This is a genomic window from Lacipirellula parvula, assembly GCF_009177095.1.
In the GTDB taxonomy this organism is placed as follows: Bacteria; Planctomycetota; Planctomycetia; order Pirellulales; family Lacipirellulaceae; genus Lacipirellula; species Lacipirellula parvula.
Window position 1 is genome coordinate 6,162,892 of record NZ_AP021861.1, and the last position, 230,686, is coordinate 6,393,577.

The window sequence follows — 230,686 nt, forward strand, 5'->3', positions numbered from 1 at the left end:
CGGCCATTCATGGTCCGTGGCACAACCAACACGTTGCGCGCCTCAGCAGAAAAACCCTCGGGAAAACCAGCTTCCGCTGCGAGCCACAATCAACTGGCACGCCAAATGCAATTCCGTTCATCCACGATCGCCGAGTTGCCTGCCGGCCATGATCGCACGGTTCACGACGAGCACAGTTGAGAAGAGCACTGTTGAAAGGATTTCCATGGCCGCAGCAGACACCATCGTCGACAGCGAACTTGACGACCGCGAACTTCGTCACGTAATGAACGAACTATCCCGCGAAGAGCAAGACGGCGCTCAGAAGGTACAAGTTTTCGCCGAACGGCTCCTCAACGTTTACAATGACGCCGCGCTGGCGCTGATGATTTCCATCGGCCACCGCACGGAACTGTTCGACAAGCTTGCCGACCTCGATCCATCGACCAGCACCGAAATCGCCGAGGCGACCGGCCTCAACGAACGTTACGTCCGCGAATGGCTCGGCGCCATGACCACTGGCGGCGTTGTTTCGCACAACCCGCACACGCATCGATACTGGCTTCCCGCTGAGCGGGCGGCCTTGCTGACCAGGGCCGCGAGCCCCAATAACCTTGCTTCCGTGGCGCAATGGTTCGCGGTCCTGGGCAGTGTTGAAGATAAAATTGTCGACGCCTTCACGCACGGCAAGGGCGTTCCCTATTCTGCGTATGGCCGCTTCCACGAAGTGATGGCCGAGGAGAGCAACCAAACTGTCGTCGGCGGACTCGACAACCATATCCTCCCGCTCGTGCCGGGACTGATTGAAGAATTACATCGCGGCATCGATGCGGTCGACGTCGGCTGCGGTCGCGGCAAGGCGCTGATTCACCTGGCGAAGCGTTTTCGGAACAGCCGCTTCACCGGGGTCGACTGCAGTGAAGAGACGATTCGCGAGGCAAACGCAGAAGCGGCGGAGTTCGGGCTAACGAACTTGAAGTTCGAATGCACCGACGCCGCGAAGTGGGACGCGACCGACGACTTTGACTTGGTCCTGGCGTTCGACGCGATCCACGATCAGCCGGCGCCAGACCGCGTGTTGGCGAACATCCGTCGCGCCCTGCGAGCCGACGGCCTGTTCCTGATGCAAGACATCGGCGCCGCCAGCTGCGTCCACGGCAACATGAATCACCCCGTCGGTCCGTTCCTCTACACAATCTCCTGCATGCACTGCATGAGCGTGTCGCTGGCCGGCGGCGGCCCGGGCCTCGGCGCCGCGTGGGGCAAGGAACTCGCACTGCAAATGCTCGACGAAGCCGGCTTCAACGACGTCCGCGTCGAACAACTACCGCACGACATCATCAACTATTACTACGTAGCGTATCCCTCCCCCTAGCCCCGGGCTCCGCCCGAGGGTGAGCCTCCACCTCGATAGACATCGTCGTAAGTAACGCCACCCCCTGGCTGAGCCAGGGGCTAAGAACACGATAACGAATCGCCATCTAACCAAGGAACTCTAAACAAAAACCAAGCAAGCCAACCGTAGCTCGCCGCTCTGGCGCCGACGTGGATTCTGGACACCATTGATTGATAAGCATCCTGCGTTTCCTACAGGGGGGCGCGACGTCGGCGTCAGAGTGGCGGGCTACGCCAAAGGAACTGGAAGAGGCTTGCCATGTGACGTTGCGAATCTTTCGGAGCGACTCGCGGGGGCGCCGCGAACGACACCAAGAGACAGATTCTCCCCCAGCAGTCGATCCGTTAGAATCACCGCAGCGGCGTCGCCGAAGTCATTCGGCGGCGTCGCTCGCGGTGTTTTTTCGTTTCATCGTTCGATCTAGCAGCGAGGCAACCGTCGTGGCGTCACCCGGAGAACGTTTTCGCGCTGCCCTCGAAGCAGAGCGTCCGCTGCAAGTCGTCGGCGTCATCAACGCCTACGCCGCCTTGCTCGCCGAGCGGGCCGGCTTCCGCGCCCTCTACCTCTCCGGCGCCGGCGTCGCCAATGCTTCGTTTGGTCTGCCTGATCTCGGCGTTACGAACCTCGCCGAAGTCTGCGAAGACGCCCGCCGCATCACCAGCCGCACCGACCTGCCGCTGCTCGTCGACGCCGACACCGGCTTCGGCTCGGCCCTCGGCATTCAACGCACCGTCCGCGAGTTCGAACGCGCCGGCGTCGCCGGGCTCCACCTCGAAGATCAAATCGCCGCCAAACGCTGCGGCCATCGCCCCGGCAAGGGACTTGTCGACGCCGCCGAGATGTGCGATCGCGTGAAGGCCGCCGTCGACGCCCGCCGCGACGCCGCGTTCGTCATCATGGCCCGCACCGACGCGGTCGCGAGCGAAGGCGTTCCCGCCGCCATCGACCGCGCGAACCGCTACGTCGCCGCCGGCGCCGACATGATCTTCGCCGAAGCCCTCACATCGCTCGACGACTACCGCAAGTTCACCGCAGCGGTGAAGGTGCCCGTTCTCGCAAACATCACCGAGTTCGGCAAGACGCCGCTGCTGACGACCAAGGAACTCGCTGCGGCCGGCGTGCGGCTCGCCCTCTACCCCCTCTCGGCCTTCCGCGCAATGAACCGCGCCGCCGAGTCGGTCTACGCCGCGATCCGCCGCGACGGCACGCAGCAAAGCGTCGTCGACCAGATGCAAACGCGCGAAGAGTTGTACACGGTGCTCGACTATCACCGCTATGAACACCTCCTCGATCAGCTCTACCCGGAGAAATGAGCGATGGCAGAGAGTCCGATCCAATCTGGCCTTCGCGGCGTCGTCGCGGGGACGACCAGCCTCTCGACTGTCGGCGCAGGCGGCGACAACCTTCGCTACCGCGGCTACGACGTCGAAGACCTTGCTCAGCATGCCGTCTTCGAAGAGACCGCGTACCTTCTCCTCTACGGAGAACTACCGACGCGCAGTGAACTCGACGCATTCGAGAAGCGTCTCCGCGGCATGCGAGCGCTGCCGACGCCGCTACGGGATGTGCTCGAACGGATCCCTGGCGACGCCCATCCGATGGACGTTCTCCGCACCGGTTGCTCGACGCTCGGCACGCTCTATCCCGAGCAAAGTTTCGCCGAGCAAGACGCCGCGGCCGAGCGGCTGCTCGCCTCGCTCCCGTCGATGCTTGGCTACTGGTATCGCTTCACACGGTTCAACGAACGCATCGACACGGCCACCCCCGACGCCACGATCGCCGGCCAAGTGCTGCGGCTGCTCACCGGCCGCGAACCGAGCGACGAGCACCGCCGGTTCATGGAAGCGTCGCTCACGCTCTACGCCGAGCATGAGTTCAATGCCTCGACGTTCACCGCCCGCGTCATCGCCGGAACGCTCTCGGACTTGTACTCGTGCGTCACCGGCGCGATCGGCGCCCTCCGCGGCCCGCTCCACGGCGGCGCCAACGAAGCGGCGATGGCCCTCATCGAGCAATTTCGCGAACCTGCCGAAGCGGTCGCCGCCGTCCGCGCGATGCTCGCCCGCAAAGAAAAGGTGATGGGTTTTGGCCACGCCGTCTACAAGCACCGCGACCCGCGGAACGACGTCTTCAAGCAATGGTCGCATCAGCTCGCCGCCAACGCCGCGGACGGCTACTTGTATCCCGTGTCGGAAGCGATCGAACAGCTAATGCGCGACGAGAAACGGCTCTTCTCCAACGCCGACTTCTACTGCGCGAGCGCGTACCACTTCGCCGGCATCGAAACGCCGCTGTTCACCCCGCTATTCGCCGTCGCCCGCGTCAGCGGCTGGTGCGCCCACATCAAAGAGCAACGCGCCGACAACAAACTCATCCGCCCCGCCGCGGATTACATCGGCATCGACCACCGCAGTTTTGTGCCAATCGACAAACGATGAGCGACCAAGTGAACTCGATCGCCAGTCTAGACTAGCCCCGCATTCCTTTGCGCCTTCGCGCCTTTGCGTGAGACATTCTTAATTTAGATCTCACGCAAAGGCGCGAAGGCGCAAAGAAGATGGTTCTGGAATTCAGCTAATGTCCGCTCACGATTACAAATCCGCCAAGCGTCCCGCTCCCGATCAGCTCTTCGTCGATATCGCCGACTACGCGCTGAGCGCTCGGATCGACAGCGACCTCGCTTACGACACTGCTCGCTACTGCCTGCTCGACTCGCTCGCCTGTATGTTCCAGGCGCTCGATTACCCGGCGTGCACGAAGCTCCTCGGCCCCGTCGTTCCTGGCGCCACGCTCCCCGGCGGCGCGCGGGTGCCCGGCTGTAGCTGGGAGTTGGAGCCGGTGATGGCGGCGTTCAACATCGGCGCGCTCGTCCGCTGGCTCGACTTTAACGACACGTGGCTTGCCGCCGAGTGGGGGCATCCTTCCGACAACCTCGGCGCCATCCTCGCCGCTGCCGACTACGCCAGTCGCCGCAACCGCGCGGCCGGCCGTGCGCCGCTCACGATGCGAGACGTGCTGACGGCGATGATTAAAGCTCACGAGATCCAAGGCGTGCTCGCGTTGGAGAACAGTTTTAATCGCGTAGGGCTCGATCACGTGCTGCTCGTTCGTATCGCCTCAACTGCCGTCGCGACGCAACTCTTGGGCGGCGATCGCGAGCAAACGCTCAATGCCGTCTCGAACGCCTGGATCGACGGCGGCGCACTCCGCACCTACCGCCACGCCCCCAACACCGGCTCGCGCAAGAGCTGGGCCGCTGGCGACGCCACGAGCCGCGCGGTGCGGCTCGCACTCATCGCCCTCACCGGCGAGATGGGCTACCCCGCCGCGATGAGCACGCCGACGTGGGGCTTTCAGGATGTTCTGTTCAAAGGCAAGCCGGTAACGCTCGCCCGCCCGCTCGCGAGTTACGTGATGGAGAACGTCCTCTTCAAGATCTCGTTCCCCGCCGAGTTCCACGCCCAAACCGCCGTCGAAGCAGCCATGCGACTTCATCCCGCGGTGCGCGATCGGCTCGACCAGATCGAATCGATCACGATCGAAACGCAAGAGCCGGGCGTGCGGATCATCGACAAGACCGGCCCGCTCGCCAACCCCGCCGACCGCGACCACTGCATCCAGTACATGGCCGCCGTGCCGCTGATCTTCGGTCGCCTCGTCGCGTCAGACTACGACGATGCCGTGGCCGGCGATCCTCGCATCGACGCGCTGCGAGCCAAGATGCGCGTCGTCGAGAACCCGACGTTCACGCGAGACTACTACGACGGCGACAAACGCTACATCGGCAACGCGATCCAAGTAAAGTTCGCCGACGGCACGCAAACCGAGCGAGTGGAAGTGGGCGTCCCCATCGGCCACCGCGAACGCCGCGCCGAGGGCATTCCGCTACTGCTCGAGAAATTCGAGCAGAGCATCGCCCCCAAACTCGGCGCCGAGCGGTTCAAGAAACTCAACGCCCTCTGCAGCGACGCGAATCAACTGCAAGCCACCGCCGTCGACGAGTTCCTACCGCTAGTGACCGCGTGAGTCACTCGAGCAGCGCTCAAATCTCATAAGTAATCCGCCCATGCCGTTGGCTGCGGCTGATGCGGTCGGTGGCATACAGCCCCGCGAGGACGAACTCGATGCACGCCGCCCGCACGGCAGGGTCTTGGCTCGCGTTCACTTCGAACGCCTTGTCCCAGATCGGTGGCACGCGCTTCACGAGGTCGGCGTAGTGCGACGACGGCAGCATATCGCCGACTTCGATTTTCACCCCCTCGCTGAAGATCTGCCCAATCTCGGCGAGGCCGTGCTTGTCGACGTACTCGCTGAAGACAGTGGCAATTGCCTCGGCCATCACCGCGTCGAGCACCTGCCGCTCGCTCATCTGATGGGTCCCCATCAGATCGAGTTCCAGCTTGCCGAGCGACGAGGCGTAGAGGTGGCCGAGATCGCTGATCCGCGGCACGGCGGGCGATTCGCCGAGCACCGCGGCACGATGGCGGGCCGAGGCGAGCATCGTGCGGTAGTTGGAGAGCGAGAGGCGGGCGCTCACACCCGACTCGTGGTCGACGTACTTCGAAGTTCGCGCGGCGCGGCTGATTTCTTCGATTAGTTCCTTCATGAAGTAGGGGACGACGACGTCGGGAGAGTTGCGAGTTTCGGGTTGCGGGTTGCGAGACTCATCACCCTCTTCCTCTCGCAACTCACTGCTCGCAACTCGCGACTGGTCCACTTCTTGCTCGAGGATCCGCACGCCGAGATCGCGTTCCAGCGGATAATGCGTGTGAATGATCGACCCGATGCGGTCCTTCAGCTGCGGGATCACCTTTCCCGAACGGTTGTACGTCGCGGGGTTCGCACTGAAGAGGATCATCACGTCGATGTCGAACTTCACGGGATAGCCGCGGATCTGCACGTCGCGCTCTTCGAGAATGTTGAACAAGCCGACCTGTACGAGCTCGTCGAGCTCCGGCAACTCGTTCATCGCGAAGATGCCGCGATGCATCCGCGGGATCAGACCGAAGTGGAGCGCATCCTCGGTGCTCATGCTCACGCCTTGCGCGAGCTTCGCCGGATCGATCTCGCCGATGATGTCGGCGAACTTAGTACCGGGCGAGAGCCGTTCGGCGTAACGATCTTCGCGGCGCCACCACGCAATCGGCACATCGTCCGGCGGCGAGGTATCTACCAACACGCGTCCCCGCTTGGTGATCGGGCGGTACGGATCGTCGTGCAGCGGAATCGCCGGATCGTCGATGTAGGGAATCGCCTCGTCGAGAAAGCTGCTCACCAGCCGCATCAGCCGGCTCTTCGCTTGCCCCTTCTCGCCGAGGAAGAGCAGGTCGTGCTGCGCGAGCAGCGCGATGTTCAACTCCGGCAGCACGGTATCGTCGAAGCCGATGATCCCCGGGTAAAGTTCCTCGCCAGACTTCAACTTTCGCAAGAAGTTGTCGTGAATCTCTTGCTTGACCGTCTTGCTCACCCAACCCGACGAGCGCAGCTGCGCGAGATTGCGGGGACGACGTTCCGAATCGAACAACAACGAAGCGGGGATAATCATAGAGCTACTATTACGAACTAGCCGGGCCGCCACGCGAGCCGGTCGAAGTGGGTGAGTCACACGCGGGCAAGCAAAGTCGAGAACGCGTCGCCGGCGTCGCCCAAGATTATAGCGCTCGGCAGCCCGTAGGTAGATAGGCCCCCTCCCCTGCCAGCGCAACGGCGCCGCAAGATGGCTTCAATGGAGCGGATCAACGGCGGCCGGCGACTACGCAGCCAGCCGAGAAGGAGCGGCCAATGGCTCGATTCCGCGCAACAAATCGTGCAGCCCTTGAATCACCGCGGCCGGCCCTTGCTGAAGCTCAGCCCGCAGCACTGCGTGCCCGGCACGTTGGACAGCTTCGGGCAGCACCGCCTCCGGCGTCGCCACGAGCACCCGGCAGGCTCCGCGATCGCTGGTGAAGTTTGCCGGCCCGTCGCTCCATAGCAAGATCTCAACTTCCACGCCGGTCGTGCTCTCGCGCAGCGAGTGAGCCAATTGCCGAGAGAGTTCAGCGTGAGACGGCCCGCCCGTGACGCGCGTCGAGACATGCTGCAAGCTACGGCTGCGAATGCCTTCGAGACAACGCGCGAGCACCGCCGGGCGTTGGAAGTAGGCGACGTTCGGACCGGCGCTCCACTGCTGCGGCGTCGTCGAGTGAACGCGATGCCACAGGTGATAGCCGTGCGTGTATCCAAGGGCGGTCGCAACGCGGACGCCGCTGCGACGTAGCCGCCGCGCGAGATCGTCGTCTTCGCAGCCCCAGCCGCGGAAGCGTTCGTCGAAACCGTTGACCCGCTCCAAATCTTCCCGCCACACGCCCATGTTCCAGCCGGTGAGTTTTACGCGATTATCACGGTGGAGCATCTGATAGGCGAGCAACTTCGCATGCAAGCGACGCAGCTTGAGGCGCTGTTTGAACGAAACTCGCTTGGCGAAGGCGCCGCTCCGAATCGACGATTCGTCGATCCGCTCGCTTGCAGCCTGATCAAGCTTAATGCAATCGCCGGCGCGAGCGATCCCCGGCCGCCGAGCGTCGAGGTGCCGGCGCAGGTGGTTAGCTGGAAAGATGCAGTCGCCATCGGTGAACAGAATATACGGCGCCGTCGCGATGCGAATGCCGGCGTTGCGGCAACGAGCCAACTGAAACCCTTCGTGCGGATGCGTGGCGAATTTTACTGGGAATGCCGCTGCGCGGGCGAACCGCGCCACCATCTCGGCCGTTTCGTCTTGCGAACCGTCGTCGACGACGATCACTTCATACTTCCCGTCGACGCCCTGCTGCGCGGCCAGCGACTGCAAGCAGCGCTTCAGGTGGCCGGGACGCTGATAGGTCGAAACGACGACGGAGATTTCAAGCGGCGAGGACACTGGTTGATCGACTCCACGCAAGGGCGACGGCGGCACGGATTTCAACGTGCCGGATAGTAGCCAAAGGAACCGACCGACGGCGAGGCCGATTTGAACGCTAGCAGCCGCGTTCGGCGACCGCAGCAGAAGGCGGCGAATCTGCGTTACGCGGCCTGCTCGACCAGCGGGAACTCGCGTTCGTTCCCGTCGAGATCGGTAATCCGCCGCAGCCCGTGCCGGCTCGCCACCAGCGGGGCGTAGTCGCGTGCCCGGAACGCCGCGTACACCAGCGGGCTCTCTTGCCAATGCTCGGCCGAAACGTCGGGGCGATGGAGCACCCGGCAGCCATGCTGCTTCAGTCTTAGGAACAACTCATGCTGATCGTCGAACTTCAGCGGGGCAAACCAGCCGCCGATTTCGCGAAACAACGCAGTCCGTGCCAGGAAGAACTGCGGCGTTAGGTCGCAATCGAACGCCTCGCCCCGGCTGCCGGCATGCCCCGGAATCAGTTGCAGCGAGTCCCCATCGCGGCGCATCACGCCATGGTAGACCTGTCGGCGGCGACTCACCCATATCGGCCAACGCTGCTCGCAGTCGATTAAATCGCCAGCGACCAGATCGGCCTGATGCCGTTCAAGCGTTTCGAGCAGCAGCTCGATCCGCGTCTCGGCGGTGAACGCCATGTCGTCGTCGAGCGTGAGGAAGTACGGCGTTTCGACGAGTTCCAACAGGGCGTTGCGGCCGGCAGCGACGCCGATGTCGACCGGCAAGCGGACGTATTCCACATCGGTGCGTGGGTAAGGAGTGACGCTATCATCGCCGACAATCACCCGCAGCCGTGGATAACGACGACGAATCGTCCGGACCAGCCGATCGAGCGAGCGGGGCCGTTCAAACGTTTTCACAATGGCAGTCACCTGCGCAGCGACGCCCAAGAAACGCATGCTAGCTAACTCCCCATAGCTGGCCCGTGACGAGAGGCGCCTTCCCACAAGACGCTTCTTCATTTGTCATCGGCCCGCTGCGGGAGAAAGGTGATTCAATCCGTTGGGTTTGCACGGCGATGAGCGGCAGACGCATGAAGGCGTCGACGCATCTGTAGCCCCGGGCTTCGCCCGGGGGTCGCGCACCACGCCGATGGCACGTTGCCTCTACTCCAAGCCGACCCCCGGGCGGAGCCCGGGGCTAGAGGCTTGAACGGCGAGCTACGGACGCATCGCGTCGTCCGCTGAACCGGCGCGAGCCAGCGGCGGGACGATGTCGGCCGGCTCGTGGTGGTCGATCAGCATCGACGGGCAAACTTCCTGCTTGCCGCACTGCTCGCAGACGAGGTGGATCAGGTCCGATCCGCCGAGCTTAATGTCATGTTCGCGGCAAAGGTCGTACAGCTGCTGAAGGTGGATGCAGGCCATGGCAGAGCTCGCGGGGTGAGGCGGGGCGGAGCAGCCCGTCAGTTTACCGCGCCCGGGTGAATCGTCCGAACTCGTTGCGGGGCAAGCATCTCGCGACGAAGCATCGGCGCCAGGTTGGTGTTTTCCGCACAAAGAAACCAGCTAATTCGGAAATAATCGCCAAATTGCCTATGAATTGTGGCCGTTCCGGATGACACTCACGGTCGTCGCCGGCTGGCTTTTTCGGAACCCGGTTCCCGGGATTCGGCCTCCGGCCAGCCCGCGGCGACGCCTTCTCTTTCTCTCTTCTTATCCCTGTGCCTGGAGTTCCGGATCGTGGAACGGCGTAGTCGGCCTGCGTATCACCAGTTGCCAGAGCGGGGGATTCTCGTCTTCGAGAGCCACCACTCCTCCTCGTTTTCGATGCCGCCGGAGCGGCGGACCTTTCACAAGCTCTGCTGGGTTCCCGTCGGCCACGGGTCGCTGGAGTACGGCCAGTCGCGGGTGACGCTCGCCCGGGACGAGTTGATTTTCGTTCCTGCCGAGGCGACGCACCGCTTCGTCGACGATCATTCGGCGCCGATGACGCTCGTGATGGCGTACTTTTCCGACGAGGTGGTGCAGCAGTCATCGCCGCTGACGGCGCTGCTCGCTGAACTCAAGAAAAAATTCCGCGATCCCTTCCCGCAGGTGAAGCTCAACATCTACCGTCGCAGCGGCGTTCGCGACTCGTTCAAGCGAATGCTCGCCGAGCAGCTACGCCACGACGCCGAATCGACCGCCATGCTGCACGCGGGTCTGCTCGAACTGCTCGTCCACTTCCTCCGCGGCGATCCGACCGGCAAGTCGGCCGTGCCGTCGCGCGAGCAAGCATTTGAGGGTTCGCTGGAGTACATCGACGACCTGTTCCACACGCCGATCCGCGTGAAAGATCTCGCCGACATGTGCGGCATTAGCAGCCGCCGCTATTCCGATATCTTCAAACAGCGAACCGGCAAAACGGTCGTGCAGTACCTCAACCAGAAGCGGGTGAGCTACGCCCAGGAGCGCCTGCGCGAGACGGGACAAATTATGTACGCCGCCGTCGCCGCTGGATTTAGCGATGCGACACATTTCTACCGCGTCTTCAAACGTTCGACCGGCGTCACGCCGGGGCAATACGTCGAGTCGAGCGTTGAAGCCAAAGCGAAAGAAACGGCTGCCGCGAATTAATCGCTTCAACGGCGTTGCCGCTTACTTAGGGATGTGCTCGCCGCGGATGATGTCGGCGAACGTCTGCCGTTCGCGCACGAGATGAACCTTGCCCTTCTCGACCATCACTTCGGCGGCCAACGGTTTGCTGTTGTAGTTACTGCCCATGACGGCGCCGTAGGCTCCGGCGACGCCGATGACGACGTAGTCGCCGATCGCGGCGACCGGCAAATCGCGGCTGCGGACGTAACCGCCGTCTTCCTGCGTGAAGATATCGCCCGATTCGCAGAGCGGGCCGCCAACGATGACCGGCTGCGTCGCCCCTTCGCTCTTTCCGCTGGCGTAGGCCACGGCCATCGGGTGGTAGGCGCCGTACAGAATCGGCCGAGCCAGATTATTGAAACCGGCGTCGACGACGTAGAACAAGTTGTCGCCCATCTTCTTCACGGCGCGGATCTCGGCAATGAGGCTCCCCGCTTCGGCCGAGAGGTAGCGGCCCGGCTCGATCTCCAAGCTCACGGGGTGACCAAACGCCGCCGCCAGCCGTTCGCGAACGCCGTTCCACAGCTCGTAGTAGGCCCCGATGTCGACCTTCTTGTCGCCTTCGCGGTAAGGAGTCGGCAAACCGCCGCCGGCGCTGATCGAGTGGATCGACGAACCAACCGACAGCGCCGCGGCCTCCATGGCGCCGCAGACTTGGCTGAGGTGCTCCATGTCGGTGCCCGAACCGATGTGCATGTGCAGGCCGGCGATCGACAGCTTGTTGCGCTTCGCCCGCTCGACGCAATCGGCGAGCTGGCTGTGCCAGATGCCGTGCTTCGATTGCTGGCCGCCCGTGTTCGTCTTCTGGCTGTGGCCGTGACCGAAGCCAGGGTTAATCCGCAGCGTGATGCCTCGGCCCGGGCAGACGGTGCCGTACTGGTCGATCATGTCGGGCGAACCGCAGTTGACCGGGATCTCGTGCTTCGCGACAAGCTCGAGCGCTTCACGATCAAAGATGTCGGCGGTGTACACGATCTGCGGCGGCTCGGCGAAGCCTGGCTTGAAGCCAGCGGCTAGCGCCCGTTGAATCTCGCCGGCGCTTACCGCGTCGACAACGCCGCCGCTGCGACGCACGACGTCGAGGATCGCCAAGTTCGAGCACGCCTTCTGCGCGTAACGCACGACGTCGAAGACCGCGAGATCGGCAACGCGCTCGGCAACGATCGCGGCGTCGTAGACAAACAGCGGCGTGCCAAACTTCTTGGCAAGCTCCACGACCGACTGGCCGGCGACTTCGGTGACGGTGAGCGGAAACTTGGCGGCAGCGGCGGCGGGCATGGCAGGAAACTCGTCGATGGTGCGAGCAGGCGCTCGCGGATGTAGTTTGAAAACGAAAAAAGGCGGCGGTCGCCTGTGCGACCGCCGCCCTAAAAATCTAATCGAAATCAGCTCAGTTCAACAGGCCTTAGAACCCACGCGGGGCCCCGGCGCCTTGCATCCGGGCCTGATTCGCGGCGGCGCCGATCGCTTTCAGCACGCCGTCTTCAAGCAGCAGCCGGGTACGGACGCCGTTCTCGACCGGTTCGCCCAGCAGGCGAATGTGATCCGCGTCGCTCCCGGCCTTCTTCACCGCAACCTGCAGGTTCTCGATCATCGGCTTCTTGTCTGCCTCGGCGATCGACTTGGCAAACTCAAGGGCCTGCGTCAAACCAACCGTCAGCTCGAAGGGGGTGATCGACTTCTTCGGCGACTTGGCCGAAGCTTCGATCGCCTTCTTCACCGCAGCGACGGGGTCGCTGCCGATGGCAAAGTAGACGGCGTTCTTGCCGACGCCGACGATCATCTCGCCGTTCTCGCTCAGCAGCTTCTTCGCCTTCTCGTCGGCGCCGCCGGGGATCTTGTAGGTGACGTTGTGGAACTTCACGTCGGCGGCCGTTTCCGCATCGAGATCGAGCTTCGGCATGTCGACCGTCTGAACTTCGGCGTACTTCTTCAGGCCGTCGACCACCTTCTGCGAATCAACGACGTAGGCGCCGGCGACCAAGCTGAAAGAGTTGTCGCCCATTTCGAGCGAAGCGCCGCCGTCGGTGACGCCGCCCTCGATAGTCGCCTGCATCGCCGCCAGGAAGTCGTTGAGCGCGTCCTTGGCCTTCGCCTTCGAGGCGTCGTCCTTGATCTTTGTTGTCTTTTCGATTTCCTTCGTGACCGTGGTGCGAATCGTTTCGACCATCTGCTTCACTTGCGACTGATCGACGCTGTTCGCCGCCGACGCGAACGACAGGTTCATGGCCGCATCGGGCTTCGAGAAGCCAGCGAAGTTCGTGGTCACCTTGCTGTTGGCGGCGAGTTGCTTGGCCAACTTCGTCCCCGGCAGCGCGGTGTAGACGAAATCCAACAGCGTGTTCGACTTGTCGGCGTCGATCTTCAGCCCAACGGTCACTTCATCGAGATCGGAAATGAACTCGCGAGTTTGCGCGATCTGGGCTTCGACCAGCGCTTTACGCTTGGCGAACTCGGCGTCCGATTCGTCGCTCTTCTTCACCAGGCCTTGCTGGGCGCCTTGGCTGAGGGCTTCGATCGCCTGCTCACGCTGAGCTTCCGGCAGGTTCTTCACCTTGACGCGGGCGGCGATGTCGTAATCCTTCACCAACGCCTTGAATTCAGCGCCCGGATCGGCGGGGATCGACTTCAGCCACGACGGATCGAGGCTCAACAGCGCCCAACCGTCCGACTTCTTCATGAAGGCGCTGGAGCCTTGGGGAACCTTGACCTGCGAGACGCCGTCTCCCATGTCGGTGACGGTGACGCCCATGCCTTTGGCGATGTCGAGCAGGGCGTTGACGTCGCTTACCGGCACGCACAGCGCGCCGCTCGGCATGACGCCGTCGGTGAGGACGATCGCGCCGATCGGCTTCGACTTATCCAGGCCGGCCAAGCCTTTGCCTTGCGTGAACATCTGGACGAACTGCTCGACCATGTCCGCAGCGCCCGGCTGATCGCCGAGTTCGCCGATGAAGTTGATGTCCTTCATCAGTTCGTCGTAGCCGGCGAACGTGATGATCGCCACCGGCTTCGCTTCGCCGGTCGATTGTGCAGCGGCCAACGGCGCCATGACGGCCCCGACAACGAGGCCGCAAACGGCCATCCAACGGGTAAGGTGAGTTCGCACCTGAGATCTCCATCCAAGGTAAGGTGAAAGGCGCCGAAGCGCCGTAGCAGGCGAAACGGTAGAAGATAGGCGGAGTCGACGCGGCGGCAAAGCGGTCGCCGTGAAACTAGCGGACCAACCTGCAGAAACCGGGCAGTCTCTCCGATCGCACGAATCGTCGGCGAGCAGACGCCGGCAAAGCTGCAGCATCCCCCCGACAAACGTCGCGGCGCGATCAATGCGTTCAAACTGCGCTCGTCAATGCGCGCAGCAGCGCCGCCGCGTGTGATAGCGCCCCCCAGCGCCAGCGACGGCTTAGCGTTCGCGGAACGTAATGCGGCCCTTGGTCAGATCGTACGGCGAAAGTTCGACGCGAACCTTGTCGCCCGGCACGATGCGGATGAAGTTCTTCCGCATCCGACCAGCGACGTGAGCGGTGACCTGATGCCCCCCCTCGATCTCCACGCGGAACCGCGTGTTCGCCAGTGCCTGGGTCACGACCCCTTCAACTTCTAGGGCCTCTTCTTTTTGCTTTGACATAAAAACGTTGGTCTCGTTGCCTAAGGAACGCCACTCGCCGCCCAACAGCAGGCGCGCACGCAGCGAACCCTGTACATCGGCACATCCGACAATCCTAGCATTCGGGAACCCGCGGTCCAACAGGCAGAAGTCACGGTTTTGCAGTGATTTACGCCGATTGCAGGCCCCGTTTGCCGCGATCGCTCATCCGCGGGACGCCCCGCGGAAGATGACAGCACCGGCAACGATATTCCGACTTCTTCGGCCCGATTGGATTGATCTTGCCGAAAATGCGGGGGGCGAGTCTCTTTCCTGGCAAAAACTGATAACTCGCCTCGGCGAGGCGACTGCTGCAAAAATGCCGGCAAGGTCATCGCAAATTGCCCTCAAGTCGTTGTCTACCAACAATTTGACTGCCAGCAGGCAAGGCGTGAGAATTGAAAAATTGCCCTCACTCCCCGATGCCAGCGTCGGGCGCGCGAAGACTCCTTTTGCCGACTTCCACGGCGCCGCCGCTAGGCCCTTGTTCCAATATCCATGAGCACCCGGACTCCCGAACACGTGAGCAGCGCGTCGCAACCCGATGATGATGCCGTCAATCGCGCGAAGCAGGAGATCCAGGCGCTCGTCCAGGAGGTCGTCGCTCTTTCCAAAAGCGAAATCGAAGAGACCGACTTTTTCGCCGCCCTCCTCGAAAAGTCGATCTCCGCGCTAGCGGCCATCGGCGGCGTCGTGTGGACGCTCGAAGAGGGGCAGCCGTTCAAGCTGCAATATCAGGTCAACCTGCAGCAAACCGGGCTCGCCGCTAGCCAGGCGGCCCAGATGCAGCACGCGAAGCTGCTGGGAAGCATCGCCCAGCGGGGCGAACCGCTGCTGATTCCGCCTCACTCCGGCGCCGGCGAAGGGCCAGAGGATGCGGGCGCCGCCAACCCGACTGAATATCTGCTCGTCGTCGCCCCCATCAAAACCGATCGCGGCGTCGACGGCCTCGTCGAAATTTTTCAACGCGTCGGCGCACGGCCGACCACCCAGCGCGGCTACCTGCGCTTCCTCGTGCAGATGTGCGAGATCGCCGGCGAGTATCTCAAGACGCGCCGCCTGCGGCACTTCGTCACCAAGCAATCGCTCTGGGAGCAACTCGAGAATTTCACCGCCTCGGTCCACACGCGGCTCGACTCGCGGCAAACCGCCTTCACGATCGCCAACGAAGGACGCCGCCTGATTGGCTGCGATCGCGTCACCGTCGTCCTCCGCAAAGGAAGCTCGTACGTCGTCGAAGCGATCAGCGGGCAAGATACGTTCGACAAGCGTTCAAACGTCGTCCGCATGCTGCGCAACCTGGCGACGGTCGTCGTTCGCAGCGGCGAAGACCTGTGGTATACGGGCGACACGCAGAACCTCGCGCCGCAAGTTGAGAAGGCGGTCAACGAGTACGTCGACGAATCGCATACCAAGCAAATCGCCGTCCTGCCGATCCGCGAGCACGATCCGCACGCCGACGACAAAACCCGCGATCGCAAACGCGAGAACATGCTCGGCGCGATCATCATCGAACAGCTCGTCGACAGCCGCGCCCCAGACGGGTTGATGCAGCGCGTCGACGTCGTTCGCCGGCATAGCGCCACGGCGCTTACTAACGCTCAATCGCACGAAGGCTTGTTCCTGCTGCCGCTGTGGCGGTTGATCGGCCAAAGCCGCGTGCTCGTCACGGCCCGCAATCTGCCTAAGACGATCCTCGCATCGATTGCGATCGTCGCCGCCGTGCTGGCGATGTGGCTCTTTCCGTGGGATTTCAACGTCACGGCCGACGGCAAGCTGCAGCCTGAAGTCCGCGCGAATGTTTTCGCCGCGGTCGACGGCCGCATTACTGACGTCCTAGTCACCGAAGGGCAGGCCGTAAAGAAGGGCGAGTTGCTCGCCAAGCAGCGAAGTTCGCCGCTTGAGGACCAGCGCGCCCAGCTTGAAGGCGAAATCGCCGCCAACGAGCAAGACTATCGTTCGAAGCGAGCCCAGGAAGGCTCGCTCGACAAAGCGCGAACTCCGGAGGCGGACCTCTACGACCTCCAAAGCCAGATTTCGCAAATCGAAACCAAAGCGATCGCGTTGCAGAAGCAGTTCGAAATCCTCAGGGAGCAGGAATCGCGACTCAACATCACCAGCCCGATCGACGGCAACATCGTTACTCCCAAGGTGCAAGAACTGCTTCGCGATCGCACTGTCGGCCCCGGCACTAAGATCATGGAAATCGCCGACATGACGCAAGACTGGGAGCTGGAACTCAAAGTCCCTGAAGCCAAGATGGGCCACGTCCGCGCGCAGCTGCGCGAGTTGCACGCTCAGGATCCTAAAGCCCAGCTCGAAGTCACCTTCATCCTGGCAACCAACCCCGACATCGAAGACAAACTCGCCGGCCGCGTCATCTACATCGCCCCCACTGCCGAGGCCGAAGGCGAAAAAGGAAATCTGGTGACGATGACGGTGGCGTTCAACCAGGAAGAACTCGCCAAGCTCGGCCCCGAGGGCGTCGCCACCGAACAGGCGATCGCCGCTCTCAAAGAACACCTCAAAGTCGGTGCCGACGTCAAAGCCAAGATCCGCTGTGGCCGCAAGCCAATCGGCTACGTCTGGTTCCATGAACTGTGGGAATTCATCCAGTCGCGAATATTGTTCAGAATGTAAAGGCGTCCGTTGTCAGTGGTCAGTAGTCAGTTGCGATTGATTGAACATCCTCATTAGCAACTGACGACTGACGACTGACCACGGACAAACGGAGTTTCCAATGTCATCCACTCTTCTCGTCATCCTCGCTCTCTTCGCTCAAGTGGCGGAGACGCCGAATTATCGGTACGGAGGCCAAGACCACAAACAACAGCAAGTGGACGCTAACGGCGACCCCGTGTTCGAGGGAGCGTCGATCACAGCTGAGGAAGATTCGATCATCTCCGCCGAAGCCGAAGGAACGCTCGTCAAGCTTGCCGTGAAGGAAGGCGATCGCGTCGCCCAGAAGGGCGTGCTCGCAACGATCGACGAACGTCTGGCGAAGGCTCAAGTCGAAGCGGCCAAGCTGACGCTCGACGCCGCCACCGAGCGTGCGAACGACATGGTCGAAGAAAAGTACGCAATCCTGGCTCGCGACGTCGCTGAAGTCGATTGGAAGAAAGACGTCGCCGCCAATACGGACAGCCAAAAGGCGGTCACCGAGATTCAGATTTTGCAGAAGAAGCTGGTCTACGATCGCTCGAACTTGCAGATCGACAAAGCCCGCAAAGATCAAGTCATCGCCAAGAAGGAAGCCGCCGTCAAAGGCGCCGAGCTGAAAGTCGCGGAGATCGGTCTCGACCGCCGCATTATCAAGGCGCCGTTCGAAGGCGAGGTCCAGCAGCTCTTTCAAAAAGAATCGCAATGGGTCAACCCGGGCGATCCAATCCTGCGGCTGGTGAAGTTCGACGTCCTCCGCGTCGAAGGTCGCGTGCTCGCCGCGCACTTCGACCCCGCGGAACTCGCCGGCAAGCCAGTGACCGTGAGCGTCACGCTCGCCCGCAACCGGCAAGTGGAGTTGCCTGGCCGGGTCACCTATGTCGGCCAGACGGTCAACATCAACAAGGAGTTCATCGTCCGTGCTGAGATTCAAAACAAGCGCGAGGGCGACTACTGGCTCGTTCGCCCAGGCCTGATTGCCAAGATGACGATCCACGTGAACCAGCCGGCGGAACCACAAGCCCGCGGCGTCGCGGCGCCGGCGAAATAGCCTCGTCCCACGCTCCGCGTGACGACGCGGGTGTCGCCACTTTGCGGCGTGTTCGTTTAGCTGCTCAACGATAAACGAATGACGCAGCGCGTGGGAACGAGGCGCCGGGGGCGGGACGCCCCGGCTCGCAAACAGATGCTGAGCAATCGCCCTGACATTCGCTGAACCCTGAACCCCGACGCCTGAACCCTCCCGCATGCCCACCCTTGCCGACAGCATCGTCTCCAGCTCGTCGCGCAAGCTCACGATCCGCGCTCGACCCGACCTGAAGTTCCGCAAGCAGCGGTACCAGGGCCGCACCTATTGGGTGGTGAAAGATCCGGTCGGTCTGCAGTACTTCCGCTTTGAAGAAGAAGAGTTCGCGATCCTGCAGATGCTCGACGGCAAGTCGAGCCTCGACGACATCGCCGAACAATTCGAAGCCGAGTTCCCGCCGCAAACGATTCGCGTCGAGGAACTCCAAAACTTCATCGGCATGCTCCACAAGAGCGGCCTCGTCCTCTCCGACGCCTCGGGCCAAGGCTGGGCGCTCAAGGAACGTCGCGACGAAAAGAAACGCCGCGAACTTCTCGGCGCCCTCAGCAACGTGATGGCATTCCGCATGCGGGGCATCGACCCCGAGCGGCTGCTGAACTGTCTCTACCCGTACGTTCGTTGGTTCTTCACCCCGGCGGCGACGATCGGCGCGCTCATGCTCGCCGCGGCGGCGCTGTCGCTGGTGATTGTTCAGTTCGACATTTTCAAGTCGCGACTGCCCGACTTCAATTCATTCTTCTCGGCGCAAAACTGGCTCGCCCTGGCCATCACGCTCACGGCGACGAAGATCTTGCACGAGTTCGGCCACGGCATGTCGTGCAAGCATTTCGGCGGCGAATGCCACGAGATGGGCATCATGTTCCTGGTGATGACGCCCTGCCTGTACTGCAACGTTTCTGACTCGTGGATGCTCCCCAATCGCTGGCATCGCGCCGCGATCGGCGCGGCAGGGATGTACGTCGAAGTCTGTCTCGCGTCGATCTGCACGTTTATCTGGTGGTTCAGCCAGCCGGGACCGCTGAATTACTTCTGCTTGAACGTCATGTTCGTCAGCTCGGTAAGCACGATCATGTTCAACGCCAACCCCCTGCTCCGCTACGACGGCTACTATATCCTCAGCGATATCCTTGAGATCCCCAACCTGCGGCAGAAGGCGAGCACGATCCTCAATCGCAAGCTCGGCAAATGGTGCCTGGGGCTCGAAGAACAGGAAGACCCGTTCCTTCCCAAGCGGCACCAGGCGCTGTTCGCCCTCTACACGATCGCCTCGGCCCTTTATCGCTGGGTGGTCCTCTTCTCGATCTTGTTCTTCTTGAATAAGGTGTTCGAGCCGTACGGCTTGAAGGTATTGGGCCAGGCGCTCGCGATTGCCTCGATCTACGGGATGTTCGTCATGCCGGCGATGGCCGTCTGGAAATTCTTTCGCGTCCCCGGGAGGTGGAGCAAGGTGAAGCGGGTTCGACTTTACATCACCTTGTCGCTGCTGGCAGGCGTCGTCGCGTCGCTCTTCCTCGTTCCGCTGCCAATGCACGTGATGGCGCCGTTCGAACTGCAGCCCTATGACGCCGACAGCGTCTACGTCGAAGTTCCGGGCCGATTGGTACAGGTCGCCGTCAAACCTGGCCAGCGCGTGAAGAAGGGCGACATGATCGCTCAGCTCGAGAACCTCGAACTTGAAATGTCGATCGCCAAACTCGAAGGCGAACGCGCCGGGCTGCTCACAGAACTCGAGACGCTCGATTCCCTGCTTTATCAACCTTCAAAAGCACAGGAGGCGGCCCTGCGCTGGGACACCGCGCACAAGCAGCTCGAAGGCAACTCCAAACAACTCGCCCAAAAAGAAGCCGATCTCAAGCGGCTTACGATCACCGCCCCCCGCGACGGCGTTATCATTCCGCCGCTGCGCACGCTCGACCGTCCCCGTACCGACGTCGCCGAACTTCCCCCCTGGACCGGCACGCCGCTCGACGAGCGCAACCTCGGTTCCAGCCTCTCGCCGCAAGGTCAGCAGAATCTGATCTGCATGATCGGCGATCCCAACGAATGGGAGGCGGTGATGATCGTCGACCAGGACGACTTCGGCCTCGTCCTGGACGGCCAAGAAGTGCAGTTGATGTTCGAGGAGTCGGCTTACCATGTGTTCAAGACGCACATCTCCAGCATCAGCGGCGAGCATGTCACCGCCGCGCCGACGCGGCTCGCGAGCAGCAACGGCGGCTCCCTCGCCGCCCAGCAGAACCCCGACGGCTCGATCAGCCCGCTGAACACGTCATTCCAAGTCACGGCCCGGCTGAACAACTCGCAAGAACTGCTCCACAACGGCCTCACCGGCGCCGCCCGCATCGACGTCGAGCCCAAAACCGTCATGCAACGCGTCGGGCGGTACCTGGCTCGAACGTTCAACTTCGAGTTGTAGCTCGATCAATCTCGCCAAGGCGCAAAGCCGCAAAGGTTTCGCTGCGCACCTTTGCGAAAACTCTGCGCCTTTGCGCCTTTGCGAGAGACAATTGGGCCTGATCAAACCGTGGCGGCGTGAACTACAATCGAATGTATGCTAGACGTCTATTTCTACGAAGCGTTTGAAGAAGAAGCCGAAGCCCTGCGCCGGTTGCTCCCCGCGTCTTTCACGGCCGGCTACACCGATCTCACCATTCAAGAGACAAGCCACGCGGCGCCTCCGGCCCGGGTGATCTCGGTCCGCACGCAGTCGATCCTGCCGCTCGCGTGGGCGCCCGAGCTGCAAGCGATCATCTCGCGCAGCACCGGCTACGACCATCTCACGGCCTACGCCGCCGCGACCAAGGCGCCAGTTGCCCTCGGCTACTTGCCGCTGTACTGCCATCGCGCCGTCGCCGAGCAGGCGATGCTGCTCTGGATGGCGCTGCTCCGCCGCTTGCCGGTGCAAATGCGGCAGTTCCACGACTTTCATCGCGACGGCATCACTGGCTTCGAGTGCGAAGGCCGCACCCTCGCCGTCGTCGGCGTCGGTCACATCGGTCGCGAAGTTTGCCGCATCGGCGCTGCTCTCGGCATGCGCGTCGTCGCCGTTGATCGCGCCCCGACGCACGCCGACGTGAACTACGTTTCGATTGACGAAGCGCTGCCGCAGGCCGACGTGCTAGTCTGTGCGATGGATCTCAACGCCTCGAACCACGGCTACTTCGGCGCCGACCAGTGGAAGCAGGTAAAACGCGGCGCGGTGTTCGTCAACGTCTCGCGCGGCGAACTGAGTCCTTCGGCCGAGCTCGTCGCAGCGCTCAACGCCGGCCAGCTGAGCGCCGTCGGCATGGACGTCTACAACCACGAGCCGAAGCTCGCCGTCGCTCTTCGCACGAAGCAACCTTCCGACGACGCCGAAGTGCAAGCAACGCTGGAACTCGCCCGCCGCGACGACGTCATCTGCACGCCCCACAACGCGTTCAATTCGTTCGAAGCGGTCGAACGAAAGAGCGACCACTCAGTGCAGCAAATTGTCGCCCTCCGCAACACGGGCAAGTTTCTCTGGAACGCCCCGGTCGGTTAGGCACACAGGTTAGGGTTTCAGCCCTTCCTTAAAAGCCACCGGCTCTGCCGGTGAACGTAGTGAGAGTTGAGCGCGCCAGCAGTTCGTCCACCGGCGGAGCCGGTGGCTTTCATAAAGTGCCGGGCTGAAAGCCCAACCTACGCTGCTAGCACCCGAGCCGCCCAACTCGCCTAGGACGCCGCGCCCGCTACGCCTAGAATCCGTTCGCCCGCGCCGGCGCCCGTTGCGCCCGCGCGCCTTCATTTCCAGGCGAACCCATGGCCAGACGGCGACGATACAACGACGATGAACAGCTCGACGTAGACGAACTTCCCTCGTCGCGCCGTGCACGGCGTCGACGCGGCGCTCGTTGGAAATTACTCATCGTCCCCGCGGCGCTGGTCGCGCTCGCCATCGCGGCGCCGACGATCATCGCCCGGTCGCCCCTCCGTAATACGCTTCTTGCCAAGGCTGTCCCCGCGTCGGTCGGCAAGCTCACCGCTCGCGACGCCGCGTTCTCGTGGACCGGAGGCCAAGCCCTCGGCGGCGTCGTCTTCATAGACGCCAAGGGAACGCATCAGTTCGAAGCTGAAAGCATCCAAACAAGCCGGTCGCTCGTAGGCTTCCTCTCCAACTCAAACGCCCTGGGCAAAATCACGCTGACGCGCCCGGTGCTCCATGTTGAAACTCGCGACGGCGGCAGCAGCGTCGAAGACCTCGTCGCTCAAATCGCCGCGGCTGCTGCCCAATCGGCGCAAGCAGCTGGCGGCGGCCCCAGCGCGCCAAAATCATTTGAAATCGAAATCGTCGACGGCATGCTCGTCGGTCACGACCTCGCGACCGGCCAGCAATGGCAAGTCGTCGGCCTCGCCGCCACGGCTAAACCGCTCCCCGACGCTGGTTGGGACGTCGTCGCCGACGGCGTCATGCGGCTTGGCGCCCCTGCCACCGCCGGCATGCCGGCGCCCACGGCAGTGGCCGACCAAGCAGGCCGCTTCAAGTTTCACCTCGCTCCCTCAGCGCCCGCCAATGGCGCCCCCGCGACCAATAGCCAGACAATGCAGCTGATCGCCGATCGCCTGCCGCTCGCACCGATCGAGCCGTGGCTCGCTCGCGTTCTGCCCGGCGCCAAGGTCACTGGCGACGCTTCCGCCGATCTTAACGTCGCGTGGGCGTTGCCGGCGGTCGATCCCGCGGCGCCGGTCGCTGCGAACGGCATGATGGCCCCCGGCGGTTGGGTCGCCGCGAAGGGGAACATCGACGCCGCGAATCTCCGCTTCACCGCCGTCGCCCTCTCGGGCGACTTGCTCGAACTCGCCAGCGCCGCAATCAAGCTCGACGCAACGCTCGCCGGCGATCGCCTCACCGCTCGCAATTGCACCGCCAACGGCGACTGGCTGCAGGCGCAACTCAACGGCGAATTCAACCTCCAAGAGATTCAGCAGCTCAGCCTGAAGTCGCTCCCCACCAGCGACGCCACGATCACCGCCCGCGCCGAGTTGCCGCAACTGACGCGGATGCTGCCCCGCACGTTGCGAATCCGCCCTGGCGTGCAGGTCGACGCCGGTAGCATGGAAATCACCGCCCGTAGCGAGAAAACTGGAGCCGTTCGCACCTGGACGGCCGCCGCCGCGCTGCAGAACCTCGTCGGCACCGACGGCCAACGCCCGATCCGCTGGACGAAGCCGTTTGAAGTCGGCGTCGATGCGATCGAAACCGCCGCCGGCCCGCAGCTACAGCGGGCGCTGCTCCGTTCGACGTTCGCCAGCGCCACCGCCGACGGGACGTCGGGCGGCCTCCAAGGCGACCTCGAATTCAACCTCGCCGAACTGGCCGAGGAACTCGGCCAGTTCCAAGACCTCTCCGCGTGGCAGTTGCAAGGCACTGGCTCGGGCAAGTTCTCGATCCGCGACACTGGCGCCGATCGCTTCGCCGCCGGCGCCGAACTCGACTTGCAGCAAATCGACGTTCGCCGCGCGGGCAAGGTCGTTTGGAACGATCCGCAGGTCCGCGTCGAAATCCAAGCCGAAGGCTCGCGACTGCAGTACCAACCGCAGCGGATCGACAAAGCGACCCTCTCGGTGACCGGTCCCGACGACCGCCTCGCCGCCGAGTTGCTCGAACCGATCAACCTCGCCGACGCCAATCGTTCGTGGTTCGTGAAGATCAACGGCAACGGCCCGCTCGAACGTTGGGCCGGCCGGTTGCGGCCGTGGGTCGCCGGCGTGCCGGAACAACTCGCAGGCCAATCGACCATCGACGCCCAACTTCGCGCGGCGCCAGGACTGCTGCAAGTCGATCAGTCGCAGTTCAACGTCAAAGAATTCGCCGCGCAGGTGGGCGCGACGCGAATCGTCGAACAAGAAATCCAAGCCGCCGGCGACTTCCGCTGGGAAGCCGCGACTCGCCAGTTTACGTCGAAGGCTTATCAACTGAGCAGCAGCTCGATTGCCTTCGGCACGCGCGAAGTCTCTGTCCAGTTCGCCGACGTCGGCCCGCCGACCGCCCGCGGCGAGGTTGCCTTCCGCGGCGATTTCGATCGTATGTCCGCATGGGGCGATCTGCTCGGCGGACAAACCAGCGACGGCTTGCGGCCGCGCGGACAGTTCGAAGGGCTGTTGCAACTCGCCAGCGATGCTCAACGCGCGACCGCCACGATTCGTGGTTCCTCGGCGCCGTTCCAGTTGGTCAACGCCGCCGACGGCTCGCTTGCCTGGAACGAACCCCGCATCGACTTCGCCACGCAAGCGTCGTACACGAACGCCGACGATCGCCTGCAACTGAGCGACATGCACGTCACCGGCAAGACGATGAAGCTCGACGGCGGCGGCTCGATCGACCAGCTCCGCACCGCCGGCCTCGTGAAGGGCGACGTCAACTTCACCTACGACGCCGCGGAACTCGCCCGCTTGCTCACCGCGTACCTTGGTCCGAACATCCAGATCACCGGCGCAAACCAAGCGAAGCTAGTCGCCAATGGCCAGCTGTACGCTTCCGCCTCGCCTGGAGGAGCCGGGGGAGCGATTCCCGGCGCCACGCTGCCCACCACCGCCCCTGGCGAAGCATTCCCTACCACCCCGCCGCTCAACAACACGAACGAATGGAACGGCGCGGCCACGCCAATCTCCACTGCAGCCCCCGCAGCGATCCCGATTTCCACCGCTCCGCTGTCCCACTGGTCGCGTCGATGGACGCTCGACACCGCCACCGGCTGGAGCGCCGCGAACGTCTTCGGCCTGCCGATTGGCCCCGCCCAGCTGAACGCCAAGGTTCAAGACGGCCAAGCGAACTTCACGCCGTTGCAACTCACCGTCGGCGAAACGGGCCGCGTCAGCCTGACGCCGCGGGTGCTGCTCGATGCAAATCCGCAGGTGCTTGAGCTGGCGCCCGGACAAACGATCTCGAACGTCGCCATCTCGCCCGAAGTCAGCGAGCGGATGCTTAAGTACGCCGCCCCAATCATCGCCGGCGCCGCGCGGACGGAAGGTTCGTTCTCGTTCTTCCTCAATGAAGCCCGTATCCCGCTGCGGCAACCAAAGGCAGGCCGACTGGATGGTCGACTGACCGTTCACAATCTCGCCGTGACGCCGGGCCCGATGATTCAAAACATCGCCGTGCTCATTCAGCAGATCGACGCCCTCAGCAAGAACAGCCAGAACATCGGCCAGAACCTGACCGATAACCTGAACCAGGGCCTCGGCAACATCAACCAAGGGATCGGCGGCATCATCGGCGCCGTCGCCCCGAATCGCGCCCCAACCGCCGCGGCCGAGCCGATCAAAGGCCTGACAATGAGCGAGAAGGCGATCGACGTCACGATCGTCGACGGCCGCGTCTACCACAAGAATCTCGAGTTCCTCATTGATGACGTCCCGGTCCGCTCCAACGGTTCGGTCGGCTTCGACGAAACGCTGAACATCGTCATCGAAGTGCCGATCCAACAAAAATGGGTCGGCAACAAACCAGCGCTGCAGTCGCTCGTCGGCCAGGTGATTCAGATCCCCGTCACCGGCACGTTCGCGAAGCCGCAAGTCGACAACCGCGCCGTCGGCAGCTTCGTCGCCCAAGCCGCGCAACAAGCCGCGGGCGGCATCATCGGCGAAGAGCTGAATAAGGCGTTTGATAAGATCCTGAAGCCGCGGTAAGAAATGACGAATGACGAAATCTGAATGACGAGTGACGAATCCTTTCAGATCATCAAACGCCTCTCGCATTTTCCATTCGTCATTCTGGCTTCGTCATTCGTCATTCGTCATTTTCGTAGGATCGCGTTCATGTTCTTCTTATAAGCCTCAACCCCCGGCTGCCCGTAGGGATTGATGCCGATGAGCCGCCCCTCGACCACCGTGGCGAGCATCATGAACTGGAAGAACTGCCCCAGCGTGTATTCGTCGAGTTGCGGCAAGTGAATGTCCGCCGTCGGGCGGTTCGCTTCGCGGTACGCCTGGTTCGTCCCTTCGATTGCCGCGGCGAGCACCTGCGGAATGCTCTTCTCCGCCAACTCATTCAGCCCGTCTTGATTGCGGTCGCTTGAGCCGATCTTGATCGCTCCGCGGCTCGGAGTATCGACGATCAAGTTGGTGATCAGCTTGTCGCGGGCGCCCTCCTGATGCTGCTGCCCGCGGCTGTGGAGATCGCGAGTGTTCACCACCGTGAGCGGCAAGGCGCCGACTTCGTGCTTGCCGAGGCTCTCGGCCAGCAACTGGTCGTACCACAGGCCGGCCGCTTCGAGCCGCTTGCCCCACGTCGAGAGGATCCGGGTATAGCAGCCGCGCAGCTCTTCCATGAGGTGGCAGACGCCGACGTACTGCAGCACGATGTTCGTCGCCGGGCCGTTGTTGCGGAAATGTTCGTTCATCGCCGCGGCGCCCATCAGCAGCCGTTCGACGTCGAGCCCCAAGAGCGCCGCCGGCATCAAACCGACCGCCGAGAGAACCGAGAACCGCCCGCCGACGCCGTCGGGAACTTCAAACACTTCCTTGCAGCCGAGGGCCTTCGACAGTTCGAAGAGCTTGCCGCTCGTACCGGTCACCGGGATCACATACTTGGCGATGTCGCCGGCATCTTTGCCGAGCGACGCCGTCAGGTCGTGCAGCAAAATGCGGAACGCGGCAGCCGTTTCGAGCGTGCCGCCACTCTTGCTGATGCAAACCAGGCCCCACTGATCGCCGCGGCTCTGCAGCAACCGTTGCAGATCGAGCAGCGCGTCGTTGTCGACGTTGTTCCCTTCGAAATAAATCCGCGGCCGGCCGCGGCGCATCGCCGGTTCGACTTCGTTGTAGTACTGATGGCAGCAAGCTTCGAGCAGCGCCCGCGCGCCCATATACGAACCGCCGATGCCCAGCACGACGACGCTCTGGGTCTCGGCGCTCAATCGGTCGGCCGCCGCCTTGATGCGGGCCAACTCGCTCTTCGCGCCATGCGAGCGGAAGTCGCCGAGCAACCGATCGGGCAATTCATGGAACCCCGCATCGAGCGGATTCTTCTCCGCCGAGGGTTCAACGCCGTCGGCCCACAGCTGCGCGTCGGCGAGCACTTCGTCGCGAGCTTCATCGAGATGGCCCGCCAAGTCAGCCAGTTGCTCCGGCGTGATCCCATGCTCCGGTAGAAACACCCCGCTCGGGTCATACGAAATGAGTTGATCGGCCATGACGAAAGTCCTGTGTAAGTGGGACGTTTGCGATTTAATCGGGCAAAGTGCGAAGGGCTACTAATGACGAATGACGAAACCAGAATGACGAATGAGGAGCCGAACTGAGACCGCCGTTTCACAGCATTTTTCATTCGTCATTCGGATTTCGTCATTCGTCATTTACCCCTAGGTCAGGGCTCGCCTTAGGGCAGCCCGTCTCCATATCCTCCCCATCCCCGCCCCCCCGGCAAGTGCCCCTGCCCCCGGTCGCAGCCGCCCGTTAAAATCACGGGTTCGCTGTTTCCTCACACCCTCCAGCCGATAGTCTGCCCGCCATGGATACCCACGCCCTCACCCGTCAGCTTTTCGTCAAGAACGACTCGAAGATCGTCATGTTCGTCGCCGACGGCCTGGGCGGCCTGCCGCAACAACCGGGCGGGCTCACCGAACTCGAAACCGCGAAGACCCCGAACCTCGACAAGCTCGTGCGCGAAGGCGTCTGCGGCAGTAGCATCCCCGTCGCGCCCGGCATCGCCCCCGGCAGCGGTCCCGGCCACCTCGGCCTGTTCGGTTACGACCCGATCACCTACCTCATCGGCCGCGGCGCCCTCGAAGCGACCGGCATCGGCTTCAAGCTCGAAGAAGGCGACGTCGCTATCCGCGCGAACTTCTGCACGCTCGACGCCGCCGGCAAAATTAGCGACCGCCGCGCCGGCCGCATCGCCAGCGAAGAGTCCGCCCCGCTCGCGATCAAGCTCCGCGAAGTGAAAATCCCCGACGTGCAAATCTTCGTCGAGCCGGTGAAGGAACACCGCTTCGTCGTCGTCCTCCGCGGCACGGGCGCCAACAAGGGCAAGCTCGGCGACTTCGTGCACGACACCGACCCGCAAGTCACCGGCGTCCCGCCGCTCGACCCCGTCGCCGGCAACCCCGAGAGCGAAGCGACCGCGAAGATCCTCAAGGAATTCGTTCGCCAAGCGCAAGAACTCCTCAAGGCCGAGAAGAAGGCCAACGGCTGCACCCTCCGCGGCGTCGCCAGCAAGCCGAGCATCCCCAGCTACGAAGACGTCTACGGTCTCCGCGCCGCCGCGATCGCCGTCTACCCGATGTACAAGGGCCTCGCCCAACTCGTCGGCATGGACATCCTCGGCCACGCGAAGACGCTCGACGAGCAAATGGAAGTCCTCAAAGAGAACTGGGACAAGTACGACTTCTTCTTCATCCACTTCAAGTACACCGACAGCACCGGCGAAGACGGCAACTTCGACGCGAAGGTGAAGCGGACCGAAGAATTTGACGCCGCCGTGCCAAAGATCATGGCCCTCAAGCCGGACGTGTTCATCGCCACCGGCGACCACAGCACGCCGAGCATGCTCGCCAGCCACAGCTGGCACCCCGTGCCGACGCTGCTGTGGGCGAAGAATTGCCGCACCGACGGCGTCGAACAATTCGGCGAACGCGACTGCCTCCGCGGCGGGCTGGGGCAATTCGAGGCGAAGCACCTCATGACGCTGGCGCTGGCGAATGCAGGACGGCTCGGCAAGTACGGGGCGTAGGCATCTAGCCCCGCTTCGCAACTGGGAGGCAACCGCAATGGACGACGCTGAAGCAGAAGCACCAGGCCCCCGCCGTCGGGTTTGGTTGGCCGCTCTGCTCGCGTTGCTCTTTGGTGCAGTGGCGCAAGTTTACTGCGGGCGATTTCAGCGCGCTTTGGCAATTTATGCGCTAACTTGGCTCGTACTACTCCTAGCGAACGCCGCGTTGCTCTGCTTGCCGTTCGGGCGGCTTGCAATTACCGCTGGCTTCGCATCCGTTGCGGGAGTTTATCTGTTCGTTTTGATCGATGCGATTCGCCTGGCTCGCAGCGATTCACGCGCCCCGCTGTGCAAATACCAGCGATGGTGGGTCTATCTCCTCCTCATCATCGCCAGCGGAACAATTTCGGAACTAGTCCTGCGATTGAACAGAGAGTATTGGTCGGAAGCATTCGTTATGCGCGTCGGCTCGATGCGCAACTCACTCCTGGCGGGCGATCGATTCATCGTCGATAAGCTTCCGCTGTATTCGAGACCTCCGCAGCGAGGCGAGATCGTCGTCTATCGTAGCTCGGGCGAGGGACGCCCAGTACTCTGCCACCGAGTCGTCGGGCTGCCTGGCGACGAGGTCGAGATTCGCGATGAACAACTCCTACTGAACGGCGAACCAGCGAAGGAAGAATATGCACTCTACGACGGCGAACGGCGCGACTACGACATCCTCAATAACTTCGCCGCACAAACAGTTCCCGCCGGGCATGTCTTTATCCTCGGCGACAATCGCCGCAACGCCAAAGACAGCCGCGTCGACGGCTTCGTTCCCATCGACGACGTCCTCGGCGTGCCCAAGCTAATTTTCTGGTCCCGCGAGCACTCACTCTCGCCGCCGAGCAACCCCAGGGAAAGCCGTGAGCCGGTGGAGACATGGGGGCCGATGCGTTGGGATCGGATCGGCCAACGTTTGGACTAGTCGCGGCGCCACCGTCTTACGAAAAAGCATCTGCTATAATTCATTCATGACCAAAACCCTCCAAGAAGCCATCGAACGCTTGCAGCAGATGCCGGAGGATCGGCAAGACCTCTTGGCCAGGCTCGTACTTCATGAAATCGACGAAGACGAGAAATGGGCGAAGTCGACCGCAGCGAACGTCGACAAGCTACGCGGCCTGATCGGGGAAGTGCTGCAAGCCGATAGCCGTGGCGAATGCGAACCGCTCGACCCGGATCGCCTGTGACGTCCAAGCTGCACGCCTCATTCCGCCGTGATTTTGCGAAGCTCCCTCGCGACGTTCAACAGCGAGCACGGGCGGCTTACCAACGTTTCCAAGCCGATCCGAATCATCCCAGCTTGCAATTCAAGCGATTACACGCCACGCTGCCGCTGTGGTCAGTTCGCGTGTCCGATTCGTATCGAGCCGTCGGCATTCGCCAGAACGACGACGAGATCGTTTGGTTCTTCATCGGCACTCACGCCGAATACGATCGGTTGCTGGCCAGCCTGTAATTGGAGGTGATACACGTTGCCTGATCACGACCACCGCCCCGAGTTCATGGTCACCCTCGGCCTGGCGCCCCCCTACGCCATCGAGGACGTCATGCAGGCCTATCGCGAAAAGGCCCGCGCGACGCATCCCGATCGCGGCGGGTCGACTGAAGCCTTCAACGCCGTTCATCAAGCCTTCGAGCGGGCGCAAGCCTATCTCGAATTTCGCCAAGACCGCCGCGGGTGGATCGCCGGAAAGATGGCTCGATACGCCGCGTTGCAAGACGCCATCGCGCGGCTTGAGCAACTCGGCGCCACCGTCACGGCGTACTCGCCCGAATGGCTGGAGAATTCCTACGGCGACTTCGCTCAACTCACTGAGCACGTGACGACGATCCGCTTCGCCGATTCGACCGACGCGACGCGGTTCATCGACGCCCTCGCCCACAGCTACCCGTCGCTCCGCGAACTCGCCGCACTTGAGCTCCCCGGCTGCCGGCTCAGTGACGACGACGTGATGCACCTCAGCATCTTCCAACAACTCCGCCGCCTCGACCTCTCGCGCACGCCGATTACGAATCGATCGCTCGCCGTGGTTGACGCGATCGAATCGCTGCGCGAGCTAAACCTCGACGGCACGAACGTCGGCTGGTGGGCCAAGCGCGGAGCGGCCTCGCAGCTCGCGCGACGTAAGGCAGCCGATGAGGTTGGTTAACGAAGGTCATCCAGCGCCGCGCTCGCGCATCCTTACCGCCGTCTTGCTGGCCGCTACCATCGCACTCGGACTCACATCGCGCCACTACGGCGAGCAATTGCCGCCGTTCATCGCCGCGTATGCCGGCGACGCCCTGTGGGCGACAATGGTCTACTGGCTGGCAAGCATCGCGTGGCCCCACGCGAGAACGACAACGCTCGCCGTGATCGCTTATGGCGTCTCGTTCGCGGTCGAACTGAGTCAGCTCTATCACGCCCCCTGGATCGACTCGATCCGCGCCACCCGCCTCGGCGCGCTCGCCCTCGGCCACGGTTTTCTCTGGAGCGACCTCGTTTGCTACGCCGTCGGCGTGGCTCTCGCGTCACTAATTGACTTGGCCTTGTTGTCTCTCGCAAAGCCGCGAAGACGCAAAGAAAACACAGAGAAGATGAAAGACGACAGAACGAACCCAGAGCAATTCTGAATTACTTTCTTTGCGTATCCTTTGCGCCTTCGCGCCTCTGCGAGCAACTCAAGGCACTGCCGACAAAGCAAACTAGGCCTCGCCCGGTACGGCCGCCTCTTTCGCAATCAACCCATCCCGCCGCAGCGACTCCCAAAACTCCGCCGGGATCTCTACCTGCAACGACTTCGCATTCGCAATCGCCTGCTCCGGCGTCCGCGCGCCTGGGATCACTGCAGAAACGACCCTCGGCGCATTCGCGAACTGCAGCGCCGCCGTTCGCAAGTCGATCCCATGTTCCGCCGCCGCGGCCGCGAGCTTTTCCCGCTTCGCCGGCGCCCACTCAGGGATCGTGCCGCCATAGAGGTAACGTTCACGCCCGGCGAGATAGCCCGCCATCAACGGCGCTCCCACGACCACCGACACGCCTTTCTTTTCCAACGTCGGCAACGTCTTTTTCGCCGCTTCGTCATGTTCAATCAGCGAATACTGCGTCGCAAGCAAAAACAAATCGGGGTCGGCCACTTCCGCCGCCCGCAGCGCCGGTTCGGGGCGATTGACGCCGAAACCCCACGCCTTGATGAGCCCCTCGTCGCGCATCCGCGTCAGCTCGGGCATCGCCCCCTTCTTGGCCACCTCAAAATACTCGGTCCACTTCTCGCCCATATCGCCGTTGTCAGGCGACAGGTCGTGGATGAACACGATGTCGATCTGCGACACGCCGAGCCGCTGCAAACTATCTTCGATCGACCGCCGCACCCCGTCGGCCGTGTAGTCGTATTCGAACGCAAACGGCGACGGCTCCTTCCACAGCGAAGGTTTCGGCTTCTCGCTCGTCGCCTTGAAGATGCGGCCCACCTTCGTCGACAGCACATATTCTTCCGGCTGGTGATTGTGCAAAAAGTGCCCCAGCCGCCGCTCGCTCAACCCGTAACCGTAAAACGGCGACGTATCGAAGTACCGCACGCCCACCGCCCACGCCGCTTCGAGCGCCGCCTGCGACTCTTCATCCGTCGTCGGGGCGAAGCCATTGCCGATCGCGACGCAACCGACGCCGACGCGATACGGCGGCCGATACTTCCCGCCGCTCTCCTTGTTCGTCGGCAACGGCCCCTCGATCAGCTTCCCCTTGGTCGGCATCACCGAACCTTCGCCGCTGGCGAGCAAATCAGCGGCGGCGAGAAACGTCGTTCCCGCGGCAGCGGTCGACATGAAATGGCGGCGAGAGAGCATGGCAAACTCCTGGTGGCGGGAAGATGAGCGCTAATGCAGTGCAAGCAATTCGCCTGATGCAAACAGAATCCCGAATCGCTGAAGCGGTTACAACTTGAACATTCAACTTGACGCCTCTCCCGCGCCGGCGCCAGCCCCGGCTTCATAGCTAGTTCCGACATTAATCAATGAAGAGCGGACTCGCTATTGACTCAACAGCGACGCAATGCCGCCCGCTAAACTGCGGCTGCAACAGCTATCAACCAATGTTATGATACGATTAACCAGAGAGACTCAGGCCGCGAACGCCAGTCCACCGCGCCTTCGAGGGGCCTAGGCTGGACGTACTTCAATGTCATTCGACCCGTGTGAGCGACGCCAATGCGATTGCCGGTCAGCCGCCCCTTCATCCGCCTGGCAGCAGCCCCCCTTTGGCTGCTGTGCGTCGCCTCTCTATGTCACGGTCAGAGTACGATCACGCCAATCGCTCTGCCGTTCGATCTGACGACTCCAGCGCCAGACGGCGCCTACTGGACTGAGCTACGCACGCCATCGATCGACAACCAGGGCGGCATCGCCTTCCGCGGCTATGTGAACGACAAGTTTGAGAACGGCGGCATCAACTCGGCCTATCGAACGTCCAGTGGAAACTACATCGCCCGCGCTGGCGAGCAAGCGCCGGGTCTTGCCCCGGGCGCTCGGTTCCTATCGATCGCGAATCTGCAAATCAGCCCCGGCGGAGCCGCTGGGTTTCTGGGGTACATCGAAACAGGTCCTTCCACATGGTCCTCTGGAATCTGGGCGGAGAACCCCAACGGCGAACTGCGGCTGGTTGCCCACAGCGGGACGCAAGTTCCCGGAGCTCCTGCCGGCACGACATGGTCGCCCTTCAACGACGCCATCGCAGACAATGCCATGATCACCCTGTACGACAAGGGTTCGGCGCCGTTTGTGATCAATGCACGAGGCGAGACGGCGTTCTACGCTCAGCTCGACCGACCAGGCGCCCCGCAGTCGGTGGAGGGTGTGTGGTCGGAGGGGGGCGGCGTCGGACTGCGACTTCTTGCCGGTACAGGCACGAGCGTGCCGCAGTACTCGCCGGGAGCGACGGTGGTCGGCATCCCATCTCCCTGGGACTCCGTGCGCATGAACGACCATGGCCAATCGGTCTTGGTCGCCGCCGTCGCGGCTCATGAACTCGGGATCGGCGGCGGAGTCGGCGTATTCATCGACGATCCAGTGCAGGGGCTTGTCATTGCAGCGAAGAGCGGCCAACAAGCTCCCGGATTGCCGAATGCGCAGTTCGCGAGATTCTCAATGCCAAGCCTCAACAATGCCGGGCAAGTCACCTTCCTCGCGCAGCACGTCCAAGGTCTTTCCGCAGAGGAAGGCGTTTGGGCCGGGCTGCCCGGCGATTTGCGCCTCGTCGCCCAAACTGGAGACGCAGCCCCCGGCGTCGACGGCGTTTTCGCAGACTTCAATCCAACGCTCAGCATGCCTGCGGCAGCGCGGCCGGTCATCAACGGGCAAGGGCAAGTCGCCTTTACCGCCCGCATCGCTGGCCCCGGTATCGACAAATCAAATGACAGCGGAATCTGGCTCCGCGATCTTGCCGGAAATTTGCAACTCGTCGCTCGGGAAGGCGACATTGCTATCGGCCAGGAGGTTCTAGGAGACGTTACTGACTATTCGGGAAGCCTCATCCTCAATAATCGCGGGCAGGTCGCTTTCGGAACATACAACGCGCTCTGGGCCACCGACGTCGCCGGCAATCTCCACAACATCGCCCAAGCAGGCGACTTCCTGCCTAGTTCTAACAAGTCGATCCATTTCGGAATGGGTCGCTCCACCGGCAATCAAGATGGCGTAGGATCAAGTTTCAACGACCGTGGAGAATTTGTCTTCTTCTCGTACAATGAAGGCTATCGCACCGGCGTTTACCTATCGACGGCCGTCGCGATCCCTGAACCCTCTGCAGCGACGACGGTTCTCATTGGATGGACGTTGCTGGCACTGCAACAACGACGCAGAGAACAAAAAGGGGACATTCTACTTTTTTTTAAAAAAGTAGAATGTCCCCTTTTTGTCACGCCGCCTTGCGCCGCTTCGCCGACGGCAGCGCCGCCCGCCAGTCGAGAATCCGAAAGATGTGCCGATTCCGCACCGGCCCGCTCACCGAAAGAATCCGCTCGAACGCATCAAGCACGTTCTCGCGCCGCACGAACTCGTTCACCTCGTTGCCGTGGTACCACGGCTGCCGCAGGTACTCGCAGTAGAGCGCATCGTCGCGATCGATTTCGATGACGCGATCGACGAGCGCTTCGAGGCTGCCGTAGTCAAAGTAGTTCACGAAGCTACGCGGATTGAAATCGAGGTGCACTAGCGGATTGCCCCAGTAGATCGGCAGGCTCTCCGCCATCATCGGGTGCACGATCTTCTCGGTCGTGTACCCCGGGTACGAATCGTTCTCGAACGCGATGGTGAACTTGTAGCGGCTCATGAACTCGCGCTTGTTCGCCACGCGGCCGCCGATGTTGTTCATCAACTTGCCGCCCGAATCGACCCGCTTGTATTTCGAGAGCAGCTCGAAGAACTTGTTCCGCGTCTTGCACTTCGGGTTCGAGTAGATGAAGTTGCAAAACGACGTCTTCTGCGCGAGGATCCGCTCGGCGGCGACCTCGCCCTTCACGAGCATGCCGGGATCGCCGTACCAGGCGTACAGCGGCAGCCGATAGTGCTCCGCGCGATCGACGAAGTCGAACGTGAACGCGAAGTCGCATTCGCGAAAGTTCGGCCGGCAGTTCTCGCCAGTGTAGAAGATGCGCGTTCCGGTCCGTCGCCGGAACGTGTTCCCAAACCCTGAATAGATCAGGAAGTCGGGCTGCTCTGCGATCTCAATCTCGTAGTGCGGCGAGAGCAGGTGCGTGAAGTAGTTGTTCTGGGGGCGGAAGATGCCCCAAAAATCAGCGTAGTCGAGTCGTATGCGCGGCTTCATTTTCAACATCCCAGAGAAGGCGAGAAATGTACTGGCCGTTGCGCACCATCGCAACAGCAAGCTGGCACGCTAGCACCAGGATGGGCACGACTCAGAAAGTTCCTCGCGCATTCTTCGGCCGTCGGTCGTTTCCCTTGTCAACTGTAACGCTCACGCAAAGCGACGCGTCGCGTCGCCATTGTCCGATCAGCTTGTTATCGAGTCGCTTCAACAGATCGTTGTGGAATCTGCGAAGTTTCCACATCCAACGAACGCGATGAGTCGTATTGCTCTTAGAGTCACGAAACGTCGCCAGTTAGTCGGTCGCACGAAGTTAGTCGCACGCTTCGCTTCATTCTCGACTCGCTACGCCAAAGGAACGCCGGCAATAGGCGTCCATGCGTTCAAGATGAACGCCCGTTGCGCACGGGAGCGAGTCGTTTCATTTGATCAGGTCGGAACCGCCGGGCGCCGTTCTGCGCTCAGCTTCTGCACGGTGCAGGGTTGGCATTCGCCATCTGCTGTTCGTCATTACACGTCCATTCTGGAGAGTATCATGTCGGCTTCTCGTGAAAATTGCCTCGAAGTCCTCGCCGCTGCGGCGGATAGCGACAAACTGGCGGCCGTCGAACGCCGCCGCTTCCTCCGCACTGGCGGCATCGCGGCCGGCGCCGCGCTCGTCGGATTAGTCGCCCGAGACGCCGACGCCCAGAGTGCGACGCCTCCCGCCGGTCCTCGTCAGCAGATGGCGCTCGTACGCCGCCACGAAAACGACCATGTCGCGTTCTTGCTGAATGGACTCGGCGCCGCCGCCCGTCCGAAGCCGACGTTCCAGAACCTGCAGCAGCCGAACCTCAACGCCTTCCTCACCGTCGCCACAGCCCTCGAAAACACAGGCGTCGGCGCGTACCTCGGCGCTGCTCCGGCGATTCTCGATGCCAGCTACTTAGGCGCTGCTGCTTCCATTGCGCTCGTCGAAGCGCGTCACGCCGGGTTCTTCAACAGCTTCCGTTCGAAGCCGATGACGCTGAATGCCTTTGGCATGGAACTCTCGTTCGACGCCGCCTTTACGCCAGCGCAAGTCGGCGGCGCCGCCGGATCGTTCATCGCGAGCCTCAATGGCGGCCCGCCGCTCGACTACAGCTCAACCCGCTCGGCGTCGAACGACGTCGCGATCCTCAACTTCGCCCTGGCCCTCGAGTACCTCGAGGCCGATTTCTACAACATCAACGTCCCGCTGTTCTACGGCGTATAGTCGTCGCGCCGCTGGAATCGAATATCGCACCGAAATCTCTGGGAGTTGCTCCACATGCGTCATACGGTACTAGTACTCGCACTCGCGCTTGGCATTGCGCAAACCGCGGTCGCCGAGCCAATCGTCGCCCTCACGGCGACGAACCAGCTAATCACCTTCAATAGCACGTCGCCGGGGACGCTCGGCTCCACGGTCGCGCTCACGGGACTGATCGCCGGCGACTCGCTCGTCGGCATCGACGTCCGGCCGGCAAACAACACGCTCTACGGCTTCGCCGTGAGCGCCGCCGGCGCCAGCCCGCCAACCGGTCGCGTCTATTCGATCAATGTCGGCACGGGCGTGGCTACGTTGGCCGCAACGCTCGCCGCCGATCCGGCTGACGTGACGCCGCCCACGCCATATAGCTCAATTAGCGGGACGTACTTCGGGGTTGATTTCAATCCCGTCGCCGATCGCCTGCGCGTCATTAGCGATACGGGGCAGAACCTGCGAATCAACGTCGCCACCGGCCTGACGCAACTCGACGGCGCGATCGCGTACGCCGCGAGCGACGCCAACGCCGGCACGCCCGCGCAGATTTACGCCTCGGCCTACACGAACAGCGTCGCCGGCGCCGCGACCACGACGCTCTACAACCTCGACGGCGCCCTCAGCACGCTAGTCACCCAGTCTCCGCCAAACGACGGTACGCTGAATACTGTCGCGCTGACGAGCCTCGCCGTGTCGCCCGACTCGGCGTTCGACATCTCCGGCCAAAGCGGCACGGCGTTCGTCGTGCTCGACGGCGGAACGCTCGGCTCGCTCAGCCTCGCCACAGGCGTCGTTACGGATCTCGGAACCATCGGCACCGTTGGAGCGATTGCCGATATCGCCGTACTCGCGGTTCCGGAGCCGACCGCGATAGCGCTGATTGCGGTAGGTTGCTGCGGCATTTTAGCGCAACGCGGCCGACGCCGCGTCTCCCGCTGAGTTCAGCTCCGATGCTGCGAGCACGGCGCCGACTCCCTTGACCGGTGCAATTCTCCGGCAGATTCGACTTCACGATAATCCCCCGCTAGGCAACGCCCGTCACCCGCGAATGAGCGGATGGCGGGCGTTTGTCGTTGGCCTGCGCGCCCTCGCTGAGGCTCGCGTCAGCCCTCCCCCAGTTGGATGCACCGTGAAGAATCTCTAAACTTTCCTGTTGAAAGCAAGGCTCTCGATTCGGGAGAATGTTTCTAGCAGCTGTCGGAGCGGCATACCAAGCTTCTGATAGTTCCTACCTGCCGTGAGCGACCAACGGGTTCCCGCTCCTCACCACGCGACACCAGACTCAATCCACACATGATCTGCCGACTCACTTCCCCGCTGGTCGCCGCCGCGACCCTCACGATGCTCCTCGCCCTTTCTATGTCAATCGCGACTGCTCAGATCATCGAAGCCTCCCCCGAACTCATTAAGAAGGTCGAAGCCGCCCTCCCCGACTCCCCCGGCGCCTCGGTGCTGGCGATCGACGACGGCAAAGTGATCTTCCGCCACAGCTACGGACTCGCCGACGTCGAGAACAACGTTCCTTGCACGCCAACCACCAACTTCCGCATGGCGAGCGTCTCCAAACAATTCACCGCCACGGCGATTTTAATGCTCGTCGATCGCGAGCTCATCTCGCTCGACGATCCGCTCACAAAGTTCTTCCCTGGCTTCCCGGAGTACGGCGAAGAAATCACGGTGCGGCACCTCCTCACGCACACTTCCGGCATTCCCGACTACGAAGGTCTCGTGCCGAAGGGAACCACGCTGCAACTCAAAGACCTCGACGTGTTGCAGTTGCTAATGCAAACCGACATCCCGCTGTTCGAACCCGGGGCGAAGTGGCAATACTCCAACTCGGGCTACGTCCTGCTGGGCCTGATCGTCGAACGCGCTTCGAAGACGCCTTTCGAAATTTTCATGAAAGACGACGTCTTCTCGCCGCTGAAGATGACCAACTCCAACGTCTTCCAGCACGGCCTCAACGTCGTGCCGGAGCGCGCGTACGGCCATACGAAGCAAGACGGCAAGTGGGTCCGCGCCGACCAAAGCGTCACCAGCGCCACCCGCGGCGACGGCTGCGTCTACACCTCGGTCGACGAATATGCCAAGTGGCTTCGCGGCCACGCCGAGCGGCGCCTCCTCAGCGGCAAGTCGCACGATGCCATGTTCTCGCCCCAGGTGAAAACCTCCCGCGGCGACAGCAGCTACAGCTACGGCTGGTTCCTCGACGAGTACCGCGGCGAGGAACGCATTCATCACAACGGCGATTCCCGCGGCTTCCGCCTCTGCTCGCAGGTTTACCCCGATCGCATGGCGGCGGTCATTCTGCAGTTCAATTGCGATCTCCAGGAGCCGACGATTCCCATCGGCGAGCGGATCTCCGACATCCTGATTTTCGATCGCGAAGCGAAGTGACCAGCCCTGCCCCAGCGAACCAAGCGGGATTCCGCCGCGTAGAATCGTCGCGGCTCACTCTCCGTCCGATCAATCCAGTACAATGGGATTCCCTCTCACCCCAGGGTCGCCTCCGGCGTCTTCGATGGTTACGAGCAATCTCTCTCGGCGGATCACGCTTCTTGGATTGATCGCCTTGACCGGAGCGTTCGCCCCTGCGGCGGCTAACGCCGAACCCGTCGACAAGCCGGCAAAGGCCAGCCCCGCGTCGGCAGACAAAAAGGAGAAGAAGTTGGAAGTCGCCACCTTCGGCAACGGATGTTTCTGGTGCACCGAGGCCGTCTTCGAGGAACTCAAGGGAGTCGAGTCGGCCGTCAGCGGTTACAGCGGCGGTCGCGTTCCCAACCCCACCTACGAGCAAGTCTGCACCGGCGCCACCGGCCACGCGGAAGTCATTCAAGTCACCTACGATCCCGAGGCGATCAGTTTCCCGGAATTGCTCGAAGTCTTCTGGATGACGCACGATCCGACGACGCTCAACCAGCAAGGTCCGGACCACGGCACGCAGTATCGCTCGGCAGTTTTCTACCACAACGACGAGCAACGCAAAGAGGCGGAGTACTACAAGCAACGGCTCGACGAGTCGGGCGCATTCAACGCCCCGATCGTCACCGAGATCACCGAGTTCAAGAAGTTCTACCCGGCGGAAGATTACCACCAGCAATACTTCGAAGCGAACCCGCGGCAACCCTACTGCCGCGCGGTCGTGAAGCCGAAGGTGATCAAGTTCCGCAAAGCGTTCAAAGACAAGTTGAAGGTCAACGACAAGTCGCACGACGAAGAGGAATAAGCTCCCGACCATCAGCCCCGAAGGGGCGACATGATGTAGCCAGGGGCGTCAGCCCCTGGTTGGCAGCGTCATGATGATCTAGAGCCCCCTGAGGGGCGACACAACTCCCGAATGTTGTTGCGAGCTATGCCGCCCCCACGGGGCTGCGAAGCTGTTCGCCCGATAACCAGGGGCTCGCGCCCCTGACTACACGACTCGGCCCCTCCGGGGCCAACACGGCCAAGAATTCATGCCGCTAACCTGTGCATAATTGATTACATGAATTCGAGACCACTCGCCGCCCAACGGAGCGTTCGTTCAATGTCCAAACTAGCATTCGCATTCGTAGCAATCCTAGGACTCGGCGCCATGGTCACGCTGGCCACCGCCCAAGAATCGCAGGCTGACAAAGCCGCCGCGAAGGACGCCAAGGAAGCCAAGGAAGCCAAGGAAGCCAGCGAAAAAGAAGCCGCGGCCGCCGCCGCGAAGGCCGAAGCCGAGGACCCCGAAAGCGTCGATTGGACCCAAATCGACTGGGGCAAACGGCTCACCCGCCTCCAGTATCGCATCATGCGCGAAGCCGACACCGAGCGCCCCTTCCGCAACGAATTCTGGGACTTCTTCAAACCAGGCGAATACCGCTGCGCCGGCTGCGGGCTCCCCCTCTTCGAAGCCGACGCCAAGTTCGATTCGGAGTGCGGCTGGCCCAGCTTCGACAAAACAATCGCGAAGGATACGGTCACCGAACACATCGACCACAAGATGCAGTACCCGCGCACCGAAATTCGCTGCCGCCGCTGCGAAGCCCACCTCGGCCACGTCTTCAACGACGGCCCGACGAAGACCGGCCTGCGCTACTGCCTCAACTCGGCGTCGATGAAATTCGTCTCCGAGAAGCAGCTCGACAAGGAGATCAAGACGGCGAAGGAGAAGGGCGCCAAGCCGAAAGCAAGCGCCCCCGCGGAAACCGCCGAGAGCGATAAGACCGGTGCGACCGTTGAAACCGGGGCCGAGAAGCCGTAAAACCACGGCTCAGGTTCTCTGCCGCGAACGTACAATGGAGCTAGCGGCAGGCCGAGCGATCGGCTGCAACGGAATGTCCACCGAGCCCGCGCTAGCGCATGAGTGAGCAACAAACGTATCTGGCCCCCGACGTCGTCCCGCGCCTCGCGGCGATCGACATCGGGAGCAACAGCATCCGCCTCGTCGTCGCCGAGGCCCAAGCCGGCGGCCGCTATCGCATTCTCGACGAAGAACGCGAAACCACCCGCCTCGGCCGTTCGCTCGCCGCCCACGGCGATCTCGACGCCAAATCGATCGAAGATTCACTGACAGCGCTCCGCCGCTTCAAGTCGATCGTCACCGGCTTTGGCGTCGAAAGTTTCCGCTCGATCGCCACTTGCGCCGTCCGCGAAGCGACCAACGGCGCCGAATTCTGCCGCCGCATGCAGGAAGAACTCGGCCTCGAAATCGAAATCATCGACGCCGACATGGAGGCCCACCTCGCCTTCGAGAGCGTCCGTCGTCGCTTCGATCTCGCCGGCAAAAACACCGTCCTCGCCGACATCGGCGGCGGCAGCACCGAAATCGTCCTCGCCAACGGCGAACTCGTCGAAGCGGTCTACGCCACCCAGCTCGGCGCCGTGCGCCTCGCCGAAAAGTATGGCGGCGAACTCACGACTGACGAACAGTTCCTGCCGCTCAAACGCTGGATCGATCGCGAGCTTCGCCAGACGACCGAAAAGCCCGCCGCCCCGCTTCACTTGCTGATCGGTTCCGGCGGCACCTTCACCAGCCTCGCCAGCATGCTGATGGCCAGCCGCGGCCTCTCGCGACTGCCGGCCGCCGGCTATCGCGCCTCGCGGGCCGACGTCTGCCACCTCATCGACCGCCTCCGCAAGATGAAGCCGGAGGAACGCAAAGCTACCCCCGGTCTCAACGCCGATCGCACCGACATCATCATCCCCGGCCTCGCGGTGATCGACGCCCTGATGCGCCGCTTCCGCGTCAACACGCTGCAAGTCCACGCCTACGGCGTCCGCGACGGCCTGCTGCTGACGATGATCGATCAGATGCAAGGCACCAGCGCCGCCTCGGCGCCGAGCCACGACGAACAAATCGATCGGTTCGCCGAAGCGTGCGGCGTGAACATGATTCACTCGCGGCACGTCGCAAAGCTCGCCGGCGAAATCTTCGCCGGGCTCGCGCAACTCTACGAACTCCCGCCCGGCGATCGCCGACTGCTCGAAGTCGCCGCCCGCCTGCAAGACGTCGGCTACCTGATCAACTACGAAGGCCACCACAAGCATTCGTACCATCTCATCCTCCACAGCCGCCTCGAAGGCTTCCGGCCGGAAGAATTGGAGATCATCGCTAACGTCGCCCGCTACCACCGCGGCTCGCCGCCGAAGAAGAAGCACGAAAACTTCAGTGAGCTGACTGAGCCCGATCGCCTCCGCGTCCGTCAGCTCGCCGCGATCCTCCGCGTCGCCGGCGGCCTCGACCGCAGCCACAACCAAACGATCCGCGAAGTGAAAGTCGACGGCGCCCCCGGCCAAGTTGTCCTCACGGTCAGCGCCAACGAATACCCCGAAGTCGACGTCTGGGCCTGCCGTCGTCGCGCGGAGCTATTCGAAGAAATCTTCACCGCAAAGCTAACGGTGCAGTGGGCCGGCCAATCAATTACCGCCGAAATCACCGCGCCGCCGGCCGCAGCGAATGGAGCGGGGACAACCGCTCGCAAGAAAGCGCCCGCGAGCAGCGCGAACAAGTCGGAATGAGCCCGTTCTCCCTAGCCCCGGGCTCCGCCCGGGGGTGAGTCTCCATCCCGGTCGACACCGTCGCGTCTAACTGCCCCGTCAGCGATGGAGCTTTTCAAGTGCCGGCTTCGCGATAATGAATGTTCTGGCTCCCTCCCCCTTGAGGGGAGGGCTGGGGAGGGGGTGGAACTCTGGTACCCGCCGCCATCACCCCTCCCTAACCCTCCCCCTCAAGGGGAGGGAACCTCAGAGGGCATGTTGGTATGAGTCGCCTGACGCGACGATTTATCCCAATATCATCTTATTTTCAGCTCATTCTTCATTCGCGAAGATTCGCGTAATTCGCGGTTACGAATTTCTCAATTTCAACGAGCCTGAAACGCCGCTGGCAGGTACCCCACCAAATCACTCGCTATGAGAGAAACCTCCCCCAACTCCTTCGCCGCCAAATCCCCCGCCAACCCGTGCAGGTGCATCCCCAACCGCGCCGCATCCCACGCGCTCAACTTCTGGCCGAGCAGCCCCGCAATCACGCCCGTGAGGCAATCGCCCGAACCGCCGGTCGCCATGCCGGGATTGCCCGTTCCGTTGACCGCGTAGCGATTACCATCGCCCACCAGCGACTGGTGGCCCTTCAGAATCACGACCGTCTGCCCGCTCGGATCACGGCGACACAACTCGCCGACTGCCTGCGCCCGCTCGGCAAGTGAGCCCCCCGGCGCCACGCCGGTCAGCCGCGCGAACTCGCCAGGATGCGGCGTCAACACCCGCGGCCCCGCCGGCTTCGCCAGCGCCTGCGGATTCCGCTGCAGTGCGTGCGACATCGCATTGAGCGCATCGGCGTCGACCACCATCGGCCGCGGCACGTCGCGATAAAGCTGCGCGACGAGCTCCGTCACCCCTTCGCTCTGCCCGAGCCCGGGGCCCAACGCCCACACGTCAAAATGCTCGCGGGCCGCCAGCATGTCGACGACGTTCGCATAGTCGAGCAGCCCGTAGTCGTCTTCCACCAGCGGGATCGTCATGAAGCAAGGACTAAACCCCGCCACCAGCGGTTGCGTCGACACGGGCGTCGCGATCGAGAGGAGACCCGCGCCGCTTCGCAGCGCCGCGAGCCCCGCCATCGCCGGTGCCCCCGCCATCCCGCGCGACCCGCCGACAATGATCAGCCGACCAAAATCGCCCTTGTGAGCATCCCGCTCCCGCGGCGGCAAAATCGGCAACGGCTCGCTCGTGACGTCGTTCATGCAAGTATCCTCTTACGCTGCCGGCAGCCGGCTTGGCCATGATGAATGTTCTGGCCCCCTCCCCCTTGAGGGGAGGGCTGGGGAGGGGGTAGATCGCTGGTACCAGCTTCATTCACCCCTCCCTAACCCTCCCCCTCAAGGGGAGGGACCTCATGATTTAGTAGCCCGCGTCGCCACAATCCCGGCCAGGTACCCGGCCTTGAACCCCGCATCAATGTTCACCACCGCGACGTTTGCCGCGCAGCTATTGAGCATCGACAGCAGCGCCGCGACGCCGCCGAAGTTGGCGCCATACCCCACGCTCGTCGGCACGGCGAAAATTGGACAAGCCACATGCCCGCCGACGACGCTCGGCAGCGCCCCCTCCATCCCGGCGACGACGACGATCGCATCGCAGCTGACAAACTCCGCCAGCCGCGCCGGCAACCGATGCGGCCCGGCCACGCCCACGTCTTGAATCAACCGCGTCTCGACCCCCATCCAGTCGAGCGTCTCGCGCGCTTCCTCTGCCACCGGCAGATCAGTCGTCCCGGCCGAAATCACCGCCACGCTCCCGCGCGAGCCCGCAGGCTTAGCCATCGGCGAATCGATGCGCACCGTGCGAGCCGTCTCGTTGTATCGCAGCCCGGCGAACGCCAATTGCAACTCGGCCGCCTTCGCCGCATCGACCCGCGTCGCCAGCACCGACTGCTCGCGCTCCAGCAACTGCCGAGCAATCGCCGCAATCACTGCAGCCGACTTCCCCTCGCCATAAATCACTTCGGGAAACCCGCACCGCGCCGCCCGATCGACGTCGACGGTCGCCGCCTCGGCAGCAGCCGACGCCTGCGCTTCGATGGCCGCAAGCGACACGAACTGTTCCAGATCACATTCGCCGGCAAGCAGCTGGCGAGCAAGTTGGCGAAGCTGTTCAGAGGACATGGCACCAGTCTACCCCCTAGCCCCGGGCTCCGCCCGGGGGTCGCTTTCCATCCCGCTAAACGTCGCGAGTCGCAACGCCCCCCGAGCAGAGCCCGGGTCCAAAACGCGGCGAGGAACAGCGATACACGCTATGCACTCACCGTCACCAGGGTGGCAGAAAATCGCGCGAGACTTCGAGCCATGCATTTGCTAGGTTGCACTTACCGCCTAGCGCCGTCACACAACGGTCAACGCATTACGTTGCGCGGACTTCACCGTCACGTAGGGCCATCAACAATATGTCGCGAGATCTGTCGCCCACGACGCGCGCCTAACGCCTTGCCACGCGACAACTTACGAATTGTGTCGCCAAAAACGCGAACAGCGACAAAAAGCACCAGCCGCGGGTCAACGACCCGCCGGAGCGACCCAGGCACAGCGTCGCCCTCAAGCGACCAACGAAAAGAGAACGACCGTCAGCCAAATCAAGCCGCCATCGGCACCGTCACCAACTCGCCATGAATCGCATGCAGCGACTCCGCATCGATCGTGTGCTGCCCGTTGGCGAACCCGACAAGCAGCGCCAAATCGCACAGCCGGTTGATCCGCCGCGGCACGCCGCCGGTGAGCTGATGCACCGTCTTCAGCGCATCGGCCGCGAAGATTTCGCGGGTGGCGCCGGCCGCTTCGAGGCGATGCGTCACATAATCGGCGGTTTCGCTCGCCGACATCGCCGGCAGCAACACCTTGATATCCATCCGCTCGTCGAGCGCGCCGTGCCGCTGAATCATCGGCCCGAGCGTCGGCTGCCCGACGAACAACAACGTGAACGGAGGAGCGCCAATCGGTCCAAGATTCAGGAGCAACCGCAACGGCTCGAGCAGGCCGCTGTCTTCCAGCAGGTGCGCTTCGTCGATCACGACGACCGCATGCCGCTTCCGCGCCACGTTGTCGGCGAGAATGTATTCCAATCGCCGCAGGCTTTCCTCGATCGTGTACCGCGGCGGATCGGCCGGCGGCGCGCCGAACTGCTCCGCGAGATACACCAAGAGGTCACGCTCCGTCATCTGCGGAAACACGACCCGCACGAACGGCTGGAACTGTTCGCTCAGCTGTTGCCGCAATGTTTCAACGAGTAACGTCTTGCCGACGCCGGCAGCGCCGGCGACCAGGCCCGCCGCGCGTCCATTTTCGATCGCGTAACGGAGCTTGTTGATCGCCGACTGGAACGCGGCTCCGCGATAAAACGTTTGCGAATCGCAGCCAGGTTCAAACGGCTTCGCGTCGAGTTGCCAGTAATCGAGGTACATGTCGGCTCGCGGTGGTCTTAGGCGGCGCGGAGTTGATTCTCGACGACGCCGAGGCAAATCGTCGCCAGTTCAGGCGCGGACTGAAGTAGCTGCTGGGGCTGAGCGGCGCCGCGTCCCGAGGCGACCAGCGCCCCGTCGAGCCGGCACTGCTGAATGACGCGACGAGCAATCGGCCCTTGCAGCCGCTCGCTCACGACGCCCAGGTCGAACAGGACAATGTCGTAATGATAACGCAACACGCCCGCGGTAACGGAAGCATGAATCGATTCAAGCCGGCTCGCCGCGCCGACGCCGCCGGTCGCGAGCGGCAACAGCGACAGCCGATCGCTCAATGAGTGGACGACGCCCTCGGCCAGCGACACGTTGCCGGCGAGCACGTCTTCCCAGCCGACGGCCGCGGCAAGTCCCAAGTGGCTCGCGAGACCCGGCTTCAGAAAGTTCGCGTCGACGACCGCCACCGTTTTGCCCGTCTCGATGAGCAAGCGAGCCAAACAGCAAACAAGCGTTGTGCCGCCAGCGCCTGCTCCTTGCGAGCCGATGCCGATCAGGCTGCGGCCGTCGTCATCGGCGGCAAGTATCGCCGCCAACGCCGGCTGCAGATGCGGTCGACAACGAAACATCAACTGCTCGTCGACCACCGGCCAGCGGAACGAGTCAACCTCAAGCGCCGGCTTGAAGCGGCCTTCAACGGTCGGCGTCGACTGAGCAAACGTCGACAACGGCCGACGCTGGCGGTTGGTTTCGCTTGGCTGCGGCGCAGCGACTGGAGCCGCTGCAACTGCTTCAGCAACCGACGGAGCGGCGAATGTCGGAACTGGAACCGATGCAAAAACTGGCTGCGGCTGCGATTGAGCAGGTGGGGCTTGGTACGGTGCACGCGGAGCAACAGGACTCGCAGTGACACGTTGCGGCTGCGCAACGGCTGCTTCGACGATGCTGACGGCGGCGTAGTTGTTCGGTGCTTCCGGAACACGCGGCAACGGCGCAGCTGGCGCAGGCGCGCGGCTGGGAGCGGCGATGGCCGGTTCGTCGATTTCGTAGGCGCGAATAAACGCCTGGTCGATGGCGCTCATGGCGGCGCTCCTTCAGTGAATCAATTAGCGCGGCGGTTGCGGCGGATTGAACGCCGGACCAAGCGATCCAGCCACGGCCGGCGCGGCGCCGTTCTGTTGCGGAGCCACGAGCGAGAAATCAAGCGGCGGATAAGGCGTCGTCGGATACGGCGAAAGTGAGCTGGCAGCCGGCGTCGCAATCGGCGCGAAAACGTGTGGCTGCACTGGCGCGGTCACCACGGGCGGAACGACGGCCGCCGGCTGCGATTGCACTTCAGGCGTCGGCTGCACGATCTTCGCCGTCACGTGCGGTTGCGTTTCGGCAACTGGCGGAACTTGCGGCGCCGCTTGCCCGATGGGATGCGAATTCAGGTACTTAGCAATCGGATCGGCCGCGGCTTCCGCTTCGGCGCTGTTCGTCGCCGGCTGCTGAGCCTCCGCGGCTGGCGCCGGCGCGACGCCATTGACCTCCGGCTTTGGCGAAAGATCGAGTGCCGGCGTCGTCGGCAGCGGCGCGGCGAATGTTTCGTTGGGAGTCGAAGCCGACGGCACGGCCGTTGAGATCGGAGCTACCGACAGCGGCCGCGCTTCGATGACAGGAGTCGGAACGTCGGCAATCGTCTCCTGCGGCGCCGACTTGCTACGACCGAACGTCGCGACACAAATTCCGCCGGCGACAAGCAGCAACGCGCTGACCGCGATCAGCCCGACCTGCGGCTTTCGCGACGTATGCCACTCGTAGAACTGAGCGGCAAATGAATCATTGCGATGCTGGAACGCGAACTCCTCGGCCCGCCGCGGTTGCGGCGGATCGAAGCGGCGATGCTGCTTCGGCGCGGCCGGACGGAGCGTCGGAAGCTCCGGCTCGCTCGCCGGGCGCTGCCGACGGTCGAGCATCGGCATCTCGGTGGCACGCATCTCAGTGGCATAGAGCGGCCGCTCGGGCGCCCACGCGTCGCTCGCCGGTTCGGTCGGCATGCGGTGGAGCGCGATGTGCGGCGGTTCAGCGACCGCTTCGTTGCGCGGCGTCGCTGGATGGAGACGGCGGTTCGGCGCGGCGGCTTCGACGTACGGCTCGCCCTGCGGCAAGTTTGGATCGACGATCCGCAACTTCGGCAGCGGAGCGTACTCCATCGCCACGTCGTCGGCGGCGAGCACTGGCGGCGCGTAAGGCCGCGGCGTCGAGTCGACGAATGGCAAGATGTCTGTCGGCGCCGACGAGGCTGCGATCGGCAGCGGCTCGTCGCCCACCCACGGCAGCTGTGCCAGCACAGGCCACTTCACGATCCCCGCGCTGTCGCCAAGCGAGTCGTAGCCGGTGGTTGGTGGATCGTGGCTCACGCGGCAGCTGCGAATGGATGAGGTGATCAGTCGCGGAACGCCCCGCTGGCGCCGTTGGGCGCACGACGAGACGATTCCCCTTGGAGTATCGGAAGGGGTTGGGTAGTTCTTGAGGATTGTCGCGAGAGTGCCGCGACGAGAGAGAGCGCCAGCATGAAGAAGACCTTCAAAATGGGGAGCGCATCTTGTGGGAGGCGTCTCCGACGCCGATTCCGCTCACCACTTCAAAGCACCGCGACCTTGCTAGCGGCTTCGGGATCGGAGATCCCTCCCACAGAATTGCTAGCAGCGCAACTAGGGCTTCGCAGCCTGTTCGCCGCCCCAAGGCAGCGTCGGCCAAAGCAGCGTCCGCCCGTCGCGACCGCTAGTGAGCGCTTGGCTCCCATCCGGCGAGAAGCTCACCGAAGTCACTTCCTCGCCATGCCCGGCGAGCGTGAGCAGCTCTTTGCCGGTGGCGGCATCCCACAGCTTCACGCCGTTGTCTTCGCTGCCTGTGATCGCCCGCCCGCCGTCGGCGGTGAGCGCCACGCTGGTGATGGCGCCGGTGTGGCCGGCCAGCGTCTGGCGCTGTTCGCCGGTGGCCGCGTCCCACACGATCGCCGTATTGTCATCGCTGCCGGTAATGATCCATTTTCCATCGGCCGAGTAATCTCCGCTACGCACGGCCCACTCATGTCCGGCGAGCGTCAGCAGCAACTCGCCGCTCGCGGCGTCGTATACCCTGCCCGTCTTGTCCTCGGCCGAGACGAGCACGCGCGTCCCGTCGGGCGAGAAGACGGCTTGCCGAAACCGCATCTTGCCATCGCCGAACTTCGGCTCGAGCGGAGCGCCGTCGGCCGCGTTCCAGAGCCGCGCGGTGCCGTCGTCGCTCGCCGTCAGCACCTTGGTTCCATCGGGCGAGTAGCGAACGCTGTTGATGAAGCCATCGTGCAGCGCGTCGATCTTGGCGACGACGTTGCCGGTGGCGCGATCCCAAATCTTGGCCGAGCGATCCCAACTGCCGGTCACGACTCGCTTGCCGTCAGGCGAAAGATCGGCCGACGCCACGACGCCATGCGGGCTAAAGCGAACTTCCAGCTCGCGGCTATCGAGATTGAAGATGCGAGCGTCGTTACCGCCGATCGACAGCACGCCGCGATCATCGGGCGTGAACCGTGCGGCCCACACGAGCCCGCCGTCATCGCCGAGATTCAGCCACGGCTGCGGCTTGCCCGATGCCTCGTCGCTGACCGTCAGCTCAGTCCCATCAGCAAGATTCCAGAGTCGCACCGTCCCATCGGCGGAACAAGCGGTGACAGCCAATTGTCCGTCGCTCGACAAGTCGATCGAAGTAAACGCCGTCTCGGGCGTCGGCGACTCCATCGTTTGCAGCAGCTTGGCGTCGGCGAGCGACCAGAGCCGCAGCTTGCCGTCGTCGCACGAGGTGAGCGCGAGCTTGCCGTCGGCGCTGACCGCGACGTCGGTCACCCACTCAGGGTGCTTCAGCACGCCGGCGCGAATCTCCTTGCCGGTGGCGACGTCCCACTGGCCGCAGGTGTTGTCGCCGCTGGAGGTAATCAGCCTAGCGCCATCGTCGGCGAACGTCATCGCCGTGATCGTGCGGCTATGGCCGCGAAGCCAATCACCCGCTTGCCAAGTTTTGCTGGCGGGATCGAAGCGCCATAAGCGAGCATGTCCTTGATCGTCACCGGTAGCGAGCAGTTGGCCGTTGGGTGCGAACGCGACGGCCGTGACTTCTGCTTGATGGCCATCGAGCGTGGCCAGCTTATCGCCGCTGTTGGCGTCCCAGACGATTGCGGAACCGCCCGCGCCGCCGGTAGCGATCAGCGAACCGTCGCCGCTCACCGCGAGCGCCGCCGTCCGTCCGGTATCGTCAAGCCGCAGATTCTCGGCGCCGGTCGCCACGTCCCACAACCGCACGGTACCGTCGCCGGCGCCCGTAGCGAGCCGCGAACCATCGGCGAAGAACACGGCCGAACTCGCGAGGAAGTCGTGCCCCTCGGCCAGTTGCTCCAATCGCCCAAGCGACGCCGCGTTCCACACCGAAGCGCTCCGATCGGCGCTCGCCGTGACAATCTCCGAACCATCTCGCGAGAAGCGCGACGAGAGGATCGCGTAGCGCGAGTCTTCGTCACCGCCGTCGAGCGGACGTTGCTCCGCATAGGCGGCGGGCCGCCAGAGCTTGATCTGGGCATCGCGACCGCCGGAGAGAAGCTGCTGTCCGTCCGCCGAATAGGCGAGGCTGCGGACATGGCTCGCGTGGCCGCGGAGTTGCTTCAGCGGTTTCGCCGCAGCGAGATCCCACACGACAATCACGTTGTCTTGCCCGCCACTGGCAAGCGTTGCGCCGTCAGGTGCGAACGCGAGCGTGCGGACCGGTCCGCGATGGGCGAGCAACTCCGTTTCGTGCGCCGGCGGATCCGCGGAGCCGTCGAGTCGGCGTGCGATGTCGATCCCCTGCGCTTCCGTTGGATCCCAGAGCAAGACTTTGCCGTCGTACCCAGCCGTGGCGATGCGATCGCCAGCAGGCGAGAAGCGGGCCGCGTAAACGGGGCCGCGGTGACGCGTGAACTCGGTCCGTTGTTTGTATTCGCCGCTGGCAGCCGTGCTGTCCCGCTGCCAGACGATTGCCTTGCCATCTTGCCCCGCGGTGACGATCTGCTTGCCATCGGGCGAGAACTCGGCCGACCACACCCACCACGTGTGGCCACGCAGCGTTTGCATCTCTTTGCCCGTCGCGAGATCCCACAACCGCGCCGTGTGATCGTAGCCGCTGGTGAGCAGGTAGCGGTCGTCGGGCGAGAAGCGGACGCTGAGGATCGCGTCCTCGTGGCCAACAAGTTTGGCAAGGAGCTTGCCGTCGGCGACGCTGTAGACGTTGACGACGCCGTCGCTGCCGCCTGCCGCGAGGCGGGCGCCGGCGCCGTCATAGGCGACGGCGTGCACATACTCCCCTTGCGGCAGCTCATGCACTGGCTTGCCAGTCTGCAAATTCCAAATGGTCGCTTTGCCGTCCCAATCGCCGGTCGCGACGTGCGTCGCATCGGGAGCGAACGCCGCAGCGTCGATCGGCGCCGAGTTTTTCCACGAGCGTTCCGCAAGATTGCAAAGATAGTCGAGACGGCCCCACTCCCAACCGCGGAGTTCCGGCGGGCACTGAGCAAGCAGTTCCGCAGCGCGGTCGAAGGCGCCTTCGTCGATTTTCGCCTTCGTCAGCCCGATACGGGCGACGTATGCGGCGTATTCTTCAGCATCTTGAGCTTTCTCGGCGGCGATGGTGGCCGCCTCCGCTTTTTGCCGCTGTTCGACGGCAATGGCGAGGTTTTCTTTTGCTTCGCCTTCTGCGTTCGTCGCACGGACAGTTTCTTTCTCGGCACGATCGCGTGCCACCTCGGCCTTCGCGAAGTTCTGCTTCGCCTCATCCTCGGCGGCGACCGCGCGAATTCGTTGCGACACCGCCTCATCGCGTTGCGAACGAACTGCGACGAAGGCGATCGAAACAATGCCAATGACCGCTGCAATGAGCGCCGCCACGGCGCCCTTCAGCAGCTTAATCCGCCTCTGCCGCGATGCCCGCTCCGCGAGGCCGCGGCGCAGTTCGACGAGCGTCTCGCGATGCGATTCGCGTTGTTCGTCGAGCAGCGAAACGCCAAGATCGTAGTCGCCCTTGGCCAGCGCAAGCCGAGCGTAGTCGATGCGGGCCGAATCGAGCAGCGCGGCCGCCCGATGGTTGCCGATCCACAAGACCAGCGCTTCTTCAAGCCCGTAGTTTGCTCGCGCGTATAGCTCGTAGTCTTGCTGCTCTGCGGCCGCCTTCAGGTGCCGCTCCGCATGCTCGACCAGATGAATGCTTTGCGAGTGCGACTGGTAGTCGCGAACAGCCTGCTGGAACTCCGGCACGGTCGCGTGCCGCTCGGCCGGGTCGGTCGCCATCGCCTTCATGGCGATGTCCATCAGCTCGCCGTTGCGATCGGTGGCGATGATTTGGTTCTTCGCGGCCGAGAAAAGGCACGCCATCACCGTCTTGCCGCTGTGGGGCGGCTTGCCGACGATCGCTTCGAACAAGATCGCGCCGAGCAAGTACACGTCGCTGGCGGCAGTGATTTTCTCGATCGGCCCGGTCGCCATTTCAGGCGCCATGTAGGCGGGCGTCCCGCCCATCGCATCCGATTGCGAAACGCTCGCCGCGTTGGGGAAGTCGGGACTCACCCGCGCGAGGCCCCAGTCCATCACCAGCACTTCGCCGAAGTCGCCGAGCATGATGTTCTCGGGCTTCAGGTCGCGATGGATGACGCCGTTCACATGCGCAAATGCCACCGCGTCGGCGGCTCGCAACAGAATCGTCAGGTTCTCGTCGAGCGAACGCTCTTTGATCACTTTGTTCCACGGCGTCCCCTTCACTCGCTTCATCGAGTAAAAGAGGGCCCCGTCGTTGTTGGCGCCGAGGTCGTAGATCGGGACGATGTTCGGGTGGTCGAGTTCGCCGGTGACGACCGCTTCGGAAATGAACTTCTCGCGTTGGGCGGCGTTCTTGCTATCCTCGCCCTTGAGCATCTTGAGCGCGACGGTCCGCGCAATCGACGATTGCCGCGCCGCGTAGACGACGCCCATGCCGCCTTCGCCGATAACGTTTAGCAGTTCGTAGTCGGGGGCGTCAGCCGGCGACATCGTCACCATGCTCGTGGCCCCGCTCGTCCGCACGTTTCGCGACTTGACGATCAGCGACGAGTTGCTGATGAACGAGCCGTTGATCGTTTCCTTTTGCTTGATCGTCACATTGGCGTCGGACGAACCGCCGGCAACGGTCCCTTCCCAATGCGACGTCAGCGAGCTCTCGTCGATTGCCGACGAGCCGCCGAGGAACTGAACCGTTTGCTCGGCGTTGAATGCGACCGTCTTCGGGCTCGACTGTTCATCGTCGGTGAGCTCAAGGCTCATGCTGCTCAGTTCGAGCGACGCGATCGTCTCGCTTGACGAACTGCCGGAACCGGGCGCGGGCAGCTCGATGGTCATCTCGTTGCTGCGCCGATTCGCGTCGGACTCTTCTTCCGAGAGAAACCACTCGCCAGCGCCCGACGACGGCGGCTTGCCGACTTTGCCGACGTCGGCGATGGTTTGCATGTTGCCCGAGTCTGGCCGCGGGGCGTCGCCGGTCCACGTCGCTTGCGAACTCTCGGGCGCCTTGCCCGTCTCGGAGATGTTCCGTCGCGGAAGTTGCCGCACCACCGCGCCGCACGATGCGCAACGGCCCGCCTTCACGGCAGCGTCGTCCATCTCACGTTGGCAGTTGGGGCAGGCAGACATCGGCTAATTGGCAACGAACACGAGTCGAAGCGGGCTGGTGGAACCGGGCCGCGGGCAAGCTTCGATTGTAATCACGGGGCAAACTGGGACTGCTGCCGCGGCCCCGATTCCGGCAGGACGTGGCAATCCGTTCGCCAGCAACGGGCCGCCCGCCGTTGGGTTGGAGCGATTCTGCGGGCTAACGGGGCTTCTTCGGGCGGGTGAGCGCCGAGCGGAGCCGCTTCCACTGGTCCGGTTTCGCTCGGGCGATGGCCTCTTCCATCTGGTGGTAGGAGCTCTTTCCGGCCCCCGACAGGGCGATCGCCACGCCGGCGAGCGTGGCGCCGTGGTAGATCGCCGTCGACGAGCGCGGCCGCATGCCAAGGCCGGCGAGCGGTTCGAGTTGCGTGGGCGGCTCGACCGCGGCGCCTTCGTCGCCAATGGGGACGGCAGCCGGTTGTTCTTCGGCAGGTTGCGTGGTCGCCTCTTCAGTCGGCGGCCGATCGCGGGCGCCTTCACTGTCGTCGCCCGGATCGATGAGCTTGCCGTTGCGAACGAAGACGTCGATCACGAGTCGTCGCGCATTCGTCTCCGACTGCACGAGATAGATCACGTAGTGATTGTCGGGCAGGTTCTTGAAGAGCGCCGGCAGGTTGTTCAGCACGTTCGACGGCAATCGGAAACGCTGCCCAGTCGTGCCGTCGGGATTGATCACGCACAGTTCGAGGTAACGTTCGCTTGCGGCGCGGGTGTCGCCGCCACCGCCGCCGTCGTCAGTCGTAATGATGGTGACGAGTCGCGATTCGGCGGCCGTCGGCAACAGCGGTACGACTTGCCGATCGGGGAAGGTGAGAATCGCCACCTGCGGCGACGTGTCGATCCGGAACTTCTCGGCGCCGAGGCCCGGCTGCGAGATGTCGACCGTCTCGATATTGCTCGCGCCAATGGCGACGACTCCCGGTGTATCGAAGTCGTCGTCGAACACTTGCACCGTCAGCGTGATGTCGCCGGTCGGGTTGAGCGGATCGGGCGGACCGCTGTACTTGTGCATGAAGACCTGCGTCTGCCCATTCCCGGCAACGTCGACGGGGTAGGTCGAGATCGTCCCGTCGCCCCAGTCGACTTGGACGTTAAACTTGTCGGCGCCCGGGTCGGTGAACTGCAACGTGAGCGTCGTCTCGCCCTTGTTGTTGACGTCGGTAGCGACGATAGGCTTGAGCGTCGGATTGACGTTCCGCACCGTCACTTCGATCTCTTTCGTCACCGAACCGCCGTCGTCGTCGAACAACGTCACGGTGATCGTGTACTTGTTATCGGCGTCGTTGTCGGCGTACTTGTGCGACGAGGCGAGTGTGCCGAGCGTCGGCGTTCCCGGCGAACCGTTCGTGACGCTTGCCGGCAATTGGCCCGTTTGAGGAGTGGTCCCATCGCCCCAATCGATCGTGTAGTAGAACGACTCGACCGAAGCGCCATTGGGGTTGTTCGGATTGTTGAAGCCGGGATCGCTGAAGGTTCCGAGGTTCGGCAGATTAAGCGTTTGCCCCTCGTCGATGACGAAGACGCCGTTGGTAAGGTTGAGCGAGGGGGCGACGTTCTCGACGGTGATTGTGAACGTCCGATCAACGAAGCCGCCGTCATCGTCGCGGAATCGCACCGTGACGGTGTACGTGCCGTTGTCGGCGTAAACGTGCGGCGTCGACACGAAGTCGGCCGTCGTCGCCACGCCGGGCGAACCGCTCACGCGGTTGTTGATCGTCAGCGACTGCGGCCCCGTGCCATCGCCCCAGTCGACGGTCGCATCGTGGAATGTCTCCTGCGTCCCCTGGGCGCCATTGTCGAAGCCGGGGTCGGTCACGCCGACGCCGATGCCGCCGAGCGTGATCGGCGTCCCTTCGTTGACGACGATCGCGGGATTTTGGAACTTTAGCGACGGATCGACGTTCAGCACCGTCACCTGGAAGGTCGACGTCGTGACGCCGCCGTCGTCGTCGCGCACCGTCACCGTGACGGTGTAGACGCCGTTATCGGCGTAGACATGCGTGCCGTCGAACGAACCCGCCGTTGGCGCGCCGGGGCTGCCGAGTTGATCAATCGTTGCGGCGCCAGTGCTGTTCGCGGAACCGTCGCCCCAATTGATTTCGTAGGTGAACTCTTCGGTGGTCTCGCCGCCGTTGAGGACGTTGCCGGCGTTGAGCGGATTGTTGAAGCCGGGGTCGGTGAACTGACCGATGTTCGGCAGCGACAGCACGCCCCCTTCGTTGACCGTCTGCGAGCCAGGAACCGTGAGCGTCGGCGCCACGTTGTTTACATGCACCGCTGCTGAGCCCTCGCCGACGCCGCCGTCGTCGTCGATCACCTTCACATAAACGGCGTAGACGCCGTTGTCGGCGTAGGTATGGTTGGCGGAGAACGCGTGGCCCGTCGCCGTGCCGACGGTCACGTGGCCATCGCCCCAGGTGATTTCAACCTGGTGCGTATCTTGCGAGCCGACGTCGTCGAACGTGACGCCGAGATTGACCTGACTCCCCTCGGTAATGATGCTCGCCACAGGGGCGGCGACGACGTTTCCCGGGGCGACGTTGTTGACTTGCACCGTTGCGTTGCCGACCGCTTGGCCGCCATCGTCGTCGCGGACCGTCGCCTTCACCTCGTAAACGTCAGAGGCGGTGCCGGTCGGGTTGTCGTCGAGATACTGGTGAGTCGCGGTGAGCGTCCGCGAACCGGCCGCGACGGCCACCGTTTCGATCGTGCCGTCGCCCCAATCGATCTCGACCGTGTGGGTATCGAGCGAACCAGGATCGTCGAAAGTGAGTGTTAGCGTTGCGACGCCGTTTTCGTTGATCGCGGCGATGGGGTCGATCTTCACGCTCGACGGCGGAACATTGTTCACCAGTGCCGCCGCCGAACCGAAGCCAACGCCGCCGTCGTCGTCGGTCACCTTCACGGTAATCGCGTACGTGCCGTTATCGCCATAGGCGTGGGTCGCGTTAAGCGTGTGCCCCGTTGCGCTCGCGATCGTGACATTGCCGTCGCCCCAGTTGATCTCAACCTGGTGCGTGTCTTGTGAACCGGAGTCGTCGAACGTCACCGTCAGCGCGACTTGGCTCCCTTCGTCGACAATGTTGGCGACGGGGGTCACCTGCACATTGCTGGGGGCACTGTTGTTTACCTGCACCGTTGCATTGCCGACCGCTTGACCGCCATCGTCGTCGCGAACCGTCGCTGTGACCGTGTAAACGTCGGACGAGGTGTCGGTGGGGTTGTCGTCGATATATTGGTGCGTTGCGGTGAGCGTGCGCGAACCGGCCGCCACGGCGACGGTTTCGACCGTGCCGTCGCCCCAGTCGATGTCGACCGTGTGTGAATCGAGCGTGCCCGGATCGTCGAACGTCAGCGTTAGCGTCGCAACGCCGTTCTCGTTGATGGCGGCGATCGGGTCGATCTTCACGTTCGACGGCGGAACGTTGGCAACCTGCACCGTCGCGTTGCCAATCGCCTGCCCGCCATCATCGTCACGGACCGTTGCCTTCACCGTGTAGATGTCGGACGAAGTGGCAGTCGGGTTATCGTCGAGATACTGATGCGTTGCGGTCAGCGTGCGCGAACCGGCTGCCACGACGACCGTTTCGACCGTGCCGTCGCCCCAGTCGATGTCCACCGTATGTGAATCGAGCGAGCCAGGATCGTCGAACGTCAGTTTCAACGTGGCGACGCCATTCTCATTGATGGCGGCGATCGGGTCGATCTTTACGTTCGACGGGGGGACGTTGGCGACTTGCACCGTGGCGTTACCGACCGCTTGGCCGCCGTCATCGTCGCGGACCGTCGCCTTCACTGTGTAGATGTCGGACGAAGTGCCAGTCGGGTTATCGTCGAGATACTGATGCGTTGCGGTCAGCGTGCGCGAACCGGCCGTCACGGCGACGGTTTCGATCGTGCCATCGCCCCAGTCGATGTCGACCGTGTGCGAATCGAGCGTGCCCGGATCGTCGAACGTTAGCGTCAGCGTTGCGACGCCGTTCTCGTTGATCGCGGCGATCGGATCGATCTTCACGTTCGACGGCGGAACGTTATTCACCAGTGCGGCGGCCGAACCAAAGCCGACGCCGCCGTCATCGTCGATCACCTTGACATTGATCGCGTACGTGCCGTTGTCGCCGTAGGCGTGATTGACGTTGAGCGAGTGACCAACGGCGCTCGTGACCGTCGTGTTCCCATCGCCCCAATTAATCTCGACTTGGTGCGTGTCTTGCGAGCCGGCGTCGTCGAACGTCACCGTCAGCGCGACTTGGCTTCCTTCGTTCACGATATTGGCGACAGGCGTCACCTTCACGTTGCTGGGGGGAACGTTCACCACCTGCACGGTCGCATTGCCGGTCGCTTGGCCGCCGTCGTCGTCGCGGACGGTCACTTTCACGGCGTAAACGTCTGACGAGGTGCCGGTCGGGTTGTCGTCGAGATATTGGTGCGTCGCCGTGAGGGTGCGCGAACCAGCCGCCACGGCGATCGTTTCGATCGTGCCGTCGCCCCAGTCGACGTCGACCGTGTGCGAATCGAGCGTCCCCGGATCGTCGAACGTCAGCTTCAGCACCGCGACGCCGTTTTCGTCGATCGTAGCGATCGGGTCGATCTTCACGTTCGACGGCGGGACGTTGCTCACCAGCGCCGCCGCCGAGCCGACCCCGACGCCGCCGTCGTCGTCGATCACCTTGACGATGATCGCGTAGGTGGCGTTGTCGCCGTACGTGTGATTGACGTTGAGCGAATGGCCAACGGCGGTCGTCACCGTCGTGTTGCCGTCGCCCCAGTTGATTTCGACCTGGTGGGTATCTTGCGAGCCGGGGTCGTCGAACGTCAGCTTGAGCGAGGCCTGCCCCCCCTCGGCGAGGATACTCGCCACCGGCGTCACTTTCACGTTGCTCGGAGCAACGTTGTTCACCGTCGCCGTCGTGGTGGCGGTCGTCACGCCCAGATCGTCGTCGACGAGGCGAACGCTCACCGTGTACGTGTCAGACGGCGTCGCCGTCGGGTTATCGTCGAGATATTGATGCGTCGCCGTGAAGCTGCGATCGCCCGTCGGCACGTTATAGACCTGCACCGCCGAACCGTCTCCCCAGTTCACCTCCACGGTGTGTGTATCTTTCGAACCGGGGTCGTCGAACGTCAGCTTGAGCGTCGCGACGCCATTCTCGTTGACCGGCGTGATCGGCGCGAGCTGCAAGTTCGATGGCGCAACGTTGTTGACAGTGATCTTCGAGGTTACCTCGCTGAACTCGCCCGCCGAGTCGGTCACGCGGACCAGAACGTCATAATCTTCCGTCGCCGGGCCGGGCAGGTTGTCATCGAGATACTGATGCGTCGTCAAGAAACTCGTTTGACCAGCGGCGAGGTTGAACGTTTGCGTCGAACCATCTTTCCAGTCGACGAAGATCGTGTGCGTGTCGCTCGCGTCGGGATCGACAAACGTCAGCGACAGCGTGGCGACGCCGTTCTCATTGATCACGATCGGCGTTTGAATGTTGATGTTGCTCGGCGCTGTATTGCCGTTGAGGCTGGCGACCGGCGGTGCGGCGGCAGCGGCCTCGTCGCTCGACGGCGTGAACGCGGCGCCAACGGCCACCGTCTCCAGCGCGAGCGCCGGGGCGGCGGCGTCGAGCATGCGACGGGGTTCCAACCGGCGGGGCGCCAGCGTGAACTTCGGAAGCGTGAACTTCGGAACGGTGGCGCGAGTGGAACGCGAGCGCGAACGGCGGCGCGGGGGAATGGCCATAGGCTATTGGTGAGTCCAAGGTGAGAAGCATGTCGACGCGATCGCCGCCCTGAAGAATCGCGTCAGCCTCGATTATCCCGTCAATTTCACAAGGGTGTCAAACAACTTGCGCCGATTCGGAGCACCGCCAATCGCCCGATCAGCCCTAGCCGGTCCGCCACGCGGGCCGGGGGCGTTTCGCGTGACATTGGCTTGCTCGGCAGGCCGCCCGGAGGGCGTGACCCTCCGGCTACCGGTATTGCTGACGGTGTGCAAACGGAGCCGAAATGCCGTCGCTTCTCCCCATACGCACTCGCCGTGGCAAAGTTTGCGGGCGGCGCCGCTTCTACTGGAGGAAGGGGTTGGAGCGGGTCGAAATCTGGACGATGAGGGCCTTCTGCCGGCGCCGTCGGGGCGCGGCGGCGAGTGGCTTCCAAGGCCCCAGCGACCCGGTTCCGTCGATCCGCTGATGAATACTCAGTCGAGACTACCGCTCTGGCGCCGCGGCACGTTGCTGGCAACGGCGGCTGTGACATTGCTGGCGGGCGACCTGCTTGCCGAGCCGACGACCAGCCGCTTCGATGTGCCGCAGGAAGGCGCCACCAGCGCCGCCTACCAAGCGCCGGCGTCGCTGCAGCAGCCGCAGTCGCTCAAGCAACCGCCGTTGGCGGAGCCGCCGATCGACAACGCCATTATCGACGCCCAACGCGAAGCCGCGGCCAACGCGGCCGAGGCAATCGACGAGCGCGACGAACCCCTCAACGACCCCGAGGCCGACGCCCGCCGCATCTACCGGCCGATCACCAGCGTCGGCGTCGATGTCCGCCTCCCGCCCGGCGAGATGCCAGGCGCCATGGCACGGCAAGAAGGCGACCCGCCGCCGGTGACGATGCCGATCGTCGGCGACCCGCGACTCGAAGGTGGCTGGGGCGATCAGATGTTCAACTGGTCGGCAACGCAGTTCTGCCACCAGCCGCTCTACTTTGAGGAAGTAAATCTCGAACGCTACGGCTACGGTTGCCGGCCGTGCGTGCAGCCGTTGGTGTCGGGCGCCCACTTCTTCCTGACCATCCCGGCGCTGCCGTACAAGATGACGGTCAATCCGCCGCGCGAGTGCGTCTACACGCTTGGTTACTACCGACCGGGCGATCGCGTGCCGTGGCAGCGGAACTATATGCCGTGGGACACGCGAGCCGCGGTGGTTGAAGCAACCGTCGCGGTGGGCTTGGTGTTCTTGATTCCTTAGCCCCGGGCTCCGCCCGGGGGTGGCGTTGCGCGCCGCGACGTTCAACGACATGGAAACCGCCCCCCGGGCGGAGCCCGGGGCTAGAACACGCGATGGAACGTCCGTCCCAGCGCGTTCATCACAAGCGTGCCTAGGTTCGACCGCTCGATCGTGATCTTCGCCACGCCGCGCGAGCCGGGTAGCAGCGGCAGCGCGTCGTCGAGTTCGATCTTCACGTCGTGGTAGCGAGCATCGCCAAGCGGCGAAGCGGCCGGCGGCGTGCCATCGCGATCGGCAGCGTGGTTGGCATGTCCTCGACTCGCCACATGCGTCACGCGGCCCGTGAGGGCGCTAAACGGCTGCTCGTCGACGAGCACGTGCACAGTCTGCCCCGCACTAACAACGGGGACGTCGGCCTGTTCGACGCCGGCCCAGGCCGCTGCGGCCGAACTGCCAGCGATCACACAGAGCGGGGTCTTCGGTTCGATCCAAGCCCCCTGGTTGTGCAGATCGAGCGGCGAGCCGCTCCACGTAGCGAGTTGATCGCTCCGGCGGCGATCGGCTGGCCGGTCAGGAGCAGCGACGACGCGGCCGGCGTGCGGAGCGCGGATCGTCAGCGAAGCGACCATCGCCTCGTACTCGGCGAGTTGAGCCTCGGAATCAACTAGTTCAGCCCGAGCCGCGGGAAGCTGCCGCCCAGCGGCAGGCGACGTTGCCTGCAGCGCACGCAATTGGGAGACGCGGACGGCCCGCTCGCGGACCGTTGCCGCGGCCTCGGCGCGGGCAAGTTCGAGTTCCGGATTGTGAAGTTCCACGACAACGTCGCCGGCCGCTACCTCGGCGCCGGCCGGCAGCGCGCGACGCAACTCGCCAGCGGCCACGGCGAAGAGCGGATGGTTCTGCTGCGGCACAATCACCAGCGGCGCCTCAACGCGGCGATCCATCGGAAGGTAATAGAGCGCGGTCAATCCCAACAGCAACGCACTCGCCGAGAGCGCCGCCCGATCCCAACGCCAGCGCGACCGCACGAGCGGATTGGTCGCCAATCGCACGGCAGCCCCGATCGGCCGCGCAAGCACCCCCGTCAGCGTCACCGCGGCGAGGCTGTAAACGAGGTTCTGCAACTGGTAGGGCCGAGCCAACTTGAGCATCAAGATGAACAGGCCGGCCATCACCAGTGCCAGGTAAACCTTGGCGCCGATCGCATAAATCCATAACGTCCTCCGCTTAGCGGGCGAAAGGAGCGGATCGACCGGATCGGGCTCTTCGAGTAGCCAGCGGCGCCACGCCACGCCGACGAGCCCGCGAGCCCGCTCGGCAAGGTTCGGCGTTTCCAGCCAGTCGGAGAGAATGTAATAGCCGTCGTACCGCAGCAGTGGATTCGCGTTGATCGCGAGCGTCCCCACGCTGCAGACGACCAGCAGACTGAGCGCGATCGCCTGCACGATGCCCGGCTCGCTGATCGACCAGACAATCGCGGCAAGCGACGCGATGATCAATTCGACGAACATACCGCCGGCCGAAACGGCGATCCGCTGCCATTTGCTCGGCAGCCGCCACGCATCAGAGACGTCGCAGTACAGGCTAGGCATGCCGGCGAGCAACAGCAGTCCCATCTCGCGCGGCCGGGCTCCAAAGCGGCGGCAAGCCAGCGCGTGGCCGAACTCGTGAGCGACCTTCACCAGGGCGACCGCGGCAAACCAGATGGGCAACCAGCGCGACTGGGCGAGTTGCTGTAGGCCGCTGAGCCCCGTATCGATCTGTCCAGCGTGGCTGACAACGACATAGATCGCGGCGGCCATCAGCAGACCGACCGCCACGGCGCCCGCTCGCGAGAATACCCAACCGAGCGACCGGTAGAGCCGATCGACGAGCGGACCAGCGTCGAAACCGCCGACGCGGATCGACAGAAGCTGCAGCAGGTTCGACCAACGCTCACGTCGGCTGTGGCGGCGTCCGCGCTCGCACAATTCGGCGCCGCGGCCAGGAATCTCGCCGACGAGCAGCCCTTGCTCGTAGACGCGATTGACGAATTCTTGCATCTGCTCGATCGTCGCCCGCCGTGGGGCGAAGCTCGTTTCGAGTTCACGCTGCAGCGAGCGGAGGCTAACCGGTTGCCGCAGCGCCGTGAGCAGGGCCTGCTCTTCGCTGGAGAACTGAAATATCTCGCCCGTGACGGGGTCTTTCACCATGTACGCCGCGTCGCCGTCGAACGCCGTTTCGACGATGTGCAAATCGCCGCGCGTGCGCATCGGGAGGATGCGATCGGCGACGGCGCGGCGGTAATCGGCGGCAGGCATGGGAAAAGTTGCGGGTAGCGAGCGGCGAGGTGCGAGTTAGTTTGTTGGAGCGACGATCTCTGTCGGAAGGCTTAGCTTCCCTTGCTGGCCAGGGCGAAGCTTTCCGGCGCTGTTGTCGATCTCCGCCCACACGCGCACTTGGCCAGTGATCGGGTCGATTTCAGGACTGATGAAACGGAGCGTCCCTTCGACGTGCCCACCGGCGGGAAAGGCGTCGCCTTCAGCGCCGATAGCAAACTTCACTTTGCTGCCTACCGGCGTGGTGGCGGCAATCTCGGCGGGTGCAAACCCCTCGGCCCGCAAGCGATCGACGGCGACCAGTCGCACGACCGGCGCACCCGGCTCGACCCACTCCCCTGCCCTGCCGCGAACGAGCGCGACGACGCCGGCGAAGGGCGCCTTCACCGCATGCAGCTCCAAATCAAGCCGCGCCGACTCGACGCCGTTTTCCTTCAGCTTGAGTTCGTAGCGGTCAATCTCCAACTCATGCTCCGCTTGGCGGCGCTCGAGCTCTAGCTTCTCTGCCGTGAGCCGTTCGACGTCGAGCTGCGACTGCGAGATGCTGCGGGCAAACTTCTCGTTTGATTCGCTCGAGCGCTTCATCTCCGCGCGAGCTACTTCGAGCGCCTTGTCGGCGTACTCGATTCGCAGTTCGCTTGCCGCCTTCGCTTGCACCTGCGATCGCTCCAGTTCCGCCTTCGCCACCGCTAGTTTGGCGGCGCGATCGTCGAGCGACGCCAACAGTTCGCCCGCCGCGACGGCGGCGCCTTCCTCGACGGCGATCGTCGCCAACACACCGGTCTGCCGCGCCGGAACTTCCGCCTCGACCATCGGCCGCAAGACGACGGAATCGATCGTCGTCTCGGCCGCGCCGGCGAGTGTGCCGCACAGCAACACCGCAACCATCGTGATGTGGAATCGCAGCTTCATCGCGTCTCGTTCACTCTCAGTTGCTTCTAGAACGTCAGCCAGCGGTACACCGTCGCCCACATATCGTGCAGCCAGACGTAGCCGATCGAGCGGCGGCCGCAATCAATCCGCACCGCGGCCGCCATGCCTGGCCGAGCTTCGGCCGGCGGTTCCCCGTCGAGCGCGAGCCGCACTCGCATCGAAGGCACGGCGTCCTCCAGCCCGTCTGCAGCGAGCGGCGCAGCCGAGCTGACGGCCATCAAATGAGCGGGGTAAGTTTGTGCCACATCGCCAGAGAGCCGCACGCTCGCGGTCACCTCGGCGTTGTCGCCCGACGCCGCGCGTTGCGCCGCCAGGATCTCGCCAACATCGCGTTGCGCCGCCTCGGCATTGACGAACCAACCGGTCGATGCGTCGGTCACGGTGAGAAGCGCCTCGCCACGCTCGACAGGCCGCGACGCGAGCAGCGTTTGAACATCGGGGGTGAGAATCTCGCCGTTGATCGGGCTCCGCAGCGTGAGCGCCGCATGCCGCTCTTCAAGTAACTGCCGCTGCGTTTTCAGCCCGGCTAGCCGTTCTTCGAGTTGCCGTTGCTCGGCGGAGAGCGGCAGGCGATCTTCCGTTTCACGGTCGCGGAGCGTCCGGTCAGTCCGCGTCACGGCGAGCGCATCGAGCCGCTCTTGAGCCGCCGCAATTTCGCCGCGCACTTGTTGCAGCTTGAGGGCAAGCTCAGGGTCAGTGAGCACAATCAGCACGTCGCCTTGCTTCACGCGATCGCCGTGAGCGACGCGAACCTCGGCAATCGAACCTGTCGCCGTCGCAAAAATCTCACGTTCGATGGCCGCGGCGAGCGTCGCGGGCGCCTCCACCGTCAGCGTCGCCGGCACAAAAATCAGCGCGAGCACTGCGGCGACGATGCCGCCGGCAATCCACAACGCACGGCGGCGACTAACCGGCTCGCGGAGCGCCGCCAGTCGATCTGACCACGCCAGCATCGTCCGCACCGTAAACTGATCGAGCGTCGCAGCCCTCGCAACCGCCGGAGCGGCCAGTTCGCCAATCTCGATGAGTTGCCGCAGCACGGCGTCATCCGCGGCCCCGTCGAAACGCTCGGCGATGAGCACTAGATCGCAGCGATTCGAACTGCGCTCGCCTCCCTGCCCGGCGACTCGCTCGTCGCGCAAATGCGAATAACCAAAAGAAAATGGCGCCGCAGCTAACTGCCAGGCGTGGGAATGATCGAGATGCTCGGCCAGCGTCGCCGCCAGCCGCGTCGGCAAATCGGCGTCGTCGAGCCGATCGGCGACGTGCGTAATCGGCTCACCCCAATTGGCAACGTCTTCCGCGAGCCGAGCGGCGAGGCGAGCCATCTCGCTCTGCCGATCAGCGCGACTAACGCCGCTCACGCAGACGAGCCGCCACTGTTCGCCGCGACGCAGTAGCAACGACACGCGATCGCACTGCAGCAGTCGACGAGCCTCGTTAGCAACCGCGAACGCCGTCCCCTCCAAATCGCGCGGTTGTTGAATGCGACGCAAAAAGTCGACGGCATGCTGCTGCAAGCCGGCGGTCGCCCGTCGCTCGCGCAGCTCGGTAAGTGCATGGAAGTCGGCGGCAATCGCGGCGAGCGTCGACGCCAGTTCGCGGCGCCCTTGCTGAACGGTCGAGCTATCGCTGGACGGAAACCAAAGCTCCAACGCCCCGATCGCTCCATGGCCCGGCGCCCCGCCGCCCGCAGCGTCGGCGATCGGCGCAATGACTGATTCAACACCGACAGCGTCCGCCGCAATGGTCGGCGCCAACTGTGGCGCGGCGAACGCTCGTAACACGGCGTCGCGCCGCGATGCGATACTTGGCGGCACGCCTGCTGAATCCGATTGCAGCTCTGCAACGACCTCCAGCCGTTCCGGCGCTACACGTCGCCAACCAGCGCCGCCAGTCGCTCCTACTGCCGCGCATGTTTCCGCTAGCAGCCGACGGTAAAACTCCCGCGGCGTTGCTTCGCTGCGGGCCGCCGCGTGCAGGCGCTCCACCAGTTCCTCTAGCTGAAGCCAGCTAGCATCGGCAGCGTCGGTGAGTGGAGAACGAGGAGACATCTCGTCCAGTATACGCAGCCTCGCGCAGAACTCGCTCGCAGCGAGCCGGCGCCAGCGGAACGATTTCGGCAGCAACGCGATCGCCGCGCGGCAGGATAAGCAGATTGCGCAAGCGATCGGGGTTCTAACGAAATTCGTAGCTCTACCGGTTCTACCGTGACGAAAAACTGCTGCGAGGTTCCAAGTTCTCGGCCACACGCGGTCGCTTGCCGCCTCGGAAAGCTCATCGCTCGTCGCCCATGCGCTGGACGCGTCATCCCGCTTTCGTTTGGTCGCTGCTCGCCAGCCTCATGCTGGCCGAGGGCTGCCGCGTGCGCGAGAAGGCGACTTTCAAGGCAGTTGACGACACCTGCTACCGAGCCCTGGCGACGAAAATCGAGTACCCCGAGGTTTCTCCCTGCAGCCACAACGAGCAAGATTGGGCGGCCGTGCAGCCGCTAACGCTCGCCTCGCTGGGGCAGATGGAATACTGGAACATGACGCTCGAAGAGGCGGTGCGGATCACGCTCGCCCAGTCGGACGTCATTCGCGATCTCGGCGGCACCGTGCTCCGTTCACCCGGCACCGTCGAAACGTACTGGAATCCCGCGGTCGTCGAAACGAACCCGCGGTTCGGCGTTGACGCGGCGCTGGCGGCCTTCGACGCGCAGCTCACCAGCAGCGTCTTCGGCGAGAAGAACGACCGCGCCCTGAACAACGAGTTCTTCGGCGGCGGCACGCGCTTGCTCAACCAAGACCTGCTCGTACAGCAGACGCAAATCGCCAAGCGTTCGGCCACTGGTACGCAGTTCGCCGCACGACATTACACCGATTACGACGCGAACAACGCCCCCAGCAACTTGTTCCCGAGTGCGTGGAATACGAACTTTGAAGTTGAAGCTCGCCAACCGTTGCTCCAAGGCGCAGGCGTCGAGTTCAACCGCATCGCTGGCCCCAGCAACACGCCCGGCCTCTACAACGGCGTGCTCGTCGCCCGGCTCAACACCGACGTCGAGCTCACCGATTTTGAGATTTCAGTGCGCGACCTGCTGAGCAACGTCGAAAACGCTTACTGGGATCTCTACTTCGCCTACCGCGATCTCGATGCGAAGATCGCCGCCCGCGATGCGGCGCTCGAAACGTGGCGGCGGATCAACGCACTCTACGTTTCCGGCCGCCGCGGCGGCGAAGCGGAAAAGGAAGCGCAGGCTCGCGAACAATTCTACCGCTTCCAGGAAGACGTCGAAAACGCTCTGGCTGGCCGGCTGCTTGGCGGCACCAGCGTGAACAACGGCAGCGGCGGCGGCACCTTCCGCGGCGGCGGCGGCGTCCAAGTCGCCGAACGCCGGCTTCGCATGCTCGTCGGCCTCCCGCCGAGCGACGGTCGATTGATTCGCCCCTCCGACGAACCGGTGAGCGCGCCGATTCGCTTCGACTGGACCGAAATCACGCGTGAATCGCTCGTGCGTCGCGCGGAACTTCGCCGCCAACGCTGGGTCACGCGGCGGTTTGAACTCGAACAGATTGCTAGCCGCAATTACTTGCTGCCGCGGCTCGACGCCGTCGCCCGGCAGCGGTGGCGCGGTTTTGGCCATGACCTCCTTGCCAGCGATTCAACCGGCCGCGACCGCTTCGACAATGCCTACATGGATCTCGTGAGCGGCGACTTCCAGGAATGGCAAGTCGGCTTCGAGTTGAACGTGCCGATTGGCTTCCGCCAAGGCGCCGCCGCGGCACGCAACGCCGAACTGCAACTCACCCGCGCCCGCGCCGTGCTGCGAGAGCAAGAGCATTTGGTGCTCCACGACGCCGCGAACGCGATGGCGGAGTTTGACCGCACGGTCGTCGTCACGCAAACCGCCGGTCGTCGGCTCGATGCAGCCCGCCATCAACTCGACGCCGTCGAAGCGGCGTACGACGCCGACAAGGCGCCGCTCGATTTCGTGCTCGAAGCACAACGCCGTCTCGCTGAAGCGGAAAGCAGCTACTACCAAGCGATGGCCGAGTATGCCATTGCGATCAAGAACGTCCACTTCGCCAAGGGAACGCTGCTCGATTACGACGGCGTTGTGCTGGCCGAATCGCGGTGGCCCGACAAGGCGTACGCCGATGCGGCTGAACGCGATCGCTTGCGGGGCCGGCCGCGGGTGCTGAACTACGCGTCGGCTCGCCAGCCAGTAGTCGGCGGCGGAACCTACGACCAGCATTCGCTGGAGTCGAATCCGCTTGGCCTCGGCATCCCGGTCGAGAAAGAAGCGATCAAGACGCCTGTCGAGGAAACGGCGCCGACGACGCCCGAGCCGACGTTGCCGTTCGGCGCCGAACCCCTACCGCCGGTGCAATTGCCCGCGGCGCCCGTTGCGCACTCGGTCGTGCAACCGCTGGCGCTGCTGCCGAGCTTCGACGCCAATCTCACGCCCGCGACTGCGAGCAGTTCAACGAAGTGATGGAGTTGCTCAAACGATCTGTGGGAGGGGTCTCTGACCCCGAAGCCGCGTTGAGCTATCACAACTGTTTGCAGCGGTGACCGTCATCGGCGTCGGAGACGCCTCCCACAAGGGATTTTCCCAGCACGCTCGAGGTTGACGCTTACTTCGGTTGGCCGTCGGCTTCCATGGCGGCGAACCAGGAATCGGTCTCGCTATCGCCGGGTGCGTTTGCCGAAGCTGTCCCTAGCATCTCGTCGGCGAGGTATCGCGACAGCAATTCGGGAGTTGGATAGCTCCACGCCGCCGCCGGGGGCAAGCGCACGCCCAGCACTTTCTCGAACTCGACGTTCAGTTCCAGCGCGGTGAGCGAATCCATTCCCGACTCTGCGAACGGCGCGGTTGGCGACATTTCGCCGGCACCCGGTTCCGCTCGCTCTTCGAGCCAATTCATCATCCAGGTTTGAATCTGCTCGGCCAACTCCGGCGGCGTCAGTTCTGCCAGCCGATGCAGAAACTCTGGTCGTCCGTCAGCTCCGACCGCAACAGCTGCATCGGCGCGGAACGTCACGGTTTCGGCGAGTTCGTCCACCGGCGTCGCGGTAGGCGACTGCTGCCAAGCAGCGAGTTGCTCCAAGCCATTCGTTGCGAGCATGTCGCGGCAGTGGCTGCGTTGAATCTTACCACTCGACGTGAGCGGCACGCCGCCCGGCCGCACGAGCACGATCTGATATGGATCGACGTCATGCTCTTCGACGATCGCCGCACGGATCGCCCGCAGCACCGGCGCCATGTCCTCGCGCCGATGCTCGCGGCGGACTTGATGAACAACGACGAGCTGCTCGTGACCATCGACTTCCACCGCGAAGGCGGCGCCGAGATCGATCGCGGCGTGAGCTTGCTGAGCGGTCCGCTCGACATCCTGCGGATAGAGGTTGCGGCCGCGAATGATGATCACATCCTTCGCACGACCGGTGACGAAGAGTTCGCCGCCATCGAAGGCGCCAAGGTCGCCAGTCCGTAGGAACGGCCCGCTGCCGTCAGCCAAGCGGCCGCCGAACGTTTGCCATAACTCTTCCGGGTGGTTCCAGTAACCTTTCGCCACCGAACCGCCGCTGACCCAAATCTCACCGACCTGCCCTTCGAGGCACGGCTCGAACGTCTGCGGATCGACGACCCGCACGAGTTGATCGCCGAGCGGCCGGCCGCAGCTTACCAGCGGTTGCGACGCCTCGCCTGCCGCTACCGCAGCGAGACGATGCTTCGCCAGTCGGGCCCGATCGGCATGGAGCACGCGCGGCCCGTTGGCCCCGCCGCCGCCCGTCACCATTAGCGTCCCCTCGGCGAGGCCGTAGCAGGGATAGTAGGCTGCGGTGCGGAAGCCTTGCGGCCCGAACGCCACGGCGAATTCATCGAGAGCGCGAGAATCAATCGGCTCGGCGCCGCAGAAGGCAAGCTTCCAGCGGCTGAGGTCGAGCCCGGCACGCTGCTCAGGCGTAATCTTGCGAGCACAAAGTTCGTAAGCGAAGTTCGGCGCCCCGCTGATCGCGGCGCCGGTCCGCGAGATCGTTTCCAGCCAAGTGACCGGCCGTTGCAGGAAGGTCGCGGGCGCCAGGAAGTAAGACGTGCCGCCGACGTACATCGGCGTCAGGATGCCGCCGATTAGTCCCATGTCGTGGTAGGCCGGCAGCCAGAAGACGCCCGATTGCGGCGCCACGGCTTCTTCCGCCGGCGCTAACCCAAAGCCCGTGCGAATCAGCTCCAGGTTATGGAGCAAATTGCCGTGCGTTACAACGACGCCGCGCGGCTGCGAGGTGCTGCCCGAAGTGTATTGGAGGAACGCAGCGTCGCTTGGCGTTCGCGGAACCAACTGTTTGAACGATTCCGCATCACGGCAACGGTCGACGGCGATCCACTCCAGCGTCCGCACGGCCGGCGATTGCTCGTCGAGCTGCATCAGGCCGAGCGTTTCACTCGTGGTGAGTGCGGCGGTCGGCTTGCAGTCAGCAACGATCGCATCGAGCCGAGACGACGGGCGACGCGGCTTCGGATAGGTCGCTGGCGCCGGCAGCACGCCGGCATACAAGCAGCCAAAGAACGCGGCGATGAAATCAAGCCCTGGCGGGAAGATGAGCACCGCCCGGTCGCCTGGCGCTGCCACGCGGCTGAGCTCAACGGCCACGGCACGAGCACGGCGATCGAGTTCAGCGTAGGTCCACTCAACCCGCTGGCTGGCGTCGCTTCCGCCAGACTCGGCGAGGAAGGCGAACGCCAGTTGATCGGGACGCTCGGCGGCACGACGGCGCAATAGTTCGGCGACGCTTCTCATTTCAGATCGCGGCGTGGGCGTTTCTGCTGGCATGACCGCTCGAAGAAGAGAGAAAATGTCGTACCGAAATCGTGATCGGGAGAGTGCAGGCAGCATATGAGTCGCGGGCCGCATGAGGTACTCCTTGCCAGCAGGCAGCGGATGATGATTCTGTCGCGGGCAAAAAGTGCCCAACTAACGTAGCGTTGCGGGGAGCCCCAATGCAACGCACTCGTTGGGCCGGCGGACAGACTTTTCCGAAGAATCGCTCCGGTCCCCCGCTACCGCTCGAATCATCGTAAGCGTTTAACGCGCGGCCCGGCGCTACGCTTTCTCGTCCTTAATTTCCGCAGGGGAATCGGGCGTTTCAGCGGCTGGCGGCGTTGGACTTGCTTTCGCCGGGGTTTCTTCGACGCCGTCGTTCTGATCGGTCGAACTGCCCGCTTCAGGCGTCGATTTTTCACGAGGCTGGTTTTCCAGCGGCCGTTCGGAGGGATTCCCGCGCAAGCTGATCAATGCTTGGTGATTGAGTTCCAGCACGCCAATCCGCCTGCCCTGTGCGTCTTCGCCCTGCTGGCCTTCAACCTCGACAGGAACCGATCCTAGCCCGGCCAAAATTTCCGCGGGGTTGCCCGGATTAACGACTGCAACGCCTTCGCAAACGACTTGACGCATCCGGAGTTGGTCGTCCGCGAGGCCGAACTGCTCAACGCCGTCGCTATCGGTGAGGATGAGGCTTCCCAACCGACGCGCCGAGCCATCCGTCTTCGCGCCAGCAGCGGACGTCAGCAGCGCCAGAGCTCGATTGGGATTCTGAGGATCGAGGATCGACACCACGTTGCAAGCGATGCGACTCACCTGCAGCTGATTGTTCGTCACGCCGCACAACTCTTTCCCTTCGCTGTCGATCAGCACGAAGACGCCATAGCGATCGGCGTTTGGCGCGTTCTTGAGCGGCGGGTTGGAGCTCAGTTTAGCGACCGCTCGATCGGGCTTCTCCGAATCGTAGACGACTAGCTCCTCGCACATAATCTTGCCGGCACGGAGTTGGTCGGTCTTCACCTCGTGCGTGAACTTGTCACGGAGCGCCGCGCCGAGAGCGAAAAACAACAGCGGGTAAATAATCCAACGTTCGCGTTCGTTCATATCGTCGTCTTAATCAGTGAGGAACAAATTCAATTTGAACCGCCAAGGACGCCAAGAGCGCCGGTAATTCGCGGGCTGTCTGTTTTCAGTACGCCGTGCGGGCCGCGCCGTCGTCGCCGATCCACCACGGCAACCACGCCAATGACACCGGCTGTACTTCGATGTCCCCCTTCCGTGGGGGGACTTCGATCTTGGTCAGTTTCAGTTCGTGCAGTGGCTCGACATCGGCGTCGACTTCCTCGCCTGGCGGGGCCATGAGCCGCTTGAGCCGTTCGAGGTCGCGCAATTTCTCACGCAGCTGAGACTTTGCTTCAGCACTTTTGTCCCAACCCTTTTTCATCTGATTCGACATCGACGCCGTCATCAGCTGCTTTCGGCTGCGTCCGCCGAACACGCGCACCAAAATAATCTCTGCCGCGCGGGCGAGTGCTTGCCAAGCTCCGCTGAAAAACCACCACCTTGATTCACTCACCGCCGACTCCGCCTCATCGACCTCTTTCTCGACCCGCTTAATCACCTCCGGCAGCAGCCGCTGGCGAAATGCTTCGTCGGACTCATTGGGCAGCGACCGTTCATCAAACTCCGCGCACTCCCACAGCGTGAGCCGTTCCGACTGGTACACGTGGTTCTTCAGGTCGTCATCCCAGCGACGATAGTTCCGTTCTACCGCCATCTCGCTCGGTAGGTCGCCGTAGGCGGCGCTTGGCTCCGGTTCGTCGAGCAGCGTCGGCCGCTCGGCCATGATCTGCGACGTTTCCCACAACGGCTGCGGCAGTTCCCCATGCACCGGCTGCAGCGCCGCAAAGTCTCGCCACACGTCGACGCCGTCGCTTGCCCGGATGAAATGGAGACGCCCCACGGCGAACAAGCCGGGGCGGTAGGTGAGCCGTTCGCCAGCCGCTGGTTTTACGCTGTCGTCGAGCGGCCAGTAGCGTTGCGTGATGTCGGCGGAGAGGACTGGGCGGCTGCTGGCGGCGGAGTTGAGCGTCCGGCGTTGGGGCACGGGTGCTGAGGCGGGGGATTCTGGAGAGGCATCAGAGGGAGGCGACGTCGCGGGCGCTGCAGACGGGGCCGCTGAAGCAGACCCCGCCGGGCGTTTGCGATCGGCCATCAGCGTGCTGATTTGCGAACGCGTGAGCGGGCCCGCGAGGTAGGAGAGCGCCCACCGCGTTTGGAACACCTGCGGCCCGCTGGCGTGGACGTTGTTCATCACGAACACGCGATTGTCGAGCGCGGCGAGCGTCGCTTCCATTTCTTTGCGATTGAAGCTGGCCCCCGCTTCGGCCGAGGCGCCTTCGAGCCCCTCGATCACGCGAGCCTTGTCACGCTCCGTCTGCAGCCGGCCGAGGAACCAGGTGCCGGCGTTGGACAGGCCCTTGTAGTCGAGATCGACCGGATTTTGCGTCGCGAGCACGCAGCCCAAGCCGTACGCGCGGGCCTGCTTCAGAAGCGTGAGCATCGGCCGCTTTGCTGGCGGGTTGGCCGTCGGCGGGAAGAAGCCAAAGACTTCGTCCATGTACAGGATCGCCCGCAGGCTGCCCGTTCCCGGCTGCGACCGCATCCAGGCGATCACTTCGTTGAGCAGGATTGTGACGAAGAACATCCGCTCGGCGTCGGTGAGATGGGCGATCGAAATGATCGACAGCCGCGGCTTGTTCTCTGCCGTGTAGAGCAATCGCTGCACGTCGAGCGATTCGCCTTCGAGCCAGCTGGCGAACGACGGCGACGCGAGCAGATTGTTCAGCCGCATGCCGAACTCAAGCCGATCCTTCGCAGGGAAGAACGTATCGAGATCGACGACGCCGACCCGTTTGAACGGTGGCTGCTGGATCTCGTGAATCAAACCAGCAAGGTCGAGCGAACGGCCGTCGCGCCACGCTTGCCCTAGCACGTTCGACAGCAAAATGTGCTCGCGACTCGTCACCGCATCGGCGGTAATGCCCAGCAGCGCGAGCAACCCCGACGCGGCGCCTTGAATCCGATCGTTCAGCGCATCCGCGTCGTCGAGCACCGCTTGCGGCGGGGCGTCGAACGACTTCAGCACCGTCAGCGGCAGTCCCGCACTTGAACCGGGGGTGTAGATCGCCCGATCGACGCGATCGACGTACCGCTGGATGCGATTCCCATCTTCGTCCCACTTGGCGAGCCCCGACTTCCACAGCTCGGCCGTTTGCTGGGCTAGCTCCTCGGCCGAGACTCCCTTTCGGCTCGCGACCGATGGATCGACCCATGGCTGAAAGTCGCCGGGCCGCAGCTCCGGGAACGCAAGCAATAGATTCCCGAGGTCCCCCTTGGGGTCGATGCAAATCGCCGGGATGCCGTTGAGGGCCGCCTCTTCGAGCAAAGAGATGCAGAGGCCCGTCTTGCCGCTGCCGGTCATGCCGACGCAAACGGCATGAGTGGTGAGATTCTGGCTGTCGTACAGCAGCGGCGTTTCCCCCGCCTGGCTGAGGCCGACGTTGTAGTCCCGGCCCAGGTAGAAGGTCCCGGGCTTTTCGAATTCGGGGCGGCTCGGCTGTTCTGAATCCTGCATCACGAGCGCCTCGGGAAATCGACGGGCCAACCACCGGGCCAATCGGGTGACTATACTCGATTTTACTGCAGATTTCCTCCCCAAGAGGCTGCGTCGCCCCCCTCCTAGCCCCGGGCTCCTCCCGGGGGTGAGCCTCCACACTACATAACGTACCCTGACGCCGCGCAACCCCCTGGCGGAGCCAGGGGCTAACATGCCATACCGCATTCCGACACCGATTCACCAAAGCCTTCTTCTTCGCCGATGAGCCTCCTCGACCGCTTCCGCCGCAGCACACACCACCATGGCAGCAGCCGTGCCCCCGCAGCCCACATGACGTGGGCCGCCCGCAGCGTTTCGCACACGCTCACCAGCACGCGGCTCTTCCTCAAGAAGCAGCTCTGGCTCTGGCCGATCATCGCCATCGTGCTGCTGTCAACGCTCGGCTTTGCCGTTCATCATGCCATCGAATCGACGATGAAGGCCAATCTGCATTCGAGTTTGCAGACGCTGCTGAAAGTCGAACGCTCGATGATCGAGCGCTGGATGGCGACGCAGGAGCGCAATGCCGAAGCGATGGCGAACAACGCACAGACTCGCCGCATCGTTGACGAATTGCTCACGGCCCTCAAACCTAACGGCGAAGCGACCGACGAAGCCACGATCGCCAAACTGCGCGAACAACTCGCCGACAGCCTCGGCCCGGCGATGAACTCGCACCACTACATTGGTTACGTCCTCGTCGATCGCGACCGAAAAACGCAGGCTGCGTCGGAACCCGAAATCATCGGCATCGACGCCCCGGCCGGCATGCAGCTGTTCGTCGACAAAGCGCTCGACGGCGTCGGCAGCGTCTCCGCCCCTTACCCCAGCGTTTCCGCTCTCCGCGAAGGCGACGGCACCCGCCGAACCGGCGTCCCCACGATGATCGTCAGCGCCCCGATTCGCGACGAAAACTTCCAAGTCATCGCAGCCCTCGGCCTGCGCATTCAACCCGAGCGCGACTTCACGCAGTTGTTGCAGCTAGGGCGCATCAACGAATCAGGCGAAACGTACGCCTTCAACAAAGACGGGTTGATGCTCTCCAACAGCCGGTTCGACGACGAGCTGATCTTGCTCGGCGTTCTACCCGATCAGCCCGACGCCCACTCGATTCTCACCGTGCTGGTGCGCGACCCCGGCGGCGACCTTACCTCCGGCTTCCGGCCGAAGATTCGCCGCTCGGAAATGCCGCCGACCGCTGTCGTCGCCGCAGCCGCCGCCGGCAAGAGCGGCATCGACCTCGAGGGCCACAACGACTATCGCGGCGTCCCGTCGGTCGCCGCCTGGACCTGGCTCGACAAGTACAACTTCGGACTCGCCACCGAGGTCGACATGAGCGAAGCCTATGGCCCGCTCTACATTCTCAAGCGAACGTTCTGGGGCCTGCTCGGCCTCTTGATGCTCAGTTCCATCGCGATCTTCCTGTTCACGCTCCGCGTCGCCCGCCTACAACGCGAAGCCCGTGAAGCGGCCGTCGAGGCGAAGCAACTCGGCCAATATAAGCTGGAACAAAAGCTCGGCGCCGGCGCCATGGGCGTCGTCTACAAGGGGCACCACGCGATGCTCCGCCGACCGACGGCGATCAAGCTCCTCGACGCCGCGATCGTCACCGATCAATCGATCGCCCGCTTCGAGCGTGAGGTGCAGATCACCAGCCAGCTAACGCACCCCAACACGGTGCAAATCTTCGACTTCGGCCGCACGCCCGAAGGAGTGTTTTACTACGCGATGGAGTACCTCGAAGGAATCGACCTGCAAACTCTGGTCGAGCGCTACGGCCCGCAGCCCGCTGGCCGCGTGATTCATCTCATGCGGCAGATGTGCGGCTCGCTGTACGAGGCCCACTCGAAGGGGCTCGTTCATCGCGACGTGAAGCCGGCCAACCTATTCCTCACCCGCCGCGGCGGCGAATCGGATGTGGTGAAGGTACTCGACTTCGGCCTCGTGAAGGCTCGCGAAGAGCAACGCGACGGCGACGACCGTGCGATGGCTGGAACGCCCCTCTACATGTCGCCCGAGGCGATTCAGATGCCCGGCTCCGTCGATGGCTGCAGCGACATCTACGCCGTCGGCGCCGTTGGTTACTTCCTGCTGACGGGTCGCACGGTGTTCGAAGCGACGTCGGTCGTCGAGCTGTGCGACAAGCATATGAACGAACAACCGGTGGCGCCATCGGTCCGACTGGGGCAGCCGGTGCCGGTGGAGTTGGAAGAGGCGATTCTCGCATGCCTGGAGAAGTCGCGCTCGAAGCGGCCGCAAACGGCCCGCGATCTCGCGCAACGCTTGGCCCGTTCAGCTGCCGCGGCGGAGTGGTCGATCGAGCAGGCGGAAGTTTGGTGGAGCCGCCACGATCGCGGGCAAGCGGGGCCTAGCATCAACAGCGGAGCGCCGACGCTGAGCAAGGACCTCGAAGCGACGATTGCGCGGTAACCTCGTTCCCACGCTCCGCGTGGGAACGCCAAGACCGACGCTCCGCGTCGCGCGATGCCACACGAAGCGGCAGCCATCTCCAACAGCGCAAGACACTGCAACGAACTGCATGATGCAGAGCGTCGAGAAAGACGCTACCACGCGGAGCGTGGGAACGAGAGACGGGTCGTTGACCCGCGGCTACTCGGTTAGCTTCTTCTTTACCGTTCGCCAATCGAGGCCGGTTCGCTTTGCCGTTTGCTCGTAGCTCCCGCAGTGGGCATGCACGATGCGGCAATAGCGACGCAGCAATTCCTCCGCCGTCAGTTCGCCGCCGCGGATCGCCCGCGCCGTCGACTCCCACTCATCGCCCGCCGACTTCGCGGCGACCGCCGGCGCGTACGCGCCGTGAATCATCACGTTGCGAAAGCATTGCTCCAGTTCCCGCACGTTCCCCGGCCACGGGTAGCGCGGCCCGAGATGCTTATTGATCCAAGCCGCCACCTCGCCAGCGAGCGACTCCGCCTCTTCCGGCGCCACCCGCTGAGCGCTCATCAGCAGCAAATGCTCCAAATCTTCCGGCGACTCGTCGAGTTGCTCGCGTAGCGTTGGCGTCGTGATCCGATCGGCGCAAAGGCGATAGTAAAAATCCTCACGGAAGCGGCCGGCATCGATCTCCGCCACCAGATCGCGGTTCGTCGCCGCAATCACCTTCCCCGGGAACCGCCGCTCGACGGTATCGCCCAAGCGCTGGAACATGCGACTCTGCAACACGCGTAGCAGCTTCACCTGGATCGAAGCATCGAGCTCGCCAATCTCGTCGAGGAACACGGCCCCATGTGCGGGGCACGTTTCCAACCAGCCGACGCGATCGGCAGCAGCGCCGGTGAAGGCCCCGCGACGATGGCCGAACAGTTCCGATTCGATGAGCGTCGGCGACAATGCCGACAAGTTCACCGGATGGAACCCCGTGCAAAAGTCCTCGACGAACCGGCCCCGCTCCTCGTCGAACGGAATGTAGCGTGACAATCCGATCGCGCGGGCGACGAGTTCCTTTCCCGTCCCCGACGGGCCCGTGATCAGCGTCGTCACGTCGCCGAGGCAACGGTAGATCGAGCGTTGGTAGCGCCGTAGGTCGTGGGTAAAAATCGACTCCCACACCATACTCCGCAACCGCGCCGCCGCGGGGGAGCGACCGACAATGAAAAAGTAAACGTGGAAGAACGCGCGACGGAACTGAAAGTAACAGGCGAGCATGTGGGCCGGATCGTACCCGATGCCGAGTTCTCTCCCGGCCGGCGTGAAGTACCGTGCCACGTCGTCGCGAAACTTCCGCCAAAAGCGCACCTGCGTCGCGGGCTCGCCGGCGTGCGCCGCTTCGATCATCTGCTGGAATTCGATGCGGTACTCATCGAACAGGTGATAGAGCACCGCGTCGGCGTAAAGCTCCAGTTCGATCGGCTCCGCCTTCGCGCCTGCTTCGAGCTTGGCGCTCGCGTCGCGCACGAGCGTCGCCACATGCGCTGAAATCCGCGCATGATTTTGATCAGGCGTCGTCGCCGCCAGTTGCAGGCTCCAAACCGCTTGCGCGCCGCTGAACTCCTCGCCCAGAATTTCGCGTTCCCATTCGATCCGCTGCGGATGGAACGGATTGGTGTACCCAAGCTTCGCAATCGCGGCGGCGAGACGGCGTTGAGCGGGCGTGAAGAGCGACATGGGCGACGGCAACGGACGGCATTGAATGTCGGGCGACCTGCATCAATTGTAGCTCAGCATCTCTATCAATTCGCCGCCCTACATCACGCACTAAACGCAAACCAATACACCACAAATACTTGTAGCTTGCACCAAGTTTTGGCCCAAGCATTGCTTTAGCCGCAACAGCAGCGGAAGTCGATGTGACCTGCCGCCCGCCGCGGATTGAGCCGCGGCCCACTCTCTCCCGCCCTGGAACCTCTCCCATGCTCACCCGAGAAGTGAAATCGGTTGCCGTCGCCGCCCTCCTCGCGGTCGCCGCCATCGCAATGACGGCCCTCGCCGCCCCTGTCTTCGCCGACCAACTCGCTGCCGGCGACGACGCCCATCAAACGCAAACTCTCGCGGCAGACGCCGCCTCCCCTAGCAAGGTGTGCGGTAGCGCCTTCGCCCCTGCCACCGGCGGCCTGCTGCTGGCGATCGGCGCCTTGGGAGTCTGGACGAGCCGGCCGCGGCGGCCGCGCGTCGACTTCGCCCCCGCCGCGTAACGAAGTGGAGTGGTGAGGATGGCGGTGACCGGCGCTGCGGCTGGCTGGTTGCTCTCCGGCCCAGCACACGGCGCCGCCATCCTGTTTTTGAACAGCGGTCAGCAATCAGCGTTCAGCAGTCAGCCATTCAATTACTTACTCACTCTCACTTAAACACCTACTCACCCGCACAAGCCACCCACCACACTCGCAAACGCCCGCACCATGAACACCGCCACTTCCCGCAACGCAACTAACACTTCCCCCGCCATCTTGCCCCTCGCCGCAGTGCAACGTCCCGAACCCGCCAAGTTCCGCGGCGGCGGCTTGCTGCTACTCGCCATCGTCGGCATGGGGGTCGTCGCGTGGGCCACGCCGCTCGCTGGCGAAGGGTGGGAGTTCAACCGCCAAGCGATCGCCAACGGCGAGTGGAGCCGCCTGCTCACCGGCCACTTGGTCCACTGGAACTTCGACCACCTGCTATGGGACGCGGCCACGTTCCTGGTGCTCGGCGTCGCGTGTCTCTGGCGGAGCGTCGGCCGCACGGCGGCGACGCTGCTCGCCGCCGCCGTGGCGATCTCGGGGGCCATCTTCTTTCTGCAGCCGGAGATTGAAACCTACCGCGGCCTCAGCGGGCTCGATTCGGCGCTCTTCACGCTGCTCGTCGCCAGCCTCTGGCGGGAGTCGCACCGCAACGGCCGCCGCTGGCTGAGCGTTGCCGCCCCCCTCGCCCTGGCGACCTTCCTAGCGAAGGCGGCGTACGAAACGGCCGCAGGGGCCACGCTGTTCGTCGATAGCGGCGAGGCGGGCTTCATTCCGCTGGCGTCGGCCCACCTCATCGGCGGAGCGGTCGGGGCCGCGATCGCCCTGCTCCCTGCGAACCACTCAGCCAGTGCCGCTCACCACGCCTGAGCGGCACAAAAAAAGGCCGCTGAGCGACGCAAACGTCGCCCAGCGGCCTGGGAGGGGTGGCTAACGGGGATCGAACCCGTGACCTCCAGAATCACAATCTGGCGCTCTGCCAATTGAGCTATAGCCACCGCAATCGGAACGCTCGATGGTAATCGCTCGCCCCGGGGGCGGTCAACGTACGGATCAGCCGCTAGCCTGCGACCAAACCGGCATTTTCCCGCGAAACTCCGCCGCTCGCCTCAGCGAGGCCGGAAATACTTCAAAATTCCGATCCCAATGCCAACTCCCAACCCCACGCCGATTCCGCCCAAAAACAGGGCCAGGCCAAGCGGATATTCGGCGGTCGTCACGTGGGCGAGTAGCGGCATCATAGGAGGAGTCCAACAGGAGGGAAGGTTCAGGGGGCGAGGACGGCGGTCACCGGCAGGCTTTCCATAAACTGCTGGTACTGGTGGTCGAGGTCGCCAGCCGACTGGCCGCACAGTTCGGGAAGCGAGCCCGCTTCGTCCCGCCCAGCATAAATCAGGCGGAGGAGTTCGCGAAAGGGGCGCCGATAGGCCCCTTGTTCGCCGTCGATCAAGAACGACGCCAGCCCCGCCGACTGGCTGTAGAGCGGAGCGATGTCGGGCCGCCCCTGCAATTCGGTGATCCCCAGGGCCGCGAGTTCAGCTAGCGGTACATAGTAATTGTCGGTCACGCGGCGATGGCGAGCGGCCGGAATCCGCCCCGCATCAGGATTGCCGATCGTGAAGGCCTGCCCACCCGCCAGCTTCGACGCGAGCTGCTTCAACTCCTGCAGCGTCTCGAAGTAGCATGCCACCCCTTCGACCGCCCAGGCATTGGCCGTCGCCGCGAGGTTCCGCGTCGGCTTCGACGATGACTCATAGAAGAACTGGTGGACCGCCTCGTGGGCGATCGTGCCAGGATCTTGATCCTCGCCGGCGAAAAAGTGCGACTCCCGTTCGCGATCAAAGTAGATGCCGAGCGTCATCCCTATCTGCGGCTGGCGACGCACCAGGGCGTCGTTGTACTCGTCGCGAGTGCGGTGGTAGACGACCTTCATCGGTCGCCGCAGAAAGCCGTCGGTCTCTTTGCCGTCGAGCCGGGCCTGCAGTTCTTCCGCTGTGAGCGAGAACTCGCCGAAGAGTTGCCGCCAAATTTGGTAAAGCGATTCCAAACGAATCGCGAGGTCCGCCGCCGCGGCGCGATCGACGTTGGTGATCACCTGGAAGTGGTCGGTCCGCACCGTCCAGCCATGCTCAATCGACCGGTGACGCTCGGCATCCTCAGCGGCAGTGATCCACTTCTTGCCCCAGGGACGCAGGCCTTGCTCGTACTTGTCGGCATACTCGGCTTTGATCCAGCCGTGGTCGCGACTCCAAACGTGGCCGGTGGCGAGCATGTGCTGCGCGTACTTGCCGGCCCACTGGTTGCCGACGCGCTGGTAGCCCAACAAGCGGCGGGCGTCGGCATGATCTGGATCGAGCGCGACCGCCTGGCACGCCTGCTGAATCGCCGCGCTGACGTCGCCCGCCTCGACAGCGGCACGAGCCTTCGCAAACGCCCCCTCTGCCGCGGCCTTCGCCGACGCACTGACTTTCGGCGTCGCGCCCGTGCTGTTGTAAACATCACTAGGCACAAACAACAGCGAGCCGGGGCGTCCCGCCCCCGGCGCCTCTTCGCCCCAGCAAGGCGCAGCCGTCACCCCCACGCAAACAGCGATCAGCAAAAACAACCGGCGGCAAGGTCGAGCAGTTGGCACGCCTCTATTTTAGCATGCCCCAAGTAGCCGCCGGTTAACGACCGGCCGGAGCAGAGTGAGGAAAATGCTGAAGGGTGAATGCGGAATGCTGAAAATACAGGCTGCACCCCTCCGAAGTCGTCCACATTGACTCCCCTCAGCATTCATCCTTCAGCATTCCGCATTTCCCCGCTACCGATCGAACGCCGCGTCAAACGCCACGTTACTCGGCGAAAAGTCGAGCTTCCGCAGGAACTCGCACGCCTCGCGGGCGCCATGCTGGCGTTCCATGCCGCTGTCTTCCCACTCGACCGACAGCGGGCCGTCGTACTTGATGACGTTCAGCGCCCGAATGATCTCTTCGAAATTCACGCCGCCTCGGCCGGGCGAGCGGAAGTCCCAACCGCGACGCGGATCGCCGAAGTTGAGATGGCTCGCCAAGATGCCGCTGCGACCGTTGAGCGTCACGATCGCATCCTTGATGTGGACGTGATAGATCCGGTCGGGGAATTCACGAATGAATTCGACCGGATCAATCCCTTGCCAAATGAGATGACTCGGGTCGAAGTTAAAACCAAACTCCTCGCGATTGCCGACGGCCTCGAGGGCACGCCGGGCCGTGTGGATGTCGAACGCGATTTCGGTGGGATGAACTTCGAGCGCAAAGCGAACGCCGCACTCGCCGAAGACGTCGAGAATCGGATTCCAACGATCGGCGAACTGCTGGAAGCCGGCCTCGATCATCGACTCCGGCACTGGCGGGAATGAATAGAGGTACGGCCAGATGCTCGAACCAGTGAAGCCGTTCACGACGCCGACGCCCAGTTTCTGCGCGGCGCGGGCGGTCGCCTTCATCTCTTCAGCAGCCCGCTTGTTGACGCCGTCCGGCTTGCCGTCGCCCCACACGTGCGGCGGCAGAATCGACTTGTGCCGTTCGTCGATGACGTCGCACACCGCTTGGCCAACGAGGTGATTGCTGATCGCGTGGCACTGCAGACCGAAGCGGTCGAGCTGCTCGCGCTTCGCGGCGATGTAACCAGGGTCGGAGGTCGCCTTTGCCACGTCGAAGTGATCGCCCCAGCAGGCGAGCTCGTTGCCGTCGTAGCCAAACTCGCGGGTCAGGCGGCCGAGTTCTTCAAACGGCAAATCGGCCCACTGGCCGGTGAACAGAGTGACGGGGCGCGCCATGATTCGCGTGGCTCCTGCAGGATGAGATCGGAAAGCCGCATTGTCGCCAATTTCCCGGCGGTCGCAACCGGCCGCCGTCACCCCAGTAGCCGCCGGTCAACGACCCGCCGGAGCAGAACGGTGCAACATTTCCGAATGCTATAATTTCCCGAACGAGCAGAAGAATTGAACCGCAAAGGACGCCAAGGTTCGCCAAGGAATACTGAAATGACTGAACCACGAAATAATCTCCATCTGCGTCTATCGGCGTTCATCTGCGGTTCGATTCTTCTCTTCGCAAGTAGCTTAGTCGCCCACGCCGCACTGCCGATCGATATCGAAGTCGCCGCCGAATCGGGCGCTCCGTTTGGAGCGATGCAAGATTGGGGTAAGCTCCTGAACGGCATGGACCTTTATCGAGTGCGCCTGCGCGGCGCCAATGGCGGCGACGAACCCTCTGTAAAAGCGACCGGCGAAGGCGAGAGCCAACGCTTCAAACTCGTCGGCCTCCTTAATCGTCGCGATCAACTCGTCTTGCCTGGCGGCACGTTTGCCGTGACCGATCGCGCAAAACTGCAGGCCTACTTCGAGTCGCTGCCGGAGAAGTCGGCCGAGCAGGGTATCGAACGCGGGATTTTCGGGCTGACGAAGCAACAATTCGAAGGTCTGTACGAAGAACTATCGTCGCCGGTGACGATCAGCACCAAGGGAATGAAGCCCGAAGCGATTGTCATGGCGCTCAAGGCTGGGTTATCGACGCCGCTGGAGATCGACGCCGCGGCGCAGGCAGCGCTCAGCGATGCGCCGCCGCTCAACGGAGAACTGAAAGGACTGTCGACCGGCACGGCGATCGCGATCGCGTTACGACCGGCGACTCTCACGATGCTGCCCGAACAAAAACTCGGCCAACCGCTGACGCTGCGAGTCATTCCCGCCTCGCGCGAACGCCGCGGCTGGCCGGCAGGTTGGAAGCCCGGCAAGGCCGATCGCGAAATCGTGCCGGGGATGTATCGCTTTACCAACATTGAAATTTCCGGCTACACGCTGGCGGAAGCGCTCGAAGCACTCGGCCCCGCCATGGAAGTGCCGCTGCTGTTCGACGAACGCGTGCTCGCCGTCCGCAAGATCGATCCCGCGAAGGTCGACGTCGAGTTGAAGCACGGCAAGCGTTACATCCGCCGGGCGGTCGACACGATCTTGAGCAAAGGCCGGCTGGTAGGCGATCTCCGCGTCGACGAAGCGGAGAAACCGTTCTACTGGATTACGCAGTTCGGACCTGATAGCCTGCCAGCGGCGGCAGCGAAGTAGTCGCGTTGCAATGCACCTGCATTGCTAGCCCCTGGCTCCGCCAGGGGGTCGGCATCGGGTACGCAACGCTTCCCTACACGCCACGTCACCCCCGGGCAGAGCCCGGGGCTAGTTTAAAGGCTCCCCAGGAATCGACTGAATGGCTCATCCCAGCGTCCGCTCGTTGCTTCCGCTCTCGTGGCAGGTGCCCGACGAGTTCCATCGCCGGTTAGGCGATCAGCCGGGTCGCCAGCGGACGATGAAGGCCGACGGCCATCTGCTCGTCATTCTCCACGCCCCGCCGAAGCCCGACGAACCGGAGCGTGAGGGCCGGTTCTTCTGGCGGGACGCCAACGGCCAGTGGACGCCCCCCGGCACGGCGCCGAGCCAGCCCGGCGTCGGCCAACTCCTCACGGAATACGAGCAGATGATCGACCGCCTGCAAGACGCCGAAGACCAGGCGAAGACGGCGCGCGAATATTTCAACTTGCTCAACCAACTCAACCCGCTAGTGCGCACGACTCGCAATCTCCACGAGGCGTTGCAAGATGCCCGCGAAGCGGCGCCCGACGATCGGCAGTTGCTGCTGTGGCGCGACCGAGCTTATGCGCTCGCCCGCTCCGCGGAGCTGCTACACAACGATTCAAAAACGGCCCTCGATTTCGCTGTTGCCCAACGGGCCGAGGAAGAAGCCGAATCGAGCCGCCGCGCCGCGACGGCTGCCTATCGGCTCAACACGCTCGTCGCCTGTTTTTTCCCGGTGGCAACGTTGGCGGCAATCTTCGGCGTCAACCTTCACCACGGCATGGAAGTATGGGATGAAAAGTACGCCCCGCTGCCGATGGTCGCCATCCTCGGCGGCGGGCTCTTGATCGGCGTCTTGCTGATGCTGTTCATCAATCGCAAAAGCTAGCTCTCGTTCCCACGCTCCGCGTGGGAACGACTCCTCCGACGCTCTGCGTCGCGAACGGCACAAGAGGCAAGTCAGCGTCGCTTGATTGCCGCGGAGCGGCGAGAGGTGCGTTCCCACGCGGAGCGTGGGAACGAGAGGGCGGCCGTCAAGTCGCTGTTTCTGGCCATCCCCCGTATGAGGGAGTTTTGACTTTTGCGCGTGCGGCTGGGGGCCCCATTAAAAGTGTGCAAAAGTCCGTTCTGCACAACTCGGCGTTTGACTTGACCACGCATTTTCCCGAGTCAAACGTCTTTTTCGCCTCGCAGCCGATTCGACTTTTGCGTTTTTCAACGAAAATCAAAAGTCGGCTTTTTGCTCGCTCGCGTCCATCGTTGGCTGGGAGCGACTCTACCGCAAGTTTTCAAAGAGCGCTGGCCGCGTGGAACGCGGGCCGAGGCGCATCGTAACGGGTGGGTTGAGCAAATGCAGCCACCGATTTCCGGCCACTTCGATTAAGTGTTGTCGACGTGCGGCCAGCCCCGACCTAGCTAGGTCGAGGCTAATGTACGATTGGGCGTCGCGCATCGCGCGTTGCTCATGAAGATCGCATTGCATCGCGTTCGGCCCGTTGCGATCAATCCGTTTCTTCAACCTCGACAACGACATTGGGAATCGTCGCTCGCAACTGATCAACGCGTTTCTTGTCGGCAATGTAAGTGAAATAGACTTTTTTCAGGTTTGGAAACGTCGCAAGCAGTTGAATACCTTCGTCAGAGAGCAACATTGAATCAAATGAGAGCTCTTCGAGCGAGGTCGATCCCTGGAGAGCTGACAGGAGATCTTCTATGTCAGTGCAATCGTAAGCATGGATCGTCTTTAACTTCGACAGCTTGCTCGCGGGCGTCATGTCAACGCCATGAAAGTCAATCGAGCTCAGGTTGAGTTCGACCAACTCTTCGACGGACTCTTCATCCTCTGAGAGCTTCTTAATGACTCCAGCTTCCATGAAGACATAGGCGCTAGAGCGGCCTTTGGCGCTGTCGAACATCGATTCAACCCTGGCTGCGCGTTGTCTCTTCACCGCGCGCGGCCCAAGGATCCTACCAACCACCAACAGGGCGCCGAGCAGCACAACAGCTGCCCCAGCAAAGATGAGGCACCCTAGGATTGGAAAACCAGAGTCTTCTTGCTCAGCCATCGGAGACGCCATTGCCGCGGAGCGGCGTTGTTGGCGTTCCCACGCAGAGCGTGGGAACGAGGGCTATAGCAGCTCGTCGAGTTCCTTCACCAGCGCTTCGAAGCGATCGAGCGCGGCGGCAACTGGGGCCGGGGTCGTCATGTCGACGCCCGCATCCTTCAGCAGGTCGAGCGGATCCTTCGAGCAGCCACCCTTGAGGAACGACAAGTAATCGTTCAGTTCCTGCTTGCCGCCGTTGAGGACGCGCTCGCTCAGCGCGATCGCCGCCGACAGCCCGGTGGCGTACTTGTAAACATAAAATGCCCGGTAGAAGTGCGGGATGCGGAAGCATTCGAGCTTCAGCTCGTCGTCGATCGCGAAGTCGGGGCCAAAGTAAAGCGACAGCAGATCGCCGTAGATCTTCTGGAACGCGTCGACGGTGAGCGGCTCGCCCGCCTCGGCCGATTCGTGGATCAGCTTTTCGAACTCGGCGAACATCGTTTGGCGGATGATCGTGCCGCGGATCGCGTCGATGTCGCGATTAATCAGATAGGCCCGTTCTTCCTTGGTCTTGGCATCGTCCATCAGCTTGCGGCTGAGGAGCTGTTCGTTGAACGTGCTGGCCACCTCGGCGACGAAGATCACGTAGTCGTAATAGATGAACGGCTGCGTCTTCGACGAGTAGTAGCTGTGCATCGAGTGGCCCGCCTCGTGGGCGAGCGTGAAGACGTGGTCGAGCACCGTCGGCTGGTAGTTCATCAGGATGTACGGCTCGCCGTCGAAGCTGCCGCAGCTGAAGGCGCCGCTCTGCTTGCCGCGATTCGGGTAGCGATCGCACCAGCGGGCGGTGGTGAGTCCCTTCTCCAGCACGCTGCAGTACTCGTCGCCGAGCGGCGTGAGCGAGCTCATCACTGCCTCGACGCCTTGCTTCCAATTGCGGGTCTGATCGAGGTCGCTGAGGATCGGCACGTAGGTGTCGTACTGATGGATCTTCTTCAGCTTCATCTTCCGCTGCCGCAGATCGAAGTAGCGGTAGAGGGCCGGCAACCGACGGTGGACTTCCTCGATGAGGTTGTCGTAGACCGACATCGGAACGTTGTCGGGAAAGAGCGCAGCGGCGCGGGCGCTCGTGTAGCCGCGGGCCTTCGCGTAGTAGACGTCGCGCTGCACCGAACCGCCGAGCGTCGCCGCGAGCGTGTTTTGGTGAGCGGCGAAGACGTCGTAGTACTGGTGGAACGCCGTTTTGCGAACCTCGCGGTTCGATGAGTGGAGAAGCGCCGAGAACGACGAGTGCGAGAGTTCAATCTCATCGCCGCTCTCGTCTTTGACCATGCCGAACTTCAGGTCGGCGTCGTTCAGCTGACGGAAGATGCGGTTCGAGGCGTCCGACATTTCGCTTTGCATCGCGAGCAGCCGCTCTTCGCCGTCGCTGAGCGTGTGGGGCTTGTAGCGTTGGATCCGCTCGAGGACGAGCCGGTAATGGGCCAGCTCTTTCGAGGCCATGTACTCCTTCATCTTTTTCGCGGGGATCGCGAGGATCTCCGGGCGGATGAAGCTGGCGGCCTGGCTCGCCTCGCTGCCGGCGTGCTGCTGCCGGCCCTTCATGCGTTGGTAGTTACTGCTGGCCTGATCCTCGGTCGACTTAAGGAAGGCGTAGGTGCCGAGCCGTTCGCCAACGCGATCGAACTCTTCGTCGAACTTCAGGCAGGCGGCCAGCTGCTTCGGCCCGTCGGCGAGCGTGCCGCGGAACTTCTCGAACTTGGGGATGAGCTTCTTCCACTTCTCGAAGGCGGCTTCCCATTCGTCATCGCTCTTGAAGAGCGAGTCGAGATCCCAGGTATCTTCGACCTTCACCTTCTCACGCGCCGGCAAGGTCTTGGCCTTCGGCTTGGCGGACGACTTGGCTTTGGGAGACTTAGCTTTGGAAGTGGCCATAAGATGCTCGTTAAAAGTAGCCGCGGCTCAACGAGCCGCCGGAGCGAGTGCAAATGTGGAATGCTGAATACAAGGGAGAAAGAATGGGACGCGGATTCTCGCGGATTAGGCGGATCGACGCGGATGAAGAAGTCGTTCGGCAGCTGAAGCTTAGCTTCCAACACTCCGCTGCGGCGAATGCAGAAGACTTTTTCAACACAGAGAACACGGAGATCACAGAGAGAGATGCGGAAAGCAAACGCAGATTCTTCTTCTCCGTGTCCTCTGTGCTCTCTGTGTTTAATCTCTTTTCATTCGTGTGAATCCGTTAAATCCGTGGCAATCCGTGTTCTATTCTTTGAACCTTGGTTGGACGCTCCGGCGGGTCGTTGACCCGCGGCTACCGCTTCGCGCTACCAGCGCCAGGCGATGGTGCCCCAGGCGAGGCCGGCGCCGAAGCCTGACATGATCAAGTGATCGCCGCGGCGGATGCCGCCGGCTCGCACCGTTTCGTCGAGGGCGATCGGGATGCTAGCCGCGGAGGTGTTGCCGTAGCGATCCATGTGCATGACGACCCGTTCGCGTTCGATGCCGAGGGCTTCGATCGCGGCGTCGAGGATGCGGACGTTGGCTTGGTGGAATAACCAGCAGTCGATTTGTTCGGTGCTGAGGCCCGCCGCGTCGAGGACTTGTCGCGTCGTGTCTTCCACGAGACGGACAGCCCACTTGAACACCGGTCGGCCATCCATTTTGAGGTACCACGAGTTCGGCTCAGTCGTCGTGAGGCTGAACGGCGTTTCCGCGCCGCCACCAGGACGGTGGAGGAGTTCCATCCCCGAACCATCGGCGCCAATCGTGTAGGCGAGCGCGCCCTGCTCAGGGCTGCCAGCCGACAGCAGCACAGCGCCGGCGCCATCGCCGAAGAGTGGATACGTCTTGAGGTCGGTCGGGTCAACCATTCGCGAGTTCGCATCAACGCCGATCACCAGCGCCTTCTTGCTACAGCCGGTGGCGACAAACTGCATCGCGGTGGTGAGCGCGTAGGTGAAACCAGCACAAGCCGCATTGATGTCGACGGCGCCGCAGTTGAGGCCAAGTCGCGTTTGTACTTTCGTGGCCGCGGCCGGCAGCAGGCGATCGGGCGTCATCGTGCCGACGATCAGCAGGTCAACTTCCGCGCGATCGATCTTAGCCGCTTCGAGGCAACGCTCGGCGGCGGCGACCGCCATGTCACTGGTCGCGAGGCCCATTGGCAAGTGCCGGCGTTCGCGAATGCCGGTCCGCTGGACGATCCATTCGGGATCGCAGCCGAGCGACGAGAGATCGGCGTTCGTCACGACGTTGTCGGGAACGTAGCTGCCGGTGCCGAGAATCTGCACCCCCGACAGAGTCCGGACGGGCGCTCCGCCGACCGCCGAAAAACCGTCGCTCATTACTGGAAACCTTGGGGGCGAAAGAGGTTGGGTCAACTGGGTGATTGAGGCGAATCTTAGCAGCCTACGCCTTTGACTGGAGGCCCGCAAGGGCGAGCTGGGGCGGCCCGCAACCAGGCTTCAGTTTGAACCGCCAAGGGCACGCTCAGGCCGCTTTCTTGCTGGCGTAGGAGTAGAGAATCGCGTTCCCCTCCTTGCCGACAATTTCGACAGCTCCCATCTGCCGCAGGCAGTAGGCGATTCGCTGGGCCGTGAACCGCGGCGTCTTCAGCCGCTCGGCCAAATGGGCCGTATGAAATTGTTTCGGCATTCGCTTCGGCAGCAGCCGCTTGAGGTCGGCCGTGGTGGCGAACGTTTGCGAATCGACGATTTGCAGTAGCCGCTGGTCTTCGATTTGGAAGTCTCGCTCCGAGCTCCGACGCCGACGCCGTTTGCCGCGGCCGGGAAAGCGACGTTCTTCGATGTCGACGAGCACCACTTCGAGCGTCAGCCGCTCGTGCGGGAAGACGCGCGTGAAGTACACCAGCTCTTCAAACACGTCGAGCAGCTTGCCTCGCTTGGGACTGCGACGTCGGCTCAGTTCGGCCCCGCCGCGCTCGTCGAGTTTCACCAGCAGCTTGTTGGCGACGATCGGTTTGACGATCCGCACCTTATGCTTGGCAAGCAGCTTGCGAATCTTGTCGCGAATCGCTGCGAGCGAGCCGTGCTGAATCTCGATAAACTCGTCGCCCCGCACGGCGTCGATGCGGTACTTTCCGTGGACGACCTCGCAGCAACCATCGTCGCCGGCGTAGATCGCTTTCAGCTGACGGTGGAGTGAGGTTTCCATGAGATAGGTGATCGGTGACTGGGGATCGGTGATGGGAGGAAGTGAGTATGTCGCTAGGCGAGTAGGCGGCGAGAAGTTGCGGCAAAGTTATCCGCTTACGTTTTCCCGATCACCAGCCACCGATCCCCGATCACTCTCAACTCCGCTTGATGCCAAAGTCTTCAATCGTCAGCAGCGTGGTGAGCTCGTAACCTTTGGCCGCAAAGGCTTCGCGGCCTCCTTCGAGCCGGTCAACAATCGCGAAGACGCGCTTCACCTTGAGGCCGGCCGCTTCGCAGCGCTCGATCGCCAGCAGCGACGAGCCGCCGGTGGTCACCACGTCTTCGACGATGACGAGTTCTTCGCCCGCGGCGTAGGGGCCTTCAACGTACTTGCCAGTGCCGTGTTGCTTCGGTTCTTTGCGAACCATGACGCCGCGTAGTTGCTTGCCATGCACGCCGGCGAGGGTGAGGATCGCGGCGGTGATCGGGTCGGCGCCGATCGCCATGCCGCCGACGAGTTGCGGCAGCTTGTCGCCAAGCAGTTCCAGCATGCCGGCGCCAATCAGCTTCGCCCCGCGCGAGTCGAGCGTCACCTTGCGGCAGTCGAGGTAGAAGGTCGCCTTCTTCCCCGAGGCGAGCGTGAAGTCGCCGAATTGCAGAGCGGTTTCTTTGACGAGATCGATGAGGGCTTGTTTGTCGTACATGGCTCTTCAACTCCCCGGAAGCGTGAACTCAGTGACATTCAGAGCCGGGGTATACCACGAATAGCGTTGGACCTTCCAGGGGCTGAACCACGACGACACGGCGGGCACGACGAAATACGGGAAGGATGAAACCGCCGATAAACGCAGATGAACGCCAATGGTTTCTAAATCTGCGTCTATCTGCGTTTACCTGCGGTTCCAAAATTTCTCCCGTATTCCCTTGGCGCTCTTGGCGTCCTTGGCGGTTGCCTTTTTCGCCTTCAGCAACGCGGCCGGCCTACCGCCGCACCGTAATCGTCGACTGCACCGAGAGAATGTCGTACACATCCTTCACGTCGCCCGCCTTCAGCTTGATGACGCGGGCGGTGGGGGGCGCCGAAACCGGGTCCGCGGCGCCCGGGCCGCGGAGCATTGCCGGCTGAGCGGTCGGATTCGCAGCGTTCGAAAGGAGCAGCACGCGATCTTCGGTCGCGCCGGCCGGTTGTCCGTAGACGCCGCCCGCGACTGGCGTGAGCAGCTTCTGGTCGACCTTCCAGGTTCCCTCTTCGATCGAGAACGACGGATCGAGTTCAATGGTGAACCGGCCAGCGTAACGACGATCGAGCATGAGCGTCATGCGACGCTTGCCAAGGTCGATTACCGCTGAGAACGGTCCTTGTAGCACCTTCAGTTCCTGGCCAACTTGCACGGCCTTCGGATCGGTGATGCGATTGATGTTCGCGAGCAGTTCCCACGGCACGTTGTACTTCTGCGCGATCGTCTCAAGCGTTTCGCCCGTGGCGACCACATGCTTCGGCGCCAGGCGGTGAGCCGGCGGGCCTTCGTAGATCACGTCGCCGGCGAGCTGCCCGAGCAGCGTGTCGACTTCTTGCGTTTCTTCCGGCGTGAGCGACGGATCGCCGTACCATTCCGAAAGCTTGAGGAGCGCTTGAGCGAGTTCGCCGCGGTCGAGGTCGCCTTGCACGGCGACGCGGGCCGAGGCGTACATCGACCCCTTACTCGCGTCGGTCGGCGTGATCGGCTCGGTCCCTGCGACCGGCGCCTCGGCAACGGGTGGCACATCGGCCACTGGAGTCGAGCCCGCCACCGGTGTTTCGAGAGGCGGAGCGACGGCGCTTGCGTCGGGGGTGACGGCGTAGGGATTCGACGAAGGCGCGGGCGAAGCCGCCGCGCTGCTTTCGGCGGCGGGTGCGCTTGCAGCAGACGGCGTGGCGCCGGTGCTCGGCGTGTTCACGAACGGAACCGCGGCAGCGGCAGCCGCGGCGGCAACGACCGGAGCGGCATCCTTCGCCGTCGAATTCGATTCCGGCAGCGGCGGCATGTCGGGAAGTTGCGATGCATCGGCCGAGCGCGCAACCGGCGACGACTCAGCCGTCGCTCCCTTGTCGGCAGGGGCCGCGGCGGTCGGATCAAACTTCGGCGCCTCGGCGGCGTCGGTCTTGCTCGATAGAATCGGCTCTGGCTTCCACGCCGGCGCGGCGTCGCCAGCCGGCGCTGCTGAAGCAGCAGCCGTCGCGTCGAGCGGCGGCGCGTCGAGCTTGGGCGCTTGCGACAGCCCGCCGACGCCAGGAACCGAAGCCCCGGGATCGCCGCCGATTTCAAGTTGGCCGGTTGTCCATTCGCCAACGCCCTCCGGAATGACCGGTTCGGTTTCGTTGATCTTCATGTACAGCACGACGCCGACGACGGCCAGCAATGTAATCGTGGCCAGTGGGCGAAGGGAACTCACGGCGGATCCTCCGAGCGAACGAACCAAGCGAAGCCAGCGGCTGCACCCATAGCGCAGCCTGCGGCGCGCGAGATAGTAAGTAATGTCGGCACAGGGTGCCACGTCACTTTGGCGGCGCTGCTAGCACGGCTAGTAGCCGCCGGTCAACGACCGGCCGGAGCGGTGATTCAAAAGACGAACCACAAAGACACGAAGGACACAACGACGCACAAAGAAGCGGATGAGCTAGAAGCTCTCTCTGCTTCTAGCAATCGACAGAGAAGGACAAATTGGCTTGTATTTCAACGCATTCCTTTGTGGTGCTGCGCGCTCTTGGAACCTTTGTGGTAAGTCTGTCCCCACCGCTCCGGCGGCTCGTTGAGCCGCGGCTACTGCTAGCACCTCGGCCCGGCGGCGGGGAGTAGTTCGCGCAGCGGGCAACCTTCGCACTTCGGCGTGCGCTTGCACCAGTGATGGCCGACGTTGACGATCAGCGCGTGCAACTCGTTGTAGGTCTGCGCGTCTGCCGACAAGCCACGGGCGACTTCCGCTTGCAGCTGGTGATAGTTGGCCCGCGGATCAATCCAACCATGCCGCGTCCAGATGCGGTGCGTGTAGGCATCGACGACCAGCGCTGCGTGGCCGAGCGCGTAGTTAAGAATCGAGTCGGCCGTCTCGGGGCCGACGCCGTGAATCGCTAGCAACTCCCGTCGCATCGCGTCGACCGGTACGGCTCGCATCGCGTCGATCGAACCTGCAAAACGCTCGACGATAAACGCCAGCAAATGCCGCAGCCGCTTCGCTTTCAGTCGGTAATACCCGGCCGGGCGAATCAGCTCGGCAAGTTCTTCTTCGCCGACCGCCGCCAATCGCAGCGGCGCCAGTAGATCGGCGGCGCGCAAATTGTCGAGCGCGCGTTCCACATTTTTCCACGCCGTGTTCTGCACGAGCATGGCGCCGACCATCACTTCGAACGGCGTCTCGGCGGGCCACCAATGCTGCGGCCCAAGCTCGCGTGCAAGGATGCGGAAGACGTTTGCACTGTCGCTGGGCATCGAAGGGTTCGCCGCGGCGCGGATGCTAGCACTGTCGCGCGGCGATCGCGTGCAGGTGCTCGGAATCTGTCAAGCTGAATGTGCGAAACAAACTTTGCGAATGAAATCCTCGTTTGTTCGCTTTCGCCGCTCCAAGTATAATCGGGGCTGACGAGTCGTTGTGCGACGCGAAGTATGCGGACGCCGCAGCGACTCGCCGACGACTCCCCAACCGCGAGACATGTGACGCCGACCTCCGCTAGCACGGCGCGTCGGCGTCAGATTTCATAAGAAGACTTATCCGTGATTTCCGTTCGCCCGAAGCTTGCCGAACTGGTTTATCAGCTGTACGGTCGCTCGCTCCATCCGGAGTTGTTCGACATCCAGCAATCGCGCACGGTCGAGCGGGGCGATTACAAGGCGACGGTCCAAATCACTACCGCCGGCCATGTCGTCACCTGGCAACATCGCGGGCTGACGCTCACCGAAGTAGCGGCCGGCGCCCACCACCCGCTGCCGCAACGCCGGCGGCTGATGTCGTACCGAGTGAAGGGCGAACGAACCGACCGCATCGAAATTCGTCCGGGCCTCACCTACGAAATGAGCTTCTCGCTTGAACCGGCCGACCACGAAAAGTTCGCCGCGTACCAACGCGAACTGACCCTCGCCGGCACTCGCCAAGGCATGCTGCAACGCTTCCAGCCGAGCGGCCGCTTCGAGACGGGCGCTCTCAGCTACGTGAACATCGAGTCGCGCGACAAGATGCTCTGCGTGCAAGCATTCCACACCTTCCCCGACGACTCAGCCGTGCTGAAGATCCAGTCGTGGTACCGCCTGGGCGGCTAAAAGCCGTCCCAGCAGCCGCCGGTCAACGACCGGCCGGAGCGGTGATCAAATGGGGAATGGTGAATGCCGAATGGGGAGCAGTGCATCGCCCCCATTCCACATTCAGCATTCCGCATTCTTTATTCGCTGCGGCGGCTCGTTGAGCCGCGGCTACTAGCGGAAGGCTACAGGTTGTAGCACTGCCGTGCGAATGCGGCGATCGCTGCGGTGACTGCCGCCGGGTTCTCCATCGGCGTCATGTGTCCGGCGTGTTCGATCTCGACGATCCGCACGTCGTCTTCGCCCGACTTTGCTAGCAGCTGGGCAAACTCGTGCAACTCGGCCGGCGGGCTGATGACGTCTTCGACGCCGACGATGCACAGCGAGTCGGCGGTGATCGCGTCGAGCTTGCCGCGAACGTCCTCGCGCCGGGCCATGCCGCGCTGCGCGGCGGCGACTGTTTCGGCCGATTGGCGCTCGATCATCGCTCGCAGCGCCACCTCGACCTCCGGCCGTAATTCGCGAGTCTCGGCGCCGAGCAACCGCGGAATCATCACGAGCGCCGGCGAGGAATTGCCCGCCTGCATCGCCGCCTCGGCCATCTTGAACCGCGCCGCGCGCGGTTCGTCGGCGTCGGCCGCTGCGCGAGTATCGCACGGAATCAGCCCGCGAATCCGCTCGGGCCAGCGCAACACCGCCTGCCAGCCGATGTAGCCGCCCATCGACAGCCCCGCCAGCACCACCGGTTCGCTGATCTGCAACCAATCGAGCAGCGCGATCACGTCGGCTGCATAACGCTCCATGCCGACGCCGTTCTCGGCGTCGCCGTCGGCTAAGTGCGAGTCGCCGAAGCCGCGCAGGTCGGGTGCGATGACGCGGAAGTGGGACTGCAGCGCAGCGATCTGTGCGTTCCACATCGTGTGATCGAGCGGAAAGCCATGGAGCAGCACAATCGGCGGCCCGGACCCAACGTCTTCGCAAGCCAGCCGCACGCCCTCAACATTGAACAATCGCTGTGCCATGATCGCTCCCTGACCGATTTCAAAGCGATGCGAATAGATTTATTGACAGGATAACAGGATTAAATAGATCGACAGGATCACGAGTTTATCAGCCCAAATCCAGTCGATCCTTTGCAATCCTGTGATCCTGTCCAGTCTTCGTTCGCGCGAAATTCGCAGGCTTACTTCTTCGCTTTCTCAAATTCCGCTAATTGCCGTTGCATGATCTGATACTGCGGCGCCCGCTCCACAGCCTTTTGCTGCGACTTGATCGCGTTGTCGACGTCGCCCGCCGAAAAGTAGCACCGCCCCAGCGTGTCGAGGTAGCTCGGCTCGTCCGGCGACAGCTCCAGCGAACGGAGCGAATGCTGTACCGCTTTCTGGTAGTCGGCTGCAGTCTGCTGCGTATTGCTCACGAGCCAGGCCCATTGGTTGTACTTCGACGGGTCTTCCGGCATCCGTTCGATCTCGTTGAGGTAAAGATCACTCATCTTGGCGATGCGATCGCGCGTCTGTTGCTTGAAAGCGTCGTCGACGCCCGGGATGCGCGCCATCGCGATCAGCACGTCGGGATCGCCGTCGTACTTTTCGTACGCCTTCTCAAGCGTTTCGCGTTCGGAGTCATACTCGCCGCGCGTGTGGTGATGGTTGGCGAGATATAGCAACTGCCGACCTTCTAACGCGTTGAGGTACGCTTGACCGTCAACCTGCTGCAGCAGCGTGCGCCGTGCGGCGCGATTTTCTTTCGCTTGGATCGCGACAAAAAAATCGGCCAGCACGTCCGACGCTGCTTTGTACTCCTGCCGATCGTGGAGCCACATCGCCAACTCACGGCGGGCGTACAGCGACTCGAAGTCGGTCGCCGGCAGCGCTTCGATCGCCGCGCGGTAGTCGCGGATCGCCCAGTCGACCGCGCCGATCGCCGCAATGCGTTCGGCGATGACCAGTCGTTCGAACTCGCTGTCAGGCTTCATCTCGAACGCGCGATCGGCAAGCTTGTTCGCCTGGTCGATCTGCTCGACTTTGCCCGTCTTCGCGAGCGCCGCCGCGTAGTAGTAGAGCAAGCTGCGATCGCCGTGGATTTTTCCGCGGTACTTATCGTAAACCTGATTGAGGACGTCCCATCGCTGGTGATCGACGATCCACTCGAGCGCCTGCACGACGCTCGAATTAAACTGCCGGCGATCATCCGCGCCGGCCATCAGATCGACGACCGCGAGGAGAGCGTTCGTCGTTTCGTCGGTCAGTTTCAGCTCGTCGCAAATCTTCAGCCGGCGCTGCAGAAGCGCGTAGACCGTGTAGTAATCTGTATCGGGCGATTTCTCCTCAAGCAGCTTTTGCTCCACATCAATGGCTTTACCCCACGCAGCAAGCGTCGCCTGGCGATCTTTTTGCTCTTGTAGCCAAAGCCCGATCCACTCGGTCGCCGGGCGATCGATCGTCTGCAACTCCTGCCGGCAAGCATCGGCTATCGCGGCCGTCTCTTCGGGAGTTAGTTCCGCGTCGAGAAGCGCAACCGCGGCATTGCGCGAGATTTTCGGCGCGTGGTCGAGGCGGGCAATACGGCAGAGCGCCGGCAGCCCCTGCCCTTTCGGCAACTCCGCCAGCGTGCGAATGCGGCTCTGCTTCTCGTCCGCGGAAAGATCGCCGAAACGCGACAACGCGCGACGAACTTCTTGCGAGTCCTGCGGCTGAATCCACTCCACCCGCATGCTCTGCAGGATGTACTTGGCCCGCTCGGCAATTTCGAGATCGTCGTTTTGCTCGGCCAGCTTCAGTTGGTCGTGGATGCCGGGGCCAAGCCGCATCAGTTCTTCTTCGGCGCGGCGACGCTGAGAGTACTGGTCGGAGCCGAGTTGCTTGATGAGCTCGTCGACCGATTGTTGCGGCGCTCTCGCGGCGACTTCCGGAGCAGGTTCTTGGGCGACGACGCTCGACGCGAAGAGAAGCAGACCGAGGGTTAGAAAACAGCGTTTCATCGCACCTCCAGACAGTTCCATCGGGGTGCCACTGGCGTGTCGCCAGTGGGAAGCTGGCACACGGTCTCCATCAGTTCCAGACAGCAGGCGGCCCCATCCTCAGGCTGTTGGCAAGTCGTCCGGCAGTCATGCCGTTTCAACACTTCCCACTGGCGACACGCCAGTGGCACCCAACTCATTTCACCGGACGCCTAGCGCTCGGCTTCCATTTGTTCGATGTAGCGGCGGAGGCGTTCCAGCTCATCCGAAACGTTCCGCAGCTTCAACATGTTCTCGACCCGCTTTACCAACGACACCTTGTCGACCGGCTTCGACAGGAAGTCGTCCGTTCCGGCGTCGACGGCCCGCTCCATGTCGCCATGCTCGTTGAGCGCGGTGACCATCAGAATCATGATGCCGCTGGTCGCCGGATCGCCCTTGAGCTTCTGGCAAACTTCGAAGCCGCTCAGCTTCGGCATCATCACGTCGAGCAAGATGAGATGCGGCTTGAACGACGCCGCCTTCTCCATCGTGTCTTGCCCATCGACGGCGACGGCAATCTCGACGTCGAGTTCGCTATCGGCCAGGTAGGCCTCCAGCAATTCAACGTTCGCCTCGTTGTCATCGGCGATCAGCACGCGGTCGCGGGTGGTGTCGGTCATCTTGCCTTCGCTGCAATTTGGAAATTCGATTGAAGGATGGACAGGATAACAGGATTGCTTGGATTGACAGGATGTTAAGAAAGTCCGTCAACCTTCAAGTGGAGAATGCTCTTCTCCGCCTCTTATTTATCCTGCATTTATCCCGTCGATCCGAACCAATCCTGTAATCCTGTCAAAGTTAAATCGACGCTGAATTCAGTCAGATCAAACAGCCGACGTCGCATCGGCAAACTGATCGGCCACGGTCGGCGCCGGGAAGTTGGCGCCCAACTCGCGAACCTGCTCACGAATGCCGGCATGCACCTTCGCATCGTCGACGGCACGGAGGGCTTCCAGCATCCAGCCGCCGATGGTCCGCATCTCGTCGACGCCCATGCCGCGGGTAGTGAGGGCCGGCGTGCCGACGCGGATGCCGCTCGGGTCCATCGGCTTGCGTTGGTCGTACGGAATCATGTTTTTGTTGACCGTGATGCCCGCGGCGTCGAGGGCGTGCTCGGCTTGCTTGCCGCCGATTCCCAGCGGGGTCACGTCGACCAGCATCAGGTGATTGTCGGTGCCGCCGCTCACTAGACGCAGGCCGCCCGCCGTCAGCACTTCGGCCAGGGCCTTCGCGTTGGCCATCACCTGCTTGATGTAGGTCTTGTACTCAGGCTGCAGCGCTTCGCCGAAGCAGACCGCCTTGCCGGCGATGACGTGCATCAGCGGGCCGCCTTGGATGCCGGGGAAGACGCGGCTGTTGATCGTCTTGCCGTACTCTTCCTTACTGAGGCACAGGCCGCCGCGCGGGCCGCGGAGCGTCTTGTGCGTGGTGGTCGTTACGAAGTCGGCGACCGGCACCGGGTTGTCGTGCAGTCCCGCAGCGACGAGTCCGGCATAGTGGGCCATGTCGACCATTAGCTTGGCGCCAACCTCGCGGGCGATCTCGGCAAACTTGCCGTGCGGAATCTCGCGGGGGTACGCGCTGGCGCCGGCGACGATCAGCTTCGGCTTGTGCTCGCGGGCAAGCTTGGCAATCTGATCGAAGTCGAGCCGGTGGTCGTTCTCGCGAACGCCGTAGCTGACGAAGTTGTAGAGCATGCCCGAAATGTTCAGCCGCATGCCGTGGGTGAGGTGGCCGCCGTGGGCGAGGTCGAGGCCCAGCACCGTGTCGCCCGGTTCGAGAGCGGCGAGGTAGATCGCCGTGTTCGCCTGCGAACCGCTGTGGGGCTGCACGTTGGCGAACTCGGCGCCAAACAGCTTCTTCGCCCGCTCGATGGCGAGGTTCTCTACCACGTCGACGTACTCGCAGCCGCCGTAGTATCGCTTGCCGGGGTAGCCCTCGGCGTACTTGTTCGTCAGCACGCTGCCGGCCGCCGCCATCACGGCGGGGCTCGTGTAGTTCTCGCTGGCGATCATTTCCAGGCCATCTTGCTGGCGCTGGATTTCGTCAGCGACGGCGGACCAAACTTCGGGATCAGCGGCGGCGAGGGGATTGCTCATCAACGGGGGCTCTTTGTGGGCTTAGCGACGTGTCGAGTTGGGGGCAAAAATGTTCCGCCATGCTAGCCCTCGGCTAGCCAGCCGAGGTTCCGTGGAACGCCGCGACATCGAGCGACCCGACAGGCATCGCAACTAATTATCGCAACTCCATTTAGACGCAACATTGTCATTGTCAGAGCACTGGCGGAGGGTGTCAATCGCCGCGAATCGCGCACGCGGCGCAAGCGCCAGCGTTCCGGCCAAGTCCCGCCAAGAATGGTCGTTGGGGGGCGAACTTCTATAATCCTATGTTCCCGCTCAGTTTTGGCAGCGGGGCCTCTGCGTGCCGCCCTCCGGCGGCCCCTGGCGACTTTCCCGCGATGCCCCACCTACCGCCGACTTACTGGCCGCCGATTTGACGCTTCCCCTGTGGGATCCGTTCCCTGTGGGAGGCGTCTCCGACGCCGATTCCGCTCACCACCACAAGCGGTGGTGGCTACGCAGCGCCGCTTCGGGGTCGGAGACCCCTCCCACATTTTGAGATCCCACATTGTTGAGATAGCACTTCCCCCGCACGGGTTCATCTTGCACGTTTCACCCGGAGACGATTATCACGACCGCTATGCTTCACGAAGAACTGCCGCTCGCCGTCAAGAAGGAACTCGACGTTCAGGGACTCAACGGGGTCCCGGTGCTGCTGTCGACCAGCACCGATCTTTCCCTCTCGGGGAAGCCGCGGCGGCATTGGATCGTCGCCACCCACGCCAACGTCGCGGCCGTCTCGGAGCAAGCCGAAGGCGAAGCGACCCAGCCGACGCCGCGCGTTGAAAGCTACGTCCCCGTCGCCGACGTGCAAGAGTTCCGCACCCAGGGCGCCGTCGGCTCCGGCTTCTTACAGGCGTACGTCGACGACCACTGGGTCGACCTGGCCCGCTATTCAAACGCTGAGGCCGATCGGTTCCACCGCGTCGCCCGTAGCCTCGAAGAACTGCGGACCACCGGCGCCATTGAGATCCACGAAGGCGAGACGTTACAGAAAACTCACTGCGAGAAGTGCGACCAGCGATTGCCGACGCCGGGCGAAGCCTGCCCGCGTTGCATTCCACGCAAGGCAATCCTCAGCCGGCTGGCCCAAATGTTGTGGCCCTACCGCGTGACGGCGGCGATCATGTGCGGCTTGATGCTGGTAGGTGTTGCGGCCGAATTGGTCCCACCGCGACTGCAGGCCTATCTGGTCGATCACATTCTCAACAACGGCCAGCGGACACTCAATCCGCAATCACTCGTCTCGGCGCTCATGGCCGTCGTATCAGCGCTCGCGATCGCTCGGGTCGTGCTGAGCCTCGTGAACTTCGCAAAGGGGCGCATGGCGACCCGCGTCGGCGTGACTCTCACCTTCGATCTGCGCGCGAAGCTGGTTGAGAAACTTCACTCGCTGGGACTCGGCTACTACGACCGCCATCAAGTCGGCTCGATCACCAGCCGCGTCGCCTACGACAGCGAAGTGATCCAAAGCTTGCTGCAGCAAATCACCGGCGGCTTCCTATTGCAAATCGTCCAAGTGACGGCCGTCGGCGTCATGCTCTTCACCATCAACCCCAAGCTGGCCATCTACACCTTGATCCCGGCGCCGCTGGTGATCATCGGCAGTTGGTACTTCTGGAAGCGGGTCCACCCGAAGCATTACCGCTACTGGGATAGCAGCAGCAAACAGGCGGGGATGCTGTCGGGAATGCTGTCGGGAATCCGCGTCGTGAAGGCGTTCGCTCAGGAAGATCGCGAGTACTCCCGCTTCAATCGCATCAGCGACTACCTCCGCACCTCGCGGATTCACGTTGATTACTCGACCGCGGCCTTCTCGGCAACGATGCAGCTGATTTTCAGCCTCGGCGGCTTAATCGTCTGGTATGTCGGCGGTCGAGACGTTCTCTCCGGAAAGATGACCATCGGCGAACTCATGGGCTTTCTCGCGTATCTCGCGATGTTCTACACGCCGCTGGCGACGCTCTCGCAGTTCACCACTTGGCTCACCAACTTCCTCACCGGCTGCCAACGGGTGTTTGAGTTGCTCGACACGCCGGTGGAATCGACCGATCCCGCCGAGCCGGTCGACCTGCCAGAAGTGCAAGGCCGCATCGAGTTCGACAAGGTGACCTTCGGGTACGAACGCCACCAGCCGGTGCTACGCGACGTCAACTTCGCCATCGAACCGGGCGAGACGATCGGCATCGTCGGCAAGAGCGGCAGCGGCAAAACAACGCTCGTGAACCTGCTCTGCCGGTTCTACGACGTCAACGAAGGCCGCGTCCTCGTCGACGGGGTCGACGTGCGGCAACTCGCCTCCAATCAACTCCGGCGACAAGTCGGCGTCGTGTTGCAAGAACCGTTCATGTTCCGCGGCACGATCTGGGACAACCTCGTGTACGGCCTGCCGACGAGCAGCCAAGAGCAAGCGATCGCCGCGGCGAAGGCGGCCCAGTCGCACGAGTTTATTCTTAACTCGCCGCTGGGGTACGACACCTGGCTCGGCGAGCGGGGCGCCGGCCTTTCCGGCGGCGAGCGCCAACGCCTCTCGATCGCTCGGGCGATTTTGTACGATCCGCCGATCTTGGTCCTCGACGAAGCGACGAGCAGCGTCGACGCCGAGAGCGAGCAAGCGATCCAGCAGGCGCTCAAAGCGCTCACCCGCGGACGGACGACGATCGCGATCGCCCACCGGCTGTCGACGCTGCGTGATGCACATCGAATTCTGGTGTTCGACCGCGGCCGCTTGGTGGAACAAGGAAGCCACGAGCAGCTCATCGCTGAGAACGGCCGCTATGCGAAACTCGTGCGACTGCAGTCGCAGACTTCGCCAAAGGCTTCGATCGACGATCTGCTTGAGAAGGCCGATGACGGCAGCGCCGACGAAGCAAAGGCAACCGCCGAGCAAGACGCCGCGGCCGAAGCGAAGAAGTTCCTGCCGAAGTGGCTGCTGCCGGGCGATGCCGAGATCTGCGCCGGCGCTCGCGACACGATGACGGTCGTCCTCGCGAATGACCAAGTCCACCGCGGCGTCTTCGCGGTGAACTTGTTCCCCGCGACGAACCCCGAAGACTACATCAGCCTTCGCGTCTGGACCCGCGACGGCGAGCAACAAGAAGTCGGCATCCTCCGCAACCTGAAGGAGTGGCCGGCGGAAGCGCGGCAGCTCGTCCGCTCGGCGCTCGATCGCCGTTACTTCCTGCAAACGATCGACGGCGTCGACGCCATCAGCCTCGAACTCGGCCACCTCCACTGCGACGTCCGCACCCCGCACGGCCCGCGAAGGTTCACGATGCGGTGGAGCCAAAGCCAGGTGCAAGACTTCGGCGAGCGCGGCAAAATGCTGCTCGACCTCGACGACAACCGCTTCCTGGTGCCCGACGTGCAGACGCTGCCGCCGAAGGAGCGGGAGTTGTTCCAGCGGTATGTTTATTGGTAAGCGTCGACGAGTCGACGCGCTTAGCCCCCGGTCAGTGACCGGGGGTAGCACGGCGTCGGTCAATCAGCGGGTGCAATCTCCACTTCGACTGCCCCGCCATTATCCCCCAGCTTCGCCGGCGAGTCGTTCACCCGTAGGCAAAGCACGCCGTCGCTCTTCGGTTGAATGACCGCCGCGCTGCCGATCAGCAGCGGTCTGGCGAACGACGGGTCGCCCTCGCTCGGCTTCGCGCTCGCGATGGCGCCAAGCAAGACGCCTAGCGGCATGCCGTCGTGATACTCGATCGTCACGCCGTTAGGTTCGCAGGGCCACGGTTCGCCGTCGTTGGCAATTTGAAACTGGCCCTTCGCGCTGACGCGGTACGACTTGCCCGCTTCTAACTTCCAGCCAGTCGCCTGCCAGCCGCGGTCGGCGGCGATGGAGACCTCCGTCGCGCCGCGCTTGGCGGCGGGTTGCAACGCGATCGCCATTCGTTCGAAATCGTAGCCGTAGTCGAGTTGAGCAACGAACGCCGCCCACTGCTGGTTGAGCAACCGCCATTTGGGGCCGTAGGCCGCTCGGAACTTGTCGTTGAACGCCGGGTCGGCAACGACGCCCTTCAACGACCTAAACTCCTCGCGAAACGCCGGCGTCCCATCTAGCATCGACGCCAGCGCCCAGGTCCACGCGTAGTGCTCGGTATCAAGCTGCCGGCGATTGTCGACTTCGATTACCGCTTCAATGGGCCAAGGCTTCCCAGCCTTCACGGCGTCTCGAACGATCTTCACCCGCCCCCACATCGGCACGCCCTCTTTCGACGCCGGCATCACGCCGAGTTCCAGCTGGCCATCCTGCCAGCGATGCGTGCCGAGCAGTTCGGCCATCCCCTCCATGTACCACCCTGCCCCGGCGCCGCCGAGTTGCGTCTGCATGAACGCGTGCGTTCCCTCGTGCAGCAGCAAATGGCGGCGATAGTAGTCGCTCGGCTGCTCGACGAGCCAGAACTCGTAGTTGCGGTTGTATCCGTTGGCGAAGTCGCGATTCTCTTCCGGCAGCAGCCCGAGCGCCGCAAACTTCTCCCGATCGCTGATGAGGAAGCCGACGAACTTGCCGCGTACGGAGCGCTCGTCGAGTTCAAAATATTTGGCCCACAGCGGAATCGCCGCGTCGAACACGGCGGGCAGCTCGTCGACGGCGGGGCTCAACGGCAAATCGGTGAACAGGCGAATGTGCTGGCCCGTCAGTTCGCGAATGCCAGCCGCCGCGGCGCGCTCGGCGTCGACCTCGCGCGGCAGCGGGGCGTTGGCAGCGTGAGCAATTGGCGCGTTCACCGCCAGCACTGCCGCGCACGCGATTGCGAACGCCAACAAACAGATTCTCGAAAGACGCAACCGCATGCCCACCCCATTCGCCATTCCGCCGAAGCCATTTCGCCCCGACGCTTGCCTCCATTGTACCCACCGGGGTACAAGTGCAGGCAGCGCGTCCACCGTCACTTGCCCGCGAGAATCCGCATGTCCGTTACAATCACCTGGCTCGGCCACTCCTGTTTCGCCCTCGAAGCCGACGGCCAACGCCTATTGATCGACCCCTTCCTGAACGACAACTCCGCCGCTCCCATCAAAGCGGCCCAAGCCGAGGCCGATTTCATCCTCCTCACCCACGGCCATTTCGACCACGTGGCCGACGCCCCGGCGATCGCCAAGCGAACCGGCGCCATGGTGCTGGCGAACTTTGAAGTGTGCGAGTGGCTCAAACGCGAAGGCGTCTCTGAAGACAAAGTCATCCCGATGAATCCCGGCGGCAGCGTCAAGCCGCCGTTCGGCCGCGTGAAGTTCACCATCGCCCACCATAGCTCCAGCACGCCCGACGGAGCCTACGGCGGCGTGCCGGGCGGGCTGCTCATCGAGATTGCCGGCAAGCGGCTCTACTTCGCCGGCGATACGGCCCTGTTCCTCGACATGAAGCTGATCGGCCTCGGCGGACTCGACCTCGCGGTGCTGCCGATCGGCGACCAGTTTACAATGGGCCCCGAGGACGCGGTCGAGGCGGTGAAGTTCCTGAACCCCAAGAAAGTCGCGCCCTGCCACTACAATACTTGGCCGCCGATCGCCCAAGACGCTGGCGCCTGGGCCGAGCTAGTTCGCCGGCAAACCGCGGCGGAGCCGATCGTGGTCGAACCGGGCGGCAAGTTCGTGGTATGATTCAGCCGGCCTGAAGACCCCTCCCGTAAAGGGAGGGGCTCGCCAGGGGCCTTTGCGCCGCTTCGCTCCTTATTCCTTAACATCTTCGACATTGATACCGCTGCTCTTCGAACAGTCGACCATACGGAACAACAAAACATGCCGTCGCTCATCGCCCCTACGGTTCGCGCCGCCTTCGCTACGCTCCTGCTCGCCTCGGCCACTGTCGCTCAAGCCGCCGATGCGATCGCTTGGAAGTTCTCGCCCGGTTTGGTGAACCGCTTCCAAATGAACCAGGAAACCAAGGTCACCAAGACTGGCGCCGGCGGCGACATGTCGGTCGATACGCTGCTCACCATCGACCTGTCGTGGGCCGTGAAGGAAGTGAACGCCGACGGCTCGGCCGTACTCGAACAGAAGATCGACCGCATGCGGATGACGGTGACGACGAGCGACGGGTTGAAGTCGGAAATCGACACCGACTCGAAGGATCCCGCCCAAGGCCAAGCGGCGATGGCGGCGCCGCTGCTCAAGGCGATCACCGGCAACGTCTTCATCATCACGATGACCCCGCGCGGCGAAGTGACGAACGTCGTCGTTCCCGATGCGGTCACCGAAGCGCTTAAGAATCAACCCGGCGCACCGCAAATGGGCGAACTCGCCAGTGCCGAAGGTTTTAAGAAGCTCGTCGGCCAGGCGTCGTTCGTATTGCCTGAGGGACTCACCGTTGGCAAGGAGTGGACCAGCACGACGGAATCGAAGCTCCCGGTCGTTGGTACGCAAAAAGCTGTGACCACCTACAAGTTCGAAGGCCCGATCGACCAAGAAGGAACGAAGCTTGAGAAGTTTACCGCCAAGGTCGACATCAGCTTCTCCGGCGGCGAGGTGACGGTTGAAGTGCCGAGCCAAGAATCAAACGGCGAGATTCTATTCAACGCCGAGGCGGGCCGGCTCGAACAATCGAAGATCACGCAGGTAACGAATCTGAAGATTTCGAACCTGAAGATTCCGGAACTGAAGGACGCCGCAGGCCAGGTCGTCGAACAGAAGATCGAGCAAACGATCGGCGTGAAGTGGGTGCCGGACGTGAAGTAACCGCCGCCCCAAGTAGCCGCCGGTCAACGACCGGCCGGAGCGGAAATCAAATGGGGAATGCTGAATGTGGAGTGGGGTAGGATCACGAGCGCCTCCCTCATCCCCCATTCAGCATTCCCCATTCAGCATTCCCCATTCGCCATTACTTCGTTCCGCTCCAGCGGCTCGTTGAGCCGCGGCTACTCCGCCTTCGTCGGCGTCGTGCGGACCTGGATCTCATCCCCAACGACCCGCGTCTCGAACGCGTCGATCTTGATCCGCGGATTGTCGCACCACGTCCCGTCGCACACCGAAAAGTGCCAGGCGTGCCAGGGGCAAGTCACCACCCCCTCGGCGTCCATATATCCGGCGCCAAGCGACGCCCCCATGTGCGGGCACAAATCGTCGATTGCGAAATACTCGCCCCCGCGATTGAACACGGCCACCAGCCGCTCGCCGACCTGAAACGTCCCCCCCTGCCCCTCGGCAATGGCTCCCACGCGGGCAACGGTGACAAACTCAGACATACGGGCAATTCGCTTGGTGGCAGATGGAGCCGTTGAGCTTACCCCCCCAACGGCCGCCGCTCAACGACGAGTAGCCGCGGCTCAACGAGCCGCCGGAGCGGAACTCGAACAAGGGCGAATGGGGAGGAAACTCACGCACGACTCTTCCCTCCCCTCATTCCCCATTCCCCATTCTTTCCGCCCCGCTCCGGCCGGTCGTTGAACGGCGGCTACCATTCGCTGGCGGCTACTACAGTCGCCACGCGGCCAATTCCGAGTACAATATCCATTCCGTCATTCGGATTTCGTCATTCGTCATTCAGCGTCTCCGCCTATGCCAGCCGACGTTTCGCTCCGCGAGTTCCAGCAACTCATACGCGGGATGTATCACGAGAAGGACGTTGCCCGCGGCGTCGACGGGACGTTCATGTGGCTGATGGAGGAGGTGGGCGAACTCGCCGCCGCCCTTCGCGAAGGGACGCACGAAGAACAGGCGATGGAGTTCGCCGACGTGCTCGCCTGGCTGACGACGATCGCCAACGTGGCAGGGATCGACCTCTCGGCCGCTCTGGAAAAGAAGTACGGCGGCGGCTGCCCCGGCTGCGGCCACCTCATTTGCACCTGCGACGATGCGGAGAAGCCGTGAGCGATTCCCCGCTGAAGCCAACCGCAATTTCTAGCCCCGAGCTCCGCCCGGGGGTCGAACGGCGCTCCATGCCGCAACGGTTCGCGGCGCTACCCCCTGGCGGAGCCAGGGGCTGGAAATGCACCTTTGCCTCGCTCTGCTGCGCGCTCATCGTGGCGACCTCGTCGCTCGCGCGCGCTCAAGAACCCGCCCCCGCCAAGCTCGCCATCACCCAACTTAAAATCGGCTTCGGCGGCGAATATAAGTTCGGCTGCTGGACGCCTGTTGAAGTCGTCATCCAGGGCGGCGGCGACGCGTTCACCGGCACCGTGCAAGTCATCACCCCCGACCCTGAAGGGGTGCCGACCTCCGTCTTCACTCCCGCCGATCGTCCCGTCGGAGTCTTCGCCGGCAAAACATCCTCAGCGCGACTCTTCATTCGCCCCGGGCAAGATGGCGCCAAGTACGAAGTTCGACTGCTCGACGAGCAGGGCCGCACGCGCACCAGTAAACAATTCATCCCCAACGCCGAACCTGGCGATGAATTCATCCCGTTTGGCAGTCCCGCGACAAGTCGCTTCATCGCGACGTTCGGGATGCAGCGCGGGCTCGGCGAACTAACTCGTTCCGACGGCAGCCAAGACAGCGCGACTGCGACCGAGGCCGTCAAAATCGACGACGCCGCTGAACTGCCGACCGAATGGTACGGCTACGAAGCGTTCGACCTCGTCGTCCTCGGCGGCGGTGATGCGGAACTCTACCGCCCGCTTACCGCCAACCCGGCTCGCATCGAAGCCCTCCGCAAGTGGGTCGAACTTGGCGGCCGGCTCGTCATCTTTTGCGGCGGCAACGCTCCCGAATTGATCGGGCCCGACGGCCCGCTGGCGACGTTCGTGCCGGGCCGTTTCGACGACATGTCGACACTCCGCGAGGCTCAGCCAATCGAAGGCTTCGCCGTCGCGAACGAATCGATCCCCGGCGGCGCGAACCTGCGGTTGCAGACACCGCGCATCGTCGATGTTGAGGGCCGTATCCTCGCCTTCTCCGGCCAGAATTCCAGCGACCTACCGCTCGTGATTCGCGCTCGACGCGGCCTGGGCGAGGTGACATTCGTCGCGTTCGATCCCGACGTCGCGCCGCTAAGCGATTGGGGCGGGCGGACCAACCTCCTCCGCCAAGCCCTCCAGTGGCCCTCCGCCGAAACATCGACGAACCAGTACGGCTATCAAGACGACATGACCGATCGCCTCCGTCGCGCTCTCGACGCATCGTTCGAAGGCGTCACCACGGCGCCGTTCGGTTTGGTGGCGCTGCTGGTGATCGGGTACATCTTGCTCATCGGCCCCGGCGACTACTTCCTGGTGAAGAACCTGCTGCGGCGGATGGAATTGACGTGGATCACGTTCCCGCTGATGGTCGTCGGCGTCTCCTTCGCCGCGTACTGGGCCGCTCACTGGATGAAAGGCAACAGCCTCCGCGTCAATCAAGTCGAGTTCGTCGACGTCGACGTTGCCAATGGCGCCGCGCGCGGCACCGTCTACACCCACTTCTTCAGCCCCCGTGTCGAACGCTACAACCTGTCCCTAGCGTCCTCCTTCGCAAAGAAACCAATCAGCGAGCCGGGTCGTCCCGACCTCGGCGCCGGCGATCCCTCCCTAGTCGCCTGGCTAGGCGCCACCGGCTACGGCCTCGACGGCATGCGCAGCAGCGGCGCTCAAGCCACCCTCTTCGAGAGCGGCTATGCCTTCAACCCGCCGCTCACCGAAATGAACGGCCTCCCGGTTCAGGAGTGGTCGACGCGAACGCTCATCGGTCGCTGGACCGGCGCACTCGACGAACCAATCGTCGCCGAACTTCGCAGCCTCGACGACGACCTAGTCGCGGGCCATCTCACCAACCGCACCGGCGTCGCGCTAACCGATTGCGTGCTGATGCATGGCCGCTACGCCTACGCCCTGCCCGATCTCGCCGACGGCGCGGTCGCGACGATCGACGATACGATCCAACCGACGCAAGTTCGCACCGCCCTGCTGAAAGTCTCCGGCAAACAAACCGCGAGCCAACCCGGCAGCGGTCCGATCACGCTCGACGTCAACGGCATCGACGTCAACGAACTCGCCGTGGCGATGATGTTCTACAACGCCCTCGGCGGAGAAAGTTACGCCCAGGGCCCGAACCGCTACCAGCCGTTCCTCGACATGACGAAACTCCTTGCCGGCAAGCAAGCGATCCTGCTCGCCCGCGGCGTCGACGACCCCGGCTCGAACTGGAAAAACGGCGACCTCCCCCTCGCCAGCGACCACGACCGCCGCTGGGTGTACTATCGGTTTGTGATTCCGTTGGAAGAGGAAGATGAGTAGCGAGTTACGAGCCGCGAGTTTCGAGTGAATGAACTTTCGCTCGACGCTCCGACCGCTAACCCGTCGCTCGCAACTCGAAACTCCTAACTCGCAACTCTCCCATGATCGAAGCCCGCGACCTCACCAAAAAGTACGGCGACCTCTACGCGATCCATAAGATCGACCTGAAGCTCGAACGCGGCGACGTGTTCGGCTTCATCGGTCCGAACGGCGCCGGCAAGACGACGACGATGCGAATCCTTGCGACGCTCCTCAACCCCACCTGGGGCGAAGCGTACGTCGGCGGCTATTCGATCTACTCGAAGCCGAAGGAAATTCGCCGCATCATCGGCTACATGCCCGACTTCTTCGGCGTGTACGACAACATGAAGGTGATCGAGTACCTCGAGTTCTTCGCCGCGGCCTATCGCATTAAAGGCGCCGCGCGGCGGAAGATCTGCGACGAGGTGCTCGAACTCGTCGACCTCGGCTACAAACGCGAAGCCCTCGTTACCAGCCTCTCGCGCGGCATGACGCAGCGTCTCGGCCTCGCCCGCGTGCTGCTCCACGACCCGCAGGTGCTTCTGCTCGACGAACCAGCCAGCGGCCTCGATCCGCGGGCTCGCATCGAAATCCGCGGCCTGCTCAAAGAGCTCCGCAACATGGGCAAGACCATCATGGTCTCCAGCCACATCCTGCCGGAGCTCGCCGACATCTGCAACAAGGTCGGCATCATCGAGCGGGGCGAACTCCACTACAACGACACCGTCGACGAGCTGATGAAACTCGTCCGCCAGCAAACGGTCCTGCGGATCGGCATCGCCGGCGACAGCGACCCCGCGGCGCGGTTGATCGAACAAGCCAGCTACGTCGAGAAGGTCGAAGCCCACGACGGCCAGCTGCGGGTGACGCTCACCGCCGGCGAGCACGACTACAGCGAGCTATCGCAAGCGCTCGTCGCCGCCGGCCACCGCCTGACGCGGCTCACCGAGGAAGAAATCAACCTTGAAACGGCGTTCATGGCGCTCACGAAGGGAATTACGTCTTAAGGAAATTTGTCCGTTGTCAGTGGTCAGTGGTCAGTTGCTATTTATGGCAGCAAGCGCCCGGCGATAGCCGCAACTGACGACGGACCACTGACAACTGACGAGCCCCCAGAAAACGCGACCAGCCGCAAACCGCCCCGATTGACAACCCGCCCCTGATGGCGGAAAATTCTTGATTCACGTCACTTGCGCCCCGTTCGTCTAGTGGCCCAGGACAGCGCCCTCTCACGGCGCAGACAGGGGTTCGACTCCCCTACGGGGTATACTGTTCGCTTGTACAGAATCGCACCGACTTGCACGGCGAGTCGGATTAGCCCGGGATTCCCGGGCTTTTTTCGTTTCCAGTGACTCTACGAGTTTCGGTGCAGGAGAGTGCTGCGCCGGATTTTACCCCGGGGTCCGCGGCCGTTGCCCGCTGAAGTGCACCGGCGTAATCTTCTTCTGTGACCTGAAGATAATGCTTCGACGCCATCTGAGCAGAGTTGCCAATCCACTCGCAGACGACGTGCAGGGGATTCTCTTTCACCAAGTCCGTTTCTCGCGACGCCTGGAGATTCTGGAGCAGTCGCCCCCACGGTTTTACCCCGGCCGTCCACGGAACCTCTCGCAGTCCAGCTCGCGTGATGCGGTGAAGCTTTGCCCCGATGCAGTCTACGTGAAGCGCGACTTCCGTTGGTACGAGGCCCTCAGTCGGCGGATGCTCGACTTAGTGAAGAAAATCAGCCCTCGCGTCGAGTTCTACTCGATCGACGAATCGTTCTGCGAAGTCACAGAGGTTGCCCCTCGCGGCTTGCAGGCAACCATCATGCAGCGGGTCAGCGTGCGAATTGGGACTTCGGTTCGCTCGTCTTAGCCGGCGCGTGCCGCTTCTGTCGGAATACCGTGTTCTACAGCTGGAACGCCGCTGCCAGCTTAGATTTGCCCACAAGCGGCTTTATTGTGAGACATGACCGAATCCTCTGGTGAATCGCGTTGAGGGTCTACTCCTTCACGGCTGGCGGCCCCACGCGTTTCGGTATCGCTGAACGAGGCAGGAATAGATCCGTTAGCGAACGCCGACCTCATCAAGTATCATAGGAACATTATTATTCATCTATCCGAGCTCCGGCTCGACCGCTCCCTCGCGATCTGGCCAGTCCGCCGCGAATGTACACTCCTCCTCTGGATCGCCGAAGTTTCTTGACCAGGCTGAGCGGAACGACCCTCGGAGCCGTTACCGCAGCGGCTGGCGGGGCATCGTGGCTCCACGCGGCGCAAGATGCGCCGCTATTCTCGATTTCGCTTGCTGAATGGTCAGTTCATCAGGCCTTATTCAAAGGTAGGATGAACCACCTCGACTTTCCCGCGTTCGCAAAGCGCGAGTGCGGAATCGATGCGGTCGAGTACGTTAATCAGTTCTTCATGAAGCATGCCAAGGATGACAAGTACCTCGCTGCGCTAAAGCAACGTTGCGTCGACGAGGGAGTAACAAGCGTCCTGATCATGTGCGATGGCGAAGGAGACCTTGGAGCGCCCGACCGCGCGGCTCGTAGCGAGGCGGTTGCAAACCACCGCAAGTGGGTCGATGCGGCGCTCGCGCTGGGGTGCCACGCGGTTCGCGTCAACGCCCATTCAACCGGCACGCGCGACGAGCAGGTGAAACTCGTCGCCGATGGCTTACGTCAGCTCGCCGAGCATGCGGCTCCCCATGGGCTCAACGTCCTTGTGGAAAATCATGGCGGATTTTCATCGGACGGAGCGTGGGTCGCGGAAGTCATGCGAAAGGTCGACTTGCCGAACTGCGGAACGCTTCCAGACTTCGGCAACTTCAACGACTACGACCGCTACCAAGGCGTCGCCGAGATGATGCCGTTTGCCAAAGGGATCAGTGCAAAAAGCTTCCGATTTAACGACGAGGGGAATGAAACCGAAACTGACTTTAAGCGGATGATGGAGATCGCCGTCCGCGCTGGCTTCCATGGCTACGTCGGCATCGAATGGGAAGGAAAAGTTCCGGCCCAGGAGCGCGAAGGGATTCTGCTGACAAAGCAACTACTAGAGCGAGTCCGCGAGTCACTCGCTTCAAAGTAAGCTCAATAGCTCAAGCCATCACATGCTTGAGGCCGCGGTTCCCGTCGCGCTGCAAACCAAGGGTTCATTACGACCCTGGCTTCCCGGCTTCGTAGATCTCCGCGACTTCAGCAGCCGACAACGGCGTGTCGAAAATGATGAACTCATCGACCCGACCATTCAAGCTCCGAGTCCGATAGGTGCTGTAGTCTTGCGGCGTCCAGTTGCCGAGCTCCGCAGTTCCGATGCGCAGCGGCGTCGCGACGGTAATCTTTTCCGCGCTGACTTCCACGCCGTCGACATAGTGATGAACGGTCCCCGTCTCGCCGTTGTAAACGCAGGCGAGATGGACCCATCGCCCCAGATCATTCGAATTGATCACCGACGGCGAGTAAAAGTCATGAGAGAATTCGGGATCCGCCTTCACGCCCAGCAATAGCTGTCCGGTTTCGGTAATCTGCCAATGGAGCTCGCCCTGCTCGTGGCCGTCGCACAGCATCAGCGAGCTTAGCCAGCGCTCAAGCCCCTCGATGCGAACCCAGACGGAGAATGAGGCTGAGGCGTATTCTCCGGGCACGTTGATGCGAACGCGGTCGCTCGTCCGCTTGAACTCCAAGGCGCTCTTCCCGTTCCAACGCCCTGTGGTCCAGTGGCAACCGACGATCGCCCCGTTCAAGATCGCGTTGTCGTGCGAACTCTTGTTACGAATCTCACGCTCCCAGCCGTCCTGGTTATCGAAGTCGTAGTAGAGCAGCACATTGGGCTGCGATCTTAATTGCCGGCTATACGCGAACCACTCCTGGTGACGCCGCTGCTGAGCCGCCTCGGAAATTTCCAGCAACTGCTTCCGGCCGATCAATTCCGATTCACGCCCCTCGATCCGCGCCAAATTGCCGGCGATGTTCGAGCGAACAGCCTTCCCTTTCGTCAACAACTCCGCCAGCACGCGATCCTCAGGACGGATGTCCCATAGCTCTACTTCGCCGTCGAGGACATGAAACTCGCTGACGCCCTCTTCCTCAACTTTGACGGTGAACTCCGTGCCAAGGTCAACAGCCGCATAGGACGGCGTGTCGATGGTGAAGCCCTTCGCATGCTTGGGGACGTGCGCTCTGATTTTCCCTAAGCGGCAAATGACGCGATCAGCCGACACCAATTCGAAGTCGGCCGGACCTTCGATAATGGCGACGGCGCCCGTGAAAAACTCGACTTGAATCAAACCTTCGTCGAGCCGAAATCTACCGGGCTCCAGCGGACCGCCAGCACGAATCGCCGAGTTGGCGTCACCCCACTTGGCGCCAGTCGCCTGGCTCAGCATGGCGACGGCTCGCGACTTCTCTTCCGTCGCATTTGGCGCCGTCCGAATTGGCGGCACGCTCAAATTGGCCGCAGGAAGCGAATCGGTGCTCGCGGCAGGCTGGGCGTCGACTAGCAACGGCTTGTCGCCTCGGCTTCCACGATTTAGGTACGCACCGATGCCCAGCAGAATCGCCGCAGCTACGGCGGCCGCTACCCACTGCCGTTTCGTGAATCGCGAACGCCGCTGCTCCGCGGCGAGCTGCGTCTGCGGCGTTACGGACTGGTAATCGTCGCTAGGCGCCGCTAGCGACAGCGGCTGCTTGCGCAACACCGGAGGATTCGCATTCTCCAACCCCGCACTAAAATCGAGGTGGAGCAAGACGTGCACGCGCATAATCGCGCAATACATATCCTGCAGTTCCGGATTGTCGCGCAGTAATTCTCCCAGGCGTTCACGCTCGTCCGTCGTCAACTCGCCGTCGATGAGTTGCGACAACAGCTTGCGGGCTTCGCGTGCCGGCTCGTCGGCGGGGTATCGCGGGGCAGTCATAGCGTGGCGGCCCTCTTGCGCTCGATGCAATCCCCCAACGTCGTCCGCACTCGCATGAGCGTCATTCGAATGGCGCCCTCCGACTTACCATGCTTCTTAGCGATTGCGGTGATCGAACTCCCCGGCCAGTACCGCTCGCGGATGAGCGTTCGCAGATCCTCCGGCAAAGAAGCTAGGCAGTGACGCAGCGCCACCCGTACTTCATCTTCGTCCGCCGCGACTGGCCGAGCCGCAAGTTGCGCGATCACCGCCTCGTCGAAGACATGCTTGTCGCGCCGCTGGTCACGAATGTACGCCAGGGTGCTGTAATAGGCGACCTTGCGCGACCAGGCGGTGAAATCCATCTCCTCGGAGTACTCGTCGGCCTTTCTCCACAGTACCAAATTCGCCTGCTGCAACACGTTGTTAGCGTCGTGAACGTCACCGATCAACATCGCGATGTAGCTGAAGAGGCTGGTTTGAGAGCCAGTAAGCAGTTGCACGAATTTGTCGCGACTCGACTCTTGCATGGATGCGCCAAGCACCGCACTAAAGAATTGCCGCCCACGGTAAAAAGGGCGACATAAACTCAATCCTACAGGCTGCTCAGATCCACAACTTCACCGTCGGCACGGCTCGCCAAACGGTTGAGGATCTGGTAGTCGATATCATATTTGATTGCGTGGACCGCGCCATCAGCGAATACTGAGTTTGCGATCGCTGCATGCGCAGACCCAAAGCAATAGCCATACGCGCGGTCATCGACTTCCGGATCGACGTCTACGTCTGCTCGAAAAGGGAACATCGTTGACCGCATCGTGTCCGGATCCCAACCGTCGGACCAACCGCGATCATCGTGCCAGTCGCCAGTGTCATACTTGGACGGATGCAAACGCTTCTCTGCGATGACGAGCGTGTTTGATAGCCCATCCTCGATGCGTCGCACCGTGATTGGGGGATCCAATCCAGGGACGGAATAAGGTGGGATGCCATCTCGAACTACCCAATTCGTTCTGACGATGACGCCTGAGAAAGCCATCCCAGTCTTCACGTAGGCCAAACAGCCGTAGTCACCACAGTCCTGCCGCCCCCACACTTCGCCGGGGTCTTTATAAATAGTCCCCGGCTGCGCCGATGCGTAGTCAGTCAGATAGGGCTGCGTACCGCCATAATCGTCGGCATAGCGTGTTGGGCCACGACGGGAGGGGCAGTTATACATGCTTATGTAAACCGACGCGATTTGGGCGGTCGTCGTTAGATTGCGAACCGCACCTTGCTCCATGTAGGGCAGAATTTGAAACGCCCATCCCAGCCCCTGTTTGTCAGGCCCATTGACCTTTCCATTGGTGCTGAAGCTGGCGATATCTGGCCCCACGTGCGTGCCGCCCGTCGGAAAAATCTTCATCGCGCTTTCGTGATTGCTGAGCGCTAGCCCTACCTGCTTAAGATTATTTTGACACTGCGAACGCCGCGCTGCTTCTCTCGCCGCTTGGACGGCGGGAAGTAGTAGTGCTACCAGCACGCCGATAATCGCAATGACGACGAGCAGCTCTACTAGCGTGAATCCATTCTTCGCGAATTTACTACGTATCGACATAGAGGAGGTTCCTCGTTCCACAGTGATGTGGAGTGAATGAGCTGTATCGAGAACGTTTCAGCGACCTAGTAATTCCTTGAGACGCCTATTCAAGCGCTACGCCGCCGACGCGCGATCAACGAGACCATGGCGCCAGCGAACAGAATGACAGAGGAGGGCTCTGGAACCGCCGCTACGATCGGGCTTGCGGGAACTCCCGAACCAAATTGCCGCTGCCAGGCCAGGAAGTCAGCTCCGTCACTCTTCAAGTCACCATTTGCATCTGAGTTGGCGTTGACGCCGTAGTCACTCTTCCACTTGGTAAGGTCCAGACCATCGACTTTACCATCCTTATTGAAGTCGGCGGTGAATGTCGGAATCGCTGTCCCTGTGACACTTAACGTCACCGAGTTGTTTGCGTAGCTGACATTCCACGACAAGCCACTAGTGAGCGGAGCCAAAGAGAAATCCGTCGAGGCAAACGTCCCCATTAACGTACCCGGGGTGTTCGGAACTGCGTGGGCCAATTGATCGAAGCCTCCGGCAGCAACCATATTATCGATGGTCGTGACGGCGGCAGAGATGTCCGCTCCAGCTGTAAGTAACGTCCAGCTATTGCCGCTGACCGGATTGTATCCAGTTAGATCGACTTTCAGCTTCCCATTGGTGATGTCTGCGTTCCCCGCAACTCTGATCGTCGTATGCGCCGTCCCGGTAATTTCGGCAACGAGCGTTGAGGATGATGCGATCTGCGTCGGGTTCATCAGGAAATCGCCTGCGCCAACGATGATGGCATTACCGCCCGTGACACGCATTTCGACTGGCCCGCCAGCGCCAGGTGTTCCCCAGTCCATGCCGCGACCAACGTAAATATTGGAGCCACCGCCGTCTGACCCGGTCACGGCCAAGGCGCCCCCGCTAATGTTGACAGTTCCTGTCCCACTTCGATTGCCAATTGCGAAATTGCCACCTACGTGAACGACACCTCCCGTAATATTCATCGAGCCGTTACGCGGGCCAATATTTCCAGTCTGCGAGGGATTGCCGCCATCGCCAATTTCAAGATCGCCTCCGGTTTGGCGAAGCAAACCTCCCGAGTGATTCCACACGCCGGTCCCGTACTTGCCAATGAACAGGAACGGCGCTCTTGCCTCACCTCCCGACTGGTTGACAATTCCGTTGCCCTGTCGCCCTACGCCGAAGTCGTCGTTCGATTGCACTCGCGTGGAACTGCCCGAAATATTAAGCGTTCCAATTCCTGAGCCATTGTTGGGGCCTACGAAGAGAGCAGAATCCGCCAGTAGGGATCCACCCGAAATGGAACTGGTGGTCGTGCCGCTTTCGCCAAAGCGATAAGTCGAAGCTCGAATCGCACCGCCAGTCATATTGAACGTTCCGGTCGTGGCGCTAGCCGAGGCAACCGACAACGATTCCATCCGGAAGTCTCCAGATGAAAGAGTGGCGACGCCGCCGTTGTTGATGAACGCTTCATCAATGACGCCAGGAACCGCCCCAACATCCCAATTCGAACCAACGCCAAAGTTACCGCTCGCAACATTCCAGTTGTTCTGGGCGGAAGCCGTATTAGCAATCAACGCTAATGCAACCAACGACATGGCGTGAAACTTTACGCCCGACAAGCGACACAGCTTCATGGTGAATTCTCTCATAGCGGTGTTGAGGTTAGATCTCGCAGGAGAAGGAGAGAGCGACATAAGCCCGCGCGCAAGTTGACGCAAAAAACGACGTTTGCCCCCCGGCGCCCGCCGTGGGCACTGGCCGTCAATCTGCGAACGCAGGCGTGAGACGAAATCGGCTGCCCCGCCGATTTAGTCCCGAAAAGTGACGCTTGAGGGGCCTACGACACGAACCGACAGCTAAGCTCGATTAGCGACGAATCCCCTCTAGATTAAGAGTTCCGCCGCTGCCCGGAACGTCACAACAAAAATGGAAAATTCTCTGGGAACTGCCTCCATTCGAAGCAGATCCCGACGGAATGTGCTTTCTGCGTGGCCGCACTGCTAGGCTATTTATTCGACGTTCCATCCATGCACATGTGCACACAGTTGATTGCCGCGAGCACCGCGAATGCTGGCCCGAAGGCGGGTCTCGGACCGTTCGGGAACTTTACTCGGGCGGTCGTCGGCGCTCGCAATTGCGCCCGAGCGGTAAGTTCACCGGCCAAATACGCATCACCGGCCGCCCAATAGCGCTCCCCACAATGCCGTGCGAGGTTCAATTCCCGCCGATTTTCTCTTTGGTGATGGAGGGGGCGTTCATGCCTCGCAGAGGTGACGGCATTGGCTGGATGAAGAGCCAACGCTAAGATCGCCGCCCACAGACCCTCCGTCGCGTAGCCGGCGTCACTCTGCGTCCACAGCGGAGGTAGCGAGCCAGCCACTATTCGGGCTGCATCGTTTACGTCACCCCATGGGCTAGCGTCGCAGCGTCAGCCCATCGCGACAGCGCCGATCGGCGGCAACTTGATTAGCACTAGTACAACGACCCATTTAGAATTCCGAAATAGCTCAAATGCGTCTGTCACAGTCTTCCTTTTCGCGTGTCCAAGAGAACAAGGGCTGCCTGTCGCCCTTTGAATATGGGAAGTCACTTAGACTAGGTTGGCCGCAATGCCCAATCCATTCAGTGAAAGTGTCGGTGATGACCGAGAGGATATTAAGCTGGTCGGCCAAGCGCAGGCCGGCGATCGCGAGGCACTAGAGCGACTGATTCTTCGGCACCAGGCCTGGATCTACAACATTGCCGTCCGCATGGTCTTCCAGCCACAGGATGCTGAAGAAGTGACTCAGGAAGTGCTCGTTAAGGCAGTCACTCGGCTGAGCACATTCCAAGGTGAAAGCAAGTTCCGCACTTGGCTTTACCGGATTGCATCCAACCACGTTCTGAACATGCGACGTCGGGGCGCGGAGGCTGGAAATTACACGTTTCCAGCCTATGCCGCCGCGATCAACGGCACTCCTGATGCAGAATTACCCGATCCGAAGAGCGTGCCGGTCGACGTCCCGATGCTTGTGGAAGAAACCAAGCTCGCGTGCACCGCTGGCATGCTGCTCTGTCTGGATCGCAAGCAGCGATTAATCTTCACGCTCGGCGAGATTATTGGCGTTAGCGACACCGTGGGCAGCGACATTTTGGAGATGACTGCCGCTAACTTCCGGCAATGTTTGGCACGCGCTCGCCGCGATCTCTACCAGTTCATGAACAACCAGTGCAGTCTCGTCAACGCGAGCAATCCCTGCCGCTGTCCCAAGAAGACGAAGGGATTCATCGACGGCGGCCACGTCGACCCGAATCGCTTGCTATTCGCCACTGGTCATTTTCAGCGAATCAAGGAGGTCGCGTTTGAGACAGCCCGTGAAATTGACGACCTCGCAGATCGTTCCTACGCAGCGATCTATCGCGAGCACCCATTTCTTGAGCCTACAGATCAGGCTGAATGGCTGCGACGCATTCTGAATCAGCCTGAGGTTCGCACGGCTTTGCACCTTAACTAAGAAACTCCACCTCGAGTTGTCACACTCGTCGCGCTGCGGTGTCTATGCCATTGAGGAAAACATTTCTTCTTGGCAATGAGGACACGAGCAATGGCGAAACTAAATGGTCGCGTCGCCCTAATTACTGGGGCATCCAAGGGTATCGGAGCAGGCATCGCGAAAGAGTTAGCAGCAGCTGGAGCTGCGGTCGTCGTTAATTACGCGACTGACCAATCCGGCGCGGACGCTGTAGTACGCACGATCGTCGATGCAGGTGGCCGTGCTACGGCTATTCATGGGGACGTCTCGAAAGCCGCAGACGTAGCAAGGCTGATCGATCAGACAAAACAGGCGTACAAATCTCTCGACATCCTGGTCAACAACGCTGGAGTGTATCAGGGCATGCCGATCGACGAACTCACAGAGGATGAGTTTTATCGAGAGATGAACGTCAACGTGCTCGGGCCGCTGCTGACGATCAAGGAATCGCTCAAGCTCTTTGGGCCAAATGGTGGAAGCATCATTAACATTGGTTCCGTGGCCTCAACATCCTACACGCCTGGTTTCTCAATCTACTCAGCCACGAAGGCGGGGCTTGATGCGATTACTGGCGTTCTGGCGAAGGAACTTGCCCCGCGAAATATTCGGGTAAATTCCGTAAATCCGGGCGCCACTCTGAGCGAGGGAACGCGCGACGCCGGGCTCTACGGCGTGGGAAGCGATTTCGAGAAGCAACTTGTTGCCGCGACCCCGCTCGGCCGCATTGGCACACCGAGAGACATTGCCAACGCCGTTGTGTTCCTAGCTTCAGATGATTCTGGCTGGTTGACCGGCGAGAGAATACTCGCTTCCGGCGGCCTGCGGTAGCCACTCACTTCAACACAGAGGTAGCAAAATGCGCCGCATCATGTTGTGCGTTGTTTGGATCACGGTGGCTTGTGCGGCAGTAGCGGCTGAACCCGCCGAGGATCGTGTCGCGACGGGCAAGCTGTCGCTCGTGGGAAAATGGGCGATCACAAAGGTTCACCCGGAAGGCGTGACCAAGAACGCACATTGGTTGCTATTCGCTAGGGACGGAAATTATGCGGCCCTGGACAAAGAAGGGAAAGAGCTTTGGGCGGGCACGTTTGAAATCGTTCCTAGCACGACTCCTAAAAGTTGGGACCACCGATCGCACGATGCCAGGAAGTCGGGCGCAGACCAACTTGGTATCTACGAACTAAATGGCGACGCGCTGACGATGGCGTGCGTTGGCGGGCAGTGGAATGGTAATGAATGGGTTGGGCGCCCGCGGCCTAGGGCTATTGATCCTAAAGATGCGGATGTAATTCTCGAACTGAGTCGGGCGAAGCATGCTGGTAAGCTTGCCGATCCAAGCAACCAACGCAAAGGCAGTTCTATGACTAAAGACCTATCCACACTCGCAACTAAATTTATGCGTGCGATCAATGAGAATGATCCGAGCGGCTTTCTCGCGATGTTTGACGACGACACGATCGTCGACGACGCGGGGCGAATTATTCGCGGCCGCGACGCTATTCAGCAGTGGGCGGCTCACGACATCTTCGCGGCGAGCGTTACGCTCGATGCGCTCGACATGAATGAGTATGAAAGCGGTGTCACCATCACTGCAAAAATAGATGGCGCCTTCGATCGGAACGGGTTGCCCGATCCACTTATCATGACGTTCGACATTGCGCTCCGTGACGGAAAGATCGCGAAGCTCACGTGTCGATTGGCTGATAGATAGGGGCGGCGAGACGAACCTTGAGGGAATGACCAAGAGTACGGTAAAGCCTACGCTCTTGGGCACAGCAAAACGGGAGATAGAAACCCCTGTGACCATCCCACGACGAAGTTGAGGCAGCGGGACTCGGAAGCAAATCGCTCTCCAGCAGCGACTCCTGCCACACCTGCGTGTTGGAGTAGACCGTGCCCCAGTGATTGCGGTGCCGGCTTCCAGCTTGGGGCGGTCGAGCCGCCTCCATTTGAAAAGCACGCCCACTGGGCGTCATCCAAAGAAGGGCCACTTACGACCCAATTGGCCCTTCTGTGCGTCATGCCTCGTGTGGATGCATCGGGAGTTTTGGCGGCTGGAAATACAGATCCAACTTAAGCCAACGGCATAGTTCGAGAACATCCCCGCCCCCTGGCCGTTCCCCGCGATGTGCTAACAGGCCGGTGTTGAGTCGTGCTCAAGAATTGAGCCCTCGGCGCTGTAAAGTCTGAACCCCAACTAGATTCGATCCCCCCCGCAACCTACTCTTCTCCGGCGTTGTTTAAATCGCGACGTTACTATCCTCTGAAAACAGTAGATTATAATCGACTCAATGTAATCAGAGGTTAAGGACGCCAAAGTTAGAGCGCCGATCGTGAGCTGACGAGATGTGGAAGTTTCTGAAGAAAACAGCGTCAAAGTATCGCGATCGATCGCGATCGAAACAGATTGCGATTGAATTATTTGAAGAAACCAAGCTGCGCAAAGCACATAGACGATACACTCGGGCCCGCGAAATCCCCGAAGGCTATCTCGTCAATGTCGCCTATGGGTTTGCCGAACAGGCTTGGTATTTGGTTAGCTTCGATCATTCCGAGGTGAGTGAATTGCAGGAAATCAAATCGGCTACCAGAGATTAATACTCGCCGAAAACCCCATACCGCGTTCATCGTCACGAATCTCGTTGCAAAGACGATGGCGATGCTCTGCGGGACGAACGTTCCGATTTCATTCGGTGGCCCGCCCATCATGCCAGCCAACGCGATCACGCCTGCTCGCTAAAAATTCACTTCCCACTGGCTGTAAGCGAAGTCCGCATCCTGCGGCGCCAGAATCTTGTCGCCTCGCCAGAAGTGAGAGTAGCCGAACAGAATGTTCGATCGCGGCCCAATGACGTACTTCGCGATCAGGTCGAGTTCCTGCCCCAGGAAGCGGCTATCGAGACTTTGCAATTCCGTCGCGCTGAGTGCGGGGACGATGTCGCCCGCTTGGTCGGCGCGGAAGTACCAGTACCAGCAGAGTAGTTCCCAGTCGGTCTGCGGCGGCTTCGCTGTCAGCAACACGTTCGGCGACTGGATGTTCGACCGCGCCACCGCATCGATGAAACCGAAATACCTGTGGCCGAGCGGGAAGAGCTGGTTGAACCGCGTGAAGTCGTCGCCGCCGTCGTTGCCCGAGGCGTAGTCGAAGTAGGTCCACAGTTCCGGCCGCCACTCGTGATCAGGCGCCTTGCGGCCGACGCCGACGGTGGCGAAGCCAGCCCGTTGATCTTTGCCAAGTCCGCTTTGGCGGCCGAGCTGAACGCCCCCTTCCGTTTCGAACATCCAGTTGTTCTCGAACGTGCGGAACAGTCGCGAGCCGAACGTGTGAAGCGAGAAGTCGCTGACGATCTCCCCCGGACGGCGGTTGTCGTAGCCAATGTAGTAGAGGTCGAGCGTGTTGTTCGGCGCCGCGGTGTAGACGGCGTACGAACCGTACACCTGCTGCTGCCAGTCGGCTTTGTCGAACTCGTTCGCTCGCGGCGGTACGTAGGCTGTGTAGAACGAGTCGATCGACCAGGGGCCGTCCTCGTACAACAGCATGGCGCCTTCAAAAGTCCGCCGAGTATTCGCCCAGTCGAGCGGCGAAATCAGCCGCTGCGCGCCGAACAACATTTCTTGCCGACCGACTCGCGCCGTCCATATGCCGTCGGCGATCGAGTGTTCGACGAAGCCGTTGAGGACGTCGCCAAAGTTGTCGTCGATGATGCGGGGGCGGTACTGACCGCTGTCGGTCGTCGTGTCGGCGTAGATCCCTTCGAGGTAAACGCGCGACTGGTCGGTTATCCGCCAGTTGCCGTAGAGCCGCATCCGATTGAGGAAGAGGTCGAACTCAGTCTCCTCGAACCGCAATGCGCCGGGGCCGCTGACGGCGTTGCCCATGCCGACTTCGTGCTTGTACTGCAGACGGTACTGACCGCCGACGTCGAGCGTTCCCCAGTCGTTGTAAACGCCGAGCGGCATCAACTTCAGCTGATCGCCCAGGCAATCGCCGTGATACGCGGGGTCTTTCAGGTAGTTGAAGTCGTTAAGGAAGAACAGATTCTTGTGCGACTCGGCGCAAGGGTTCTTCGGCTTGGGCTTCGGGTAAGGGCCGCTGGCGGGAGCGGGGCCATATCCTTCCGCATCGATCGCCTCGTCATCCGTCTCGGCGTCCTCATCCCCTTCGGCTTCCTCTGCCTCGCCCGGCTGCAGCATGGCGACGTCGAAAGCAGAGTCCCCGCGAGCCGCGACGTTCATCGCCGCGGTCTTACGCACGGCATCAATCGACTCCTCCGCCCAGACGCCTGCAGGCCACGTGGAATGTGCCGCCAAGAGGCCGCAAGCGAGTGCTAGCAGTGGAGCGGGGCGTTTCATCGAACGTGTCTTCCGTGACTTCGGATATCCGAAAAATGGCGCCAGCGGGGTGGCTGTCAAAGACAGCTTCGTCGAGCATGCAGGGCAACCGTGAACAAACTTCGGTTCGGCGGCAGAGTCATCCACGCGGGCCGCGCGTCGGCAATCCCGCATGCGCAGATCCGCACGCAACGTTCAGTTGGAGGCCATAGCCACGCGCACCGCGCACGCCTTGTAAGAGGGCTGGTGCGAGTAGGGATCGAACGATGGGTGCGTCAGTCGGTTCGTCGCTTCGTAGTGCATCGGAATAAACACCTGCCCCGGCTGCACCGCCGGCGTGACCATCGCTCGCCCCCGCAGCTCGCCGCGCTGCGAGGCGACGATGATCAAGTCGCCTGAACTGATTAGCAGCCCCGCAGCGTCGTGTGGATTGATTTCAACGTACAGCTCCTCCGGGTAGAGCTTGCGCAGCACCGCCGACTTCGCCGTGCGAGTTTGCGTGTGCCACTGCGCGACCGAGCCGCGTCCGGTGAGCAGCGTCAACGGAAACTTGCTCGTCGTCGGTTCGGGCAGCGGCCGCGGTTCTTCGCAGAGGAACTTCGCGCGGCCATCGGGATGGAAGAAGCGCCCGTCGGCAAAGAGGCGGCGCTCCGTCGCATACTCGTCGCTTTCGGCAGGGTACGGCCACTGGACGCCGCCGCGCTCGCGGAGCATCGCGTAGCCGTCGATTCCAGCGACGTCGCACGGCTGGCCGGCGCTCAGTTGCTTGAGAATCTCAAACGTCGCCGCCGGCGATTCCCAGCGGCGGAACATCTCGCCGCAGCCCCAGTACTCGGCCAGCAGCTTGAAAATGTGAAAGTCGGCGAGCGCTTCGCCTGGCGCCCTCGCTACTTTGCTCGTCACGCCGATGCGACGTTCGGAGTTGATGAACGTCCCCTCCTTCTCGCCCCACCCCGCGGCCGGCAGGACGAGATCGGCGATGCGGGCCGTCTCGGTCGAGTGGTACATATCCTGCACCACAAGAAAATCGAGCCGCGAAAGAACGTCGCGAGCCGTCTCTTGGTTGATCCATGAGTGGGCCGGGTTCGTCGCCACCACCCACAGTCCGCGGATCTCGCGGCGGAGAATTCCTTCCATGATGCGGTGATAGGGCCAGCTCGCCTCGTGCGGAATTCGTGATTCGTCGATGGCCAAGATGCCGGCGACCTTCTGCCGATCCTCAGCGCTGGCGAAGTCGTGCCCGCCGAGCAGGTTCGTCGTATTGCTGAACAGCCGTGAGCCCATCGCATTGCACTGGCCGGTGATCGAGTTGGCCCCCGTCCCCGGCCGGCCGATGTTGCCGGTCATCAGCGCGAGGTTGATGATCGCCTGGGCCGTGCGCACCGCTTGGTGGCTCTGGTTCACCCCCATCGTCCACCAGAATGAAACCCGCAGCCCGTTGTGGATTGACTCGGCGAACCGCTCGATCACCTCGGCGGCGAGCCCCGTTTCCGCGACGACGCGCGACAGCGGAAAGTCGCTGACGAACGCCGCGAACTCGTCAAAACCGCTCGTGTGGGCGTCGATAAACTCGCGATCGATCCACTCGCGTTCAATCAGCAAATGGGCCACGCCATAGAACAGCGCGAGGTCCGACTTTGGTTGCAGCGCCAAGTGTTGCGTCGCCGCCATCGTCGTTTCGGTCGTCCGCGGATCGATCGCGATGATCTGCGGATCGAACTGGTTTCGCATCACCCGTTGCCACAGAATCGGATGGGCGATGCACAGATTACTGCCGACGAGCACGATCGTGTCCGACTGCTCGAAATCGGCGTACGTGTACGGCGGCGCGTCGAAGCCGAAGGCCTGTTTGTAGGCGACTACTGCGGTCGCCATGCATTGCCGCGTATTGCCGTCGCCGTGGAGCATCCCCATGCCGAACTTGGCGAGCGCGCCAAGCAGCGCCATTTCTTCCGTGACGATCTGCCCGGTGCTGAGGAACGCGACCGATTGTGGCCCATGCTCGCGCTGAATCGCTTGCATGCGGTCGCCGAACGTCGTCGCGGCAACGTCCCAACCGACCGGCTCCAACTTGCCGACGGCGTTTCGCAACAGCGGCCGCGTCGCACGGTCGGGCGCGTCGAGCACGGCCAGCGCCTCCCACCCCTTGGGGCACGCCATGCCGAGATTGACCGGATAGTCGGTCGCCGGGCTGAGGCCAAGCGCCTCGTCGCCGCGCTGGTGGACGTTGAGATTGCAGCCTGTCGAACAGAAGCCGCACACCGAAGCGGTTGCTCGATCGCCGTGCATCTGCGGCGGCAGCAGTCGCGGGCCGAACTCCGACGCGTTTAGGGCGAGCGATTCCGTCAGCGGCCCCGTTCGCTGTAACAGTCGGGGAATGAAACGTTGCGACGGCGTCGACAGATGCGTGCCGTTGGTTGGGGCTTGGCTCATCAACGAATCCCTCCCGGCATTCTCGGGGCCGCGCAGGCGGTGAAAAAGAGGTACCGCTCGAGTAACTCGCCCGCTAAGCAGGCCACGAACAGCAAACTCGCGGCGCCGATGAACTCCGCGCTGGCGACGTCTCCACCCAACGCAGCTTGATTGAGTAGAAACAGCGGCATCAATACGCCGCCCAGGAGCCCTAACGCGAAGCGGGCCAGAGTCACGCGCGACAACTCGCCCGCGTGAAGCATCGCCGACCGTCGCAGCGGCGTCATCCGGCGAAACAGCAAGTGCCGAAAGATCGCTGCCTCCCACGCGAGTTTCACCGCCGCGGTGACGATCAGTGCACGGCACAGAAGTGGGCTGACCTTGGCAACCAACTCAGTCAACTGCAGCGACGGCGCCGCGAGCATCGCCGCCAGCATGCTTAACCACATTGCCGCGATGCCTAACAGAACGCAAGTGAGCGTGAACCGCATGCCGACGCGGGTGAAGCTCCAGTACTCGCGCTGCGTGAAGACGTAGATCATCACCGAGCAGAAGACGGCGATCGCCCCGGTCGCCGCAACGCTCCACCCGAGCGGCTCGATGGCTGGTTCGAGATTGAACTCAATTCGTTCGAGTAGAAAGACGGCCGCGGCGTAGGCGGACGCGCATCCCGCGAACAATCCAAACGCCACGATTTCCCGGCTCAACCATGAATGTCGCAGCCCCAGCACCGCGCGAAACGCGTACTGCGGCCGGCCGAGGTGGAGCGAGCTTGCACCGAGCGCGAGCAAGCCGAACCCGAGCGCCGCCACGGCATGCACGGGTCGCAGCGACGTTCCGCTCGGCAGTTGCACGAGGGCCTCCAGCACTAGCCCGACGCAAAACGCCCCCACCGACAGCTGCGTGAGCACCAACATCACCACCAGCGGCCAATGGGCATGCTGGGCACTCACCCGCGCATAGTCAGCCGGCAGCAAGTTGCGCGGAAATGGCTTCTTCGTCTTAAAACTCGTCGTCGGCAGCGTGATCTGCGGATCGGGCGTTCCCGGTAAAAACGCCGTCGTCTCGGCGTCTTCGACCACTTGCCGCCGGCTCACCGTGCGAATGAGGATCGCCTCGTGCGGGCACGATTGCACGCACGCCGGCGCCTCACCTACCGCCAACCGCGACGAGCACATATCGCACTTCCGCACAATGCCGAGGCCCGCGTGATATTTCGGAACCTCGTACGGACACGCCAACGTGCAGTACTGGCAGCCAAAACACTGGTCGTCGAGATGCTTCACGATCCCCGTGACCGCATCCTTCTCGTAGGCGTTCACCGGGCACGCAATCATGCACGCCGGTTCGAGGCAGTGATGGCATGCCGTGGTGACATGCTGCATCACCGGCGCTGAGGTCGAACCTCCGACCATCAGGCCCACATCGCGCCACGTCTCCGTCTCGTCGAGCCCATTGAGCGTGTGGCAAGCGACGACGCACGCCTTGCAGCCGGAACAGCGATCGAGATCGACCTCGAACGCATACTGCTCGCCCGGCCCCGGCGGCGTCGCGGGGAGCAGGCTGCGATATTGCCGCGATTGGGGGCGAGCGACATCCGTCTCGTGCCAACGACTGAACTCCTCGACCGCCGACATCGATTGCTGCTCCGCGAGCAGCTGCGCCACTAGCGCCGGCCCGCTGAGCGGCGGCTTCGATCGATTCGAGTTGAGAACGGGAAGTTCAATCATGAATGCAGTTGGCAAGATAATTGCAATAAAAGCCACCGGCTCTGCCGGTGGACGCGGTGGAATGGCGGCTTGCGTCTACTCCGTCCACCGGCGGAGCCGGTGGCTTCTATCAAACCATCGCGCCTGCGCTAACCACCGGTTCAACAGACTCAGCCGCTGTGACGCAAGACGTCGCTAACCGACACCCAATCGCCGTTGCCAACTGCTCATCAAGCACCTCCGGCGGCGGCAACTCGAGGAAGACTTGCTCCCCTTCGACCTTCACCGCAAACGTCCGAATGCGATACTCCTCCCCCTGCAGCGACTCGCCGTTCTCCAGCGAGAACGTTTTCTTATGCAGCGGGCACGCCACCTTTGGTTCGCCGGCCGCGTCGCCGACGATGCCGCGCGACAGCACGAACGCCTTCTTGTGCGGACACATGTTCTGGCTGGCGTACCACTCGCCCCGGCTGGCGAAGTTAAACACTGCGAGCTGCGAGCGGCCATATTTCACCGTCGCCCCGCCGTCGATCGGGAAGTCGGCGATGCTCCCCACCGCGACCCACCGCAGCCCTGTCGAACGTTCTTGTTCATGCTCCGCCCACGAGCGGCCATCCGTCATGCGGAACTGCTCAAGCGACACGAACTCGCTCGGCCAATCGGCCGGCCGCGTCTGCTCGCGCTGGCCGACGATCTCGATGCAGGGCTCGGTCTCGTCGCTGTTGACGAACTGCCGGAACCGTTCCCGCTTCGCCGGATCGCGGACCACCGCCGCCCACTCGCACTGGTAAGTGTCGACCAGCCGCTGCATCATCGCATCGAGCTCGGCGGCGATGCCAAGCTTGTCGTGAATCACCACGTCGCGCAAATGCTCAATCCCCCCTTCGAGCTTCTCCCGCCACACGGCAGTACGCGTCAGCTTGTCGGCCGTCATGATGTAGTAGGCGAGGAAGCGGTCGATGTACTGCAGCGCCGTCTTTTCATCGAGATCGGTGGCGAACAGCTCCGCATGCCGCGGCTTCGAACCGCCGTTGCCGCAGACGTAGAGGTTGTAGCCCTGTTCGGTCGCGATCAGACCGACGTCTTTGTTTTGCGCCTCGGCACACTCGCGAATGCATCCCGACACGGCCATCTTGATTTTGTGGGGCGCTCGGATCCCCTTGTAGCGATTCTCGACGCGTATCGCGAAGCCGACTGAATCCTGCACACCGTAACGGCACCAGGTCGTACCGACGCAGCTCTTCACCGTGCGAACCGCTTTGCCATAGGCGTGGCCGCTCTCGAATCCGGCGTCGACCAGCTCTTCCCAGATCTCTGGCAGATGCTGCACCGGCGCGCCGAACATATCGATCCGCTGCCCGCCGGTGATCTTCGTGTAGAGCCCGTACCGCCGCGCGATATCGGCGATGACGGCCAGCTTCTCTGGCGTGATCTCGCCACCGGGCACCCGCGGCACCACCGAGTACGTCCCGCCGCGCTGAATGTTGGCGAGAAATCGATCGTTGCTGTCCTGCAGCGTCTCGTGCTCGGCGTCGACGATGACGTCGTTCCACAAGCTCGCCAGGATCGACGCGATCGCCGGCTTGCATAGCTCGCACCCATGCCCAGTCCCGTTACCGCAATGCGCGAGCACGGCGCCGAACGTCCGCAGCTCTTTTGCTTTCACGATCGCGAACAGCTCGGTTCGCGAGTAGGCAAAATGCTCGCACAGGTAATTCACGACCGCCTTGCCGGCTCGCTTCAGCTCCGCCTTAAACAGATCAGTCACCAGCGGCATGCAGCCGCCGCAGCCGGTTCCCGCCTTTGTGCAACGCTTCAATGCATCGAGCGTGTCGACGCCCCCTTCGTTGATTGCGGCACAGATCGCGCTCTTTGTCACGTTGTTGCACGAGCAAATCTGCGCCGAGTCAGACATCACGTCGAGACCGGCCCCGCCTACCGGGCCGGCCCCGACGATGAGTTCGTGCGGCGCGCAAGGCAACGCCCCGCCGCTCTTCGCAAAGATCGACAGCTTGCCGTAGTCGCTCGCATCGCCGACCAAGATGCCGCCCAGCAGCTGCTTGCCGTCGCGCGAGAAAAGCAACTTTTTGTAGACGCCCGCGAACGGGTCTTCGAACGTCAGCGGCATCGCATCGCACGCCGGCGCTTCGTAGCGGCCGAAGCTCGCCACGTCGACGCCCATCAGTTTCAGCTTTGTCGAGAGATCGGCGCCGGCGAATCGCCGCTCGCCGCCGGTGAGATTCGCCGCCACGATTTCCGCCATCTCATACCCCGGCGCCACGAGCCCGTAAACCATGCCGCCATGGACGACGCACTCGCCGATCGCCGAGATCCGCTCGTCGGACGTTTCGAGCCGATCGTTCACGACAATGCCGCCGCGGTCGCTCACCGAGACGCCGCATTGACGCGCCAGATCGTCGCGCGGGCGAATCCCCGTCGAGACGATCACCATCTCGACATCGATCGAGTCGCCGTCGGCAAACTCCATCCGCTCGACCGCTCCGTTGCCGTGAATCGCTTTCGTCGCTCGGTTGAGGTGCACCCGCACGCCGAGCGACTCGATCTTGTTCACGAGAATCCGCGAACCGGCGTCATCGACTTGCCGCGGCATCAGCCGCGGCGCGAACTCGATCACATGCGTTTCAAGCCCCAGGTCGTACGCCGCCTTCGCCGCTTCGAGGCCTAGCAACCCGCCGCCGATGACGGCGCACCGCTTCACCGTGCCGGCATACTTGATGATGTTCTGCAGATCCTCGATCGTCCGGTAAACGAACACGCCGGTCTTATCGACCCCCGGCACCGGCGGCACGAACGGGAACGAACCGGTCGCCAGCACAACGTGGTCGTAAGCAATCTCCACGCCGCGATCCGAACGCACCAACCGCCGCGCGCGATCGATCTCGCAAGCCCGATCGCCGACGTGCAGCTCGACCCCATTCTCCGCGTACCACTCTTGCCGCGCGAGCATCAGCTGCTCGGCATCGCGGTGAGCAAAGAACGACGTCAGCCCGACGCGGTCGTACGCAGCCCGTGGTTCTTCGCAAAACGTCACGATCCGATAGCGTTTCTCCGCGTCGAATTCGACCAGCCGTTCGCAAAACCGCTGGCCGACCATGCCGTTGCCAATGACGACGACGGTTTGTTTTGCAGTCGAGTGAGTCATGGGTTTGCTCATCGAAATCGCTGGAAGGAATGGAAGCCGTGAATCCGCGTTGCGGGCTGCATTAGGCAGGCACAGGTTCGACGGCAGGCAGGTCGAGCGATGGCCGAGCTTCCGCCCCTTCGCGGAACGTGATCGCAAAGCTCGCGAACGAAATGCAGGTCACTGCGATCCCCGCGATGAACAGTGCCGAGTGCCAATCGAGCCCTTCAACCTTCAGCAAGAAGCCAAACGCCACCGCCCCCAGATTTCCGCCGGCCCCGACGATGCCGCTCACTGCCCCCAGCGCTCGGCGATTGATAAACGGCACGACCGCGTAGGTGGCGCCGTTCGACATCTTCACGAACATCGCGAACGTGATCATCAACGGAATCGCCAGCGACAGCGTCGTGGCTTGCGAGAAGAGCATGAGCCCGATTCCCTCGCCGAACAGGGCGATGAACAACCACTTCACCCGCCCGTCGAGTCCCCAGCGGTTGCCGCAACGGTCGGCGATCAATCCGCCCACCGCGCGAGCGAACAAGTTCATCCCGCCGAACATCGCCGCGATCATCCCTGCGGTTCGCAGCGCCTCGGCCTGTTCCAGCGTCTTGAAGTAATCGAAATAGTCGATGAAGTAGAGGACCGCGATGTTGTCGATCGTCAGCTCCATCCCGAAGCAGGCACCGTAAATAAGGAACAACGCCCACACGCGGCGATCGCGGGCCGCTTCGCCGAACGCCCCCTTCGTCGCCTGCACCCGCGGCATCTTGCCGGCAGCCCGCAACTCGCGGAAGTTTCCCTCGGGCGTATCTTGCGTGCAGAAGTAGTAGGCAACGCCCGTGAGTGCACAGAGCACGCCGACGACGATCATTGCCACGCGCCAGCTGACGGCCTCGGTGAGTCCCCAGCCGACAAGCGTCGCAAACAGCAGCGGCATCGCCAGCTGCGTCACGCCGCCGCCGAGATTCCCCCACCCAGCCGCCGTCGCGTTCGCCGTGCCGACGCAATTCGCGGCAAACATCCGCGAGGTGTGATATTGCGTGATGACGAACGACGCCCCAATCGCGCCGATCATCACACGGAACAGCAGGAACGTCTTAAAATCATCCGCGAGCCCGATCGCCATCACCGGTATCGAACCGAGCAGCAACAGACCGGTGTATGTCAGCCGCGGGCCGATGCGATCGCACATCCAACCCGCCAGCAGCCGCGCAAAGACCGTCGCCGCGACCGAGCCGATGATGCACCAACCGACCTGCTCCTTCGTCAGTTGCAGCTCGCCGCGCACGACCGCCATCAACGGCGCCACGCCAAACCAGGCGAAGAAGCATAAGAAGAAGGCGATCCACGCCATGTGGAACGCCCGCATGTTCGGCGTCGAGAGATTGAACAGGGCGAGACGCGTTGCTTTGCCGTCGACTTCCATGGCGGAGTGACTCGAGAGGTTCCATTATGGTGGAATGATCGTGGTTCCGCCAAACCATTGATCACGCGTGTGGTGCGACTCGCTTTTGCAACCACAGGGCCAAACGCCGCATCGAGCGTCGTTTCTTCGGAAGCCCGAAGCGATCTCGCCGATTCCCAAAAATGGTCGCCAAGTCGCTGCCGCGTCTGTACGCACGACCGCACATCCCTTGGGCAACCTCCGCCAGCCGCCACTTCGGAAATCCGAAGCCGCCGAGTTTCATCTCCCGCCAGCAAGGCATTTCGCGGCCTTCCAACCAACCCCAACCGTTTTGGAACGCCATTTTCATTAGCAGCCGGCCACCCTCCATTTGCGTTGATCTGCGTTCAGCAGCGGTTCCAAACTGAAGCCTCACCAACCCACCCCCGCCTCAGCCCCCCGCTCCGCCGACGCCCTCATCCGGCGCCTCGGCCGGCGCTACGTGTTGGTACTGGGCGTTGTCGCCAGTTTGATGATCGTCGACCAAGCGATCATCCAGCCGCTGCTGGTGCGGATGGACGCCTACGCCCCGGTGATTAATCTCGCCGGCCGCCAGCGGATGCTGAGTCAAAAGCTTGCCAAAGCCGCGCTCGCTGCAGAATCTGCCCCCGATTCGAGACTCCGCGAAGCAAGCCGAGCGGAACTGCGCGTCGCCCTCGCCGAATGGATCGCCGCCAACGACGCCCTCCGCCAGGGCAGCGACGAGCTTCGCGTGCCACGCATCACCTCTGCGGAACTCACCACGGAGTGGGCCGCGCTCGATCACGACTTCCAGCCAATCGTCGCCGCCGCGCAACAAATCATCGCCGGCAACGATAAACCGCCGCAGGCCGCTGCCATCATTCTCAGGCATGAAGCACCCTTCCTCGCGCGGATGGAGCAAATCGTCGACCTCTTCGAACTCGAAGCCTCGCGAGAAGTGACGAGGCTCCGCATCTACAGCCTCGCCATCGCCGCCGCCGTCGCGTCGCTGCTCGTGACGCTCGGCTGGTTCGTCGTCCGTCCCGCTACCCGCGCAATCCGCACGCAAGTCGATGAACTCGAACACCGCGTCGCCCAACGCACCGCCGACCTCGCCGAGCTGGTCGCCTCGCTTCAGCATGAAGTCGCCGAGCGGAAACTCGCCGAAGCGAACAGCCGTCGCCTGGCCGCGCAGCTCAGCCACGCCGACCGCGTCGCCTCGATGGGCCATTTGGCGATCGGACTCGCTCACGAACTGAACCAACCCCTCGGCGCCATCGCCAACTTCGCCGCAGCCAGCGAAGTGATCCTCGAACAATCGCCCCCGGCCGACGATCGCCGCCTGCACCAATACCTGCGGCAAATCTCCGACGCATCGCTCCGCGCGGGCCAAATCGTCCACCGCATCCGCCGCTTCGTCGCCCGTACGAAAGACGACGCGAGCGATTATGAGCCAGTCGACCTCGCCGCGCTCATCCGCGAAGTCGTCGACCTTTGCCAGTTCGAAATTCGCCGCCATGAGACGGCCGTCGTATTGCACATCGGCGATCGTTCGGCACAAGTGGAAGCCGACCCGATTCAGATCCAGCAAGTGTTGGTAAATCTCGTGCAGAATGGCTTGCAGTCGATGCAGGCGATCCCCATCGCGTCGCGCCGCATTGCCATCGAACTGGAAGTCGACGACGATGAAGCGACGGTCAGCGTCGTCGACAGCGGCCCCGGCTTCGACCCCGCCGATCTCGAAGCCCCCTTCGCCCCCTTCCACACGACAAAGGCCGCCGGACTCGGCGTCGGCCTCTCGATCTGCCGCACCATCATCGCAGCCCACGGCGGCGACATCCGCATCCGCCCTGCCGATGTGGGAGCGCACGTCTCCTTCCAACTTCCCGTCAGCCCACCTCGCGTTTTACTCGACAACGAAGCAAAGCCGTTTGAAATTATGGACAGGATTACAGGATGATGCGGATTAACAGGATGCGAAAAAAAGGCGGGACTTAGTGGATGTGACAATGCATAAGCGATCTCGAGCTTCATCCCGTCGATTCCATCCATCCTGTGATCCCGTCCAGTCTTCCCAATGACGCCAGCCCCCCCACCCGCGCCGAAGCTCTATGTCGTTGACGACGACGAACAAATGCGACAGTCGCTCGCCGCGCTGCTCGGTGCGCTGGGGCATGAAGTCGTCACGTTCAGCACGCCGGGCGGCTTCCATCGTTTCTACCGCCGCGAGATGCCCGGCTGTCTCATTCTCGACGTCCGCATGCCGCGGCAATCGGGCTTGGAACTTTACGAGCAACTTCTCCACGAAGGCAAACGCCTGCCGGTGATTTTCATCACCGCGCATGCCGACGTCCCCACGGCCGTCGCCGCGATGAAAAGCGGGGCCGTCGAATTCCTCGAAAAGCCGTTTGATCGCCAGACGCTGGCAAGCCGCGTCGAGCGCGCCCTCGCGCTCGACGCCGAGTGGCGCTCCCAGGAAGCGGAGTTCGCCGCCCTCGCCACGCGCATCGCCGTGCTAAACGACCGCGATCGCGAAACGCTGTCGATGATCCAAGCCGGCGAACCAAACAAAGCGATGGCCGCCAAGCTGTTCATCAGCGAACGAGCCGTCGAGATGCGGCGATCGTCGCTCATGAAAAAGCTGAACGTCGCCAGCGTCGCCGAACTCATCGACCTCACCGCCACGCATCGCCTCATGAGCGACCTCCGCCAATCGCGCGAGCTGCGGTGAGGCTTTCCCAACGTCTTCCAACTGGCAGAGGACGACAGACGAAGCGAGAAGAAAGCAGACCTAGCCGCCGGAATCTGGAGCGGAGTCGCGAGCAGTTCGCTGTCGCGGCAAAAGCTTATCAGCCAACTGCGCGGCCTTGAACGCGGCCGCGATCGATATCGCCAGGATTGCCAGGAACCCCACCGGCTCTTTCCTGAAGAATAATGTCATCAATGGGACGTAGGCAGCCACATAGCCGGCTGCAGCAGCCAAGCCTAGCGCAATAATCCGAGCAGCGGAATAGACGAGTCGCGATGCCATTGCCCCATCATAGCCGCCGTCGGGGCGGCTTCCTACAGCGTCACCGCCATTCCTAGCAGGCCGGCCGCGATCGTCGTGACGATGATCGCCGAACGAAGCGTGAAGCGGTGGCCAAGTTGCACGGCCGCGACACCTGCAAAGGCAAAGCGGAGATGCGCAACCATCCCCTACAGTATATCCATTCGCTAGCAACGTGGTCACGGCGATTCCGCCGCGTTAACATGACGGTCGCTAAATCCCTTATCTACGAGGCTTCTCCCAAAGGCAGAATCGCCTTGGTCGGCCTCGATTGGCTCGTGCTCGCTTCCAGCAGTCGTTTCACAACCGCCCAAACTGCCGAAGATCCATGCGGAGAAACGACGCGCGTGCAGCACGGAGGCATGGCGCGAGTGACGCACAATGACGCCGACGCCAACCCGCCCGGACCGTTCAAGATCGCTTTCAACTAGCGCTGCATTCGTCGCGTGAATCGATCGGCGGAAACCGGGCATTCTGAGCAGGGCATTCGTCGCCGATTGCTTTGCGGATAGACTTATTGGAGTTCGAAAGACTCAGGCGCAATGAAACGCAAGGAGGGTAGCCATGGCGGCTCGAACGATTTGCCAAGTGATTGGATGCTGGGCATGCTCAGCGGCCATCATGCTGGCAGGCAATCCAGAACTAGCCAAGCCCGTCTTGCTAAACGCAGACGGCAAGGCAATCGACACCGGCAAGGCGTGGGGGCATAGCAGCCCATGCATCGTCGATCTTGATGGCGATGGCCGCCAGGATCTACTGCTTGGGGATTTCAGCGGCAAGTTCCACGTCTACAAAAACGCTGGCGGCGACGGCATCCCCCAGCTCAAGAGCGATGGCGCCCTCCAAGCTGGGAACGTTGACGCCGAAGTAAGAATTTACTGTTGCATTGGCGCCCAAGCGCGAATGGCCGATCTCGATGGCGACGGCATTCAGGATCTCGTCAGCAACTCCTACGACCCCGGCCACTGCTATCTCTTTCGCGGCCTGCCGGATCATCAGTTCGCCGCTCGCGAAGAGTTGCTCGACAAGACCGGAACGCCAGTGCGAAGCAGCCCGCAGCAGCAACAAGACTTCCAGTCATTCGGCAGCTTTTACACGCCTGTCGATTGGGACGCGGACGGCGATTTCGACCTGCTCATCGGCTGCTTCGACGGCGGGCTGAAGGTCCGGATCAATGAAGGCGATGCGAAGCAATACGCCTTCGCGGCGGAGAACATTCCTCTCAAGGCAGATGGCAAGCCGCTGAAAGTCAAAGCCCACTTCTGTCCAGCCGTGGCCGATTGGGACGGCGACGGTCTGTTCGACGTGATCGCCGGATCGGACGACGGCAGCGTCACTTGGTTCCGCAACGTCGGCAAAGCGGGGGCTCCCAATTTCGCCGGCGGCGTCGAGCTCGTCGCCAAACACGACGGCAACGGCTACAACCTGCTCCGCTGGAGCGACGACGACATTGGCCCAGGGATTCGCAGCCAACCCGAAATCGCCGACGTCAACGGCGACGGCAAGCTCGATCTCATCGTGGGAGACTTCGCGACCGTTTACGCGATCAAGCCCGACGTCACGCCCGAAGAGCGCGCCGAATTCGAGTCGATTCTTGCGGAGGCCCAGAAAACGGGCAAGCCGGTGGCCGAAAAGTACGAGGCCCTGCACAAGGACTTCGCCGCACGCTACCCGGGCGACGCCATCTACAGCGACGAAGCGACTGCAGCCTGGACCAAAGAGTATCAGGCGATGCGCGAGAGTCCTGAGTCGAAGGCAGCCGAGGCCAACGCCGCGGAGTTCGTCAAGAAGGTGAAGCCCTTCCTCGCCAAAACGCACGGCGCTGGCAACGAGTCGCACGAGTTGGCGATCCCGCATGGATACGTCTGGCTGTATCTCCGCAAGTGAACCTACGCTGGAGTTCTCAATGAGCCGCCTGCGAACGCTGCTGCGACTCACGTTAATTGCGACCCCGCTTGCGCTATTCGTATGCGCCATTGGCTGCGGGCCGCCATCCGCGCCGACCAGTTCTACTGCAACCGACGCCGCCCTGGTGCAACCCGCGGCAGACGTCGCAACAGCGGCGACAGCCTCGGACGCGATCGTCGTGCGCGTCGAGCAGACGCCCATCGCCGCCGCACTCGTGCTGCCGCAGCGTTCCGCGCTCCCCGGAGCGCAGTTCGAGCTCGCCGTGGAACTAGAAATAGCGCCGCAGTGGGAAGTGCGGGCGCTCGGCGCCAACTCTGCCGCGGGCATCGCTACCACGCTCCAACTGACTCTTCCGCCAGGAGTTTCCGCGGTGGGCGAATGGGTCGCGCCGTCGCCCACGCGGTCCATCGCACCTGACGGCCATCCGGTGCACGTCGGCAAATCAACGTTCAAACGAACGCTCAAAATCGAGCCAACGGCGCACGTCGGCGAAACGGCGATCAACTGCAAGATCGACTACCAAGCCTGCAACGAACGCTCGTGCATGAGGCCGGAAGCGATCGAACTTGCGGCGCCCTTCGCCATCGCCGCCCCGTAGTCGACTCCCGGCCGAGGTCGCCGCTAGCCCGCGCTTCGGCTAGCCCGCTCGCCTCCACGCCCAGACGGCGCCCGCCCCGCACGCTCTGTTTAGCTTGCTTTTCAGCAAGCTTCATCGCCCTACGGCGACCCGCATTGAACGCGTTTCTCAACCCCTTTTGTGACCATTTCTTATTGCCGCGCAAACGTAGCCGACCCGGGATTTCCCGACTATTCTGAATAGTTGACTCCTCTCGGAACTCTCCTCTGAAGACGGCACGGAACAGAGCTCGCATGGCATCTTCGCATCGCAATCGGCGCCCCTCGTCGCCCAATTCCATTTCCCGCCAAAAGTCAGCGCCGCGCAAGTTGCGCTACGAGCCGCTGGAAGATCGCCGCGTGTTGGCGGTCGTCATCAACGAGCTGCACTACAACCCTGAAGACAACACGAGCCAGGAAGAGTTCATCGAACTCTACAATACCGGCGCGACGGCGGTTGATCTTTCGAACTGGGCCTTCACCGACGGCATCGAGTATACCTTCGCACCTGGTCAGCAAATCGCGGCGGGCGGTTACCTCGTCATCGCTCAGAGTCCCGCGACGATCTTGGCGGAGTTCGGCGTCAATTCCATCGGCCCTTACACCGGCGGGTTGAGCAGCGACGGCGAACTCGTCGAACTCCGCAACGCTCAAGGCCAGATCATCGACCAAGTCGACTACAAGGTTAGCTTTCCGTGGCCAATCGCCGCGGACGGCAACGGCGCCTCGATGGAACTGATCAATCCGGCGCTCGACAACAATCTCGGCAGCTCGTGGCGCCCATCGTACGTCACGCCCATGTTCCCCGCTCCCAGCGATCCGCCGCCGCCCGCCGGCACGGGGTTGCTCAGCAACATCGTCCACCGCTGGAGCTTCAACGGCAATCTGAACGACAGCGTCGGCGGCTCGAACGCCACGCTCGTCGATCCAGGCCACATCGCCAGCTACAGCGGCGGCCGGCTCAATGTCAGTGCAAACTCTGGCCAGAGCTCGGACCAAACGCCGTTCGCGTCGGGCGCGTACGTCGACTTGCCCAACGGCATCATCTCCAGCCTCAGCGGCAACGCCACCTTTGAATGGTGGGGCACGGTCTCTACGAATCGTACCTGGGCTGAGATCTTCTCGTTCGGCCGCAGCAGCGGCGGCGAAGATCGCTCGACTGGCGCTCTCAACCAGGAATACGTCACGCTCATTCCCCAAGCCTCCTCGGGAACGTTGCGACTCACTCACCGCAACGGCGGCACGCAAACCGAAAGCTCCGTCGATTGGACGAGCGCTCCGACGCCCGGCGTGGAATACCAGTTCGTCAGCACTTGGGACACCGTCAACGACGTCCAGAAGCTCTACGTCAACGGCGTCCTTGTCGGCACAAGCCAGCTGCTCATCGACCTGATCGACATCGAAGACGTGAACAACTGGCTGGGCCGTTCGCAGTGGGGCGATCCGTTGTTCGACGGCTTCCACAACGAATTCCGCATCTACGACAAAGCCCTCACCGCGGCGGACGTTTCCACGAGCTACGCCGCCGGCCCCGACGCCGTCGCCCCTGGCCCGACGATTAGCGCGTTCAACGCGAGCGCCGCCGAAATCCTCGTCGGCCAGCCAGTGACGCTCTCCTGGAACGTCGCCGGCGCCACGTCGATCTCGATCAACCAAGGCGTCGGCACGGTCACGGGGCAGAACCAAATCGTTCTGAACCCGACGCAAACCACTACCTACACCCTCTCCGCCACGAACGCCCAGGGAACGAACACCCGCACGGTGAAGGTGGTCGTCGAGCACCCCCGCGCGACTCCCGGCGCACAGAACAACGTCTTCGCCACGAACGCCGCGCCGGCGATTCGGCAGGTCAACCATACGGAAAATCCCGTCTCCGGCACTTCCGTCACCGTCTCCGCCAAGGTGACCGATCCCGAAGGCGTCGCGTCGGTCGTCTTGCAGTATCAGGTCGTGCTTCCCGGCCAGTACCTTCCCGCGCGGCTTCCGGTGCCGGTCGATCAGCTGATCGCCGACGAAACGCTGCAACCGACGGCCAACCCCGCCTACTTCGCCGCCGCCAGTTGGACGAACGTTTCGATGCTCGACAACGGCGCCGGCGTCGACGCGGCGGCCGGAGACTCGATTTTCTCCGTCGCGCTGCCGCCGCAGTCGCATCGCACGCTGGTGCGTTATCGCATCGTCGTCACCGACGCGCTCGGCAAGTCGGCGACCGTCCCCTACGAGGACGATGCTTCGCTGAATTTCGCGTACTTCGTCTACGACGGCGTCCCTGAATACAAGAACAACGCGAACCAGGTCGTCGCCGACGCCGCCGCGCTCGCTTCGCTCCCGGTCTACCAATTCCTGACCCGGGCCGAAGACATGACGGCCGTCAACGGCTACGAACCGAGCCAGGAAATCCCGCAAGGGACCGAAGCCCGCAGCGCGTACAACTGGTCGGGCACGATGGTTTACAACGGCGTCGTGTACGACAACATCACCTACCGCCTCCGCGGCGCCAACGGCCGTTACCTCACCGACGGCAAGCGGAGCATGCGGTTCCGCTTTAACGACGGCAGCTGGTTCGAGCCGCTCGACAACAACGGCGTGCCTTACCCTGAAAAGTGGAAGACGCTCACCACCGGCAAAGGCTTCGACAATCGTCAAACGCTCACCTACTCGCTCAACGAAGCGATGACGATGATGCTGTCGAACCTCATGGGCCTGCCAGCGGCGGAAACCCACTGGTTCCAGTTCCGCGTCATCGACGGCGCCGCCGAAGCCCCCGACCAATGGCGCGGCGACTTCTGGGGCATCAACTTCGCGATGGAGGACTACGACAAGCGGTTCCTCGACGCCCACGACATGGAAGCGGGCAACCTCTACAAGCTCATCAACCAATCGAACGACGCGCTGCGGCAGCAAGACTACCAGGCGCCGTTCGCGGTGAGCGACGGCTCCGACCACGACTACATGGAAGAGATTTTCGGCCGCGCGAGCACGGATATCGAGTTCCGCGTCAATCTGCAGAAGTACTTCATCTTCCGCGCCTTGGCGGAAGCGGTGCGCCATTACGACTACTGGCCTACCGGCAACAAGAACATGGTCTACTACTTCGAGCCCGACTACCTGCCGCAGAACGATAACTTCGGCAAGCTGTGGATCATGCTGTGGGACACCGACGCCACGTGGGGCCCTACTTGGAACGACGGCAAAGATCTCGTCCAAGACGCCCTGTTCGAAAACCAGAACGTCGCTTACCGCAACTCGCTGATCAATCCGGCGTACTACAACACGCTCCGCGAATTGCGCGATCTCATCTGGCAGCCTGACCAAATCAAAGGCATGCTCGACGAGCTCGTGTCGAAGATCCTGCCGCTCGAAGCGGCCGACCGCGCGCGTTGGCAAGGCGCACCGGCCGACGCCGGCAACTACAACGGCCTCGGCGGCGCCGGCGCGACTTCGCTCACTGCCCTCGTGCAAGACATGATGAACTTTGCGTTCGTCGGCGGCAGCTGGCCCGGCGGCGACGTCGGCCCCGGCGGTCGAGCGTCGTATCTCGACGGCCTGCTGAATGCGTCAGGCGAAGAATCGCAAATCCCCAACACGCCGACGATTACCTACGTCGGCGCTCCCGGCAAACCGGCCGACGGCCTCGCGTTCCAAACGACGGCGTTCGCCGATCCGCAGGGCAATGCCACCTTCGGCGCCGTGCAGTGGCGTCTCGCGAAGGTCACCGACGTCGCCGCCGGGCTAGACGTGAACAGGACGTTCCTCGACGAATTCACCGCCAGCTGGGATTCGGGCGCGCTCACCGTCAACAGCAACGTCATCAACGCCCCCGCCTCGGCTGTGACGCCGGGCGGCACCTACCGCGCGCGGGTTCGCTACCAAGACGCCACAGGCCGCTGGAGCCACTGGTCGGCACCACTGGAATTTGTCGCCGGCGCCAACGCATCGACGCCGTCGCTCGTCATCAGCGAACTTCACTACAACCCCGCGTCGAATCCCGCCGTCGCCGATTCGCAGGATCTCGAGTTCATCGAAGTCCTGAACACCGGCACGCAAACCCTCAATCTCGAGGGCGTGCAACTCGCCACGTTCGCTTCGACGCCGTACACCTTCGGCGCTGGCCTCACCCTGGCCGCCGGCCAGCGGATCGTCGTGCCGAAGAACCCGACCGCCTTCCAGTCGGTCTACGGCTCGGGCGTCTACATAGCAGGAGGCGGCTACGGCACCGCGAACCTCAGCAACGGCGGCGAAGTGATCACGCTCGTCGCAGCCAACGGCACCGTGCTGCAGACGATCGAGTACGACGACGCAGCCCCTTGGCCCACCGCCCCTGACGGCGGCGGCCCCTCGCTTGAGTTCTTCAACCTCGCGGGCGATCCGAACTCGGGCGCCAACTGGCGGGCCAGTTCGATGACCGGCGGCTCGCCCGGTTGGGACGGCACCCCTGGCCTCGCCGGCGATTACAACCGCGACAACCGCGTCGACGGCGTCGACTTCCTCACCTGGCAGCGGACCTATGGCAACCGCACGCCGGCGCTGGTCGGCGCCGACGGCAGCGGCAACTTACTGGTTGACGCTCCCGATCTCACGATTTGGAAAACCAACTTCGGCCAGTCGCAGACGATCGCTGCCGCCGCATCGTCGGGTGCAACAGTAGCCGCCGCGGTAATGGCGCCGGCTTCATTGAGCGCTATGCTCGTCGAAGAATCGACGCCCATGTTCACGCCCTCCACGAGCGCCGATTTCGCCATGCCCGCCGGGCTTCCCTTTCTGGCAGCCGGCGATGCGTCGCAACGGCGCTTCGACGCCGCCTTCTCGGCGTTCGGAGACGATGACCTGCAACCGATCCGGCGCCGTGAATCGGCGAATGGCTGGTTGCAAGCTGAACGCAACGGTCGCACTGAGAGCAATTCGGTCGCGTGGGCCAACCCCAAGCACCGTGCACGGCGCGGCGAGTTGCACGAGTTCTCCGCAGAGGAAACTGAACTCGCGCGGCGCGACGCCGCCATCGGCGTCCTCGAAGATCGTCACTGCACGGTTTCTGACGACGAGTTGCTATAGCCTTCGCTCGCGCGGAGAGGTCTGGCAAGAACGAAGTGATCGTTACTGTGACGTTGATCGCGCGAACGTAAGCGCGCGCAAGGACGCCCGCCAAGGCGTTTCGGCAGTCGACGGACTTCGGATGGCGTTCGCGAAAAGCTTCCCTTCGCAACTCCGTGCCGTTGCGATATCTCTCTGCGGCTCAACGGGTTGCATTCGCGCGACCAATCGACGGCAAATCAGGCAAGCTAGGTTCTTCTTGCCGCCGCGGCTTTATTAACCTAATCTCTTAGTAGCGATTGCGACGATTGAGATTGACGGTTGCTCCCGTTTTCCGAGCCGGCTTACATGTTCCACCGCTCCCCATTATTGACGCGAATGATCGCCGCCCTCGGGCTGGCGTTGCTGTCAATTAACGGGGCGCAACAATGCCGCGCACTTTGCTTGCTAGCAGATTGCCACGCGGCCGAAACCTGTCCGCATGACGAAGCAGCCCAGCCGCGTTCATGTGGAACGTGCTGCAAACCAGCCAAGCCAACCGCCGCGAGCCCGCAGCACCGCCACTCTGGCGACGAACTGTGCGATGATTCGCACAGCTCGGACCACTGCCCCAGCGAACAACCTTGCGCCTGCTGCGCCTCGCCGGTGCCGACGCAAACATCCTCGGTCGTCGACTCGCAAGAAGTGCTCGATGCGATGCCGCTCGATGGCAATCTGACGGCCGTCGTCCAATATTTGAACCGCCATTCCGAACGCGTTTCGGACGCGCACAACAGCGATCTTCCGCGAACCGTTTCGGTATGCGCGGAGTTGTGCCGCTTCATCATTTGAGCATCACTCGCTTCGATCTTTGCCCGCTGGGCATGTAGCTGACTCACGCTGAGCAGCCGTTACTGCACGAATTGTCGCGAGGCGCCCGCCTGCGCTGCGACGAACGGATTCGTCGCCCCCGCCTCGATTTTATCTAGGGAGTAGTCCGTGAAACTGCATCGAATGGCCCGTTGGGCCAGGTCGCTCGCCCTGCTGGCCGCCGTCGTGGCGCCAGTTGCACTCAACGCCTCCAGCGCCGTCGCGGCCGACGTCGTCACCTACGAGATCACGGCGGACGACATGTGCTGCCAAGGGTGCGCCAAGAAAATTGCCGCCCAGCTCTACACGGCGCCAGGCGTGATGAACGTCTCGGCGAACGTTGAAAAGCGGCTCGTCACCGTCACGGCGAAGCCCTCGCCGAAGCTCACCGCCGACCGGCTCTGGAACGCCGTCGAAAAGGGAAAGGGCAAGCCGTCGCGGCTCGTCGCGAGCGACGCGGCGATCTCGCTGGTTCGTCCCGATCAGCTCGATGCGGCCAGCCGCGCTACTGACGGCCGTTATGTGATTGCCGTAACGCCCGCCGCCGACGCGAACGCCATCGCTCAGTTGAGTAGCGCCGTGCAGTCGATGAAGGGCGTTCAAACGGTCACGCTGCTGCAGGACAAATCGCAACTGATCGTCGAGCCGGCGAAGAACGTGCAACTTTCGCCGTGGCCGATGCTGTCATCCGCTCGGCAGTTGGGCCTCACGCCTTCCTCGGTCACCGGTCCATTTGGCCGGCTCACCTTGGAAACGACTCAAGCCGCTCCGCAAGTCAGCGCACGTCCTCAATCCGCCGGAGGGACTCGATGAAATCGTCACTGTATGTTGCCGCGCTCGCGAGCGCGCTCAGCCTGAGCGTTGGTTGCGGTAGCCCCGCTTCCACAACGCCTGTAAGCAGCGCCGCGACGACCAGCGCCGTCGTCAACGGCGAGAAGTACCTGCTCGCCGAAGAACCCGACGACGCCGTCGGCGTGATCGAAGCCCGCGAAACGGCGAGCAACGGCGACCCGCTAGTCGTCGTCGGTCGCATCGGCGGTTCCGACAAGCCGTGGGTCGAAGGTCGCGCGGCGTTCATGCTGCTCGACGCGTCGATGGCGGTCGTCGCCGAAGGGACCGAGAGCGCTGAAGGCGAAGTCTGCATGGGCGACTGCTGCGCGAACGAACGCGCCGAATGCACCACGCTCGTGAAGGTCGTCGACAACGGCGCCCTCGTCCCGGCCGACTCCCGCCAACTCCTTGGCGTGAAGGAAAACGACTTCGTCGTCATCCGCGGCAAAGCGAGCAAAGACGAGAGCGGCAATTTTACAGTGTTGGCCGACGGCGTGTTCATTCGCCGGTAGTCGTTCGGAAGAGAAACGAGAGAACCATGCGGCGACTTTTACCTTGGGACTATGGCGTTCGGAACCTGTTTCGCCGGCCGTCGCGCAGTGCGCTGACGCTCGGCGGGCTGTCGATCGTCATCCTGCTGGTGCTGGTCGTCGTCGGATTCATTCGCGGACTGGAAGCATCGCTCGCCGCCACCGGACAACCGAACGTCGTCTTGGTGTATGCGATGACTTCCGGCGCCGACATCGAGAACTCTGCGATCCCCGGACGGACTCCGGCGCTGCTCGCCGCTAGCGTCGCTGGAGTCCGGTCGCAGTTCGGCGAGAAATTCATCTCGCCCGAGCTATACCTGGGAACGCGGATCTCAGTGAACGATCAAGAAGGGCTCGGCTTGGTGCGCGGCGTGACGACGGCCGCGCCGCTCGTTCGCCAGCAGGTGCAGATCATCGAGGGAACGTGGCCGGGACCGGGCGAAGTGCTGGCCGGGCGGCTTGTTCACTCGAAGCTCGGCTGCGACGAGGCGGCGTTGCAGCCCGGGCAAACGATTCGCTTCGATGGTCGCGATTGGAAGATTAGCGGCGTGTTTGCCGCCGGCGGCGCGGCGTTTGAATCGGAAGTCTGGTGCCCGCTGAACGACTTGCAGTCCGCGCTCAAGCGGCAAGACCTCAGCCTGGTCGCCGTCACGATGGACTCGGCCGACGCCGCCGCAGACGTCGACCTCTTCTGCCGCGAGCGGATCGATCTCGAACTGAAGTCGGTGGGAGAAATGGCCTACTACGCCGACCTGCAAAAGCATTATCGCCCGGTGCGGATGCTCGGTTGGATCGTCGTCTGCCTCGTCGCGGGCTCCGGCGTCTTCGCGGGGCTCAACACGATGTATGGCGCCGTTGTGGGCCGCATCCGCGAACTCGCCACGCTGCAGGCCATCGGCTATCGGCGGCGCGCGATCCTACTCACGCTGATCCAAGAAGCGACGCTGCTCGCCTGTTGCGGCGCGCTGATCGCCTGCCTGTTGGGACTACTGTTCGTCAACGGCACGGCGGTACGGTTCACGATGGGAGCGTTCATGCTTCGCGTCGATAGCGTCGGCATTGCCATCGCCTGCATCACCGCGGTCATCCTTGGCATCGTCGGCGCCTTGCCGCCGGCGGCCAAGGCGATGCGACTCCCCGTTGTGGAAGCGATCAAAGCTATTTAACTCAGTGACCTGATTCGGCCTCGTGTAAACAAAAACTTTTTGCAACCAGAAGCGTCGACCATGTCGCATGTCGATCTCAGCCAACTCGCCGTGACGCGCCAGCCCGCAGCGACGGCCAAACCGCCCGTGCGGCGTCGCTGGGGCACGCGCTACATCGCGCCAGTTGCGATTCTCGCGGCGTTCGGAGCGTTGTTCGCCGCCGCGATGCGCGATACCTTGCTTCCCGCGCAGGCGGTGACCGTCGTGCCGGTGATCGTCACGCGGGCCGAGATTCAGCAAGAGGGGACGCCCCTGTTCCAAGCCGCCGGCTGGATTGAACCGCAACCCTCGGCCGTCACGGCGTCGGCCCTCGCCAGCGGCGTCGTCGAGCAGATGCTCGTCGTCGAAGGCCAACTCGTGCAGAAAGGCGAACCGATCGCCAAATTAAACGACGCTGACGCCAAACTCATGGTGCAGCAAGCAGACGCCAAGTTGCGGCTCGCCGAAGCCGACCTGCAAAGCGCTCAAGCGTCGCTCACCGCCGCACAATCGACGCTCGCCAACCCTAACGAACTACGGGTCGCGCTCGCCGACGCCGAATCGTTGCTTGCGGAAACTCAACTCGGCCTCGGCAATCTTCCGTTTGCGATCGAAAGCGCAACGAGCCGCCAACAGTTGGCAGCTGAAAATCTTGCCCGCAAAGAACAAGCCGGCGATGCGGTCGCCGGACGCGTCACGCGCGAAGCGGCCGCCGAACTCGCCGCTACGAAGAGTGCTCTCGGCGAATTGCAATCCCGCGGCCCGAAGCTCCGCGAACAGATCGACGCGCTCGGGCGCAAACGCGACGCCTTGCGGCAGCAGTTGGAATTGATGACGGAACCCAAGCGTGCCGTCGCCGCTGCAGAAGCATCGCTGGCGGCGGCCAAGGCGCGGCACGAACAGGCCCACCTGGAAGTCGACGCCGCTCAATTAAATCTCGATCGGATGACGGTCGCCGCGCCCATCTCGGGCCGCATCCTCACGGTCGACGCTCGCCCCGGCAAACGCTTATCGGGGCTCGATCCCCTCTCCGAGCAAAACTCCAGCGCGGTCGCCTCGATGTACAACCCCGCGAAACTGCAAGTTCGCGTCGATGTTCGCTTGGAAGACGTCCCCCAGGTGCAGATCGGCCAGCCAGTCACCATCGAAACAGCCGCGTCGCGTCAGCCGCTCACCGGCAAGGTGCTCTGGCTCACGACGCGGGCCGACATCCAGAAGAACACGCTGCAGGTGAAGGTCGGCATCGACAACCCGCCCGCGGTGATCACTCCCGAAATGCTCGGCAAAGTGACGTTCGTCGCGCCGCCGCAGCCAGTGACTGACCAGCAAGAAATGGCGGATGCACTCCGCCTGCTCGTTCCGCGGCAACTGGTGCAAGAAGGCGACGGCGGCAAGTTCGTGTGGATCGCCGACGCGACGAACGGCGTCGCCCGTCGCACGCCGGTCGAACTCGGCAAAGCGGGCACCGACCAGTTGGTCGAAGTCGCCGCCGGAATCGACCCGACGATGAAGCTCGTCGCCACGGGCCGCGAGTCGCTTACCGACGGCACACGCATTCGCATCGTCGGCAACGATCAAAACATCGGCGGCGGGCCTGCCGGCATGTCGCCGACCGCACGCACGACAAGCCCCGTCGTTCAATAGAAAACGCTCCCGACTAGAGAGTCAAATATTATGCCACTCGTAGAAGTCATCGACGTTCGCAAAGAATATGTGAGCGGCGAAGAAACGATCCGCCCGCTCGACGGCGTCCACCTCGACATCGAGGAAGGCGACTTCGTCTCGCTGATGGGCGCCAGCGGTTCAGGCAAGAGCACGCTGTTGAACCTCGTGGCCGGCATCGACGAGGTTACCTCGGGAACGATCGTCGTCAGCGACACCGAGATCACCTCGCTCTCCCGCGGCGGGCTCGCCGATTGGCGGGCTGCGAACATCGGCTACATCTTTCAGACGCACAACCTCATCCCGGTGCTCACCGCCTACGAAAACGTCGAGTTGCCGCTGCTGCTGCTACCGATGTCGGCGGCCGAGCGGGCCAAGCGGGTCGAGATCGCCCTCGCCGCCGTCGATCTCACCAACCGCGCCGGCCATTACCCCCGTCAAATGTCGGGCGGCCAGGAACAGCGCGTCGGCATCGCGCGGGCGATCGTCGCGAATCCCACCGTCGTCGTCGCCGACGAACCGACCGGCAGCCTCGACGACGACACGACCGAGCAGATCCTCACGCTGCTGCAACGCGTCAACCGCGAACTGGGGATGACGCTGCTGATGGTGACGCACGACGCCGACGCCGCCACCCGCGCCACGCGTCGCCTGCGGCTCGAACGCAGCCAACTCATTGAGAACGGCAAGCCGATCATCCCCCGCGCCCTGACCGCCTAAGGAATTGCGTCCGTGTTCAACTTCATTCCTTACATCGCGAAAAGCCTCTGGCGGCATCGCACGCGCAGCCTGCTGACAATCAGCGGCGCCGCGGTGGCGTTGTTGGTCTTTTGCTTCGTCGGCGCCGTTCAGCATGGCTTGTTCGCACTCACGGAAAATCAAGAATCGGGGCGGACGCTCATCGTCTTCCAGGAGAACCGCTTCTGCCCGCAGAGCAGCAAGCTTCCACAAGATTATGCGACGACGATCGCCAAACTCCCCGGCGTCGCCGAGGTGACGCCCATCATGGTCTTCACCAACAACTGTCGCGCGAGCCTCGACGCGATCGTCTTCCAAGGAATGCAGCCCGAGCAATTGAAACAGTCGCGGCCGCTGGAAATCCGCTCAGGGAACTGGGAAACCTTCGCCCGCCAGGACGATGCGGCCCTTGTCGGCCAAGCGGTCGCCGCTCGCCGCAAGCTGAAGCCGGGGGACAAGTTCACCATCGGCGACGTCACTGTGCTCGTGGCCGGCGTGTTCGCCTCGAACACTGCGTCCGACGAAGCGCTGATCTACACGCATCTCGACTTCCTGCAACGTGCCCGCGGCCTGAGCGATGTCGGCCAAGTGACGATGCTCGAAGTCCACCTCGCCGATGGAGCCAACCCCGACGCCGTTGCCACCGCGATCGACGCCGAGTTCCACTCCGGCCCCGTCGCGACGACGACGCGCACCAAGGGCATGTTCCAAGCCGACACGCTCTCCGATCTCGCCGAACTGATCGGTTTCATCCACTGGCTTGGCTACGCTTGCGTCGCGCTCGTCCTCTCGCTCGTCGCGACGACGACGATCATGTCGGTGCAAGACCGAATCAAAGAACACGCCGTCCTGCAAACGCTCGGCTTCCGGCCGCTACGCATCTTTCGGCTCGTCATTACGGAAAGCGTGCTGCTGAGCGTGCTGGGGGGCGGCCTCGGCGTCGTCGGCGGCATGTTGTTCCTCGCCTGGTCCGACATGTCGGTTGCCGCGGAAGGCGTCACGATTGCGTTTCGCCCTTCGTGGGACATCGCCCTGCAAGGCGCCATCGCCTCGCTGGCGGTCGGTTTGCTGGCAGGCATCGCGCCAGGCTGGCAGGCGGCTCAAACCAAAATCGTCACCGCACTGAGGCATGCCTAGCATCCCTCTTCGCTGCGAAAGCTCACGCTCGGAGACGCCGTCGCTGATTCAACCAAACTCAAAATGAACTAGCGACGCTGCTGCGGAAAGGAATCCCGCCAGATGTTCAACATCAATCACAACGTCTTTCTAACGCCTCGCAGCGGCGCATGGCGGCGCCTTGTCGTTTGCTGCTGCATCGCAATCGGTTCAAACCGCGCCGTGGCGCAAAGCCACGTCAATCTGCGCATTGCCGACTCGGTGCTGCCCGCAGCGGAGCCCATTCCGCTGCCGACTCCCGAGGCGGCGGCCGGTCTCGGCCTGGAAGACCTCGAGCAGATGGCGCTCAGTTGCAACCCCTCCGTTCAACGCGCAGCGGCGATGGTCGCCGCTGCGGGCGGAACTTGGGTTCAAGTCGGCTTGGCGCCCAATCCGAGCGTCGGCTACGAAGGCCAGCAAATCGGCAGCGGCGGACTCGCTGAGCAGCATGGCGTGCTGTTTAGCCAAGAAATCGTTCGCGGCGGCAAGCTCGCGCTGAATCGCGCCGTCGCAGGGAACGAACGCATGCGGCTTGAGCAAGAACTCGCAGCCCAACGACTCCGCGTGCTGACCGACGTGCGCGTCGCCTACTTTCAGGTGCTGCTCGCACAACGGCAAATCGACCTAACGAACAACCTCACGCAAATCGGCCAGCAGAGCGCCAAGACAGTCGATGCCTTGTACCGCTCGCAAGAAGTCGGCAAGTCCGACGTTCTGCAGGCTCAGCTCGAAATCGAGAACTCGCAAATCCTCGCCGAAAACGCCCGGAACCGCTACGCCGCCGCCTGGCGCAGCTTGTCGGCCGTCATCGGCGATCCCTCGCTCGCGCCGCAGCCGCTCCACGGCGATCCGCTCGGCGATCCTCAAAAAATCGACTTCGACGAAGCGCTCGGCCGATTGCTCTCGCTCAGTCCCGAAATGGCCGCTGCGTCGATGGCGATCTCGCGCGCTCGCGCCGCCATCGAACGCGAACGCGTCGAGCCGGTACCGAACGTTACGGTGCAGGGCCTCGTCAACTGGATGGATAACGGCATCAACGGCAAACCCGACGGCGGCGTCGCGGTGAGCGTCCCGATTCCCGTCTTCAATCGCAACCAAGGCGGCGTCGCCCGCGCCCAGGCCGAGTTAGTCGCGGCGAGTCGCGCACGCGACCAACTCGAACTCGACTTGCGCAATCGGCTGGCCCCGACGTTCGAACGCTACGCGAACGCCCGCAATCAGGTCGTTCGCTACCGCGACGTCATCCTGCCGGCGGCCGACGAGTCGCTCGATCTCACTCGCAAAACCTACACAGCGGGCGAGACAAATTACGTTGCGTTGCTCACCGCTCAGCGGACGTACTCGCACACGCAGCTTGGTTACTTGGAAGCCGTGCGAGCGCTGCGGATTTCCGAGGTTCAGATCGACGGCTTGCTCCTCGCCGGCAGCCTGGAGAGCGCACCGACCGGATCGTCGAGCCTCGAAGTCGGCGGCGGCGTGCAAACCGAACCAGTCGGCGCGATTGGCCTCGTGCCGCAGTAACGCGTGCATCGACCGAACCGCTCACTTCACCCCGCGCCGCCAGAACCGATCCGACGCATACCGCAGCACCACGTAAAACGTCGGCGTCAAAATCAAACCGAACATCGTGACGCCGAGCATCCCGGCGAACACCGACGTTCCGAGCACTTGCCGCAACTCCGACGCCGGCCCCTCGGCCAGCGCCAGCGGCAACACGCCGAGCAGGAACGCGAACGACGTCATCACGATCGGCCGCAACCGTAGCCGGCACGCTTCGATGGCCGCCTCGATCGTCGAATGCCCCTCTTCTTCGAGTTGCTTCGCAAACTCGACGATCAGCACCGCGTTCTTCGCCGCGAGGCCAATGAGCACAACGAACGCGATTTGCGTGATGAGGTTGTTGTCCATCCCGCGAGCCGAGACGCCCGCCAGCGCGAACGGCAAGCAAATCGGCGCGATGAGGATGATCGCCAGCGGAAGTGACCAACTCTCGTACTCCGCCGAGTGCACAAGAAACACGAACAGCACGCACAGCGGGAAGATGTAGAGCGCCGTGTTCCCCGCGAGTTGCTCTTGGTACGCGATCTCCGTCCACGCAATCGTCATCCCCGGCGGCAAGATCTCGCGGCCGAGCCGTTCGATCGTCGCAATCGCTTCGCCCGAGCTATGCCCTGCCCCGGTATCTCCCTGCACCTCCGCCGCGGGAAACATGTTGTACCGCACGACGCGGTCAGGCCCGCTCTGCCATTTCACGTCGACCACCGAACCGAGCGGCACCATCCGGCCATTCGCGTTGCGAGTCTTCAATCGACGAATGTCCTCCGCCTGATCGCGAAAGTCTTCCTCCGATTGCGTCCGCACCTGAAACGTGCGGCCATACAAATTGAAATCGTTAACGTACGCCGAGCCAAGGTTCGTCTGCAGCGCATCGAACACGCTCGTGAGCGACACGTTAAGCATGTTCGCCTTGACGCGGTCGACGTCGGCAAACAACTGCGGCGTCGATGCGCGGTAGGTCGTAAACACCCCCGCGAGCGTCGGCTCCTTGTAGCAGGCGGCGATCAACTCATCGGTCGCTTTCTGCAGAGCCTGCGCGCCGCTCCCTTTGCGGTCTTGCACGAGGAACTTATACCCGCCGGCGGTTCCCAGCCCTTGCACCGGCGGCGGCGGGACGACGAAGATGCTCGCATCAGGAATCGCCATCAGCGCCTGCTGCAAACTGTCGAGTTGCGTCAGAATCGGCGGCGCCGCCTCGCCCTCGTTCTTCACGCTCGCCGGGCCGACGAAGATCGCCGCCGCATTCGGACTGTTCGACCGCGTGGCGCCCGAGAACCCCGAAAAGCCGACCGCGAAGCCGACGCCCGGATGCTTCATGATGATCTCGGTCGCTTGCTTCACCACTGCGTCGGTGCGCGCGAGTGACGCCCCGTCGGGCAGCTGCAACACTGTAATGAGGTATCCCTTATCTTGCCGTGGAATAAACCCGCCCGGCACCGCCTTGAACCCATACACGGTCGCCCCAATCAGCGCCGCGTAGAGCAACAGCGGCAGCGCGATCTTGCGTAGATTCCACTTGACCGTGGCCGCGTAGAGCGTGCTCGTCCGATCGAACCCGCGATTAAACAGCCGGAAGAACCAGCCAAACGCAAAGTCCCAGAACCGCGTGAACAGATCCCGCTTCGCCCCATGCGGCTGCAAGAGCAGCGCGCAGAGCGCGGGCGTGAGCGTCAACGAATTGAACGCCGACAACAGCGTCGACACCGCGATCGTCAGCGCGAACTGCCTGTAAAACTCGCCGCTGATGCCGCCGATAAACGCCGTCGGCACGAACACCGCCGACAAGCCGACCGCGATCGCGATCACCGCCGCGGTCACTTCGTCCATCGCTTTGTACGTCGCCTCCCGCGGCGGCAAGCCGAGCGCGATGTGCCGCTCGACATTCTCCACGACGACGATCGCATCGTCGACGACAATGCCGATCGCCAGCACCAGCCCGAATAGCGACAGCATATTCAGGGAGAACCCGAACAGCGACATCGCCGCGAATGTGCCGATGAGCGACACCGGAATCGCGATGAGCGGAATGAGGCTCGCCCGCCAGTTTTGCAAGAACACGAGCACGACGATCACCACCAAGATGGCCGCTTCAAACAGCGTGTGGATCACCGCATCGATCGACTCGCGGACGAAGACCGTCGGGTTGTAAACGATCTGGTACTCCAGCCCCTCGGGAAACTCCTTCGACAACTCTTCGATCGTCTGCTCAACGCCGGCCGCCGTCGCCAGGGCGTTCGAACCGGGCCGCTGCGCGATCGCAATCGCCACAGCCGTCTCGCCGTCGAGATACGTGTTGACGGTATACTCTCGCGAACCAAGCTCAATCCGAGCCACGTCGCGCAACCGAATCACCCGGCCATCAGCTCCGGTGCGGACGACCATATCCTCGAACTGCTCCGGCTCAAGCAATCGCCCCAGCGTGTTGATCGTCAGCTGATAATCGCCCGAGACCGACTGCGGCGGCTGACCGATGACGCCCGACGCCACCTGGACGTTTTGCGCACGAATCGCCCGCAAGATATCGTCGCCCGTCAGCGACAGATGCGCAAGCTTCTCCGTATCGATCCACACCCGCATGCTGTACTCACGCAAGCCCGGCATGGTGACATCGCCGACGCCATCGACCCGCGACAGCGCATCCTTTACCTGGATGAGGGCGTAGTTGCCCATGTAAAGCTGGTCATACGTCTTCTTCGGCGAGACGAGGTGAATCACCATCAACAAGTCGGGCGACGACTTGATCGTCGTCACGCCCAGCCGCCGCACATCCTCCGGCAGCCGGGCCTCAGCCGTCGAGACGCGGTTCTGCACCAGCACCTGCGCCTTGTCGAGATCGGTGCCAAGCTTGAACGTCACCGTCAACTGCATCACGCCGTCGACCGTCGACTGCGACGACATGTACAGCATGTCCTCGACGCCGTTCACCTCTTGTTCGATCGGCGTCGCCACCGTGTCGGCGATCACCTCCGGCGAAGCCCCCGGATACATAGCTCGCACAACGATCGTCGGCGGCACGATGTCGGGGTACTGCGCCGCCGGCAACGTGAGGTACGCGATGCCGCCGAGGATGACGGTCACCACCGAAATCACGGTCGCGAAGATTGGCCGATCGATGAAAAAATGGGCGAATTTCATGGGAGTCGATCTCTAGTTGGCACGCTTCGAAACGGGAATCCGCGACTCGCCAGCCGCGTTGGCCAGCTCGCGTTCGTCGACCGGCCGCGAATTCGTCCGCGGCTGCGAGAGCCATTCACGTTGGGGCACGCGCTCGAAATCATTCGGCAATCCCTCCGCATCGAGCGCGAGCGTTTCGGTCTTCACCTTGACCGGAATGCCGGGCATCACCCGTTGCAATCCGCGCAAAATGAGCTGCTCGCTGCCGTCGAGCCCTTCCCGCACGACGCGCAGATTGCGAACCGGCGGACCCAGCTTCACATTCCGCCGCTCGACCTTCCCCTCAGCGTTCACCAGCAGCACGTACTTCTCCGATTGGTCCGCACTCACCGCGAAGTCGGGAACTAGCACCGCCTCGTACCGCTCGCTGCCCGGAATCCGCAGTCGCGCGAACAGCCCGGGCGTCAGCTTGAGATCAGGATTCGGCAGAATCGCCTGCCCGCGCATCGTGCCGGTCTCGGCGTCCATGCGATTGTCGAAGAAATCGAGATGCCCCCGATGCGGAAACTCGTCCGGCTCGTCGGCCAGCCCCGCGAAAATCGGGTTCTTTCCCTCGGCCGTCTCTTCGCCCGTCGGCTTTCCTTCGAGCTTCTGGTACTTCAAAAACGCTTGTTCATCGGCATCGAAGAAGGCGTGAATCGGATCGAGCGAGACGATCGTCGTGATCATCGTCGACTGCCCTACCCCGCCGCTGATCATGTTGCCGATCGTCACCTCACGGGCGCCGATGCGGCCGGTGATCGGGGCGCGAATCTGCGTGTACCCCAGATTGAGCTGCGCGAGTTCAAGCCGCGCATCGGCCGCTTCTTCGGCTGACCGCGCCGAAGCGGTCGCCGTCTTCGCCAAGGCAAGTCGCGCGGACGTGGCTTCCAAGCTCGCTTGAGCTTGCCGCTGCTCCGACTGCCGGATGTCGACTTCTTGCTCGGGAATCGCCTGCTTCTCCAGCAGCGATTTGGCCCGCTTGAGCAGCGTCTCGGACAACTCGAACTGCGATTGGGCGACCTTCACTTCAGCTTCAGTCTGCCGCTCGGTCGCCTGAGCTTGCTCCACCTGCGACTTCGCTTCCGACAGCGACGCATTAGCCAGGTTGACCTCCGCCTGAAACGGCCGCGGGTCGATCAAGCAAAGCAAGTCACCCTCGCGCACCAGCTCGCCTTCGTCGTAGTAGATCGCGTCGAGGTAGCCGCTCACGCGAGCGCGCACTTCAACGAACTCAATCGCTTCAAGCCGGCCGACGTACTCGTCCCACTCGACGATCGGCGCCTTCACCGGATTGCCGACGACGACTTCCACCGGCGGCGGAGCAGGAACTTCAACTTGCTGCGAGCATCCGGTAGCAAAGGCGATCGCAAACAACAAAGGCACAGCGGGAGCGGCGGCGCGTACCGCCAGCGCACCCCGCCGATAGCGGGAATTCGACATGGGACTGGCTCTTCCGAGGATGGCAGGAAATCAACTGTCCACCGCGGGACTAACGTTCGTTAACCCTCGCCAGCGGCAGCGATCAATCGGGGCGGGAGAAACGCTCGATGAAAGAGACGCTTCTGCTCGGTCATGGTTCGGGAGACGAAGCAATTTGCGTGACGCTCGCCCCAAACTTGGGAGTCGCATGCGTATTCTTCGGCTTGCCTCCGCCAGTAACTTTCATGATAATAGTTAGTGTCGACTGATGGGTCAAGCCGAGGAATGTTCCATGAGATCAATCGCGGCCAACCGTAGACTTGTAGACGCCTGCGGTACTTCATTTGAACCGCCAAGGACGCCAAGGTTCGCCAAGTAAAGACACTCTATCCCCGATTTCTTTTGCGCCTTCGCGCCTTTGCGTGAGACCTTTCTTTCTAAAAAAAGATCTCACGCAAAGGCGCAGAGGCGCAAAGGAAAGACAAGCAGAGAGGAGTTCGGTCCTCCTGCGTCGTGTCCGCCGTGCCGTCGTGGTTCACTCACCCTCGCATTTCCTTGGCGAACCTTGGCGTGCTTGGCGGTTGCCTTACCTGCTTTCAATCCCTGCAGTTCCAAAGCGCTTACTAAAATCTCCATCGTGAAGAACCGGCGGCCTGCGTAGAATACTTCGTATCCACACAAAGAGCGGCGTCGCAGCTATTGCTAGCGAACGTCGGCGGCCCTTTTCACGTGATCGTCGTATGCAACGCAAAGATCTCAGCAACGAAGTTTGCCCCGTCGCGCGCAGCCTCGAACAAGTCGGCGAATGGTGGAGCATGCTCATCCTTCGCGACGCGCTCGCCGGACTGACGCGCTTCGACGAATTCGAAAAGAGCCTCTCGATCGCGCCGAACATGCTCTCGCGACGACTCGCGGCAATGGTCGAGTCGAATATTCTTGAAAAACGCAAGTACTGCGATCGCCCGCCGCGCTACGAGTACGTCCCCACGCAACGCGGCCGCGACTTCCAGCCGGTCCTCTGGGCGCTGCTCGCCTGGGGCAACAAGCACTGCACCGAAGCCGGCAAAGGGATCCACATCGTCAACATCAAGACAGGCGCCGTCGCCGATCCGGTGCTCGTCGACCGCAAGTCGGGCAAGCTGCTCAGCGACCAGGAATACCACCTCGTCTGCGAGGCGAAGGCCGCCCAAGCGGCCAAGGAACGGGTCGAGATGATCAACGCTCGCCGTACTGCGAGCACCGCCGACGCTAGTTCAGCGAGCGCACCGGCCCCAAAAACGAGCGTCCCCAAGAAGAAGGCTACGCCCACGGCGAAAAAAGCTTCGGCGGCCCCGAAACGTCCGGCGGCAAAGCGCTCGTAGCGGCCACTTCTGAACGCAGCGGCGGCCCGTTAAATTAGGCTGTTGCTCCAGACATTCCATGGCCCCGGCGTGTTTAACGCTGGGGCCTTTCTCTTCTCCCTGAAACATTTGGCCTGTTTCCTCGCTGAACTCCGTACGGCGGCGTCGCGGACGCCGCCAGTCCGGAACTGCAGCGATCGCTAGGCCACATGCTCGAAAATTATCTCGATCCGACCGTGACGCACGCGTTGCCAATCGGCCCAAGATGGAGACAGAACCGCCGCGAAGAGGAGACGTCGCGGCGGCGGCATGGGCGCGTGGCACGCCTGCTCTCGCAGCGCCCCTTAACATTCGCACCCGCGGCACGCTGACGCCGCGGCACTTTCCGGACTTTTCGAGCACTGCGCCAGCACTTCGCTGATCTGCGCGCGGGGCCACCAGCAGAACAACTGCGCTACTGCTGCGCACTGACCGGCAGCGCTTAATAAACATTTCGCTTACCAAGACGCATTAGCGTCAGATGATCAGGACATCACGATGAATCGCACGTTAACTCGCTCGCTCATTCTCATCGCGGCCCTCGCCGGGCGGACGGCGTCGGCACAACTCGTCAACAACGAGTGGAACGCGGGCAGCGGCAATTGGAACGTTCAAAGCAACTGGTTCCCCTTCGGGGTGCCCGACAACGGCGCCGACGGGTTTGATTACAACGTCCTCATCGGCAATCGCGCCATCGCCGCCAACGCGATCGTCACGTTCGTGCCGCGCGACGGCGTCAGCGACACCGTCTCGTCGTTTGCTCTCTCGGGCGGGGCCGACTTCCTCACGAACGGCAATCGTTTGATCGTGCTTGGCCAAGCGACCGTCGACGGCGTTGGCAGCACGCTGCGGGTCGATCCGAACGCCGCGCCTGGCGCCATCTCGTTTCAAGCAAACAATCTGCTGCTGAAGAACTCTGCCACAATGACGATGAATGGCGGCACCCTCTACGCCGCGACGACCGACGTCGCTCCCAACGCTCGAGTGCAAGGCGGCGGCCTGATCATCTTCGGCGACGCCGATATATTCGCCGAGGACGCCTTCGATAATTCCGGAACGCTCGCCGTTGGTCTCGGCGGTACGCAAAACAACACGCTGACGCTGCAAACGAACGGCATCGATTTCATCGACCTCGACGGCGACAACGAACTGGGCGTCGTCAACGTTTCGAATAACGTCGCCGATCCGCTGGCCGACGCACTTACCCTGGTGATCGACGCACCGCTCGAAGATCCGTTCGGCGGAACGCTGTTAATCGGCAGCCGCGACCTGGTCGAGCTCAAGCAACGTTTACTCATGACCAACGCCACGGTTCAGCTTGCCGGCGGCGATCATCGTGCCACGCTCCGCACCGGCGCCGACACGGCGATTATCTCGACCTCGACGTTCAACATCAGCGGCGACGTCCTCCTGGACGGTCACTACCTGATCAGCAACTCGAACGTCACGGTGGCCGACTCCGCAAAACTCACGCTCACCGGCAGCACCTGGATCGATCGCGGAGCGATCTTGCTCAACAACAACAGCGAGTTGATCGTCACCGGCAACACGACGATCACCGACAGCGGCGACTTCAACTGGGACGGCACGGCCGGCAATGCGACGACGACGGTTCGCGGCAACGGGCTGCTGACGATCGCCGTCGACGAAGTCGATAACAGCAGCAACGACTTCAGCGGCACGCTCAACCTGATCGACAACGGCAAGGCGGTCGTCAACCTCACCTCCGACGCGTGGACGATCTCCGGCACGCTCAATAAGACAGGCGCCGGGATCTCCAGCATCACCGGCGACGGACTTAACATCCGCGGCGCCCTCAACGTAAGCAACGGCACGCTCGCGTTGCCGAAGACGACGCTCGGCGCCGGGGCGGTCGTCAACATTGCCGCCGACGGCATCCTGGAACTGGGCAACGACTCAAGCTTCGCCAGCCCAACTTCCGTCAACGGCGCCGGCACGCTGCGCGTCGCGGCAGCCTCCAGCGTCACTTCCAACACCACAATCAACGTCGGAACCTTTGACTGGGACGGCCTGAACGAAGGCCAACGTCAGTTAGTTGGCAACGAGGTGACCTTTACGATCAACGCCGAGCGTTTCGACGACGACGGCGACATGGACGACCGCATCATTCTGGGCGGCCGCGGCGCCAAGCTGATCGTCAATGGCCCCGCCGAATGGACGATGAACGGCATCTTCGCCGCCGGCATCGGCGTCTCGTCGAATAACGGATCGTCCACCATCGGCGGTACGTCGCGCATGGTGCTCGCCAACCGCCTGAACGTCGACGGGCTCGTCTTCGTCGAGGCGCCGATCACGTTTGGCGACGGTTCCTCCAGCGTCACCGGCGTCGGAACTCGCCTGGTTGTCGTCAACGAGGCGACCTATCGCTCGGGCAACATCATCGGCGACGGCACGTACACGCCAGCCGCCGTGAACAACGTCGTCGGCACGCCCAACATCAGCGTCCGGCATTTCGACTTCGACGCCGGCGATTGGAACATCGCGCCGGGCGGACATCTGAAGATCAACGTCACCAATTACGATCTCGTTGAGCCAACGAAGGCCTTCGATCGCAGCATCACGCTCACCGACGGCGACGTCACCGTCAACTCGGCCGACCCGCGCTTCATCATGAACGGCACGCTGACGATGATCTCCACCAGCGCCGAGCAATCGGCCGACTGGGAAGGGGAACCAATCAGCATCGGCGACGACAACGGCGCGTTGGACGCCAAGCTGATCGTCGGCGGCACGCACACCTCTCGCTTTCGAACTGACGTGCTGTTCAACGGCGACGCCGACGTGAACGTCGCCGCCGGGGCCGCGTTGAGCTTCGAGAACCATGTCGAGTTCAACACGTTGAGCCCCTCCGCAAGCGCCGAGTTCGCCGGCGGCGGCAAGCTCCTCTTCCAACGCACCGTCAACTTCATCGATCCGGTGACGCTCAACATGATCGGCGGCGTGGTCGACCTCGACGGCGACGACGCCACCGGCGACGTCATCACCGTCTTCGCACCGATCACCATCAAGACTGCGGAATTCAGCGACTTCGGCCGCACGAACCCGATGGGCGGCCTCAACGTCATCGATGTCCAAAGCGATTTCGGCTTCGGCTCGCTGACGGTGCAACTCGACGGCCCGACCGCGCACTGGACGCTCAATCCCGAAGGCGTGCTCAAGCTCACCAACGACCGCAATCGCCAGACGCTGCTCGCTGGTAGCGACGTAACCTTGAAGGGAACGGTTCAAGCCAGCGGCGACGTGCAACTCGACGCTCGCGTCGACATCCAAGGATCGATCAACATCGCGATGGCGGGCGAACCGCTCGCCCTTAACGGCGGCGATCAAGGCTTCGTCCCCAACCGCATCGCCGGCGGCGTGGTCTCCGGCGCCGGCCTCCTCGGCGCCAACGCCGACCGCGCCCTGTACGGCTTCGGCACGATCAACACGGCCATCGACTTCGACGACACCGCCATTCTTCGCGCCGATGACGGCATGCTGACGATCAACGGCCCGATCCTCGACGTCGGCCAGATCGGCACCGAAGACCACGACGGCATCCTCAACGTAACGAACGCCTGGAACTCCAACGTCGCCGACTTGGTGCGAATGAAAGGGGGCGAACTCCGCGGCGCCGCGCTCACCGTCGGCAACGCCGAAGGCCTCGTTGGCTTCGGCGTCGTCACGGCGAAGATCATCAACAACACGCGGATCGCGGCCCGTAGCGGATTGCTCCTCCTGGAGACGGCCGCCAGTGACAACGATTGGGATGGCGCCGCAAACAACGGCATGCTGCTCGCCACCTCGGGCGCGACGCTCGAACTCCGCGACAACGCCGACTTCGCCTTCGGCGGCGGCGTCTCCGCCAGCAGCGGCAGCCGCGTGCTCACCAATGGCTTTGCCTTTGACTTCGGCCCAACATCCACGCTCGCCCTCGACAACGGCACGTTCGAATCAACGCGCGGCGTCAACGTCCGCGGCGGCATGACCGTCGCCGGCGCGTCGACCATGAATACGACCGGCGGCGAACTTCACTTCAAGCAAGGGAGCTCGACGAACGTCATGGGCGAGCTCACCCTCGCCGGCGGACCGACCGTCGTCGAAGCGGGCGCCCTCTTCACCGGCGTCGGCGCCCTCAACGTCAGCCCCGGCAACATCTTGCGGCCCAACGCGAACGCGAACCTCAACGTGCTGGTCGATAACCGAGGGACGCTCGTGCCCGCGGGCGACGAAGCGATCGGCCGCGTCACGCTTGGCGAGTTCCAGCAAAGCAGCGGCGCCAACCTGATGCTCGAACTAGCTGGCATCGGCCTCAATCAATTCGATCGCTTGACGATCGAAGGAGGCGCCTTGCTCAACGGCCGACTGAGCATCGACCTCGACGGCGGCTTCATCCCGACGCTTGGGCAGACGTTCAACATTCTCACCGCCGCCGACGGCATCTCCGGGATGTTCAGCAACGTGCAGCTGGTCGACATGCCGGCGGGGCTGTCGTTTCAGCTGAACTACCTCCCCACCATCGTGCAGCTGAAGGTCGTCTCGGCGCCGCTGCTCTCGGCAGACTTCGACCACGACGGCGACGTCGACGGCGACGACCTGACGGCCTGGAAAACGGCATTCGGCCGAAACGCCGGCGGCGACGCGGATGGCGACCTCGACACCGACGGCGCCGACTTCCTCCACTGGCAGCGGCAGTTCGGCTCAAGCTCCGGCGTCGTCAGCCTCACGCCGCCGATCTCGGCCGTGCCAGAACCCTCGGCATTGGCGCTGATGCTTGCGGCTGCCGCTGGCGTCGTTCAGATCAATCGAAAAGGGAAGTCTCAACGAGTCAGTTAGGCCGCTGAATGCATGGAGCCGTCTCACGACAAGCAAAACTCTTCGATGACGGAATCTTCGACGAACGTTCCGGCGTCAATCGCTTCGCGCCATCGGCGAGGTCGTCCAACTCAATGCTCAGCACTCGGCAGATCTGCTGCAATTGAAGTAGGCTCGCCGGCCGCTCGCCTTGCTCGATGCGACGGTAAGTTGCCGGCGTCACGCCGATCGCTTCGGCGAGCGCAACCGCCGTCAGCCCCTCGTGCTCGCGGTACGCCCGCAACAAACGGCAGATCGCCGTTTCTTCGGGCGTCGGCGAGTAGTGAGATGCCGAACTCATGATGCATCGAACCCAATGCATACGGTCGAAACGTGCCAGAGAGCGACTGAAATGATGACGCCGCAGCACGAAGGAGGAAGGCCAGTCCAATCGCCGACCTCCCCCTTCGTTACATTCTCATGGCGTCGACGCGACCACCAGAACCGCTAACCTTCCAGCCAAGAGAGAATCGCTTCGTCAATCTCTTGGCCGAACAGATCAGCGTCTTCTGCGTCATCAGCTTCAACTTCTTCAACGTCGCTCGACTTACGCTTGAGCGAAGCGACGGCCGCCGATCCCGCGGCGTTCGAGCCGACGGCGCTCGACCATTCGTCGAAGGCGACGTCCCAATCGAACTCTTCCGCGGCGTCGGCAAGTTCGCTCGCCTCGTCAGCGGTCGACGAAGCCAGCCACCAGGCGGCCGACGGCAACGGCGAAGCGAAGCGGCTGAGCGTCTGCGTCGGCGATTCGTCGATCGCGGCAAGCGCCGAAACGCTGACGATTGGCTGAATCGTCTGAGCCACTTGAGTTGCCGGCGCCGCCGCAGGTTCGAGTTGCGTGCTTAACGCAGGCAATTCCGTCGTCGTCGCCACGGCCGAAGCTGGAGCATAGTGCACCGTCGCCGGCGGAATCACAACAACGCTGCCGAACTGACGCTGCCAAATCAGGAAATCGGCGCCGTTGACGGCTCCATCGCGGTTCGCGTCACCTTGCTCGACTGTTGCGCCGCTCAACGTGCCGAAGCCAGCATTCCAATTGCTCAGATCATTCCCGTCGACGTCCCCGTCGCGATCAAAATCGGCCTCGAACGTCGAGATCGCCGAACCATTGTCCTTCGTCCACACCAAGCCCGACTCGTTCGGATCGACCGGATCGATCTGCAGCAAGCTCACCAGCCCCGGGTTGGCCGCGACGACTTGGAAGTTGAGCTTGCCAAGCTCCACGACGGCTCCGCCGAAGTTGCTGCTTGGATTCGTGGCGAACATCGCCACCTGAATCACTCCCGGCGAGGTTTCCGTCGCGGCCAGACTCCATCCCGGCGCGGGGAACTGATCGCCCAGCTGCACATCGACGAAGTCGAGCACCGACGTGTCGTACTTCACGATGTAGGTGCTAGAAATGATGCCGACGACCGTCGTTTCAATCTTGATGTTGACCGGAATCGTCACCGGTCCGTTCAGATTGACGTAGTAATCGCCAATGCTCAGCAGCGGATCGAACGGATCAAAGCCGCCCGTGCCGGGGCCAACTTCATCCGGAACTTCGGGCGTGTTCGTCCCCGAGGCTTCCTGCAAGACCAGCGAAGCGTCGAACGCATTCAAGCTGCCATTGCCGCTCGCATCGCCGACGATCGCCGGATCGATCAGCGGATAGGCGTCGAAGCCTGTGTCCTGTCCGACGACCACGCGAGCGATCAGCGTCGAGTCGAACCCGGTGTACGCGCTCGGCGGCACCGAGCCCGGCAGAATGCCCGAGCCGTTCGCATCGCCCGGGAACGCCACTTTCTGAATCGCGGCGTCGTTTTGGGCGTCGTCGTCGTTAACCTCGGCGTTCTGTAGACGCAGCACCTGCACGGCGCCAAACGGCGCCGTCGTCGGCACGGCGGCCGCAATGCTGACGAACGACTGCGTTCCGCTAAAGGCGAAGCCCGGTGCACTCGCAAACGCGGCGACCGTCAATGTCACGAGGCCGTTGACGTCGGGAGCACTGAGGTTGGCCAGTACGTTCCAGCCAGCCAACGCCGGCGTGACCAGCAACGGATTAATCGTCAGCAGCGCCGGGTTGTACTTTAGCTCGAAGTTAACCCCCTGCACGTTCACGCCCGTCGCCCGTACCGGCAACATTGTGTCGAGCGTGTTGTTCGCCGTCAGGTCGACCGCTTGGCCCGGCGCCCGAGCGAAGTCGGGCAGGCTCACGATCGGCGTGCCGCCCACGACGACCTTGTTGAACGACTGCTGGTAGTCGTCGCCGGCGACGAAATTGCCGTTGCCGTCGAGCGTGTTCCCGAACGTATCGACGAACGCATTCGTGCCGCTAACCAGCGTGATTTGGTACGTATCGGCGGTAAGCGGACCGCCGGTCTTCACCCAACTCAGCGTGTTGGTCGCGGCGTTCCAGACGACCGAACCCTTCACGTCGACGTTGGCGACGGCGGCGTGCACCACAATATCGGCCGCCTTCAGGATGTCGCCGATCACCAGCGGGTTGACCCCGTCGTACAAGTTCAACACGCTCAGATCGAGCGCCCGATTGAACGTCACGTCGAAGCCGCTGTCAGTCGTGACGAAGTTCGTCACTCGCAGCGTGTTGCCGACCGTCACGACGTGCGTATCAACGCCCGCCGCCAGATCGTCGTCGGCGACCCCAACGCTGATCTCCACCGTCCCGCTGCCGGGAGGAGCGCTGAAGAGGACGCTGAAGCTGCCGGCTCCCGTCGAAGGATCGAAGACGATGCTGCCGGGAACCACCATTCCGTTCGCGCCGCCCGAGAGCGAAGCGAACGAGATCCCTTGCAGGGCGAACACATCGTCCGGGCTTTCGCCGGGATCGGTCGTCGTGAACGTGAAATTAAGCGTCTGCCCGTCGCCCGCCAGCGTGCCGCCGGAAATCGTCACCGTCGGCGCCACGTTGTTCACCGTGACGCTGCTCGTGTTGTCGACGATCGACGCGGTCGAAGCATCGGTGATTGTCACCGTGACGGGAAAGACCGAAGAGGTCGGCGGGCCGTCGACGTCGTCTTCGTAAGTGTGCGGAGCACTGTTAAACGTGTAGACGCCGGCAATCAGGTTGATAATCGTCGGCGCACTGCCGTCGCCCCAGTTGATCGTCACCGTGTGCGCCTGCGGCACATTGGTGAACGAACCGCTGACCGTTACCGCACCACCTTCGTTGATCGTGTTCGAGGAAACCGTAACGGCGCCGGTGAACGCGAACGCAGCGAAGTCGACGAATCCGCGGGTGTTGAGATCGCTATCGTGATAGACGACGTTCTCGATGCCAACCGGCGTGTTGACCGCCCACGCGTTGCCAAACGCAGTGACGTCCGGCGGCGCCCCCTGGCGACCAGTGACGGCGTCGACGTTCAGGTTAACGATCGCGCCAACCGACGTGCTCGCCGCGGCGACGTAGCTGCTGAAGTCGTTGCCCCCGACGCTCACGCCCAGCCCCGTGAAGTTCGTCGCAGGACCGGTTTGGCCCAAGTCGGCGATGCCGCCGTTCTGAATCAACACGCCGATGTCGGCCGTGTTGGCGAACGCCGTGTTCTGCACGAGCGCCCGGCCGCTGTTCACTTCAATGCCGACCGTTCCGCCGGAGATCGTCGTGTCGTCGCCGCTGTCGTCGGTGATAATCGCCCGGCCCGTCCCTTGCACGCGGATGCCGGTCGGGTTGTCGGCCAGCGTGGCGCCTTGAATCGTCGCCGCACCGCCGACGATGTGGATGCCGGTCTCGGTGCTATTCGAGACGCTAACGTCGTCGATGACGACGCCGGTCGGGCTCGTGTTCGACTGCCCCGGTTCGCCGACGCGAATGCCGGTGCGATTGCCGGTGAACGAACCGCCGTTGATCTGCACGTTGGTCAGCGTAGCCGGGTTCGCGGCGTAGAGCCCACTGCCGCCCGTATCGCCGGCGCCGCGGGCCTTGATCTGCAGGCCGGCCCCGGCCGCCGCTCCGGCCCCATTGTTGGACACCGTCAGGTTGTTGAAGACAAGGTTTGTGTAGGTCGGCACGTTCCCCTTGAGATTGATCTCGATGCCTGCCCCGGGGACGAAGTACGGCAGATTGCCGTTGCCAGTCGCCCAAACGTTCGTAAACGTCGCATTCGACAGCTTCTCCGCGTAGAAACCCTTCGATTGGTTGTCTTCAAACCCGGTGTTGGTGACGACCAAATTCGTCACGTTCGAGGAGCCGGTGATGTCGAGGTGCTTCTCGATCAGCACGCCATGGTTGAGATTCTCAAACAGCGAGTCGACGATCACGACGTCGTTCGCGCTCGCGTTGTCGGTGATGCGCAGGCCAATCTCCGTGATCGCCAGGCCGGTTGGGCTGCCGCCGGTAACCACGAGATCATCAAGCTTGATGTGCTGAATCGAAGCGCCCATCGGCACAATGATGCCGTGCGTGTTGACGCCAGTCGGCTTCAATTGCAGGCCTTCGAGCAGCAATGGATTCGCGTTCGAGGCGCCCGACCCAGTGAGCGTGATGATGTCGTTCGTCACCGGCTGATTGAGCACCGTCGCCCCGCTGCCGGCGCCAATGATGTTGACATGCCGATTGATCGACACCGCTTCCGTGAACGAGCCGGCTTCCACGTGCACCGTCCCGCCGGTCGCTACGACATCGACGGCCCGCTGAATGGAACCGTCGCCCACGAGCGGATTCGGGCTCGTCGAATCGTCTGTTACAAAAGCCTGGCCAGCCTGCACGTCGACGAAGCCCTTGTACGTTCCATGCGTCGGGTGCAGCTTGTCGACGTAGTGCAGGATGCGGTCTTCCACCGCAAAAGCCTGTGCCAACGTCAAGCTCGCCGCAGCCACCGGCGAACCGCCGAAGCTCCAACTGGTCCCGGTCCCGTCGAGACGCAAGAACGCGAACGCATTGTCCGGGGCAATTTCGATTTCATGCGGCTGAGCGCTCGTCGGCGCCAAGCCGCGGAACGTCGTATTGCCGAGGTTCAGCGTCGCGGGCGAGGCGAGCGTCCCGGCGCCGACCGAATCGAACCGCAAGCTCGCACCAAAAGTACCAGTAATCGCCGACGTGGCCCCGCCCAGCTTCACATCCGTGAAGCTGATGCCTGCCGCGTTGCTGTACCGCTGGATGCCGATCATCTGCGTTTGGTACAAGCCGCTGACGTCGATGTCGTTGAGCGAGATCGTCCCCGCCGCGGCGTACGGCGCCGATCCCGCACCGCGGAACTGAATGCCCGAGCGAGCGCCGTTCACAACGCTGTTTGTCACGTCCACATTCGTGATCGAGGCACCCTCATTGAAGCTAAAGAAACTGATGGCGCCGGCGCCGGCGAGGCCGGAATCGCCGTTATCGGTGAAGACGCTGTTGCTCAGCGTGACCGAGTCGACCGACTGCCCTGCCCCGTCGCCGTCGATCGACAAACCAATGTTGCGGAATTCCTTCACGCGGAGGTTGTCGAGCGTGAGCGAAGCGAACGTCGTTCCCGAGTTGATGCGAATGCCGTAGTCGGCGCGAATGCCCGCGTTGTTGCCGTCGAGTTCAAAGTTTTTGATCGCCACGGCGCCGGTCGTACTGCTGACAAGCTCGATGAGATTCCCCACAGTGGCGAGCGGCCGCAGAATCGTCGCCGGGGCCCCGCCGCCGCCAACCGAGCCGAGCAGCGTCAGCGCCTTGCCGATGACCAGCGCCTCGTCATACGTGCCTGCCTCGACGTTCACCGTGTTGCCGGCCGCCGCCGCATCGATGCCGCGCTGGATGCTCGAATCGGTCGAGCCGACGCCCGGCGTCGTCACGTAAACGTTGTTTGCCACCCAAGTCACCAAGCCGGTGGCGAGGGCCAAGTCGGCGTCGACCCGATGATGAATCTTGTCTTCGATGCGATAGTTATTCGCTTCGTCGAAGGTCGTCCCATTGGAAGACAGGTCGTAGCTTTGCGTGCTCTGGTTGTCGATGAAGAACGTATCGCCCGCGAAGGCGTTGCCCGCGCCGATCGTCACGCCGCCGGCGCCCGTCGCAATGAACAAGTCGGTCGCGTTGTCGACGGCGTCATCGAAATCGTTGCCAGCCACCGAGCCGCCCGCCCCCGCTTGGAAGCGGACGCCGACGCCCAGGCCCTGAATCTGATTGTTCGCAACGCTCGCCGAACCGCTGGCGACGTCGATGCCGACGCCCACGCCGGCCATCGCCCCCGAGTTGACGATCGAGTTGCTGCCGCTGATGTTGGCGACGCCGTTCGACTGAATCAGAAAGCCCGTGTTCACGTTCGTGAGCGTGTTGCCCGTGACCTGCACCGCCAGATTGCCGGTGAAGTTCGAACCCGCAATCCATTGGAAACCGAGGTTGGCGCCGCTGACCGTGTTGTTCGAGTACGTCACCGTCGACGCTCCGCTCGAATGCGACGTCACGCGGAAAGCCCGCTGTAAATTCGCGGCAGGGTTGTTCCCCACGGCGGAGTTGGTGAACGTGTTGTTGCTGACCGTGATGTCGCTCGAATGAGCGTGACCGTTCTCCCAGATGCCAAGAATGGTCTCTGGATCAGCGCTCTGCGCGTTGAGCACCGTAATGACGTTGCCGTCGATCAGCAGGCCGTCGTAAACGGCGCCGCCGCTCGTGTTCGACTGCATGGCCACCGAGGTGGCGAACCGCAGGTTGGCCGAGTCGCTAACGCCGTTGCCCGGGATGTTGATGAAGTTCCCCTGAATCGTTTGATTCACGCCGAACGAGTAGTGAATGCCAATGTTCTGATTGACGTCGATCGGCGCCACGGTCGCATTCAGGTCGGTGGCGATGCGAATGCGATTGTTGACGATCGTCGTCCCGTCGAATGCGTCAACGCCCGCGCCCGAGTTGAACATGCCAATGCTCAAGTCGAAGTCGCGAATGTCCAGGTTCGAAATCGTCCAATTCTTGTTGTCATCCGCGGCGTTGGCGCCGCCGGCGAACGACAGGAAGCCTTCGAGATTGACCGTCGCGAGATCGCCGGGGCCCTGGATAATCGCCGAGCCGAGACCGCTCGACGCCGTGAGCGTCACGCCTTCCAAACCGCCGGCCACGGTGATCGAGTAGTCGTCATCGGTGCCGCTGACGCCGTCGTTTCCGAGCGCCCACGACGCGGCGGCGTTCGTTTCGGTCCAATTGAACGTGCCGAGCAGATCGATCGTCCAGTTGTCGCCAGCCGCTTCGATCGCGTTCTTGATCCGAGTGTAATCGTTATCGGTAGCGGTTGGACTCGTGGCTGGCGTCACGTAGATCGTGTTCGTCGCCAGCAACACCAAACCAAGCGTGTTGTTATCGAGTTCGTCGGTAATCTTGTCAGCCGCCGCGAACTTCTCCGCGGCGGTCATCGCCGCAACGGCGATGCCGCCGAGCGTGGTTCCGGTCGCGTCGAGATCGAGATTGTCAAACGCCGAATTGGCGAGTGTGATGTAATCGCTGCTTGCCGAAATCGAAACGTCGCCCAGCGAAAGCCCCGTCAGTCCGACGCCAGCGCCGTCGAACCGAATGCCAGTCGTCCCGCCGGAAATTGCATTACCGGCGCCGAGCGTCAGGCCAGCTCCGCTAGCGACGCTCACGCCGGTCGTGTTGCCGGTGAGCGAACTGCTGCTCAGCGTCGCCGTGGCGTCGTCACCTTCCACCAACACGCCCGTGCCGCTGCCGGTGATCGTCGAGCCAACGACATTGACGTTCACAGTCGCCGAATTCGTGTTGCTGGCGTTGTCCTTCGCATAAACGCCCGCGATCGACGCATTGCTAATGGCAACGCCGGTGATGGTCGCCGAGGTCGAATCGCCGTTGCTGCCCGTGGCCGTCGGGTAGCTGTCAAAATTGTTGACCCACACGCCGTAGTTGGCGCCGGTCACCGATCCGCCGCTGATCGTCACGCCGCCGCTAACCGAATTGTTCCACAGGTCGTAGCCGGCCGTCTGGCCTTGCGCTACGGCACCGACAGTGATGGTGTTGCCCGTGATGACTGGGCTCGTCGCCGTAGCGATCGACGTCACCCAAATGCCGCTGAAACGCAAGATGCCAGCGTCGGAATCCGCCGAAATCGTGTTGCCGTTAATGGTGAGCGAAGAGGCTGCGCTATAAGCCAGATTGTGCCAGACACCGGCGCGACTGGCCGAGATGGTGTTGCCGCTGATGCTTCCCGTAACGCCAGGATTCGCCTGAGAAAAATTGCCGGTCTGCACGCCGACGCGCACATCGTTGATGACGTTGTTCGTGACGTCGGCGTAGAAATTGTTGTAGACCAGAATGCCGATGCCCCAGCCGAAGGCGCCAAGGTTCTCGATCAGATTCTGGCGAATCGCGTTGCCCGAGGTCGCGGCCCCGCCGTTGTTGAAGTTGTAGAAATCAACGCCCGTGTAGCTGAAGTTGCGGATGATGTTGTTCTCGACGGTGATTCCGCCGACGCCCTCGTACGACGCGATCGCTTCTTCCGCATCGAGATCGGCGCCGTTCAGCGTCGTGCCGCTCGTCAGCGCCGAATTGTCGCCGTCGAACGACAAGCCGGCAATCCGCACGTTGTCCGCCGCGACATAGACGAGCACCGGGTTCGGCGCCGTGTCGGGATCGGGATCACTCTCCGTCGGCAGGATGATCGCTTCCGCAGCGCGACCGCCGGCGTTGCCCGCCAGGCTCGCGTTCGGGCCGAGCAGTTCGAGCGACTTGTCGACGATGACTTGCTCAGCGTACGTGCCCGCCAAGACATTCACCGTGCCGCTCACGGCGACCGCGTCGATCGCATCTTGAATGCTGGCGAAAGCGTTGTATCCGAAGATGAGCCCGCTCACTACCGCGTCGCCCGGACCGATCGCCGCGACTTCGTCGCCCGGCTCCACCGTCCCGAGAGTTCCGCCGGAGCTGTTGACCGACTCGCCCCAAGTATCGTTCACGTAGACGACGCTCGGCTGGGCGATGGTCAGCGTCACGTCGTTGCCGTCGCCGCCCGCATAGCTCAGCGTGAACGGAATCCCGCTCACATAGATGACGGAACCTTCGGCCAGCCCGGCAAACGTCCCGTTAACCGGATCAAGACCGTCGTTGCCGGCGATCACGAAGCTATCGCCCGGCGCCGGCGCGAAACCCCGCGACAGATCGAGCGTCGCGCCATTGAGCGCCACGCTGCCGTTGACGACGAAATTGTCGTAGTTGGTGGTCGCGCTCGTGCCGTTCAGCTCGATCACCAGCGTGTCGTCGGCGCTCAGCGCGAGATTGCCGGTGAGAACGACCTGCGCCGTCGCCGTGCCAAGCTCGAACTTGACGGCCTTCGCCGACGAGTCGACGTTTTCGCCGTACGCGCCGGCGTGGACGATCAGCGTCCCCGGCGCGGGCGAATCGTCGAGGCGACTCAGCCCTTCGGTAATGCGCCCCGCAACGCCCGCCTGCGGGCTGGCGTCATCGACGTGCAGCGTCGAGAAGTCGCCGTCGAAGCCGAGCTGGCCAGGGGCCTTCAGGTTCGTGCCGACGTCGAGCCACGGCGAGTAGTCGACGTTGTTCGCCCCCGCGCCGCTAATGATTTTCGCCGCGCCCGGCGCTATCGCCGTGCCGCCGGGGTAGATGTTCGGAATGAGCGCCGCATAGCCGGGCTCGCCCGCGGGAGCGGTGGTCGTGACGATCGCGTTCGTCCCGAACCAGTTGCCCGAGAAGTTCCGCACGGAAGTCGACGACGGGCGACGATCTTCGACCTGCGAATACCAGTTGCCGGCGATCGCGTTGTTCGTGATGACGTTGCCGGTCGCTTCGTTCGAGGTGTCGAACATCAGCACGCCGACGGTGAAGTTGCCGGCGATCGAGTTGCGTTGAATCGTATTGTCGTTCGACAAATCCCAGATAATGACGCCGGTGCGATTCTGGACGATGTTGTTGTCCTGGATCACATTGTTGCCGGAGCCGACGTTGCGAATGTCCAGAGCAGTCCGATTGCCCGTGAGGATGTTGTTCTCGATCGTCGTGCTCGTGGCGCCGCTCGCCAGCAAGACGCCGAACGTCATGCCATTGCTGGCCCACGTGGCGGCCGTATTGCCGGTGCGAGTGATCGTGAAGCCGTCGATCTCTGTGCCGGCCGAATTCTCAACGCGAATCGTCGCCGAATCGCTGGGCGATGCCGCGGGACCGGCAATGGTCGTCGAGGCCGCCCCGGCGCCGAGCAACTTCACGCCCGTCCGGTTCGCGACCGTAACGGTTTCGATGTAACTTCCTGCATTCACTTGAACCGTGCCATTGTTCAAGACGCGATTAACGCCGTCCTGAATCCTGCCGACCGCTTCCGCCTGCGCGCCCTGCGTCGTCACATAAACGAGCGAGAAGTCGCCGGCAAAGCCAACGCCCGCTGCACTGCCTCCCGCGAGATATGGCGAGAAGTCGACGGTTCCCAACACCTTCGCGGCAATGGCGCCCTCGCTCGTCGTCCCCCAGTAGTTGCCGGAGGCGTTGATCACGCCCGCCAGCGGGTCGGCTTGAATGACCTTGCCGCTGAAGGCCGCGGAGAGGTCGTTGTTCGAAAGCGTCGCGGAACCATCGGCGCCGACAATGACGCCGTCGACGCGGCCGCTGAGCTTGCTCCCGGTGATCGAAGCGACGCCGTCGACGACGACCACGCCCGTGCCCGCTCCCGCCCCCGTGAGCGTGCTATCGACGATCGCCAGTTCGCCGTTGCTGTCGACCAAAATGCCGATCGCGCTGCCGCCGCTAACGATCGACTCGCGGATCGTCACGTCGGCGCCATCGACGTTGACGCCAAAAATGCCGCCCGCCACCGTGAGGCCGCGCACCAACACTTCAGCGTTGTTCGTCGCGGTGATCGGCGTCGACAGCGGTCCGCTGTTGAGAATCGACTGCGCAGCGCCTTGCCCGACGACGTCGATGTCTTTGTTGATGTTGAGCGCGCCAGAGAACGTGCCGGCGAGAATGTTGATCTTGCCGCCGCTCGACACGCCCGCCAGAGCCGCGGTCACTGAATCATAGGCGTTGTAGGCAAAATATTTGCCGGTGACGAAGTTGTCGCCGTCGTCGCTGTCGGACTCAACCAAGTCGCCCGGCGACAACCCAGCTGGACCAACGTCGACGAGGATCACCCAATCGTTGTCGACCCAAACCTCCGCCTGCGTCGTGAACCCTTGAAAGCCAAAGATGCCGCGACCGGGCGTCGTCTCGACGTTGGTGTCGAGCCCGGTCTGCAGCGCTGGTGCGGAATCGATGTTCGCCGACGCCGCGCCGAGAATTTCCGGATACGTTCCCGGAGCAGGAGCGGTGGCGCTACCGCCGAATGCGACGGGGATTTGGCCCGCGTAGCCAGGCTCCGCACTGTTGGCGGTCGTGTAGGTCGGATTCGCCGTGCCGAACCAGTTCCCTTCGAAGTCCTTGCCGCTGCCGCCCGGCGCCGGCAGCGAACCGCCCGTCTGGCGATCGACGACCTGCCCGTACCAATTGCCGCTAATGTTGTTGTTATTGAAGTCGCTGCCGGCCGCCGTTTGCACCGGCGAGTTCGTTCCGCCGCTGCCGTCGAGGAACACGACGCCGACGGTCCAGTTACCCGTAATGTTGTTCTCTTCGACCGTCAGATTGTCGGTCTGATTGCGGAAGATCAGACCGGTCCGGTTGTTGACGATATTGTTATTGCGAATCGTGTGATCGTTCGAGTTATTGACGTCGACGCCGGTACGGTTGCCCGTGATCACCGAGTCGTGGATTTTCGTGCCGCTGAGCGTCAGCCCCTGAATCGCGATGCCGGCTGAGTTCAGATTGGGATCGTTCCAATCGGTGGTGTTGTTGCCGGCGCGCGTGATCGTGAAGCCGGCAATCTCAATGTTGCTTTCCTGCACCGTGAACGTCGCGCCCGAAACGCCGCCGATTGGCCCAATCACCGTTGTCGTGCCCGAACCAGCGCCCAGCACGCCGATCCCCGCCTTATTCAGCAGAACGTCTTCGTTGTACGTGCCGGAGTTCACGTGAACCGTGCCGTTCACGTCGACGGCGTTGACGCCTCCCTGAATCGTGGCGAACGCATCGGTCCCGAACACCGCCGCCTGATTGCCATTGCCCGGGTTGTTGTCGCCGTCGGTGATCAACGTGCCGATCGAGTAGGCCGACCAACTGTCGTCGACGTACACATCCGCCGCGAGCAGCGATCGCTCCTCCAGCCCTTCCATCCGCAGCGAGCGGCCGCCGCCCGCCATCACGATTTGCGAAGTCATGCTCCCGCGAACCAAGCGAGTCGCCTCGGACCCCGCGCGAAACACGCTGCACACCGCCTCCACGACGCGGCTCGATTGCCACGAACTCAGCGACAGCTTCTGGAACCGCTTCCGCCAACGATTGGTGCGGGCGCTGCGCCGTTCGGGGCTGAACAGATTCATGAAACGCGGGGTGCGGTTGCGTGCCATCGTCGATAACTCCGAGGTTCGGCCAAGCTCGCAGAACGTCGCGACAAGCGTGACATTCATGCCGGAGGCGGGCCCATTTGAATGCGGCCCAGCCTGCGTGAATCGCGAGCGGCTTCACATTGCGGTGAAAAGAAGGTGTCCTAGTTGATTCGCAAGTAGCATTTAAAAACTGCGGCATCGGCGTTACCGATGCCCGAGCTGCGGTGAAACGGAGCCTGCATTGCGCTGCCTCGCCTGCCCAGACGAAGCATCGCACCTCCGCCAACGACGCTTCCCGGTTGCGAGCCTGCGCCGTTGACCGCCGCCCTCGAAATCACGAAGCGGGGCGGCTCACGACGCGCTTGTTGACGTCGGTTTCTAACACCCCGAACGCCTGCTCGTGACGCTGCACCGAGAGGTGCAAGGCGTGCAGCAATCGCTTCGCCGTGAAATAGTTCGTGACGATCCGCTGAGAAACGTGTACCGGATCGCTCGGCACGCCGAATGGCTGAGCATTCAGCCCAAAATCGATGATCAACTCCTCCGGAGTTCCCGTCACGCGACAGAAGTTGGCATAGCAGGCGGCGGCGATCGACTTATCGTCGACTTCCACGCCGCGCTGCGGTTCGGCCGCGCTACCCTGTCCCGTCGCCGGTGCATCCCCCGCCACGGCACGCTCGCCCGTGGACGACGAACGAGACGGCCTCGTCTTCGTTGCTTCGCTCATAAGATGTGAATAGTTCTTGAGTTGCGACTAGATTCGCAGCCAGCGGCCCGATGAGCTGACTCGATAGAAAAGGAGCGGAACGGCCTCAGCCTGCAGCATTCCACACCCGCCTTGCGGCATTGCGCAGCAATGTCGTGTGCTGGAGTCTTGTGAAGGAGCGGCCTCTACACAATCCCCTCGGATGAGGGGACAAGCCAATTTTGCAGTGAGAAGTCTCAATCGAGGCAATGCGTGCAAAAATCGATGCGATTGGTTCGCCAACGCTGCTTGCACTTCAGTTGTAGGGAGAACACCCCACACACGGACTCGCGATCAATCACGCTTAGCTCTCTACAGCGCGCGAAAGAGTCGCTTCTGAATCGCACTTCGGTTGATCTGTTTGCCCGCCAAAAAAGAAATGCGCCTGCAACTCTGCCCGGCTCGTCACGCCAAAGCTCCGGTGCAGTTTCTTCTGGTACCCCGCTACCGTGTACTCGCGGATTCCCAGCTTCGCGGCGATCTTCTTTCGCGTGTCGCCATTGAGCATCAGCGTCAGCACTTGCTGCTCCCGCGGCGAAAGCTTGATCGCCTGCTGCTGCGCTCGCGGATGCACTCCATGACGATGCAGCCACTCGACCTGCCCAAACAACAACGCCACGATCTGCTTCTCGCGCAACGCGAAATCGGCGCGCTGCTGCCGTCGGTAAAAAGCCACCCGCGTGGCGGCGTCTTCGTCGATTGGAAAGAACGATAGCAGCAACTGCAGTTCGTCCTCATCTTGCAATGTGGCCTCTGCCTTCGCGCGGCGCAGTTCGCGCAATAAAAACGTCGCCGGCGTCCCCGCTTGCAACGCGGAGTAAACCGCCGCCCCAGAAACGCCGGGTCCGCGTTCCGGTGCAAACAACGCCTGCACCTGCGCCTGCTCCGCCTCCGATTGCCACCCGTCGCCGATCTGGCAAGATGCAGCCCAAACGCCGGGGTTCTCGTGATCGACGGCAATCGACGCCCACGACCACGCATCGGCCCCAATCATCTCGGCCACGCCGCCGGCAAATTGCCGCTTCCGCTCGGGAACGGCGAGACCAGCCTTCGGCTCCGCCAAACGGGCCAGCAGCGCAATCGCTGCTTCGTAATCGTGAGAACTGATGTCGGTCATAGCTGGCGTGGCAAAAACATAGCGAAGCGACCTGTCGGCCGATCTACACTCACGGAACATCGGGAAGCTGCGGCGGCGCGGCGGAATTCCACTGCCGACGAATCTTCACCGCGACGCCCCCTGCCTGGCGATCGACCTGGTACGCAACCAGCCGATCGGTCACGCCCTCGTACTTCGCCCGAATTTCGCACAGCACCGGCGCCAGCCCGCTGGCGGCAGCGACCTCGTACCGCCGAGCCGCGACGACGCGGTAGGAGTGCAGCCGCTGCGTCGCCTCAATCCTCCCCGCCAAGGCAAGAAGTTCCGGCGGCCAAAAGGCGTCAAACGTCGCTCCTGGAAAACCGTTCAGCGATTCCCGATAGGCATGAGCCGCGAGATTTAACGGGCAATCGGAGATCTCTTCCGAGTCGCACTCAAGACTCAGTCCGTCGAGCGGACCATGCAGGAAGTACCACCGAATCATCATACGAGTAGCTTTGCGGCAACGTGGCGTCGCGCACATTCACTCAGCGCGCATGGAGGGGCGGACGCCCCCTAGTCTTGTATTCGCGGTTTCGGCCGCGAACCCGACGCGCCAATTCCCCAAAATCTCCAGAAAAGCGACATACCTCTTGAGAGGTAATTGATTGACTCCCACGACGCCGCGGGTCATAACTCCAATGGCCGCGGGACTGAATTCTCCCCAAATTTTCTTGCCATTCTGTTTCACCGGGCCCGCTTCAAGTCACATTCGGGCCACCTATGGATTCCGCCGCTTCCGATTGGCAGTCGAAGATCGCCGCTGCGCAAGGCGGCGATCGCGAAGCCCTCGGCGAAATCTTTCGCGTCCTCCGCACCTCGCTGCAGGGCATGGCAAACGGCCAGATGGACGCGCAGCTCCAGGTAAAAGTCAGCACCTCCGACATCGTCCAGGAAACGCTGATCGAGGCCTATCGCGGGCTCGAAACGTTCCAGGGCACGTCCCGCGGCGAGCTGCTCGCCTGGCTCCACGGGATCCTCACGCACCGCATCCTCACCGCCAATCGCCGGTTCCGCGGGGCCGCCAAGCGAAATCTTGAATGCGAGCGTTCCCTCACGCGCAGCGAAGGCTCCCAATCGCTCCCGCTTCTTGCCCACGAGCTCAGTTCCCCTAGCCAACACGCCGCGGCCAACGAGGAACTCGCGCAACTCGAAATCGCGCTTCGGCAACTTCCCGCTCGGCAGGAACAAGTCATCCGCCTCCGCAACGAACTGCGGCTCTCGTTCGCCGAGATCGCCGAGATGCTCGATTGCAGCACCGATGCGGCCCAAAAACTTTGGTCACGCGCCATCAGCCAGCTAGCACGCAAGCTCAACGCCCATGCGAAAGATCGAGGGTAACAATCCGCCGAGCGACCGCTGGTCCGCGTTGGCCGCGCAGCTTCTCAAATACGACGAAGCCAAGGACGGTCCGCACGACAGCGAGATTGACACGGACGACGCGCCGTCGACTCGGCTCGAAGAGGAAATCGCCTGCATCGATCTCCTCCACCGCGTCTGGACGACCGAGACGCCCGCCTCCGCTCCGCTGCCGCCCGACAAGTCGTTCACCGAGTTCACGCTGCTGCGCGAAATCGGCCGCGGCGGGATGGGCGTCGTCTATGAGGCCGAGCAGCTCGCCCTGCGGCGCCGCGTCGCGCTTAAAATCCTCCCCATCGCCTCGGCCCTCAGCGAAGGCCGGCTCGCGCGGTTCCAGAACGAAGCCCTCGCCGCCGCGACGCTCAATCACCCTAACATCGTGCCGGTCTATTCCGTCGGCTGCGAGCATGGCCTCCACTACTACGCCATGCAGTTGATCGACGGCCAAAGCTTGGCCGAACAAATCGCCAAACGCCGTAAGAACCCGCAGGCAGCGGAAACCGATTACTTCGAACTCGCCTCGCTAGCCGCCCAAGCAGCCGACGCTCTCGAGTTCTCGCACCGAAAAGGGATCGTCCACCGCGACGTCAAACCAGCGAACCTGCTACTCGACGACGTTGGCAAGCTGTGGGTCACCGACTTCGGCCTCGCGCGACTCAGCGACGAAGCGGGGCTCACCTCCACCGGCGACATGCTCGGCACGCTCCGCTACATGAGCCCCGAGCGGATTGCGTCGAACTATCCCATCGTCGATCCCTCGGCCGACGTTTACTCCCTCGGCATGACGCTGTTCGAAATGATCGCGCTCCGGCCGGCGTTCGATGGCCAGGACCGCGCGGCGCTCCTGCGTCAGATCCTCGAAGACGAACCGCCCCGCCTACGGCAAGTCGCGCCCAACGCGCCCGTCGACTTAGAGACGATCGTCGCAAAGGCCATCGAAAAGGATCCAGCGCAACGCTATCCCTCGGCCGCCGCGCTCGCCGCCGATCTGCGGCGCTTCATCAATCGCGAGCCCATCGCCGCCAAGCCCCCTAGCGTCGTCGATCGCGTCGCGAAATGGTCGCAGCGTCATCGCACGTTCGTCCGGCTAGCCGGCTTGTTCGCGGCGCTCCTCGCGGCAACGTGGACCTTCAATTCGATCCGCATCCGCCACGCGCTCGACGAAACTTCCGAACTCCTCTACATCGCCGACATGAACCTGGCGTTCGAAGCCTGGAAAGATGGCTGGAGCGATGCGGTTCGCACGCCGCTCGATCGTCAGATACCGCGCGACGGTCAGGTTGATCAGCGCGGCTTCGAATGGAGCCTGCTGTACGGCGCCTCGCAGAAGCCGCGCGTCTCAGTGCTGCTCGGGCACGAGGGAGCCGTCACCGAGATCGCCGTTTTCCCCGATCGCCGTCGCTTAGCCAGCGTCGGCGTCGATGGCACGCTCCGCATCTGGGACATGCCCACCCAATCGCTGCTCCGCACCATCGAAGTCGGCGACAGTAAGCTCTTCTCTGTCGCCGTCTCGCCTAACGGCCGCTATGTCGTCGTCGGTTCCACTGCGGCTCATCTGCTCGACCTCGAGTCCGATGCGCCAATGAAAGAAATCTTCCGGCACGACAGCAACATCGAGTCGCTCGCGTTCCATCGCGACGGCGAGCAAATTGCCGCCGGCATTCGCTATCACGAAGTTTGTCTCTTCTCTCTCAACGGCGAAATCATCAAACGAATTCCCTGCGACGCCCGCGGCTACACCTTGGAATTCCATCCCCAGCGGCCAAGTTTGCTCATTCCGAACCGTCAGGACGAGACGAGCGAGGTCCGCAGCAGCCTGATTCAAATCTGGTCTGACGACCTGAGCGCGATGCAATCGAAAATCACTAACGGCTCGCGCAAACATGGCGGCACGCTGACTCACGCCCGTTGGTCTCCTTGCGGCAAATACTTCGTCGCGGGGGAGGTCTACCAATCGCGAATCCATCTCTACCCGCACAACTCCGATCGCAAAATCGACAGCACGCCGGTCGCTCGCCACCGACTCAGCGACTTGGCCTACTCGCCCGACGGCTCGACGGTCGCGATCGCCTACGAGAATGGAATTCTCGAACTCTGTCCCATCGACGCCAATCTCGACGACGCCCCCTCCTTCGGCCATCGCTCGCAGGTCTTCAAGGCCCACAATGGCGAAGTGCTGGCCGTCCGCTTCGTCAACTCGAAAAAGGTCGTCACCTGCGGCCAGGAAGGCAGGATTCGAATTTGGTCGCTCGGCGGTCGCGACACTCCCGATTTCAAAGTCACGAAGGATCATCTCCTTGAGTTCGACGTCTCTCCCGACGGCAAGAACCTTCTCTTTGTCGGCGACACCGGCTACATCGTCGCCGACGCCGAGCACGAAGAAGTGCGCTATCAGTACGCCCACGCCACGCGCAAACACAAGCTCTGCGCCTGGTCGCCGCGCAGCGATCGCTTTGCCGTCGGCTGCAAAGGCCCTAACCGGTTGCTGGTAGCGGGCGCCTCGGGACGCGTCCAGAAAAACCTGCCCATCGACGACGAGCCCCACGGCATCTGTTTCTCGCCGGACGGATCGACGGTGGCGGTCGTCATGGACCAACAACTAGATCTGTGGGAACCCCACACAGAGCGGAAAGCGGGGCAATGGAAACTGTCGCCCAAGTCACGGTGCGCGATCTTCACGCCCGACGGCAAAACGCTCATCGTCGGCGGTCACGAAGATGGCGTCACATTCATTCCGATGGATGGCCGCAAGTCGACGAGAACGATCCCCTGCAAGCTCGTTGACAGCGTGGCGCTCAGCCCCGACGGATCGCTGCTCGCCACCGGCCATCTCGACGGCGTGATTCGACTCTGGAACCTCGACAGCGACGCCCCGCCGGTAGAACTGGTGGCCCACCTCCGCTATGTCCGCAAACTCGCGTTCACGCGCGACGGCCGCACGCTCATCTCCGCGAGCGACGACGGCGCCATCCGACTCTGGTCCGTCGCCCATGGCCGCGGCTTCGGACCATTCGTGAAGCGCGCCCGCAACGGCTCCGCCGGCGCCGCGGGAATGTTCGGCCTGCCTGCCGACAATCGTTTTTTGGCAACGGCCTGCGAAACGACCAACCCCGATTCGCCCGCGATCGACATCTGGAACATCGAATGAGCCGCTGAAGCTCACCGGCAAGCGAAGTCGAGAATCTTGCTACGAACGCTGACGGAGGGGTGGCCGAAAATCGTTGCGGACGCCGCCGCTCCGATTTGCTATGGTGAGGATGGCCAGGGCGCTGCCGCGCGCCGGCCCAATCTTTGACAACCAAACGTCCCGAGCGCGCCTGCTTCAGCAGACGCGCAATCGACGCAGCAAACCAGTTGTCGCCTGTCGCCTGTCGCCTAGTGTCGCCTAGTGTCGCCTCGCGACATCAACCCAAACGCGACATTAGCCGCAAAGCACTGCACAAAAACAACTTACAACCATCGCTTAGTGTCGCCTAAAATCGCATTCGCGTCGAGAAGCAATGCGACACGACGCGACAAGAGAAGCCAGCAGGCGCCTCCAAGCTCAATCGGTACGTTGCGCATCAGCCCCCGGAGGGGGCGACATCATGTAGCCAGGGGCGCCAGCCCCTGGTTCGACGCATCCTAATTATCTGAAGCCCCGGAGGGGCGACACAGAACTCAACTTACTGCACGACTTCGGCCGCAATCGGCTTCGCCTTCAACGGCGCCGTCGCGATCCCGTACATGTTGTAGCCAAACGTCGCGCGATGCTTGTTGACCGAGCCGAGTTGCACGACCCGCGGCTCGCGGACTTCCTGCTTCCACACCGAAAACGTCATGTCGACGCTCTCGCCGGCGCCGGCGCCGAGTGCGAAGTTTTTGTGGTAGACCGACTTCGCTTCGTCGAGGCCGACGTCGACGCCCGTGTCGACGAAATCGTCCTTCAGCCACTGCGGCGGGTCCATGCTGTCGCTGTAGAAGACGTAGAAGTTCGCCGGCTGGCCCACGTCGACCCACACGGCAAGGTCTTCGTGAAACTTGTCGTCGTTGAACGGCATCACGTACTCGGCGCCCTCAAGATCGAGCGGCAGACCCTTGTCCGTCAGGCTGTTCCACTGATGATCGCGATCGACGAACGCCGGCGAGTCTTCATGCAAGCCCGACCGCACGATGCGGTAGAACTTGTTGCTGTCCCCCGCGCGAATGTTGTCGGTCACGTCGCGAATGATCGGCGTCTCGGGCCCGTCGCTCGGGCGCACTGAAGCCGACACCGGGAACCGATCGCTCGCGATCGCCATCACCCGATCGACGCGACCATTAGCGCCGACGCGGAGCGCTTCGCCTTTGTTCAACCGGCGTCGATCCGCATCGGCATCAGGCGAGCTGCCGTACTCCAAGTCGACGATCCCCTGGAACACGGCGACTTCGGTCTCGCCATCGTCTCCGATCGCAACGCCGAACTCCGTGCCGAGATCGATCACCCGCGCCGTCGGCGTGTCGATCGTAAAGCCGATGCCGGCCGCGCCGACGCGAGCTGAAATCGTGCCGCGATCGCTAAACATCGACTCGTGCGAGTTCACTTTGAAGTGAGCCGGGCCGATGACGACGACTTCCACGCCCGTGTCGAAGATGAGCTCGATCTGCCCCGAGCGGAGCGCGACCTCTTGGCCCACCTGCAAGCGGCTCAGTTCGGGAAACTCGCGTTCGTTTTCCCACACCGCGTCGATCGTCCGCGTCACGGTCGCCACGCTCGCGGCCCGTTCGCCAGCAGCAGGAGCGACGACGTTGGGATCATCTGCCGCGGCTGACTCCTCGGCTTGCGCGGCCGCTTCGCTGGCAGCGAGCGGACCGGCAGGCCCCCCGGCCGCCGGCCCGCTCCCCTGCCCTGCGAAGAACAACAAATACGTTCCGGCGCCGATGAGCGCCGCAGCCGCCACGGCGAGCAATGCTCTCCACGCTGGCCGCGATCGTTGCGTTGCTCGCGCCTCAACGGCATCCGCTGAGGCAACGCGCAATGATCCGTACGGCTCAGCCACTGCGTCATCCTCGATCGGCACCGTCGTATGGGCAAACGACCACCGCAGACTCGCCGTGTCTTGAATGTACTCGACGTACACCTCGCGGAGCGCGGGCTCGTCGTGCAATAGTTGCTTTAGCTCGGCAAGTTCCTCCGCCGTGGCGGCGCCGTCTAGCTTCGCCGCCACCAAATCATGCACGCGGCGGAATGCTTCGTCTTGTTCGTTCATCATGTCACCCCCTCCGCCGCCAACCGCCGACGGATGCACTTATGCAGCGACAATCGCACCCGTTGCAACGCCTTGTGGACCGACGCCGTGGTGCGATCGAGCGTCTCAGCCACTTGCTTGATCTTCGCCCCCTCGGCATAGCACCGTGCGAGCAACTCGCTTTGCCGCGGTTCGAGCGCCGCGACGCACTCGCGAAGCGCTTGGTGCCGGACGTCGGCCAGGGCGCTGTGGGCCTCAAACTCCTGAGCGATCAACTCTACGAGCGAATGATCGAAGAAGAGCCGGCTGCGGCTCACCCGCTTCCGCCACGACAGGATCTGGAAGTGCGCCACCCGCACGGCCCACGCCTCGAAATTGGTTCCGAGCTCGAAGCGATCGAACTCGCTCCAGAGCCGGATGTTCGTCTCCTGCAAAATCTCGTCGGCGTCGTTCCAGTTGGGGACGATGCCGAGGATATAGGCGTAGACGCGTCGCTGATGCTGAGTCAGCAGCCGCACGAACTCTTCGCGAGTCGATTCGGAGATCATCGACGATACCTGGTTAGCGCTAGACGAGTGGGAGAGGAGAGCTAGCTATTTTTCCATGGCCGAGCAGTGCGATTGTGGACGCCGAATCGCGCCAAGTCGTTTCGATTTGTCGCAAGTCGTTGAAGATCGGTCGCGAAGCGGCGAGCCGGCGTCCAGTCTGACCTCATCATCGCCACGGATTCGCTCGCTCGCCAAACCCTGCACAAATCAACGCAAGCCAAACCAGTACAACAACTTAGAGCCGCAATCTTCCGACGCCGCTGGCCCGTTTCAAGATTGCGAAATATTTCGCGTCCAGAAAGCTGCAGCCCTGGCCCTGAACTAACGTCCGCAATCTCCCGCATCGGCCGACTTCTCGGGGGCAGCCGACCGATCGGCGGGTCAGGACGGACGACGCTCTCTTCCACTTTTAAATGTTGCCGCATTCGCCGCGAGCAATTGGGCCCGCTTGAAGGAGCGGCCGCGTTGCCAGCGCCGCAGCGCCAACGATTCGTTCGGCCGCACTCGACGTTTCCCCTTTTCACTCAGCAGTTCACTGCAGCCCATGCCTCGCCTGTCGAGGTTGCTCATCTCTATCTGATTCAACAGGAGCTTACCTTCGTGATGCGCACCTCTCTTCGCCAAGGCGTTTTACGTCTCTCGCTCGTCGGCCTCTCGGGCGGGGCTTGGTTGGGAATCGTTTCGACGACCCATGCCGGCATCTCCTACACCACGGCAGAAGCGCTCTACACCGAGAACTTCAACACGCTGCCCACCACCCCGGCCAACGGCTCGTTGGGTTCTACGCCCGGCGGCTGGATCGACGACACCGCGTCGCCCGCGGGCGGCAACTTCAGCCTGGCTGGGTTCCACCTCTGGCACCCGACCGTCGTCTCTCCGGAAGGTGGCGCGAACGGTCACCAACGGCTCCGCGCGGGCAGCGGCAGCAGCGGCACTGGCGCCTTTTATAGCTTCGGCGCGACTACCAGCAGTACCGAACGAGCGCTCGGCATGGTGAACTCCGCCACCGTGACGCCTAACGGCGATTCGGCCTACATCGCTCTCCAACTCGTCAACAACACGGGCGTCACGCTCAACAGCTTCACCCTCAGCTACAACGGCAAGCAGTTCCGCTCGGGCGCCGACTCCGGCGAAACGCTCGCCTTCGCCTATAGCACCACCGCCACCGACGCCGACTGGTTCAGCACGGCGACGTACAACAGCGTGGCGGCGCTCAACTTCACGGCGCCGGTCGTCACGGCCACCTCGGCGAGCGTTAATCCAGCGAACGTGGTTCCGATCAGTTCCACTGTCGGCTTCTCCTGGGCGCCAGGCACTGAACTCTGGCTCCGCTGGTCCGACACGCAGATTACCAGCAAGGACGACGACGGCCTCGCCATCGACGACCTGCAGTTCTCGGCGTCGACCGCGGCAGGCCCCTCGCTAACCGTCAACTCGGCGACCACCGGCCCCGCGCTAACGCCCAGCACCTGGGCTAACAATCAGGCCCCCGACGCACTGCACAATTATCACGTCCTCAGCGGCCATACCGTCACCGTCAACGGGGCGTTCCCCGGCACGGAACTGCGGGCCCTCTCGGGCGGCGTGATCAACATCAGCGCAGCGGGCAACGGGCAGGCGATTTCCAAGATCACCGTCGAATCTGGCGGCAACCTCACTGAAACCGTCGGCGGCGCCTTCACGCTCGGCAGCGCCGCGTTGCTCGCCGACGCGAGCCTCGCTTCGGCGCAAGGCGAACTTCAAACGGCCCAAGACCTTGTCTTCAACGCCGACGCAGGCGCCGACGTGGCGATCGGCCTGCGACTGAGCGGCGCCGGCAACATCGACGTCAACAGCAACGGCGCCGGCTCCGATCTCATCATCTCCGACGCCTCCTCCCACACCGGCACGATCCGCTTCAACGGTACCGGCGATCAAGTGCGACTGGTGAAGGACAAGGACTTCGGCCGCATCGACATGAACTCGACCGGCGAGAATGCTTTCATTTACGCCAACACGGCGCAGGTGATCGGCGGCGTGCTCACGTTCAATCAGAACGGCAAGATCGACCACGCCGCCACCGGCAACCGCATCGTGCAACCGTCGGTGATCAACACCACCGACAAGACGGTGACGGTCGACCTCAGCAAGAGCTTCCCCACCGACGAACGCCGCTTCATCCTCGAGAACACGCTCCAAGGGAGCGGCGCCATCAACGTGGTCGGCTCCGCCGCCGACCCCACCAACCTCGGCAGCGGCGGCACCAACGGCACAACGCTCAACGAGTTCGAACTCGGCACGCAAACGGAACCCGCCACGCTCGCCAACAACAGCTTCAGCGGCGTGCTGACCGCCAGCGATTACGTCAACATCGAGCTTCGCAAGAACCTCCGTGGCGCCAAAATCGTCGTCAACAACCACGCCGTCGTCGACGTGGGCCACCCGGTCGTCGAGCTCACTAAGACCTACGAGTTTGGCGAAATCCAAGTCAACAACGGCGGCACGCTCGAAGTCGGCTTCGAAGCGAGCATCGCCGGCGCGCAGATCGGCCGGCACGTGGCGGAGCTCGCGCTGGTCAACAGCTCCGGCCGCTCGGGCAGCCTCACCCTCGGCGACGGCTCGACGACGGTGATGCAGATCAACGGCACGGGCGCTCACCAGTACGACACGATCACCGCCGCCGGCAATGTCTCGCTCGACGGCACGCTGAAGATCGTCGTCAACCCATCCGCGTTCACCGGGACGAACTCGATCTACAACCCAACGCTCGGCGACGTCTTCCCGCTGATTACGCTCACGGGAACCTCGTTTGCCGCCGCCGATTTTAATCACAGCGGCGCGGTCGACGCAGCCGACCTCTCCGTCTGGAAGACGGCCTTCGGCTCGACCAACTTAGGCGACGCCAACAGCGACGGCGTCACCGACGGCAGCGACTTCCTCGTCTGGCAGCAGCAATTCGGCACGACGAGCGGCATCAGCGGCAACTTCGATTCGCTCGTCGTCGAAGATCCGTTGGGCTACATGGCCGGCTCGGGCTTGGCATTCCAACTGTCGAAGACCGCGACCGCGCTGAACCTCACCGTCGTCAGTGCCTCGCCGCTCGCAGCAGTGCCGGAACCGGCGTCCATGCTTCTGGTCGCCGCCACGATTCCGCTGCTGGCGGCCGGCGGCCGCCGTCGTTCGGCTCGTCTGGCTTAAGCGAGAACAAGACCAACGCATTCATTCCTACGCTCAATCGTCCGTATCGCCGCGGCGGCATGCCGCTCACGAGGTTTCGATGAGAACTCAGCGCCGTCCCCAAGCCTTCACGCTGGTAGAACTGTTGGTCGTGATCGCCATCATCGGCGTGCTCGTGGCGCTGCTGCTGCCTGCCGTGCAGGCAGCGCGGGAAGCGGCGCGGCGTTCCGACTGCATGAACCGCCTACGGCAATTGGCGATCGCGTCGCAGAATCACCACGACTCGAAGAACGTCTTTCCTTCGGCTTCGACGACGAAGCTTCTCGCGGGCACGACCAACCAAGTCACTTCGCTCAGCTACCTCGTTCAGATTTTGCCGTACATCGAACAGCAGAACATCGGCAAGACGGTGAACTTCAACCAGCATTGGTCTGACACGACGAACTACGACGCCTCGCGCACCCCGCTTCCCTCGTTTCGGTGCCCATCTAAGGAAGACGGCGAGATGACGTTCACCGCTCAGCCGGGCGGCAACGACGCCGAGGAATTGAACTTGCTGCGAGCGCACTTCATGGCCGTGATGGGCGCGAAGAAAAACTGCCCGATTGCCGCTAACGAGACTTATCCCGCCTCCACGTACGAAATGTCCGCGTCATCGACTTGCGGCGACGCTGGGGGAACGGCCTTGAACGGCGTGATGTTCCCCGGCAGCGAGGTCTCGTTCAAGGACATTACCGACGGTTCCACCAACACCTTCCTCATCGGCGAGGTCGCCTGGGACGTCGGCCCGCAACGCGTCTGGCTCGTTGGCTCCGCATCGAAGACTGGCGTGTACAGTTACAACTATACGGCGAAGAACGTGATGTGGCCGCTCAACACTGCCTACCGCGCCGCCAGCGGCATGCCGGCCAGCGGCTACTACAACAATGATCTCAGCTTTGGCAGCCTGCACCCAGGCGGGGCGCACTTCGCCATGGCCGACGCCTCGGTGCAGTTCGTTCGTGAAGACGTCGATCTCGTCGGCGTCCTTCGCCCGCTCGCGAGTCGCGCTTCGGGCGAAGTCGTTTCGATCGCCGGCAACTGAATCGTCATCTTTACCCAATATTCAGCAGCGTTTGACAATCCGCTATGCGTTTCCAAATTGCCCTCCAACTCGCGCTGCTCGCCGCGCTGACATCCCTTGGCTGCGGCGGCTCCGGTCCGACGCTGGCGCCCGTTACTGGCAAAGTGCTGCTCGATGGCAAGCCCCTCGCCACCGGCCAAGTCCTTACTCAGCCAACTGCTGGCCGCGGCGCCAACGGCTCCATTCAATCGGATGGCACCTTTACGCTCTCCTCAGGGCGAGAACCAGGCGCCATGGTAGGGACGCACCAGGTCGCCGTCGTCGCCTACGAAGGAAGCGGCTCGACTTCGCCCGAAGCCCCGCAAGGCAAGCTACTCGTCCCGCAGCGCTACACGAGCACCGAGAACTCGGGCCTAACGATCGAAGTGAGCAGCGGGGAAAACACGCCGACGCTCGAGCTTACGAGCGCGAAGTAAAACCGCTGAGTTTCTGCTGGCGCCAAGAAATCACTCTGAGCCACGCCGCAGCCAAGCCTCGCGCACGCCGAACGCCGCAACGCCGCTCGCGTAAACCGCCAGCAGTAACCAGAAGAGCGCGACCTCGCTCGTTCCCAACAAGAACAGCCACCCCGCCAGCGCAACGAGGCTCGGCAACGGGTACAGCCACATCCGGAACGGCAGCGGATGCGTTCCATCGCGCCGCAGTAGGTGAAGCGCAACGATCTGCCCAATAAACTGGACGACAATCCGCACGGTAACGGCGCCCTTGATCACTAGCTCCAGTTGAAAGAAGCAGAAGAGCGCCGTTAGCGAGCTCAGCAGCCCAAGCGCCGCCCACGGATAGCCCTTCGTGGGATGCAACTTCGCGAACGGTGCGAAGAAATCGCCGTTCTTCGCGGCGGCGTACAGAATCCGCGAGTAGCCGAGCGTCATCGCAAATAGCCCGGCGAGGCAGGTCCAAATGATCAGCAGCGTGAAGCCCGCCGCGACGCGTTCGCCGCAGAGCTTGGTCATAAACGCGGCCGCGATGTTCGTGTTCGCCAGCGTCCCCGGCTCCACCGTTTCCTGCCACGGCACGACGCCGATGAACGCGAGGTTCATCGCGATATAGATCGCGGCCACGATAAGAATCGACAACAGCACCGACCGCGGGATCGTTTTCTCGGGCTGACGAACTTCGTCCCCCAAGTTGCAAATGTTGTAGTAGCCGAGATAGTCGTACACGGCGACGGTCATCGCGGCGCCGAGTCCGATGATGAACGTGCCGTCGAGCTTGAACGCATTCGCGGGAAAAGTAATCAGCCGGGCGTCAAAGTGAAACGCGCCGAGCACAATCACCGTGCCGACCGCGACCAGCACGCCGCTCACGAGCAGCAAGCTCAACTTGCCAAGCGATTCAATTCGCTGCCGCAACAGTAAGTAGACGAGGCCGACAAACAAGCACGCCGGCACGCCGATGGCGACGGTATCGTTGACGCCCCAGTGGCGAACCGCGCCGCTATAACTCGGCGCCAGCGAGATGGCGAAATTCGACGCTGCAATATAACCAGAGGCGACTTCGAGCGTCCCGCTCACGAGAAACTGCCAGATAAACAGAAATGGCAGCAAGCGTCCCCACCACGATCCGCGGAAGATCTCACGCAGAAAGTGATACGTCCCGCCGCTGCCGGGGAACGCGGCGCCGAGTTCCGCCCAAATGAGCCCGTCGCACATCACCACCAACATCGCCACGCCCCAACCGATCATCGCCTGCGGCCCATGCATTGCCGCGAGCAGCACCGGGATGGTAATGAACGGCCCGGCGCCGAGCATGTTTGCCACGTTGAGCGACGTGGCGTGGAGGGTATTGAGCCCTCGTTCCAATTGCGGCGGCGCGACTTCGTTCATCGGCAAGCGTTGGCGGCGGAGAGTGCGGGGCGAGAGCGTCGGCAAGTATCGTTGGCCATCCAGCAAATCGCAAGCGCAGGATGGCGGCCGCTCAGTCTCTGGAGGAGCCGTTTAGCCCGACGCAATCTGGCCGTCGCGGGGCGCAAATAGACTGGAGCCCTGCCGCTAACCCGCCTGGAGACTCCCGAATTCAGTGTTTAAGCTGCGCTCAACATTGATTGCGACCAGCGTCCGACGTATCGCAAACGACGCAGTCCAGCGGCATCTCAGGCACACGATTCGACGCCATGGTTCCATCCCGACCGGGCCTTGTCCATCAACTTGATCCCGCCGCGCAACGGTCTGAAGGCGATGTCAATCGCTCCGACCGTCGCACCGAATGGCAAACCGCGGCACTCGACGAGCGAACGCAGCGGCTGCTCGCGGAAGATTCGAAGTACTTCCTGCATCAGTCGCTATCGAGCCCCTGCCTTAACGCGCTCGAGAGCTGCGAAGGAATCTATGTCACCGACGTCCAAGGGCGGCGGTACATGGACTTCCACGGCAACAACGTTCATCAAGTCGGCTTCGGCCACCCCGACGTCGTTGCCGCTGTCCGCAGACAACTCGACGAACTCTCGTTTTGCACGCGGCGTTACACGAACCAGGTGGCCGTCGATCTCGCCCGCAAGCTGACGGAGATCACGCCGGGCAATCTCAACAAGGTGCTCTTCTGCCCCGGTGGCAGCGAAGCGATCGGCATCGCGCTGAAGCTTGCCCGTATCGCCACCTGCCGGCACAAGACGATCAGCATGTGGGATTCGTTCCACGGCGCGTCGCTCGATGCGATCTCGATCGGCGGCGAAGCGATCTTCCGCGCCGGCGTCGGACCGCTCCTTCCCGGCACGGAGCATGCGCCGCCCCCCGACGAGTACCGCTGCCTGTGGGACTGCGGCTCGCGCGGCGGCTGCGATCTGAAGTGCTCGAACTACATCGAGTACATGCTTGAGAAAGAAACCGACGTCGCGGCCGTCATTGCCGAGCCTTGCCGCGCGACTCCTTACATTCCGAAGCCGGAGTATTGGCAACGCATCCGCAAGGCATGCGATCGGCACGGCACGTTGCTCATCTTCGACGAGATTTGGCAAGGTCTCGGCCGCACCGGCCGGTGGTTTTCGTGCGAGCACTTCGACGTCGTGCCCGATATTCTGGTGACGGGCAAGGGCCTTGGCGGCGGCATCATGCCGCTCGCGGCGCTGGTGGCGCGTGAGGAGCTCGACATCGCGGGCGATCGCGCGCTCGGCCACTACACGCACGAGAAGAGCCCCGTCGCCTGCGCCGCCGCGCTCGCCACGATTGAAGTGATCGAGCGTGAAGGTTTGCTTGAGCATGCCGCGCGGCTCGGCGAGTACGCGCTCGATCGACTCCGCGAATTGGCCCGTCGGCATGAGCTCATCGGCGACGTCCGCGGCATTGGGCTCACGCTGGGCGTCGAGCTAGTGAAAGACCGCAAGACCCGCGAGCGGGCCACCGATCAGGCAGAGCAAGTGATGTACCGTGCGCTCGACAAGGGCCTCAGCTTCAAACTGACGATGGGGAATATCTTGCTGCTGACGCCGCCGCTGATCATCACCCTCGATGAACTCGACTACGCAATCGACGTCATCGACCGCTGCCTGTACGAAGTAGCGGCGTAGCGGCGCCTGTCGATGCTTATTTTGCTACAAACCGCAGCTTCAGCCATATCGCAAAATCTTTGCCGAGATTGGTGAGCGCCGCCCTCGAAAGGCCTTTTGCTTGGTAGCCTAATGGGAACGAAAGGCCGCGATGCGTCGAACCCTCCTGCTACTTTCCACCGCTTTCACGATCACTTGCGCGGCGAGGACGCTCACCAGCCGGGCCGCTGAAGCGACGGCCGCCGCGGCGGTCGACTTTCATCGCGACGTGCTGCCGATCTTGGCCCGCGCCTGCTTCGATTGCCACGGCCCCGACGCCCAAGAGAGCGCCCTTCGACTTGACATGCAGAAGGCGGTGCTGGCTGGCGGCGAGCTGTTTGGCGCGGCGATTGTTCCGGGAAGTGCCGAGGAAAGCCCGCTCGTTCGCTTCATATCCGGCGAGGGCGAGTTGGAGATGCCCCCCACCGGCGCCAAGTTGACGGCCGCCGAAGTCGAAACGATTCGCCGCTGGGTCGACGCCGGCGCTCATTGGCCTGGGCCCGCCGATGAACCCGTGACGGCGCCCCTCACTTCCAACCATTGGTCGCTGCAGCCGCTCGTGCCGACTAGTCCGCCGAACGATGGCGATCCGTGGATCGCGACGCCGGTCGACGCCTTCATCATGGCGAAGCTTCGCGAGAAGGGACTCACTCCCTCGCCTGCCGCTGATCGTCGCACGCTCATTCGACGGTTGTACTTCGACATGCTCGGCCTGCCGCCGACGCCGGAACAGGTCGCGGCGTTCAGCGCCGACGAGCGACCAGACGCCTACGCAAACATCGTGGAGCAGGTGCTCGCATCGCCGCGCTACGGCGAGCGTTGGGCGCAGCACTGGCTCGATGTGGTGCGATTCGCCGAGTCGAGCGGCTTTGAAACCAACGGCCCGCGCCCCAACGCGTGGCCCTATCGCGACTATGTCATCGCCGCATTCAACGACGATAAGCCGTACGATCAGTTTATCGTCGAGCAGCTCGCCGGCGACGCGAGCGGCGAGTCGGCCGCCACGGGATTCCTCGTCGCCGGCGCCTGGGACCAAGTGAAAAGCCCCGACGTCGGTCTGACGCTCATGCAGCGGCAGGACGAACTTGCCGACATGACGAACACGACGGCCACGGCCTTTCTTGGCATGACCGTCGGCTGCGCGCGATGCCACAATCACAAGTTCGATCCCATCTTGCAGAAAGATTTTTACGCGTTGCAGGCGGTGTTCGCGGGCGTGAACCATGGCGAGCGGCCTTGGATTAAACCAGATCGCGAACAGGCGAACGACGGCCTGCGGCCCGCAGTTAGCTCGCTGGAGAATGAGGAACGCTTCGATCCGATCGAAGCGACGGCCGTTCGCTTCACGGTGGCCGCGACGAACAACGGCAGCGAGCCGTGTCTCGACGAACTCGAAGCCTGGACGCCTGCTGGTGGGGACGACAACTCTTCGCGCAACGTGGCCCTCGCAGAACATGGCGGCCAGCCAAGTTCCTCGGGCAACTATGCCGACACTTCAAAACATCGCCTCGCGAATCTCAACGACGGCAAGTATGGCAACGACTGGAGTTGGATCGCCGAGACGCACGGGCATGGCTGGGCCCAGGTCGACTTTGCCGCGCCGCAGGTGATCGACCGCGTCGTGTGGGGCCGCGATCGCTTGGGCGGCTACGCGGACCGCTTGCCGGTCGACTACCGCATCGAAGCGCTGCAGCGCGACGGCAGTTGGCGCGAGGTCGCCAACTCGAAGACGCGGCGTCCTTACAACAATCAGGGCGCCATGGTCTACGCCGGCACGTTCAGCCAACCGGCGGAGCCGACGCGGCGACTGTTCCGCGGCGATCCACTGTCGCCGAAGGAGCCAGTCGCTCCCGACGCCCTCTCCGCGCTCGGCACGCTGGGGCTGTCGCTCGACGCTCCGGAGCAAGAGCGGCGTCTCGCGCTCGCGCGGTGGATTGCCAGCCCGCAGAACCCGCTCACGTCGCGGGTGATGGTGAACCGCATCTGGCAGCATCATTTCGGCGTGGGGCTAATCGACACGCCGAGCGACTTCGGCGCCAACGGTACGCCGCCGACGCATGCGGAGTTACTTGAGTGGCTCTCTCAAGAGTTCATCAACCGCGGCTGGTCGATCAAGGAGCTTCATCGCCTCATCTTGCTGTCGAACACCTACCAGCAGTCGAACCAATCGCGCGAGCAATGCGCGGCGGTCGATGCCGGCTCGCGGCTGCTGTGGCGCTACCCGCCGCGTCGACTGGAGTCGGAAGCGATCCGCGACACGGTGCTGCAGCTCACCGGTTCGCTCGACCTGACGATGGGCGGCCCCGGGTGGAGTGCGTTCGCCGCAAACGAAAACTACGTCCGCGTCTACGAACCGAAGATGGAGTTCGGCCCGCCTGAATGGCGGCGGATGATCTACATGCACCGCGTGCGGATGCGACCCGATGCGATCTTCGGCGCCTTCGACTCCCCCGACGGCGGGCAAGTTTGCCCTAAACGCGGCACGTCGATCACAGCGATTCAGGCCCTCAACTTGTTCAACAGCCGCTTCACGATCGACCAAGCGGAACGACTCGCCACGCGATTGCGCGCGGAGGCAGGCGACGATGCAGCGGCGCAAGTGCAGCGGGCGTTCCAACTAGCCTTCACACGCGACGCCGATGAACTCGAACTCGCCGCCAGCCAACAACTGATCGCCTCGCACGGCCTACCAGCCTTCTGCCGCAGCATCCTCAACGCCAACGAACTGCTGTTTATCCCTTGAGACTCAAAGACTGAGAGCTTAACCACGAAACACACGAAAGGAACGAAATGAAAACATAGAGACGGAACCGCCGATAGACGTGAATGAACGCTGATAAGCCATTTCATTGGCGTTCATCTGCGTCCATCGGCGGTTCCTCAGTCTTCTAAGTTCTTTCGTTACTTTCGTGTGTTTCGTGGTTAAAAATCCCCGCCTTCGAACCCTGCATCATGACCAATCCTCTCTCACGCTCCGGCCGCGACCTGCTCAGCCGTCGTCAGTTCTTCGGTCACACGGGGATCGGGCTCGGCGGGATCGCGCTCGCTCATCTGCTGCACGCCGACGGCAAGTTGGCCCACGCAGCCGGTTCATCGGCAGGCGGCCCCATTCGTCCGGCAATCGATCCGCTCCGCCCCCACGCCTCACGGGCGCCTCACTTCCCTCCGCGGGCGAAGAACGTGCTGATGATCTACTGCTCCGGCGCCATCAGTCAGCTCGATACGTTCGACTACAAACCCGAGCTCTTCCGCCGCGACGGCCAGCCGATGCCGGGGGCTGATCAGTTGGTGACGTTCCAAGGCGAAAACGGCAACCTCACGGCGCCGCGATACAAGTTCCGCCCGCGCGGCGCCTGCGGCAAAATGACGAGCGACCTGCTGCCGCGCATCGGCGAGTTGGCCGACGACCTCTGCTTTATCCATTCGCTCACCAGCAAGACGAACACGCACGGCCCCGGCGAAAACTTCATGGCCACGGGGTTCACACTCGATGGCTTCCCGAGCATGGGCGCCTGGGTGAACTACGCCCTCGGCTCCGAGAACGACCAGCTACCGGCGTTCGTCGCGATTCCCGATCCGCGCGGCGTGCCGCAGTCGGGGACGAATCACTGGGCGCCCGGGTTCTTGCCGGCGGTCTTTCAGGGAACCGCATTCAACGCCAGCCAACCAGTCCGCTTCCTCGACACGCCCGCCGGCGTGACGCCGCAGAGCGACGCCGCGTCGCGGGACTTCCTCAAACTGCTTAACGATCGCCACCTCGAACAATTTCCGGGCGACACGCAGCTGGCCGCGCGGATCGCGAGCTACGAACTTGCCGCGAAACTGCAGATGTCGCTCCCCGACGTGGCGAACATCGACGCCGAATCAGCCCACACGCTCAATAGCTACGGCGCCAACGACGCCGATCCGGTGAAAGCCGGCTTTGCCCGCAACTGCGTTCTCGCCCGCCGGCTGGTGGAACGCGGCGTCCGCTTCGTGCAGCTTTTCAACGGCTCGTACGCGATGGGCGAAGGGGTTGGCAACTGGGACGGACATAAGGCGCTCTACGAACAGTACGCGGTGCACGGCCCGATTCTCGATCAACCGGTCGCCGCGCTCGTCGCCGACCTCAAGCAACGCGGCCTACTGGAAGACACGCTCGTCGTCTTCTGCACGGAGTTCGGCCGGATGCCGACGTTCCAAAAAGGGGCGTCAGGCCGCGATCACAATCCGAAGGGTTTTACTGCGTGGCTAGCCGGCGCCGGCGTGCGGGCGCCCTTCAGCTACGGAGCGACCGACGAGTTTGGTTACCAAGCCGTTGAGAACGTCTCGACAGTGTACGACTTCCACGCGACGATTCTGCATCTGCTCGGCCTCGATCACACGCGGCTCAGCTTCTACCACAACGGCATCGAACGCCGGCTGACCGACGTCCATGGCGAGGTGATTCACGCGATGCTGAAAGCGTGATTGTTTTTTTACCCCCTGGCTCCGCCAGGGGGTCGGCCGCCACTTCGATAAGCATCGCCACTAGTAATGCTACCCCCTGGCGGAGCCAGAGGCTGGAAAGACATTTAAGCGTCACTGTTCTGTGATTCTCGCGATAAGCTACACTTCCCGATAGCGTCAACTCGCCTCATCACTTCGGGAGCAACTCATGCCCCTCGCTGGTCCGCCGCTGACGATTGAAGTTCGGATCTCGCGACTACTCGACCGCGGGCTCGCGGCGAATCCCGACGCCCCGGCGCTCGTCTCACGCGAGGGCCAGCTTACTTGGCAAGAACTCGACGCCGTCTCCACGCGCGTCGCTCGGCACTACTTCACTCTCGGCTTAAAGCCTGGCGACCGCATCGCGACGCTCATGCCAAACTGCGCGGAGCTTGTCATTCACCACATTGCATGCATGAAGGCGGGTTTCGCCGCGACGCCGCTTAACTACCGCTACCAGGCGCCGGAGGTTGATCACGCCCTCGAAGTAAGCGGCGCCTCGGTGCTACTCCACCACGCCGAACGCGAAGCCGACCTCGCGCTCAGCAAGTTTGCCGGCATGCTGTCGCTGGGCCGGATTTCATTCGGCGCTGCCGACGGCCGCGAACCGAGCTTTGAGCACTTTCTGCAAACAGAGCCACCGGCAGTTGAGGTCACTCCACCGACGCCCGACGCCGTAGCGTTCATCTTCTTCACCTCCGGCAGCACTGGCAAACCGAAAGGGGTCACCCACAGCCATCGTTCGTTCGGTTCGATCGTCGCGAGCACGATCGCTGGGTTCGAACTTAACGACGCCGACGTCTTTCTTCCCGCGACCTCGTACTCGCACATTGCCGCGACGCACATCTCGTTCGGCGCGCTGGCGGCTGGCGTGCGCGTTGAAGTGCCCCGCCGACTCGATGGCGACGAGATGCTGCCGCTACTCGCGAGCACGCAGCCAACGTTTCTCTGCATGCTGCCCGCGGCACTGTTCGCCCTGGTGCGCGACCACAACGCAACTTCCGAGCACTTCCGCTCGTTGCGGCTCTGCGTCAGCGGCGGCGACAAAGTTTCCGGCGAGCTCGAACGCGAATTCACCGCCATTGCCGGTAAGGCGATCGACGAACTCTACGGCATGACCGAGACCGGCATGTCGACCGTCAATCCGCCCGACGGCCTCAACAAGGTCGGCTCGATTGGCAAGCTAGTCGCGGGTTATGAGGGTTCGATTCGCGACGCCGCCGGCGCTGAAGTTCCGCTCGGCGGAGAGGGTCGGCTTTGGATCCGCAGCAACGCAAATATGATCGGCTACTGGAATCGACCCGACGCCACCGCCGAAACGCTCGTCGACGGCTGGCTCGACACGGGCGACGTCGTCGCTGCCGACGCAGACGGCTACCTCTGGTTCCGCGGGCGGCAGAAGCAGATCATCGTGCACGATGGTTCGAATATCACGCCGCAAGAGATCGAAGAGTCGCTGCTCGAGCATCCCGCCGTCGCCGCCGTGGGGGTGATTGGCATCCACAACCTCGTCCACGGCGAGAACGTGCGGGCGTATGTGCAACTCAACCCGGAGGCAACCGCGCCGACGGCCGCCGAACTGATCAAGTTTTCGCGGGCGAGCGTCGGTTACAAGGCGCCGGAGGAGATTGTATTCCTCGACGCGATGCCGCTGAATGCAACCGGCAAGGTCGATCGCGCATACTTAAAAGAAACAACGAGAGACAGCACAGCCTCTTGACCTTCGCACCTCGGCTGACGTACTTTAATACGCCTTAGAGCAATAAAATATGTCGCGAGATTTTATATGTCATTTATCATCGTGCGAATCGACCCGTCCGGAACGACCAAAAAACTCTCTTTCGCTTACGGGCTTGAATTAGAAGGAAGCACAGGCCATCGATTCAAGCTAGGCAAACACATTCGCACTGGCGGCAATGGAGTAGTCTTCGAGGCCGAATGTACTGCGCCAGACGGCACGGAGGAAGGCTTGTGTGCCGTTAAGTTCCTTAAGGAGCTTGACGACGTAAGACAAGATCGATTTGCGAATGAAATCCGCATACTTAACGACCTTAGCCACCCTAACATAGTGAAATGCTTCGGTTCTGGTCGAGTTCGCTTGGGAGAAGAGAACATTGATGTTCCATGGATGGCGATGTCACTCGGAGACGTCAATTTGCGCCAGTACCTTGATGAACATAAAGCTCCGCTTGACGCTATTACAGCAATTAATACGTGTATTAAGGTTTGCAATGCGATTGCACACCTCCACGACAAAAGCATTATCCACCGCGACCTAAAGCCAGCAAACGTAATATGGCTTACCGACGAAGACCGAGACAACATATTTTTAGTAGACTTTGGAATCGCCAAGTACGTAGGCGAAGACGTGTCGGCTCGCCGAATGGACGATTTCACTTCGCTGCACCAGTTCGTTGGTCCTGCTAATTTCGCATCGCCTGAGCTGCTCGCCTATTCTAGAGACAAGTCACACCCGGTTGATACCCGATCCGATCTTTTTCAGATTGGCTTGCTCCTTTGGTTTCTTGCCACGAACAGAATCGCTGCTGGAATTCCATCGAGAAGGCTCGACCCTACCAACGGACCTATCTTCGAAATTGCAACTCAATTGCTCGCAATGGACCCCGATGATCGGATTCCAACAGCCGGCGATTTATCGAAGCGGCTTAGCGAAATTGTGGCTACACTTTAGCGAATTTCCTTCACTCCAGCCCGCGTTCATCCGTCGCTGGCGCCAGCCAGATGACGAGCATTCCCGCTGCGTAGATCAGCGCGCACGCGCCGCCGAGCATTGCGTAGTCGCCACCGAACCACTTGAAGAGCGAGCCTGCCGCGAGCACGCCGCCGGCCGTGGCGAAGCGGCCGATGTTCATCGACACCCCGGCCCCGCTAGCCCGCACATGCGTCGGGAACAACTCCGGTAAGTAGAGCGGCAGCCAACCGAAGAAGAGCGTTGCCACGAGCCCCTGCGCGAACACGATCGGCAGGAAAGACGGTTCGAGCGGCGCCGTGAGGCGGAACATCGCCCAGGTAAGTGCAGTCGCCCCGACGCTGATCAGGAAATAGGAAAGTCGTCGCCCAATCCAGCCGGCGAGCGGCGCTCCTAGAAAACTGCCGATCGTTGCGCCCAGCGACCACCACTGCAGCGTCGTCGCTTTGTATCCCGGCGCTGCGGAGCCCGCGACGCTGTCGGCCCACGGAAGCATCCACTTGCCGCCAGCCCAGGCTCCTACCAGCGGTATCGACGCCAGCAGAATGCCGACGAGCGTCAGCGGCAGCAGCTCGCCTTGCAACAACGTACGCAGCGGCGGCGCCGGTTGCTTCGCCGCGCCGCGCATTGCGAGCCACTTCGGCGATTCGGGGAGCAACGTCAACACAATGACGCCGAGCGTGGCGGGAATCGCCGCCATCGCAAAGATCCACCGCCATGAGTCGGGCGTGATCGGCCAGAACCGTCCAATCTGCGAAAGCGCCAGGATGCCAATGTTAATGCCCGCTCCCAAGATGCCGGCCACCGTCGGCCGCGACGCCCGCGGCCAGCACTCCGCGGCGAGCGCGACGCCGTTGGGCCACATCCCGCCAACGCCAAGACCGATCATGAACCGCAGCAACAGCATCTCTTCGCACGAGCGAACCAGCGCCCCCAGCCCGGCGAATGTCGAGTAGAACAGGATACTGATTCCCATCGCCCGCGCGCGACCGATGCGATCGCCGAGGTTGCCAAGCAGGCTGCCGCCGATCGCGGCGCCGAGCATCAGCGCGGCCGTGAATCTCGCAAACCAGACGCCGCCGTCCGCCTCGGTGTACTCCGCTCCGAGCAAACTCTTGGTGACCGAGAGCGACGCCACCGGCATCAGGCCAAGTTCGACGCCATCGAAAGCGAGTCCTAGGAACGCCGCGGCAAGGACGGCGTAGCGTCCTGCGCGCGTCAGTTCGATGGGAGATGATGCCGTCACGGCTTCGGATTCGAGTGCAGAATAGATAGGTCAATCGCCGGCGATCTCAACATACTGCTTGAACGCCCTGTCGAGGTCCAGATTCTCGGGCGCCTCCGCCCCGTGCACAAGCACGCCGTACCGCAATCTCAGCGTTTCGCCCGGCCGCACCGCCACGCGGCTCGCATCGCCAGCCTTGAATGCCTTCTGGCCGAAGGAATTAGCGACCATCAGCCCATAGTCGCGCACATGAAATCGGCTCGGCCGAAAGTTCTCAGGATGACAGAAGATCGCCACTCCCGCCGGCTTGCCGTCGACGACGCCGCGATAGTCGCACCACGCCGGCGCCGTTCCCCAGACTTCGCTCTCGTTGCGTTTACCATCGGCGGATACGATCTCGCCGTTGCCGGCCGGCAGGTGAAACTTGGAAACTTGCTCTGCCCGCAATGGCGTCGCCACGCGGACGCCGAGTCCCATCTCCTCTTGATCGCCGAAGGCAAACTCGCGATCGCCGCTGAAGGTCGAATCCCACAGCAACAGCATCCCCTCGGGCGTCGCCCGCATGTTGCAGCGCAGCAGTTCACGGCAGATCACGTGCTCCGGGTCGGCTTGGTCGCGATGCGAGAACTCAGCCGCAAAGCCCGCCTCCCCCGCGCCGCCGTGCGACTCCTCCACGAATCGTTCAAAGCGAACCGGCGCCTTCAACCGCCATCCGTCGCTGCCGCTCACATCGCCGAACGCTAACCAGATTCCTGGGTGGAACTCGGGATGGTCGGTCGGGTCGCTTCCTTCGACTGGCGGATGGCTGCGCGTCACCTGGACGCCGTTCGGCGCACGCACATGAGCGAAGTAGGGGCGCGTAATCTTCTCGTCGCGGTAGACGAAGGTCGCGACCGGGGCTTCGTCGACGGCAATCTCTAAGCTATCGACTGATGGAGCGATCTTAATGCGCGGAACGTCGGCCCCAGCAGCGAACGAGCACCAAGCATTCCACAAGATGGCGATGACGGCAAAAAGCCTCATGCGCGATACTCAGCCACACGAGAATCTTGCGACGAACTTCAACCCATGCAACGCACGGTTGGACGCCGTTTCCGCCACAATAGCTCACTCGACTTCGTTCAACAACGAACTAAGCGTCTCGATCCCTCGCGTCGCGGCGCCGCTCGCCGTAGCCGGCAGCAGGCCCTCTTCGATCGCGCGGATAATCACGCTGTTGTCGAGTTCGCCCAGCCCATCGGCCTCGGCCCGCTCCAGCAGTTGCACGTGGAGCGCCGTAAGCGGCAACTCGCGGCCCCGTCGCGCCGCTTCGTCGATGATCAATCGGACATCCTTCAGATGCTGAGATAGCTTGGCCTGAGGTGTGAACTCGCCCGCCACCATTTTCGGTCCTTTGTTCTCCATCGTGCGCGAGCTGGCCGGGCTGTTCAATAGCACTTCAAGTGCACGCTCGGCCGACAGGCCCATCGACTTCGCAAAGACTAACCCTTCAGCCAGAACAGCGCGATTGAGTCCGAGCACCAGATTGGTGACGAGCTTCATTCGCACGCCGTCCCCCCATTGGCCGACGTAGTAAGTCTTCGCGGCGATCGCATCAAGCAGATCGCGACTCGCCTCAAGCGCACGTAACGGTCCCGCCACCATCGCGGTCGTTTGCCCGCGACGGGTCTGCTCGCTGGAACCGGAAATCGGCACCTCAAGATAGTCGACGCCACGTGTGGCGAGTCTCGCGCCTAGCAACGCCGTTAGCTGCGGATCGCCGGTCGTCGTATCGATCAGCAGCTTGCCAGGGTGGTAGGCGTCTTCCAGTTGGCCCAGCACCTCTTCGACGACTTCGGTCGTGTAGAGCGAGATAATGACGCGGTCGCACTCGCGGAGCGGATTCTCCGACCAGCGGGCGCCACGTTCCACGAGCGGCGCCGCCTTGTTGGCCGTGCGGTTGTGGATCACCAGTTCGTAGCCGGTCGCGAGCAGCCGTTCGCAAATCGCCGTACCCATCAGCCCGAGGCCAATGAGCCCGATCGGTTTGCCGTCGCGCGGTCGATCAGCCATGGGAGGTGAACGCGGCAGCCGCGCGAAGTTAAGGAAGGCGCAGACGGACGAACCGCCGCGCGAATGGGTGGAAGAGGAGGCGCCGCCGGGCGAGCTTGCCGAGCGACTCCTGCATTCTATTCCCGCTGGGCGCCGCTTCAGCCTGCGCCGAGAGACATTTCCGAATCCGCAAACGCCAGTGCCAGATATGCAACACCGGCAGGCCCCGCGTCCGCGACGAAACCACGCCAGGCCTCCCGTTCCTTGACCCTCGGTTTTCCCACGGCTAGGGTGAACTTTCGCCCCACGGCCTCCTTTTCTCTTGAGTCGCTCACATGGCCTTCGCAACCAGACGCTACTTTCTCGGCGCTGCTGCCGTCGGCGGAACAGCGCTACTGTTGCCTAGCCGTTGCTCCCAAGCCGCCGAGGCGAACGAGCGCGTTCGCGTCGCGATCCTTGGCGCCGGCAATCAAGGACGGCGGCATGCCGAGTCGCTCCTCACGCTGCCGAACGTCGAGATCGCGGCCGTCAGCGACGTCGATTCAGAACGGCTAGCCGCCCAGCACGGGCGGGTTGGCAATCAGGCGCAAGCGGTCGCCGACTTTCGCCGCATCCTCGACGACCGCTCCATCGACGCCGTGACCATCGCCCTGCCCGATCACTGGCACACGCCCGCCGCGTTGCTTGCTCTCAATGCAGGCAAGCACGTCTATGTAGAAAAACCTTGCTCGCACAACGTGCGCGAGGGGCGACTGTTAGTCGATGCCGCTGCTGCGCATCCGCAGCTTGCGGTGGCTCATGGCACGCAAGCCCGTGCAACGCCCGGCATCATCGAAGCGATCGAGATGCTTCACGCCGGCGTCATTGGCAAGGTGCTCGTTGCCAAATGCTGGAACTACCAACAGCGCGAGAATATCGGCCGCAAGCAGCCGACCGCTCCGCCCGCGACGGTCGACTACGATACGTGGGTCGGCCCCGCCGAGTGGCTGCCGTTTCAAACGAATCGCTTCCACTACAAGTGGCACTGGTGGCGAAACTTCGGCACGGGCGACGCCGGCAACGATGGCTGCCATGAACTCGACCTCGCTCGCTGGGGCCTTGGCGCCGAGGAACATCCGACGACGATCTCGGCAATCGGCGGCAAGTACCACTTCGACGACGACCAGGAATTCCCCGACACGCTGCAAGCGACGTTCGAATGGCCCGGCGCCGGCGGACCTAGTGAACGACGGATGCTGATTTTTGAACAACGGCTCTGGACGACGAACTACCCGCACAACGTCGACAGTGGCGTCGAGTTCCTCGGCACGAACGGCCGGATATTTCTTAGCAAGCGGGGAAAGTTCGAACTGTACGGCCCGCGCAACGCGCGAAGTGAGCGTAAGCTCAACGGCGCGCTCGCCGCTCGCGTGGAAGACAACCATGCCGATTGGCTCCACGCGATTCGAGACGGAACGGCGCCGAAGGCGGGAATCGTCGCCGCCCATCGGACGGCGACGCTCGCCCACCTCGCCAACCTCTCCGCCCGGCTTGGTCGAACGCTCACATTCGATCCGCAAGCGGAAACAATCGCGAGCGACAACGAAGCGAACAACCTGCTCGCTCGCCGCTACCGCGACGGCGGCCACTGGGCTGTGCCCACCTGACATGCCGCCAGCATACGATCCCTGCTAGCCGGAAAGTCACAAGGTCCTGGTCGGCGCCAAAAAAACTGCCGCGATCACGCAAGGCGCCTCCCGGAGGGCGTGGCCCTCCGGCTATTCTGGAGGTTCGGCAATCAACCACTGAATGCTCCTCGAACGCTCTGCAGACGCCGCCATGTCCACAACTTCGCTTGTGCTCACGATTCTCGGCCCCGACCGCCCTGGCCTCGTCGAGTCGATCGCACGCCTCGTCGCCGAACATCAAGGCAACTGGCTTGAGAGTCGCATGGCTCACTTGGCCGGTCAGTTCGCCGGCATCCTTCGCGTCGAGGTTGAAGCCGACCGTGCTGATTCGCTCTCGCAAGCGCTGGCCGGCTTAGCAAAGTCAGGCCTCGAAACAGTCATCCATCCAGACCCCGCGATTGCGATCATCGCCGATCGTCCGCTTGTATCACTCGACCTGCTAGGCCAAGACCGACCGGGCATCGTCCGCCAGATCAGCGGCGTCCTCGCCGCACTCGGCGTCAACGTGGAAGAGCTGAACACGGAATGCCGCGCCGCCGCGGAGACGGGGCACCCCCTGTTCCACGCCGCCGCGCAACTGCGGCTGCCGCCCGACGTGAGCGAAGCAGACCTCCGCGTCGCCCTCGAAAATGTCGCCGCCGACCTCATGGTCGAAGTTAAGCTCGCGGAAAAGTAGCCGCGGGTCAACGACCCGCCGGAGCGTCACTTGCAAGGCGCCCCTCACGCCGCAGCCGGCGCCAAGTTGCTCCCAGTCGGCGGCTCGTTCGATCCCGCTAACACGCGGATCGCCTCCACCAGCATTAGCACTGCGAGGCTGAGAAGCACGAGCCCAATCCACGGCACCGGGTCGCTCGGCGCCTGCCAAGCCCCTTCGCTGGAGCGGAACGCCGGCACGGTCATCGTCACTAGCGCCCAGGTACTCATCACGTACATCACCACCGTCGGAATCCCAGTGACGAACCAAACCCATATGGCGCGTCGTGTCCGCCAGAGCCAAACCGTCACGCCGAGCAGCGTCAGCGCGGCGAGTAGCTGGTTGCTCGCGCCGAATAGATTCCAAAACAGCTGCCACACCGGCACCTTCGCATCCGAGGGATGTCGCAGCATGAAGAAGAGCGGCACGCCCGCGGTGACCGCCGTGCCAAAAATCCGTCCGCCGCGGCCATGCCAGCCCGTGAGCTCTTGCAAGACGAATCGTCCCAACCGCGTGCAAACGTCGAGCGTGTCGTACACGAACGTCGTGAACGCCATCAGCGCGAAGGTGACGCCAATCGCTTTTGAAACATGCAAGACGTCGAGAAACTTGCCAATGCCGTGCGCGTAAATTTGGTTCGGCTTACCAGCCAGTTCGGGCGAGCCTTCGGCGAACATCATCACGCAACAGAGCGAGACGACGGCGACCATCCCTTCCAGCAACATCGAGCCGTAGGCGACCGGTTTGGCGTCCATTTCGTTCCGTAGCTGCTTCGACGTGGTGCCGCTGGCGATCAGCGAGTGGAACCCGGAACAGGCGCCGCACGCGATCGTGATGAACAGCAGCGGTACGAGCGAAGCGGTTCCGCCCGTTGCCGTGGCAACTTCCCAACCACGAAACGCGGGGTACTCGGTGCGAACATTGCCAAACGCCAAGCCCAACGCCCCAGCGCCGAGTGCGGCGTACAAAAAGTACCCGCCCAATTGCCCACGCGGCTGCAGTAGCAACCACACCGGCAACACGCCCGCGACTAGGCAGTAGGCCAGCAAGATGGTGCTCCACAGCTTCACCGCCGAGCCATCACTCCAGCCCGTGATCGCCGCGAGGTCAAGCGGCACGTTCGGCCCAAACACGATCGCGAGCACCACCATCGGCAAGAAGACGCAGAGCGCGAGCCATGACGGCATCCCTGCGTATCGCATCACGAGGCCCATCACGAGCGTGATGCCCAGATAAATCAGCGATGCCGACGCGATCGCTCCGCCGCCGATGCCGCCGTTCTCTGCGAGCGGCGCTCCCACAAACGACGCCGCCGTCACGCCGGTGAACGCGACGATGATATAGACGAGCGCGATCCAGATGAACGCCAGAAACATCAGGTACGAACGTCGCGTCATGTAGAGCCGCACCACCTCTGCAATCGAAGTCGCACGGTGGCGAATCGACGCTACCAGCGACGTGATGTCTTGCACGCCGCCGACGAAGATCGAACCGATCAGAATCCACAGGAGCGCGGGCAGCCAGCCGAACATCAGCCCGGCGAGAATCGGCCCCACGATCGGCCCCGCCGCTGCAATTGCGGAGAAGTGTTGCGGCAGCAACTCCGCCGCGGAAATCGGCTCAAAGTCGACCCCGTCGCGCTGCTCCACCGCCGGCACCGGCGCCTTCGCATCGAGACGCAGCAGCTTGCCGAGCAGTCGGCCGTAAGTGACGTAAGCGATGCCCAGCACGAGCGCACTGGGGAGGACGATCCAGAGGAGATTCATGAAAGGATAAGCGTCGGCAAGAAGAGGAATCAAACGACCCAACGACGGCCTGCAGCCGTGCGGCTAAGTTGAAAGCCGCCGCTGCCAAGCCTCTGAGTCGCGCGAGGTATGAAAGATGGCGCAAATCGTGACTTCACGCCCATCGTACTGGTAGAACACTGCGTAGGGAAACCGCTTCACCAGAGCTCTTCGATAATCTCCGCAAGCTATCGCGAATGAGTTCGGAGCCGCAACGATACGCGAGATGCAATCGTTGACGCGAGTCATGAAGTAGATGCTGAGTCCTCGGCGTTGGCGCTCATACCAATCGCAGGCCGCTTCGAGATCGTCGTAGACGATCTCTTTGACGTACAACTCAGTGGCCATACTTGGCCTTGAGCCGATCCACGATATCGTCCCACGTCGTTACGCGAGCATCACTCTGGCGGCGCTCAAGCTCTTGCTTCTGCCAATCAGGAACGGGAACTTCGCTCGGAGACGCGGATAAGTCGTCCCACAGGTTTCCCAGCAGCTCAAATTTTTCGGCGGAAGACAATCCCGCGATCGAAGTTAGTATGTCGTCCATCTTGGCGCCTGCGGCTCAACTCACCAGCAACCCATGCTGACAATTCTACCACGCCGGATAGAAATTCGGCAAACGCCCCCTACGCCGCGGCCGCCGCCCCTAGCTCCGCCAGCATCGCCCCCAAACAGCGCGTGCTCTTCCCCCAGTCGAACATCTGGCCCGGGATCTCGGTCGCCGCCTCGATGCAGCTACCGCCGGCAATGCGCGTCACGCTGACGACCACATCGCCCTCAAGCGCGAACAGATCCGACGGCAACGCCGCCCGCACAATGCAGCCATCGGAAAGTTGATGCACGTCACGCAGCGCTCGCCCTTCCTTCGCGAGCGAGCACAAGAGTCGCACCAGCATCTCGCCCACCGGTACGACGTAGGCGCCGCTCAGCGACTTGCCGGTTTTCACGCCCAGCTTTGCGTACGTCGACTGCGCGACGCCGGCAATCGTCGACATCGACAGCGGCAGCGGCACTCCCGCGAGCTTGCCGAGGGCTTTGCCGTAGAGATCAAGAATTTCCTCGCCAGTCATCCGCTTCTTCGATTGAGCTGATGCCCGCGCGATGCGGTCGCGCACGGCGGGGATCGCAATCAGCGTCTCGTAGTCGATGACGTCCGACCAATCGATCGTGAGGACGACGGTCGCGTCGTAGTCGATGGGGGCCGGCAGCGAACCGTCGTTCGCCCCCGTTTGCCCCCCGGCAGCCGTCGCCAATCGCTGGCCGCACCCCGTGCAGAATTTTCCTGTCCCCTTCGTCCCGCATTCCGCACAATACATGGGTGGCGTCCTACCGCGAGGTGAAATCCGGGCCGTGCTAGCAACTGGCCTTCAGATGCACGATCCCACCTCTCCTATCGGCGCCAAGACTGCTAAAACTTCCTCCCCTACCCCACTTTCGGTCGCCGTGGCCGCCGCGAACTGGAAGTTACCCGCCGCTGTGCGATGATGAAGTTCCCGCCCACCCCGCATCTCGCCGTATGATCCCGCACCCATTGCCCCGCCTGCTAGCCGTTTGCATCGCCATCATGGCTCCGATGCTCCACGCTCCCCAGGCAACTGCCGCCCACGATTTCAGCGCGCTGACGGCACTCGCCAATGGCGCCCTCGCCGGTCAACACGTCGGCACGCCCGTTCCAGGCTTCGAGATTCGCCTCCTAAAGCATGGCGTCCCCATCTACCATCAGGTCTTCGGGGCCTGGTCGCTCAACCGCCCCGCCAACGTCGATAGCAGCACGAAAACGCTCAGCGGCGCGCTGCTCATGTCGATCGCCGATTCGGGCAACGGAGGTTTCTCGCTCGACAGCCACCTCGCCGACTTTCTGCCCGAATACAACGCCCCCGGCTTCCGCGACATCACCATCCGGCAAGCCTTCTCGCACACCTCCGGCATCGCCGGCGATGAGCAGGCGCTCGTCCTCTACCAGAAGAACATCACGCTCCGTCAGGCCGCGGCGATCATCAAGCAAACGCCGCTGGCCTTCACCCCCGGCAGCACGTTTTCGTATGGCGGGCTGTCAATGCAAGCCGCCGGCGCCGCGGCGGAAGTCGCCACTGGCGAGCGTTACATCGATCTCTTCGCCGAGCGCATCGCCGAGCCCCTCGGCATGACGAACACCTCCTTCGTCATCGCCAGCGACACAAACCCGCGCGTCGCCGGCGGCGTCGAGTCGACCGCGAGCGACTACAGCCGCTTCATGGATATGCTTGCCAACGACGGCGTCGATCGCGCGACCGGCGTTCGCATCCTGTCGTCGGCCGCAGTGAACGAGATGCTCACCCGCCAAACCAATGACGGCCAGCCTGTCAACAATTCGCCCGCCGACAACAACTACTACGGCGTCGGCGTCTGGGTAAATCAACTCGTCCAGGCCGGGCCGCCGGTCGAAGCGATGGCCGCTGGGGCCCGCGGCTTTCACAGCTGGATTGATCAGAAGAACGACCTCGTCTTCACGTTCGCCACCGACCTGAGCCACTTCGCCAACGTCGAAGTCCTGTCGTCGATGATGCACGCGGCAATTCTCGACGCCGTGCCGGCCGCCGATTTCGATCTCGACGGCACAGTCGACGGCAACGACCTTGCGATTTGGCAGACGGCGTTCGGCGCAACCCGCGCGGGCGACGCGAATGCTGACGGCGTCACCGATGGCGCCGACTTCCTCATCTGGCAGCGCGAACATGCGAATGCCGCTGCCTCGCCGAGCAGCCTTTCAGTTCCTGAACCAACAGGCATCGCGCTAGCGCTGTTGGCGATGGCGCCCTTCGTCCGCTGCCGACGTTGACTCAATAACGCCCGCTGTGCAGTCATCGCGCTGCAGAAAAGAATTGCCCCCTCGCCACGCCCCATCTAAGCTAGGGACTCGCCCCGCCACATCCCGTCAAAACATCTCATCTGGAGTCGTCTCATGCAGCGTTCGAGCGTCGCGGCACTGGCCCTCATGGTCGCGTTGGCTAGCGTCAACGTTTCGCATGCCACCAAGTTCGCAGTCCTGCTCGGATCGCCCCAGGGGTCGGCCGTCATCGCTCCCAACCCCCTCTACACGTCCAACGAGCCAGAGGTCAATCCGCTCTTCCATCATGACGTGTTCGGACTCGGTTTCGACCCAACCGAACTCTGGCAAGGCGCCCCCGCGACGCTGGAGGTCCTCTTCACCGACAGCCTCCCCGGCGATCTTCCCCCCGCCCCGAAAGGCGCACTCGTCTTCGGCGTCTCGCTCTTCGATCAAGCGTCCGGCAACGCGATCCACCAATTGCGGGCGCCGGTGACGCTCGCCGTCGAGTTCGACAGGCCCGCCGACCCGAGCAGCTTCGTCTTCAGCTCGCTCAACGAATCAACCGGCGTCTGGGGCGAGTTCCAGAAAGGAAAACCGAAGCAAGGTAGCACCGGCTCGGTTTGCGGCACAACCGACCATTTCAGTTTCTTCTACATCGCCGCCGTGCCGGAGCCGTCGACGTGGACGCTCGCTCTAGCGGCGGGAGCGTTGGGCGTCGTGCGACGCCGGCGGTAATCGATCGCCGACCGCACCTTTCTCCAACACGCAAGACTCTTAGCCCCCGGTTCTTCAAACCGGGGGCTATTCGTACCCCCGCAACTTTCGCTGCGCGCACCCCTCCATTTCGAGAAAGCAAGGTTAGCGAGGAAGGAGACTCAAACGAAATTGAGACTCGCTCTTTACAAATGCCAACGCAGGAGCGTCCTATCTCATTGACCGCCCTTTTTGCGCCTTCCATGCTGGAGAGATGTTCAACGTCACCTGTATTCCACGCGACGGACTTAATTGATGCGGAAGACCCTCTCCCTTTCGCTTGCCATTCTGATCGGTGCGTGGCATGCGTCGACGCATGGCGCGGAGTCCTCCTCCTCGACCGCTGACGAGCAAGCACGCCGAGACTACGCCGAATATGCGCTGACTCATCAGGGCAACGTCGCGCGCGGCAAGCTCGTCTTCGAGCGATCAGCCGGTCCCAACTGCGCGAAGTGCCACACCGTCGACGGTAACCGTCGCTTCGCCGGTCCCGACCTGAGTAGTATCGGCGATAAGTTTGAACTCCCTGAACTGATCGACTCGATCCTCAATCCCTCGGCAACGATCGCGATCGGCTACGGCAACACGATCGTTCAAACGGATGCGGGCACAACGCACGCCGGGGTCATGCAACGAGTCACGGCCGATTGGCTCGAACTGCTCGACGAAAACAGCCGCCCCGTCCGCATCCCCGCGGCCGAGGTCGTCGCGACCCAGGAGAGCGACGTTTCGCTGATGCCCGCCGGGCTTGAGAAGTCGATGACTCGCGATGAGTTCGTCGACCTCCTCGCCTACCTGCAATCGCTTCGGCAAGAACTCGGCGCTTCAGCCTCGCCGTCAACGCCCAACGAAATACCTCCATGCGCGGAGCCAGTGCAATTCGTGCCGCTATTCGACGCGAGCCTTCGCTTCGATCATCCTGTTTGGATCGGCCGCATCCCCGGCGACGGTCGTCGCTACGTCGTGCTCGAACATGCCGGCATGAGTTGGATCGTCGAGAAGACGCCGGCCGGCGATCGACGCACGCCGCTGCTTGATCTCAGCGGCGTCGTTCGCCGCGGCGGAGCGACGGGCCTGCTCGGCTTCGCCTTTCATCCTAAGTTTACCGAGAATCATCGGTACTTCTTAAAGTACCATGTCGTCGAGGCAGGACAGATTTCCACGATCGTTGAAGAGCGATCGTTCGCCCCCGATTTTAAGGGCGATTCAGGCCAGCCTCCCCGCCAGTTGCTGAAGATTCCTAGCGTGACGCAAGATCACAATGGCGGCAGCATCGTCTTTGGCCCTGACGGTTACTTATACATCGGCACGGGTGACACCGGCCCGCAGCGCGATCCACGCGGCCATGGCCAAGACCTGGGCTCACTTCTCGGCAAGATGCTGCGCATCGACGTCGATCAAACTGAAGCCGACAAGGCGTACGCCATCCCTCCGGACAATCCATTCGTCGGCGTCGACGGCATCCGGCCGGAAATTTGGGCCTACGGCTTTCGCGAACCATGGCGTTACAGCTTCGATCGCCAAACGAACGATCTCTGGGTGGGCGACGTTGGCCAAGATCGTTTCGAAGAAGTGACGCTGGCCCGCGTCGGCGAGAACCATGGTTGGAACGTCTTCGAAGGAGCGACGCCCTTCTCCGAGGAATACCGTCGCGAGCACGAACGCTACGTCTCGCCCGTTCTCAGCTACCCGCGCCGCCTCGGCGTTTCAGTCACGGGCGGTTACGTCTACCGCGGCGCGCGGACTCCGGCGCTGATCGGCCAATACGTCTTCGGCGACTTCGAATCTCGACGACTCTGGGCGTTGCTTCCTGAAGGACGCAATACAAAGGAGATCGTCGAAATAGGTCGGTCGCCGACGCGGATCGTTTCGTTTGCCGAAGACGCCGATGGCGAACTGCTCATGGTCGGCTTCGACGACGGCGTCGTCTATCGGCTTGATTTCGAACAAATCGACCTGAGCCCGCTGGAAACACACACCATTGCTGCAACCGCCGAGCAGAGCCCGGTCCTGTGGCGATACACGCTTGAATCGCCCTCAGAAAACTGGACCGCCGATTCGTTCGACGACTCGAGTTGGTCGCTGGCGCCAGGCGGCTTCGGCACGACGGGCACGCCGGGAGCAATCGTGCGAACAGACTGGCACGCTCGCGACATTTGGCTGCGTCGTTCTTTCGACCTCCCAACCGCGCCGTCTGCGACCGCGACGTTTGACGACAGGGAATTCGCCCTGCGGATCCATCATGACGAAGACGTCGAGATCTACCTTAACGGCGTCGAGATCGCTCGCCTGCCGCGTTGGACGAGCGGATATGCCGAAATCCCTCTCAGCGCGACCGCAGCGTCGGCGCTGAAGCCGGGGAAAAACGTTCTTTCGATTCACTGCCGGCAGAATAGCGGCGGCCAGTATATCGACGCGGGCATCGTCGAATACGTCCGACCGCGCTGATCGCGCGCCGGTTGAATCCCGGGTAGCAAGCCTCTCTTTGAACCAGGCGTGAACCTCGCAGGCGCGGCGTGCGTCCCTCCTCGCATCGCCGCCGCGTTCACCTCCTAGACAGCTCGCTTGCCCCCATGCCCGAAGCCTCGACGCTGCTGAGCTATCTCTTCGTGATGTCGATCACGCCGGGCCCAAACAACCTGATGCTCACCGCGTCGGGCGTCAACTTCGGCGTCCGCCGTTCGGTTCCGCACATGCTCGGCATCTGCTTCGGCAACGCCATTCAGGTATTGCTGGCCGCGGCGCTCCTCGCCACAATCTCCGCCTGGATTGGCGAGTTGCGTTGGGTCATGGCGATGGTCGGCTGCAGTTATCTGCTTTGGCTCGCCTACAAGATCGGCCAAGCCGGCGCTCCCGAGCGTCGCGACTTGGCCCAACCGCTCAATTTCTGGAGCGCTGCGCTCTTTCAGGCCGTGAACCCCAAGGCGTGGGTGATGGTGATCAACACGGCGATCTTGTTCATGCCGCGCGACGGCCGCTTGGCCGCTGCCGTGGGCATCGCCGCCGTCAGCGCTACGGTCGCTCTACCGTGCATTGCCGTGTGGGCTTGGGGCGGCGAGCGACTTCGCCAATTGCTGCAACGCCCCGCGGCGCTACATGCGTTCAACCTCACGATGGCCGCGCTACTCGCCGCCACCGCCATCTGGTTGCTCGTCGACGAGTATCACATCCGCTTCAGCGCGAGCTAAAACCTTAGTCCGCTCCCACAACCAACGAAAACTGCCCGCCCCCCGTCCGGCGAACCGGAAAGAGGACGGGCAGAACAGGAGATTCACTCAGCGAGCTCGCCTTGGCAGGAAGCGGCCAACTCGCAGTCTCTAATTTCTAAACGTAACTCGCTGTCATTTGGTTCATGCACGGCGACGGCGAGCAGCGAGCAGCCCGATCACGGCGACGCCGGCCATCGCCGCGGTCGCCGGTTCCGGCACCGTCTGCACGAAGATGTTCGTCGCGGCGATGTCGGCCCCACGCACAGGAATGATCCCGAAGAAAGTCAGCTCCGACACCGTGAGACGAATCTCGTACTCGCCGACCACTTCGGGATCGTAGCCAGTCGGCCCGATCGGCAGCGCCAAAAACCACGATGCAAAGCCAAGGTTCGCCGAATCGCTCACCACCCACGGCGTCACGTCGTTCGACCAAGCGCCCGAACCAGGGTTCGCGTAGAAGTTCGGGGCCAAACCCGAGACTGGCCCCGCGACGGTCTTGAAGCTCGCCGAGCCGGGGGTCGGATCGAAGTCCACCTCCAACGTGAGCCAGTAGTCGGTCAGCGAGAAGAAGTTCGGATCAGCGGCGCCATCTTCCGGCGTGAACTGATAATCGAACGACCAGGCGGGGTTCACGTTGTCGGCAGCCAGCCCCGTCGGCACGTAGTAGACGTTGCCGCTTTGCGAGAGGGGTTGTCCGGTGTCGCGAAGGCGACCTTTGAGGGCGACCGTGTCGCCGGTGTTGGCCGTCACCGAGGTGAAGTTGTCGGCCGGAATGCCCGAGCCTGCGATAAACGTGCCGTTGGCTTTGCTGGGCGAGACGAGCGCGGCAGCGGCGGGAACGGCCAGAAAGGAAATCGCCGCGAAGGCGAGCAAGGTGGAGCGAAAGCAAACGGAGCGAGTCATGAGCGTTCTTCGGGGAGGGCCGTCGATTAGGACGGTGCGAGGCGGGAGTGATTGGGGAGCTTGTTAAGAGAATCGCGATCGTTACGGCTACGGTACGATCGCGGCAGTCGGCGCCACCGCCTTCCGCTCAGCCATCAGCCAAGCGGAAGGCAGCGAGCCAGGAGATAGCCCGTCGACTACGCGTTGCCGCGTTGACGACGTCGCACCACGAATAAGCTGAGGGCAGCGGCGCCGGCCAAGCCAAGGCTTGCCGGTTCGGGGACCACCGACGACTGAATGTTGTCGATGGCAACCGAGTTCGCATAACCAGCTTCACCGTTCAGGTGGAAGAAGTACTCGCCGGTGGTAGCGCTCGGTTCGTTGGCGAGCAAGAAGGTGTGGTTCGAGATCTTTTCAATGCCGTCGACGAAGGCCTTCACTTTGCCCGTCGTGTAATCGGCTTCGATCGCCACGTTGTACGTCGTCCCTTCGACGTAGTTGAAGAAGTCGACGAGCGTGGTGTTGTCGGCCGAGCGGAAGGCGAACACGCCGCCCGTTTCGCTGGTCGGCGCGGCGGCAAAGCGGAACGATTGTTGCGAACCGCTGTTCGTGAAGGCGTTCATGCCGAGAATGATGCCAGCCGACCCGCCGCCAGCCAACAGCTTCGGCTGCGTGAGCGCCACCGTCGGGGCCGCGAGGATGTTGACGTCGAACGACATCCGAACCTTTTGACCGACGGCGCCGAAGCCGTTGTTGTCGATCCACAGCGCGCCAAGCTCAGCGTTCGCGGGATTGGTGGTCATGATCGCCCCTTGGGCCATGCCCGGAGCGCTGCCGACCACGATCGTGCCGCTAGCAGCCGTTGGCGGGCTGTCGGAGGTCGTCGCGGTGTAGCCGCCGATCGCCGAGGGCTTCGTCATCGGATTGCCTGGCGCGCTCACGCTCGGGGCCGATCCGGCCGCGTCGCCTTCGAAGTCGATGTTCATGAATGGCGCGGCCGAGGCCAGCGCGGGGGCCATGCCGATGGCGACGAGCAGAGCGGCGAGGCGTGAGAAGCGAGTAATGGTCATGAGCGTGTTCCTGATTGAACCCGTAGTTCGTGGTGCGAAACGGGCTGGTTGTGGCTTAGATAAAAACTGAGAGTGTGATTTCGAGTGAGAGGGTCGAGGTGCGTCGCAGCCGGCGTCTCCGCCTCTCGCTCAGGGATCAGCTGAGCGAGAGGCAGCGAGCCAGGAGAAGGCCCGTCGGCTGACCACACACAAAGTCGCCGACGTCGCACCACGAAAATCTGCTGAGTCCCTGCGGCCAAGCCCGACGGGCGTTGGCGTCGCGGGGAGTGAAGGGTGTTCGTTGCCGCGTGTGTTGTAGAGAGAGCCGTGTAACGGCCAGTGAGCAGAGTGCCTGGATCGAACTACTCGTTGAAACTAACTGATTCGACTTAAATTCCGAGAGAGGCGTTACTCGCTGCTTCGTCTCCCGCCTGGCGAACCAGACGGGAGACGACTTGCAGCTCGTTTCAATCAACTAGGCGTTGCGACGACGGCGAGCAGCCGAGAGCAAGCCCAGGCCAGCCAGCCCAGCGAGAGCGACCGTGGTCGGTTCCGGCACGGCTTGGGCGACGGCGTCGCCGACGACGTAGCCTTGCATCCCGCTGACATAGTTCGTCAGCGTGTCGCCGAAGACCCAGTTCACGCCGTAGGCGATGTTCGTGACGTCTTGACGCGGGGCGCCGGTGCCGATGCCGTTACCGCCGGCGATGTACGACGGGCTCGGGGCGCCGATCGTCAGGTTTGCCAGGTCGCCGAAGGTCAGCGGGCCGTTGATGCCGACCAAGTTGTGGACCCACGTGTTCGTCGAATTGAAACCGCCGTTCGAGGTTTCGTAGACTTGGACGCGCTTGTCGGCCAGGTCGGCGAAGTCGAGGCTGTATGACTTGGTGCCGTTGCCGTTGTCGATGAACAGCGGTTGGAAGTCGGGGTTCGACGGTTCGTTGGCGAGCACGGCGAAGTTCGTGCCGTCGGTCACCCAGATGTTGAGGTACGGGCCGACGGCCGGGCCCGAGCCGGCGGTGAAGCGAGTGGTGTCGTCGAACCGCGTGATGCCCAGGTTGGTGATCTGGCCGATCTTGGCGCCGCTGATGTCGTTGCTACCGTAAGCAGCCTTCTGACCGGCCGATTGGATGACGAATTCCGTGTTGGCGCCAATCGGGTTGATCGTCGGGTTGTTGCGAATCTGGAAGCCCGTGAAGGCGGCTTGAGCGGAGGCGCCACAGACTGCGAGAGCGGCGGCGACGGTCAGACAAGCGAAACGAATCTTAGAAACGGACACTAGCTTTCTCCTTGGAAGATGAACGACCCGCAGTTCGTGGTGCGAAGCGAGTCGCGATTATTTTTTGAGTAGATGAACGAGTGAATGATCAGCGAACGGTGTTCGACTAGCCTCCCCGTCCGCAGGCCGCGGACGGGGAGAGCCGGTCGACAGGAGACTCGTTAGGCCTTGCGAGCCCGGCGACGCAGAGCGAGGCCAGCCACGCCGGCGAGGGCGGCCATGCCGATGCTGGCCGGTTCCGGCACAGCTTGGAAGTTCCAGGTCTGGCCGCCGCCGAGGGCGGTGTAGGAGATGCCGTCGAAGTAGCTCACTTCACCCGGGTTGTAGGTTCCTTCGCCGATGCCGAGAGCGACGACGCGAGCCGTGGCGAAATCGGTCGGATCGCTCGTTTGGAAGGCAGCGACCCATTCGGTGAGCGAGCGAAGCGGAGGACCGCCGGCGCCGCTGCCGATTTCGAAGCCGCCCGACCACCACCAACCGCCGTTGGCATCGTTGCCGCCGCCATCAGTCGGCGAGATCGAGACTGCTTGCCACGCATCGGCCGTCGGGGTCGGACCGTTCCAGTAGGGCTCGTAGATCAGCGTGCCGTAGTTGTCGCCGGTGCCCGAGGTCGAGTTGACGATCAGCTTCAGAGCGGGAGCAGCCGAAGCGTTCAGCGGATTGGCGGTCTTGTAGTAATTGTAAGCCAACTGAACGTTGCCGAGGAACGAGGCCGCATCGCCGAAGTCAGCGTAGGTGTAAGCTTCGGCACGAGCGCTGTTGTCGTTCGGGGTGGTGATCTTGCCGGCGCCGGTCGGCAGCGGCTGAGCCGATTCCAGGTTGCCGCCCGCACCGGTCAGATCGACGATGCCGATCGTGGCGCCGCCCTGCACGCCGCTCTCATACCACGAACCAACGGCCGGGGTCGGCGTCGCCGGAAGAATCTGAGTGACGACCGCGGCCAAGCCGACGTTCGCCGAGAAGGCACAAGCAGTGCCGAGAAGAATTGCCTTGAAACCAAATCGCGTGATGGACATTAACGTTTCTCCGCCTAAAAAATGACTGAATGTGTGTGTGTGTGTGTGAAAACTCGAATCTCAAAACTTGATCTGAATCGGTCGGCCGCCGCTCACCTCAATGAGCGGCAGCCAACCCGTGACTTCAACTAGCTCGCCCGACGCTTGCGAGTGGCGGCGAGGGCTCCCATGACGCCAACCGCGGCGAGGCCGATCGTTGCCGGCTCCGGCACCACGGCCACTTGGCCCAAGCGGTCGCTGCCGTAGCTCGCTCCGCCGGCGACGCTGTAGCCAAACGATTGGCTCAACCGCAGTTGCACGGCGGTCGTCGGAACGGCCGGGGCCGGCGACAGGCCAAGCGAGTTCGACGTGAAGACTTCCCAAGGAGCGGCGAATTCAAGCACGCCGGGAGTCGAAGGGCCGCCGGGGGTGACCGAGTAGTGAATGTCGGCCGAGCCGGGCGTGTAAGCGATGCTGCCGGGAATGCCCGGAACGAAAGCATTCTGGTTCACGACTTCAAAGCCGATGTTCGAACCGGTCAGCGTGGTGCTGAAGTAGAGGTTGGCAAAGTCGAGGCCGCCGGTGTAGGTGTTGCCGGTCGTCGTGATGCCGACGTAAAAGTAGTCGTTGTCGCCGCGGGTGTAGATATCGTACGCGGTGGTGGCGTTCTCGTTGGTCGGCGTACCGAAGTTGCCGAGCAGAGCCGACGGATTGTACAGAACGCTCTTCACAGTTGCCCCGGCCCATTCGGCGCCGAGGGTGCCGTCGACGCTCACCGGAGCGGCATTGGCGCTCCCGACAAGCATCGTGGCCGCGACGCCGCAGGCGCCCAGAGCGGCCCAGAACTTGGAAACAGACATTAGCGATCTCCTGTTGATTGCCCACGTCGACGTTGCGTCTCGTGGTGCGACTCTAACTCTTTGGTCCCGCGATTCGTGGTGCGATGAGCAGGACCGACCCGTAACACATGCGATGCACGACTAAGCTTTGATCTGGTGCATTGCGCCGCGAACTCTGCGTACAGAACTCGCGGTGGAACGCTCCCTTCACAGGAACCGTGGCCCCTGCTGCGGCGCCTTGAGGAGTCGGCGCCGCAGCAGGCACGGCAAGGGTCGAATGATCCGGATCGATGATCCTCCTTGCATGAGTGACTTGCTTAGATCAACCGATCGACCAGGCGTGGCAGAGTATTCGTGTCGTGGTGCGAAGCTCGAGGCAGGCGCCATTTCTCCAGCTAAAAGAAACGACGGATGCTGGTCGGGACTTCTCTCTGAACCTGAGGGTCGATCAACAAACGACTTCAAACTTCGGATCAGGCATTCTTGCGAGCGCGATTGGGTCGGAACGCCGGCAAGAACTTCGCGGAAGCAAACGGTGTGTAGGCGTCGCCTCCGCAGGCAACGAACGCATTTTTTATAGACGGGCCTCCTTTCGATGGGTGGTGCGGGCAGGCGTCTCGCTTTGATCGGGTTAAGACGCCCGCGACGGACTACGCTTCAACTGGCCGCCAGTCGCCTTGGAGAACGACGGACGACGCCAACGGGGAAATAACTGCTTCCGGCCCACGACGACGCAGCGACGACGCGAACTCGGCTAACCATGTTTCATCAGGCACGCTGTCGAGCACCAACGCGGCGCCGAGCGAGCGAGCCAAAATTTCTTCTTCTTGCGAGAGCGAGTCCGAAGCGACCAGCCACCGCTGCTGCGGCCAAGCCGTCAGCACGCGATGCATAATCTCCCACACGTCGATTTCGGCACGATCCAAACCCACGACCACCAGGTCGAAGCCAATCAGCCGCATCGTCGACATCGCCTCGCGAATGGTCGACGCCGCGTAGACGTCAATCACCGCCGATGGACTCGACAGGCCGTCGATCCCGATGGTTAGGAGCGTGGGTTGAACCTTGGCTACCATGCGAACTAACTCTGATCGCGAACTAACTCGGAGAGGATTACTGGAGGCGAGTCGCCTCATTTCAATGCGTTCCCTTAAAGCGAACTGCGTGCCAATGGCGCGCAACGCCGCCGAGTCACGAAGAAATGCCGAGAAAACAAGGCTCCGTGAGGACAAACGCCCAATTCCGCGACCGATCGCAAGAATCTGACCGACTGGTCGTTTTAACCTGCTGTTTGCGCGAGATGCGGCGGCAGAGCGAAGGCCGCAAAGACGTTACGACGCGACCGGTTGTTTTGAACAGGGCAGGTTAAAATAACCATCCGGCGACATACGCCGACGAAGATGATGCAGAAACGCAACGAGTCGACCGCGGGCGCGGATAGTACGGAGAGGTGCGGACAGAATGACGCAGAGCGTCGAGAGGAGCGTTCCCACGCAGAGCGTGGAATTGAGGAGGAGTCGCCAAGAATGACGCGCAGCACGGAGCTGGGCGCCGAGCAGTTCGAGAATCTCGAACTGTGAGGTCCCCTCCCCTTGAGGGGGAGGGTTAGGGAGGGGTGATTGCAGCGGGTACCAGGGTTCCACCCCCTCCCCAGCCCTCCCCTCAAGGGGGAGGGAGCCGGAACACTTATTTCCGTGCCGACTTGCTTAACCGCGCGTCGAAATATTCAACCGCTCAATCCGCCGGTTAAGCCGCTGAATGTTAATCCCCAACATCCGGCTCGCCTTCGCTTTGCAGAAGTCTGTCCGCCGGAGCGCCTCGGCAATTGTCCGCCGCTCCAGTTCCGTGAGGCACAACTCGGGCGTTTCCGCCGACGCCGGCTGCGGCGACTGCAGCCGCACGGGCAGATCGCTCAGTTCAATGCACTCGCCCTGAGCAAGCACATGGGCCGATTCCATCGCGTTGGCCAATTCGCGGACGTTGCCTGGCCAGTGATGCCGCTGCAGCGCCCCCGCGGCAGCCGCAGAGAGCTGACGCATCGGCTCGTCATACAGCTCCGCTTGCTTCTGCAGGAAGTGATTCGCCAGCGGTACGATATCTTCCGCCCGTTCCCGCAACGGCGGCAACGTCGTCACGACGACGTTCAGTCGGAAGTACAAGTCTTGCCGAAACGTCCCTTCGCGCACCATCGCGGCAAGATCGCGATGCGTCGCCGCAACAATCCGCACGTCGACTTGGTGCGGTCGCGTATCGCCTACCGGCGTGACGCAGCGTTCCTGGATCACCCGCAACAGCTTCGCTTGCAACGGCAGCGAGAGCTCGCCAACTTCATCCAGAAACAGCGTGCCGCCATCCGCGGCGCGGACGAAACCGAGCGATTCCCGTACGGCGCCCGTAAACGCCCCTTGGACGTGGCCGAACATCTGGCTTTCGAACAGCGTGTCCGAAAGGGCCGAGCAATCGACCGGAATCAGCGGCGCAGCGCACCGGTCCGATTGGGCATGAATGTACCGGGCGACCATTTCTTTGCCGGCGCCCGTTTCGCCGAGAATCATGACCGTGCACTGACGCGAGGCGACGGTCGAGGCGACAGATTTGATGGCATTCATGGCGGCCGACCGACCCACGAGCGCCACAGGGCGCGCGAAGGATCGTCGAGCCGCGGGTGCGCGCAACGTGGCGCTACCCGAGGAGGTCCCGTTCATTAGGCGTGGTGTCTCTTCAAAGGTGGGCAAGGCTCGGGCGTTGTTCCGAACGCACGAACCGGCAGAACGCTTGGCAGGATCTGCTCACCAGACGAGAAGTCGGCAGCCTCTGGGGGCCCAACAAGTGGCCGCTCCAGACGCCGGACGATAAGAGCTGCTCGCGATGCATCGCGGCTCAGCCCAGAGAACGTAAGTTGCTCTCCTGAAGCAACTTGCACCCTCGGAGCCACCGGCAAAACGCATCGCCGGGCGATCTCTTTCGCCCTGACTAAGCTCTTTCCCTGTCGACCCGATTCACAATTCTGGTGAAATTCCGCATGTGTAAAACCACATGCGGTTAAACGTCAGAATAGTCAAATCTTCACGTTGATCAAGTTTCCGACACGCCGATTCCGTCCAAAAAAATCCAGCAAGCCTCCCCAAATTGGCTACTGATAGAGACTTCCGGCAACACAGCCCCGTCAAACTTTCCAAAGATTTCCTTCCCCAGCGAGCCGCGGGGTTCACCCCCGCGGTCCCCCGCCCCCAATATTCCCCAAACCAAATCCCAAATTCACCTTTATCCCGACCTCAGCGAAGCTGACAAACCCGCAATCTCAAGCTCCAACCCCCTCCGCCGCCGCTTGATCCCCATCCACCAGCCGAATCAACACCGGCAAAATGAGCAAGTTCCCAATCAACCCGCCAATCATCGACAGGCTCACCAGCACGCCAAAGTAAATCGTCGGCACAAAGTCGCTCACCCCCAGCGTGGCAAAGCCGACGGTCAGCGCGAGCGTCGAGTAAACCGCCGCCCGACCTACGGAACTCTGCGACTTCGCGAGCGCCGCATTGCACGACAGCCCTTCGCGCCGCAACCGCTGGTAGAACATCGTGTAGTGAATCGAACTATCAACCGACATGCCAATCGACACCGCGGCGATCATCGCGGCGCCCATATTCACCTTCAGCCCCAAGATCCCCATCACGCCAAACAAGATCAGTGAGGGGAATATGTTGGGGAACATCGTCACCGCCGTGAGGCGAATGTCGCGGATCGCGACAATCATCATCGCCAACACCACGATCGTCGCCACGATGAAAGCCTTCCACTGATCGGCAAGCACGCTCTCGATCAGCCGCGTCATGAGGACGTAGTATCCGGTAACCTCCGCATCGGGGAATTCATCCTGCGTGATCGTGCGCACCTGTTCGATCATCGACGCCTTCTCATCTGCACTCAGTTGCTCCGGCGCTCGCAGCAAGACATGGAGCCACCAGCGGCCATCTTGCGGGTCATCCTGAAAGAGCGCGTCGACGAACTGAGGCATTCGAGCGCGAGCCGCCCCCAATCCCATACGCAGCGCGAAGTCCCCCGTACTAGCCAGCCCGGAAGCTCCCCCCACGCCCGCAGCTAGCGTGTCGGACAGCGAAATCGCCTTACTGAGTTCAGGGGTCTGCGATTGAAGTTCGCCCTCGAGGTTCAACACCTGAACGTAAAGGTTAGCGTCGATCCTTGGCGGCTTCGTTGTGCGTGCACCATTCTCCTGCGGCACTGGAATCATGAGGTCCCACACGCCGGCCCCGCCAAACTCCGACTCGACGAAACCGTAGGCGCGGTTGATTTCGCTATCCGCGCGGAAGTTCTTCGTAAAGTCGGTCTCGTGGACCAACCGGTTCGAACCCCACATCGACACGGCAACGAGCACCACCGCCCCTGCCGCCAGCCAGCGAATATGCGTCGAAGACCAATTGAGCAGGACGTTCAACCAACGTCCCAGCGCGAGTTCATCGCTCGGCGTCTGCGGCTTCTGTTGATAGTCGCTCAACCAAACAAGCCCCGGCGTCAACAAAATGCACGACGGCAACACGAGCAAACTGCCGATCGCCATCATCAGCCCGAAATCGTGCACCGGCCCGACCTTCGAGACCATCAGCGCCGCAAAGCCGGCCGCATCGGTGAAGATCGCTATCGACACCGGCGCTGCGAGTTGATCGATCGTGTTGAACAGCGCTCGCCGGCGCCCATGTCCGTCGCGGCGTTCATCTAGGTAATGCACCAGCACATGCACCACGGACGCAACGCCGACCACGGTGACAATCGCGCCGAGCATCGAACTGACCATGCTGAGTTCCAGCCCGCTCAGCACCAGCACTGCATCGGTGAGCGCCAACGTCAGTTGCACGACCCCGAGCGGCAACAGCAGCCAAATGGGACTGCGGAAGCAGGCCAAGATCGTCAGCATCACCAGCAGCGTGCACCAGGTGTTGAGCCGTCGGCCATCCTGCTCGAGCAGGTCGAATGCCTCTTCGATCAACACCGGCTCGCCGACGAGCGCTCCGCGCGGCAACTCGGCGACGACGTCGCGCATGCCTCGCAGCGTCACCCGCCGCGACGGCTTCTCGGGCCCGGGGCGCTCGACCAAGCAAATCACGCCCGCCGCCGTTAGTTCTTCGTTATGCGTGTAGCCAGAGAAAACTTCTCGATACCGGTCGCCCAGTTCGCTCGCCTCGAAGGTCGTTCCGCCCGGCACATCGTGCAGCGACACCGTCGCCGCCACGCCTGGCACCTTGTTGAGTTGCTCCTGCACGTTCTTCACGCGCTCGATTCCCTCGGGCGTCGCCAGCTTCTCGTCGGCGTACATCGCCAGCACCACTTCGTACTCGCCAAATGTCCGCTGGAGCCGGTGATAGGGCACGAGCAGTGGATCGTCCGGCGCGAACATACTCTCGATCGACCGATCGAGCCGCAATCCGCGACCAGTGATCGCGGCGGCAATCCCCAGCACGGCCGCAAATCCCAGCAGCCAGTACCGGTGACGGATCATCCGTTTGATCCAGCGGCGATGGGAGAAACCGGTCATTCAACTTCCTTGAAGCGCTACGCGCTAGCGATTGCAGTGCCTGCTTGAAGACTGGACAGGATCACAGGATGTCGTGGATTGACGGGATGGCGGAACGATTTAGTACGCCAACACTCGCCCGCTATTCATCCTGTTGATCTGCGCAATCCTGTGATCCAGTCCATGCTCATTTGACGCCGCCTACCATCGGGGAGGGCCTCGCAGTATGGAGGTCTACAGCGCCCTCAACAAGGAACTGCAACACGCTGCTAGCAGCGCCAAACACTACCCGGCATTGCTGGAAATGGCCGACGCTTCGTCTGGCTGCAAGCTAGCAGCATGCCGTGAGGCGACGCAAGCCATTGACTGCCAACGACTTGCGGGGGCTGAAAACCACGCGAAGGCGACTTGCCCCTCCCGGCGGCGGTTCCTATACTCCGCCCCCTCTCCGCAGACCCCGCTGCGCGCAAGCCGTTGCCCCCGCTCCGGTTGAGCGTCCTTCGCATCGCGCCGCTGGTCGAGCGACTCGCCCGAGTTGCGCGCGAAGAGTCCCGTTCGTTCACTCATCGACATGCCGCCATGGAGGGCGACACGCTGATCATCGCGCAGCACGCAACTCGCTGCCAAAGTTCGCTCCGCGCGAACAACGCTTGCCCTGCGCGCTCGCCGCGCTGGACGACGGCGATGCTGTGCGCGATCGCCCTGCTCTACTCGACATTGTGGACGAGCGTCTCCCGAGCCGACGACATTCAAGTCGCCTCAACCGCGACACACGAACCAATCAGCGTCGCCGCCGATTCGTGCACCCGCTGGAAAGAAGGCGTCTACGACGTCTGGCATCTTCGCGGCAACTGCTACCTCAACCAAGGGCTGACCTACGCTCGCGGTTCGGAAGCGGTGCTGTGGATCGACGCCCGCGAGGCGAATGGCCCGACGAAGGTAATCGCGTACTTCGAAGCGCCTCAGGGAGGCCACGTCGCCGTTGATTTCCGCCGCGCCGGTGCGAAAGCGAGCGAAGACGCCGTCCTCGGTCAGCAGAAAAGCCCCACTTGGTTCCAACGCCTCGAAACCGCGGCGCCGCTCCGCTGGAACGTCCCCGCTCCGCTCGGCACGACCGAAGCCCGCCCCGTGATCTACGAGCGCGGCCTGGCTCAGTTCAATCCCGATCATCGTCGTCAGTTAATGTTGGCGCAATACACCGAGTTCGTCCCCAACGCCGCTGACGGCGGCGCAACGATCCTGCCGCCTGGCATGGTCAAAATCGACGTCTTCGGCCGCAGCGACGCCTCGCCGAACGTCACCTCCGACACTCGACAAGGCATCACGATGGCGAACGGCGGCATTCGCATTGTAATCGACGGACTCACCGTCGACGGCATGCCGGCCGGAATGGGACCGCTTGGTCAACTCGACCTCTCGACCGATCGCGCGGTGATTTGGAGTGCTCCGGGGCTGACCGGCGCCGGCGGCGTCCAATCAAAGGACGCTCCGCTTGAAATCTACATGGAAGGGAACATCGAGTTCCGCCAAGGCGATCGCGTCGTCTACGCGGACCGGATGTTCTACGACGTCCGCCGCCAGATCGGCGTCATCCTCAACGCCGAACTCCTCACGCCGCTGCCGCGGATGGGCGACTTCCAGTACCCCGGCCTCGTGCGGTTGAAGGCCGACTCGATTCGCCAACTCGACGCGTCGCACTTCTCAGCGAACAACGCGCTGATCACGACCAGCCGCCTTGAAGAGCCGACCTACGATCTCTCCTCGCAGCAAATGACGTTCACCGACGTCCAGCAGCCGGTCGTCGATCCGCTGACCGGCATGCCGGTCGTCGCCCCCGACGGCAGTATGGAGATCGCCCACCAGCAAATGGCGACCGCCGAGTCGAACGTCATCCACATGCGCGGCGTACCAGTCTTTTACTGGCCGCGTTTCGCGACCAATCTGCAAGATCCGTCGCTCATCATTAATCGCATCCGCATCGGCAACGACAACGTCTTCGGCACCCAGGCGATGATCGATTGGGACGCCTACGAACTCCTCGGCATGAAAAACGCGCCCGAGGGGACCGATTGGAACATCAGCACCGACTATCTCAGCGAACGCGGCTTCGGCTACGGCACCGACTACCAATGGAACCGCAACGAAATCTTCGGTTTCGTCGGCCCCTCAACCGGCATCCTCGACTTCTGGGCGATCAAAGATCACGGCCACGATAACCTCGGCCTCGGTCGTCGCGACATCACGCCCGAGAAGGACTTCCGCTTCCGCCTGTTCGGCCAACATCGTCAGCGGCTCGAAAACGGCTGGGAAGTGACCGCTGAATCGGGCTGGGTGAGCGACACGACGTTCCTCAATCAGTACTACGAGCGGGAGTGGGACGAACTACGCAGCCCCCGCACCGGCGTCCGCGCGCGACGATACAACAACAATCGCGAGTGGATGCTCGAGGCGAACGCCCAGGTCAACAGCTTCTGGAGCGAAACGCAGTCGCTGCCGCGCGTCGATCACTACTGGCTTGGCGAGTCGCTGCTCGACGATCGGCTCACCTGGTTCGAGCATTCGCAAGCGTCGTATTCCAAGTACCGCATCGGCTCGGAGCCGACCGAACCGACGCTGCAATCGCAGTGGGACGTACTGCCGTGGGAAGCCAACGTAGCCGGCGAGAAACTTGCGACGCGGCAAGAGCTTGATCTACCGATGCAATGGGGCGCCGTGAAAGTGGTGCCCTACGCGCTCGGCGAACTCGCCCGCTGGGGCGAAGCGCTCGACGGCGAACCGCTCGACCGGGCGTACGTCCAGACCGGCGTCCGTGCGAGCCTGCCGATGTGGGCCACCTACGACGACGTCCGCGATCCGCTCTTCAATCTGAACGGTCTGGCCCACAAGGTGGTCTTCGACGCCGAGTTCTCGTACGCCGACGCGAACGCGAACTACGACGAGTTGCCGATGTACGACTTCATCGACGACACTTCGATTATCGAAATGATCCGTCGCCTGCAAAGCGGCGCCCTGCCGCCGACGATCACCAGCCCCAAGTTCGACCCCCGCAATTACCTGTTCCGCACCGGCATTCAAGGTTGGGTCACCTCGCCGTCCGCGGAAATCGTCGACGACCTCATGGCCCTTCGCATGGGCATGCGGCACCGCCTGCAAACCAAGCGCGGCCCCGCCGGCAATCAGCACATCGTCGATTGGTTCGCGTTCGACATGAACGCCACCCTCTTCCCCGACCCGAACCGCGACAACTTCGGCGAGGAAGTCGGTCTCATCGACTACGATATGCGCTGGAATCTCGGCGACCGGTTCTCGATCGTCTCCGACGGTTACGCCGACGTCTTCGGCGAAGGGTTGCGGACGATCTCCGGCGGCGTCGTGATGAATCGCCCGACCCGCGGTAACATCTACGCAGGCGTCCGTTCGATCACCGGCCCGATCACCAGCAACGTCGTCATGGGCAGTTACAGCTACCGCCTCAGCGAAAAGTGGCTCACCACCGCCAGTGCGGCGTATGATTTTGATTCCGGAGGAGACATCGGCGAGACGATGACGGTCACCCGCATCGGCGAATCGATGTTGATGACAGTCGGGTTCAACGTCGATCACTCGAAGAACAGCGTCGGCGTGAACTTTATGCTCGAGCCGCGGTTCCTACCGAATCTGCGCATAACTAAAACGACCGGCATCGACATACCGCCGGCGGGAGCGATGGGACTCGAATGAGACTAGCCATGCCCCCCGACATGGAACCGGACGACGACCTGCGCGAACCCGAGGTGCGAACCTGGTTCCGGAAGTTTAGCGATGCGCTGCGCGGTCTGAAGATCGCGTTCCGCAGTGAGATCAACTTCTTCGTCCACCTGTTCGTCGCGGTGATCGCCGGCGTCGCCGGCGGCATCGTCACGATGACCGACGAACGGTGGTGCATCTTCATTATCTGCGTCGCCGTTGTGCTGTCGGCGGAGCTGTTCAACACGGCAATCGAACGCCTGGCTCGCGCCGTGACGCGTGAAGAACACCCGGAAGTGCGCGACGCCCTCGACATCGCCGCCGGAGCCGTGCTGGTCGTCTCGATCGGCGCCGCCGTCGTCGGCGTGCTGATGATCGGCTGGCCGTTCGTGGCGCAGATTACGCGCTAATTCCCAACCGCGTCCCCTCCCAACACCTTAGCCCCCGGCCAGCGGCCGGGGGTCGAACGAGCGTTCACACTCCAAAAAGCGTGAGCCTTCGCTCACCGCTTTCCCGCCGCAAACACATCGCTCACGTTCACGCGTAGCCCGTCCAACAACCGCGAAGAAGCCTCGTCGCTTGCCTTAAAGACGCCGTGAGTTTCATACTTGTCCGCGGCAAGCGTCATCACGCTAATCGTCCCCGCCTGCGGATCGACAATCCAGTACTCCGGAATGCCCGCACGCGCATAGTCGGCAAGCTTCTGCTCGTAGTCGCGTGCGTGACTCTGGGCATCGTCGCTGACGACTTCAACGACTAAGTCCGCCCCCTTGTAGTACTTGCGGTTGCTCTTGGCGTGATTCTCGGCCGACTGATAAATCAGATCAGGCTCGCGATACTGCCGATCTCGCGTCCAAACCGGCAGCGGTGCAAAGAGCACCACGCCCAGATCCTTGGGCTCGACGAACAGGCGGAACACGTCGAGCAGAAAGCGAACGATCAACTGATGTTCGATCGTCGGCATGGGCAAAACCTCAACGAAGCCATCGGAGTACTCGATGAGTTGGTTCGACGACAAAGCGAGGTCGAGGTATTCCTGCTCGTCCCAATACCCCTGCCCAGGGTATAGCAGCGCGATGCTCCACGCCGGCTCGCCGAGCACGGGAGCAGAGAACTGCGGTGATGGTGGAACGGTCGCCATAGGATGCTCCAACGCGACGCCCCTCGCCGCCGCCGGTTCATTATACCACAGCGACCGCGTGGGCTAATCCAGCCAATCCTGATCCCGCAGCCGCGCCGGCACGTACTCTTCCGTCACGTAGCTGATATCCTTCGAAATCAGCGACTCGACTTCAAGCTTGAAGTCGTTCGACAGCATCTTCTTGATCTCCGTCTGCCATTTCGGCTTCTTCTCGAACCACGGGTACTGCGCTACCTGCTTCGCCCGTTTGCGGTCGGTGTCGTTGAGCGAAATCTTCACGCTGTCTGAAAGTTGGCAGCGCTCGAAGTCGATGCTCCGCAGACCGAGGTACTTTGCTTCGGGGATCGCCATCCGCTGCGACTCGAACGCGAGGTTGATCGAGCCCTGCTTGATGACGCTGTAGATGTAGTACCCCCACGGGTCGTTATCGAGCACGCAATAGAGCGGCAGTTCCAACTCGTTGTGCAACCGGTGCAGCATCCGTCGCACGCCGCGCGGCGGTTGGCCGGCGCCGTGAGTCAGAATACAGTTGTGCTTCTCCCAGAAGCGGTCCTCATTGAACCGCTGCCAGACCGTACCCTTTTCAACGTGCAGGATGAACTTCGCGGTGCAGCGTTTTTTGTCGAAGACGATGACATCGGGCTCGACAATCGACGGAATCGCGTAACCACCCGATCCCATGCGAGCGCAATTGATCTCGTCCCCCTTGTCGGTGAGAGTGATAGCCCCCACCATCGCTCCACGATTCTCCGCGTACAAATGCAACTCTTCGCGAATCGAGGAGAGGAGCACTTCGACGTCTTCGATAATCGTGTCGCACTCGCCCTGTTCGTCGAAGGTGTTTTCTTTTACGCCTTCGATCGTGTGCTTGAGCATGTAGAAGAGTCCCCGCAAGCTGGTGCTCTTCCCTTGGTCGATCAGCTTCTTGCAGCCGCTGGTGACCAGCATCGTCCGCATGTAGGCCTTCGCCTGCGAGAGATCAAAGAGCTGCCGCCGATTGGTGGCGTTGCCCATCTCGAGGATCTTCTTCTTGGGCGAATACTTCACGTTCGCCAAGGTCCGCGACGGGATGTCGACAAACGGATCCTTCCGGTTGTTCGCAGCGGTAACGACGCGATCCGCAAGCCCCGTGAGCCGCTCGGCCGTCTTCTCGTCGCGCGGCGAAAGCTTGACTTTGGGGGCCTTCGCAACAGTGGTCGGTTTCTTCTTGGCCATCTCTTCTCTTTCAATCCAATGCAGATCTCACGCAAAGGCGCGAAGGCGCAAAGGAGAATAGCAACAGTGGTGGTATTTTCTTTGCGCCTTCGCGCCTTTGCGTGAGACTACTCTTCAGAAGTAGCAGCCGCCGCCGGAGTGCGTTTAATCGCCGCCGCATGGCTCGCCGGATCGACGATGATCACATTGTCGCCGTAGTCAGTCTCTTCCGTCGGCTCTTTAATCTTCCGCCCGCGGTCGTCGAGCTTCATATCCGCGTCGGCGGTCACCCGTTTCGCGACAGTGACGAGCTGGCC

The 230,686-nt window shown here is 62.7% G+C and carries 153 protein-coding genes, 2 tRNA genes and 1 pseudogene (1 of these 156 cut by a window edge); 77 read left to right on the forward strand and 79 right to left on the reverse strand.

Features of this window, described 5'->3' with window-relative positions; all coding sequences use genetic code 11:
- The first annotated feature begins 205 nt into the window (after positions 1-205).
- From PLANPX_RS24160 to PLANPX_RS24175, 4 genes are all read left to right on the forward strand, one after another.
- Complete coding sequence (locus PLANPX_RS24160; protein ID WP_232536232.1) at positions 206-1,354, forward strand: class I SAM-dependent methyltransferase; 1,149 nt, start codon at positions 206-208, stop codon at positions 1,352-1,354.
- A 461-nt stretch (positions 1,355-1,815) separates the two neighbouring features.
- Positions 1,816-2,688 carry a methylisocitrate lyase gene (gene prpB, locus PLANPX_RS24165; protein ID WP_152101197.1) on the forward strand — a complete coding sequence of 291 codons (873 nt, stop codon included), beginning with the start codon at positions 1,816-1,818 and terminating at the stop codon, positions 2,686-2,688.
- Positions 2,689-2,691: 3 nt separating this feature from the next.
- Complete coding sequence (gene prpC / locus PLANPX_RS24170; RefSeq protein ID WP_152101198.1) at positions 2,692-3,813, forward strand: bifunctional 2-methylcitrate synthase/citrate synthase; 1,122 nt, start codon at positions 2,692-2,694, stop codon at positions 3,811-3,813.
- A 139-nt stretch (positions 3,814-3,952) separates the two neighbouring features.
- Positions 3,953-5,401 carry a bifunctional 2-methylcitrate dehydratase/aconitate hydratase gene (locus PLANPX_RS24175; RefSeq protein WP_152101199.1) on the forward strand — a complete coding sequence of 483 codons (1,449 nt, stop codon included), beginning with the start codon at positions 3,953-3,955 and terminating at the stop codon, positions 5,399-5,401.
- Between the two features lie 16 nt (positions 5,402-5,417).
- On the opposite strand, the gene PLANPX_RS24180 is transcribed toward PLANPX_RS24175, so the two are convergent.
- The 4 genes from PLANPX_RS24180 to PLANPX_RS24195 form a co-directional block, all read right to left on the reverse strand.
- On the reverse strand, positions 5,418-6,920 hold the full coding sequence (locus PLANPX_RS24180) for a magnesium chelatase (protein ID WP_152101200.1): 1,503 nt from the start codon (positions 6,918-6,920) through the stop codon (positions 5,418-5,420).
- Between the two features lie 207 nt (positions 6,921-7,127).
- Positions 7,128-8,270: a glycosyltransferase gene (locus tag PLANPX_RS24185; RefSeq protein WP_172992304.1), complete on the reverse strand. Its 1,143-nt coding sequence runs from the start codon at positions 8,268-8,270 to the stop codon at positions 7,128-7,130.
- A gap of 143 nt (positions 8,271-8,413) precedes the next feature.
- Positions 8,414-9,193 carry a glycosyltransferase family 2 protein gene (locus PLANPX_RS24190; RefSeq protein WP_172992305.1) on the reverse strand — a complete coding sequence of 260 codons (780 nt, stop codon included), beginning with the start codon at positions 9,191-9,193 and terminating at the stop codon, positions 8,414-8,416.
- Between the two features lie 261 nt (positions 9,194-9,454).
- Positions 9,455-9,661, reverse strand: a complete 207-nt coding sequence (locus PLANPX_RS24195) for a hypothetical protein (RefSeq protein ID WP_152101203.1) — start codon at positions 9,659-9,661, stop codon at positions 9,455-9,457.
- A gap of 315 nt (positions 9,662-9,976) precedes the next feature.
- On the opposite strand from PLANPX_RS24195, the gene PLANPX_RS24200 reads away from it, so the two are divergent.
- Positions 9,977-10,852 carry a helix-turn-helix transcriptional regulator gene (locus PLANPX_RS24200; protein WP_152101204.1) on the forward strand — a complete coding sequence of 292 codons (876 nt, stop codon included), beginning with the start codon at positions 9,977-9,979 and terminating at the stop codon, positions 10,850-10,852.
- Between the two features lie 21 nt (positions 10,853-10,873).
- Here PLANPX_RS24200 and lysA read toward each other — a convergent pair whose 3' ends face one another.
- The 3 genes from lysA to infA all read right to left on the reverse strand — a co-directional run bounded on the left by lysA (position 10,874) and on the right by infA (position 14,501).
- Positions 10,874-12,151, reverse strand: a complete 1,278-nt coding sequence (gene lysA / locus PLANPX_RS24205) for a diaminopimelate decarboxylase (RefSeq protein WP_152101205.1) — start codon at positions 12,149-12,151, stop codon at positions 10,874-10,876.
- A 127-nt stretch (positions 12,152-12,278) separates the two neighbouring features.
- Positions 12,279-13,982, reverse strand: coding sequence for a hypothetical protein (locus tag PLANPX_RS24210; protein WP_152101206.1), 1,704 nt, complete (start codon positions 13,980-13,982; stop codon positions 12,279-12,281).
- 294 nt (positions 13,983-14,276) lie between these two features.
- Positions 14,277-14,501: a translation initiation factor IF-1 gene (infA, locus tag PLANPX_RS24215; RefSeq protein WP_152101207.1), complete on the reverse strand. Its 225-nt coding sequence runs from the start codon at positions 14,499-14,501 to the stop codon at positions 14,277-14,279.
- Between the two features lie 516 nt (positions 14,502-15,017).
- Here infA and PLANPX_RS24220 point away from each other — a divergent pair.
- The 5 genes from PLANPX_RS24220 to PLANPX_RS24240 all read left to right on the forward strand — a co-directional run bounded on the left by PLANPX_RS24220 (position 15,018) and on the right by PLANPX_RS24240 (position 25,911).
- Positions 15,018-17,159 carry an efflux RND transporter periplasmic adaptor subunit gene (locus tag PLANPX_RS24220; protein WP_152101208.1) on the forward strand — a complete coding sequence of 714 codons (2,142 nt, stop codon included), beginning with the start codon at positions 15,018-15,020 and terminating at the stop codon, positions 17,157-17,159.
- 100 nt (positions 17,160-17,259) lie between these two features.
- Positions 17,260-18,228 carry an efflux RND transporter periplasmic adaptor subunit gene (locus tag PLANPX_RS24225; RefSeq protein WP_152101209.1) on the forward strand — a complete coding sequence of 323 codons (969 nt, stop codon included), beginning with the start codon at positions 17,260-17,262 and terminating at the stop codon, positions 18,226-18,228.
- Between the two features lie 196 nt (positions 18,229-18,424).
- Positions 18,425-20,680 carry a biotin/lipoyl-binding protein gene (locus PLANPX_RS24230; RefSeq protein WP_152101210.1) on the forward strand — a complete coding sequence of 752 codons (2,256 nt, stop codon included), beginning with the start codon at positions 18,425-18,427 and terminating at the stop codon, positions 20,678-20,680.
- 135 nt (positions 20,681-20,815) lie between these two features.
- The gene (locus PLANPX_RS24235) at positions 20,816-21,787 is read left to right on the forward strand and encodes an NAD(P)-dependent oxidoreductase (RefSeq protein ID WP_152101211.1); all 972 of its coding nucleotides are present in this window, start codon (positions 20,816-20,818) and stop codon (positions 21,785-21,787) included.
- Between the two features lie 257 nt (positions 21,788-22,044).
- On the forward strand, positions 22,045-25,911 hold the full coding sequence (locus PLANPX_RS24240) for a hypothetical protein (RefSeq protein ID WP_152101212.1): 3,867 nt from the start codon (positions 22,045-22,047) through the stop codon (positions 25,909-25,911).
- Positions 25,912-26,018: 107 nt separating this feature from the next.
- Here PLANPX_RS24240 and PLANPX_RS24245 read toward each other — a convergent pair whose 3' ends face one another.
- Positions 26,019-27,416 (reverse strand): glucose-6-phosphate isomerase, encoded by a 1,398-nt coding sequence (locus tag PLANPX_RS24245; RefSeq protein WP_152101213.1) that lies wholly within the window; start codon positions 27,414-27,416, stop codon positions 26,019-26,021.
- 317 nt (positions 27,417-27,733) lie between these two features.
- Here PLANPX_RS24245 and PLANPX_RS24250 point away from each other — a divergent pair, with 317 nt between their 5' ends.
- The 6 genes from PLANPX_RS24250 to PLANPX_RS24275 are packed head-to-tail and all read left to right on the forward strand — an operon-like array spanning position 27,734 to position 31,594.
- Positions 27,734-28,954, forward strand: coding sequence for a 2,3-bisphosphoglycerate-independent phosphoglycerate mutase (locus tag PLANPX_RS24250; protein ID WP_152101214.1), 1,221 nt, complete (start codon positions 27,734-27,736; stop codon positions 28,952-28,954).
- A gap of 37 nt (positions 28,955-28,991) precedes the next feature.
- On the forward strand, positions 28,992-29,903 hold the full coding sequence (lepB, locus tag PLANPX_RS24255) for a signal peptidase I (RefSeq protein ID WP_172992306.1): 912 nt from the start codon (positions 28,992-28,994) through the stop codon (positions 29,901-29,903).
- A gap of 46 nt (positions 29,904-29,949) precedes the next feature.
- Positions 29,950-30,168 carry a hypothetical protein gene (locus PLANPX_RS24260; protein ID WP_152101216.1) on the forward strand — a complete coding sequence of 73 codons (219 nt, stop codon included), beginning with the start codon at positions 29,950-29,952 and terminating at the stop codon, positions 30,166-30,168.
- Positions 30,165-30,437 (forward strand): type II toxin-antitoxin system RelE family toxin, encoded by a 273-nt coding sequence (locus PLANPX_RS24265; RefSeq protein WP_198421932.1) that lies wholly within the window; start codon positions 30,165-30,167, stop codon positions 30,435-30,437. The genes PLANPX_RS24260 and PLANPX_RS24265 overlap by 4 nt, the downstream gene beginning before the upstream one ends.
- A gap of 16 nt (positions 30,438-30,453) precedes the next feature.
- Positions 30,454-31,131 carry a J domain-containing protein gene (locus PLANPX_RS24270; RefSeq protein ID WP_152101218.1) on the forward strand — a complete coding sequence of 226 codons (678 nt, stop codon included), beginning with the start codon at positions 30,454-30,456 and terminating at the stop codon, positions 31,129-31,131.
- Positions 31,118-31,594: a DUF2809 domain-containing protein gene (locus PLANPX_RS24275; RefSeq protein WP_152101219.1), complete on the forward strand. Its 477-nt coding sequence runs from the start codon at positions 31,118-31,120 to the stop codon at positions 31,592-31,594. Before PLANPX_RS24270 ends, PLANPX_RS24275 begins: the two co-directional genes overlap by 14 nt.
- A gap of 72 nt (positions 31,595-31,666) precedes the next feature.
- Here PLANPX_RS24275 and PLANPX_RS24280 read toward each other — a convergent pair whose 3' ends face one another.
- Positions 31,667-32,806, reverse strand: coding sequence for an aldo/keto reductase (locus tag PLANPX_RS24280; protein WP_152101220.1), 1,140 nt, complete (start codon positions 32,804-32,806; stop codon positions 31,667-31,669).
- A gap of 360 nt (positions 32,807-33,166) precedes the next feature.
- Between PLANPX_RS24280 and PLANPX_RS28365 the strand changes: the two are divergent.
- Positions 33,167-34,756: pseudogene (locus tag PLANPX_RS28365) on the forward strand (DUF7453 family protein); the annotation flags it as partial.
- A 115-nt stretch (positions 34,757-34,871) separates the two neighbouring features.
- Here PLANPX_RS28365 and PLANPX_RS24285 read toward each other — a convergent pair.
- On the reverse strand, positions 34,872-35,780 hold the full coding sequence (locus tag PLANPX_RS24285; protein WP_172992307.1) for a glycosyltransferase family 10 domain-containing protein: 909 nt from the start codon (positions 35,778-35,780) through the stop codon (positions 34,872-34,874).
- 535 nt (positions 35,781-36,315) lie between these two features.
- On the opposite strand from PLANPX_RS24285, the gene PLANPX_RS24290 reads away from it, so the two are divergent.
- The 6 genes from PLANPX_RS24290 to PLANPX_RS24315 all read left to right on the forward strand — a co-directional run bounded on the left by PLANPX_RS24290 (position 36,316) and on the right by PLANPX_RS24315 (position 43,029).
- Positions 36,316-37,014: a ferritin-like domain-containing protein gene (locus PLANPX_RS24290; RefSeq protein ID WP_172992308.1), complete on the forward strand. Its 699-nt coding sequence runs from the start codon at positions 36,316-36,318 to the stop codon at positions 37,012-37,014.
- A gap of 54 nt (positions 37,015-37,068) precedes the next feature.
- Positions 37,069-37,983 carry a DUF4394 domain-containing protein gene (locus PLANPX_RS24295; RefSeq protein WP_152101223.1) on the forward strand — a complete coding sequence of 305 codons (915 nt, stop codon included), beginning with the start codon at positions 37,069-37,071 and terminating at the stop codon, positions 37,981-37,983.
- A 354-nt stretch (positions 37,984-38,337) separates the two neighbouring features.
- Entirely contained in the window at positions 38,338-39,441 is a 1,104-nt protein-coding gene (locus PLANPX_RS24300) for a serine hydrolase domain-containing protein (protein ID WP_152101224.1), read from the forward strand.
- A 175-nt stretch (positions 39,442-39,616) separates the two neighbouring features.
- Entirely contained in the window at positions 39,617-40,270 is a 654-nt protein-coding gene (gene msrA / locus PLANPX_RS24305; RefSeq protein ID WP_232536233.1) for a peptide-methionine (S)-S-oxide reductase MsrA, read from the forward strand.
- Between the two features lie 300 nt (positions 40,271-40,570).
- Positions 40,571-41,272: a peptide-methionine (R)-S-oxide reductase MsrB gene (gene msrB, locus PLANPX_RS24310; RefSeq protein ID WP_198421810.1), complete on the forward strand. Its 702-nt coding sequence runs from the start codon at positions 40,571-40,573 to the stop codon at positions 41,270-41,272.
- Positions 41,273-41,370: 98 nt separating this feature from the next.
- Positions 41,371-43,029 carry a Ppx/GppA phosphatase family protein gene (locus PLANPX_RS24315; RefSeq protein ID WP_152101226.1) on the forward strand — a complete coding sequence of 553 codons (1,659 nt, stop codon included), beginning with the start codon at positions 41,371-41,373 and terminating at the stop codon, positions 43,027-43,029.
- Positions 43,030-43,373: 344 nt separating this feature from the next.
- Here PLANPX_RS24315 and PLANPX_RS24320 read toward each other — a convergent pair whose 3' ends face one another.
- The 7 genes from PLANPX_RS24320 to PLANPX_RS24350 form a co-directional block, all read right to left on the reverse strand.
- Entirely contained in the window at positions 43,374-44,255 is an 882-nt protein-coding gene (locus PLANPX_RS24320) for an NAD(P)H-hydrate dehydratase (RefSeq protein WP_152101227.1), read from the reverse strand.
- Between the two features lie 150 nt (positions 44,256-44,405).
- The gene (gene larB, locus PLANPX_RS24325; RefSeq protein WP_152101228.1) at positions 44,406-45,176 is read right to left on the reverse strand and encodes a nickel pincer cofactor biosynthesis protein LarB; all 771 of its coding nucleotides are present in this window, start codon (positions 45,174-45,176) and stop codon (positions 44,406-44,408) included.
- Between the two features lie 464 nt (positions 45,177-45,640).
- Positions 45,641-46,465, reverse strand: coding sequence for an ExeA family protein (locus PLANPX_RS24330; RefSeq protein ID WP_152101229.1), 825 nt, complete (start codon positions 46,463-46,465; stop codon positions 45,641-45,643).
- A gap of 17 nt (positions 46,466-46,482) precedes the next feature.
- Complete coding sequence (locus PLANPX_RS24335) at positions 46,483-47,538, reverse strand: tyrosine-protein kinase family protein (RefSeq protein WP_152101230.1); 1,056 nt, start codon at positions 47,536-47,538, stop codon at positions 46,483-46,485.
- 24 nt (positions 47,539-47,562) lie between these two features.
- A complete protein-coding gene (locus PLANPX_RS24340; protein WP_152101231.1) occupies positions 47,563-48,858 on the reverse strand; it encodes a hypothetical protein in 1,296 nt (431 codons plus the stop codon).
- Positions 48,859-49,152: 294 nt separating this feature from the next.
- Positions 49,153-54,132: a protein kinase domain-containing protein gene (locus tag PLANPX_RS24345; RefSeq protein WP_232536234.1), complete on the reverse strand. Its 4,980-nt coding sequence runs from the start codon at positions 54,130-54,132 to the stop codon at positions 49,153-49,155.
- A gap of 208 nt (positions 54,133-54,340) precedes the next feature.
- The gene (locus tag PLANPX_RS24350; protein WP_152101233.1) at positions 54,341-59,911 is read right to left on the reverse strand and encodes a beta strand repeat-containing protein; all 5,571 of its coding nucleotides are present in this window, start codon (positions 59,909-59,911) and stop codon (positions 54,341-54,343) included.
- Between the two features lie 448 nt (positions 59,912-60,359).
- On the opposite strand from PLANPX_RS24350, the gene PLANPX_RS24355 reads away from it, so the two are divergent.
- Complete coding sequence (locus tag PLANPX_RS24355; protein ID WP_152101234.1) at positions 60,360-61,136, forward strand: hypothetical protein; 777 nt, start codon at positions 60,360-60,362, stop codon at positions 61,134-61,136.
- Positions 61,137-61,216: 80 nt separating this feature from the next.
- Here the strand turns inward: PLANPX_RS24355 and PLANPX_RS24360 are convergent, their stop codons facing one another.
- The 3 genes from PLANPX_RS24360 to PLANPX_RS24370 are packed head-to-tail and all read right to left on the reverse strand — an operon-like array spanning position 61,217 to position 66,420.
- Positions 61,217-63,415, reverse strand: a complete 2,199-nt coding sequence (locus PLANPX_RS24360; RefSeq protein ID WP_152101235.1) for a site-2 protease family protein — start codon at positions 63,413-63,415, stop codon at positions 61,217-61,219.
- 36 nt (positions 63,416-63,451) lie between these two features.
- Positions 63,452-64,345 carry an efflux RND transporter periplasmic adaptor subunit gene (locus PLANPX_RS24365; RefSeq protein WP_152101236.1) on the reverse strand — a complete coding sequence of 298 codons (894 nt, stop codon included), beginning with the start codon at positions 64,343-64,345 and terminating at the stop codon, positions 63,452-63,454.
- 26 nt (positions 64,346-64,371) lie between these two features.
- A complete protein-coding gene (locus tag PLANPX_RS24370; protein WP_152101237.1) occupies positions 64,372-66,420 on the reverse strand; it encodes a biotin/lipoyl-binding protein in 2,049 nt (682 codons plus the stop codon).
- A 239-nt stretch (positions 66,421-66,659) separates the two neighbouring features.
- On the opposite strand from PLANPX_RS24370, the gene PLANPX_RS24375 reads away from it, so the two are divergent.
- Positions 66,660-68,846 (forward strand): TolC family protein, encoded by a 2,187-nt coding sequence (locus PLANPX_RS24375; protein WP_152101238.1) that lies wholly within the window; start codon positions 66,660-66,662, stop codon positions 68,844-68,846.
- 142 nt (positions 68,847-68,988) lie between these two features.
- Here PLANPX_RS24375 and PLANPX_RS24380 read toward each other — a convergent pair whose 3' ends face one another.
- The 3 genes from PLANPX_RS24380 to PLANPX_RS24390 all read right to left on the reverse strand — a co-directional run bounded on the left by PLANPX_RS24380 (position 68,989) and on the right by PLANPX_RS24390 (position 74,812).
- The gene (locus PLANPX_RS24380) at positions 68,989-71,154 is read right to left on the reverse strand and encodes an AMP-binding protein (protein WP_172992309.1); all 2,166 of its coding nucleotides are present in this window, start codon (positions 71,152-71,154) and stop codon (positions 68,989-68,991) included.
- Between the two features lie 303 nt (positions 71,155-71,457).
- Positions 71,458-72,279, reverse strand: coding sequence for a hypothetical protein (locus PLANPX_RS24385; RefSeq protein WP_152101240.1), 822 nt, complete (start codon positions 72,277-72,279; stop codon positions 71,458-71,460).
- Between the two features lie 85 nt (positions 72,280-72,364).
- A complete protein-coding gene (locus PLANPX_RS24390) occupies positions 72,365-74,812 on the reverse strand; it encodes an ATP-binding protein (RefSeq protein WP_152101241.1) in 2,448 nt (815 codons plus the stop codon).
- A 243-nt stretch (positions 74,813-75,055) separates the two neighbouring features.
- Here PLANPX_RS24390 and PLANPX_RS24395 point away from each other — a divergent pair, with 243 nt between their 5' ends.
- Positions 75,056-77,263, forward strand: coding sequence for a serine/threonine protein kinase (locus PLANPX_RS24395; protein WP_152101242.1), 2,208 nt, complete (start codon positions 75,056-75,058; stop codon positions 77,261-77,263).
- A 180-nt stretch (positions 77,264-77,443) separates the two neighbouring features.
- On the opposite strand, the gene PLANPX_RS24400 is transcribed toward PLANPX_RS24395, so the two are convergent.
- A complete protein-coding gene (locus PLANPX_RS24400) occupies positions 77,444-78,958 on the reverse strand; it encodes a sigma 54-interacting transcriptional regulator (RefSeq protein ID WP_152101243.1) in 1,515 nt (504 codons plus the stop codon).
- A gap of 245 nt (positions 78,959-79,203) precedes the next feature.
- Between PLANPX_RS24400 and PLANPX_RS24405 the strand changes: the two genes are divergently transcribed.
- Together PLANPX_RS24405 and rrtA are read left to right on the forward strand one after the other, a co-directional pair.
- Entirely contained in the window at positions 79,204-79,485 is a 282-nt protein-coding gene (locus PLANPX_RS24405; RefSeq protein WP_152101244.1) for a hypothetical protein, read from the forward strand.
- 204 nt (positions 79,486-79,689) lie between these two features.
- Entirely contained in the window at positions 79,690-80,376 is a 687-nt protein-coding gene (gene rrtA, locus PLANPX_RS24410) for a rhombosortase (RefSeq protein ID WP_152101245.1), read from the forward strand.
- Between the two features lie 55 nt (positions 80,377-80,431).
- Here rrtA and PLANPX_RS24415 read toward each other — a convergent pair.
- The 3 genes from PLANPX_RS24415 to PLANPX_RS24425 all read right to left on the reverse strand — a co-directional run bounded on the left by PLANPX_RS24415 (position 80,432) and on the right by PLANPX_RS24425 (position 83,305).
- Positions 80,432-80,504 (reverse strand) — tRNA-His (locus PLANPX_RS24415).
- A 269-nt stretch (positions 80,505-80,773) separates the two neighbouring features.
- Positions 80,774-82,138 carry a hypothetical protein gene (locus tag PLANPX_RS24420; RefSeq protein ID WP_152101246.1) on the reverse strand — a complete coding sequence of 455 codons (1,365 nt, stop codon included), beginning with the start codon at positions 82,136-82,138 and terminating at the stop codon, positions 80,774-80,776.
- Positions 82,139-82,309: 171 nt separating this feature from the next.
- Positions 82,310-83,305: a sugar phosphate isomerase/epimerase family protein gene (locus PLANPX_RS24425; RefSeq protein WP_152101247.1), complete on the reverse strand. Its 996-nt coding sequence runs from the start codon at positions 83,303-83,305 to the stop codon at positions 82,310-82,312.
- A 207-nt stretch (positions 83,306-83,512) separates the two neighbouring features.
- Between PLANPX_RS24425 and PLANPX_RS24430 the strand changes: the two genes are divergently transcribed.
- On the forward strand, positions 83,513-84,592 hold the full coding sequence (locus PLANPX_RS24430) for a hypothetical protein (protein WP_152101248.1): 1,080 nt from the start codon (positions 83,513-83,515) through the stop codon (positions 84,590-84,592).
- Positions 84,593-84,731: 139 nt separating this feature from the next.
- On the forward strand, positions 84,732-85,484 hold the full coding sequence (locus PLANPX_RS24435) for a hypothetical protein (protein ID WP_152101249.1): 753 nt from the start codon (positions 84,732-84,734) through the stop codon (positions 85,482-85,484).
- A 613-nt stretch (positions 85,485-86,097) separates the two neighbouring features.
- Here PLANPX_RS24435 and PLANPX_RS24440 read toward each other — a convergent pair.
- From PLANPX_RS24440 to PLANPX_RS24470, 7 genes are all read right to left on the reverse strand, one after another.
- Positions 86,098-86,661 carry a hypothetical protein gene (locus PLANPX_RS24440; protein WP_152101250.1) on the reverse strand — a complete coding sequence of 188 codons (564 nt, stop codon included), beginning with the start codon at positions 86,659-86,661 and terminating at the stop codon, positions 86,098-86,100.
- Positions 86,662-86,724: 63 nt separating this feature from the next.
- A complete protein-coding gene (gene pepF, locus PLANPX_RS24445; protein WP_152101251.1) occupies positions 86,725-88,575 on the reverse strand; it encodes an oligoendopeptidase F in 1,851 nt (616 codons plus the stop codon).
- Between the two features lie 392 nt (positions 88,576-88,967).
- Complete coding sequence (locus PLANPX_RS24450) at positions 88,968-89,987, reverse strand: beta-ketoacyl-ACP synthase III (protein ID WP_152101252.1); 1,020 nt, start codon at positions 89,985-89,987, stop codon at positions 88,968-88,970.
- A 145-nt stretch (positions 89,988-90,132) separates the two neighbouring features.
- The gene (locus PLANPX_RS24455; RefSeq protein WP_152101253.1) at positions 90,133-90,816 is read right to left on the reverse strand and encodes a hypothetical protein; all 684 of its coding nucleotides are present in this window, start codon (positions 90,814-90,816) and stop codon (positions 90,133-90,135) included.
- Between the two features lie 136 nt (positions 90,817-90,952).
- A complete protein-coding gene (gene pyrE / locus PLANPX_RS24460; protein ID WP_152101254.1) occupies positions 90,953-91,501 on the reverse strand; it encodes an orotate phosphoribosyltransferase in 549 nt (182 codons plus the stop codon).
- Positions 91,502-91,778: 277 nt separating this feature from the next.
- On the reverse strand, positions 91,779-93,230 hold the full coding sequence (locus tag PLANPX_RS24465; RefSeq protein ID WP_152101255.1) for a LysM peptidoglycan-binding domain-containing protein: 1,452 nt from the start codon (positions 93,228-93,230) through the stop codon (positions 91,779-91,781).
- Positions 93,231-93,604: 374 nt separating this feature from the next.
- Positions 93,605-94,264, reverse strand: coding sequence for an endonuclease III domain-containing protein (locus PLANPX_RS24470; protein WP_152101256.1), 660 nt, complete (start codon positions 94,262-94,264; stop codon positions 93,605-93,607).
- 282 nt (positions 94,265-94,546) lie between these two features.
- Here PLANPX_RS24470 and PLANPX_RS24475 point away from each other — a divergent pair, with 282 nt between their 5' ends.
- Entirely contained in the window at positions 94,547-95,089 is a 543-nt protein-coding gene (locus PLANPX_RS24475; RefSeq protein WP_152101257.1) for a DUF2617 family protein, read from the forward strand.
- Between the two features lie 164 nt (positions 95,090-95,253).
- Here PLANPX_RS24475 and PLANPX_RS24480 read toward each other — a convergent pair whose 3' ends face one another.
- The 4 genes from PLANPX_RS24480 to glyA form a co-directional block, all read right to left on the reverse strand.
- A complete protein-coding gene (locus PLANPX_RS24480) occupies positions 95,254-96,090 on the reverse strand; it encodes an alpha/beta fold hydrolase (RefSeq protein WP_152101258.1) in 837 nt (278 codons plus the stop codon).
- Positions 96,091-96,251: 161 nt separating this feature from the next.
- Entirely contained in the window at positions 96,252-98,048 is a 1,797-nt protein-coding gene (locus PLANPX_RS24485; RefSeq protein ID WP_172992310.1) for a hypothetical protein, read from the reverse strand.
- Between the two features lie 191 nt (positions 98,049-98,239).
- Entirely contained in the window at positions 98,240-98,689 is a 450-nt protein-coding gene (locus PLANPX_RS24490) for a response regulator (protein ID WP_152101260.1), read from the reverse strand.
- Positions 98,690-98,893: 204 nt separating this feature from the next.
- Positions 98,894-100,168, reverse strand: coding sequence for a serine hydroxymethyltransferase (glyA, locus tag PLANPX_RS24495; protein ID WP_152101261.1), 1,275 nt, complete (start codon positions 100,166-100,168; stop codon positions 98,894-98,896).
- A gap of 601 nt (positions 100,169-100,769) precedes the next feature.
- Between glyA and PLANPX_RS24500 the strand changes: the two genes are divergently transcribed.
- Positions 100,770-103,610, forward strand: coding sequence for a DUF1854 domain-containing protein (locus PLANPX_RS24500; protein WP_152101262.1), 2,841 nt, complete (start codon positions 100,770-100,772; stop codon positions 103,608-103,610).
- Between the two features lie 59 nt (positions 103,611-103,669).
- Here the strand turns inward: PLANPX_RS24500 and PLANPX_RS24505 are convergent, their stop codons facing one another.
- Complete coding sequence (locus PLANPX_RS24505; protein WP_152101263.1) at positions 103,670-104,956, reverse strand: hypothetical protein; 1,287 nt, start codon at positions 104,954-104,956, stop codon at positions 103,670-103,672.
- Between the two features lie 147 nt (positions 104,957-105,103).
- On the opposite strand from PLANPX_RS24505, the gene PLANPX_RS24510 reads away from it, so the two are divergent.
- Entirely contained in the window at positions 105,104-105,793 is a 690-nt protein-coding gene (locus PLANPX_RS24510) for a metal-dependent hydrolase (RefSeq protein ID WP_152101264.1), read from the forward strand.
- Positions 105,794-105,931: 138 nt separating this feature from the next.
- Positions 105,932-106,867 (forward strand): DUF6263 family protein, encoded by a 936-nt coding sequence (locus PLANPX_RS24515; protein ID WP_152101265.1) that lies wholly within the window; start codon positions 105,932-105,934, stop codon positions 106,865-106,867.
- A gap of 179 nt (positions 106,868-107,046) precedes the next feature.
- On the opposite strand, the gene PLANPX_RS24520 is transcribed toward PLANPX_RS24515, so the two are convergent.
- Positions 107,047-107,373, reverse strand: coding sequence for a Rieske (2Fe-2S) protein (locus PLANPX_RS24520; RefSeq protein WP_152101266.1), 327 nt, complete (start codon positions 107,371-107,373; stop codon positions 107,047-107,049).
- A gap of 313 nt (positions 107,374-107,686) precedes the next feature.
- Here PLANPX_RS24520 and PLANPX_RS24525 point away from each other — a divergent pair, with 313 nt between their 5' ends.
- The 6 genes from PLANPX_RS24525 (at position 107,687) to PLANPX_RS24550 (ending at position 113,432) form a co-directional block, all read left to right on the forward strand.
- A complete protein-coding gene (locus PLANPX_RS24525) occupies positions 107,687-107,998 on the forward strand; it encodes a MazG nucleotide pyrophosphohydrolase domain-containing protein (protein WP_152101267.1) in 312 nt (103 codons plus the stop codon).
- A gap of 68 nt (positions 107,999-108,066) precedes the next feature.
- Complete coding sequence (locus PLANPX_RS24530; protein ID WP_152101268.1) at positions 108,067-110,337, forward strand: hypothetical protein; 2,271 nt, start codon at positions 108,067-108,069, stop codon at positions 110,335-110,337.
- A 101-nt stretch (positions 110,338-110,438) separates the two neighbouring features.
- Positions 110,439-111,365 carry an ABC transporter ATP-binding protein gene (locus tag PLANPX_RS24535; RefSeq protein WP_152101269.1) on the forward strand — a complete coding sequence of 309 codons (927 nt, stop codon included), beginning with the start codon at positions 110,439-110,441 and terminating at the stop codon, positions 111,363-111,365.
- A gap of 187 nt (positions 111,366-111,552) precedes the next feature.
- Positions 111,553-111,625: transfer RNA gene (locus tag PLANPX_RS24540), tRNA-Glu, on the forward strand.
- A 194-nt stretch (positions 111,626-111,819) separates the two neighbouring features.
- The gene (locus PLANPX_RS24545) at positions 111,820-112,215 is read left to right on the forward strand and encodes a hypothetical protein (RefSeq protein ID WP_152101270.1); all 396 of its coding nucleotides are present in this window, start codon (positions 111,820-111,822) and stop codon (positions 112,213-112,215) included.
- 470 nt (positions 112,216-112,685) lie between these two features.
- Entirely contained in the window at positions 112,686-113,432 is a 747-nt protein-coding gene (locus tag PLANPX_RS24550) for a sugar phosphate isomerase/epimerase family protein (RefSeq protein WP_232536235.1), read from the forward strand.
- 67 nt (positions 113,433-113,499) lie between these two features.
- On the opposite strand, the gene PLANPX_RS24555 is transcribed toward PLANPX_RS24550, so the two are convergent.
- The 4 genes from PLANPX_RS24555 to PLANPX_RS24570 form a co-directional block, all read right to left on the reverse strand.
- Entirely contained in the window at positions 113,500-115,260 is a 1,761-nt protein-coding gene (locus PLANPX_RS24555) for a LamG-like jellyroll fold domain-containing protein (RefSeq protein WP_152101272.1), read from the reverse strand.
- Positions 115,257-115,769, reverse strand: a complete 513-nt coding sequence (locus PLANPX_RS24560; RefSeq protein ID WP_152101273.1) for a sigma-70 family RNA polymerase sigma factor — start codon at positions 115,767-115,769, stop codon at positions 115,257-115,259. Before PLANPX_RS24560 ends, PLANPX_RS24555 begins: the two co-directional genes overlap by 4 nt.
- Positions 115,770-115,834: 65 nt before the next feature.
- The gene (locus PLANPX_RS24565) at positions 115,835-116,836 is read right to left on the reverse strand and encodes a DUF1559 domain-containing protein (protein ID WP_152101274.1); all 1,002 of its coding nucleotides are present in this window, start codon (positions 116,834-116,836) and stop codon (positions 115,835-115,837) included.
- Between the two features lie 89 nt (positions 116,837-116,925).
- The gene (locus PLANPX_RS24570; RefSeq protein WP_172992312.1) at positions 116,926-118,485 is read right to left on the reverse strand and encodes a PEP-CTERM sorting domain-containing protein; all 1,560 of its coding nucleotides are present in this window, start codon (positions 118,483-118,485) and stop codon (positions 116,926-116,928) included.
- 960 nt (positions 118,486-119,445) lie between these two features.
- On the opposite strand from PLANPX_RS24570, the gene PLANPX_RS24575 reads away from it, so the two are divergent.
- The 4 genes from PLANPX_RS24575 to PLANPX_RS24590 all read left to right on the forward strand — a co-directional run bounded on the left by PLANPX_RS24575 (position 119,446) and on the right by PLANPX_RS24590 (position 122,946).
- Positions 119,446-120,330, forward strand: a complete 885-nt coding sequence (locus tag PLANPX_RS24575; RefSeq protein ID WP_152101989.1) for an RNA polymerase sigma factor — start codon at positions 119,446-119,448, stop codon at positions 120,328-120,330.
- Positions 120,331-120,420: 90 nt separating this feature from the next.
- On the forward strand, positions 120,421-121,176 hold the full coding sequence (locus tag PLANPX_RS24580) for an SDR family NAD(P)-dependent oxidoreductase (RefSeq protein ID WP_152101276.1): 756 nt from the start codon (positions 120,421-120,423) through the stop codon (positions 121,174-121,176).
- Between the two features lie 28 nt (positions 121,177-121,204).
- The gene (locus PLANPX_RS24585; RefSeq protein WP_152101277.1) at positions 121,205-122,059 is read left to right on the forward strand and encodes a nuclear transport factor 2 family protein; all 855 of its coding nucleotides are present in this window, start codon (positions 121,205-121,207) and stop codon (positions 122,057-122,059) included.
- 635 nt (positions 122,060-122,694) lie between these two features.
- Positions 122,695-122,946 carry a hypothetical protein gene (locus tag PLANPX_RS24590; protein WP_152101278.1) on the forward strand — a complete coding sequence of 84 codons (252 nt, stop codon included), beginning with the start codon at positions 122,695-122,697 and terminating at the stop codon, positions 122,944-122,946.
- 138 nt (positions 122,947-123,084) lie between these two features.
- Here the strand turns inward: PLANPX_RS24590 and PLANPX_RS24595 are convergent, their stop codons facing one another.
- The 5 genes from PLANPX_RS24595 to PLANPX_RS24615 form a co-directional block, all read right to left on the reverse strand.
- On the reverse strand, positions 123,085-124,701 hold the full coding sequence (locus tag PLANPX_RS24595) for an alginate export family protein (protein ID WP_152101279.1): 1,617 nt from the start codon (positions 124,699-124,701) through the stop codon (positions 123,085-123,087).
- Positions 124,702-124,875: 174 nt separating this feature from the next.
- On the reverse strand, positions 124,876-127,113 hold the full coding sequence (locus PLANPX_RS24600; protein WP_152101280.1) for a molybdopterin oxidoreductase family protein: 2,238 nt from the start codon (positions 127,111-127,113) through the stop codon (positions 124,876-124,878).
- Complete coding sequence (locus PLANPX_RS24605) at positions 127,113-128,822, reverse strand: DmsC/YnfH family molybdoenzyme membrane anchor subunit (protein ID WP_152101281.1); 1,710 nt, start codon at positions 128,820-128,822, stop codon at positions 127,113-127,115. The genes PLANPX_RS24600 and PLANPX_RS24605 overlap by 1 nt, the downstream gene beginning before the upstream one ends.
- A gap of 109 nt (positions 128,823-128,931) precedes the next feature.
- Positions 128,932-131,964, reverse strand: coding sequence for a nitrite reductase large subunit NirB (nirB, locus tag PLANPX_RS24610; RefSeq protein WP_152101282.1), 3,033 nt, complete (start codon positions 131,962-131,964; stop codon positions 128,932-128,934).
- Positions 131,965-132,025: 61 nt separating this feature from the next.
- A complete protein-coding gene (locus tag PLANPX_RS24615) occupies positions 132,026-133,369 on the reverse strand; it encodes an MFS transporter (RefSeq protein ID WP_152101283.1) in 1,344 nt (447 codons plus the stop codon).
- A 460-nt stretch (positions 133,370-133,829) separates the two neighbouring features.
- On the opposite strand from PLANPX_RS24615, the gene PLANPX_RS24620 reads away from it, so the two are divergent.
- Positions 133,830-135,308: an ATP-binding protein gene (locus PLANPX_RS24620; RefSeq protein WP_152101284.1), complete on the forward strand. Its 1,479-nt coding sequence runs from the start codon at positions 133,830-133,832 to the stop codon at positions 135,306-135,308.
- 117 nt (positions 135,309-135,425) lie between these two features.
- Positions 135,426-136,079 carry a response regulator transcription factor gene (locus tag PLANPX_RS24625; RefSeq protein WP_152101285.1) on the forward strand — a complete coding sequence of 218 codons (654 nt, stop codon included), beginning with the start codon at positions 135,426-135,428 and terminating at the stop codon, positions 136,077-136,079.
- 60 nt (positions 136,080-136,139) lie between these two features.
- On the opposite strand, the gene PLANPX_RS24630 is transcribed toward PLANPX_RS24625, so the two are convergent.
- Complete coding sequence (locus tag PLANPX_RS24630; protein WP_152101286.1) at positions 136,140-136,379, reverse strand: hypothetical protein; 240 nt, start codon at positions 136,377-136,379, stop codon at positions 136,140-136,142.
- A 32-nt stretch (positions 136,380-136,411) separates the two neighbouring features.
- Positions 136,412-136,543, reverse strand: coding sequence for a hypothetical protein (locus tag PLANPX_RS28310; RefSeq protein ID WP_261344410.1), 132 nt, complete (start codon positions 136,541-136,543; stop codon positions 136,412-136,414).
- 418 nt (positions 136,544-136,961) lie between these two features.
- Between PLANPX_RS28310 and PLANPX_RS24635 the strand changes: the two genes are divergently transcribed.
- From PLANPX_RS24635 to PLANPX_RS24685, 11 genes are all read left to right on the forward strand, one after another.
- Positions 136,962-138,284, forward strand: coding sequence for an FG-GAP repeat domain-containing protein (locus tag PLANPX_RS24635; protein WP_152101287.1), 1,323 nt, complete (start codon positions 136,962-136,964; stop codon positions 138,282-138,284).
- 19 nt (positions 138,285-138,303) lie between these two features.
- Positions 138,304-138,903: a protein-disulfide reductase DsbD family protein gene (locus PLANPX_RS24640; RefSeq protein ID WP_172992313.1), complete on the forward strand. Its 600-nt coding sequence runs from the start codon at positions 138,304-138,306 to the stop codon at positions 138,901-138,903.
- 272 nt (positions 138,904-139,175) lie between these two features.
- Positions 139,176-143,972 (forward strand): lamin tail domain-containing protein, encoded by a 4,797-nt coding sequence (locus PLANPX_RS24645; protein ID WP_152101289.1) that lies wholly within the window; start codon positions 139,176-139,178, stop codon positions 143,970-143,972.
- 357 nt (positions 143,973-144,329) lie between these two features.
- Positions 144,330-144,782: a hypothetical protein gene (locus PLANPX_RS24650; RefSeq protein ID WP_152101290.1), complete on the forward strand. Its 453-nt coding sequence runs from the start codon at positions 144,330-144,332 to the stop codon at positions 144,780-144,782.
- Positions 144,783-144,929: 147 nt separating this feature from the next.
- Complete coding sequence (locus PLANPX_RS24655) at positions 144,930-145,613, forward strand: heavy-metal-associated domain-containing protein (protein ID WP_152101291.1); 684 nt, start codon at positions 144,930-144,932, stop codon at positions 145,611-145,613.
- Entirely contained in the window at positions 145,610-146,143 is a 534-nt protein-coding gene (locus PLANPX_RS24660) for a hypothetical protein (protein ID WP_152101292.1), read from the forward strand. The genes PLANPX_RS24655 and PLANPX_RS24660 overlap by 4 nt, the downstream gene beginning before the upstream one ends.
- Positions 146,144-146,169: 26 nt before the next feature.
- Complete coding sequence (locus PLANPX_RS24665; protein ID WP_152101293.1) at positions 146,170-147,327, forward strand: ABC transporter permease; 1,158 nt, start codon at positions 146,170-146,172, stop codon at positions 147,325-147,327.
- 60 nt (positions 147,328-147,387) lie between these two features.
- A complete protein-coding gene (locus PLANPX_RS24670) occupies positions 147,388-148,989 on the forward strand; it encodes an efflux RND transporter periplasmic adaptor subunit (RefSeq protein ID WP_152101294.1) in 1,602 nt (533 codons plus the stop codon).
- A gap of 30 nt (positions 148,990-149,019) precedes the next feature.
- The gene (locus PLANPX_RS24675) at positions 149,020-149,727 is read left to right on the forward strand and encodes an ABC transporter ATP-binding protein (protein WP_152101295.1); all 708 of its coding nucleotides are present in this window, start codon (positions 149,020-149,022) and stop codon (positions 149,725-149,727) included.
- A gap of 12 nt (positions 149,728-149,739) precedes the next feature.
- Positions 149,740-150,882, forward strand: a complete 1,143-nt coding sequence (locus tag PLANPX_RS24680) for an ABC transporter permease (protein WP_232536236.1) — start codon at positions 149,740-149,742, stop codon at positions 150,880-150,882.
- A 102-nt stretch (positions 150,883-150,984) separates the two neighbouring features.
- A complete protein-coding gene (locus PLANPX_RS24685) occupies positions 150,985-152,421 on the forward strand; it encodes a TolC family protein (RefSeq protein WP_152101296.1) in 1,437 nt (478 codons plus the stop codon).
- A gap of 21 nt (positions 152,422-152,442) precedes the next feature.
- On the opposite strand, the gene PLANPX_RS24690 is transcribed toward PLANPX_RS24685, so the two are convergent.
- Together PLANPX_RS24690 and PLANPX_RS24695 are read right to left on the reverse strand one after the other, a co-directional pair.
- On the reverse strand, positions 152,443-155,592 hold the full coding sequence (locus tag PLANPX_RS24690; RefSeq protein WP_152101297.1) for an efflux RND transporter permease subunit: 3,150 nt from the start codon (positions 155,590-155,592) through the stop codon (positions 152,443-152,445).
- A gap of 12 nt (positions 155,593-155,604) precedes the next feature.
- The gene (locus PLANPX_RS24695) at positions 155,605-157,053 is read right to left on the reverse strand and encodes an efflux RND transporter periplasmic adaptor subunit (RefSeq protein ID WP_152101298.1); all 1,449 of its coding nucleotides are present in this window, start codon (positions 157,051-157,053) and stop codon (positions 155,605-155,607) included.
- A gap of 719 nt (positions 157,054-157,772) precedes the next feature.
- Between PLANPX_RS24695 and PLANPX_RS24700 the strand changes: the two genes are divergently transcribed.
- Together PLANPX_RS24700 and PLANPX_RS24705 are read left to right on the forward strand one after the other, a co-directional pair.
- Entirely contained in the window at positions 157,773-158,393 is a 621-nt protein-coding gene (locus PLANPX_RS24700; RefSeq protein ID WP_152101299.1) for a winged helix-turn-helix transcriptional regulator, read from the forward strand.
- Between the two features lie 516 nt (positions 158,394-158,909).
- Positions 158,910-163,247: a beta strand repeat-containing protein gene (locus tag PLANPX_RS24705; RefSeq protein ID WP_152101300.1), complete on the forward strand. Its 4,338-nt coding sequence runs from the start codon at positions 158,910-158,912 to the stop codon at positions 163,245-163,247.
- Here the strand turns inward: PLANPX_RS24705 and PLANPX_RS24710 are convergent.
- From PLANPX_RS24710 to PLANPX_RS24730, 5 genes are all read right to left on the reverse strand, one after another.
- Positions 163,240-163,566 carry a helix-turn-helix transcriptional regulator gene (locus PLANPX_RS24710; RefSeq protein WP_172992314.1) on the reverse strand — a complete coding sequence of 109 codons (327 nt, stop codon included), beginning with the start codon at positions 163,564-163,566 and terminating at the stop codon, positions 163,240-163,242. The genes PLANPX_RS24705 and PLANPX_RS24710 overlap by 8 nt on opposite strands.
- Positions 163,567-163,712: 146 nt before the next feature.
- Positions 163,713-175,616, reverse strand: a complete 11,904-nt coding sequence (locus PLANPX_RS24715; protein ID WP_172992315.1) for a right-handed parallel beta-helix repeat-containing protein — start codon at positions 175,614-175,616, stop codon at positions 163,713-163,715.
- Positions 175,617-175,929: 313 nt separating this feature from the next.
- Positions 175,930-176,322, reverse strand: coding sequence for a DUF3467 domain-containing protein (locus PLANPX_RS24720; RefSeq protein ID WP_152101303.1), 393 nt, complete (start codon positions 176,320-176,322; stop codon positions 175,930-175,932).
- 322 nt (positions 176,323-176,644) lie between these two features.
- Positions 176,645-177,457 (reverse strand): helix-turn-helix transcriptional regulator, encoded by an 813-nt coding sequence (locus PLANPX_RS24725; RefSeq protein WP_172992316.1) that lies wholly within the window; start codon positions 177,455-177,457, stop codon positions 176,645-176,647.
- Between the two features lie 49 nt (positions 177,458-177,506).
- The gene (locus tag PLANPX_RS24730; RefSeq protein WP_152101305.1) at positions 177,507-177,923 is read right to left on the reverse strand and encodes a hypothetical protein; all 417 of its coding nucleotides are present in this window, start codon (positions 177,921-177,923) and stop codon (positions 177,507-177,509) included.
- Between the two features lie 275 nt (positions 177,924-178,198).
- Here PLANPX_RS24730 and PLANPX_RS24735 point away from each other — a divergent pair, with 275 nt between their 5' ends.
- Both PLANPX_RS24735 and PLANPX_RS24740 read left to right on the forward strand, forming a co-directional pair.
- Positions 178,199-178,816: a sigma-70 family RNA polymerase sigma factor gene (locus tag PLANPX_RS24735; RefSeq protein WP_152101306.1), complete on the forward strand. Its 618-nt coding sequence runs from the start codon at positions 178,199-178,201 to the stop codon at positions 178,814-178,816.
- Positions 178,797-181,982 carry a WD40 repeat domain-containing serine/threonine-protein kinase gene (locus tag PLANPX_RS24740; protein ID WP_152101307.1) on the forward strand — a complete coding sequence of 1,062 codons (3,186 nt, stop codon included), beginning with the start codon at positions 178,797-178,799 and terminating at the stop codon, positions 181,980-181,982. Before PLANPX_RS24735 ends, PLANPX_RS24740 begins: the two co-directional genes overlap by 20 nt.
- A 517-nt stretch (positions 181,983-182,499) precedes the next feature.
- Here PLANPX_RS24740 and PLANPX_RS24745 read toward each other — a convergent pair.
- Entirely contained in the window at positions 182,500-184,065 is a 1,566-nt protein-coding gene (locus PLANPX_RS24745; RefSeq protein ID WP_152101308.1) for a FecR domain-containing protein, read from the reverse strand.
- On the reverse strand, positions 184,062-184,589 hold the full coding sequence (locus PLANPX_RS24750; protein ID WP_152101309.1) for a sigma-70 family RNA polymerase sigma factor: 528 nt from the start codon (positions 184,587-184,589) through the stop codon (positions 184,062-184,064). The genes PLANPX_RS24745 and PLANPX_RS24750 overlap by 4 nt, the downstream gene beginning before the upstream one ends.
- A gap of 600 nt (positions 184,590-185,189) precedes the next feature.
- On the opposite strand from PLANPX_RS24750, the gene PLANPX_RS24755 reads away from it, so the two are divergent.
- From PLANPX_RS24755 to PLANPX_RS24765, 3 genes are all read left to right on the forward strand, one after another.
- A complete protein-coding gene (locus PLANPX_RS24755) occupies positions 185,190-187,766 on the forward strand; it encodes a PEP-CTERM sorting domain-containing protein (protein WP_152101310.1) in 2,577 nt (858 codons plus the stop codon).
- Positions 187,767-187,845: 79 nt separating this feature from the next.
- A complete protein-coding gene (locus PLANPX_RS24760; protein WP_152101991.1) occupies positions 187,846-188,829 on the forward strand; it encodes a DUF1559 domain-containing protein in 984 nt (327 codons plus the stop codon).
- 44 nt (positions 188,830-188,873) lie between these two features.
- Positions 188,874-189,284, forward strand: coding sequence for a hypothetical protein (locus PLANPX_RS24765; RefSeq protein WP_152101311.1), 411 nt, complete (start codon positions 188,874-188,876; stop codon positions 189,282-189,284).
- 30 nt (positions 189,285-189,314) lie between these two features.
- Here the strand turns inward: PLANPX_RS24765 and PLANPX_RS24770 are convergent, their stop codons facing one another.
- Entirely contained in the window at positions 189,315-190,694 is a 1,380-nt protein-coding gene (locus PLANPX_RS24770; protein WP_152101312.1) for an APC family permease, read from the reverse strand.
- A 287-nt stretch (positions 190,695-190,981) separates the two neighbouring features.
- Here PLANPX_RS24770 and pbfA point away from each other — a divergent pair, with 287 nt between their 5' ends.
- From pbfA to PLANPX_RS24795, 5 genes are all read left to right on the forward strand, one after another.
- Positions 190,982-192,370: an aspartate aminotransferase family protein gene (pbfA, locus tag PLANPX_RS24775; RefSeq protein WP_152101313.1), complete on the forward strand. Its 1,389-nt coding sequence runs from the start codon at positions 190,982-190,984 to the stop codon at positions 192,368-192,370.
- A gap of 130 nt (positions 192,371-192,500) precedes the next feature.
- Positions 192,501-195,131 carry a DUF1553 domain-containing protein gene (locus tag PLANPX_RS24780; RefSeq protein ID WP_152101314.1) on the forward strand — a complete coding sequence of 877 codons (2,631 nt, stop codon included), beginning with the start codon at positions 192,501-192,503 and terminating at the stop codon, positions 195,129-195,131.
- A gap of 209 nt (positions 195,132-195,340) precedes the next feature.
- Complete coding sequence (locus PLANPX_RS24785; RefSeq protein ID WP_152101315.1) at positions 195,341-196,837, forward strand: DUF1501 domain-containing protein; 1,497 nt, start codon at positions 195,341-195,343, stop codon at positions 196,835-196,837.
- A 187-nt stretch (positions 196,838-197,024) separates the two neighbouring features.
- Entirely contained in the window at positions 197,025-198,575 is a 1,551-nt protein-coding gene (locus PLANPX_RS24790) for a class I adenylate-forming enzyme family protein (RefSeq protein ID WP_152101316.1), read from the forward strand.
- 66 nt (positions 198,576-198,641) lie between these two features.
- Positions 198,642-199,547, forward strand: a complete 906-nt coding sequence (locus PLANPX_RS24795) for a serine/threonine protein kinase (protein WP_152101317.1) — start codon at positions 198,642-198,644, stop codon at positions 199,545-199,547.
- A 10-nt stretch (positions 199,548-199,557) separates the two neighbouring features.
- Here the strand turns inward: PLANPX_RS24795 and PLANPX_RS24800 are convergent, their stop codons facing one another.
- From PLANPX_RS24800 to PLANPX_RS24810, 3 genes are all read right to left on the reverse strand, one after another.
- On the reverse strand, positions 199,558-200,811 hold the full coding sequence (locus tag PLANPX_RS24800; RefSeq protein ID WP_152101318.1) for an MFS transporter: 1,254 nt from the start codon (positions 200,809-200,811) through the stop codon (positions 199,558-199,560).
- 30 nt (positions 200,812-200,841) lie between these two features.
- A complete protein-coding gene (locus tag PLANPX_RS24805; RefSeq protein WP_152101319.1) occupies positions 200,842-201,813 on the reverse strand; it encodes a DUF6807 family protein in 972 nt (323 codons plus the stop codon).
- An 84-nt stretch (positions 201,814-201,897) separates the two neighbouring features.
- Positions 201,898-202,842 (reverse strand): NAD(P)-dependent oxidoreductase, encoded by a 945-nt coding sequence (locus tag PLANPX_RS24810; protein WP_152101320.1) that lies wholly within the window; start codon positions 202,840-202,842, stop codon positions 201,898-201,900.
- A gap of 314 nt (positions 202,843-203,156) precedes the next feature.
- Between PLANPX_RS24810 and PLANPX_RS24815 the strand changes: the two genes are divergently transcribed.
- Complete coding sequence (locus tag PLANPX_RS24815) at positions 203,157-204,467, forward strand: Gfo/Idh/MocA family protein (protein WP_152101321.1); 1,311 nt, start codon at positions 203,157-203,159, stop codon at positions 204,465-204,467.
- A 172-nt stretch (positions 204,468-204,639) separates the two neighbouring features.
- Positions 204,640-205,164, forward strand: coding sequence for a glycine cleavage system protein R (locus PLANPX_RS24820; RefSeq protein WP_152101322.1), 525 nt, complete (start codon positions 204,640-204,642; stop codon positions 205,162-205,164).
- Positions 205,165-205,208: 44 nt separating this feature from the next.
- Here the strand turns inward: PLANPX_RS24820 and PLANPX_RS24825 are convergent, their stop codons facing one another.
- The 4 genes from PLANPX_RS24825 to PLANPX_RS24840 all read right to left on the reverse strand — a co-directional run bounded on the left by PLANPX_RS24825 (position 205,209) and on the right by PLANPX_RS24840 (position 208,282).
- Entirely contained in the window at positions 205,209-206,948 is a 1,740-nt protein-coding gene (locus PLANPX_RS24825) for a carbon starvation protein A (protein ID WP_152101323.1), read from the reverse strand.
- Positions 206,949-207,011: 63 nt separating this feature from the next.
- Positions 207,012-207,314 (reverse strand): type II toxin-antitoxin system RelE/ParE family toxin, encoded by a 303-nt coding sequence (locus PLANPX_RS24830; protein ID WP_152101324.1) that lies wholly within the window; start codon positions 207,312-207,314, stop codon positions 207,012-207,014.
- Entirely contained in the window at positions 207,304-207,513 is a 210-nt protein-coding gene (locus tag PLANPX_RS24835) for an addiction module protein (protein ID WP_152101325.1), read from the reverse strand. Before PLANPX_RS24835 ends, PLANPX_RS24830 begins: the two co-directional genes overlap by 11 nt.
- A 79-nt stretch (positions 207,514-207,592) precedes the next feature.
- A complete protein-coding gene (locus PLANPX_RS24840) occupies positions 207,593-208,282 on the reverse strand; it encodes a hypothetical protein (protein WP_152101326.1) in 690 nt (229 codons plus the stop codon).
- 257 nt (positions 208,283-208,539) lie between these two features.
- On the opposite strand from PLANPX_RS24840, the gene PLANPX_RS24845 reads away from it, so the two are divergent.
- The 4 genes from PLANPX_RS24845 to PLANPX_RS24860 all read left to right on the forward strand — a co-directional run bounded on the left by PLANPX_RS24845 (position 208,540) and on the right by PLANPX_RS24860 (position 213,716).
- A complete protein-coding gene (locus PLANPX_RS24845; protein ID WP_232536237.1) occupies positions 208,540-209,784 on the forward strand; it encodes a serine hydrolase in 1,245 nt (414 codons plus the stop codon).
- A gap of 123 nt (positions 209,785-209,907) precedes the next feature.
- Positions 209,908-210,510 (forward strand): PEP-CTERM sorting domain-containing protein, encoded by a 603-nt coding sequence (locus PLANPX_RS24850; RefSeq protein ID WP_152101328.1) that lies wholly within the window; start codon positions 209,908-209,910, stop codon positions 210,508-210,510.
- Positions 210,511-210,783: 273 nt separating this feature from the next.
- Positions 210,784-212,976, forward strand: coding sequence for a PQQ-dependent sugar dehydrogenase (locus tag PLANPX_RS24855; RefSeq protein ID WP_152101329.1), 2,193 nt, complete (start codon positions 210,784-210,786; stop codon positions 212,974-212,976).
- A gap of 125 nt (positions 212,977-213,101) precedes the next feature.
- On the forward strand, positions 213,102-213,716 hold the full coding sequence (locus PLANPX_RS24860) for a LysE family translocator (protein ID WP_152101330.1): 615 nt from the start codon (positions 213,102-213,104) through the stop codon (positions 213,714-213,716).
- Positions 213,717-213,878: 162 nt separating this feature from the next.
- Here the strand turns inward: PLANPX_RS24860 and PLANPX_RS24865 are convergent, their stop codons facing one another.
- The 8 genes from PLANPX_RS24865 to PLANPX_RS24900 all read right to left on the reverse strand — a co-directional run bounded on the left by PLANPX_RS24865 (position 213,879) and on the right by PLANPX_RS24900 (position 224,329).
- Positions 213,879-214,640 carry a PEP-CTERM sorting domain-containing protein gene (locus PLANPX_RS24865; RefSeq protein WP_152101331.1) on the reverse strand — a complete coding sequence of 254 codons (762 nt, stop codon included), beginning with the start codon at positions 214,638-214,640 and terminating at the stop codon, positions 213,879-213,881.
- A gap of 176 nt (positions 214,641-214,816) precedes the next feature.
- Positions 214,817-215,689 carry a PEP-CTERM sorting domain-containing protein gene (locus PLANPX_RS24870; RefSeq protein ID WP_152101332.1) on the reverse strand — a complete coding sequence of 291 codons (873 nt, stop codon included), beginning with the start codon at positions 215,687-215,689 and terminating at the stop codon, positions 214,817-214,819.
- A gap of 454 nt (positions 215,690-216,143) precedes the next feature.
- Positions 216,144-216,947 carry a PEP-CTERM sorting domain-containing protein gene (locus PLANPX_RS24875; RefSeq protein ID WP_152101333.1) on the reverse strand — a complete coding sequence of 268 codons (804 nt, stop codon included), beginning with the start codon at positions 216,945-216,947 and terminating at the stop codon, positions 216,144-216,146.
- 161 nt (positions 216,948-217,108) lie between these two features.
- Positions 217,109-217,963 (reverse strand): PEP-CTERM sorting domain-containing protein, encoded by an 855-nt coding sequence (locus tag PLANPX_RS24880; protein ID WP_152101334.1) that lies wholly within the window; start codon positions 217,961-217,963, stop codon positions 217,109-217,111.
- Between the two features lie 128 nt (positions 217,964-218,091).
- The gene (locus PLANPX_RS24885) at positions 218,092-218,802 is read right to left on the reverse strand and encodes a PEP-CTERM sorting domain-containing protein (protein WP_152101335.1); all 711 of its coding nucleotides are present in this window, start codon (positions 218,800-218,802) and stop codon (positions 218,092-218,094) included.
- Between the two features lie 629 nt (positions 218,803-219,431).
- Positions 219,432-219,857 carry a hypothetical protein gene (locus PLANPX_RS24890; protein ID WP_152101336.1) on the reverse strand — a complete coding sequence of 142 codons (426 nt, stop codon included), beginning with the start codon at positions 219,855-219,857 and terminating at the stop codon, positions 219,432-219,434.
- 630 nt (positions 219,858-220,487) lie between these two features.
- Entirely contained in the window at positions 220,488-221,486 is a 999-nt protein-coding gene (locus PLANPX_RS24895; protein WP_152101337.1) for a sigma-54 interaction domain-containing protein, read from the reverse strand.
- Positions 221,487-222,082: 596 nt separating this feature from the next.
- On the reverse strand, positions 222,083-224,329 hold the full coding sequence (locus PLANPX_RS24900) for an efflux RND transporter permease subunit (RefSeq protein WP_152101338.1): 2,247 nt from the start codon (positions 224,327-224,329) through the stop codon (positions 222,083-222,085).
- Positions 224,330-224,887: 558 nt separating this feature from the next.
- Here PLANPX_RS24900 and PLANPX_RS24905 point away from each other — a divergent pair.
- Together PLANPX_RS24905 and PLANPX_RS24910 are read left to right on the forward strand one after the other, a co-directional pair.
- Positions 224,888-228,028, forward strand: a complete 3,141-nt coding sequence (locus tag PLANPX_RS24905) for an organic solvent tolerance protein OstA (RefSeq protein ID WP_152101339.1) — start codon at positions 224,888-224,890, stop codon at positions 228,026-228,028.
- Between the two features lie 8 nt (positions 228,029-228,036).
- Positions 228,037-228,444: a diacylglycerol kinase gene (locus tag PLANPX_RS24910; protein ID WP_172992318.1), complete on the forward strand. Its 408-nt coding sequence runs from the start codon at positions 228,037-228,039 to the stop codon at positions 228,442-228,444.
- A 92-nt stretch (positions 228,445-228,536) separates the two neighbouring features.
- On the opposite strand, the gene PLANPX_RS24915 is transcribed toward PLANPX_RS24910, so the two are convergent.
- The 3 genes from PLANPX_RS24915 to PLANPX_RS24925 form a co-directional block, all read right to left on the reverse strand.
- Positions 228,537-229,175 carry a Uma2 family endonuclease gene (locus PLANPX_RS24915; RefSeq protein WP_152101341.1) on the reverse strand — a complete coding sequence of 213 codons (639 nt, stop codon included), beginning with the start codon at positions 229,173-229,175 and terminating at the stop codon, positions 228,537-228,539.
- Positions 229,176-229,238: 63 nt separating this feature from the next.
- A complete protein-coding gene (locus PLANPX_RS24920; RefSeq protein ID WP_152101342.1) occupies positions 229,239-230,390 on the reverse strand; it encodes a DNA topoisomerase IV subunit A in 1,152 nt (383 codons plus the stop codon).
- Between the two features lie 107 nt (positions 230,391-230,497).
- A protein-coding gene (locus PLANPX_RS24925; protein ID WP_232536238.1) for a DNA topoisomerase VI subunit B crosses the window boundary here: on the reverse strand, positions 230,498-230,686 show its 3' portion. 1,989 nt of this gene lie beyond the right edge of the window; only the last 189 of its 2,178 coding nucleotides appear in the window; the start codon falls outside the window, past its right edge — the gene reads right to left on this strand; the stop codon is at positions 230,498-230,500.

Bases quoted from the DNA above. Each gene is read 5' to 3' on its own strand.
- PLANPX_RS24525 (WP_152101267.1), top strand. From the start codon at position 107,687: ATGCCAGCCGACGTTTCGCTCCGCGAGTTCCAGCAACTCATACGCGGG.
- PLANPX_RS24700 (WP_152101299.1), top strand. From the start codon at position 157,773: ATGCAACGCAAAGATCTCAGCAACGAAGTTTGCCCCGTCGCGCGCAGC.
- PLANPX_RS24670 (WP_152101294.1), top strand. From the start codon at position 147,388: ATGTCGCATGTCGATCTCAGCCAACTCGCCGTGACGCGCCAGCCCGCA.
- PLANPX_RS24375 (WP_152101238.1), top strand. From the start codon at position 66,660: ATGCGCTGGACGCGTCATCCCGCTTTCGTTTGGTCGCTGCTCGCCAGC.
- PLANPX_RS24640 (WP_172992313.1), top strand. From the start codon at position 138,304: ATGAGCCGCCTGCGAACGCTGCTGCGACTCACGTTAATTGCGACCCCG.
- PLANPX_RS24395 (WP_152101242.1), top strand. From the start codon at position 75,056: ATGAGCCTCCTCGACCGCTTCCGCCGCAGCACACACCACCATGGCAGC.
- PLANPX_RS24630 (WP_152101286.1), bottom strand. From the start codon at position 136,379: ATGGCATCGCGACTCGTCTATTCCGCTGCTCGGATTATTGCGCTAGGC.
- PLANPX_RS24240 (WP_152101212.1), top strand. From the start codon at position 22,045: ATGGCCAGACGGCGACGATACAACGACGATGAACAGCTCGACGTAGAC.
- PLANPX_RS24555 (WP_152101272.1), bottom strand. From the start codon at position 115,260: ATGACTGCCCCGCGATACCCCGCCGACGAGCCGGCACGCGAAGCCCGC.
- PLANPX_RS24175 (WP_152101199.1), top strand. From the start codon at position 3,953: ATGTCCGCTCACGATTACAAATCCGCCAAGCGTCCCGCTCCCGATCAG.
- PLANPX_RS24295 (WP_152101223.1), top strand. From the start codon at position 37,069: ATGCGTCATACGGTACTAGTACTCGCACTCGCGCTTGGCATTGCGCAA.
- PLANPX_RS24585 (WP_152101277.1), top strand. From the start codon at position 121,205: ATGCGCCGCATCATGTTGTGCGTTGTTTGGATCACGGTGGCTTGTGCG.
- PLANPX_RS24570 (WP_172992312.1), bottom strand. From the start codon at position 118,485: ATGAGAGAATTCACCATGAAGCTGTGTCGCTTGTCGGGCGTAAAGTTT.
- PLANPX_RS24160 (WP_232536232.1), top strand. From the start codon at position 206: ATGGCCGCAGCAGACACCATCGTCGACAGCGAACTTGACGACCGCGAA.
- PLANPX_RS24855 (WP_152101329.1), top strand. From the start codon at position 210,784: ATGCGGAAGACCCTCTCCCTTTCGCTTGCCATTCTGATCGGTGCGTGG.
- PLANPX_RS24785 (WP_152101315.1), top strand. From the start codon at position 195,341: ATGACCAATCCTCTCTCACGCTCCGGCCGCGACCTGCTCAGCCGTCGT.
- PLANPX_RS24225 (WP_152101209.1), top strand. From the start codon at position 17,260: ATGTCATCCACTCTTCTCGTCATCCTCGCTCTCTTCGCTCAAGTGGCG.
- PLANPX_RS24280 (WP_152101220.1), bottom strand. From the start codon at position 32,806: ATGCTCTCTCGCCGCCATTTCATGTCGACCGCTGCCGCGGGAACGACG.
- PLANPX_RS24580 (WP_152101276.1), top strand. From the start codon at position 120,421: ATGGCGAAACTAAATGGTCGCGTCGCCCTAATTACTGGGGCATCCAAG.
- PLANPX_RS24665 (WP_152101293.1), top strand. From the start codon at position 146,170: ATGCGGCGACTTTTACCTTGGGACTATGGCGTTCGGAACCTGTTTCGC.
- PLANPX_RS24600 (WP_152101280.1), bottom strand. From the start codon at position 127,113: ATGAGCCAAGCCCCAACCAACGGCACGCATCTGTCGACGCCGTCGCAA.
- PLANPX_RS24685 (WP_152101296.1), top strand. From the start codon at position 150,985: ATGTTCAACATCAATCACAACGTCTTTCTAACGCCTCGCAGCGGCGCA.
- PLANPX_RS24485 (WP_172992310.1), bottom strand. From the start codon at position 98,048: ATGAAACGCTGTTTTCTAACCCTCGGTCTGCTTCTCTTCGCGTCGAGC.
- rrtA (WP_152101245.1), top strand. From the start codon at position 79,690: ATGAACACCGCCACTTCCCGCAACGCAACTAACACTTCCCCCGCCATC.
- PLANPX_RS24350 (WP_152101233.1), bottom strand. From the start codon at position 59,911: ATGGCCATTCCCCCGCGCCGCCGTTCGCGCTCGCGTTCCACTCGCGCC.
- PLANPX_RS24920 (WP_152101342.1), bottom strand. From the start codon at position 230,390: ATGGCCAAGAAGAAACCGACCACTGTTGCGAAGGCCCCCAAAGTCAAG.
- PLANPX_RS24915 (WP_152101341.1), bottom strand. From the start codon at position 229,175: ATGGCGACCGTTCCACCATCACCGCAGTTCTCTGCTCCCGTGCTCGGC.
- PLANPX_RS24825 (WP_152101323.1), bottom strand. From the start codon at position 206,948: ATGAATCTCCTCTGGATCGTCCTCCCCAGTGCGCTCGTGCTGGGCATC.
- PLANPX_RS24510 (WP_152101264.1), top strand. From the start codon at position 105,104: ATGTCCGTTACAATCACCTGGCTCGGCCACTCCTGTTTCGCCCTCGAA.
- PLANPX_RS24895 (WP_152101337.1), bottom strand. From the start codon at position 221,486: ATGAACGGGACCTCCTCGGGTAGCGCCACGTTGCGCGCACCCGCGGCT.
- PLANPX_RS24820 (WP_152101322.1), top strand. From the start codon at position 204,640: ATGTCCACAACTTCGCTTGTGCTCACGATTCTCGGCCCCGACCGCCCT.
- PLANPX_RS24795 (WP_152101317.1), top strand. From the start codon at position 198,642: ATGTCATTTATCATCGTGCGAATCGACCCGTCCGGAACGACCAAAAAA.
- PLANPX_RS24815 (WP_152101321.1), top strand. From the start codon at position 203,157: ATGGCCTTCGCAACCAGACGCTACTTTCTCGGCGCTGCTGCCGTCGGC.
- PLANPX_RS24235 (WP_152101211.1), top strand. From the start codon at position 20,816: ATGCTAGACGTCTATTTCTACGAAGCGTTTGAAGAAGAAGCCGAAGCC.
- PLANPX_RS24770 (WP_152101312.1), bottom strand. From the start codon at position 190,694: ATGAACGAAGTCGCGCCGCCGCAATTGGAACGAGGGCTCAATACCCTC.
- PLANPX_RS24740 (WP_152101307.1), top strand. From the start codon at position 178,797: ATGCGAAAGATCGAGGGTAACAATCCGCCGAGCGACCGCTGGTCCGCG.
- PLANPX_RS24515 (WP_152101265.1), top strand. From the start codon at position 105,932: ATGCCGTCGCTCATCGCCCCTACGGTTCGCGCCGCCTTCGCTACGCTC.
- PLANPX_RS24355 (WP_152101234.1), top strand. From the start codon at position 60,360: ATGAATACTCAGTCGAGACTACCGCTCTGGCGCCGCGGCACGTTGCTG.
- PLANPX_RS24380 (WP_172992309.1), bottom strand. From the start codon at position 71,154: ATGAGAAGCGTCGCCGAACTATTGCGCCGTCGTGCCGCCGAGCGTCCC.
- PLANPX_RS24885 (WP_152101335.1), bottom strand. From the start codon at position 218,802: ATGTCTGTTTCCAAGTTCTGGGCCGCTCTGGGCGCCTGCGGCGTCGCG.
- PLANPX_RS24730 (WP_152101305.1), bottom strand. From the start codon at position 177,923: ATGATGATTCGGTGGTACTTCCTGCATGGTCCGCTCGACGGACTGAGT.
- PLANPX_RS24345 (WP_232536234.1), bottom strand. From the start codon at position 54,132: ATGGACGACGCTGCCGTGAAGGCGGGCCGTTGCGCATCGTGCGGCGCG.
- PLANPX_RS24725 (WP_172992316.1), bottom strand. From the start codon at position 177,457: ATGACCGACATCAGTTCTCACGATTACGAAGCAGCGATTGCGCTGCTG.
- pbfA (WP_152101313.1), top strand. From the start codon at position 190,982: ATGGTTCCATCCCGACCGGGCCTTGTCCATCAACTTGATCCCGCCGCG.
- PLANPX_RS24645 (WP_152101289.1), top strand. From the start codon at position 139,176: ATGGCATCTTCGCATCGCAATCGGCGCCCCTCGTCGCCCAATTCCATT.
- PLANPX_RS24315 (WP_152101226.1), top strand. From the start codon at position 41,371: ATGAGTGAGCAACAAACGTATCTGGCCCCCGACGTCGTCCCGCGCCTC.
- PLANPX_RS24860 (WP_152101330.1), top strand. From the start codon at position 213,102: ATGCCCGAAGCCTCGACGCTGCTGAGCTATCTCTTCGTGATGTCGATC.
- PLANPX_RS24635 (WP_152101287.1), top strand. From the start codon at position 136,962: ATGGCGGCTCGAACGATTTGCCAAGTGATTGGATGCTGGGCATGCTCA.
- PLANPX_RS24195 (WP_152101203.1), bottom strand. From the start codon at position 9,661: ATGGCCTGCATCCACCTTCAGCAGCTGTACGACCTTTGCCGCGAACAT.
- PLANPX_RS24790 (WP_152101316.1), top strand. From the start codon at position 197,025: ATGCCCCTCGCTGGTCCGCCGCTGACGATTGAAGTTCGGATCTCGCGA.
- PLANPX_RS24250 (WP_152101214.1), top strand. From the start codon at position 27,734: ATGGATACCCACGCCCTCACCCGTCAGCTTTTCGTCAAGAACGACTCG.
- PLANPX_RS24440 (WP_152101250.1), bottom strand. From the start codon at position 86,661: ATGGCTGAGCAAGAAGACTCTGGTTTTCCAATCCTAGGGTGCCTCATC.
- PLANPX_RS24370 (WP_152101237.1), bottom strand. From the start codon at position 66,420: ATGTCTCCTCGTTCTCCACTCACCGACGCTGCCGATGCTAGCTGGCTT.
- pepF (WP_152101251.1), bottom strand. From the start codon at position 88,575: ATGGCCACTTCCAAAGCTAAGTCTCCCAAAGCCAAGTCGTCCGCCAAG.
- msrB (WP_198421810.1), top strand. From the start codon at position 40,571: ATGTCCAAACTAGCATTCGCATTCGTAGCAATCCTAGGACTCGGCGCC.
- PLANPX_RS24490 (WP_152101260.1), bottom strand. From the start codon at position 98,689: ATGACCGACACCACCCGCGACCGCGTGCTGATCGCCGATGACAACGAG.
- PLANPX_RS24840 (WP_152101326.1), bottom strand. From the start codon at position 208,282: ATGTATTGTGCGGAATGCGGGACGAAGGGGACAGGAAAATTCTGCACG.
- PLANPX_RS24385 (WP_152101240.1), bottom strand. From the start codon at position 72,279: ATGAACGAACGCGAACGTTGGATTATTTACCCGCTGTTGTTTTTCGCT.
- PLANPX_RS24805 (WP_152101319.1), bottom strand. From the start codon at position 201,813: ATGAGGCTTTTTGCCGTCATCGCCATCTTGTGGAATGCTTGGTGCTCG.
- PLANPX_RS24650 (WP_152101290.1), top strand. From the start codon at position 144,330: ATGATCGCCGCCCTCGGGCTGGCGTTGCTGTCAATTAACGGGGCGCAA.
- PLANPX_RS24900 (WP_152101338.1), bottom strand. From the start codon at position 224,329: ATGACCGGTTTCTCCCATCGCCGCTGGATCAAACGGATGATCCGTCAC.
- PLANPX_RS24320 (WP_152101227.1), bottom strand. From the start codon at position 44,255: ATGAACGACGTCACGAGCGAGCCGTTGCCGATTTTGCCGCCGCGGGAG.
- PLANPX_RS24450 (WP_152101252.1), bottom strand. From the start codon at position 89,987: ATGAGCGACGGTTTTTCGGCGGTCGGCGGAGCGCCCGTCCGGACTCTG.
- PLANPX_RS24720 (WP_152101303.1), bottom strand. From the start codon at position 176,322: ATGAGCGAAGCAACGAAGACGAGGCCGTCTCGTTCGTCGTCCACGGGC.
- PLANPX_RS24455 (WP_152101253.1), bottom strand. From the start codon at position 90,816: ATGGAAACCTCACTCCACCGTCAGCTGAAAGCGATCTACGCCGGCGAC.
- PLANPX_RS24425 (WP_152101247.1), bottom strand. From the start codon at position 83,305: ATGGCGCGCCCCGTCACTCTGTTCACCGGCCAGTGGGCCGATTTGCCG.
- PLANPX_RS24550 (WP_232536235.1), top strand. From the start codon at position 112,686: ATGAACCACCTCGACTTTCCCGCGTTCGCAAAGCGCGAGTGCGGAATC.
- PLANPX_RS24190 (WP_172992305.1), bottom strand. From the start codon at position 9,193: ATGCGTTTCTTGGGCGTCGCTGCGCAGGTGACTGCCATTGTGAAAACG.
- PLANPX_RS24405 (WP_152101244.1), top strand. From the start codon at position 79,204: ATGCTCACCCGAGAAGTGAAATCGGTTGCCGTCGCCGCCCTCCTCGCG.
- PLANPX_RS24845 (WP_232536237.1), top strand. From the start codon at position 208,540: ATGCTCCACGCTCCCCAGGCAACTGCCGCCCACGATTTCAGCGCGCTG.
- PLANPX_RS24745 (WP_152101308.1), bottom strand. From the start codon at position 184,065: ATGATGAACGAACAAGACGAAGCATTCCGCCGCGTGCATGATTTGGTG.
- nirB (WP_152101282.1), bottom strand. From the start codon at position 131,964: ATGACTCACTCGACTGCAAAACAAACCGTCGTCGTCATTGGCAACGGC.
- PLANPX_RS24705 (WP_152101300.1), top strand. From the start codon at position 158,910: ATGAATCGCACGTTAACTCGCTCGCTCATTCTCATCGCGGCCCTCGCC.
- PLANPX_RS24625 (WP_152101285.1), top strand. From the start codon at position 135,426: ATGACGCCAGCCCCCCCACCCGCGCCGAAGCTCTATGTCGTTGACGAC.
- PLANPX_RS24275 (WP_152101219.1), top strand. From the start codon at position 31,118: ATGAGGTTGGTTAACGAAGGTCATCCAGCGCCGCGCTCGCGCATCCTT.
- PLANPX_RS24760 (WP_152101991.1), top strand. From the start codon at position 187,846: ATGAGAACTCAGCGCCGTCCCCAAGCCTTCACGCTGGTAGAACTGTTG.
- PLANPX_RS24245 (WP_152101213.1), bottom strand. From the start codon at position 27,416: ATGGCCGATCAACTCATTTCGTATGACCCGAGCGGGGTGTTTCTACCG.
- PLANPX_RS24865 (WP_152101331.1), bottom strand. From the start codon at position 214,640: ATGACTCGCTCCGTTTGCTTTCGCTCCACCTTGCTCGCCTTCGCGGCG.
- infA (WP_152101207.1), bottom strand. From the start codon at position 14,501: ATGTCAAAGCAAAAAGAAGAGGCCCTAGAAGTTGAAGGGGTCGTGACC.
- lysA (WP_152101205.1), bottom strand. From the start codon at position 12,151: ATGCCCGCCGCCGCTGCCGCCAAGTTTCCGCTCACCGTCACCGAAGTC.
- PLANPX_RS24470 (WP_152101256.1), bottom strand. From the start codon at position 94,264: ATGCCCAGCGACAGTGCAAACGTCTTCCGCATCCTTGCACGCGAGCTT.
- PLANPX_RS24690 (WP_152101297.1), bottom strand. From the start codon at position 155,592: ATGAAATTCGCCCATTTTTTCATCGATCGGCCAATCTTCGCGACCGTG.
- PLANPX_RS24400 (WP_152101243.1), bottom strand. From the start codon at position 78,958: ATGTCGCTCTTCACGCCCGCTCAACGCCGTCTCGCCGCCGCGATTGCG.
- PLANPX_RS24575 (WP_152101989.1), top strand. From the start codon at position 119,446: ATGCCCAATCCATTCAGTGAAAGTGTCGGTGATGACCGAGAGGATATT.
- PLANPX_RS24260 (WP_152101216.1), top strand. From the start codon at position 29,950: ATGACCAAAACCCTCCAAGAAGCCATCGAACGCTTGCAGCAGATGCCG.
- PLANPX_RS28310 (WP_261344410.1), bottom strand. From the start codon at position 136,543: ATGGTTGCGCATCTCCGCTTTGCCTTTGCAGGTGTCGCGGCCGTGCAA.
- PLANPX_RS24520 (WP_152101266.1), bottom strand. From the start codon at position 107,373: ATGTCTGAGTTTGTCACCGTTGCCCGCGTGGGAGCCATTGCCGAGGGG.
- PLANPX_RS24500 (WP_152101262.1), top strand. From the start codon at position 100,770: ATGCTTCACGAAGAACTGCCGCTCGCCGTCAAGAAGGAACTCGACGTT.
- PLANPX_RS24435 (WP_152101249.1), top strand. From the start codon at position 84,732: ATGGCTCATCCCAGCGTCCGCTCGTTGCTTCCGCTCTCGTGGCAGGTG.
- larB (WP_152101228.1), bottom strand. From the start codon at position 45,176: ATGTCCTCTGAACAGCTTCGCCAACTTGCTCGCCAGCTGCTTGCCGGC.
- PLANPX_RS24750 (WP_152101309.1), bottom strand. From the start codon at position 184,589: ATGATCTCCGAATCGACTCGCGAAGAGTTCGTGCGGCTGCTGACTCAG.
- PLANPX_RS24780 (WP_152101314.1), top strand. From the start codon at position 192,501: ATGCGTCGAACCCTCCTGCTACTTTCCACCGCTTTCACGATCACTTGC.
- PLANPX_RS24605 (WP_152101281.1), bottom strand. From the start codon at position 128,822: ATGATTGAACTTCCCGTTCTCAACTCGAATCGATCGAAGCCGCCGCTC.
- PLANPX_RS24285 (WP_172992307.1), bottom strand. From the start codon at position 35,780: ATGAAGCCGCGCATACGACTCGACTACGCTGATTTTTGGGGCATCTTC.
- PLANPX_RS24910 (WP_172992318.1), top strand. From the start codon at position 228,037: ATGCCCCCCGACATGGAACCGGACGACGACCTGCGCGAACCCGAGGTG.
- PLANPX_RS24905 (WP_152101339.1), top strand. From the start codon at position 224,888: ATGGAGGGCGACACGCTGATCATCGCGCAGCACGCAACTCGCTGCCAA.
- PLANPX_RS24830 (WP_152101324.1), bottom strand. From the start codon at position 207,314: ATGGCCACTGAGTTGTACGTCAAAGAGATCGTCTACGACGATCTCGAA.
- PLANPX_RS24220 (WP_152101208.1), top strand. From the start codon at position 15,018: ATGAGCACCCGGACTCCCGAACACGTGAGCAGCGCGTCGCAACCCGAT.
- PLANPX_RS24430 (WP_152101248.1), top strand. From the start codon at position 83,513: ATGACTGAACCACGAAATAATCTCCATCTGCGTCTATCGGCGTTCATC.
- PLANPX_RS24560 (WP_152101273.1), bottom strand. From the start codon at position 115,769: ATGCAAGAGTCGAGTCGCGACAAATTCGTGCAACTGCTTACTGGCTCT.
- PLANPX_RS24565 (WP_152101274.1), bottom strand. From the start codon at position 116,836: ATGTCGATACGTAGTAAATTCGCGAAGAATGGATTCACGCTAGTAGAG.
- PLANPX_RS24180 (WP_152101200.1), bottom strand. From the start codon at position 6,920: ATGATTATCCCCGCTTCGTTGTTGTTCGATTCGGAACGTCGTCCCCGC.
- PLANPX_RS24615 (WP_152101283.1), bottom strand. From the start codon at position 133,369: ATGGAAGTCGACGGCAAAGCAACGCGTCTCGCCCTGTTCAATCTCTCG.
- PLANPX_RS24360 (WP_152101235.1), bottom strand. From the start codon at position 63,415: ATGCCTGCCGCCGATTACCGCCGCGCCGTCGCCGATCGCATCCTCCCG.
- PLANPX_RS24850 (WP_152101328.1), top strand. From the start codon at position 209,908: ATGCAGCGTTCGAGCGTCGCGGCACTGGCCCTCATGGTCGCGTTGGCT.
- PLANPX_RS24330 (WP_152101229.1), bottom strand. From the start codon at position 46,465: ATGTACCTCGATTACTGGCAACTCGACGCGAAGCCGTTTGAACCTGGC.
- PLANPX_RS24735 (WP_152101306.1), top strand. From the start codon at position 178,199: ATGGATTCCGCCGCTTCCGATTGGCAGTCGAAGATCGCCGCTGCGCAA.
- lepB (WP_172992306.1), top strand. From the start codon at position 28,992: ATGGACGACGCTGAAGCAGAAGCACCAGGCCCCCGCCGTCGGGTTTGG.
- PLANPX_RS24660 (WP_152101292.1), top strand. From the start codon at position 145,610: ATGAAATCGTCACTGTATGTTGCCGCGCTCGCGAGCGCGCTCAGCCTG.
- PLANPX_RS24695 (WP_152101298.1), bottom strand. From the start codon at position 157,053: ATGTCGAATTCCCGCTATCGGCGGGGTGCGCTGGCGGTACGCGCCGCC.
- PLANPX_RS24710 (WP_172992314.1), bottom strand. From the start codon at position 163,566: ATGAGTTCGGCATCTCACTACTCGCCGACGCCCGAAGAAACGGCGATC.
- PLANPX_RS24230 (WP_152101210.1), top strand. From the start codon at position 18,425: ATGCCCACCCTTGCCGACAGCATCGTCTCCAGCTCGTCGCGCAAGCTC.
- PLANPX_RS24835 (WP_152101325.1), bottom strand. From the start codon at position 207,513: ATGGACGACATACTAACTTCGATCGCGGGATTGTCTTCCGCCGAAAAA.
- PLANPX_RS24890 (WP_152101336.1), bottom strand. From the start codon at position 219,857: ATGGTAGCCAAGGTTCAACCCACGCTCCTAACCATCGGGATCGACGGC.
- PLANPX_RS24595 (WP_152101279.1), bottom strand. From the start codon at position 124,701: ATGAAACGCCCCGCTCCACTGCTAGCACTCGCTTGCGGCCTCTTGGCG.
- PLANPX_RS24335 (WP_152101230.1), bottom strand. From the start codon at position 47,538: ATGAGCGCCATCGACCAGGCGTTTATTCGCGCCTACGAAATCGACGAA.
- PLANPX_RS24480 (WP_152101258.1), bottom strand. From the start codon at position 96,090: ATGGCACAGCGATTGTTCAATGTTGAGGGCGTGCGGCTGGCTTGCGAA.
- PLANPX_RS24810 (WP_152101320.1), bottom strand. From the start codon at position 202,842: ATGGCTGATCGACCGCGCGACGGCAAACCGATCGGGCTCATTGGCCTC.
- PLANPX_RS24390 (WP_152101241.1), bottom strand. From the start codon at position 74,812: ATGCAGGATTCAGAACAGCCGAGCCGCCCCGAATTCGAAAAGCCCGGG.
- glyA (WP_152101261.1), bottom strand. From the start codon at position 100,168: ATGAGCAATCCCCTCGCCGCCGCTGATCCCGAAGTTTGGTCCGCCGTC.
- PLANPX_RS24880 (WP_152101334.1), bottom strand. From the start codon at position 217,963: ATGTCCATCACGCGATTTGGTTTCAAGGCAATTCTTCTCGGCACTGCT.
- PLANPX_RS24365 (WP_152101236.1), bottom strand. From the start codon at position 64,345: ATGAAGCTGCGATTCCACATCACGATGGTTGCGGTGTTGCTGTGCGGC.
- pyrE (WP_152101254.1), bottom strand. From the start codon at position 91,501: ATGTACGACAAACAAGCCCTCATCGATCTCGTCAAAGAAACCGCTCTG.
- PLANPX_RS24545 (WP_152101270.1), top strand. From the start codon at position 111,820: ATGCTTCGACGCCATCTGAGCAGAGTTGCCAATCCACTCGCAGACGAC.
- PLANPX_RS24765 (WP_152101311.1), top strand. From the start codon at position 188,874: ATGCGTTTCCAAATTGCCCTCCAACTCGCGCTGCTCGCCGCGCTGACA.
- PLANPX_RS24870 (WP_152101332.1), bottom strand. From the start codon at position 215,689: ATGACCATTACTCGCTTCTCACGCCTCGCCGCTCTGCTCGTCGCCATC.
- PLANPX_RS24715 (WP_172992315.1), bottom strand. From the start codon at position 175,616: ATGGCACGCAACCGCACCCCGCGTTTCATGAATCTGTTCAGCCCCGAA.
- PLANPX_RS24290 (WP_172992308.1), top strand. From the start codon at position 36,316: ATGTCGGCTTCTCGTGAAAATTGCCTCGAAGTCCTCGCCGCTGCGGCG.
- PLANPX_RS24530 (WP_152101268.1), top strand. From the start codon at position 108,067: ATGCCGCAACGGTTCGCGGCGCTACCCCCTGGCGGAGCCAGGGGCTGG.
- PLANPX_RS24675 (WP_152101295.1), top strand. From the start codon at position 149,020: ATGCCACTCGTAGAAGTCATCGACGTTCGCAAAGAATATGTGAGCGGC.
- prpC (WP_152101198.1), top strand. From the start codon at position 2,692: ATGGCAGAGAGTCCGATCCAATCTGGCCTTCGCGGCGTCGTCGCGGGG.
- PLANPX_RS24300 (WP_152101224.1), top strand. From the start codon at position 38,338: ATGATCTGCCGACTCACTTCCCCGCTGGTCGCCGCCGCGACCCTCACG.
- PLANPX_RS24535 (WP_152101269.1), top strand. From the start codon at position 110,439: ATGATCGAAGCCCGCGACCTCACCAAAAAGTACGGCGACCTCTACGCG.
- PLANPX_RS24590 (WP_152101278.1), top strand. From the start codon at position 122,695: ATGTGGAAGTTTCTGAAGAAAACAGCGTCAAAGTATCGCGATCGATCG.